This is a genomic window from Paenirhizobium selenitireducens ATCC BAA-1503 (genome assembly GCF_000518785.1).
Taxonomy (GTDB): Bacteria; Pseudomonadota; Alphaproteobacteria; order Rhizobiales; family Rhizobiaceae; genus Allorhizobium; species Allorhizobium selenitireducens.
Genome location: NZ_JAEG01000006.1, coordinates 1 through 225523 on the forward strand (window position 1 = coordinate 1; position 225523 = coordinate 225523).

The window sequence follows — 225523 nt, forward strand, 5'->3', positions numbered from 1 at the left end:
TTGTAACTTCCCAAACACAGCATTTGGCGGTGTATTGCCAGGTGCGGTGGCGGATGGGAGACCGACCTACCTTTGGGACACCAAGCCCGTGGGAGAGCAAGGGTCTCCGTCCGCCGTTCCATCGAACCCGAACAGTCGCCAGGGCCGCTTGCGCAGGCAAAGTCCGTTTAGGCAAGGATGGGATAAGATGGATATTGTTGTTGGCATCGATGTATCGAAGGATCGCCTGGATGTGGCCGTGGCGCCGTCCGGTCTGGTCTTCCAGGTGGCGAACACGCAAGCCGGCATCGACGATCTGGTGTCGCGGCTTGAGCCGATCGGGGCCGAGGTGGTCGCACTTGAAGCCACCGGCGGCTTCGAGACGGCCGCGGTGGCGGGACTGTCCGCAGCCGGGCTTGCCGTCGTTGTGGTCAACCCGGCCCAGGTCCGCGCCTATGCCCATGCGATCGGTCGCCGGGCCAAGACCGACCCGATCGATGCGGCGGTGATCGCAGCCTTCGTGGCCGCGACAAAGCCCGAGCTTCGGCCGCTCAAGGATGCCGAAACCCAGGCGCTTTCGGCGCTCGTGGCGCGCCGGCGACAGATCGTCCAGATGATCGTGGCCGAGGAGAACCGGGCGAAGATGGTCCTGGCGAAAGAGGCGCAGAAGAGCATCAAGCGCCTGCTTGCGGCGCTTCGGCGCGAGCTGGAAAGCCTCGACAAGGACCTCGACGCCCACATCCGCAAGTCGCCCGTCTGGCGGGTGCGCGAGACCCTGCTGACGTCGGTGCCGGGGGTGGGACCGGCGACCGCCCGCACGCTTCTCGCCGAAATGCCGGAACTGGGCAGCCTCGACAGGCGGCAGATCGCGTCTCTTGCGGGTCTCGCCCCCTGGACCCGGCAATCGGGTACGTGGAAAGGCAAGAGCTTCATCGGCGGAGGCCGTGGCAAGGTGCGGGCTGTGCTCTTTATGGCGGCCCTCGTCGCCAGCCGGCACAACCCGGTCCTCAAGGCCTTCCGCGACCGTCTCGTGGCGGCAGGCAAGCCCAAGATCGTCGCCGTCGTCGCTACCATGCGCAAGCTGCTGACCATCCTCAACGCCATCATCAGGGACGCAAAACCATGGCAAAACGCTTGATTGCCAAGACAGTCGCTCTCCCCGCTGGGGAGAAGAGGGACCGATACCGCTCGCCCGAGTCAGATCGAACGCCGACCAGCATCTCAGCCAATTGTTTCATCGCCAGTCTGAAGCCCGCCGGAGAGCGGGCTTCAGGATCCCGCAGCCCTACGCCGCCTTCACCTTCACCCGCCGCGCCAGATGCGCCACGACGTTCTCGATCATGCGCATGCCGGCGTCGTGGCCGAGCGTCATGATCGATTCCGGGTGAAACTGCACGGCGGCCACCGGTTCCTTGGTGTGCTCGATGCCCATGATCGTGCCGTCCTCGCTCTCCGCCGTGATCATGAAATCGCGGTCGAGCGTCGTCGGGTCGGCGAAGATCGAGTGGTAGCGGCCGACGGTCACTTCCTTGCCGAGGCCGGAGAAGACGAGGCCGGGTTCCAGCACGCGGATGCGCGACGGCTTGCCGTGCATCGGCACCGCCAGCTGGCGCAGTTCGCCGCCATAGGCTTCGGCGAGCGCCTGCAAGCCCAGGCAGACGCCGAAGATCGGCAGGTTGCGGGCGCGGGCCTTCTTGATCGTCGCCTTGCAGTCGAAATCCTTCGGGCTGCCCGGTCCGGGCGACAGCACGACGAGGTCCGGATCCATCCGGTCGAACACTTCCTCCGGCACCGGCGTACGCACGGTCGAAACCTCGGCGCCCGTCTGGCGGAAATAGTTGGCGAGCGTGTGGACGAAGCTGTCCTCGTGGTCGACCAGCAGGATCTTGACCCCCTGCCCGACCTTGGCTACGCCGCGCTTGGTCTTGCCGTCATTGCCGGTCTTGGCGTCGCGGATCGCCGCGATCATCGCCGAAGCCTTGAGTTCGGTCTCGGCCTCTTCCTCATCCGGAATCGAGTCGTTCAGGAGCGTCGCCCCGGCGCGCACCTCGGCAATGCCGTCCTTGATGCGTACGGTCCTGAGCGTCAGGCCGGTATTCATGTCGCCGTTGAATCCGACCATGCCGATCGCCCCGCCATACCAGGCGCGCGGGCTCTTCTCATGCGCCTCGATGAAGCGCATGGCCCAGAGCTTCGGCGCGCCGGTGACGGTGACGGCCCAGGCGTGGGAAAGGAAGCCGTCGAAGGCGTCCATGCCGTCGCGGAGCCGCCCTTCGATATGGTCGACGGTGTGGATCAGGCGCGAATACATCTCGATCTGGCGGCGGCCGATGACCTTGACCGAGCCCGGCTCGCAGACACGGCTCTTGTCGTTGCGGTCGACGTCCGAGCACATGGTGAGCTCGCTCTCGTCCTTCTTGGAGTTCAAGAGCTTGAGGATCTGTTCGCTATCGGCGATCGGATCGTCGCCGCGCTTGATCGTGCCCGAGATCGGGCAGGTCTCGATGCGGCGGCCCGAGACGCGCACGAACATTTCCGGCGAGGCGCCGACCAGATATTCCTGATGGCCGAGATTGATGAAGAAGGAATAGGGCGACGGATTGATTTCCTTCAGCCGCTTGGAAATCTCCGACGGCTTGCTATCGCAGCGTTCCATGAACTTCTGCCCAGGCACCACTTCGAACAGGTCGCCGCGGCGAAAACTCTCCTTGGCCTTCACCACCAGTTCGGCATATTCGCCCGGACGATGGTCGCCGCGCGGCGGGATCGTGTCGGTGTGCCTGAACGGTTCCGGCGCGATCTCGCCCGACTTGTCCTTGGTGGAAAGCCCGCCCTTGGCGAAGTCGTAGCGGTCGATCCACGCCTTGGCCGAATAATGGTCGACGACGAGGATTTCGTCGGGCAGGAACAGCACCATGTCGCGCTGGTCTTCCGGACGCTGGAGCGACAGCTTGATCGCGTCGAACTGGAAGGCGAGATCGTAGCCGAAGGCGCCGAACAGGCCGATCGACGAATCCGCATCCGAATGGAAAAGATCGGTGATGGCGCGCAGAACGGTGAAGACCGTCGGGATCTTCGAGCGTTCCTCCTCGGTGAACACCCGGTCCGGCTCGTTGACGACAAGGTCGAGGCGCCGCGCCGTGCGCGCGCCGAGCGTCAGATCGGCCACGGTTGCAAGCTTGTCGGCGATCAGCGACAGCAGGACTTCGCCACGCTCGTTATAGGCCTCGATCCACACCGTGCGGCCGAAGCAGGAAAGCCCGAGCGGCGGATCGATGATGGCGGTGTCCCAGCGGGTATAGCGGCCCGGATATTCGTAGTTGGACGAGAACACCGCGCCGCGCCTTTCGTCGAGCCGGTCGATATAGCTCGAAATCGCGTCGGCATAGGGCGTCGGCCGCCGCTCGCGCGTGACGGTGATCCCACCCCGCGTCTCGTAGGTCTCTCCGCCATCGTCCCGAATGATCGTCGCCATGCTTCCGTTTCTCCGTCATCTAAGGCCCGGATCGAGGCGCCTTGAATACAAAAAAGCCGCCTCAGGTTCTCCGGGCGGCTTTGGGGTCACTTGTCGTTGGACATGACTGGTCAAGGCCGCGTTAGCGTGCCCACCACCAGTTACCGATGTTCATCGACTTGATCATGAGCGATTTCATAGCGTGGGCCGCATTTGCGCGCAACGGGATTTTCCGCGGGCGTGCTATTTTCCAGCGACCGGCCCCAGGTAATCTGCCGATGGTTCCGTAAATCGGCGCAACCATTCGCCCCGCCGCGCGTTGTCTTCGGTGCCCATCCAACCGAAAGGCGGCCGAATGACGAAGCGGCTTGCAGTCATCCTGATCGGCCTCGGCCTGCTTACCGGCGCGGCCCTGCCGCCCACAGGCCCGGTCCCGACAGAGAAACCGCCCGCGCCCGCGGACCAGCCCGCCGTTCCGGCCCCCGCCGAAAAGCCCCCTGCAACAGAGAAATCCGCGCCAGTCCCGGCCCCCGTCCCCGCTCCAGGCCCTCCGCCTGCCGAAGACGTGGTTCCGGCAGAGAAACCGGAGGATACTCCCTCGCCCGCCCCCGACGTCCGGCTGCCCGGCCCGCCGCCGCCGGCGCGCGGTCTGCCGCCTGTCCCCGGCCTGCAACCCGCAGCGCCGGCAGCGATCCGCGTTCAGCCGGAAGATTCAGCGCAATTCGCCGCCTGCCAGGCTGAACTCAAGACGCTCGGCACCGTGTTCGAAACCGGAGCCCCGATCGACGACGGCGAAGGCTGCGGCATGAGCCATCCAATCACCGTCCGGGAGATCCTGCCCGGCATAAAGCTCGCGCCCGAAGCGACCTTCCGCTGCGAGACGGCGCTTCAGCTGGCGCATTTGACGCGCGAGACGATCATTCCCGCAGCCCGCATCGCGCTTGCCGACAAGGGCGAACTGAAGGCGATCCAGCAGGCCTCCGCCTATGTCTGCCGCAACCGCAACAGCGTCGAGACCGGCAAGATCTCCGAGCACGCCTACGGCAATGCCATCGACATCGCCGCCCTCGAGTTCGACAAGGGCACCGTGCCCATGATGATCGCCGCCCAGGACGACGGCACCTTCCCCGCCGCCTTCCAGCGCAGCCTCAACGCCGCGGCCTGCCTCTACTTCACCACCGTGCTCTCCCCCGGCAGCGACGAGGCCCACAAGGACCACCTGCATCTCGACGTCATCGCGCGCAAGAGCGGCTACCGCTTCTGCCGGTGACGGAGCCCGGCAGCCGAAAACGAAAAGAGGTGGCGCCTTGTCCGCGCCACCCCGTCATTGCTGTTGAAAATCAGTCGTCTAGAATTTTTGCGTGATGGAAACCTTGAAGGTGCGGCCCGGTTCCGAATAGTAATCCTTCGGCTGCGAGGCGCTCGAGGTCAGGTCGATGTCGCGCCACTTGACCGCGTCATAGTACTCCTGGTCGAACAGGTTGTAGACGCCGGCGGTGAGCCGCAGGCCCTTCATCTGCTCGGGCTCCCACCAGCCGGTGAGGTTGACGAGGCCGTAGCCATCCGGCTGGAATTCGGCGGTCGAGTCCTCGTCCACCGCCGCAACCCCGATGAAGCTCAGGTCCGTTCCCCAGGTCTCGGTCTGGTAGTCGACCCCGACAATGCCCTTGAACGGCGGCACGCTGTCGATGAGTTCGCCGGTTTCCTCGTCCTCGCCATTGGCATAGGCAAACGAGGCATGCACGTTGAAGCCGTTATCGAAGGCCTTGTGGGCCCGTGCCTCGAAGCCGAAGATCCGCACCCGGTCGAGGTTCTCGTAGGTGGTCGATCCCCAGGGGAAGCTCGGATTGGTATAGCTCGTCTCGCTGTCGATGAAGTTCTTGTACTTGTTGTAGAAGGCCGTCACCCGGCCGCCGAACTCGGCATCGCCGAGATTGGCGCCGATCTCGAAACCGTTGCTGGTCTCGGATTCGAGGTCGGGATTGCCGATCACCTCGTACATCGGCGGGGTCGAGTAGCTCAGATAGAGCTCCGAAACGTTCGGCGCCTTGAAGCCCATGGCCCACTGGGCAAACAGCTCGACCTTGGGATTGATCTCGTAGGCAGCGCGCAGCTTCGGCGAGAACTGGAAATCGCTGCGGTCGTCCGGCAGGCCGGCGGCCCCATAGCCGCTATTGGCGAGATAGTCGTCCGTCTCCTGCGGCTGGTAGTCGAACCAGTCGAAGCGGATGCCGGGCGTCAGGCTGAAGCCGCTGTCGCCGAACGAGATCTTGTCGTCGGCGAACAGCCCGACGCGCAACGCGTCGACATCCGGCATGTCGGACTGGTTGGTGTGGTGGAAGGAGCACGAATAGGGCGGAACCGCCGCCGTGTCGCACACGTCCTCGCCGGCCGTGTACTGGCCGTATTGCGAGAAGGAGACATTGCCGCCGATCGTCACGTCATGGCGCGTCGCGCCGAAATCGAACTGGTTGGCAAGCGAACCGACCACGCCGATCGACTGCTCGTCCATTTCGTTCGAGCGATACCATGGGCCGGCAAGCGAGCCGAGCCGCGTGCCGTCGACGGCAGAGCTGGTTTCCACCCGCTGCCAGTAGATCGTCAGGTCCGCCTTGTCGATCGGGCCTGCCAGATCCGGCGCGTCGTAGCGATAGTCCAGCGAAACGCGGTCGCGCTGCTTCAGCTCGTCGCCGTCGAGTTCGGAATAGTTGCGCGCAGCGCTTTCCTCGGTTTTCAGGTCGGTGGCGATGTCCTTGCGGAAGCGCTCCGCCGTCAGCCCGATCATGTGTCCGGCGCCGAAATCCTGGCGCAGCTTGAACAGCAGGTTGTGCTGGTCGAAATCGGCGGGGTTGGCTTCCGAGCGGGTGGCCCCCGTTCCGCCGACCGAACCCTGGTTGTCGCGCTCGTGGCCGACCTTGTAGCCGCCCTGGAAGAGGATCGAGGTGTTCTCGACCTTCTTGGCGATGGCGACCGATCCGCCGAGCGAATTGTCGGTGCTGTCATAGGTGGTCTTGGCCATGCCGCCGAAGGTGGCGCCATCGGCGATCAGGTCCTCCGGCTCCAGCGTGCGCAGGATCATCGCCCCGCCAAGCGCGCCCGAGCCGGCGCGGCTGGAATCGGCGCCGCGCATGATGTCAATGGTCGAGAGCGTGGAGAAGTCGAAGGTATCGATGCCGCCATCGGCCCGCGTCGAAGAACCGAGCGAGGTGGCGCCAGCCTGGCGGGCGTCGTTGACGAGATAAGGGATCGGAATGCCGTCGATCGTGGTGAGCACGCGGTCCGCTTCGAGACCGCGAATGTTCACGCCCGCGCCGGCAAAGCCGGTCGAGACGCCCGGCTCGGTGCTGTTGCCCAGATCGTCGATGCTGGTGATCTGCTTCTTCTCGATCTCGGCCGCCGTCGTCTCGGTGGCAAGCGGCGTGTCCGCCGCCGAGCCCGCCGGAACGCGCTTGCCCTTGACCAGAATGGTCTCGAGCTGCGTTTCCGCGGCCGGCTGGGCCATGGCGCTCTGCGAAAACGCGCTCGAGGCCGGGACAAGCCCGGCGAGCGCGGTGCAGGTCATGAGGATTGCTCTGAAATGATGCGAGCCCATAAAATTCCCTTTCGGCAGCCGCAAAAGTCCCCAGCCGCGGATTTGCACCCGCGACGGCCGGCCGGATCAATGTGTGTCTAAAACGTGGCGAAGGGCTGTTGCTGCCCTCTCAATGCCATCTATAAAACATGATTGTTAGAGTCAACATATTAAACATGATTTTCTTTATCATGTATTACGTTGCCCGTTCGCCGGGCACAAAAGCCACACTTCGGCTGCGACGGCACGCGGGAGAAACGGCGCGAAGCGGCCTAGAAAAGCCCTTCGACAAAGCCCTGCGCGTTGAGCGCGATCCGCTCGGCCGCCGGAGAACGCGGCAGGCCCGGCATGGTCATGATCTCGCCGGTGATGGCGACGACGAAGCCCGCCCCCGCCGAGAGCCGGACCTCCCGCACATGCACGGCATGCCCCTCCGGCGCGCCGCGCAGCGTCGGATCGGTAGAGAAGGAATATTGCGTTTTCGCCATGCACACCGGCAGGTGTCCATAGCCCTGCGCTTCCCACTGGGCGAGTTGGTCGCGCACTGCCTTGTCGGCCGTCACCTCGGCGGCATGATAGATCTTCGAAGCGACCGTCTCGATCTTCTCCATCAGCGGCATGGCATCCGGATAGAGCGGCTTGAATGCGGCCTGACCGGAATCGGCCAGTTCCGCCACGCGTTGCGCCAGTTCCTCGATACCCGCCGATCCGTCCGCCCAATGGCGACAGAGAACGGCATCGGTCCCGAGCCGCGAGACATAGTCCTTGACCGCCGCGACCTCAGCCTCCGTGTCCGAGGTGAAGTGATTGATGGCGACGAGCACCGGCACGCCGAAGCGCCGCACATTGGCGACGTGGCGGCCGAGATTGGCGCAGCCGCGCGTCAGCGCCTCGACATTCTCGATGCCGAGGTCGTCCTTCTTCACCCCGCCGTTCATCTTCAGCGCCCGGACGGTGGCGACGATCACCGCGGCGGCCGGATCGAGCCCCGCCTTGCGGCACTTGATGTCGAAGAATTTCTCCGCCCCGAGATCGGCGCCGAAACCGGCCTCCGTCACCACGTAATCGGCAAGCTTCAGCGCGGTCCTCGTGGCGATCACCGAATTGCAGCCATGGGCGATATTGGCGAACGGCCCGCCATGCACGAAGGCCGGATTGTTCTCCAGAGTCTGCACCAGGTTCGGTTGCATCGCGTCCTTCAACAGCACGGTCATCGCCCCGTCGGCCTTGAGATCACGGGCAAAGACCGGGCTCTTGTCGCGCCGGTAGCCTATGATGATGTCGCCGAGCCGCCGCTCGAGATCGGCAAGATCGGCGGCGAGACACAGGATCGCCATGACTTCCGAGGCGACCGTGATATCGAAGCCGCTCTCGCGCGGGAAACCGTTGGACGGACCGCCGAGCGAACAGACGATGTCGCGCAACGCCCGGTCGTTCATGTCCATCACCCGGCGCCAGCTGACGCGGCGAACGTCGATACCCTGCTCGTTGCCCCAGTAGATGTGGTTGTCGATCAGCGCCGACAGCAGATTGTGCGCCGAGGTGATGGCGTGGAAATCGCCGGTAAAATGCAGGTTGATGTCTTCCATCGGCACGACCTGCGCATGGCCGCCGCCGGCTGCCCCGCCCTTGACGCCGAAACAGGGCCCAAGCGAAGGCTCGCGGATGCACACCATAGCCTTCTTGCCGATGCGGTTCAGTCCATCGACCAGGCCGACGGTCGTCGTCGTCTTGCCCTCGCCGGCCGGCGTCGGGTTGATGGCCGTCACCAGGATCAGCCTGCCGTTCGGGCGTCCTTCCAGCGAGCGGATGAATTCGGCGGAGACCTTGGCCTTGTCGTGGCCATAGGGCACGAGCTGTTCGACCGGGATGCCGAGTTTCGCGCCGATTTCCTGGATCGGCTTCTTCCGCGCCGCACGGGCGATCTCGATGTCGGACTTGAATTCACCCATGGACTGCAAACTCCCCCTGGCCCGCTCCGGCTCTTGCGGCCGCTGGCTCGACACTAGATCGCAGAGTCGCCGCCAAGGCGATAGCGATTGGCCTAGGATTTATCCGACAGCGACAAAAAAGGAAACGATTGCGGCCCCTCGCGCGAAAACTGCCGACCATGGGCCTTCGCGCCCGCATCCGGCCGCGACCGCGCCGTCAGTCGGCCTTGCGGCGAAAGCGGGCTACGCCTATGTCTGCCAGCCAAAATCGAACGTCCCAGGAGCAACGCCCCATGAAATCCCTCGAATTGCTGGTCGAACGGATCATCCTGTCGAGCCGCTGGATCCTCGTCGCCTTCTATCTCGGGCTGGTCGCGGCACTCGCCGTCTATGCCGTGTCCTTCGGCTACAAGTTCCTCAAGGTCGCCGGCAACGTCTTCACCTACAACGAAGCCGAGATGATCCTCGCCATGCTCGGGCTGATTGACGCGGCACTGGTGGCAAGCCTGATCGTCATGGTGATGATTTCCGGCTACGAGAACTTCGTCAGCCGCTTCGATGAGGCCGAGGACCAGGTCTCCTTCCTCGGCAAGCTCGATTCCGGCAGCCTCAAGATCAAGGTCGCCTCCTCGATCGTCGCCATCTCGTCGATCCACCTGCTGCAGGTCTTCCTCAACTCCAGCCAGTTCACCGACGGCAAGATCATGTGGCTGACGCTGATGCACCTCGCCTTCGTCGTCTCCGCCGTCATGCTCGGCTTCCTCGAGGTGATGATGAAGAAGGGGAAGAGCGGACTCGACGACAAGGAATGAAAAGACGGGAGGCTTTCGCCCCCCGCCCCCGTCTTTCGGATCAGCCCTCGCCGATGGCGATCAGGCTGGCATTGCCGCCGGCAGCGGCCGTATTGACCGAAATCACCTGTTCCACCGCAAAGCGCATCAGATAGGCCGGACCGCCGGCCTTGAAGCCGGTGCCCGACAGGCCCGATCCGCCGAACGGCTGGGTGCCGACGACCGCGCCGATCATGTTGCGGTTGATGTAGACATTGCCGGTGTCGAGCGCCTCGGTGACGGCGCGGATGGTCGACTCGATGCGGCTGTGGACCCCAAGCGTCAGGCCGTAGCCGGTGGCATTGATCGATTCGATCACCTTGCCGAGATCCTTGGCCTTCCACCGCACAACATGCAGCACCGGACCGAACACTTCCTTGGTCAGCGCCTCGGGCCGGTCGAGCTCGATGATATGCGGCGCGAAGAAGTTGCCGGTATTGGGCACAGTGCCGGCATAGCGGACCTTCTGGCCCTTACGCATATCAGCCACATGGCCTTCGAGCATGGCCTTCTGCTTCTCGTCGATCACCGGGCCGACATCGGTCGTGGTCAATGCCGGGTCGCCGAGATTGAGCTCGCGCGCCGCCCCCTCGATCATTTCCAGCATGCCGTCGGCAATGTCTTCCTGAAGATAGAGGATCCTGAGTGCCGAACAACGCTGGCCGGCCGAGCGGAAGGCCGAGATGACGACGTCGTCGGCCACCTGTTCGGCCAGCGCCGTTGCATCGACGATCATCGCGTTGATGCCGCCGGTCTCGGCGATCAGCGGCACGATCGGGCCGTTCTTGGCGGCAAGCGTCCGGTTGATCGCCTGCGCCGTTCCGGTCGAGCCGGTGAAGGCAAGGCCGCCGAGCTGCGGATGGGCCGAGATGGCGGCACCGATCTCCGGACCGCCCGGCAGAAGCATCAGCACATCGGCCGGAATGCCGGCCTGGTGCATCAGCTTGACCGCTTCATAGGCGATGAGCGGCGTCTGCGGCGCGGGCTTGGCGACGACGGCATTGCCGGCGACGAGCGCGGCCGAAACCTGGCCGAGGAAGATCGCCAGCGGAAAATTCCACGGCGAAATGCAGGCAAACACCCCGCGGCCCCGCCACAGGAGCCGGTTGCTCTCGCCGGTCGGGCCGGGCATGGCCTCGGCCTCGCCGAACAGCTTGCGTGCCTGGGCGGCATAGTAGCGGCAGAAATCGACCGCCTCGCGGATTTCGGCAATCCCGTCGTCCAGCGTCTTGCCGGCTTCGGCGGACAGCAGCGCCAGCAGCCGGTCGCGATTGGCTTCCAACAGGTCGGCGGTCTTGTCGAGGCAGGCGGCACGGTCCTCGACCGGCGTCTTCGACCACACGGCAAAGCCCTTGCGGCCGGCGGCGAAGGCACGATCGACGTCGGCCACGGCCGCATTGCGCACCGTGCCGACGACCCGGCTGCGGTCGGCCGGCGACAGGACCGGCACGGCCTCCGCCTGTCCCGTGGCGCCGGGAACCAGCGGAGTAGCATCGACCTTGGCCGTCTGGCTGGCCAGCGAAGCGATCAGGCTTTTCAGGCTTTCGCGATGGCCGAATTCGAAGCCGGCGCTGTTACGGCGCTCGCCATAGAGCGCGAGCGGCATGGGGATCTGGTTGTGGCGCACGCTCTTGCCCTGGTCGATGCCCAGTCGCTCCACCGGCCGCTCGAGCAGGTTGGCGATCGGCACGTTCTTGTCGCCGGCAACCGCGACGAAGGACGAGTTCGCGCCATTCTCCAGCAGGCGACGGACGAGATAGGCGAGCAGGTCGCGATAGCCGCCGACCGGCGCATAGATGCGGCAGGCGATGCGCTCGTTGCCGGACAGCAGGTTGTTGTAGAGCGCCTCGCCCATGCCGTGCAGGCGCTGGAATTCGAAGCCGGTGCGGTCGGCGCCCGCCAGTTCGAGGATCATCGAAACGGTGAGCGCATTATGCGTGGCGAACTGCGGAAAAATGCGCTCGCGCTTGGAAAGCATCTGGGCGGCGCAGGCGAGATAGGAGAGATCGGTCGCCGGCTTGCGGGTCCAGACCGGATAGTCGTCGAGGCCGCGTTCCTGCGCCCGCTTCACCTCGGTGTCCCAATAGGCGCCCTTGACGAGGCGCACCATCATGCGCCGGCCGTTCCGCTGGCACAGGTCGTCGATATAGTCGATCACCTGCGGCGCGCGCTTCTGGTAGGCCTGAATGGCCAGCCCGAAACCGTCCCAGCCGGCCAGCGACGGATCGGAGAACACCGCGCCGATGACGTCGAGCGACAGTTCAAGACGGTCGGCCTCCTCGGCATCGACGGTGAAGTTCAGCTGATGCGCCTTGGCCATCTGGGCGAGCTTCAAGAGATCCGGCACCAACTCGCGCATCACCCGGTCATGATGGGTGGCGAGATAGCGCGGATGCAGCGCCGAGAGCTTGACCGAAATGCCCATGCGGTCCGGCAGCTGGCTGCCCTTGCCGTGCTTGGCCATGAAGCCGCCGATCGAGTCGATCGCATCGGCATAGGACTTGAAGTAGCGCTTGGCGTCTTCCGCCGTGCGGGCGCCCTCGCCCAGCATGTCGAAGGAATGGCGATAACCCTTCTCCTCGCTCTTGGCGGCACGGCCGAGCGCGTCCTTCATGTTTTCGCCGAGCACAAAGTGATGGCCGAGGAAACGCATGGCCTGCTTGGTGGCGGAGCGCACGGTCGGCAGGCCGAGCCGCTTGACGAGGCCCCGCACCACGCCTTCCGGCGTCTCGCCGGGACGGATGACCCGGGCGGATAGTCCGAGTGCCCAGGCCGAGGCCGAGACGAACCAGCTGTCGCCATGCGCCTCGTGCTCGCTCCAGCCGCCCTCTTTCAGCTTGTCCTCGATCAGACGGTCCTGGGTCAGCGCATCGGGCACGCGCAGCAGCGCTTCGGCCAGCACCATCAGCGCTAGGCCCTCGCGAGTCGACAGGCCGTATTCCCGCAGGAAGTCCTCGACGCCGCCGATCGAGCCGGAATTGTCGCGGATCGCCTCGATGAAACGCGTGGCACGCTGGTCTATGGCAGCATTCTGCTGCGCACCGAGCGTCAGGCGGGCGGCAAAGCCGCGCATCATCTGGTCGTCGTCGCCGGCGAAAGGCGCGGAAAAGCGGGGGAAATCGGGCATGGCACTCTTGATCATTGTCACCTCCGTGTTATCGGCAAGGTATCGACAGATAGATGATTTTAATCGCTGATTTTATGTGTATAGTCAGTGACTATAACTGCATTTACGCCACATGGTAGTTTTAGATGAAAGAACTTGACAGACTGGATCGGAAGATCCTCAAGACCCTGCAGAAGGAGGGTCGACTGACCAATATCGAGCTCGCCGAGCGCGTCAGCCTCTCGCCGACCGCGACCGCCGAACGGGTCCGTCGGCTGACTCGCGACGGCATCATCACCGGCTACATGGCCATTCTGTCGCCGGAGAAGCTCGGACGCAACTTGCTTGTGTTCATCGAGGTCAAGCTCGACCGCACCACGCCCGATGTTTTCGACGCCTTTGCCTCGGCGGTCAAACGTTCTGACGACGTGATGGAGTGCCACATGGTGGCGGGCGGCTTCGACTACCTGGTAAAGGCGCGCGTCACCGGCATGGAAGCCTACCGCCAGTTCCTGTCGGAGGTCATCCTTCCGCTTCCCGGCGTGCGGGAAACGCACACCTATGCCGTTATGGAAGAGGTCAAGACCGGGTCGGCCCTGCCGGTTTAGGCTGCGACCGTCCACCCCACCCTTTGTTTACCAATTGGGGCGCTATTTGCATTTTGCGCGTAGACTTTGTTCCATTCCCCAGTAAGAAAGTGCTGGCTTTTCGGATTAACTGATATATTTGTTATCTATAACATATCCCCTTCTCTCAACTTTTGAATTCCCACATGATTTCCGCCGACCGTCAATCGCTGCTGAGCAGTGAAATAGCGAGCAGCCAGACACGCGCTCAGTTCATGAGTGTCATGGGTCGGGTCGTCGGTGAATTCGGCCTCGACCACGTCACGGTCATGGCTGCGCCGAGCCCCAGCGACATCGCGATCGTTCCCTTGGTCCTCGAGAGCACGCTCCCTTCGCAATTCGCCCGCGAGTTCGACAAGCACCAGTTCCTGCGCCACTGCCCGATCCTGCCGAAATTCAGCAATTCGGTTCTGCCTCAGACGTGGCACCTCGGAGATTCCGGCCCCTCCGCGAGCTTCGACTGCCCAGTGAAGATGCATGACCTGATGAGCCGTTACGATCTCCTGATGGGCGCGATCTTCCCGATGAACTCGGTCGATTCGGGTCGCTACTTCCTGCGCTACGACGGAAAGCGCTCGCCGTTGCATCAGGTTGAAATGAACGAGCTCGGCATGATCTCGCTGCATGCCTTCGATGTCTTCGACCGGATGCGCCGCTCCGAGATCGTTGCGCCCAGCGTTCTCTCTGCCCGCGAACTTGAGGTCCTGCGCTGGACGGCCCAGGGCAAGACTTCGGTCGAGATCGGCCAGATCCTTTCGCTCTCGGACCACACGGTCAACGCCTATATGACCAACGCCATCAAAAAGTTGGATTGCGTGAACAGGACCCAGTTGGTAGCCAAAGCGATAAGGCTGAAGCTAATCAACTGATTCCTGGTGGAATGTAGGCGCGCCTGCGATCAGGGGAAAGAGAACCAACATTGCCCCTGCGTTTCGACCAACTCGATCACAAGGAATTCCAGGACTGCACCTCGGTCGGCATGAGCGAACGCGAGGCCGTTGAACTGGCCCAGGCCTTCCGCCTCTACGGCTTCTGGAGCATCAACCTGGATACGGGATTGTTCCGCGCCACGCCGGACGTCTATCGCATCTTCGACATGCAGTCGGAGGACGGGAGAATGAACCTCGTCGAGTTCCGCGAACACATCCACCCCGACGATCTTCCGATCCTGATGGAATGCTTCGAGCGCTGTTCGTCGCAGAAGCAGAGCTATCACATGATCTACCGGGTCAAGCACGGCACCGACTGGAAGTTCGTCCGCACCGTCGGCAAGTTCCGCGAGAAGCCCGACACGTCCGGCGAGATCGTCGGCATCACCTACGAGTTCTTCGAGCGCCTGCGCACCGCGGCATTTTCCGACGGCGAAGACTGAGCACGAACACGCCGACCCGCCGCTGGCGGGCCGGCAAAGGCGATTAGCGGTCCAGCACCGAGCGCAGTTCGACCATGTTGGAACGCACCCTGAGAATATAGAACCCCATGGTCGCCAGATGCGTCGGCATGATCCAGCCGTCCTCGGACCCGTTGGAGATGATTGCCGGCTGGATGCGCAGGGCGCCCTGCAGCTGCTTTTCCATTTCCGTCCAGATGGCGGTCAGGTTGCGTTCGCGGATCACGTCGACGAAGTCGGCCCGGGTCGCCTGCAGCAGCGCATACTGCGCGTAGAGCTGGCCATAGGCGAACCAGAAGCGGTCGTCGGCACGCGTGTCGAACCAGCCGGCATTGTATTCTTCCGAGCGGCGGCGAAGAATGTCGGACGTGTTGCCGAGGTCGCTCGCCATGCGGTCGAGCAGTTGCACGAGATTGTCGGCACGGGCATCGAAGACCGCGGCGCAGGTCTCGAGCGACGAATTGAACTTGCGCCAGCTCTCGACGGCCGAGCGGTAGTAGTTCGGCGTCGGCGTCTTGAAGCCCAGCGGATCGGTACCGAAATACCAGGTGCCCTCGTCGAACTGGATGTTGCCGCGGGCGTCCTGCAGGTCGTTATTGATGCTCGACGTGCCGCGCACGCGGCCGAGATTGTCGGCGAGCTCGATCGCCAGACGCCGTGCGACCTGGTTGGCGCCGCGCTGGAACGAAGCCTTGTTGTCGAAGAACGGGGTATGGTCCCAATCCACGCCGAACAGGCCGAGCTTGTAGATCAGCGACGACGAGATCCAGATATTCTGGTTGACGTTCGTGTCCGTGAGGTCGGCGACCACCGTGACGATCGCCGAATTCTGGCAGGTCCCCGGCTTGGCGGCGTTCTCTTGTCCCGCAGCGACCTGGCGCGCCGGGAACTTGTAGGCCTGGGTGAATTCCGGATCGAAACCGTACCACACCTGCGTGCGCCAGATGAATTGGCCGTAGAGGGCGATCAGCACCAGTACGAACAGCAGGACCGGGATCTTGATCAGCCAGTTGCGCCGCTGATACCAGCTGTGCGCCGCCAGGAACGGCCAGAAGATTGCGGCCACCACCATTCCGATGCCGCGTCCGATGGCGGCGAAGACGCGTTGGAAGAACGCGATGATCGGATCAAGCATTGTCGTCTTCTCCTATGCCGTAGAGGCGTTTGCGGAAACCCGCCTTGTCTTGCAGATAGGTCTGCGACAGGCGGGATACAACGAATTCCCGGAAGCCATCGCTAAACCCTTCGTAGGCATCATAAAAGCCCTGCTTGTCGAAAATGAACCGCGACACAAAGTCCATCGGTGTCATCTGCGAAATCAGGCGATTGGTGAGCCACTGGTCGGCATGGTCGGGCCGCGCCCTGACCAGCAGGAAACGTTTCGCCGCCTCGACATCGTCGATGCGGATGCTTCCGGAAACGCCGACCGCCCGGATCATCTCCTGCAGGAAGGGATAGCTCCCGTCGGCAGCCACGCGCTCCGCATTGCGGTGGAGGAAGGTCTGCAGCCAAACGGCGTCGACCTTGGAGAAATCCATCGCCGGATCCGCCGCATAGGCGACGGCGAGCGCCGCCATCTCAGCGCGGTGGGCCAGAAGCCCGGAACTTTCGACCCAGCTTGCCCGCGGCAGCTCGACCCGTCCCGTCTTGGTGAGAAAATCGAAGATCTGCGCCGGGTCCTTGATCGAGATGTAGCTGACCTGCCACGGCCGCGACCGGCGGAAACCCGGAGCCGACGGATCTGAGATCACCGTGGTGATCTTGTCGTCGACGAAGACATAGGTTCCGCCGAAATGATTGGCCCAGAAGGCGTCGTGGCGGAACACCAGCTTGTCGGGCACCAGCACGTTCTGGCGAATGTCGCCGGTCAGCTTGGCAAGCTCGACCATGCGGTTGAGCAATGCGTCGTCGCGCCAGGCGTCGGGCTCGCTCTGCAGGCGGTCGGACAGCCGGCGAAGCTCCGCCGCCTTGCCGAGCACATCCTCGGCGGAGAGCACCCGGAACTGCACCTCGTTGATCGACAGCAGGTCCTCCAGGCTCTCGACCGTCGCCACCGAATCCTCGATCTCGCCGTAGAGCGCATCCTTGATCGTCACCGCATTGATGGCGCGCGCATTGGCCCTGAAGAACTCGTGCATCAGGCCGGCGGTGTTGGAAAAGCTGGTATGCACAACCGGCAGGCTCTCCTGCTCCGGCGTCAGGATGACGAAACGCCGGTTCACCCGGTTGGGATCGAGATAATCCTTGTCGCCCAGTTCGTCGGCGACCTGCGGCGAAAACCCGGTCATGTCGATGTCGAATTCGGCAAGCGCCGTCGGCTTCAGCCCGAAACCGGACAGCGCCTTGTTGTAGCGCGCGACAAGATGCGGCTCGGTGACGGCGAGCAGCCGGCCGTAGATCAGTTCGGCTTCGAGGAGACGGTTCATGCTTTTGCTCTTTACCCGTCCGTGCGTTCTGTTTCGCCGCTCTTCGGCTGCCCCTCGCCCCAGACGAGATCGTCGAGATCGAGCCTCAGGGCTTTGGCGATCTGCCGGAAAACGGAGAGGCTGCCCTCCTTCTTGCCGGTTTCGATCTCGGAGAGATAAGCGGCGCTGATCCCCGCCGCCGCGGCCAGCTCCCTGGCCGAAAGCCCGCGAAAATCCCGCCACACCCGGATCGGATTCTCCCCGTCGATCAGGCGATCGACAAATTCTGACGGAATCCGCTCTTCTTCGCCGGCAGCAACTCGGGCCTCAAAAGCCTGGACCGCCAGAAGGTCTTCGAGGTCCTCGGCCTGTTCCGCCTGACGCAAGAGCGCTTCATAGTCCTTGCGGCTCAAGACCACGAGGTCCTCGCCGTTCGGCGTCGTGAAAGAAACAGCGGTGTTCATTGTTCCAATCCCCTGTAAGCCTCGCCGCGCGCGGCAACCTTGATGACGTCGACGATGAACCCATCCTCCCGGAAGATCACACGCCAGTCGCCGACCCGCAGCCGGTAATATTCGACGCCTTCGAGCTTTTTGACATTGTTGGCGAGCGACGCTGGATCCTCGGCATATTGCACAATCTTCTGGCGGATCCGATCAGCCTCGGAAGCAGGCATCCGACCCAGTTTCTTGGCAGCTTGCTTGCTGTAGATGACCGTTCGTTTCACTATAGACCGCCCCTAAGTGCCGGGCAAGAAAATTAGCCATCAGCTAACTTTCACGCCTACCACTTCCCCTCCCGCTTCATCGCCTCGATCTCGCCGATCGCCCGTTCGCGCTGCCGCTCCCGGCGGATGATCTCGTTGACCGCCGCCTCGTCCGACTTGTCGGCATAGCGGAATTCGCTGTCGGCATAGCGGTTGATCTCCTGCAGGATCATCTCCATCGTCACCGGCCCGCGCAGCTCGGCGATCATCGCCTTCTTTTCGTCGTAGCCCTTGTGCATGAAGGCCTCGGGCGTCGCGAACCAGTCGTCCGGCAGTTCGACATCCATCGCCCGCATCTTCACCGCATCGGTGATGTTCTTGATCGCCCGGCCGGTGAAGCGCGGCTCGGCGAGCTTGATCTCGTGCAGATAGGCGCCGATGTCGGCAAGCGTCTCGATCCGCCCGCGTTCCTTCTCGAACCGCTCCCAGACCGCGACGAGCCCCTGCTCTTCCGGCCGTCCATGCTTTTCATAGGAAACGCCGACCGCCCGCTTGATCTCCTGGTTGGCAAACAGCTGGTGATCGCCGAGCGGGATCGTGTGGTTCTTGCCGATCAGCAGGGCGAAGATGTCGATATAGTCCTCTTCCGTCTGCGGCCCGTCGACCAGCCAGCGCGCCCCGGCCCGCTGCCGCAGCGCATCGTCGACGTTTTCCGGATAGTTGGAGAACATGCCGAAGGTGCAATTGCCGCGCACCACGGTGGACGCCCCGGCGAATGCCTCCATCAGGACAGCGGTGATCTCGTGCTGGCCGGCCGACGCCCTGTCGTCGGACCGCTTCGCCGCCACCTGGTCGACGTCGTCGATCGTGCCGAAGCCAATGACGCGCGGATTGACAACATTGTCGATGAAGGCCTTGCAGTTCTGGCCCGACTTGCCCTGGTAGGACGAGATCTGGTCGACGCCGAAATTCTCGTAGTGGAAGCCATAGCCGGCGATCTGGCAGTAGTCGTTGAGCAGCCCGGCGATCATCTGGATCAGGATGGTCTTGCCGGTCCCCGGCATGCCGTCGCCAATGAAGGTGAAGAGAAAGCCGCCAAGCTCGACGAAGGGGTTCATCTGCCGGTCGAAATCGTAGGCCATCAGCATCTTGGCGAGTTTCATCGCCTGGAACTTGGCGATGTGGTTGCCGACGATCTCCTCGGGCTTCTTGAAGGTCATCACCAGCGGCTTGCGCCTCTGTCCGGGCGCGACGTCGAAACCGTCGAGGGTGAAGTCGTCCTGGTCGATGCGGATATGCGTATTCTCGAACGATGAAAGCCCGGTGAACCGCGCCTTGCGGGTCAAGAGCCCGTCGATCGCCGCGCGGGCAAAGGCGCGCGCCCGCTGCCCGAGCGTCGCGTCGTCGGCAGCACCTTTCAGCGCCGCATCGAGCCCGGCCACCATGCTTTTCAGCGCATCCTGCGGCGTGTCGAACAGGAAGTCCGGCTCCGGCGTATCGTTGACCGGCTCGCCCTCGCCGGCAAGCGTGGAGAGCAGATAGGCGGCCAGCGAAAAGGCCGAAACATAGGCCGAGGCCGACAAGAGCGCCTTGAAGCGGGCGGCCTCCTCGCCCTGCAAAGGCGCGGTCACATTGCGCGCCTGCAACTGTTCGAGATCCGTCTGCCGGCCAAAGACCTCGCCGATCGCCAGCGAAATCTGGAGACCGCGCCGCACCCGGTAGAGCACGCCATGCTGCGTCGGCGACAGAAGCGGATCGCTGCTGCCGGACGACTGGATGGTTTTGGCCAGCTCCACCTCGCGGGTACGCCGCACGCCGCCGGTCGAGACCGTCGAGACGAAGCGCCGCCCGGTGCCGGCCAGCGCGGTGCCGGCCGCCCCCTCGCCCGGATCGAGCGCCACGAACCGCGTCACCAGCGCCTGCGCCACGGCCAGATGCCGGGCGATCTCGTCCTCGCGAAGGGTGGTGAGGCCTGCGTTCAACCCGTTGCTCATCGGCTAGACCTCGCTGACGACGTTGTTCCCGGAAATGACATGGACCTTGTAATTGCCGAAGATCGCATTGGCCTCGCCCGAGGCATAGAGCGCCTGATAGGCGTCGTGCGGCACCAGCGCATGCTTTTCATAGGCCGAGACCCCCATGCGCGTGGCTTCGAGGTCGTTTGTGTCGATGTGGAATTCCTGCATCGCCGGCGTCGAGGAGAAGAAGCCCTTGGTCGCCGGCCGTTCGGCCTTTGAAAACACTTCCTGCATGGTCCAGGTCAGCAGCCAGGCATTTTCCGGTTTCCTGACGCGCGACAGGATCTCGTTGATGCGCGCATTGTTCTCGGTGATGCCGGCCGAATAGAACGGCCCGAGCACGAAGCGCCGCAGTTGCTTGGGATGCAGCGTCGGGAAATCCTTGTCCATGTTGGTGGCGATCGTCGCCGGCGTCAGCGAATAGGCGCCGTTCTTCGAGGCGAAATCGTCGAACTGGGCGGCGAGCTGCGGATTGAGCAGGCCGCCGACGGGCAGCGGAATGTCGAGATCCGGATTGATCTTGCCGTCCTTGCCGACCAGCAGCTCCTGGATATTCTCCGAGGAATCCTCAATGCCGGCGACATAGACCATCGGCAGCGTGTTCGACCCGTCGAACACCGCCCAGGTCACGACGTAATAGGGCCGCCCGGACTTCTCGTTGACCGCGACGCGCACCGTCTCCGGCAGGACATAGGGCGAGAAGATGTCGCCCTTGCCGATCTGCTCGAGATAGATCCGCTCGGCCATCTGCGACTGCAGGGAGCCTGGAAAGGCCTTGGTGCGCAGGATGAAATCGGCCATTTCCGCCCGGATCGCCTGGGCGTCAGGAATGTTGGCCAGCCGCTTTTCTGCCGAGAGCCGGTCGTTCTCCAGCTCCAGCACGTTCTGGAACACCGGAAAGCCGCTCTCGGCGCGGGAGATGCGGAACTGCTCGGTGAAGCCGATCCGGTTCTCCCAGCAGGCGAAGGAATTCTTCAGCCGCGCCACATAGGGCAACAACAGCTGGCCGGCAAACCCGCTTCCCGCCAGCGCGAGATCCGGATTTGACAGATAGGTCTCCAGCCCGCCGAGCGCGGCGCGGATGGAGTTGAAATACTGGGCGACGGGTGCGCCGTTTTGCTCGAGCATCGTCTGGTTTCTTCCAATCCTCTTCGCCCGCAGGGCGCCGCGACCTTACTTCACTCCGATGAAAGGCACGGCCGCTCCGGGGATCATCGTGGTCGGCAGCTGGCCGTCCCAGCGTTCCGCCGCCGTCAACTCGATGAGCGAGGGGTTGTCGCGCAAGGCGGCGCCCTTGGCGCGGATCGCATCGGCTTCCGCATCGCCGGCAAGCCGCGTCGCCGCGGCCTGTGCCTCGGCCTGGGCCCGCACGGCATCGGCCTGGGCGTTCGCCTGGGTCACGGTGATCTCGGCCTGCACCTTCTCGCGCTCGGCATTCTGGCGCAGCTTCTGCACCTCGACCTCCGCCAGCATGCGGTTTTCGATCGACTGCTCATAGGCGTCGGAGAAATCGATGTTCTCGATCTGCACGCTGTCGATCATCACCGGTCCCTTGACGGAATCGCGGATGGCCGTCTCGGTCTCGGCATTGAGCCGCACGCGCTCCTGGATGGCAGTCACCGCATTGAACTGCCCGAACACGTTCTTCGCCTGCTCGAACACGCGCCGGTCGATCAATCGCTCGACAAGCCCCTCCTCGCTGCCATAGTCGGCATAGATACGTTCGACCTCACCGGCGGGCAGCCGGTAGTTGACGGAGAGCTTGATCACCGCGGCCTGCTGGTCGCGCGAATAGGCCGGAACCTCGTCATAGATCTGCGCCCGGCTCTGAACGCTGATCTTCACCACCCGGTCGAGGAAGGGGATCTTGAAACCCAGGCCTGGCTCAGCGGTACCGACGACGGCGCCGGTTCTGAGGATCACGCCGCGTTCGCCCTCGTCGATGGTGTAGAAGGACTTGAGGCCGACGAGGAAGACGAGGAAAGCAAGCCCCGAGATCACGACGGCCTTGCCGAGCAGTCCGCGGGAGCCCGTCGTCCCGTCACCGCCCGTGGCGGCACCCAAAAGAAATTTGGTCATTCAGTCCCCCAATGAAGATCCTCTGAAATATCGATCCGGCAAAGGCCGCGCGACCGCTTCGCGAGCCTTGCCGGAGGGCGCGCGGATCGCCGCTCCGCCCCCCCGGACACCCCAAACGGGCGTCACGGCTTCACGTAATTGGCCGAATTGTGCTTGTCGAGAACCGTCTGGAAGCGCCGAGCGAAGGCCTCGTCGGCGAGCTTCTTGCGGCGCTGGATATCCTGCGTCGCCAGCATGTTCTTCTCATGCAGTTCGAGCAGGTCGCCGATATGCTTCTGGGCGGCGGCACCGACGCCGGCCATGGTCTCTTCGGCCGCCGTGTCGACCTGGCTGCCGAGCGTGTTGATCTTGTGCGCCACGTCCTGCTGGGCGGCCGTCTTCAGCGAGTCTTCCAGCGCCTTGTAGAGCACGATGCGCTGCTCCGTATCGATGGTCAGCTTGTTGATCAGCGTGTTCTGCGCCGCGATCTGGTTGTTGAGGCTGTCGACGAAGGTCTGGAACATCGAAGTATAGCGTTCGAGCGTCTGGCTCTCGGCCAGCAGCTCCTGTTCCTTGGCCTGCGCCTGGTTATACTCGGTCGCAAGCTTCGAGCGCTCGCCCTCCAGTTCGGTCCGGGCCGACTGGTCGGTCGAGGCAGCGATCCTGTTCTCGATGTCGAGCAGCATCGGGTTCAGTTCCTCGATGCGCTTCTGCGTCGTCTCCAGCGTGGCGATCGTCACCTTGCGCCGTTCGATCACCTGAATCAGGCTCGCCTCGGAGCTCTTGTAGCGCTGGTCGAGAACGGTGCGCTGCTCCTTCAGGATGCCGACGATGCTGTCGGACTTGGCCAGCAGTTCCTGCAGGTTTCCGGCGAGCGACATGTTGCGCACCCGCTCGGTGCGCATGCGCTGCGCCTTCTGCTTGGAGAAGATGCCGATGAACTTCTCGTAGCCCGAATAGCTCTTCATGCTCTCGAACTCGGCGCCGAACACGTTGGTCGCGTCCTCCAGCCCGATGATCAGGTCGGCGATGTTCGCCTCCATCACCTTCTGCTGCTTGATCACATCCTCGATGCGCGCGTTCTCGATGTCGAAATTGACATCGCCGAGTTTGGTGTCGGCCTTGGCGAACTGGTCGAGCACCACGCTCGACTGCTCCATCTTGCCCCTCACCTCGTTGACGATGGTGCGGGTCTTTTCGATTTCGCTGTCGAAGGATTGTAGCGAGGCCATGCGAACGTCTCCCTGAACTGTCGCCGGATACCCGTCCGGCCCAAGCGGCATGTGACCGCAACCTTATAACAAATCAATGATATTAGAACCGCCGCGGCTGTCGCCGGACAGAAAAATACAAGTCAGATATGGAGGCTGGCGCTCCGCCTGCAAGGGCGGCAGACAAAAACGGGCAGCGGCACGCCTGCGCGCCGCTGCCCGGTTGTGAATGGCGATGAACCGGTGGCTTACTTAACGGCGGCCGGGTTCTTCAGGTAAGCGATGACATTGGCGATGTCTTCCGGCTTCTTCAGGCCGGCAAAGGTCATCGTCGTGCCCTTGACCAGGTCACGCGGCTTGGGGAGGTACTCGGTCAGCAACTGCTCGGACCAGACCTTGCCGTCGGCGCCGAATTCGGTCATGGCCTTCGAATACTTGAAGCCTTCCACGGTGGCGACCTTGCGGTCGACGACGCCCATCAGCGACGGGCCGACCTTGTTCTTGGCTTCGGTGGCCGTGTGACAGGCCTGGCATTGCTTGAATACCTTGGCGCCGGCGACGGCATCACCTTCGGCAAAGGCTGCGCCCGCCGGAATGGTCAGCGAAGCGGCCAGGATCAGACAGCGAAGTTTCATGAACTCTCCCTTTGCAATTCGTGGCGCGCCGCGCGAATGCGGCTCGTCCATCGGTCATACTAGAGCAACCATGCGCCATTTTCCACAGGACGCAATGCCGCGGTCTTAACTTATGTCAAGCGAACCTAATGTTTTCAGGGTCTTCCCCAGGTCAAGGTCGACTTAAGAATCGATCTGAAGGGGCTTTTTGCCACGTCGCAAACAGGGAGGGGTTTGAGGCGCAAATGCGCAGGTGCGCTTGCTTTTGTGATGTATAGAATGTTGACTTGGGAACATTAAAAAAAAGGGAGTACCACTATGACGAAAATCAAATTCCACCGCCTGACCATCGCCACCGCTACCGCAGTCCTCGCGCTCGGCACCTTGCCGGCGATGGCGGCTGAAGCAGAAAGCTGCTCCGCCGTCCGCTTCTCCGACGTCGGCTGGACCGACATCACCTCGACCACAGCAACCGCGTCCGTGCTGCTCAAGGCGCTCGGCTATGAGCCCACCGTCACGGTTCTCTCGCTGCCGGTCACCTATACCTCGATGAAGAACAAGGACATCGACGTCTTCCTCGGCAACTGGATGCCGAGCCAGTCCAACGACATCAAGCCCTATACCGAAGACAAGTCGGTCGAATCCTACGGCCCCAACCTCGAGGGCGCGAAGTACACGCTGGCCACCAACGCCAAGGGCGCCGAGCTCGGCATCAAGGACTTCGCCGACATCGCCAAGCAGAAGGACGCGCTGGAAGGCAAGATCTACGGCATCGAGCCGGGCAATGACGGAAACCGCATCGTACTCGAGCTGATCGAGAAGAACGAATTCGGCCTCGAAGGCTTCGAAGTCGTCGAATCCTCCGAACAGGGCATGCTCGCCCAGGTCGCCCGCGCCGAACAGGACGGCTCGCCGGTCGTCTTCCTCGGCTGGGCTCCGCACCCGATGAACGCCAACTTCAAGCTGACCTACCTGACGGGCGGCGACGCGACCTTCGGCCCGAACTTCGGCGGCGCCTCGGTCTACACCAACATTCGCGCCGGCTACCTCGCCGAATGCCCGAACGTCGGCAAGTTCATCACCAACCTCAAGTTCTCGCTCGACATGGAAAACCTCGTCATGGGCGGCATTCTGAACGAGGGCAAGGATCCGGAAGTCGCGGCGACCGATTGGCTGAAGGCCAACGGCTCGGCGATCGAGCCGTGGCTCGCAGGCGTCACCACCAAGGACGGCGGCGACGCTCTGGCAGCGGTCAAGACCGCACTCGGCCTCTGAGGCAACTGACTAAGGGAGCGGCGAAAGCCGCTCCCTCTTCATTCAGGAGTATCACAAGCCGAAAAGGCACTGGGGAACCATGGACTGGCTGACGGATTACAAGATCCCGATCGGGGTTGGCGCCAAGGAGGCAGTCAACTGGCTGACCACCAATCTGAAATTCTTTTTCGACTTCATTGCGACGATCCTCAACGCATCGATCAATGCAATGCTGTTCGTGCTTCAAGCGCCCTATCTGAAGGGTACGGCCTATGCGGAATTCTATCCGCTGGTCATGATCGTCGCGTTTACCGGCGTGGCCTGGCTGATGCGACGCTCCATGGGCATCGCGGCCTTCACGCTCGTCGGCCTGCTGGTCATCTACAACCAGGGCTACTGGAAAGAGACCATGGAAACGCTGGCCCTTGTGCTGGCCGCGACCGGCGTCTCGATGGTGGTCGGCATCCCGATCGGCATCGCCGCGGCCCGCCGTCCTTGGCTCTATTCCGGCATCCGGCCGATCCTCGACCTGATGCAGACGATCCCGACCTTCGTCTACCTGATCCCGGCACTGATCTTGTTCGGCCTCGGCATGGTGCCGGGCCTGATCGCCACGGTCATCTTCGCCATTCCCGCGCCGATCCGGCTCACCCGCCTCGGCATCATCTCCACCCCGCCGTCGCTGGTTGAAGCAGCCCAGGCCTTCGGCGCCACGCCCTCCCAGGTGCTGCGCAAGGTCGAACTGCCCTTCGCCATGCCGCAGATCATGGCCGGCCTGACCCAGACCATCATGCTCTCGCTGTCGATGGTGGTGATCGCCGCCCTCGTCGGCGCAAGCGGGCTCGGCGTACCGGTCGTTCGCGCCCTCAATACCGTCAACATCGCCAAGGGCTTCGATTCCGGCCTCTGCATCGTCATCCTCGCCATCATCCTCGACCGCATCTTCCGGTCATCCGACGAAGGAGACGCCGCATGACCGCCGTTCAATTCGACAATGTCTCGATCATTTTCGGACCGAACCCGCAGCGCGCGCTGACCATGGCCGATGCAGGCCGCAGCCGCGACGAGATCAGCGCCGAGACCGGGCTGGTTCTCGGCGTGGCCAATGCCTCGCTCGACATCAAGGAAGGCGAGATCCTGGTTCTGATGGGCCTGTCGGGCTCCGGCAAGTCGACGCTGCTGCGCGCCGTCAACGGGCTTGCGCCCGTGGTGCGCGGCGACGTCAAGGTGTTCAACGACGGCAAGACGACCAATCCCTACACCTGTTCGCCACAGCAGCTGCGCGATCTGCGCATGCACACCGTCTCCATGGTGTTCCAGCAGTTCGGCCTGCTGCCGTGGCGCACGGTTGCGGAAAACGTCGGCTTCGGCCTCGAACTGGCCGGCGTGCCCGATGCCGAGCGCAAGCTGCGGGTGGAAGAACAGCTTGAGCTGGTCAACCTGGCGAAATGGTCCACGCGCAAGGTACAGGAACTGTCGGGCGGCATGCAGCAGCGCGTCGGACTGGCCCGCGCCTTTGCCACCGGCGCTCCGATCCTTTTGATGGACGAGCCCTTCTCGGCCCTCGATCCGCTGATCCGCACCCGCCTGCAGGACGAACTCCTCGAGTTCCAGCGCCGCCTGAAGAAGACCATTCTCTTCGTCAGCCACGACCTCGACGAGGCCTTCCGCATCGGCAACCGCATCGCCATCATGGAGGGCGGACGGATCATCCAGTGCGGCACGCCGCAGGAGATCGTGCGCAACCCGGCCGACCAGTACGTCGCCGATTTCGTCCAGAACATGAACCCGATCAACATGCTGACCGCCCGAGACGTCATGCATCCCGGCGTCGGAAGCGGCCCCAACGAGGGCAGCGTCGCCGGCACGGCCAAGCCCGAGACGCCGCTCGTCGAGATCCTCGACGTGCTGTCGCGCCAGCCCGGGACAATCGGCGTGGTTGACAACGGCGCGATCATTGGGACGATCTCGGCGCAGGATGTCGTCGCCGGACTTACCCTGCACCGGCGCAAGGCCTGAACGGACGCATCCGTTCAGGCGACATCGCATGAAACGGAGAAAGCCATGACGGACAAACCCTCGGTGATTCGCGAAACCGACGACGAGGCGCGCGGGCTTGCCCGCCGCCTCCTTCGCTCCGCGCGCTATGTCGCACTCGCAGTCATCGATCCCCAGACCCGCTTCCCCTCCGTCAGCCGCGTGCTGCTGGGAACCGACACCGACGGTTCGGCGGTCATTCTCGTCTCGGCGCTCTCGGCCCACACAAGGGCTCTTGAGGCCGACCAGCGGGCGTCCCTGCTGGCCGGCGAGCCCGGCAAGGGCGATCCGCTCGCCCATCCGCGCCTCACGCTTCAGTGCATCGCCGAGCCCGTCGAGCGCAGCAGCCCGGCGCATGACCGCCTCAGAAGCCGGTTCATCGCCCGCCATCCGAAGGCGAAGCTCTACATCGATTTCCCCGATTTTCGCTTCTTCCGGCTCATCCCCCAGTCGGCCAGCCTCAATGGCGGCTTCGGCCGCGCCTATCTGCTGCCTGGCGAAGACTTCCGAATCACGCCCGAACCCACCGGAGATTTCTCCGGAAGGGAGCTGGAACTACTGCAAGATTTAGTGAGTACAAAACCAGAACTCGCGCAGCGGGTGGCGACCCAACACTGCGGCCAAAAGCCGGGAAGGTGGGCTTTTTGTGGCCTGGACCGGGCCGGAATTGACCTAATTTCAGGCGATTTACTGGTTAGATACGATTTTGGGCATCATATAGGGTCGCAGGCGGAACTCTATTCCATGTTCGCTAATACAGCATACCCGATACCTTAAATTTAGGCATATACAATTTTTTGAGTATTGTTAGAGTTCTAACATAACCAATTTGATGGATTGCAAACCGTCGCCTTCCCCCCGAGGCCCGGAAAACGAAAGTTGATATGATGAAAACCAAGGCATTGTCCGACCAGTCCATTGCAGCCGCCGGCCTTCTTACCGCCATGGCAAACCCCAAGCGCCTCATGATCCTCTGCAGCCTGGTCGAAGGCGAAGTCCCCGTCGGCGTCCTCGCCACCCAGGTCGGCCTCAGCCAGTCCGCCCTGTCCCAGCACCTTTCCAAATTGCGCGCCCAGAAGCTGGTGAAGACCCGCCGCGATGCGCAGACCATTTACTATTCCAGCACCTCCGAATCGGTCATCAAGATCCTCGGCACGCTGGAAGACATCTATTGCTCGACCACGGCTAGTAGTAAAACGGCCGCCTGACATTGCGCCGCCGGTGGCGGCAACAGGCAGATCGATCGAGACCTGACGCTCGCCCGATCTGAACTTCGGCACTTTGGAAATCACGCGATTACATGCTTGGACCGGCAGATCTCTGATTTGCCGGTCCTTGTTTTTCACAATGCGGGGATTTGCAGCAATGCAGGCACCGACCCCTCGCTTGGGAACGCCGGGATCGGCACCTGCCAGCGCTTGCCGCCGGTCAGCCGGATGATGCCCAATCTGCCCTTCGGGTCGACCATCCTGCAATCGCCACTTTCCACCATCGACCTTGCCCTGAGCTTGACGACAAGCCCGGCGCCTTCCGTTACGTGAAGTACGGAAGGCGCCGAGCCACCGATACGGCCTAGCTGCCGACCACGGCACTGTCGTCTCGGCTGAGCACGATCAGCGCCGGGCGAGCCGGCTGGCCTTGCTTGAAGTCCGGCCAGCTGGTCCCGGCATCGGCGATCGAGGCGGCATCCTCGTCATCCTCGAAGCGCAGTTCGCCGGGGTGCTGGATCGAGATGAACACCGTCTTGCCATCCGGGGTGAAGGTCGGCGAGCAGCATTCCGAACCGATGGGCGCGACGTAGAAGAGCTTCGGCAGCGCACGCCCCTCGCCCTCGGTGTCCATGACGAACAGCGCATCGGCAATGCCCTCGGGCGGCGGGCCGTCGGTTGCCACCCACAAGCGACCGGACGGGTCGACCGACAGGTTGTCGGGGTCGGTGAACCAGCCATTGGCCGAGGTCGCCGGGTGGAACATGGCGCCGTCCTCGGCCACCGCCGGATTGCCGCACAGGACGAAGACGTCCCATTTGAAGCTGTCCGCGGCAAAGTCTGCCTTGTCCGGCCCGCCGGGAGGCACCAGTTCGAGCAGGTGACCATGCGGATTGGGTCCGCGCGGGTTGGCGGCGTTCACCTGCTCGCCCTCGTCCCCCTCGCCGGTCGGCAGACGGTCCTCGTTCTCGGTCATCGCCACGTAGAGCTTGCCGGTCTTTGGATGAACCACGAAGCCTTCCGGCGCATCCATCGGCGTCGCCCCCAGAAGGTCGGCGGCAGCCCGGGTGTTGAGAGTCACGTCGGCCTGGGTCGCAAACCCGGCCTCCGCCGTCAGCGGGCCCTCGCCGGCCACCAGCGGCAGCCATCTCATCGTGCCGTCGCTCTCGAACTTCGCCAGCGACAGCGTACCGTTGTCCAGCAGGTCGCGGTTGGCGGCGCGGTCGGTCGGGTTCCACGGGTCGCGGGTGACGAAGCGGTAGAGATATTCGAAGTCGTCGTCGTCGCCCATGAACACCACGACGCGGCCATCCGGCGCGACCGCGCACTGCGCGCCCTCATGGGTGAAGCGGCCGAGCGCAGTGCGCTTGACCGGCTTGGCCGTCGGGTCGAGCGGGTCGATCTCGACCACCCAGTCGAACCGCATCCATTCGTTCGGCTCTTCCTCGAAGCGGAAGCGCGGCTCGATCCGCCCGGCGCCGTAGATGTCGTTGTCCTCCTCGTCCCAGCCCTGGCGCTCGACCAGTTCCTGGTTGGGCAGGGTGGTGAAATCGCCGGCAAAGACGTCCATCGAGCCTTCCTCGCCCGACAGCAGCGTGCCCCAGGGGGTGATGCCGCCATTGCAGTTGGAAATGGTGCCGAACACCGTCTTGCCCGTGGGATCCGCCTTGGTCTTCAGCCGATCGTCGCCGGCGGCCGGACCGGAGAGCACCATTTCCGTGCCCATGTGGATGCGGCGATTGTACTGGCCGTCGCGCACGATCTCCCACTGCCCGTTCGTCTTCTTCACTTCAAAGACCGACAGGCCGACCGAGGCCATGACGGCGCGGATCTGGTCGTCGGTCAACTTTTCGCGATAGTCGTCCGCCGTCAGCCCCGGAAACATCAGGAACGGGGTCGCATATTCGTGGCTGACCAGCATCAGCCCGTGCTCGGAGCTTGCCGATCCCTGCGGCAGCGGCATGAAGAACGTGAAATCGTTGTTGTAGCCGAACTGGCGCTCGGCCGCCTTGCCGTCGAGCGTGGCCGGATCGAAGGCCGGGCTGTCCGCAAACAGGCTGTCGCCCCAGCGCGCCAGGATCTGGCGGCTGTAGCCGGTCGGCCAATGATCCTCCCGGTCGCGCACGCGCGTCAGTTCGGCAAAGGTCAGCGTGGAGACTTCGGCAGCACTTGCCGTGCGGCCAAGATAGGGCATGGCGACGGCGCCGGCAGTGAGCGCCAGGAAGCCTTTCAGAACGCTGCGGCGTTCGATGCCGCTGGCGAGCACGGTACCATAGGTCTCTGCGAATGCGCGGCGCGGGTTCGGCCGCGCCCTGGTCTTCTGGCGGTCTGACATAGGTTCTCCCGGTAAATGCAATGAATTGATCTGAAATACAGGCAACGGACCTTGGTCCGGATGCTTGCGCTCGCAAGTCTAGCGGCGTCGCGCGAAGTCCTGATGACGGTCGGAAAGTCAAAAATACTTGCCGAAGGACCGCCCGTTCGGGCCTTGGCGCGGCTGTCGGCCGGGCAAACATAACCGGAACCAGCACCATCCATGATGTTTCGTGATGACGGTTGACGACCTTGGTCGCCCTGTTAATTTGTCCGGGTTTTCTCGAATATCCGGCATATTCGCCGCCAACCGGGAAATGGCCGCCCGCAACACAAAGGCCATGGAGAAATTTGATGTCGAACCGCCTGAATACAACGCCCAACGACCTGCGCGCCTTCTGGATGCCGTTCACGGCAAACCGCCAGTTCAAGAAGGAACCGCGCCTCTTCGTCGGCGCCAAGGACATGTACTACACGACCCATGACGGCCGCCAGGTGCTCGATGGCACCGCCGGTCTCTGGTGCGTCAATGCCGGCCACTGCCGCCCGAAGATCACCGAGGCGATCCGCGAGCAGGCCGGCGAACTCGACTACGCCCCGGCCTTCCAGCTCGGCCACCCCAAGGCCTTCGAGCTTGCCAACCGCCTCGTCGACATCGCGCCGGAAGGCATGAACCACGTCTTCTACACCAATTCCGGTTCGGAATCGGTCGACACCGCGCTCAAGATCGCGCTCGCCTACCAGCGCGTGAAGGGTGAAGGTTCCCGCTTCCGTCTGATCGGCCGCGAACGCGGCTATCACGGCATCAACTTCGGCGGCATGTCGGTCGGCGGCATTGTCTCCAACCGCAAGATGTTCGGCACGCTGCTGACCGGCGTCGACCATATGCCCCACACCCACCTGCCGGCCAAGAACGCCTTTACCAAGGGCCAGCCGGAATACGGCGCCGAGCTCGCCGACGAGCTGGAGCGCATCGTCGCCCTGCACGACGCCTCGACCATCGCCGCCGTCATCGTCGAACCGGTCGCGGGTTCGACCGGCGTTCTCATCCCGCCGAAGGGCTATCTGCAGCGCCTGCGCGAGATCTGCACCAAGCACGGCATCCTGTTGATCTTCGACGAAGTCATCACCGGTTTCGGCCGCCTCGGCGCGCCCTTCGCCACCCAGTTCTTCGACGTCAAGCCGGACATCATCACCACCGCCAAGGGCCTGACCAACGGCGTCATCCCGATGGGCGCCGTCTTCGTCACCTCCGAGATCCATGATGCCTTCATGACCGGTCCGGAGCACATGATCGAGTTCATGCACGGCTACACCTATTCCGGCAACCCGATCGCCTCGGCCGCCGGTCTCGGCACGCTCGACACCTACCGCGACGAGGGCCTGCTGACCCGCGCCGCCGAGCTTGCGCCCTACTGGGAAGAGAAGCTGCATTCGCTGGCCGACTGCCCGAACGTCATCGACATCCGCAATATCGGTCTGATCGGCGCCATCGAGCTCGCGCCCATTGCCGGCGAGCCGACCAAGCGCGCCTTCAACGCCTTCCTCAAGGCCTACGAATCCGGCCTCCTGATCCGCACCACCGGCGACATCATCGCACTCTCGCCGCCGCTGATCATCACCAAGGACGAGATCGACGAACTGTTCGACAAGCTGCGCAAGGTGCTGGTGAACAATATCTGAGCCTGGAGTTCAGAGCAGGATCCGAAGCGGCCGGCAACGGCCGCTTCTTTCGTTTCGGCCGCTCGACAACCCATGCGTCGCGCCGGCACGGCGACCACCTCAGCTGCCATCCACCGGCCACCACGCCCGCGTCCCCTCTTCTCCCCATCGGGGGTGAGGAATGGTCGGCGCAGCCGACGAGACGATCCGGTGGATCGTCTCGAATGACGAACGCCCGGAGCCAAAGCGAAGGGCCGGCAGAGGTGGCGCGTAGCGCCGGATGAGGGGGTGGCGAAGCCCTGCCCATGCGACCGGGGGAATGGGTGAGGCCCACAGAGGACATGCGCCCGACCATTCACCCAAGAGACAAGCAATCGTGAGGTAACGCCCTGGGGACAGCAGCCGGGGCATGCCCCCCTCATCTGCCCTTCGGGCATCTTCTCCCCGCCGGGGAGAAGAGGGCGTCGGCGCCAGCCTTACGCTACCCCTCCACACCGCGCCGCCTTGCCGCATACGGCAGCGCGAACAGGTATATCCCCGTGATGAGCAGCGGGATGAGCGGCACCAGCACCAGCAGGCCGATCCACACGGCCGGTTCAGCCATGCCCATGGCGGCGATGTTGGCAATGACGGCAAGCGTGAAGGCCAGCGACAGCCAGCGGTGAATTTGCCTGATCCATGTGTTCCAGCGCATGGGCGCACTCCTTTCGATTGCGGGCCGCAGACGCTGGCCCGGTTGAAATCCCGGTGGTTCTCGGTAAAGCACGGCAGCGCCGTCCGCGGCCCCGCCCTGAGACGGAAGCGCGTGATGATGACGGCCGCAAAGGCCGGAGTTCTGCGTCGGAGGAAGCGGGGTCGACCGCCTCAGTCCATGCGCGCCAAAACGTCTTCCAGGCTGTCGATGAAACGCGGCCAGCCCTGTTTGGCGCCGCCGTAGAACATCGGCTGGTCGGCCTTGAAGCCGGTCTGCTCCATGCGCAGCATGGTGCCCTTTTCCGTCGGCGTCAGCGTCCAGGTGACGACGCTTTCCAGCGGCTTCGCGTTCCAGCTGTAGGACAGCTTGCGGTTTTCCTCGACGGTGCGCACGCTGCATTCGACCGTGCCCCAATCGGCCCGAAGCGTGAAAGCATGGCCGACCGCCGGCTTGAACTCGTTCTTCATCAGCCATTCCTCGATCAATTGCGGCTGGGTGAGCGCGCGCCAGATCTTCTCCGGCGCATGCGGCAGCTCCCGTTCGACCACGACGGAAAGCGTCTTGCTGGCAGTATCGGTCATTGATCCATCCTCTTGAGCAGGTCCTCGAGATCGTCGAACCGGCTTTCCCAGAAGCCGGTCATCTGTTTCGTCCAGTCGACCAGCGGCGCCAGCGCCTCGAGACGGGCGCTGTAATGCGTCTGGCGCCCCTCGTGCCGGTCGAGCACCAGGCCCGCCCGCTTCAGCACGCCGAGATGCTTCGACACCGCCGGCTGCGACACGCCGGCCTGCGCCGTCAGCGCGCCGACCGTCTGCTCGCCCCGGCGGCAGAGCCGCTCGAAGATCGCCCGGCGCGTCGGATCGGCCAGCGCGGAGAAGAGAAAGTCAGGCGTGTCGCTCATCGAAATTCATAACCCGTTGACTATTGATCAGTTCAATAACTCTCCGGTTATGGGTTTGTCAAGACCGGCCGCCGGGTTGCAAAAACCGCAAGGCTGAACGGCGGAATAAGTCGTACACTGCGCGAAATACGACTGGTCAGCCCGCCCGCCCCGGTGTCTAATGAGGCCCCGCTAAAGAGCGCCTGCAATCATCCCGGCGGCCGAAAACCGCCGGGAAAAGACCGCTGTTCGGGAGCAGCAGAAAAACGGCGCCCATCCAAGGAGAAAAGACATGAACCTGAAACTGCTGACGAGCACCGCACTGGTCGCCGCCCTCGCCTTCGCGTCCGGAGCACGCGCCGAGATCGTCATCGGCCTGATCGCGCCGCTCACCGGCCCCGTCGCCGCCTATGGCGAGCAGGTCAAGCACGGCGCCGAAGTCGCCGTCGACGAGATCAACAAGCAGGGCGGCATCCTCGGCGAGACCGTGGTGCTGAAGCTCGCCGACGATGCCGGCGAACCCAAGCAGGGCGTCTCCGCCGCCAACCAGCTGGTCGGCGACGGCATCCGCTTCGTCGTCGGCCCGGTCACGTCCGGCGTCGCCATCCCGGCCTCCGACGTGCTCGCCGAAAACGGCGTGCTGATGGTCACGCCGACCGCGACGGCCCCGGATCTCACCAATCGCGGCCTGACCACGGTGCTGCGCACCTGCGGCCGCGACGACCAGCAGGCCGAAGTCGCCGCAAAATATGTGCTCGCCAACCTCAAGGACAAGAAGGTCGGCATCATCAATGACAAGGGCCAGTACGGCAAAGGCCTGGCCGACGCCTTCAAGAAGACCCTGAACGAAGGCGGCGTGACCGAGGTCTTCAACGACGCGCTCACCCCCGGCGACAAGGACTTCAGCGCGCTGACGACCCGCCTCAAGGCCGAGAATGTCGAAGTCATCTATTTCGGCGGCTATCACCCCGAAGGCGGCCTGCTCGCCCGCCAGCTCGCCGACCTCGGCGTCAAGGCGACGATCATCGGCGGCGACGGCCTGTCGAACAGCGAATTCGCCTCGATCGGCGGGGATTCCGCCAATGGCGCGATCTTCACCAACGCCTCCGATGCGTTGAAGAACCCGGATTCCAAGGCCGCAGCCGACGCGCTGGCCGCCAAAAACATTCCGGCCGAAGCCTTCACGCTCAACGCCTATGCCGCCGTCGAGGTGTTGAAAGCCGGCATCGAGAAGGCCGGCAGCGCCGAGGATGCCGCGGCCGTTGCAGCAGCGCTCAAGACCGGCGAACCGATCGCCACCGCCATCGGCAAGGTCACCTACGGCGAAACCGGCGACCTCACCTCGCAGAGCTTCTCGCTGTTCAAGTGGGACGCCGGCAAGATCGTCGCCGTCGAATAAGCGTCAAGCCGCCTGTTCGGACACCAGAGCAAACAAGGGGCGGCCGGCGACGGCCGCCTCATTGCTGAGAACCCCGGCGCGGACGTGATACCACCCGCCTTGCATCAATTCCCGCAGCCCCATGCGTTTGCCCGACACAGACCCGGCGAATCCTCTATGCTGCAAGGCACATGAGCCGCGAGGGAGGATACAGCCTTGACCGAGACCGTCCGGATCGAAAGCGACACGCTGACCGTGGAGGTCTCCTCGCTTGGCGCCGAGATGCAATCGCTCGCCCACAAGGACGGCCGGTCCTTCCTGTGGAGCGGCGATCCCGCCTGGTGGTCGGGCCGCTCGCCCATCCTCTTTCCGATCGTCGGCAAGGCACCGGGCGATGTGGTGGAAATCGCAGGCCGCCCCTTCCCGATGAAGCAGCACGGCTTTGCCCGCCGCAGCGAATTCGCCCTGGTGGAAGAGGGCCAAAACGTCTGCCGCCACAGGCTCGGCGCCAGCGACGAGACGAAGGCGAGCTACCCCTTCGACTTCACGCTGGAGCTGGAACACCGGCTGCACGGAAACAGGCTGATGGTCACCGCGACGGTCGCCAATCTCGGCCCTTCGCCCATGCCCTATGGCATCGGCTTCCATCCGGCCTTCGCCTGGCCGCTGCCGGGCGGCGAAGGCAGGCCGCACCGGATCGTGCTCGACAATGGCGGGGAGCCGCCGCTGCAGCGTCTGGCCGACGGCCTGCTTGCACCGGAGCGGCACGCCTCGCCCTTCTCCGAAGGCAGCCTCCTGCTCTCCCCCGGCCAGTTTGCCGATGACGCAATGATCTTTCCCGAGGGGGCCGGCACCGCCCTCACCTACGGCGTAGAAGACGGGCCGACCCTGCGCTTTGCCTTCGACAACCTGCCGAACCTCGCGCTCTGGCAAAAGCCCGGCGCGCCCTTCCTCTGCATCGAGCCCTGGCACGGCATGGCGGCCCATGCCGACGGCACCGCCGAACTTGTCGAGCGGCCGTTCACCGTTGCGCTCGCCGCCGGCGACAGCGCGGGCTACGGTTTTTCGGTCGAGATTGTCGGCTGAGGCACGGTTGGGCCAGGCAACACACCCCAGCCGTGAGGGGTCTTGCGGCCGTCAGAGCCAGCCGCGCCGTTTGAAATAGTAGAAGGGTCCGGCAGCCGACAGCACCATCAACAGGATCGCCCAAGGATAGCCGAGGGCAAACTGCAGCTCGGGCATGAACTCGAAGTTCATCCCGTATATCGATGCGACCAGCGTCGGCGGCAGGAAGACGACCGATGCCACGGTAAAGATCTTGATGATCTGGTTCTGCTCCAGGTTGATCAACCCGAGCGTGGCATCCAACAGGAAGTTGATCTTGCCCGAGAGAAAAGCAGCGTGGTCTCCAAGCGACGAGGCGTCACGCTGCAACAGCTTGACGAGCTGGCGAATCTCCTTGGTCGGCTTGCGGCTCGGCGTCTCCAGCGCCGCGTGATAGGCGACCACCCGTGACATCGTGACCAGGCTTTCGCGCACGCTGCTGAGAAAGTCGCCCTTCTGCCCGAGTTGCTCGATCAGCGACTGCAGGTCCTTGGTCTTCTTGGTCGAGGACGAAGACTTGCCGCGAAACACTTCGCGGGAAATGCCGTCGATCTCGTTGCCGATCCGCTCCAGCACGTCCGCCATCCGGTCGATGACCGATTCCATTACGCCGAGCATCAGGTCGGCGCCGGTCGCATAGACCTGGCTGTTGACCCGCAGTGCCCGCGCGGCGAACATCGCGAACGGCTTGGGATCGGCATGCCTCACCGTGACCAGTGTCCTGCCCTTGAGGATGAAGGTGACTGGGGTCTTGATCGGCTCCTGGGCATCGAGATTGGTCAGCAACGTCATGGTCATGAACTCGGCACCATCCTCCTGATAGAGCCGGGCGGAAAGCTCGATCTCCTCCATCTCGTCGCGGGTCGGAATGGAGATGCCAAGATCTGCCTCGACCTGCCGGGATTCGGCAGTCGTCGGGCTGATCAGGTCGTACCAGAGTATGGCTGGCGCGGTGTCCGAAGTCACGGATTCGGATTGAATCTGCAAGACAAGACGTTCCGCGTCGCGGCAATAGATGCGCAGCATGGCAATGCTCCTTCAGGGCAACAGGCCCGCCCGGAGCAGGAACACCGTTCCTTCACCGAACAGGTCGGAAAATGAGCGTCGAACTTCGACTATCGGGGTCCATTTACGTGTTCCTTGGAAACGACGGCAGAAGGCGCCATCGTCGGTCGGGTTGGGCTAAAAGCGGCGATGCGTCAAGTATTTTTTGCACTGCGGTCGGGGCCTGGTCACGCGCCACTTCGTAAGCCTCCGTTATGGCTTTCCATCCGCGTCCAGACCGTGCCATGTATCGATGCGAAGCGCTTGCTCGACCCAATCCGGACAGACCAGAGGCCCCATGACCGTTATCGCATCCTGCCTTTACCAGAGCGGCCACAAGGTCTGCGACGTGTCCCTGCCGGAGGCGGCACCACCGACCGAAACAGACGGATTCATCTGGATGGGCCTTCACGAGCCAAGCCCGGAGGAGATGGCACAAGTTCAGCAGGCCTTCGGTCTCCACCCGCTTGCCGTCGAGGATGCGCTCAACCTGCACCAGATGCCGAAGATAGAGGTATTCGGCCACCAGCTCTTTGTCAGCGCCAAGTCGGCAAAGCTCGAAGGCGACCGTATCATCTACGGACAGACCTCGATCTTCGTCGGCGCCCACCACATCATCACCGTTCGCCTCGGCTCGGCGCGCGCCCATACCCAGCTGCGCGCCCAGGTCGAGGAAACGCCGCAATTCCTGCGCCAGGGGCCTGACTATGTGCTGCATGCCATTCTCGACTTCCTGGTGGACGGCTATCTGCCGATCGTCGAGAAGATCGAGGACAATGTGCTCGACATGGAAAAGCAGATGCTTGTCTCCTTCCTGGAGCGGGAGCAAATCCGCCGCCTGTTTCGCCTGCGACGGCAGGTGATCCTGTTCCAGCGCATCCTTCTGCCGACCAGCGAGGTGGCCAGCAAGCTGGTGCATCTCGACCTGCCTTCGCTCGATCCGGAAGCGAAACCGTTCTTCCGCGACGTTTTCGACCATGTGAACCGCGTGCAAGGAATGCTGACGGGCCTGCGCGAGATCATCATGTCGGTCTTCGAAGCAAGCAACCTGCTTGAGCAGCAGCGCCAAGGAGTTATCACCCGCCAGTTGGCGGCATGGGCAGCGATTCTCGCGGTCCCGACCGCGATCGCCGGCATCTACGGCATGAACTTCGAGCACATGCCTGAATTGAAGACACAATACGGATATTTTGTCGTCCTGGGCGCTATCGCGATACTCTGTGGCATCCTCTACTGGCGCTTCAGGAAGTCCAGATGGCTCTGACGCAGCGGCCGGACGCGGCCGTGCGCAAAGGACGTGCTCTGTCTCCCCTTCCCCCGCACCGTCCCTGCCAGCTACACTCCTGCTCAACCGAAATCGGAGTATTCAGCGCATGAGCACCTTGGAAAACCGCATCGACCAGGGCACCGGCCGTACCCCCGCCGACATCGTGCTGAAGAACGGCCGCTACTTCGATCTGGTCACCGGCGAGATCGTCCCCTCCGACATCGCCATCTGCGGCGACACCATCGTCGGCACCGGCGAAAGCTATGAGGGCCGCGAGGAGATCGACATTTCCGGCAGGATCGTCGTGCCGGGCTTCATCGACACCCATCTGCACATCGAAAGCTCGCTGGTCACGCCGCATGAATTCGACCGCTGCGTCCTGCCCTATGGCGTCACCACCGTGATCTGCGACCCGCATGAGATCGCCAATGTGCTCGGCGCCGAAGGCATCCGGTTCTTCCTGGAGAGTTCCGAACGCACTATCATGGACATCCGCGTCCAGCTCTCCTCCTGCGTGCCGGCCACCCATCTGGAAACCTCCGGCGCCGATCTGCCGATCGAGGCGCTCCTGCCTTTCCGCCACCATCCCAAGGTGATCGGGCTTGCCGAGTTCATGAATTTTCCCGGCGTGATCCACAAGGATCCGATCTGCATGGCCAAGCTCGAGGCCTTCCAGGACGGCCATATCGACGGCCACTCGCCGCTTCTGTCCGGCCGCGACCTCAACGGCTATCTCTCCGCCCGCATCCGTACCGACCACGAATGCACCAATGTGCCGGAAGCCATGGAGAAGATCCGCAAGGGCATGCACATCCTGGTGCGCGAAGGCTCGGTGTCGAAGGACCTGCACGCCCTGATGCCGATCCTCACCGAACGACTCTCCCCCTTCCTGGCACTCTGCACCGACGACCGCAACCCGCTCGACATCGCAGAAGAGGGCCATCTCGACTACATGATCCGCACCGCGATCGCCCATGGCGTCGATCCGCTCGCCGTCTACCGCGCCGCCTCGATCTCGGCGGCCCGCGCCTTCGGCCTGCGCGACCGGGGCCTCGTCGCTCCCGGCTGGCGCGCCGACCTCGTCGTCGTCGACAGCCTCGAGAGCTGCAAGGCGCAGATGGTCTTTGCCGCCGGCCGCCGCGTTACCGACGCCCTGTTCGCCACCCGCGAGGCGGTCGCCCCCGTCGGCCTCGACAGCGTGAAGGCGCGCATCGTCAAGGCCGCCGATTTCGGCGTGCCGGTCACCGAGGGCGAAACGCCGGTCATGGGCGTGCTGCCCGGCAAGATCATCACCGAATACCGCCGCTTCCGCCTGCCCTCCAACGGCAACCAGACCACCGTCGACCTCGACCGCGACATCATCAAGGTCGCCGTCATCGAGCGCCACGGCAAGAACGGCAACCATGCCAATGGCTTCGTCCAGGGCTTTGGCCTGAAGAAGGGCGCGATTGCCTCGACCGTCGGCCATGACAGCCACAATATCTGCGTGGTCGGCGTCTCCGAGGACGACATGGCGCTCGCCGCCAATCGCCTGGGCGAGATCAACGGCGGCTTCGTCGTCGTTGAGGACGGCAAGGTCACCGGCGAGATCGCCCTGCCCGTCGCGGGCCTGATGAGCCTCGAACCCTTCGAGGTGGTGCGCGACACGCTGCACGACCTGCGCAAGGCGGCCTATGCGCTCGGCACAACACTCCAGGAACCCTTCCTCCAGGTCGCCTTCCTGCCCCTGCCCGTCATCCCGCACCTGAAGATCTCCGACAAGGGCATGGTCGACGTCGACAAGTTCTGCCTGATCGGGTGAGGAGCGTCCATGCCTGTCATCCTTCGGATCGGAAGCCTGAAGTTCTTCTTCTACTCGAACGAAGGGGATCCGCGCGAGCAGATGCATGTCCACGTACGAGACTCGGGATCAGAAGCAAAGATATGGATCGAGCCATCGGTGCGGCTCTCTGCGAGCAAAGGCTTTGACCGCCGAACACTTCGGATTATCATGGGCCACGTTGCGAACAACAGGGCAACCATCGAAAGAGCCTGGCATGAACATTTCGGCGACTGAAGTAACGTTCGACGATCAGACGATGTGGGTGGCACTGGATGACGGCCGCACGGTCGGGGTGCCTTTGGCCTGGTTTCCCCGTCTGCTCAACGCAACGCCACAAGAACGGCTCGCGGTTGAGATAAGCCCGATGGGACTGCATTGGGACGAGTTGGACGAAGACATATCCATCGAAGGTCTTCTGGCCGGTCGCGGAGACCAGACCAGACCAGACGCCAGCCTCTCGCAGCAGAATAGCGCCGCCGAACGACCGTGAAGGCTGAAGCGATACACACTCCATCCCCCCTCCGCCAGCGCCTCGCTCGCCTCTATTTCGGTGAGGATGCCGCCGCCATCCGGTTCCAGTTCGCGCTGATGGTCATCGACCTCGCCATCATCGGCTTTTTCCTCGCCGGTCCCTACCTGCGCGACCGGCCGAGCTATCTGATCATCGACTATCTGATCGCCTTCTGGATCGCGGCCGAGCTGTTTGCCCAGTGGACGATTTCGTCCTCGACCCGGCGCATGTTTGCAAAGCCGATCGTCTGGGTCGATCTCTTCGTCCTCTGCACGCTCACGTTCCCGCAATGGCTGTTCAATTTCGGTTTCCTGCGCGTCGCCCGCATCTGGGCGGTGGCGCAGCGGCCGGTCTTCAAGCTGATGCTGCGGCGCCTCGGCCTGCGCGAACAGGTCGACGTCGTCACCGCCTTCATCAACCTGTTCGTCTTCCTCTTCCTGGTGACGGGTTTCGTCTACACCTTCTTCTTCTACCGCGAGGATGCCGGGACCGGTTTCATCGATGCCTTCTATTTCACCGTGGCCACCGTCACGACCACCGGATTTGGCGACATCACCCTGCCCGGCACGTTTGGCAAGCTCACCTCGATCGTCACCATTATCATCGGCATCTCGCTCTTCGTCCGCCTCGCCCAGGCGATCGTCCGGCCCTACAAGGTGTCCTTCCCCTGCCCGGAATGCGGGCTGCAGCGGCACGATGCGGATGCCGTTCACTGCAAGGCCTGCGGCCACATCCTCAACATCCCCGACGAGGGGCTTTGAGATCAAGCGGGCTCAGGCCACCGGCTTGCGGAAGTAGACGACGCGCTCGGTCTCGGCAAAGCCGAGCGCCTGATGCATCGCGTGCGAGACCCGGTTGTCGATCTCCGCATCGGAGGCCATCTCCTTGACGCCTTTCGCCCGTGCCCAGTCTTCAAAGGCCGCGATCAGCGCCCGCGCCACGCCTTGCTTTCGGAAGGCGGGCGCGACGTAGATCCCTTCGAGGAAGGCGACCGGCGATCCCTCGCAGCCATTGACATAGTCGAAACGCATGGCGGCTTCGAGAAATCCGGTCACGGCACCCGCCTCGTCGACGGCGACGAAGGCGGCCAGCGTGTCGGAACTGGCGAGAGCCTCATCGACCTCCGCGGCATGCCCCTGCCCGGTCTCCTCCGGCCAGAGCTGCTGCCGAAGATCAATCCAGCCGGCACGATCCGTAGCCGTCGCACGTCTGACCTCCATCGACACACCCTCCCTTCATATCCGCGCGCAAAATCCGTCCTGGGCCTCGACCAGCACCACGCCGTCGACCAGGCTGCCGGACAAGCCGGGCATGCCGACCAGTTCCTTGATCGCGATGCGCTGCGGCAGCTTCACCTCCTGCGGACCACCCCTCAGGTTGAAGACGAAGAGCAGCCGGTCCTCGCCCTTCTTGCGGGTGAAGGCGAGCACATCCTCGTCGAGGTCGAGGAATTCCATGTCGCCGTCGGTAAGCGCTGCATGCGCCTTGCGGAAGGCGAGCGTCTGCCGGTAGTGCTCCAGCACCGAGCCCTCCTTGCCGTCCTGCGTGTCGACCGCAAGCGCCGCATGCTCGGCCGGAACCCGCAGCCAGGGCTTGGCCGCCGTGGTGAAGCCGGCATGGTCCGTGGTCGAAACCCAGGGCATCGGCGTGCGGCATCCGTCGCGCCCCTTGAAGGCCGGCCAGAAGCGGATGCCATAGGGGTCGGTCAGGTCCTCGAAGGCGAGTTCCGCCTCCGGCAGTCCCAGTTCCTCGCCCTGGTAAAGGCAGATCGAGCCGCGCAGCGTCGACAGCACGCTGATGGCAAGCTTCGCCACCGCCTCCCGTTCGTCGGCATTCTGGGCAAATCGGCTGACATGGCGATGGACATCGTGGTTGGAAAAGGCCCAACACACCCAGCCGTCGGCGACCGACTTATGGAAGGCGTCAACGCAATGGCGAATATGGTTCGGGGTGAAATCGGGGCCTAAGAGATCGAAGGTGTAGCACATGTGCAGCTTGTCGCCGCCGGCGGTATAGGCCGCGACCGTTCTCAGCGACCGCGCCCCGTCGCCCACTTCGCCGACCGAGGTGCGGCCGTCATACTGGTCGAGCAGCGTGCGGAACCGCTTGAGGAAGCCGATGTTCTCCGGCTGGGTCTTGTCGTAGAGATGGCTCTGCATGCCGTAGGGGTTGACGTCCGGCGCGTCGAGCCCGGCCTCCTCGCTGTCGGGCATGTGAGCCGGATTGTCGCGCAGTTCCTTGTCGTGGAAATAGTAGTTCACCGTATCGAGGCGGAAACCGTCAACGCCGCGCTCCAACCAGAACCTCACCGCATCCAGCAGCGCCTCCTGAACCTCGCGATTGTGGAAGTTGAGGTCCGGCTGCGAGGCGAGGAAATTGTGCATGTAGTACTGCTTGCGCACCCCGTCCCACTCCCAGGCGGGACCGCCGAAGACCGAGAGCCAGTTGTTCGGCGCCGTGCCGTCCGGCTTGGCGGCGGCCCAGACGAACCAGTCGGCCTTTGGATTGTCGCGGCTCGTGCGGCTTTCCTTGAACCACGGATGCTGGTCGGATGTATGCGACAGGACCTGGTCGATGATCACCTTGAGGCCCAGGTCATGGGCCTTGGCCATCATCGCGTCGAAATCGGCGAGCGTGCCGAACATCGGGTCGACGTCACAATAATCGGAGACGTCATAGCCCATGTCCGCCATCGGCGAGGTGAAGAAGGGCGAAAGCCAGATGGCGTCGACGCCGAGCGAGGCGATGTAGGGCAGCCGCTCCGTCACACCCTTGAGGTCACCGATCCCGTCGCCGTCGGTGTCCTGGAAGGAGCGCGGATAGACCTGGTAGATGACGGCGCCGCGCCACCAGTCGGCATTGCTCTTCTGGGGCTTGGCCTTGGCCGGGCTCTTCGTCATGCGCGCTCCTCGAGGGGATGGTGAAACGGTGGGTGTGGCTGCGAATATAGGCCATGGCGCGCCTTAGGCGAGTGCCGAAATCGCACAGCGGCCAAGAGATGCAGCCACCTTCCCCGGCGACCCGCCTTGGCCTGCGTCATGGACCTGACATGCAGTTGTAACATTGCCCGCCCATAACGGCCCTGAACGATGGAGAAACCCTTGAGTCCCGAGGAAGCCTCCCGCTCGAGGCGGGTGTCCGAGCCGGGACGCGACGCGGACGACCGGCCCATGCGCCGCCGGGCCGCCACCGAGAGAACAGCGACCGCCCATGCCCAAGATCATGATCGTCACCGATGCCTGGCACCCGCAGGTGAACGGCGTCGTCCGCTCGATCGAGACGACCAACCGCGAACTGGCGGCCATGGGCTACGACGTGGTAATGATCACGCCGAGGCCGTTTCGCAGCATTCCCATGCCGACCTATCCGGAGATCCGCCTGTCGCTCGCCACCTACGGCCAGATCGCCCGCCGGATCGAGGCGGAAAGACCCGACTTCATGCACATCGCCACGGAAGGCCCGCTTGGCCTGATGGCGCGGCGCTGGTGCCTGAAGAAGCACATGCCGTTCTCGACCAGCTACCACACCCGCTTTCCCGAATATGTCCGCACCCGCGTGCCCGTTCCGCTCTCCTGGCTCTATGCCTATGTGCGCTGGTTCCACAATCGCGGCGGCGCCTGCATGGTGGCGACCGAAAGCCTGAGACGCGAACTGGCGGCCAAGGGCATCGCCAATCTCTGCCTGTGGAGCCGCGGCATCGACCTTGCGCTTTTCCATCCCCGCCCGCAGACCGAGACGCCCTTCGGGCTACCCCGCCCGATCTTCATGACGGTCGGCCGGGTCGCTGTGGAGAAGAACCTGCCCGCCTTCCTCGATCTCGACCTGCCGGGCTCCAAGGTCGTGGTCGGCGACGGCCCGGCTCGCGCCGAGCTTCAGGCCCGCTATCCGGGCGTGCTGTTCACCGGCGTAAAATTCGGAGAGGAACTGGCCAGCGCCTATGCGCAGGCGGATGTCTTCGTCTTCCCGTCGAAGACCGACACCTTCGGCAACACCATTCTGGAGGCACTCGGCTCCGGCGTTCCGGTCGCCGCCTATCCGGTCACCGGCCCCGCCGACATCATCCCGGAAGGGAGCGGCGCTGGCGCGCTTGACGAAGACCTGCGCAAGGCCTGTCTCGCCGCGCTGGAGCGATCACGCGAGGAGGCCCGGCACCTGGCCGAGGGCTATACCTGGCAGGCCGCGACGAAGCAGTTCCTCGACAATGTGATCGAGGCGAAGACGCAAGCCAAGCGGCGGCGCCTGTCGCGGCGCCAGCCTGTCCGCCCCGCGGATGCCTGATGGCGCAACCCTTGGAGGTCAGCGCTTCTTCTTGCGGTTTTCGAACGGATTTTCCGCCGCCTTGAAGTGAATGCGGATCGGCACGCCCGGCATCTGGAAATCGACCCGCAGGCCGTTCGTCAGATAGCGCACATAGCTCTCCGGCAGCGCATCGGCGCGCGTGCAGGAGATCATGAAGGCCGGCGGGCGGGCCTTCACCTGAGTCATGTACTTCAGCTTGATGCGTCGGCCCGACACGGCCGGTGGCGGATGCTGGACCTGGGTATGTTCGAGCCAGCGGTTGAGCTTGGCGGTCGAAATGCGCTTGTTCCAGATGCGGTCGGTTTCGATGATCGCCTGCATCAGCTTGTCCAGGCCATAACCCGTCTGCCCCGCCATCGGCACGGCACGGATGCCGCGCGCCTGCGGCAGCAGCCGGTCGGTCTTTTCGCGCAGTTCGGCCAGCACCGCCTGCGTGTCCTCGACAAGGTCCCATTTGTTGAAGGCAATCACCGCGGCGCGACCTTCGCGCAGCACCAGATCGACGATCTGCAGATCCTGCTTTTCGAACGGAATGGTGGCATCGAAGACAATGACGACGATCTCGGCAAAGCGGATGGCGCGCAGCGCATCGGCGACGGAGAGCTTTTCCAGCTTCTCCTGCACGCGGGCCTTGCGGCGCATGCCGGCCGTGTCGAACATCTTGATGGTGCGGCCGCGCCAGTCCCACTCGACCGAAATGCTGTCGCGGGTAATGCCGGCCTCGGGCCCGGTCAAAAGCCGGTCCTCGCCGAGGAAGCGGTTGATCAGCGTCGACTTGCCGGCATTCGGACGCCCGACGATCGCCACGCGCAGCGGCTTGGTCTCGTCATATTCCGGCTCGATATCCTCGCCCGCTTCGCCGCCGACTTCGTCAGCCGAGACCCGCACGTCCGTCTCCGCCTCGTCGATCTCTTCCGGAAACGCGCGCTCCTCGCCGATCGCCGAGACGATCGCGTCGCGCAGGTCGATCATGCCCTGGCCGTGCTCGGCAGAGATCGGCACGGGCTCGCCGAGGCCCAGCGTGAAGGCATCGTAGAAGCCGCCGTCGGAGCCCTTGGCTTCCGACTTGTTGGCGACCAGCACGACCGGCTTGCCGCTGCGGCGCAGGAGTTCGCCGAAGGTCTTGTCGAGCGGGGTCAGCCCCGCCTTGGCATCGACGACGAACAGCGTCAGGTCGGCATCGTCGATCGCCATCTCGGTCTGGGCGCGCATGCGGCCCTCGAGCGTGTCCGGCCCGGTCTCTTCGAGGCCGGCCGTGTCGATGATGGTGAAGCGGAGGTCGATCAGCTTGGCGTCGCCCGGGCGACGGTCGCGGGTGACACCCGGCGTATCGTCGACGAGCGCAAGCTTCTTGCCCACCAGGCGGTTGAACAAGGTGGACTTGCCGACGTTCGGACGCCCGACGATGGCGACGGTAAAGCTCATGACTGATCGTGTCCTTCTGGCGTTTCCGCCGTGCTGGCTTACGGCGCCTTGCCGGAAGCCGTGATGTTGTCGAGCAGGATCTGGGCGCGGCTGGCGACATTGCGCGGCGCCTCGGCATCCTCGACGATCTGTTCGAACCATTCGCGCGCCTTGGTCATGTCGCCGGCCTTATAGGCGGCCAGACCCAGCGCCTCGCGCGCCGAGTGGCGCATTGCGTCGCGCGGCGTCGCCATGGCTTCGACCTCGGCCGAAACCTGCTCATACGTGCCGTTGTCGATCAGCAGCCAGGCAGCCCGCATGCGGGCGACGTCGCGGATGACGGCCGGAACGGAGTTGTCTTTGCCGATCGCCGAGAAGGCGACGATCGCGGCGGTCGGATCGCCCTTTTCGGCATCGACGGTGGCCGAACGCATGCGCGCCAGCACCGCATAGGCACCGTAGCCATCCTTCTCGAGCGCTGCGAGCGCAGCCTTCGCCTCGTCCGCCTTGCCTTCGTTGGCCAGCGTCAGCGCCGCCAGAAACTTGTCGCCGGCATCCGACGACTGGCTTTCGTGCCAGTATTCATAGCCGCGATAGCCGGCTGTGCCGACAACGATCAGCACGGCGACGGCGATGACCATACGGCCGTAGGTTTTCCAGGCGTTGCGGAACTGGTCGGAGCGAAGCTCCTCATTGACTTCGCGGATAAAGCTGTCGTTGTTGTCAACCATGAATGCTTCCGGACCGGCCGGCCTTTCGATGCAATGTGATGCGTGAGCGGCCTTCTAACCGATTTTTCCGCACTTGTAAGCGGAAAACGGCAGGAAGGCCGGTTGGCAGGCGCGATGCCTCACATGGGAAGCGGCGCGACGCCGAACAGAAGCGCATGCAGCTTCCAGATGAACAGCCCCCAGACCAGCACGCCGACGACCACGGCCGCGAGGTCCCACTTGGCCGAGACGAACGGACGAAGGGTCACTTCGCCGGCACGCTGGCGGCGTTTGAGCGAGATGCGGGCGATCACGCCCCAGGCGAGGAAGGAGCCGAACAGCAGCACCGAGCGAAGGTCGCCATTGGAGAGAAGATGCGCCAGCGCCCAGATCTTCACCGACAACACCATCGGATGCTTGGCCTTCGTCGCGATATGGCCGGCCGGCAGCATTCCGGCGACCAGACAGATCACGGCAAACAGCATCAGCGTCAGCGTCAGATGCGTCATGCCCTTCGGCGGAAACCACAGATCGACGACCGGGGCCTGCCGCCAGCCGTAGATCAGGACGACGAGTGCCAGAATGCTGGCTAGGCCATGCACGCCCTTCCAGCCGTTCTCGCCGAGCTTTTGCACCATGGCCGTACGGAAACCGGGCGCAACGACGCGGATCATGTGCGTGCCGATAAAGAGAATGATCCCGAGGATCAGGATTGTCATGGTTTGGACCCCAATTGAACTTTCGTCTCCAAGGCATAAAGGTCCCGAACCGGAAATTCCACCCTGTTCAAAGCTTCGCCGCATTTGCCTGACAGAAAACCGCCTTGCTTTTTTCCAGGTTTTTCCATGTCGCGTTCCCTTGCCGCCCTTTGTCTCGCCCTCCTCCTCGCTCCGCCGGTTCTGGCCGAGCCGCAGGCCGTGGCGGAGCCAGCCCGGCCGAAACAGCTGCTGCTGATCTCCTTCGATGGCGCGCACGACAATGTGCTGTGGGAAAAGAGCCGCGACATCGCACGCCGCTCAGGCGCCCATTTCACCTACTTCCTCTCCTGCACCACGCTGATCCCGCGCGCCGAGGCCAAGGGCTACAAGGCGCCGGGCAAGAAGGCCGGCCGGTCGAACATCGGCTTTGCCCCGACGGTTGAGGATGTCGCCGTCCGCCTCGACCACATCTGGAGTGCCCGCCAGGAGGGCCACGAGATCGCCAACCATGCCTGCGGCCATTTCGACGGCAAGGACTGGAGCAAGGCCGACTGGCTCTCGGAATTCGAAACCTTCCGCGACGTCGTCGCCGACGCCTGGAAGGCGAATGGTCTTGCCGACAAGGAACCGGAAGGCTGGGCAGCCTTTGCCCGCACCGGCATTCGCGGCTTCCGCGCCCCCTATCTTTCGGCCCCCGACAGCCTGGTCGCGGCGGAGAAGGCATTCGGCTTCGCCTATGATGCAAGCCTCGTCACCAAGGGGGCGATGCTGCCGGACGAGGACGGATCGCTCGTCCGCTTCGGCCTGCCGCTCATTCCCGAAGGCCCGCAGAACCGCCGGATCATCGGCATGGACTACAATCTCTTCGTCCGCCATTCCGCCGGCATGGACAATCCTTCGCGCTCCGGCGAGTTCGAGGCCCGCACCTATACCGCCTTCAAGGCGGCCTTCGAGGCGCAATATGCCGGCGGGCGCATCCCGCTGCAGCTCGGCTTCCATTTCGTCGAGATGAACGGCGGCGCCTACTGGCGGGCGATGGAGCGGCTGGTCACCGACGTCTGCCACCGCGCCGACGTCGCCTGCGTCAGCTATTCCGAGGCGATCGACCTCCTGGCGAAGCAGCCGGCAAGCCCCCGCTCCTGAAACGGATACGGGGAAGACTTTTTCGCCCCCGTCAGAAATTGACGCGTGCAATCAGCCACATGCGCAAAAACCGCCGCCGCGGTTTTCCCCGCTCGCCGCGAGTTGGCCTATCCTGCAAGGGTCATCGGACGGGGCACCGGGTCGCGAACCGGCTTCTCCACCTCTTCGAGGCTCGGTGCCGATGACGGTCGCAAAGGCAGGGTTTTGGCGGAAACAACGATGATCCCCGCAGGACCCGAAGGCAGCCGGCGCGATCGGGGCAGGCGGAAAGCCTGATACCAATCCCCAATATCCACCCCGCCTGCCCTCCTCCCCAATGCGAAACCGCGCCGGATCGCTCCGGCGCGGCTGAAGGCGCATGGTTTTTCTTTGCAGTCGACTCAGTCGCGGACGAGCACCTCGCCCTGCTCCGCCAGATATTCCTGGTCGATCTCCGGCAGCGGCTCATTGTCGATCGCGGCTTCGAAGGCGACAAGGCGCTTGCGGATCGACAGGAGCTCGATGATGGTCGACCAGGAACTGACGAGATACTGGAAGCTGTCACTGACCTGGCCGAATGCGGTGGCGATCTGTTGCCAAATCCCCATGGTGATCTTTGCAGCCACGATGGTGGGAATTAGCATGAAGGTCAGAATGATCGCATCCAGCTGCCCGAAGGTGTAACGGGCCACATTGAAATAGGTGTAATGCCAATACATGCGGAAATAGTTCTTGCGCACATTGGCAAACAGTTCCGCCATGGTCAGCGGCCTGGCGCGATCCGCATAGTCCTCACCATAGACGAGTTCCTTACGAAACGCTGCCTCAACCCGCTGGTTGCGAAACTGGAGGCCCGGCAGCTTGATGCCGACCAAGGCCAGAAGCACCGTGCCAAATACCGACCAGATAAGGGCGAGCCAAAACAGCGAATGCGGTATGGCGCCGAGTATCGGTAGTTCCGTTACGTGGCCGGAAAGCTGGAACAGGATCGGCAGGAAAACGACGAGCGTCATCACCGAGTTGATGAGAACGACACCCAATCCTTCGACAATCGAGGCAAAGCGCATCGTGTCTTCCTGGATACGCTGTGACGCCCCTTCGATATGGCGCAACTTATTCCACTTCGAAAGATAGAAGTCGTTCATCGCCGTGCGCCAACGAAACACGTAGTGACTGGTGAAAAATGCGATGATCACATTCATCGCCACAGAAACCATGCCGATCTCAAGGAAGCGCAGTTGAAGCTCGTAGAACTGCCCAGCGGTAATGCCGGGCTGCTTTTCCAGCGCACGCTGGAAAAGGTCGAAGAATGGTCCGCGCCAATTGTTGAGCGCCACCGATATCTGAACCACAAAATAGGCGATGAAGATGATGAAGGCAGAGCCCCAGATCGACCAGTTCGACCAAGGATGATCCCGATCAATCAACTTCCACACGATGCCAAAAATGACGACGAAGATGGTGAAATAGAGATAGAACCAGAGATTGTCGGGCGTAACGAAGAAGGCAAGACCAAGAGGCGGCTTTTCACCTTCGGCGAGCGGGGGCATGCCGAGGGCAGCACCCAATTCAGGGCCAACGCCGTACCACACCAGAATACAGATGGCAGTCCAAACAACGGCCGAAGTAAAAAACAGTTTTGGGCGAGGGAAGAATGAATGGAACACCGGGGCAACTTTCTTGGCAGGAGAAGCCTGTTTTATGTGGGGCGCGTCCGGTCAGGTCGGCAGCTACCGCATCCTGACGAATTTTCGACCACGGCCGTCTTTGGCGCGAAACTAGGGCAGAAAAAAGTGGCCAGCAATGGCATCAACCGATTGTGACGGATTTGGCCGCCGCCAATTCACAGTTTCGCGTCGCCTTGCAACACCCCTGTCAATTCAGGGCAGCCGCCGCAGCACCGGTAGCACCAGTCCGGCCGAGGCCAGAAGCACCAGTGCCGCCACCAGGCTCGGCGCCGAAAAGCTGCCGGTGCGCTCGGCCAGCCAGCCTGCGACCAGCGGCCCGAGGATCTGGCCAATGCCGAAGGCGGCCGTCATGAAGGCGAGCGCCCGGCGCTGGCTTTCTGGCGAAAGCGCCCGTCCGAGCCTGAGGCCATAGGCCGTGATGATCATGAAAGTGGCCCCGAGCAGCGCCCCGCCGACGAGCGGTGCTACCGGCTGCGGCAGCGCGACGGAGGCGAGCACCCCGATAGCCTCGATCAGCAGGCCGGCGAGATAGGCGCCGCCGAGCCCGATCCGCAGCATCACCGGCCGCCAGGCAAACAGCGAGGCTGCGGCCGCAAGTCCGGTGACGAACCAGGTGAGGAATTCCACCGCCGGACCGGCATTGCCCATGCGCGCCATGGTGACGATGAAGGTCGCCGTCACCACATAGCCGAAGCCGAACAGGCCGTAGGACAGCGTCGTGAGCACCACGGCCGGGCTCCAGGCGATCGGCGGCTCACGCGGGATCTGCGAGGCATGGAAGGGGGAGCGCGGCAGGAGCCGGGCGACGACGACGAAGATGCCAAACGCGATCGCTGCACCCACCAGCCAGTCGGCCCGCCAGCCGAAACCGGAAAGCCCGACCAGCATGACCATCAGCGACGAGGCGGCGATGCCAAGCCCGACGCCGGAAAAATGCGCCGACTGCACTGCCTCGCTGCCGACGCGCGCGGCGTGTCCCAGCACGATCGAGGTGATGAAGATCATGGCGAGTGCGCTGGCGACGCCGGACAGGAATCGCAGCACGACGAAGGCGGCGACCGAATGGGTGAGCCCCATGCCGGCGAGAAGGACGGCGGTCGCCAGCAGCGCCGAAAGCCCGATCAGCCGCTCGCGCCCGGCCGCCCAGCCATAGGCACCGGCCACCGCGCCGGCGAGATAGCCGGTGAAATTGGCGGCCGCGACGATCCCGGCCTCGGTCGAGGAGAGCCCGAGATCGGAAATCATGCCGGGCAGGATCGGCGTGAAGGAAAAGCGTCCGAACCCCATGGCGGCCGCCATGGCGAGCGCCCCTGCAAGGGCGGTGGACACGAGATGGCGGCGGTCGGTCGAGGCTGTCGTCATGCGCGCGTTTATTGCACTGCAGGAAGCCGCCCACAAACCACAAATACTGATCGCCTATGCAACGGCAAGCGATGGATTGCCCTGCCCGGCGGGGCATCGCCCGATGCCGGTTCACAATCCCCGGCTTGCCCCGGCCGCAAAAATCGCTAGTGGAGGGACAACGAATCCAAGGAGTGCCCCATGAGCGACCTGACCCTCAGCCAAGCCATTGACAACATCTACACCTCGATCAACAACGACAACGAGGACATCGACAGCCACATCGCGGCGCTGAAGGCGGCCATGGCCCGCGAAGGCGTCAAGGAAGCGGTGTTCGAGACGGCCAAGCTCGCCCAGTCCAACCGCCAGGGCCGCAAGATCATGCAGTCCTACTTCAAGAAAAAGGGCGTCGCCGTCGCCTTCTCCGTCTGAAATCGGACGGCAGGCGCTCTGCCGTCAGGGCGCTTCGAAATCGAAGTCGTCCTCGATCGACGTGCCGGGCGGCCGTTGCTGGCCATGGCGAATGGCGAGGAATGACGACGACGCTGGATCGGATTTCGTAGTCGACCAGATAGGCACCCATCACGAAGCGAAGAACACCGGGCACCGGTATGTCGTCCGACCGCCTTCCCTGTGGGGAAAGTGCGACAAGTGCTCCTTGAGTTGCTTGAGACTGTCGGTGAATTGCCGCGCCGCCTGCGGACTGCGGCCCTGGAGATATCGCGCCTCGGATACGAGGTAGTTCCTGGCATCTGCAGAGAGCAGCACTTTCAAGCGGCGGCTCCCTTGGTGATCGCCTCCACCTCTTCAATCACCTCATCCAGATCGTGGACGTCGCCGGCATCGACCGCCTGGCGCGCCCTTGCCAGATCGAGGACTTCCCGCCCCTCGCCGGCAAGATAGGATTTCAGCGCCCGCACGATCACCCAGCTACGGCTTCGCTCGCAGGTCCGTGCCACGTCCTCGATCTCCGATAGCACGTCCAGCGGCAGGCGAATGGTGATCGGATCGGACAGCTCTCGCTTGATAGACATCGCTTTTCACCTCCATTTGTAATACAAATTACCCCTGAACAGGGCGGAGGTCAAATTCTGGAGGCGCCTCTTGCCGTCAGTCGGCGAGCGTCAGGACGATCGGGCCGTTCTTGGTGACGACGATGGTGTGCTCGAATTGCACGGTCGGCGCCTTCGGGTCGCTGTAGAGCGTCCAGGGATCGTCGCCGTCCTCGGCCCACATGCCGCCGAGCGACAGGAAGGGTTCGATGGTGAAGACCAGCCCCTCCTCCATGATCCGCGTTTCGTCCGGGTCCGGCCAGGTGGAGAGTTCCTTCGGCTCCTCGTGCAGCGAATGGCCGATGCCGTGGCTCGCCAGATTCTGGATCAGCGTGTAGCGGTTCTTCCGGGCGAAGGTGCCGATGGCATTGCCGATATTGACCATGGGCTGGCCGGTGCGCACCTGGTTGAGGCCGACCCACAGCGCCCGCTTGCCGTCGCGCAAGAGCTTTTCGATCTTCGGCTTGGCCGGCGGCACGATGAAGGACGAGCCGGTATCGCCGAACAAGCCGTTCTTCACCCCCGATACGTCAATATTGACCAGATCGCCGGCCAGGATCTTGCGGTCGCCGGGAATGCCGTGGGCGACCTCCTCATTGACGCTGATGCAGGTGGCGCCGGGAAACTCGTAGCAAAATTCCGGCGCCGACTGCGCGCCCGCATCCTCCAGCACCTTGCGGCCGATCTGGTCGAGCTCACGGGTGGTGATCCCCGGCTCCAGCGCCGCCGCCATGGTCTTCACCGCCGTGGCACAGATTCGGCCGATGTCTTTGAGGCCGTTGAGCTCGTCTTCGCTGGAAACAATCATCGTGCGTCTTCCGGGCCTGAGACCCGCTCTTTGTCATTTTGGGATGGCGGGTGCTTACGCCCCCGCTTCCGACGGGGTCAACGCCTTTCTGACCAGCGGCGCGACTTTTGTGCCGTAGAGCTCGATGCCGCGCATGATGTCGCGATGCGGCATCGGGCCGATCGCCATCTGCAGCAGGAAGCGGTCGTTGCCGAAGATCTTGTGGTTGGCGACGATCTTTTCCGCCACGGTTTCCGGATCGCCGACGAACAGCGCGCCGCGCGGCCCCCGCGATGCATCGAAATGCGCCCGGTTGGTCGGTCCCCAGCCGCGCTCGCGGCCGATGCGGTTCATCACGACCGCCTGCGGTTCGTAAAAAATGTCGGCGGCGCTCTCGTTCGTATCGTGGATGAAGCCGTGCACGTTGATCGAGGTCTTCAGCGCCTTCGGATCGACACCGGCCTTGGCGCCGCTCTCGCGATAGAGGTCGAACAGCGGGGCGAAGCGGTGCGGCTCGCCGCCGATGATGGCGAGCGCCAGCGGCAGGCCGAGATAGCCGGCGCGGGCCGCCGACTGCGGCGTGCCGCCGATGGCGATCCACAGCGGCAGCGGATCCTGCAGCGGCCGCGGATAGACGCCGCGCCCAGCAATCGGCTTGCGGGTCTCGCCTTCCCAGCTGACCACCTCGTTCTCGCGGATCTCCATCAGCAATTGCAGCTTTTCGGCAAACAGCAGATCGTAATCCTCGAGATCGTAGCCGAACAGCGGAAAGCTCTCGATGAACGAACCGCGCCCGGCCATGATCTCGACCCGGCCGTTCGACAGCAGATCGACTGTCGCATATTGCTGGAAGACCCGCACCGGATCGTCCGAGGAGAGCACGGTCACGGCGCTCGACAGCCGGATGTTCTTCGTCTTCACCGCGGCGGCGGCGAGGATGGTCGCGGGGGACGACGCCATGTAGTCGGGGCGGTGATGCTCGCCGAGACCGAAGACATCGAGCCCCACCTCATCGGCGAGCTGAATTTCCTCGAGCAGATCGTCGAGACGGCGCTTCGCCTCCGCACCCTTGTTGACCGCGTTCGGATCGACATCCGCGAAAGTGTAAAGCCCGAGTTCCATCTGAGTGCGTCTCCTTGAACAGACGGTACAGATAGCGCCGACAGCGGTCCGGGCCAATGCCGCCGGCGAAGACGCACTGTTCGACGCAGAGCACCAGCGCAGGAATGCGACCGCCCCATTTAAAAACGCAATTGCCAGCCCGCGCGATTCGGGCATAACCTTTCCTGTCTATTGCGGCGCAACAGAACGCCGACCTGAACGGGAGAAGTCTTGCATGAACAGAACCGTCGTCGTCACCGGATCGACCAGCGGCATCGGCCTGGCCATCGCCCGGGCCTTTGCCGCCCATGGCGACAATGTCGTCATCAACGGCTTTGGCGATGCGGCCGAGATCGAGGCGATCCGCCAGAGCCTGGAAGTGACCGGCGGTCGCGCGATCTATCATGGCGCCGATATGTCGAAGCCGACCGAGATCGCCGACCTGATGGCGACTGCCGCGCACGAATTCGGCACGGTGGACGTGCTGGTCAACAATGCCGGCATCCAGCACGTATCGGCGGTCGAGGATTTTCCGACCGAGAAATGGGACCAGATCATCGCCATCAATCTGTCCAGTTCCTTCCATACCATTCGGCTTGCCGTTCCGGCGATGAAGGAAAAGAAGGCCGGCCGCATCATCAATGTCGCCTCGGCGCATGGCCTGATCGCCTCGCCCTTCAAGTCGGCCTATGTCGCCGCCAAGCACGGCATCATGGGTCTGACCAAGAGCGTGGCGCTGGAACTGGCCGAATTCGGCGTGACGGTGAACGCCATCTGCCCCGGATATGTGCTGACCCCGCTCGTCGAAAAGCAGATCCCCGACACGGCCAGGGCACGCGGCATTTCCGAAGCTGAGGTGAAATCCGACGTGATGCTGAAATTCCAGCCGACCAAGGAATTCGTCGCCGTGGAGGAAGTGGCGGCGGTGGCGATCTTCCTCGCCAGCGACGCGGCCAGACAGATCACCGGCACGCATATCTCGATAGACGGCGGCTGGACCGCGCAATAACATCGGCCGATGGGCCAGCGAGAAGACAAAGCATGAGTGATTGCATCCGTTTCATCCTGAACGGCGAGGACGTCGCCGTATCCGACTTCGAGCCGACGGAGACGCTGCTCGACTTCCTCAGGCTGAAACGCCGGCTGACCGGCACCAAGGAAGGCTGCGCCGAAGGCGACTGCGGCGCCTGCACCGTTCTGGTCGGACGGCTCGACGGCGGGCGCCTCGCCTATGAGACGGTCAATGCCTGCATCCGCTTCTTAGGCTCGCTGAACGGCACCCATGTGGTGACCGTCGAGCATCTGGCCGCCGAGAACGGCATGCTGCATCCGGTGCAGCAGGCCATGGTCGACTGTCACGGCTCGCAATGCGGCTTCTGCACGCCGGGCTTCGTCATGTCGCTCTATGGCCTGTGGCTCTCCAACGACAAGCCGAACCGCGCCGAGATCGAGCGCGCGCTGCAGGGCAATCTCTGTCGCTGCACCGGCTACGAGCCGATCGTCAAGGCGGCCGAGCAGGTCGCGCGCACCCGCCCGAGCGCGCTGTTCGACCCGCTGGAGCGCGAGCGTACCAATATCATGGCCCGGCTGTGGACCCTGCAGGGCAGCGACACGATCACCGTCGTCAAGGGCGATCGCCGGCTGATCGTCCCGGGTTCGGTCGCAGCGCTCGCCGACCTGCTGGCCGAAGAGCCCGAGGCCACCATCGTCGCCGGCGCGACCGATGTCGGGCTGTGGGTCACCAAGCAGATGCGCGATCTCAACCCGGTGATCTTCATCAACCATCTGACTGACCTGCAGACGATCGCCACCGACGACCGCGCCATCACCATCGGCGCCGGTGTCAGCTATTCCCGGGCCTTCGAGACGCTCAAGGCCGAGATCCCGGCGCTCGGCCGGCTGATCGAGCGCATCGGCGGCCAGCAGGTGCGCAACATGGGCACAATCGGCGGCAATATCGCCAACGGCTCGCCGATCGGCGACACGCCGCCGGCGCTGATCGCGCTTGGCGCATCGGTCCGGCTGCGCTCGGTGTCGGGCAGCCGCGAACTACCGCTCGAGGACTACTTCATCGACTACGGCAAGCAGGACCGCCGCCCGGGCGAGTTCGTCGAGAGCATCCGCGTGCCGCGCACCGAGGCCGGCAGCCACTATGCCGTGCACAAGATCTCCAAGCGCCGCGACGAGGACATTTCCGCGCTTTGCGGCGCCTTCCACCTGACGCTCGCCGAAGACGGCACGGTTTCCCACATCCGCATCGCCTTCGGCGGCATGGCCGCAACGCCAAAGCGCGCCCGCGCGGTAGAAGCCGCCCTGTTCGGCAAGCCGTGGGACGAAGCGACGATCACGGGCGCCCGCGATGCCTTCGACACGGATTACAAACCGCTCACCGACTGGCGCGCCACGGCGGAGTATCGCCAGCTGACCGCCAAGAACCTTCTGACCCGCTTCTTCCTCGAAACGACCGGCGCACCGCAGGAGCTGAAGCGGTTTGCAGAGGAGGAGGCGTGATGTTGCAGGGTCACCCCCCTCTGTCGGCTACGCCGACATCTCCCCCTCAAGGGGGGAGATGGGCCGCCGCCCTCGGAGCCGACTTCGCCGGGAATATCGGAGCTGCGTTGACAAGAACTCGCGCACCAGTCGCTGAAACCCATAAAACAATTTCCGGACGGCCGGCGACTGTCGAGACACCAGCCCCGCGCCGATCTCCCCCCTTGAGGGGGAGATGCCCGGCAGGGCAGAGGGGGGTAGCCCCGCACGGAGGCCTTCCCCATGCATAAGCCGACCCACGAGACCTACAAGCTGATCAACGGCCCGATGCACCAGTCGCTCAAGCATGATTCGGCGCACAAGCATGTCGCCGGAAGTGCCGAATATATCGACGATATTCCCGAACCCGCGGGCCTCCTGCACGGGGCGCTCGGCATGTCCGACCGGGCGCATGCCGAGATCCTGTCGGTCGATCTGTCCGAGGTGAAGGCCTATCCCGGCGTCGTCCGCGTCTTGACTGCCAAGGACGTGCCCGGCGTCAACGACGTCTCGTCGGGCGGGCGCCATGACGAGCCGCTGCTGGCCGAAGACAAGGTCGAGTTCCACGGCCAGCCGATCTTTGCCGTGATCGCCGAAACCCGCGACGCCGCCCGCCGCGCCGCGCGCCTGGCAAAGATCGAATACCGCGACCTGCCCTTCTGGACCGACGTCGACGCAGCCCTTGCCAACGACGCGCCGCTGGTCACCCCGGGCATGGTGCTGAAGCGCGGCGAGCCGGAGGCCGAACTCGACAAGGCCGAGCATCGTCTCAAGGGCTCGATGCGGATCGGCGGCCAGGAGCATTTCTATCTCGAAAGCCACATCGCGCTCGCCATTCCCGGCGAGGACGATGAAGTCGCTGTCTGGTCCTCGACCCAGCACCCCTCCGAGATCCAGCATATCGTCGGCCATGTGCTCGACATTCCGAGCCATGCGATCACCGTCAACGTGCGGCGCATGGGTGGCGGCTTCGGCGGCAAGGAAACCCAGGGCAACCAGTTTGCCGCCCTGGCCGCCCTCGCCGCCAAGAAGCTCAACCGCGCCGTCAAATTCCGCCCCGACCGCGACGAGGACATGGCGCTGACCGGCAAGCGCCACGACTTCCGCATGGACTTCGACGTCGCCTTCAACGGCGACGGCCGCATCCATGCGCTGACCGCCAACTTCGCCGCGCGCTGCGGCTATTCGGCCGATCTCTCCGGGCCGGTCACCGACCGCGCCCTCTTTCATGCCGATTCGAGCTATTTCTACCCGCATGTGAAGCTGACCTCGCAGCCGCTGAAGACCCATACGGTTTCCAACACCGCGTTTCGCGGCTTCGGCGGCCCGCAGGGCATGCTGGGCGGCGAGCGCATCATCGAGGAGATCGCCTACGCGCTCAGCCGCGACCCGCTCGAGATCCGCAAGGCGAATTTTTACGGAGACGTCGGCTCCGGTCGCAATGTCACGCCCTATCACCAGACGATCGAGGACAATGTGATTGCCCGGGTGGTCGAGGAACTGGAGACCTCCTGTGACTATCAGGCACGGCGCCGGGCGATCATCGAATTCAACAGGACGAGCCCGGTCATCAAGAAGGGCATCGCACTCACTCCGGTCAAATTCGGCATCTCGTTTACCATGACCGCCTTTAACCAGGCGGGCGCCCTCGTGCACGTCTACCAGGACGGCTCGATCCACCTCAATCACGGCGGCACCGAAATGGGCCAGGGCCTCTACACCAAGGTCGCCCAGGTCATCGCCGAGTGCTTCCAGGTCGATGTCGAGCGCGTCAAGATCACCGCGACGACGACGGGCAAGGTGCCGAACACCTCGGCGACCGCCGCCTCCTCCGGCACCGATCTCAACGGCATGGCCGCCTATGATGCCGCCCGCCAGATCAAGGAACGGCTCGTCGCCTTCGCCGTCGAGCATTTTGAGGTTCCGCCCGACGAAGTCGAGTTTCTGCCGAACCGCGTGCGCATCGGATCGAAGGAAATCCCCTTCCCCGACTTTGTCCGACAGGCCTATTTCGCCCGGGTCCAGCTCTCCGCCGCCGGCTTCTACAAGACGCCGAAGATTCACTGGGACCGCGCCGCCGGGCGCGGCACGCCGTTCTACTATTTCGCCTATGGCGCGGCGTGCTCGGAAGTGTCGATCGACACGCTGACCGGCGAATATCTGATGGACCGCACCGACATCCTGCACGACGTCGGCAAGTCGCTCAATCCGGCGATCGACATCGGCCAGATCGAGGGTGGCTTCGTCCAGGGCATGGGCTGGCTGACGACCGAAGAACTGTGGTGGGACGGCAAGGGAAGGCTTCGCACCCACGCGCCGTCAACCTACAAGATCCCGCTCGCCTCCGACCGGCCAAAAATCTTCAACACGCGGCTGGCCGAATGGTCGGAGAACGCCGAACCGACCATCGGCCGCTCCAAGGCCGTCGGCGAGCCGCCGCTGATGCTGGCGATCTCCGTGCTCGAAGCCCTGTCCATGGCCGTCGCCTCGGTCGCCGACTACCGCCACTGCCCCCACCTCTACGCCCCCGCAACGCCCGAGCGCGTGCTGATGGCCGTCGAGCGGCTGAAGGGCATGTGATGGCAGCGGTCGCAAACCTCTTCTCCCCCTCGGGGAGAAGGTGGCGCGCAGCGCCGGATGAGGGGCGCGCGAGCCACGTCCAACGGATTCGCCGCTCCCGGATCGCCTCGCACCCGTACGGCGCGGTTCCCCGCGGGGGAGGCAGCGCGCACCGTTTCCTCGGTCGCGCGGTAGCTCGCGCCCTTTTGCCCGACGTCCGTCCTTCCACCGCCGCTCACCCCCCTCTGCCCTGCCGGGCATCTCCCCCTCAAGGGGGGAGATCGGAAGGCGGCCACGCGCCTGCCAAACACAACGCATCGAGTTCGAACGACGCGCGGCTTGCAGCACGGGCTTTGCGACACGGCCGAGCGGCCGCAGTCTTGCCGATCTCCCCCCTTGAGGGGGAGATGCCCGGCAGGGCAGAGGGGGGTATCCCCGCATGAGCGTCTCCAATTCCCTCCCCACCTTCCTCGCCACCCATCCCGATGCCGTGCTCGTCGATGTCGCCGAGGCCAAGGGCTCGACCCCGCGCGAGGCGGGTGCCTTCATGGTGGTGGCGGCCGACGCGCTGTTCGGCACGATCGGCGGCGGGCAGCTGGAATTTCTGGCGATCGACCATGCCCGCAGACTGCTGGCCAGCGGCGAGCGGACTGCATCGCTCGACGTGCCGCTCGGGCCGGAGATCGGCCAGTGCTGCGGCGGGCGCACCCGGCTCGCCTTCACCCGCCTCGACGCAGCGTCGCAGCAGGCATTGATCGACCGGCAAACCAGGCTGGAAATCACCTATCCCGACGTCTTCCTCTTCGGCGCCGGCCATGTCGGGCAGGCGCTGGCGATCGCCCTTGCCCCCTTGCCCCTCACCGTCACCCTGGTCGAGACCCGCGACCTTGCCGACAACGGCCTGCCGCACGGGGTTACGCTGCGCCGCGTTGCGGTGCCGGAAGCGGAGGTGGCCATGATCCGGCCGGGCGGCGCGGCCGTCATCCTCACCCACGACCATGCGCTGGATTTCCTCATCGCCCGACAGGCGCTTGCCCGCCCCGATCTCGCCTATGTCGGCATGATCGGCTCGGCCACCAAGCGCGCCACCTTTGCCCGCTGGCTGGACCGCGAGGGCGGCGACCCGTCCGTGCTCGACCGGCTTGTCCTGCCGATCGGCGGTAGCGCGCTGCGCGACAAGCGCCCCCCGGTGATCGCGGCCCTGGTCGCGGCCGAACTGCTCACCGTGTTGCTGGGCTGACGGGCGCCGGGCCGCTGGCAACGGAGGCCCGATTGCACTATTCTGCCGCAACCCGGACCAGGAGCCCCACATGTCCGCCGACAAGATCGTGACCATCCATGTGAGCGCCGAGGTCGAGGCCAAGCTCGTGCGCCTCGCCGAGCGCACCAGCCGCAGCAAGGAGCATCTGGCGACGGAGGCCGTCTCGGCCTTTGTCGAGCAGGAGCAGCGGACCATCGAGAATATCGAGAAGGGGCTGCGCGACGTGGCAACGGGCGATGTCGTCGACCATGACGCCGCCATGGCGGAACTCCACGCCGTGATCGATGCCGCCGAGGCGCGCCGGTCGTGACGCGGCCCGTCCGGTGGTCGCGCGCAGCACTGGACGATCTCAAAGAGCAAATCGCCTTTATCGCCATCGACAATCCCGAGGCCGCCAGGAAAATCGCGAGAAGGATCAGCGATACGGCACTCGCGCTTGGAGAGAGGGCCGTCGGCAGGCCCGGACGCGTCTCGGGGACCTCGGAAAAACGCGTGGTCGGCCTGCCCTATGTGATGGCCTACAGGGTCAGTGATCCAAGCGACGGAGAGGCGATCTACATCCTGCGGGTCATCCACACCGCGCGCGACTGGCCGAACGAGCGGTGGCCCACCTGAATCACCGCATGAAGCGGCGGAATCACTTCTTCAGTCCGCCGGCGCATCGTCTTGATTAGACTCGACATTCCTCAGAACGGACCGGAGCGCATCCAGTCGCGGTGGCGTCTTTGTTCCGACCAGTAGGCCTCGGTCCGGTTCCGCGACGGGCGGCCGTCGAGAAGGCCGAGATCCTTCTTCACCTCCGGCGGCAGATCCTCGGTGGCCGTGCGATCCGGCTGGAACAGGCGCTCGAGGAAGCGGCGCAGGGGCCGCAACAGACGGCCCGACGTCACGCCCGCCGGAGCCCACCAGCGTCTTGTCGCCTGCAACATCTTCGTCTCCTCTCCATGGGCAAAAATGACCTGATGGACCAAGAGATGCGCCGGATTGCCGCCGGTTTCCAATTCGAATACGGTAGGCATGCATCAAGAGAGCTTATCCATGAAACTGTCGAGACAGTTCCCGCTCAATGCCCTGCGCGTCTTCGAGGCGGCGGCCCGGCATAGGAGCTTCACCAAGGCCGCCGAGGAACTGGGCATGACCCAGACGGCGGTGAGCTATCAGGTCAAGCTGCTGGAAGACAATATCGGCGAGCCGTTGTTTCTCAGGAAGCCGCGCCAGATCGTGCTGACGGAAACGGCCGAGCGCATGCTGCCCAAGGTGACGGATGCCTTCGCCGTCCTGCGCGAAGCGATCGCCACCGCGCGTCAGGATGCCGACGAGATCCTCGAAATCCACTCCACGCCGACATTCGCCTCCCATTGGCTGGCCCGGCATCTCGGCGCCTTCCAGCTCACCCATCCCAACATTGCAGTCCGGCTGCTCCGCGGCTCCGCACTCACCGACTTCAACCGCGAGACCGCCGATGTCGCCATCCGCATCGGCATCGGTCCCTGGCCGGGCCTGGTCTGCCACCCGCTCCTGAGGCTCGATTACACGCCGATGCTGAGCCCAAGACTTTCGCAAAGCATCGGCGGATTGAAGACACCGGCCGATCTCTTGAAACTGCCGCTGATCAGCGAGGATGACGAGATGTGGCGGGACTGGTTCGCATCGATCGGACTGGAGGCGCCGCCGCACCGCGCACCGCGCATCAGCGCCTTCGGCGCGCTCGATCTCGACGCAGGCGCTGCGATCGCCGGCCAGGGCGTGGCCTTCCTCAGCCGCTTCTACCTGCAGGACGAGCTTGCCTCCGGGCGGCTGATCCAGCCCTTCGAGGCGGCCTACCTCGACAAGAATACCTATTGGCTGGTCTACCCGGAAAGCCGCCGCAACGTGGCGAAAATCCGCAAGTTCCGCGAATGGCTGGAGGCGACATTGGCGCCGGAACGGGTCGCCATGGGCCTTGATGCGCAATGACGTCCGGGAACCTCATCAAAGAAATTCTCTGGATTGGCCCGCGATCCGACATGCGGGGCTTCCCTTGCGGTGGATAATTTCCGAAACTGAAAGGCCGGGGGGAAGAAAGGGATTTTTCTGATGTACGAATACGCCATTGCCTGGGAATGGCTCTCCTTTGCCGTGCGTTGGCTGCACGTCATCACCGCGATCGCCTGGATCGGCTCGTCCTTCTATTTCATCGCGCTCGATCTCGGCCTGGTGAAGCGGGCGCATCTGCCGGTCGGCGCCTATGGCGAGGAATGGCAGGTGCATGGCGGCGGCTTCTACCACATCCAGAAATACCTGGTGGCGCCGGCAACCATGCCGGAGCACCTGACCTGGTTCAAATGGGAAAGCTACGTCACCTGGCTCTCGGGCTTCTCCATGCTCGCCGTCGTCTATTACGGCGGCGCCGATCTCTTCCTGATCGACCGGCACGTGCTCGACCTCACCCAATGGCAGGCGATCGCCCTTTCCGTCGCCTCGCTCGCCGTCGGCTGGGTGATCTACGACCAGCTGTGCAAGTCGCCGCTCGGCAGGAACATCTGGGTGCTGATGGGCGTGCTCTACGTCGCGCTGATCGCCATGGCCTGGGGCTATACGCAGGTCTTCACCGGCCGCGCCGCCTTCCTGCATCTCGGCGCGTTTACCGCCACCATCATGTCGGCAAACGTCTTCCTGATCATCATCCCCAACCAGAAGATCGTCGTCGCCGACCTGATCGCCGGGCGCACGCCCGACCCGAAATACGGCGTGATCGCCAAGCAGCGTTCGCTGCACAACAACTACCTGACGCTGCCCGTGATCTTCTTCATGCTGTCGAACCATTATCCACTGGCTTTCGGCACGGCCTATAACTGGGTGATCGCAGCACTGGTCTTCCTGATGGGCGTCACGATCCGCCACTGGTTCAACACCACCCATGCCCGCAAGGGCCGGCCGACCTGGACCTGGCTTGCCACCCTTTTGATCTTCATCGCCATCATGTGGCTATCGACCGTTCAGAAGGCCCCGGTGGAGGAAGAGGTTTCGGTCGCGCCGGTCCATCTGCGCTTCGTCGAGAACGCCCATTACGAGGCGGCCCGCGACGTCGTCATGTCGCGCTGTTCGATGTGCCACGCCGCCGAGCCGGTCTGGGAGGGCATCGTGCGGCCGCCGAAGGACCTGAAGCTGGAGACGGATGCGCAGATCGCCGCCCATGCGCGCGAAATCTACATCCAGGCCGGCCGCAGCCATGCCATGCCGCCCGGCAATGTCACCGAAGTCTCGTCCGAGGAGCGCGCCCTGCTGGTCGCCTGGTTCGAGAGCGCGGTGTCTGAGGCGAAGCAGCCATGAGCGCCGTCCTCTATCGCGGGCGCACGCTGAGCTTCACCCGCGCGCCGGATCACATCGACGATGCCGGCAGCTATCGTTACGAGAGCGACGGCGCGCTGCTGGTCGAGGACGGCAGGATTGTCGCCATGGGCGATTTTGCCGACGTCAATGCCGCCGCGCCCGAAGGGACGGTCGTGGTCGACCACCGCCCGCATCTCATCCTGCCCGGCCTGATCGACACCCATGTGCACTTCCCGCAGATGCAGGTGATCGCCTCCTATGCCGCGAACCTGCTCGAATGGCTGAACACCTACACCTTCCCGGAGGAATGCCGCTTCGTCGAAAGCGCCCATGCCGAGCGCATCGCCAAGGCCTTCTTCGACGAATTCTTCCGCAACGGCACGACCACCGCGGTCGCCTATTGCTCGGTGCACAAGGCCTCGGCCGACGCCTATTTCGCCGAGAGCCTCAGGCGCGGCAGCCTGATGATCGGCGGCAAGGTGATGATGGACCGCAACGCGCCGCAGGGCCTGCTCGACACGCCGGAGACGGGCTATGACGAGACACGGCAGGTGATCGCCGACTGGCACGGAAAGGGCCGCAACCACGTCGCCATCACCCCGCGCTTCGCCATCACCTCGACACCTCGGCAGATGGCGATGACGCAGGACCTGGCGCAAGAATTCCCCGACCTGCATATCCAGACGCATCTGTCGGAAAACCACGACGAGATCGACTTCACCTGCTCGCTCTATCCGGACGCGATCGACTACACCGACATCTACGCGCATTACGGCCTGCTGGGGCGCAAGAGCCTGTTCGGCCATGCGATCCACCTGTCGGACCGCGAGGCGGATGCCATGAGCGAGGCCGGCGCGGTCGCCGTCCACTGCCCGACCTCCAATCTCTTCCTCGGCTCCGGCCTGTTTCCGATGCGCAAGTACCAGCGGCGCGAGAAGAAGCTGCGCATCGCGGTCGCCACGGACATCGGCGGCGGCTCCAGCTACTCCATGTTCAAGACGCTCGACGAGGCCTACAAGATCCAGCAATTGCTCGGCGAGCGACTAAACCCGCTGGAAAGCTTCCACATGATGACGCGCGGCAATGCCGAGGCGCTGTCGCTCGAGAACCGGATCGGCACGCTGGAGCCCGGCACGGATGCCGATTTCGTCGTGCTGAACGCGGCTGCCACGCCTGCCATGGCGCTGCGCATGGAGACGGTCAAATCCCTTGCGGAGGAACTGTTTCTGCTGCAGACAATGGGAGACGACAGATCCGTCGTCGAAACCTATGTCGCGGGCAAGGCAATGAAGCCGGCCGCCGCCTGAGGGATCGATGCAGCACGGCTATTCCGGCACTCCTCTTGCCAAGAAGCTCGGCCTGAAACCCGGCATGGCGACGCTGTTCCTCGACCTGCCGGACCATTTGTGCGATCTTGCCCGCACCGACGGCCTGGCGCGGGTCGCGACGAGCCTCGACGGCGTCACAGCAAGGGAATTCGACCTGATCCATGGATTCGAAACCGCGCGCGAGCGGCTGGCCGACCGCCTTCCGGCACTCCGCGCCGCGCTCAAGGCCGATGGCATGTTGTGGCTTTCCTGGCCGAAGAAGTCCTCCGGCGTGCAAACCTCGATCACCGAGGACGTGCTGCGCGAGCTGATCCTGCCGACCGGCCTTGTCGACGTGAAGGTCTGCGCCGTGGATGCCGTCTGGTCGGGGCTGAAATTCGTGTTCCGCAAGGAACTGCGTGGGACGCTCGTTGGATGAGCGCGGAAACCAATCCATGAACTTGCTTGTCAATCTCGCTCTCGGCATCCTTCTGATCTCGATGACGGTCGTCATCCACACTTTCGGGCTGATGGGCGTGACCCATGCGATGAGCTGGATCACCTCGCATGTCCGCCTGCACGGCCACCGAAGCCGCATCCTGGCGATGAACACGGTGGTCATCGGCGTCTTTGCCGTGCTGACCGCGGAAGTCTGGCTCTGGGCGATCTGCTATCACATGATCGGCTTCATCGAGGATTTCCCCACCGCCCTCTATTTCGCCACCATCACCTTTTCCACCGTCGGCTATGGCGACGTCATTCCGCACCCCGAATGGCGCATGCTGGCAGCGCTCGAGGGCATTGACGGCTTCGTGCTGATCGGCTGGTCCACCGCCTATCTGGTGGCGGCCGGCATGCGGATCGGTCCCTTCCGGTCGGGAGAACATTTCTGATGGCACTCTGTCGTCCATTTCCAAAGAGGTAATACCCCGTGTCCCCCATTCTTGAGATCGCCGACCTGAAGCGGCTGGCGAAGCGTCGCGTGCCGAAACTGTTCTTCGACTATGCCGACAGCGGCGCGTATACCGAGAGCACCTACCGCGCCAACGAGAGCGATTTTTCCAGGATCAAGCTGCGCCAGCGCGTGCTGGTCGACATGAGCGGCCGTTCGCTCGAAACGACCATGATCGGCGAGACAGTCAGGATGCCGGTAGCGCTCGCGCCGACGGGCCTGACCGGCATGCAACATGCCGACGGCGAAATGCTGGCGGCGAGGGCTGCCGAAGAATTCGGCGTGCCCTTCACGCTGTCGACCATGAGCATATGCTCGATCGAGGACGTCGCCTCGGTCACCACGAAGCCCTTCTGGTTCCAGCTCTACGTCATGCGCGACCGCGATTTCGTGCTGAACCTGATCGAGCGCGCCAAGGCGGCGAAATGCTCGGCGCTCGTCCTGACCGCCGACCTGCAGATCCTCGGCCAGCGCCACAAGGACCTGCGCAACGGCCTCTCCGCCCCGCCGAAGCTGACGCCCAAGCATCTCTACCAGATGGCCACGCGCCCGCGCTGGTGCTGGAACATGCTGCAGACGAACCGCCGAACCTTCCGCAACATCCACGGCCACGCCAAGAGCGTGACCGACCTCGCCTCGCTCAATGCCTGGACGGTCGAGCAGTTCGACCCGCAGCTGTCGTGGAAGGACGTGGCGTGGATCAAGGAGCGCTGGGGCGGCAAGCTGATCATCAAGGGCATTCTCGACGTCGAGGATGCGAAGATGGCGGCCGAGACCGGTGCCGACGCGATCATCGTCTCCAACCATGGCGGCCGCCAGCTCGACGGCGCGCATTCGTCGATCGCCATGCTGCCGCGCATCGTCGATGCGGTCGGCGACCGGATCGAGGTGCATCTCGACGGTGGCATCCGCTCGGGCCAGGACGTGCTGAAAGCCGTGGCCCTCGGCGCCAAGGGCACCTATATCGGCCGCCCCTTCCTCTATGGCCTCGGCGCGATGGGCAAGCCGGGCGTCACCAAGGCTTTGGAAATCATCGCCAAGGAGATGGACACCACCATGGCGCTGTGCGGCAAGCGGAAGATCACCGAGATCGACGGCGACATCATCGCCGAGAACCCGTTCAAGGTTTGAGATCGGAAGGGCGAAGAGGCGCGGCGACCGGCGCATCAGAGCACAAATCGAGGCCGTCCTTTTCAAAGAGGGCCGAGCGGTGTCGGTCCCTCTTCTCCCCCGCGGGGAGAAGGTGGCGCGTAGCGCCGGATGAGGGGGGCGAAGCCAATTGATGGCTGCGCACTTGGCCCCCTCATCGCCTCGCATTCGCTCGGCACTTCTCCCCGCTGGGGAGAAGAGAGCCGGCGCCAGCCTCAGGCGATCCAGCCGGTCGACAGCGCGCTCACCCAGTCGGCCATGCCGTGCGCCCACGCCAGTTCGGCGGCAGCCGCGTTGTCGTAGCGCACCTGCCGGAAGGTCGGCTGCCAGCCGCGGCCGGTCTTCTCCAGCACCGCATAGGCGGCAAAGGGCGCGCCGGCCTGGGCCTTGTGGTAGAAGGGCTTGTCATAGTCGAAGCCCGGACAGCCGACGCTGCCGGGATTGACGATCAGCCGCCCGTCGGAAAGCTGGGCTGAGCGGGCGATATGGCTGTGGCCGCACAGGATCAGCGGCTGCTCGACACCCTCCGCCAGCGCCTCGATCTCATCGATCGGCCTCAGATGGAAGATGCCGGCCTCGTGCAGCGTCTCCATCCAGTAGGTATTGTCGTCCTTGGGCGTCGCGTGGCAGAGATAGACCTCGTCGCGATAGACGGCACTGAACGGCAGCGAGCGGATCCAGTCGAGCTGGGCTTCCGACAGCTGCGGATAGGACGGCCGCTCCCAGTCGCCCATCTCCTCGAAAGGCCGGTCGATCAGCGCCCGGTCGTGATTGCCGCGCACCGTCACGGCATTAAGCGGGATCAGCAGGTCGGCGGTCAGCCCGGCCTCGAGCGGCCCGGAAAAGCAGTCGCCGAGATTGACGATCTCGGTAATCCCCTGCCGGCGGATGTCCTGAAGCACGGCCTCAAGTGCCAGATGGTTGCCGTGTACGTCGGCGATGGCGGCGAAGATCATCAGCTGCCCCGATAGGTCGAATAGCCGTAGGGCGAAAGGAGGAGCGGCACGTGATAATGCGCCGCCGTGTCGGATATGCCGAAGCGGATGGGGATGACGTCGAGGAAGGGCGGCTCGGTCAGCGAAACGCCGCTCGCCTTCAGATAGTCGCCGGCATGGAACAGCAGCTCGTACCGCCCCGCCTGGAAATCGGCGTCCTTCAGCAGCGGCCCGCCGTCGATCCGTCCGTCGGCATTGGTGAAGACCGTGGTGATCAGTTCGGCCTCCTCCCCGTTCATCCGCATCAGCTGGATCTTCAGCCCCTCGGCGGGTTTGCCAAGCGCGGTATCGAGGACATGGGTCGTCAGAGCGGTCATAGATGGGGCTCCAGGATGCGGTATGGCGTTGAGAAGAAATGCTCTTCGAGATTGTTGCCCGGACCGTCGCGATCGACAACCAGAAAATCCGAGATCGCACCGATTGCCATCAGCGGATGGTGCCAGACATTGCGGCGATAGTTCACCCCCTGGTCCGGACGCGCCAGGAAGACCTGCGGCCGGCCGGGTGTGCCATCCTCGTCCGGCGAGACCGCCACCAGGAAGGACCGCCCCGACAGCGGCGAAAAACTCTGGCTGCCGAACGGATGGCGCTCCATCATGCCGATCTCGTAAGGGAAGCTGCGCGGCTGTCCGCGGAAGATGCTGACGATCACCCGCGCCCCCTCGCCGGAAACCTCGGGCGCAAACAGCGCGTGAAACCGCTCGGTCGTGCCGCCATTGATCAGCCGCATGGTGGAAGGATCGGCCTCGATCACCTCGCCGAATGGCGAGAAGGCGGCGGCGGTAAGCGGCTGGATGGAGAGGAGATCGGTCACGCGGGGTCATTCTCCCTGGATATGCGGATGGCGCAGTTGATCGAGCTGGGCGACGAGTGCCGGCAGGTCCCTCTGGACGGTGTCCCAGACCAGCGACCAGTCGGGATCTCCGTATTCGCGGAGGACCATGTTGCGCAACCCCTCGATCGTCGACCAGGCGATGTCCGGGTGTTCGGACGCCACGTCCGGAAAACGGCCGAGGATCCTCGATGCGGCGGCAGCGATCAGCACGAACGTCATCGCGACCGCGCGCTGGGTCAGGATATCCCGCTCGAATGTCTCCGGCGTCGAACCGCCAACGAAGCCAATCGCCTCGGAGGCTGCCTCCTGCATGTCGAGGAGATTGTCGAGAAGCCGCTGCTCCGGGGTCATATGGCCGCCGCCTCGGCCAGGATCCCGTCACGCATCCGTGGCTTCAGGCCGCCCGAGGTCACCACATCCACCTTGCACGGCAGCAGTTGCTCCATCTCGGGCTGCAATCCGCCCAGATCGAACAATGTCATTCCCGGTAATGCGTCGACCAGGATATCCAGATCGCTGCCGACCCGGTCTTCGCCGCGAGCGACCGAGCCGAAGACGCGCGGGTTCGCCGCATTGAAGCGTTTCGTCGCCTCGCGGATCGCCTGACGGTTCTTTTCCAGCACATCGGACGGCTTCATCGGCTCTCTCCTGCCCGGCCAATATAGGCGAGCCGCCCCGCCGAGGGAAGCGCCGAGCAGCACGAGAGGCGATCGCCGAAACGCAAACGACGCCGGATTTCTCCGGCGTCGTCATCGTCTTGGGAAAAGCGGACCGATCAGGCGGCGCTGCGGCCGTAGTCGGCGGTCGCCACTTCCGAGATGGTCTTCAGCACCTGCGAAGCGATCTGGTAGGGGCAGCCCTGCGAGTTCGGACGACGGTCTTCAAGATAGCCCTTGTAGCCGTTGTTGACGAAGGAATGCGGAACGCGGACCGATGCGCCACGGTCGGCGACGCCGTAGGAGAACTTGTCCCACGGAGCGGTCTCGTGCTTGCCGGTCAGGCGCATGTGGTTGTCCGGACCGTAGACGTCGATGTGCTCTTTCCAGTTCTTGGCGAAAGCAGCCATCAGGGCTTCGAAATATTCCTTGCCGCCGACTTCGCGCATGTACTTGGTCGAGAAGTTGCAGTGCATGCCCGAACCGTTCCAGTCGGTATCGCCGAGCGGCTTGCAATGGAACTCGATATCGATGCCGTAACCTTCGCAGAGGCGCAGCAGCAGGTAGCGAGCGATCCAGATCTGGTCGGCGGCCTTCTTGGAGCCCTTGCCGAACACCTGGAATTCCCACTGGCCCTTGGCCACTTCGGCATTGATGCCTTCGTGGTTGATGCCGGCTTCGAGGCAGAGGTCGAGATGCTCTTCGACGATCTGGCGGGCGACGTCACCGACGTTCTTGTAACCGACGCCGGTGTAGTACGGGCCCTGCGGCGCCGGGAAACCGTGTTCCGGGAAGCCGAGCGGGCGGCCGTCCTTGTAGAAGAAGTATTCCTGCTCGAAACCGAACCAGGCGTCCTCGTCGTCGAGGATGGTGGCGCGGGCGTTCGACGGATGCGGGGTAACACCGTCCGGCATCATGACTTCGCACATGACCAGCGCGCCGTTGGTACGGGCCGGATCGGGATAGATGGCGACGGGCTTCAGGACGCAATCGGAGCTCCGGCCTTCGGCCTGCAGGGTCGACGAACCGTCGAAACCCCAGAGCGGAAGCTGCTCCAGCGTCGGGAAGCTGTCGAATTCCTTGATCTGCGTCTTGCCGCGAAGGTTCGGAACCGGCGTGTAGCCGTCCAGCCAGATATACTCGAGCTTAAACTTGGTCATTCTTCGTCTCTCTTCAGTCAAGCGCTCGCCCAAGAGCGCAACAGAGGGCTGATTCTCCGGCGCGCCGGCGAGTCCCGGTTAAAGAAGCATGAAGCGTGCCAACTTCGCCGAAACGCGCGCCAATGATCCTATTTTTTAGCTCCAACGCCGGGATGCGTGCGGCGGCACGGACGATTGCGGCAGTCGTTTTGCCTATTTTGTGGGAACTTCTGCAGCCATGGCGTGTTTCCTTGCACGACGGACCGCGCGATCCGAAGTGATGAAATCACCATCATTCGAAGCGCGCAGCAAGAATTGCCTACATATTAGGCATATTGCACTTTCCGTGTGCATAAGGTCGAAAACTCTGATAGACTTCATCATCGAACACCAGTCTCGATGAATAAAGAGAGGCAGCAGCATGACGACGAACATGGTTCGGGAATCGGCGATGATCTTGAAGTTCCCGGTTCGAAACATTCAGAAGCTCAAGGAAATGCAGGAGCGCGAGAGCCGTTCGCGTCCGCTGATCATCGAAAGCGGCTGCGGCGGCTGGTATCATCAGGAAGCCATCCGCGAGGCTGAAGAGGCACCCAAGCAGTAAGCGTGCCTCTTCGACTATTGTGTCTCAGGCCTTGGTGCCGAAGAGACGCAGGCGCATGACGCCGCCATCCGGATGCATGGCGAAGCGCACATGGGTGACCGGCCCGATTTCGGCGATGAGTGACCCGGAAAATTCGTGCTCGCGGTCCATCTCCAGCTTCTGCCGGCCGAGAATCGGCTTCCAGCCTTCCGACTGGGCTATATCCTCAGGGCTGAACGTGTCGCCGGCATCCGGCAGATAGGCGCCCAGCAGTTCGCAGGTGTCCGGATAATTCCCCTTGAAGAAATGCGTATCGACGACGATGCGGCTGATCAGGCCGGCATGACCGAGGCGGATGATCGCCCAGTCATGGCCCGGCCCGCGCCGACGCTTGGTTTCCCAGCCGTCGCCCATGTTGAGGCCGCGTCCAGGACCCAGCATCTTGTCGGGATGGCCATAATGGGCATCCGACCAGGCGAGCGCCTTGGCGCCGTGGAAGACATAGGCGAGATCGAGTTCCTGGTCCGCGCCGACCTTCGACCAGTCGAAATGCGCCGCCCCATAGACGCGCAACCGCGCCACGCCGCCATCCGGATAGATGTGCAGCCGCAAATGCGTCCACACCTTGTCGCGATCGGCATTCTCGAAGAAATGCTGGGCGCCCGGCCCGAGCGGCGACTTGGCCAGAAGTTCGGTCCACACCGTCGTCTCGGTCGGATCGCCCTCGGCCACACAGGCCGCCTGGATCGAGCAATGCGGCGGATAGTTGCCGGTGAAGAAGCGGGTATCGACGTCGAAGCCGAAGATGCGGCCGGGCATGGCCAGCCGGATCACCGCCCAGTCGTGGCCGGGCACGCGCTTGCGTCGGCTTTCCCAGCCATCCATGTACTTGCCGTTGTCGTCGTAGAGATCCGGGTCGAATTCGGCCGGCGCGTCGTTCAGCATGCGCGACAGCGGTGCGAAGAATTCGTCGGTCGAAAACACGCCCTGGGCGCCGAGGCGGGCCGAGGCGAGATTGACGGCGCCTGCGGCAAAGTCGGGCAGGACCACGGTAGATATTTCGGGCATGTCAGTCGTTCTCCGGAATGAAGCTTTCGAGGCGAAGCCGGGCAATCTTCTCGACCTGCGCGCAGGCCGTGTCGAATTCCGTCTCGCGGCTGTTGTCGATCCGCGCCTCGAAGGCGGCAAGAATATCGTCCTTCGCCAGCCCCTTGACGGCAATGATGAAGGGAAAGCCGAATTTCGTCGTATAGGCCGTGTTGAGCGCGGTGAAGCGGGCATGTTCCTCGGGCGAAAGCCGGTCGAGGCCTGCTCCCGCCTGCTCCTTGGCGCTGTCCTCGGTCAGTCCGCCGGCGATCGCCAGCTTGCCGGCCAGATCCGGATGGGCGCGCAGCACGCCGAGCCGTTCATCCGGCGAGGCTGCCCGGAATTTTTCGGTCAGCGCCGCATGTACGCCGGACGCCGTCAACGGCTCGACGATCAAGCCCGCATCGAAGGCACGCTCGGCGATGAAGGGCGAGTGTTCGAACACGCCGCCGAAGCGGGAAATAAAGTCCGCCTTGTGCATCAAGTCTCCCGGAATGCGAAGCAGTTGATTGGATCGAAGGCCAAGGAGTAGCGAAGCCCGCAAGGCTTGTCGAGGCGCCGCCCCGGCCCGATGAGGCTCAAGATCAGATCGGCCTCCGTCGCTCCGCCACCAAGGCATCAGGTCTCGACGAGATTGATTTCCAGCCTTGCACCCGTCGCCTCGGCATAGCGCCTCAGCGTCGACAGCGACGGCGAGACGCCGCCGCCTTCCAGCCGGGCGATCGCCGATTGCGTCGTCCCGATCCGGCGGGCCAGTTCCGCCTGCGACAGCTTGGCCCGGGTGCGGGCAAGCACCAGCGACTCGATCAAACGGAACTCCTCGTCCGCCTTCTGATATTCGGCCCGGAACTCCGGGTTCTCCATCAGCTTCTTCTTGAGATCGGCGATCCTGGTCATGCTTTCACCTCTTTCAGGCGCGCGCGGGCTCACACCGGCTTGTGGTACTTGTGCCAGTGTTCGGCGATCTCGATGCGTTTCGGGATCCACACTTTTTCGTGGCTCTTCACATAGTCGATGAAGCGCGCGAGGGCTGCGGCGCGGCCGGGGCGGCCGACGAGGCGGCAGTGGAGGCCGACCGACATCATCTTCGCGCTGCCCGCCTTGCCTTCCGCATAGAGCACGTCGAACGCGTCCTTCAGATAGGTGAAGAACTGGTCGCCGGAATTGAAGCCCTGCGGCGTGGCGAAACGCATGTCGTTGGTTTCGAGCGTATAGGGGATGATGAGGAAGGGCTTGTCGTCCACGCCTTTCACCCAATAGGGCAGGTCGTCGGCGTAACTGTCGGAGGAATAGAGGAAACCGCCCTCCTCCATCACCAGTCTCAACGTGTTGTTGGACGGCTTGCCCTGGTACATGCCGCGCGGATGCGAACCGGTCAGTTCCTTGTGCAGGCGCACCGCTTCGAGAATGTGCTGGCGCTCGAGGTCTTCCGGGAAATCCTTGTATTCCAGCCAGCGATAGCCGTGGCTGGCGATCTCCCATCCGGCCTCCTTCATCGCCGCGACCGCTTCCCGGTTGCGCGCCATGGCGAGCGTCACGCCGTAGACGGTGACGGGCACCCGGCGTTCGGTGAACATCCGCCACAGCCGCCAGAAGCCGGCGCGGGAGCCGTATTCGTAGATCGATTCCATGTTGAGGTTGCGCTGGCCGGGCCAGGGCTGCGCGCCGACGATCTCGGACAGCAGGTTTTCGGAAGCCGGGTCGCCGTCGAGGATCGAGCTTTCGCCGCCCTCCTCATAGTTGACGACGAACTGCACGGCGATGCGCGCATCGCCCGGCCAGCGCGGATCGGGAGTGTTGCGACCATAGCCGACAAGGTCGCGCGGATAGCTGTCATTGTGCATCAAATCACCCTGAAATCGGACGCCAGACGGTAAGCAGGCCGGCGCCCGATGTCGAGATGCAAACGCAAGCGCGGGGCGCTGCCTTTTAGGCTCCGCTTCGTGTGCCCGCCATCAGGCGATCTTGCGGGCGGCGACGCGGCCCATCGGATGCAGCGAATGCACGAGGAAGGGCGCGCCCGGCTCCTTCTCGACGAACAGCGCCAGATTGGCGATCTCGACCGGCTCACCGAGCACGGGGCCGAAATGGGCGCCGAGCGCCGTCTCGATCCGGCCGAAATCGCGCGACAGCAGCGGGCCGGTGAGCGTCATGTGGAAGCGGAACTCGTCCATCACGTAAGGGTGCCCCCAGCGATGCAGGTTGGAGAACTGCGGCGCCGACAGGCCGTCGGGATTGCGCCGCTCGATTTCCGCTTCGCTGAGCGGCGCGCGGTAGCCGTCGAACTGCTGCACCACGGCGGCGGCCAGATAGTCGAGCGAAGCGCAGGGTTTTTCCGGCACGAGGCCGTAGAAATCGCCCAGACGGCCGACCACCAGCCGGGGAATCTCGAAGGGTTCGAGCGTGCCGGCAAAGCGCATGAGTTCGCGCAGCAGCGCCGCTTCGGTGCTCTCCAGATGCAGGTGGAACGGCGCCTTCAGCGTCGCATGGAAGCCGTAGCGGCGCGGCAGTGCCGTGTGGAAGGCGATCTCGTGAATGCCGAGGCCGCGCACCGCCGGATGCTCGACCGGCTCGCCGGAATAGACGTTGCGCCCGAGCCAGCTCGCAGCCGCAAGCGTCAGCGTATCGCTGAAGGACGGGGTGAAATAGATGGCATACCGCATGCGACACCTCGCTTCCGGGGGGCGTCCATTTTAGCAATAGACGTTATACCTGAGCAGTTAGGTGATTTGCGTGACAGTATGACGAAGAGAAACGGGAAAGACGTTCACGCGTTGCGTGTGGCAACGGCGATGTGGCTCGCGAGCTGGAAACCGGCCGGCATGGTCATCGGCCGGTCCTGGACGGCGCCGAGCGCTTCTTCGGCCAGACGATGTGCCATGCCGAAGCTCACCTTGAAGCCGCCGGTCAGCGCGACGACGCGGGCATTGTCCGGATGCGGCCCGACCATCGGGTCGCGATCGATCGCCTTGGGGCGAAGGCCGGCCCAGCGTTCGACCACCACGGCCGACTTCAAAACCGGCGCAAGCACACGGGCACGCGCGATCAGGTCCTCGATCTGGCCATCGGTCGAAAACGGATCGTCGAAACGGTCCTCACTGGTGCTGCCGATGGCGGCCAGTCCACCCTCGTGCGGCACGATATAGAGCCCGTCGAGATAGAGCAGAGGCAGGTCGGGATCGATGTCGCCCTTCATGAGGGCGGCCTGTCCCTTGACCGGCTGGCCGAGCGGCCGGGCAAGCGGCGGGCCGAGCATTTCCAGGAGTGGGAAGGACCGATGGCCCGCCGACAGGATGCAGTGGCCGAACGCGACACTTGTGCCGTCCGACAGCCGGGCCGTGGTCCCCTCGATGCTCTCGACGCCGCAGCCTTCGACGATCCGCACATGCTGCGCCCTGCGCAGGCGCTCGACCAGCATGCCGGTGAGGCCGCGCGGCGAGACCCGGGCGGCAAACGTGTCGTGGACCAGCCCGGCGCCTGCAACCTCCGGCGTGGGCCAGTCCGGTCCGAGGGGCGAGGCATCGATGGCATTCCACCGGAAGGACCGATCCCCTGCCCGCCAGTTGACCAGCGCTTCCCGTTCATGGCGTTCGGCGATCGTCCGCAAATGTGGCTTCGGCAGCGGGATCAGGCGGCCGGAACGGCGATAGCCGGCGGACCGGCCGGTCTCGGCCTCCAGTGCCCGCACCTCGTCTTCCAGCGACAGAAGCGCCTCGAACTGGAACTGCTTCTTGTCGTTCCACTTGTCCGGCATATGCGGCATCAGCGCGCCGAGCAGCCCGCCGCTCGCGCCCTGCGCCAGCGGCCCGGCATCGACCAGCAGCGTGTCTATGCCTAGGCGTTCGGCCTTGAGCGCCGCCCAGAGCCCCATCACGCCCCCGCCGGCGATCAGCAGCGCTGCGCGCGATTGACCGGCAGGCCCGCTGGCATTATCCGCAATGGTCATGACCCATTCCACCTCGACATCACCGACCGCGCCGGTCGCCCAGGAGCTCACCTGGCGCGACGGCGATATGCCCTATTCGACCGCCTTTGACGACCACTTTTATTGCCAGACCGACGGACGCCTCGAATGCGGCCATGTCTTTCTCGCCGGCAACGGCCTGCCGGAGCGCTGGGTTCGTCCCGGCACCTTCCGCATCGGCGAGCTGGGCTTCGGCACGGGTCTCAACGCCTGCGAGAGCTGGCGGCAATGGAAGACGACGCGGCTGGAGGGTGGACACCTGCACTTCGTCTCGTTCGAGCTCTATCCAATGCGGGCGGAAGAGCTGTCACGGGCCCTGTCGCGCTGGCCCGAGATCGATGCCGAACGCGAAGCGCTCACCGCCCTCTGGCCGGACCAACCCACCGGAATTGTCGAACTGGATCTCGACCGCCAGACGCGGCTCACCGTGCTGTGTGGCGATGCGCTGCAAAGCCTCACATCGAGCCAGCTTGCCTTCGACGCCTGGTTTCTCGACGGCTTCGCGCCGGCGCGCAATGCCGCCATGTGGTCGCCGGAACTGATGGCGGAAGTTTACGGCCACACCGTGCCGGGCGGCAGTTTCGCCACCTATGCCGCAGCTGGCTTCGTGCGCCGAAACCTGATCGCGGCGGGATTTGCCGTCGAGCGGCGCAAGGGGTTTGCCGGCAAACGGGAAATGCTCTGCGGACTGAAACCCGGCTCAGTGGCCGGAGCCGGACAGGACTGACCCGTCGCGCAAAGAGTGGCCAAGCCAGCGCTCGATCTTCGCCTCCAGCTGTTCCGGGCTGATCGGCTTCGACAGATAGTCGTCCATGCCGGCGGCAAGACAGGCCTCCCGGTCGCTGTCGAGCGCATGGGCGGTGACGCCGATGATCGGCACATGCCGGCCCTCGCCCTCGGCCTTCTCCGCTTCGCGAATGGTGCGCGCGGCCTGATGGCCGTTGAGGATCGGCATCGATACGTCCATGATGATCAGCCGCGGATTGTGGGCCCGCCAGGCGACGATCGCCTCGCGGCCGTTGCCGACGATGCGGTGGGACAGATCGGTCGACTGCAGGATCTGCCGGAAGACGATCTGGTTGACCTCATTGTCCTCGGCGACCAGCACGTCGCAACCGGCCCGCGCCGGCATGGCCGTATCTCGCCGCGCCACAGCCGGAGACCTGGGCTGCGCCGGACCGCTGGCCGGGGCCGCGAGGCTCCTGCGATCACTTCCTGCCGGAGGCGCCGGCCGCGCGGCCGGCCCCACCATGCCGATCGGCTTGCCGAGCCTTGCGGCCCGGACCACGTCGACGATGGCGCTGCGCAGGAGATTGGCACGCGCCGGCTTCATCAGATGCGCCTGGACGTTCAGCTGCTGGAAGATCCGCTCGTCGCCGACCATGTCCATCGAGGTCAGGAAGATCATCGCGATGCTCTCGAACCGCTTGTCGGCCCGGATCATGCGGGCGACGTCGAGCCCGTTCATCACCGGCATCTGGTAGTCGACGATCAGGGCATCGATCGACACGCCGATGCGATGGGCTTCCTCGAGCACGGCCATCGCCGCGTGGCCGCTTTCCACGGCAACGCCGTCGAAGCCCCAGAGCTCGAGCTGTTCCGTAAGAATTCGGCGATTGATGTCGTTGTCGTCGATCACCAGGACGCGCGCGCCCTCGACATTGACCGGCAACGGCTGCGGCCTGTGGCGCTCGTGGGCGACGGTGAACGGCACGTGGACGGTAAAGACGGAACCCTCGCCGACGGCGCTTTCGACATCGATATGGCCGCCGAACAGGTCGACGAGGCCGGCCGTGATTGCCAGGCCGAGCCCGGTCCCTTCATGGCGCCGCGTCGACGAGGTGTCGACCTGGGAGAATTTGTCGAAGATCGACGCCCGCTTGTCTTCGGGGATGCCGATGCCGGTATCCTCGATCCGAATCGTCAGCATCACTTGCGAACCGTCCGAGGGCGTGCTCGACAGCTCGATCAGCACATGGCCCTTCTCGGTGAACTTGATCGCATTGCCGACCAGATTGGTGACGATCTGGCGGAAGCGGCCGGGGTCGCCCGACACCATGTGCCGTACGGTCACGTCGCCGGCGACGATCAGTTCAATGTCCTTTTCCGCCGCCGAGGCCGACAGCAGTGTCGCCACGTCCTCGATCGCCTCGACGGGATCGAACGAAACCTGGCGCAGCTTGAGCTGTCCGGCATCGATCTTGGAGAAGTCGAGGATGTCGTTGATGATGGTGAGGAGTGCGTTGCCGGACTTGACGATAATATCGACGAACGTCTTCTGGCGAGTATCCAGCGCCGATTTCGCCAAGAGTTCCGCCATGCCGAGCACGCCATTCATCGGCGTGCGGATCTCGTGACTCATGTTGGCGAGGAATTCGGACTTGGCCTTGTCGGCCGCCTCGCTGCGCGCCAGAAGCTCGGTCAGTTCCCCTTCGCGGGCCTTGATGTCGGTGATGTCCGAATAGAGCAGCATCCAGTGCCCGCGCCGGCTGACCGTCGCCTCCAGTTGCACCCAGGTCTTGCCATCGGCCAGGAACACCTCGGAGAAGGACTGATGGGAGAGGATCTTGTCCTGCCATTTCTTCAGCTCGGCCATCGGCTCGTCGCCGAAATCGCCCCGCTTGGCGCAATAGGCAAAGCAGGCATGCCAGCTCTGCCCCGGCTCGAGATACAGCGGCGGCACGTTGAGGATGCTCGCCAACGCCTCGTTCGACTGCAGGATGACGCCGTCCTCGATGAAGACGAGGCCCTGCGCCATGACGCGCGTCGCATCCTGCATGAACTGGCCGAGACGTTCGAGCTGCTCGCGCGCCTCGCTGATTTCGCGTTCGCGGCGGCGCACCTCGGTGAAGTCCGAATAGGTGACGAGGAACTTGCGGTCGACCAGCGGAGTCGTGGTGATCAGCACCTGTTTGCCGTCGGGATAGATGAGTTCGCGCTGGATCGTGCCCTCAAGCGCGCGCATTTCCGCGACGCGGTCCTCGAGGCCGGGCTCGAACTCCTTGCCGCCCTCCCAGGCCCAGCCGCGGTCCTGGTTGGTCTTGGCGTAGTCCCTGAAGGTCGTCCCCTCGAGCAATCGGTCTTCCGGCCATTCCCAGATCTCGCGGCTCTTGGAATTGGCGAATTCGATGACCAGGTCCTCGTTGAGGATGATGACCCCGACCGGCATGATGCGCAGGATGTTCTCAAGATCGGCGTAGAGCTTCTGCGCCCGGGCTTGCGCTTCCACCAATTCGCGCTCACGCGCCTTGAGCAGCGAGACATCGGTGATCGAACCGACGATGTAGCGCCGTTCGTCCGGCGTGATAATGCGGTCGAGCGAGGTGATGACCGAGTGTATCCGACCGCCGGCCATCGGCAGTTCCTGGGCACGCTCCACCGCCTCCCCGGTCTCGAGCAGGCGCAGATTATCCTCGCGCAGCTGCGGACCCGATTGCGGGAACATCTGTTCCTCGTTGAGCCCGTAGAATTTTTCGCGCGCCTCACCCTGCAAGGCGCCATAGGCGTCATTGGCAAAGATCAGTCGGCGTTCGCTGTCGCGGATGAAGACCGGAACGGGCAATTGCTCGATCGCCGTGCGGTAGAGAACACTCTCCTGTTCGCGCTGATGAAGGGCGGTAATGTCGGAATAGGTGATGAGGATCTTGCCGCTGGCGAGCCGCTTGCTGCGGATCGCCAGGATCCGGCCGCTCATTGTCTCCGCCCGCGAAGTCGTGTCGTTCTCGGTGTCGGCGAACTGAGAGACACGCTTGATGAACAGTGCTTCGACGTCGGCCTCGACGCTCCTGGATCCGCCGTGACGGACATTGTAGATCAGAAAATCGCGATAGGACCAGCCGACCATGTCCATCGGCTCTTCGGCCTCGAGCATGTCGTAGAAGGCGTCGTTTGCGTATTCGATGTCGTAGTCCGCTCCGAGGATCAGGATGCCGACCGGCATAGACCGCAGCAGGCTCTCCACGTGCTGATGCAGGCCCTCGGCGTCGTTCTGCGCCTCGATCAGCTGGGCTTCGCGATTCTTCAGCAGCGATATGTCGGTGATCGAGCCGACCATGTAACGATCGCCGTTCGCCATCTCGATGCGACTTGCCCGCGAGATCACAGGCACGACGACCCCGTCCTCGCGGCGGAAGACGTCTTCCTGCTCGCTGGCAACGCCCTCCTCGAGGGTGCGGCGGTTGGCCTGGTAATATTCGTCACCGCGGTCGGGGAAACATTCGTGTTCCGTCTTGCCGATCAGCGCTTCCTTCGAGGTGCCGACCATGTCGACGAAGGCGCGGTTGACGAAGGCCATGCGGTGGTCGGCGTCGCGCACATAGGTCGCGACGGGAAGGTCTTCGAGCGTGGCATGGAAGAGATCGACCGGGTTCTCTACCGCCGCGGGCTTCGTCGCGGGCTTCGTTGCGGCCTTGGCCGCCGGACGCTTCGACCGCACAACGCGGGATGGCGCCTCGTCGAAAAGGCCGAAGACGTAGATCGCGTCGTCGTCGCCGAAGAATCGCTCAACCCTCAAGGGATAGCGTTCGTGACCGTGAGGGTCAAAGACCAGCGTCGTCTGCTCGTCGCCGAACACGACGACCTGACGCTCGCGGTCGTCGCGCACGCCGTCCTCGAGCCGCCCGAACAGTTCGCGATCAGTCTTGCCGACAAAGGCTTCCGGCTTCTCGCGGAAGAAGGCGGCATAGGCGCCGTTCACCGCAACATAGCGAAGCTCGCTGTCCTTGATGAAGGCGGGCACCTCCAGTTCGGCGATCTTCTCGCAAGCTAAATTGAGCAAATCGCCACCCGTATTCAAGAACCGTACTCCTGCCCAGAAAATGCTCCCGAATGGTAAATGCGAGGTAACCATCGAACGATGTTCGACGGATGCGCCGGCAAAACCGTAGCCTGAACGGGAGGATAGTGGACGCCCTGCCTTGTCCGAGCCTGTCAGGGGCGCTGGGGCCGGGCCGCGGCCGGGCTTACGGACGCGAAAAAGCCCCGGTCGGGGGGTGCACCGTCCGGGGCTTTCTTCTTGGCCGTGTTCACGCGGAGGCTATTCTCCCGGCCTCGAACTCAGCGGCTGCGCTTCCAGCCGTTCAGCATCGCACGTACGAGGTTCTCGCGGTGTTCGAAGCTGGCGAAGGCGACGCCGGCAAGATGCAGGGCGACGAGACCGAGCGTGCCGTAGACGAGCGCTTCATGCGTCTCCTCGACCCATTCGATCCCCCAGAAGGCATCCGTGGTCATCATATAACCGGTGGCGGCGATGCCCGAGATCGCCACGAGCAGCGCGATCACCATCGCGCCACCGGCCGGGTTGTGCCCGAGATAGCGCCTGGCCCGCATCCGCGCCGTATCGGCGAGGAAGGCCACGACCGTGGTCGGCCGATAGATGAAGTTCGCGAACCGCGCATGTTCGGTGCCGATCATGCCCCAGATCACGCGAAGCGCCACAAGGCCGGCGATCAGGTAGCCGGAAAGGATATGGGCCGACTTCCACTCGTCGCCGGTGAGGTAGGAAAAGGCAAAAAGCCCGACCAGCGACCAATGGAAGATCCGCACGAACGGATCCCACACCTTGATCCATTCCGTCCGCTTCAAGCGGACGGAATGGGCGCCATGCAATTCCTGCGTGGCGTCGCTCATCAGTCGGCCCCGACCTGTTCGCCGGTTTCCGGATTGAAGAGGTCTTCGACCTTCTTGCCGTCCTTGATGCCGTATACTTCGTAGCAGGTGCCTTCGACCTTGACCTGGCGGACTTCGTAGCCCATCGCGACTGCCTTGGCCTTCATCGCATCTTCGGTCATCCACTTGTCCTTCGGCACATTGCCGCAGGCATTTTCGCTTTCGGCGAAAGCGGCCGAGCCGAATGCGGCGGATGCGATGAGGGATGCGAGAACGATCTTCTTCATGGATTAAGTCCTTCGTCGTTTGGCCGTGGCGCTATTGCCATCGACCGTTGACGCAGACCCTAAAGCGCGTCGGCTGAGCGATAACTGACGGGAAATGTCAGCGAAAAATCAGTTTCGCCATGCTATTGAGGTACGATGGGCGGTCAGGCGAAACACATCTATCGGCGAATGATGACAGCAGGATGCACGACAATGCTGCTGCTGGCCCTGTCCTTGCCGGCGATGGCGGACGCCGGTAGCGACGACCACGACGCCGTCCGCAATGCCGTCAACAGCGGCAAGGCCCTGTCGCTGGCCGAACTGAAGCGCGTCGTCATGGAGCGCGTTTCCGGCGAAATCGTCTCGGTCAAGCTCGACCGCGAGCGCTCCGTCCTTGTCTATGAATTCCGTATCCTGACCGCCAACGGCCGCCTCGTCGAAGCCGAAGTCGATGCCGCCGATGGCACGATCATCGAAATCGAGAACGAATAATGCGGCTGCTGTTGATCGAGGACGACCCGCTGATCGCGCGCGACGTCACGCTGCACCTGGAGCGGGCCGGCTACGTCGTCGTGCATGAAAGCGACGGCGAATCCGGTTGGTTCACCGGCGACGCGGAGGAATTTGCCGCCGTGGTGCTCGATCTCGGCCTGCCCGGCATGGACGGCCTTTCCGTGCTCAAACGCTGGCGCGCCGCCGGGCGGCAGACGCCGGTGCTGGTCCTGACCGCCCGCGGCAACTGGCAGGAGCGGGTCGAGGGCATCGACGCCGGCGCCGACGACTACCTGACGAAGCCGTTCCAGATGGCCGAACTCCTGGCACGGTTGAGGGCGATCATCCGGCGCAGCGCCGGCCAGGCCAATCCGGTGCTGCAGATCGGCGACATAGCGATCGACACACGCACCAGCACGGTCAGCCGCGCCGGCCTGCCCGTCGATCTCACCCCGCTCGAATACCGCTGCCTCGCCCACCTTGCCCACAATCGCAACCGCAACGTCTCGCAGCTCGAACTGACCGAACAGCTCTATGCCCAGGATTTCGAACGCGACAGCAATTCGGTCGAGGTGCTGATCGGCCGGCTGCGCAAGAAGCTCGGCAAGGACACGATCTCGACCCGGCGCGGCTATGGCTACCGCATCGGCGGAGACGAGGGCTGATGCAGTCCATCCGCGGCCGCTTCCTGATCGTTTCCGCCGCCAGCGTCCTGCTTGCCATGGTGCTGGCCGCCGTCGTCTTCGTCTCGCTGTTCACCCGCAATCTGGAGCGCCGCATCGACGAGGAGCTGACCGGGCACATCAACCTCTTCGCCGGCACCCTGCGCTTTGCCGCGGACGGCACCCTCGAACTGCCGGACCGGCCCGCCGACCGCCGCTTCACAGAGCCCTATGGCGGGCTCTACTGGCAGGTCGAGGATGACAGGAACAAGCGTCAGCTGCGCTCGCCGTCGCTCTGGGACTATGCCCTGCCTCTGCCCGCCGACGCGCACGAGCCGAGCGCAGTGCACCACTACACCCTGCCGGGACCGGACGGCACCGACCTGATCGTACAGGAGCGCCAGATCATTGTCGCCGCGCCCGAAGGCCCGCGGCCGGTGCGCGTCGCCCTGGCCATCGACGCGCGCACGCTGACGGAAGCGCGACGCGCCTTCGTGCTCGACATCATTCCCTTCATGGTCGCGCTGGCCGCCTTCCTCATTGCCGCCTCGCTGGCTCAGCTGACCTTCGGCCTGCGGCCCGTCTCTTCGGTCAGCGAGGGGCTGAACCGCATCCGCGAACGCAAGGCCGAACGGCTGGATGGCCGCTACCCGAAGGAACTGCAAGGGGTGGTCGATGCGGTGAACCGGCTGCTCGACGCCCAGTCCGACATCATCAAGAAGGCACGCACCCGCTCGGCCGACCTCGCCCATGGCCTCAAGACGCCGCTCACCGTCGTGGCCAACGACGCGGCAACGCTGAAAGAGCGCGGCCAGACCGACATCGGCAACGAACTTGCCCATCTCGCCGCGGTCATGCAGGCGCATGTGGATCGCGAGCTGGCGCGCAGCCGCATCGCCGCCACCGCCGAGCTTCGCGCCTCCGATGCCGACGTCGCCACGGCCGTCGACCGCATCGTGCGCACCCTCAAGCGCACGCCGAGGGGCGGAGACCTCACCTGGCAGGTCGACGTGGCGCAGGGCGTCACCGTCGAGGTCGATCCCCACGACCTCGAGGAGCTGCTCGGCAACATCCTCGACAACGCCGTCAAATGGAGCCGCACGATGATCGGCATCACCCTTGAGCGTGCCGGGACGAGGCCCCGCCTGACAATCGAGGATGACGGCCCCGGCGCCGATCCGGCCGACATAAAGCGGATGACGGAACGCGGCATCCGTCTCGACAGCCAGATGCCGGGCACCGGCATCGGCCTTTCCATCGTCAAGGACATCGCTTCGGTCTACGATCTCGACATCGAGATCGCGAATCGCGAAGCAGGCGGACTAAGGGTGTCCATTTCATTCTGACCCGCGACCGTCGGGCGACGCCCGGGCCGCAGACCGCAACGCAGACCGACCCCCTGCAGACCACGAAGGACCTTCTCATGCTCCACACCCGCCGCAGCCTCATCCAGGGGGCACTCGCCTCGCTGGCGCTCGGCGGCGTCGCCCGTGCGGCCGGCACGGCGGCGGTTGCGGCGAAGGAACTCTCCTTCCTCGTGGTCGGCGACTGGGGCGATGGCCAGTCGCCGACGACCGCCGCTGCGGTCGCCAAGGCCATGGGCACGATCGGCGCACAGAACGCCATATCCTTCGTCATTTCGACCGGCGACAACTTCTATGAGAGCGGCGTCGAAAGCACCTCCGACAAAAAATGGCGGACCAATTTCGAAGAGGTCTACAACGCGCCGTCGCTGCAGGTTCCCTGGTATGCGGTGCTCGGCAATCACGACTACGGCGGCAGCATATCGGCGCAGATCGACTATTCGAAGAAAAGCCGGCGCTGGACCATGCCCGACCGCTATTTCGCCGTCAGCAAGGAGTTCGGTGGCGCAAGCGCGGATTTCTTCTTTCTCGACACGCAGAGAATGAAGGGCGACACGCTGCTTGAAATCGTCTCCCACCTGGACGCCGAACTGCAACTTCGCTGGCTCGACCGGGCGCTTGGCGAAAGCCAGGCGCCGTGGAAGATCGTGATCGGCCACCATCCGGTCTTTTCCGGCGGCCGGCATGGCGACAGCGAACTCCTGGGCAAGAGGCTGAAACCCATCCTCGACCGCCATGGCGTCGCCATGTATCTGTGCGGCCACGATCATCACCTCGAAGCGCTGCGCTCGGAACAGGTCGCCTATTTCGTCTCGGGCAGCGGCAGCCGGAGCCGACCGCCGCATCCACATGCGAAGAGCCTGTTCGCCTCGGCCACGCCGGGCTTCCTGCTGGTCAAGCTCACACCGGCCGGCGGCACCGCATCCTTCTACAGCCAGGATGCCGCCCTCCTCTACAGCCAGCCGCTGATCCTCTGACGCCAAGGCGTCGGCATTGCCTTCACCGCTCGTCCCGGATGGAGACCGGCGCGGCGAGCGTGAAGGTCGCATTGGCAAGGCTGGCGCCATTGACCAGGATCTCCAGCCCGTGCTCACCGGGATAGTAGACCCGGGTGGTGATCGGCCGGAAGGCATGGCGCTTGTCGACCGTCACCTCTCCGCCGGGCGCGAGCATCAGGCTCTTGCCCTTGAACACCTTGGGACGCAGGCTGCCGTCCTTCATGCGATGGTGGATGGCATAGTCGAGCATGACCTGCTGCGGTTCAGGCGTCGCATTGCGCAAGCCGATGCGGAACGCAAGCTGGCCCGGAAAGGCGACGTCGGCATTCTCCAGCGACAGGTTAGCCGCCACGCCGTCGAGCGGGCGGAAACCGAAATTCGCCAGCGCCGCCGCATGGCCCTTCTTGAGCAGCGTCCGGGAGGCATGCCTCAGCAGCCACAGCCGTTCCGGCGAGGCGCCCGGGCGATGCGACGCGACGAAATCGGCAACCAGGTCAGGATGATCCTTGGCGATGTCGTTGAGGCTGTTGGCCACCGAGCGGCGCACATAGTCTTCGCGGTCGTCGATCAGGGCCGTCAGGATCGGCAGGATCGGTGCGGGATCGCTGACCAGCGTCGGCAGGCGCATGGCCCAGGGCAGACGCGGGCGCGTGCCTTCGCTCGCCAGCCGCCGGACGTGGTGGTTCGGATCGCCCGTCCAGTCGGAGATGATCGACAGCGCCAGTGACTGCTCCCGGTGGATGAAGGGTCGAATGCCGAATTCGGCGGTGAAATGCGGCGTCAGCGCCTTGAGGAGATCGAGGGCGATCTCGACATGGTCGAGGCCGTGGGCGGCGATATACTGGTTGAACGACAGCAGCGCCCAGCCCGTCAGCCCGGACCGGCCACCCTGTGGCAGGCAGGCCCGAAGGATGGGCGCGGCCTGTTCGAAATCCTGCGGCAGGCTGTTGCGCAGGGCATCGGCGATCAGTTGCCCGCGCTGCATCAGCTCGAGCGCCTCGATGTTCGGCAGCACGGCGGCGAGAAAGTCCCGCTCGGCAAAATCCGGCCATGCCCGCGACAGGGCGCTTGCCGTGTCGCGGGCGGTCTGTGGACCGATCAGGTGTTTCAGCGGTTCGGCCATGGCTGCTCAGATCGCCTGTTGCGTTTCGAAATGCTGCATCAGCGATACCGCGCTGATCGCCGCCATGTAAGGGGCGAAGGCCGGATCGCGCCCGACCTTTTCCGCCGCTGCATCGGCCGCCGCCTTGTCCTGCCACTCGACGAGATCGGCGATCATGTCGCCCTGTTCCAGCGCCGTCAGCGCCCGCCAGCTGACGAAGCCGGGATAGTGACGGACCGCCTGCATGGCAGCCAGGCGCGCCGCTTCGGCCTGATGCTTGTCGGCGACGGTGCAGACGGCGATTTCGAGCACGGTGTTCTTGGTCATGGAAAGCTCTCCTGGTTGTCGATGCGCTTGACCTAGCACAGACCAACTGACAACCTTATGGCCACAACCTTCTACCGAAAGCCCTCGATGCGGCCAGCAGATCGCCTCTTCCGAATCATCCAGCTGATGCGCGCCACCGGACGGGCCATGACCGCCGCCGAGATCGCCGGCCGGATGGAGGTCGCGCCGCGCACCATCTACCGCGACATGCAACACCTGATCGCCTCGGGCGCGCCGATCGAAGGCGAGCGCGGCGTCGGCTACCTGCTGCGCGAAGCCTTCGACGCGCCGCCGCTGACCTTCACCTTCGAGCAGCTGGAGGCGCTCGCCTTTGGCTTGAGAGCCGTGGAAATGCTGGGCGATCCGCGTCTCGGCCAGGCGGCCCGGGAAGCGAAGGACAAGATGCTGGCGCTCTTGCCGCCGGAACACGCGGCGCGGCTGGTCGGCGCGCCGATCCATGCCTTCAGGGCCGCGAGCCAGCCCGAGCCGCCGGATTGCCTGGGTGACGTGCGAACCGCGCTGTCGACCCGGCGCAAGGTCTGGATCGCCTACAATTCGCTGGCCGGCGAGCGGAGCCTAAGAACCGTCTGGCCGCTCGGCCTCAGCGCCTTCGGCGCCCTCTGGGTGGTCACCAGCTGGTGCGAAACGCGCAATGATTTCCGCGACTTCCGCCTCGACCGAGTCGAGGACTGGAAGGTGCTTGCGGAGCGGTTCGAGCCGGACGAGAACCAAACCTATGCGGTCTATCTGGCAGGCCTGCAGGCGCGCTGAGCGCGCGGTGCCAGGCGTTAACCGCGACCGGTCATTTGCCGCAGCGCAAAAACATTTCCTTGACTTTCCAGGTCGAAAGGCCCATCTGCAGGTCAGCTTTCACCTTCCGGCCACCGCGTGAGCGGCCCGCGATCTCGTAAAGACGCGAAGAAGGATCCAAAGCGCACGACAAATGGTTGCTCGACGCAACCGAACGCGCTGGAAAGTATTTTCCAACTTACAAGTTCCCAATTCACGCGGGGTTCTTGACGCTACGAGACAGGCAGGATCGCAAGCAGCGATTTCGCCCGATGTCGCGTGGCGCCCCGAAAAGGTATTAGAATTGACCAACTTTCTTGAGCTTGGCCTGTCGCAGAACATTGCCGCCACGGTTGCAGGCCTCGGCTACGACACCCCGACCCCGATCCAGCTGAAGGCGATCCCGATCGTGCTGGAAGGCCGCGACCTGATCGGTCTGGCCCAGACCGGCACCGGCAAGACGGCCGCCTTCGGCCTGCCGCTGATCGAAATGCTGCTCGCCAAGCCGACCCGTCCGGACAACCGGACGACCCGCACTCTCATCCTCGCACCGACCCGCGAACTGGTGAACCAGATCGCCGACAGCCTGCGCTCCTTCATCAAGAAGACCCCGCTGAAGATCAACCAGGTCGTCGGCGGCGCCTCGATCGGCAAGCAGCAGCTGCAGCTGGAAAAGGGCACCGACATCCTCGTCGCCACTCCCGGCCGCCTGCTCGACCTGATCTCGCGTAACGCCATCTCGCTGCGCGCCGTCACCTATCTGGTGCTCGACGAAGCCGACCAGATGCTCGACCTCGGCTTCATCCACGACCTGCGCAAGATCTCCAAGATGGTTCCGGTCAAGCGCCAGACCCTGCTGTTCTCGGCCACCATGCCGAAGACGATTGCCGATCTCGCCGCGACCTTCCTCAACAACCCGGCCAAGGTCGAAGTCTCGCCTCCGGGCAAGGCCGCCGACAAGGTCGAGCAGCACGTGCACTTCGTCGCCGGCCAGAACGCCAAGACGGAAATGCTGAAGAAGATCCTCACCGACAATCCGGACGGCCGCTCCATCGTCTTCCTGCGCACCAAGCACGGCGCGGAAAAGCTGATGAAGCACCTGGAGATCGTCGGCTTCTCGGTCGCCTCGATCCACGGCAACAAGAGCCAGGGCCAGCGCGAACGGGCGCTCAAGGGCTTCCGCGACGGCGAGATCCGTACGCTGATCGCCACCGACGTCGCCGCCCGCGGCATCGACATCCCGGCCGTCAGCCACGTCTTCAACTACGACCTGCCGGAAGTGCCGGACGCCTACATCCACCGCATCGGCCGTACCGCCCGTGCCGGCCGTGACGGCATCGCGATCGCTTTCTGCGGTCCGGACGAAGGCCGCCTGCTGCGCGACGTCGAACGCCTGATGGGCATCGACATTCCGGTCGCCAGCGGCGAAGCACCGACCAACCTCAGCCGTCCGGCCCGCCCGCAGCGTCGTGGCGGCGGTGGCGGCGCCCCCGGCGGCAACAACCGCAACCATCAGGGCCAGGGCCGTCCGAAGCATGACGGCGAAGGCCGTCCGGCCGGCAAGCCCGGTCAGCGCAAGGGCGGCAATGGCGGCGCAGGCCGTCCGGCCGCAGCTCACGGCAAGCCGGCCTCCGGTCGCCCGAGCGGTCCCGGCGGCCAGCAGCGCACCCGTCGTCGCGAGGCATGAGCCTTACCGGCTGACGGAATGACTGAACGAGATTGATATGGCGCGGCCCCGGCCGCGCCATTTTCGTTGCGCCCGTCAGGCGGGCTGCGGAGCGGGCTTGCGGTTGGTGAGATAGACGCCGGCCACCACCACGCCCGTACCGATAATCATCGGCAGCGTCAGCTTTTCGCCAAAGGCGATGGCCGCCTCGACCGCCGCCAGCGGCGGCACGAGATAGATCAGCGAGGCCGCCTTCGACACATCGCCGCGCCGGATCAGGTAGAGCAGCAGGGCGATCGCGCCCATCGAGATGCCGACCACCGACCATACCAGCGTGGCAAGGAGGCCGATCCCCCATTCGATATGCAGGTCCTCCAGCAAAAGCGCGGCCGGAACGGTGACGATCAGCGCGCCGACATATTGCAGCGTCGCGACCGCCCGCAGGTCCCCCTCGCGCAGATAGCGCTTCTGGTAGATCGTGCCGGCGGTGACGCAGGCCATGCCCAGCACGTTGACCGCGACCGCATAGGCCGGGATCACATCGGCATCGATCGAGAACACTTTTGGCAGGACGGCGATGGCGATCCCGGCAAAGCCGAGGAACAGGCCGAACCGCTGGGTAAGCGACAGTTTTTCGCCGATCAGGTAGGCGGCGGCAAGGCCGGTCATCAGCGGTTGCAGGCCGGCGATGATGCCCGAGAGCGCGGCCGGCACGCCCTGCCCGATCGCCCACCACAGCATGCCGAGATAGAGCCCGTGCAGGAACATGCCGGAGACGATGGCATGGGTGATCGCCATGCGGCTTTTCGGCCATGTGACGCCGGCAAACCGGCACACCAGATAGAACAGGACGACGGCCACGCCGTAGCGCACGGAAAGAAAGGTCAAAGGATCGGCGAACAGGTTCGCGTATTTGGCCGCCACCCAGCCGGTCGACCACAACAGAACGAAGAGCGCGGGCGCGAGGCGACTGAGGGTCATGAAAGGTCTCCAAGAAGGTCCAGGGCCGCCGGAATGCCTGGAGCTCTCCCGGTCGCCAGTCGTTAGCCGCGACATAGGGACACGTCAAAGGAGTTTTCCTGCCGCGCTGGATGAATTCCGCTGAACCATCTCCCGCCTGAAACTTTTTTTGCCTCGCGTCATGATGATATTTTAGGCAAAATGCGGAAAGGCCGACGTCCATCAACCGAAGATCGGTCCCGTCGGCTGCCGATTCCCCTGCCCTGCCACGGTCCAAGCGCTCGCAAACTGCTGTAAATATAGGCTTTTGCCGATTTTTCGCGCCGTCTAGATAATTCGTCTTCGACGCCGCGCGCTTCTTGCATTGGCCAATGGGTTGTATTCAAATGGTAAAAAAAGGGGATGGCGCCGTTGGCATTTGATGAAATGATTAATGCGGACAACAATCCGCGACTGCCCTACCAGAACTACCACGACTGGTACTCCCATCAGGATCCGGCCCGGCTGATCGCCAAGTCGCGAGACGCGGAGAACATCTTCAGAAAGACGGGCATCACGTTCGCGGTTTACGGCCACGCGGACTCCGCCGAAAAGCTCATTCCCTTCGACATCATCCCGCGCATCATCTCCGGCAGCGAATGGCGTCGTCTCGCCCAGGGCATCGAGCAGCGCGTGCTGGCGCTCAACGCCTTCCTCGATGACATCTACCACAAGCAGGAGATCATCAAGGCGGGTCGCATTCCGCGCGAACTGATCGAGAAGAACGTCACCTTCCTGCCCGAGATGATCGGATTTCGGCCGCCGGGCGGCGTCTACACCCACATCGTCGGAACCGACATCGTGCGCACCGGCGAGGACCAGTTCTACGTTCTCGAAGACAATGCCCGCACGCCGTCGGGCGTCAGCTACATGCTGGAAAACCGCGAAACCATGATGCAGATGTTCCCGGAACTGTTCCAGGAGAACAAGGTTCAGCGGGTCGAGGACTACCCTTATCTGCTGCGCCAGTCGCTGGCATCACTCGCCCCTCCGGGCTGCAAGGGCAAGCCGCGCGTCGCGGTGCTCACCCCCGGCATCTACAATTCCGCCTACTACGAGCATTCCTTCCTCGCCGACATGATGGGCGTCGAGCTGGTCGAGGGCTCGGACCTGCGCGTCATCGACGGCAAGGTCAAGATGCGCACGACGCGGGGCTATGAGGCGATCGACGTGCTCTACCGCCGCGTCGACGACGATTTCCTCGATCCGCTCACCTTCCGGCCCGATTCGACCCTCGGCGTTCCCGGCATCATGGATGTCTACCGCGCTGGCCACATCACCATCGCCAATGCGCCGGGCACCGGCATTTCCGACGACAAGGCGATCTACTCCTACATGCCGGAAATCGTCGAGTTCTATACCGGCCGCAAGGCGCTGCTGGAGAACGTGCCGACCTGGCGCTGCTCGGAAGCCGACAGCCTGAAATACGTGCTGGAGCATCTCGAGGAACTGGTGGTCAAGGAAGTCCATGGCTCGGGCGGCTACGGCATGCTGGTCGGCCCGACGGCATCGAAGAAGGAACGTGCGACCTTCGCCGAAAAGCTGAAAGCCCGTCCGGGCAACTACATCGCCCAGCCGACGCTTTCGCTGTCGACCGTGCCGGTGCTGGTCAACAAGGGCATCGCGCCCCGCCACGTGGACCTTCGCCCCTACGTGCTCGTTTCCGACAAGGTGCAGATCATTCCCGGCGGGCTGACCCGCGTGGCCCTGAAACAGGGCTCTCTCGTGGTCAATTCCAGCCAGGGCGGCGGCACCAAGGATACCTGGGTACTGGAGGACTGACATGGTCATGCTCGGAAGAACGGCCAACGGCCTCTACTGGATGTTCCGCTACATCGAGCGGGCGGAAAACATCGCCCGCCTCGTCGACGCCGGCCTCCGGATGTCGCTGACCCGCAGCGGCGCGAACGATGACGACTGGGCGGCGGTGCTCTTGAGCGCTGACGTGCGCGAGGGTTTCGACGCAAGCCACGCCAAGGTGACCGCGGCCGACGCGATCGACTTCCTGCTGCGCGACACGGCAAACCCGTCGAGCGTGCTGTCCTGCATCGACTCGGCGCGCAACAACGCCCGCATGGTACGCACCGCGCTCACCCGCGAGACCTGGGAAGCGACCAACGAGTGCTGGATCGAGCTCAAGCAGATGCTCGCCCGCAAGCTGAAGTCCGCCGACCTGCCGGAGGTGATCGACACGGTCAAGCGTCGCGCCGGCCTGATCCGCGGCGCCTTCCACGGATCGATGCTGAGGAACGAGATCTACAATTTCGCCCGCATCGGCACATTCATCGAACGCGCCGACAACACCAGCCGCATCCTCGACGTCAAATATTACGTGCTGCTGCCGGCCATCACCCATGTCGGCTCGTCGCTCGACAACATGCAATGGGAATCGATCCTGCGCTCGGTCTCGGCCCACCGCTCCTACCGCTGGGTCTATGACGGCGAGTACAAGGCGGCCAACATTGCCGACTTCCTGATCCTCAACGGCCAGATGCCGCGGTCGCTCGCCTATTCCTACGAGAAGATCGTCAGCAATCTCGGCTATATCGCCAAGGACTACGGCGAGCGCCTGGCGGCCCACGACACCGCCGAGAAGGTGCGCGCGACGCTGCAGTCGACGACGATCGGGGAAATCATGGACCAGGGCCTGCATGAGTTCCTCGACAACTTCATCTCGCGCAACAACCGGTTGGGCCAGGAAATCACCGAGGGCTACCGCTTCTACAGCTGAGGCAGGCCGGGAATGGACAAGAGATCATGCGTTTGAAGATCACGCACACCACCCATTATCGCTACGAGGCGCCTGTCCTCTACTCGTTGCAACGGCTGAGGCTGACGCCGCCGAGCTGCCCGGGTCAGCATGTGGAAAGCTGGCACATCACCGTCGATGGCGCCAAGGTCGAGGCGGGCTACAACGACCAGTACGGCAATCACGTGCATCTGGTCTCGACCGACGGTGAGGCCCATGAGGTCCACATCGAGGCCTGCGGCGAGGTGGTGACCGAGGACCTTGCCGGCGTGTTCGGCCCGCATGTCGGCTATTGCCCGCTGTGGCTGTTCCTGCGCGACTCGCCCCGCACCAAGGCAGGAAAGCTGACCCGTGAACTGGTCAAGGGCCTTTCGGCGGACGAGCCTCTGGCCATGATGCACAACCTGATGGAAGCGATCCACGCAGCGGTCGATTATCTTCCCGGGCGCACCGACAGCGACACGACGGCCGAGCAGGCTCTGGAAGCCGGTCAGGGCGTCTGCCAGGACCATGCCCATGTGATGATCGCCGCGGCCCGCAGCATGGGCCATCCCGCCCGCTACATTTCCGGCTACCTGAAGATGGACGACGCGGCCGAGCAGGCGGCGACCCATGCCTGGGCGGAAGTCCATCTGGCCGGCCTCGGCTGGGTCGGCTTCGACGCGGCCAACAACCACTGCCCGGATGCCCGCTACGTGCGGCTGGCGACCGGCCTGTGCTATGCCGACGCAGCCCCTGTTTCAGGCATGCGCATCGGGCTGTCCGGCGAGGATCTCAAGGTCACCGTCGTGGTCGAATCGAAGGGCCAGAGCCAGAGCCAGAGCCAGAACTGACCTCGCCCCGCCGAGGGTCCCTGCGCATCGCCCTCCGGCGATGGCAAGCCCGGCGCCACCTTGCCGTGCTCTGTTCGGCGCCTCCAGAGGAGAGGCGAAGGATGCTGTTCGGCAAATCACTCTTTCAGTCGGTGGTCGAACGGCTCGCCGAAGAGGCAGAGGAGGCGGATCCCGCCCCCGTGATGTCCGCGTACCGGGTCTCCGGCCTGTCGAGCGGCTTCGTCGCCGAAAGCGTTGACCATGCCCCGGCCGAGGCCTTCCGCCTCGACGCCTATCTCGCTCTCATGCCCGAACCGATGCCGGTTCCGCCCGCAGCGCCGGTCAAGCCGGTCATGCCGGACCACCTGACGCGGCTGGCGATCGAGCAGATCGCCGAGGATCTCGAGCTGAAGGCGGACGACGACCGGGAACGGCTTGGCGAAAAGCGCCGGGCCTTCGCCCGCCACAATCACCCCGACGGGCATCACCCGGAATTTCGCGACAAGGCCACGACGCGCATGAAGATCGCCAACCTGCTGGTCGACGAGGCGATCCGCAGGCTGGGGCCGGTCTGACGGCAGCGGCGTTTCTGCTCAGTCGTAGAGGCGCTTCAACAGCCCGATCAGCTGGTCGCGGGCCTGCTTGCCGCCCAGCTTCGCCAGCAGGCGCTCCTCGTGCTCCTGCCAGATCGGCAGCAGTTCATCGAGATAGGCAAGCCCGGCATCGGTGATGTGCAGCGACTGGACGCGGCGGTCGATTTCGGATTTGCGCCGGGCGACGAAACCTTTGTTCTCCAGCCCGTCGACGATGGCGACGAAATTGGCCCGCTGGATGCCCAGCGCCTCGGCCACTTCGCTCTGCTTGGCACCCTGGTTGCGGGTCAGCAGCATCAGCACGGCAAAATCGGTCGGCCTGAGCCCCTTGGCCGAAAAGGCCTCGTTGAAGTCCTGGAACACCGAGAGCTGCGCTCGCCGCAGGCGGTAACCGACCGCGTCTTCCATCATCGAATAATCTATTGTGGAAGCGCCCCGTGCTACCTCCTCAGCCTGATCGTCCATCATGCCGCCGCCATTCTTGTTCTTGTTTCCCCCCCTCCAGACGAAGACATTGCGAAAATGCCTTAATATCTGGAAATCTATGGATGATTTTATAGCATTGCATTGCGCGCACAAGGGTTTGTGGGCACCCGCCGGCAAAAGTTGACAGATTTCCCGCCCGAGCCCGCGAACCGGCGGACAAGGCGACCGCAGGCAGGCACAAACAGCCCGGATTTCATAAGTCCCGGCGCCCCTGCCCGGCCCTTGCAGGCGCGCCTTGCGGATTGCGCATTTTCCGCATTGATGCCGAGGGAAGTCTGGGGTATGACCGCCAAACCAGATGAACGGCGAGTCACACGACCCGCCGTCGGATGCACCCGTAGCTCAGCTGGATAGAGTGTTGGATTCCGATTCCAAAGGTCACAGGTTCGAATCCTGTCGGGTGCGCCATCTAAATTTAGTCTCGATCGCCACATAACTGCGGACTGAGTACCGCTAAGCGCGGATTGAGCGATCGAAAACACAGAGATCATCGTCTGTCGTCCGGCACGGAAGTTCCATGCGGGGTCTCTCAATCACCACACCGAAGCCAGGTGCTAGCGGCGGCCGTCGCGTGGTCCGGGCGCCTTCGGCGATCATCGTTGGCCCAAACGGAGATCCTCAGCCCGATAGACGCGCCGTCAAAGGCATTTTTCAAAGGACTCGGCGGAACCAAGGATTCGATGGATTTTATGATTAACGAACAGTTAAAGGCCTTATTTCTTGCTACGTCGACCTTCCGAGATAAAGAATTGCGACCGCTCTCGCCCGATGGAACCACTTTGGCTCACGCGACTCCGATAGTATCTTGAAGCTAGTTTGTCGCGTTGTGCAGCACTGCGGCGGGAGGCAAAGGTTAATACTTCACAAGTCCTTGGAATGCCTATCTTCGCATCGGCCACCGACCGACACGCACGCAGCAGCCTTCTGACGGCAGGTGCCGTCAGAAGGATTCAATCCTATCCCTCACGGGCTGGATCTACCCATTACAGCGCCACTTGCTAGTCCTCGTCATCCTGAGGACGACTTCTTCGTGGGGCCATTTCCGATGTTCTTGCCCGTCGCCGTTGCGAGGGGTCGCTGGCGGAGATATCGATGAACGAGGGCAACCAAGAGGATTCGTACGATGGCTTGGAGTGGGGTGCTGGAGCAGAAGGCGGCCTACTGGAGACGCTCAGCAGAACGCTACAAGGCGACGTCCGCGCAGAACGGATCTCTACCCCGCAGCGACTGGTGGCGCTACGAATACTGCCAGACACCCTACCTTATGCTCGCAAGCGATGAGTACCTCGCCCAGCGATGGCTTGACCAGAACCGCAACAATGTACGCCTGACAGCGAAGGGGCAGATTGCGCCGCGAGAGGACTTTTCGGATGCAAAAGGCATGTTCGGCCCGCTCTTCGCACATCTGGTGATGGAGTTCGGAACTCGAGGTGGTGTCCCGACGAGGCTCATCTCCGAAAGCAATGAAATGCTGGGCAAGTATTTCGAGAAAGGCGAGCCGACTGGCGTGCGTCTGTTCAATGGCTACCCTGATTACCTCGACGGCGTGATCGTCAAGTTCGGCAAGCGGGAGCATATCGAGAAGATGCTCAACGAGGGCGAAGTTCGTGTCACGCCCTCTTCCTTCTATTCCCAGGCAAGCCTGTCGAAAGCCATGCATGATCTCGAAAGTGAGCGCGAATTCCACCATCCGGCCTTCGATGCCGTCCGCCTGGGCCGCACACATGCCAAGACGATGACTGGCTTCGCCGGCCCCATCGAGGACGGCTTCATCAAGGAGACGGTGCGATGCCCGGACTACGTCCTGTGGTGCGCCTGCCGTGACATCGACCGCCGGATGCCGGATGACTTCAACGCTGATGCCGCACTCATCATCCGCAAGCCCGATGTCTTCGCTTCGCGGTTCGGCACAGGTCTACGAAAGGTGTGGCCGGGGGTGAAGATCAAGGTCGGCCCCGTGACGTACTACGATCCCTGCTCGTTCATACACAGGAAAGAGAAACCGGTGCACCTCAAGCATTTCCAGTTTGCCTACCAGCGGGAGTGGCGTCTGTGCGCCTTCCCCACCACCAGTCAGATGCCAGCGGACGCATTCAACATCAAATTGGGATCTATGTCGGACATCGCCGAGGTAGTGGTACTGCCTGCCTAATCGCCTACGTCTGCGCACCACGATGATGAGCCCGTCATCGACACTAGGCACTAGCGCAACCTGCTTGTTATCGGACGAGCGATTGTATCCTCCGCAGCGATTGCCGCGACAGTCGGAGGTCCCCGCCTTCCTTAGGACGCAAGAGAGCGACGGAGCTACAGATCCGAGTCGATTGTTTGTCCAATGGTGAGTGCGAAATCATCACCAAACACCTCGACGGGCGTCCGGTAGCCAGGGCGAACATCGCCTGCCAGAACTCGACGCTACCGCCGCAAATGTAGCAAGCCCAAACCGCCCGAGCGAACTCAAAACTGGATAAAACTTGGGGGCAAGGTCAGGGCCGTCCGGAGATTTGGCTACAGCAAACCGCGACTATTTAATGTTTCAAATGAGCGAGAATCCGGACTAATGTGTCGCTCTAAATTAAACTTAGCCTCTAGGAATTCAGGCTCATTTCTAGCGCTTTCCTTTTTCTGGAACTCACGCGTTAGAAGATATGCAATAACTTTTACGCTGTTTTTCTAAAATTCTTGCACTATCCTCGGGGCTACTTCTAATGCGCCAAATTAGGCACCCCAATTCACATCGATGCAACCGAGCGCTCGCGTCTCACCAAATATCTCACTTGGAGGAATGCCATTGGGTACGAAATCGGTAGACCATGAAGAGCGTGCTGGACGGCTTTGGTCGATACTTACCGCGCTAGCGAAAGACAAGAAAATAACAACTTACGGCGAAGCGGCTCGCGAGATCGGTATTCATCACCGTCCCATGCGCTTCGTGTTGGAGCCGATCCAAGATTTCTGCATCAAGGAAGATCTTCCTAGGTTGACCTCCTTGGTCGTGTCAAAAACCAATGGCTTACAAGGCAGTGGCTATTTGGGAATACCCGGGCATACAGCCGATCTTGAAAAAGTCTTTGCCTTTGGCTGGAACACGGTCGCCAACCCCTTTTCAGATCTCAAGATTGCAGAGCTGGACCGAATTGTCGCAGAACTGGTTTCAGATCCTGGAACTGCATCAGAAAAGTACATTCAGACTTTGTCTAGGGGAAACAGACAGCGTGTATTCAGGCAGGCTGTCTTGCAGGCCTATGATTGGAACTGCTGCATGTGCGGTTTAACATTCCATGACAGTCTGGATGCGGCGCATATTGTGAGCTGGGCCTCCGCAAAGCCGAATCTTAGAATCGACCCACGAAACGGCTTGGCTTTATGCGCCACCCATCACAAGCTATACGATAAAGGATGGCTCAATGTGACACCCGATTATCGGATCGTTTACGTCGATCCTAATCAAGAGGATGGGCCCTACTCGGAAGCTGACGTTTACAACAGCGCTAGGCTACACGGGGCATCCGTCCAATTGCCGAAGGAAGCATCACTTTGGCCCAACCCTGACCTGCTCTCATTGCACGAAACCGACCAAGAATAGGTTCCGGGCGCCGATAGAAGTTGTACACGTCACTTGCGCCAGAGAGTCGGCTCCGCACACCCGGGCGTTGGCACCACCCTGTTGGTCATCTCAAGGGAACTACAAGCAACAAGCGTGGCAAGTGAAAGGAAAGACGTGGCGTGCTGAAAGTTTTTGAACACGCGGCCTTGGCCGCCGGACGCGCCATTCTCGACGTGTGCCAGGCAAGTGCCACGGTCATGCTGAAGCCCGACGCCTCGCCGGTTACCGTGGCAGACGAACGGGCCGAGGCGATCATTCTGGCCATGCTTGCCGAAGCCCTGCCGGGCGTGCCGGTGGTCGCCGAGGAAGCGGTCGCGGCCGGAAAGATCCCGGATACCGGGGGCTCCACCTTCATCCTCGTCGACCCGCTCGACGGCACCCGGGAATTCATCACCGACCGGCCGGAATTCACCGTCAACATCGCGCTGATCGAAAACGGCACGCCCGTCGCGGGCATCGTCTATGCGCCGGCCATGGGTGTCGCCTATGTCGGATCGAAGGCCGGTGCCGAGAAGCTGACCATCTCGCCGCAGTTCGACATCGCCGAGCGCCGGCCGATCGCCGTTCGTCCTGGCCACAGGCCTCCGGTCGCCGTGGCGAGCCGTTCGCACGGCAACCCGGAAACGGAGCAGTACCTGACCGACCACGCCATCGACGAATGCCGTTCGATCGGCTCGTCGCTGAAGTTCTGTCTTCTCGCCGAAGGCGTGGCGGACATCTATCCGCGGTTCAGCCGGACGATGGAATGGGACACGGCGGCCGGCGACGCCGTGCTGCGGGCGGCGGGCGGCACGACGCTTTGCCTCGATGGAACGCCGCTGACCTACGGCAAGCGGAATCAGGCCGCCGACGTCGATTTCGCCAACCCGTCCTTCGTCTCCCGCGGCGGCTGAGACAAGCGCGCGTGCAATGGATGGCGGCACGCGGTGGCTCAATTCACCACCAGCAGGCCGCCGTCGATCCGGCCCTTGATGTGGCGATCGACGCCGGCGCGATCGGCGCAGGTGTGGAGCCATCCCTTGCAGGCTTCGCTGAGCGCCAGCAGATCCGACCAGACCTTGGAAACCGGCATATTGGCCGCGGCAAGCACCCGCGCCGACAGGAACGCCGCATCCTCCGGCTGGTGCAGCAGGCGGTAGTCGACCGGCGTACCGAAACCCTCGACCCGATAGAAGGTCTCGTAGAGCGGCGAGCGGAAGTCGGTGAGCATGGCCTCGGCCGGGCGACCGGCGGTGAGGTGATCGCGGGTCACCGTCGCATGATGGTCGCCGAATTCCGCAATGACCGTGCCCCGCGGTCCGGGCTCCGACTTGCGGCGATCGAGGAAGGCCTCAAGGTCGGCGCGCGCCAGCCAGACCCGCCGCATATATTCGTCCACCTCGCCCGTGCCGTCATATTCGTGCGGCGGCGCCTGCGCGTCCGGCAGCAGGACATAGTCATAGGGCTGGTGGGCGAACATCGTCTGCACATGGACAAAGAGCGGGCGCGGGTCGTTGCGGCGGTGATCGGCCACCAGCTTCTCGATGAAGGCGAAATAGCGCTTGTCTCGCACCGTCATGGGTTTGAACCCTATGGCGTCGGCGTCATAGATCTCCTGGAAACCGATCGATGTCAGGAAGGCACCCTCGTTCAGCGCGTTGAACGGCAGCGGCATGACGGCCACGGTGCGATAGCCGCAGCGGGCCAGGAGATCGGGCAGCGCGCCCTTGATGCGGTGCTCCAGCAATTGCGTGACATAGGCCGCCTGCCAGCCGAAATCGGCGGTCGACAGGCCGGTCAGCACCGAGAAGTTGGTCATCCAGGTGCCGGCGCCGATCGTCTCAACGTGGAAGGGCTTGATCGTGCCGTCACCCGAGCGGAAACTGTCCACCAGGTCGGCCGACATGGGGATCCCCGGAATGACGCCCGGCGCGGTCTGGCTTTCGGACAGCACCATGAATAGATCGGGTTTCACCCGGGATGGGCCGCAATCGGCATCGTCGGCGAACGATGTGCCAGCACTCGCATGGGCGACGCGGGCAGCGATCGGCAGTTCGCCCATGAGGTCGGGCAGGTTGCGCAGCGACAGAGGCAGGGCCGACGCATTGTAGCCAGCGATATAAGGCAGATAGTCCGCCTCGCGCGGATTGTGGATCGGGTGGGTGACTTCCGCCGCCAGGGCGAAGACGAAGACCAGCGGCAACCGGATAGACAGCGGCACGCGCAGCGCAGGCTCGCTGCGGAAGAGCCCGGTCAGCAGAACCCCCGCCAGGATGATCGCCAGGACGCCGGCCACGGCATGGAAGCGGTAGTGCGACCACAGGAAATCGACGATCGACAGATCGGTGCCGGTGAAGAAGAAGTCATAGGCATGCAGCGCCAGCCCCTTCAGCTTGAACTTGACGACTGAGAGCAGCGTCAGAAGCATGATGAGGGTGCCGGCCGCGTAGAGCGAGAAGACCGCCCGTCGGCTGAAGACGAAGAAGATCCCGGCCAGCGCCAGTGTCACGGCGAAGGTGTAGGGCATGAAGCGCCAGCGCGTGTCGAAATAGTAGACCAGCAGGAAATAGAGCGCCGCCGCCGCCAGCACGGCCACCGGATGCAGGATCGCAGTCGCAAGGCGAGCCCGCCAATTGCCTGTCATGCACACCTCCTATGAAGGGCAGGCTCACAGCTTTACACGGCCAGGAGGCAAAGAAAACACGGTTCTCGTGTTATGCTCAATCATGGAGCAACTAAGGGCTGTCGGCGCCCTTGCCGCTCTGCCGCCGCCCGCTACGGGGCGGCGAGCGCCAGCGCCGGCTCGTCCGACAGTGTACCGGCTGGCGTTGCAAGCCCCTCCCGGGTTTCCACGAGAATGGCAGTCGCCACCGTCTCGCCGAGCTCGGCCGAGCTGGTGATCCCCTGGATGAAGGGGAACTGGTGCAGCAGGAAAGGCAGGGCCAGGCAGTAGAGCCGGTTGCAGAGCGGCTGGTCAAACTCCAGCCGATAGCACGCGTCGAGCCCGACGCCACCGACCTCTTCCTGCTCGGCGACCGCGCCGTCCATGATGATCTGTCCGCCGGTGCGCACCTTGGCCTTGCCGACGACGCCCTGGTTCAACAGGCTCGGAAAGGGAATGTCGGACGCCGAAAGCCGCCCCTGCCCGGTCGCGTCGATGAAGGCGTCGAACTGCACGCGGCCTTCCGGCCACGCAACGATCGCCCCGCACTCGCAGGTTTCCGTGTCCAGTTCGTAGTCCGGGCCCAGCGTGATGATGTCGAGCACGCCGGCGCGACGAAGCGCCAGGATTCTTTCGATCGAGGCATGCGGCACGGTCGCATAATTGTCGACGAACAGGCTCTTGAAGTGGCGGTGAAAGCGCTTCAGGTCGTCGGCATTGAGATGCGGCACGACCTGGGCGATCACCTCGTGCATGCGCAGGATCGCATAGCGCCAGGCAATCGTCGTGCGGCTCTCATAGTTCTGCTTCGCTTCGGCAAGATTGCGCGCCGCCCAGACAAGGGGCTCCTGCGATTCCCGCTCGGCGAAATAGGCCGGACCAATCGTCTCGACCGTCAGATGGGCAAGGCCGAGCTTGGCGGCATAGTCGGGATCGCAGGCGGTCAACTCCCGGGCAAACAGCTCGAACACCGCGTCGAGCAGATCCTCGCGCCCGCTCTCGACCAGCGCGTCGATCGCCTCGTCGGTGCAGATCGACAGCGGCTCGTAGGGGATGGCGAAATAGAAGTCCGCCTCCGGCAGCATGCCCTTGCGCGACATCAGACTGATGCGCAGATCCTGCGACCCGCTGGCAGGCTGGTATTCGAGCAGCCCGGCCTCGTCGTGGTAGAAACTGCCGTGGCGGGTGGCGACCGTCACCATGGCATCAATGGCGCTGAGCGAGGTGCCGAGAATGCCGACGCGTCCGGCCGGAATGGTCTTCAGCAGGCTTGCCGGCCACGGCGAGGCGAAATAACCCGGCTTGACCTCGGTGACGTCGGCAAAGCTGTGACCCGTCGCCATGACCACGTGGCCGAACGCATAGTGCTGCGGCGGCTCTTCCTGCCGGGCAACGGTCAGGCGGATGTCGTCTCCGCCGAGCGCGATGTCGGAAATCTCGTGTCCCGCCTTGACGACGATCGCATGGCCGCGGGCGACGCCCTCGGCGACGAGGCCGTCGAACTGCGACTTGAAATATTCGCCAAGGACGATGCGCGGATAGAAGGCGCGCTCGCCGATGGCTGCCCGCTGCACGCGCAGGCGCTCCAGCTCGGCGTCGGACTGGCGATGAAGCCACGCGACCAGTGTCTCGCGGATCGGCGGGATCTCGATGCTGGCAATGTTGGCGAGCATGGCCCGGTCGTTGACTGCGGGATGGTAGGGCATGCCCTTGCCGGCGACCGCTTCCTTTTCGAAGATGGTGATCGTCAGCGGCCGGGCTGAGTCCAAGAGACCGCACAGCGTGTAGATCGCGGTGGGCCCCGAGCCGATAAGCGCGATTGTCTCGTTCATGGTCCGCCTTCCTGAAGACCGGCATCGGATCAGCCGGTTTGAACGTGACGGGTCGGGCATGACAACCGCCGGCGACGGGCCTTCGTGACAGCGACGTCAGGCGCCGCTTGAAAAAATGCCGCACCGCCGAAAATCCATGGAGCCCGTTCACGCCCACCGATAGCGCGCGAATGAAATCTTTGTTCCCTGTCGGCAGAAATTTTGCTTCGACCGACGGCACGCGGGGCCCTGGTCAACCCTCGATGAGCGCAGGCCCTGCGGGCGTGCGGATGGAAGGCCTGGCCGCAGTCGGCCCCCCGGTGGTACGGCGCATGCTGCGGTAGAGTGTCGAGCGGCTGACGCCGAACTGCCGCGCCGCGGCGGCCAGCGGAACCCCTTCCCCGATCGCAGCAAGCGCCGCATCGACCTCGTCCGGCATCAGCTTGATGGGCCGGCCGATCGCGCTGCCGCGCGCCTTGGCGGCCGACATGCCCGCCTTGGTTCGCTCCGAGATCAGCGCTCGCTCGAATTCGGCAAGCGCCCCCATGATATGGAAGATCAGGATGCCGCCCGCCGAGGCCGTATCGATCGACTCGCTGATCGAATAGAGGCCGATCTCCTTGCGGCCGAGCTCGGCCACCACCTCGATCAGGTGCGACAGGGACCGCCCGAGCCGGTCGAGGCGCCAGATCACCAGCGTATCTCCGGCCGACAGCTCGTTCAGGGAGCGGACCAGACCCGGGCGCGAGCGGGATGCGCCCGACAGCCCCTGGTCCGCGTAGATCTCGGCACACCCGGCGGCACGGAGCGCCCGCAACTGCATCTCGATGTTCTGATCATGGGTGGAAACACGGGCATAGCCAATTCGCATCGTCACACGCGCCAGACATTCGTTTCGCGCCCCGCTTCAGGGCTGCCGCAGTCATGAATGTGTATCATAACCGTTCCTTTTTGAGCACGCCCTCAAATTTAAGTCAATACACAAATACACGCATAGGTGTATATTTCATTCGCGCGTCTCGTTTGCCGTCGACCAACCTAAGCCATTCCCTGTGCTCAGCTTTTTGTCACCCCTACAATCTGCGGGTAAATCCGTGACCGATAAACCGGATGCGTTCACAGGTTGAAAATGTAGGACAAGGGGTTGTGCAAATAGGAACGCTTTAGCGACGCATGACGCGTCCCGCGGCGCCAAGACCAACCCTTGCGAAGGAAGGAAATTGCCATGCCCAGTTATTCGCTCACCCTCAACATCGACCCGACCGACCTCAACGTCATCAAGGCTGCCGGCCAGCGGCTGACGCTCGCCAAGCCCGTCGGCAGCGGCGATCCGAACGTCGTCTGGCTGTCGATCGACCCCTTCCAGTCGACCACCGTCGAGTGGACGGAAGACTACTGGATCTACGCCTCGACCACCGAGGTGACCCAGGGCAACAACATCTCCAAGCTTTCGGAAGTCACGCCCGGTCCGGCCCTCGACGCCGGCTACTACCCGTTCACGCCGGCCGCCACCTTCGGCGTGTTCCAGAACAATCCGGGGATCGCCAGCGGCACCTATGCGGCCGAAAACATGATGCCCTACACCCAGTACCCGGCGCTGACCTTCGGCCTGTCGCAGTCGGCCATGGTCAGCAAGAAGCTGGCCGAACGCAAGCCGATCTCGGCCCAGTCGGTGCTGTCGCAGCAGCAGATCCAGATGACGCCCTTCACCAATGTCTATGTCTGGCTGCAGAGCCAGTTCGCCAGCGAGACGATCATCACCAAGATCATCGGCAACAATGCGGTTGCCCGCTTCGGCGGCGGCGTGACCGACATCACGCTGAAATACGATCCGAACCGCGGTGTTTTCGTCCCGGACGTCGGGTCGGAAGGCCTGATCGAGCGCGGCATGATCGAACTGCGCATGCCGCTGATGATCTGACGCAGCGAGCGAACAAGGGTGGCCGGATCATCCGGCCACCTCCCCGACACCGAACCGTGGGCCGCGAGGCGAAAGACGCTCCGCGCCGGATGCGCTCCCTTGCCGTCGCGCCCGACAAGCAAAGAGGATCAGGACAATGACGAAACTGCATGGCGCCCTGCGCCGCACCGCCTCGGCCCTGCTTTCCCTGGCGCTCGCCGCCTCGGGCGCATCCGCGGCCGATCTCAAGATCGAAAACCTCAAGAAGGCCAAGAAAGCCGAGGCGCCGCTCACCCTGGAGGAACGGGAATCGGCAAGACCCATGCCGAGCAAGGAAGTATCGCCCGAACAGCTGAAGCAGATGCAGGAACGCTTCAGGGCGCTCAACCCGAACATGCTCGACCTCAAGGCCGGCCCTGACAAGCAGGGCACATTGCTCAAAGGGGTGCCCGAGAAGGTCGACGATCCATCCGCCGCAGCGCCCTACTGGAGTGCCGGACGGCTGACTTTCCGCGACAACAACGGCATTCCTTCCGCCTGCACCGCCCAGTTCGTCGAGGACGCCTCGGTGATCCTGACGGCCGCGCACTGCGTGATGGACGAGGAAACCGGCAAGTGGTTCTCCGATTTCGCCTTCGAGCGTGCCTATAATGACGGCGCGAAGGCCCAGACGGTCGGCTGGCGCTGCGTCTCGCTGTTCGACGCCTTCCATGATCCGGCGCCGAACTATGCCTATGACTATGCCTTCATCCTGGCAGACGGCGAGGACGACGAGAAGCCGCTGGAAATGACCACCGGAAGCCCGGCGGACAAGGCACTCACGGCGATCGGCTATCCGGCCAATTTCGGCAATGGCCGTTTCCTCTACAAGGTGGACGGCGAATGGTCCGAAGTCGTGGACGGCATCGTCACGATGAAGGGCAATCCCATGCGCTCGGGAAACAGCGGCGGCGCCTGGTTCACCGACTTCAAGGTCGGCGGCGGTGCGGGCGAAAACCGCGTGATCAGCCTCAATTCGCACCATCTGGAAGGCAATGACGAGGACGAGAACGGCCCGCTGTTCACCGCCGACACCAGCCGCCTGCTTGCGCATGTCGCGGACGCCAAGTGCCTCGACTGACATCGCTGCGTCACCACCATGGGAAACCCGCCGCGCGCGGGTTTCCTGCCCGTTCCGGTCCGGCCTGGGGCGAGGTCGATGCACAAGACCGGCGGCGTCAGGCAATCGTAATCAACTTGTGGCATAACGGCGCGACGGCAGGGGTCTCGCCATAAATGTATCATGCGCCGGTTGCCGCGACGGCACGGCCTTTCAGAGTCCGTTCTCGATGGCGTTCCAGCCGATCGTCGATGTCGAGCGGCGGCAGGTCTTTGCCCATGAGGCGCTCGTGCGCAGGCCCGAAGAAGAAGGCGCCGGCTCGGTGCTGTCGGCCGTCGATAAGGGCACCGGGCTCAACCTGCTGGCCAAGATGCAGCCGGACATCGTCAACATCGACAGGGACCTGATCCGCGACACCGGCGTCACGCTGATCCAGGGCTACCGGCTGGCCCGGCCCAGCTTCGAGCGCCTGACGCCGCTCAGCGAAATCTCCTTCCCGAACTGATCGACCTCACTGCCGGTAAGGTCTGGTGCACGCCAAAGCCTCGCCGCGCACCATTTGTCGCAGTGCGCGATCCGAAGCCACCCTTGCCCAAGAGGCGTCAAACCGGCAAAAGAGGGCAGGAAACCGAGGCTTGGACGTGACAGAAGAAACGATCACCCTTTACGAAGCGATCGGCGGCGACGCCACGGTGCGGGCGCTCTGCCACCGCTTCTACGAACTGATGGACACGCTTCCGGAGGCCGCGCATTGCCGCGCGATCCATCCGCCGAGCCTGAAGGACAGCGAAGAAAAGCTCTACGAATACCTGACCGGCTATCTCGGCGGTCCTCCGATCTACATGGAAAAGCGCGGGCATCCGATGCTGCGCCGCCGCCATATGGTCGCGGAGATTGGTCCCGAGGAGCGTGACGAATGGTTCCTGTGCTTCCGCCAGGCGCTCGACGAAACGGTTGAGCACGAAAAACTGCGCGAAATCATCTGGGCGCCGATCGAGAAGCTGGGCTTCCATATGCAGAACAAGGAATGACGGCGATGACGGGATTTTGCGACCGGATCCGCCCGCTCGTCCTGCTTCTGGCCGGCCTGCTCGGCGCTTGCGGCGTGGGGCTCGCCGCTGCCGCCACGCATATGGGGGGCGCGCTGCTGGGACCGGCCTCCGCCATGTGCCTGGCCCATGCGCCGGCCATGCTGGCGCTTTTCGCCGGCCACAAGTTGATCCGGCCGGCGACCGGTGCGGCCCTGCTGATGGGCATAGGCACGCTGCTCTTCGCCGGCGATCTCGTTCTCAAGCAGTTTTACGGCACGGGCCTGTTTCCGATGGCGGCCCCCAGCGGCGGCATTCTGATGATGCTCGGCTGGCTGCTGGCCGGGATCGGCGCATTTTCTGCCGCGCCCAAGACCTGAGCGACATCATGTCGGGCCACCTGCCGCGTGCATGTGGCAGGCGGAACGGAATTCTGTCGCACGGCGTGGCCGGGACCGGGCCCGCGATGCGCCGGCCCGGCGACGTGGGCGCTCAGAGGCTGGCGGTCTCCCTGCGCCCGAACAGCAACAGATTGCCGTGAGGGTCCCGGACATAGAAGCGGGCGATGTTTTCCTCGCCGTCCTCGTCCTCGACCCGCACCAGGCCGTCCACTCGGCGCGCCAGGAACTCTTCGTAAAGCGGCGTCAGGGAATCGCTGCGGATGAAGACCGAGCTGTTGACGGCCATGTGCGGGTCGTCGCAGCTCCAGAAGTGCAGGACCATGCGGCCCCGTCTCAGCACGAGGTATTCGTCACAGGCGGCCGGCTGCTGTTCGAAGCCGAGCGCATCGACATAAAAGTCACGGGTCTGGGAGAAGTTGAGCGACGGAAGGATCGGCGTGACGTCGACGCCACCAAGATCCACGGGGTTGATCGCGTTCATGCAGTCCGTCCTTGAAAGGTCCTGCGCCGCTGCTAACCTCGGGGCTACCCATTCTTGCGTAAGGCATTCCGCTGCCATTTCGGTGCAGGAAAGTTGATGATTTTGGCATCGCCATACGGCAACCTGCAAGAGATGGGTGTGGGGGGCCGCTGATGCAAGCCCGGCAGGGGTAGGATTTCTGCCGTGTGTTGCCGAACGGCACTAACGTCCGCGAACCGCTCGTGCAGGGCCGGCACCAGGCCCTCGCAATTGTGCTCCGCCAGCTTGTGCAGGCCGATCAGCAGCGTGGGGTCGAAATCATCGTCGGTCATGAATTGTCGTTCCTTTCATTCAGGGTCTGCAAAGCCCGCTCCAGGCTGGACTTCGAACCATTGCGCAGGGGAATGAAGGTCTTGCCGAATTTCTTGCAGCCGCTCTTCACCCTCAGACACGCGTCATGGCTGATACAGTCGATGGGGCAGAAGACGCAGTCGACCGAAGGCAGCACGGTATCGATGCGCGACACCGCTTCTCTCAATCCGCCATCGTGGTGAATGAGTTCCGCGCCGTGATTGCTGGCGATCTGGCGCAGATGTGCGACCTGGCAATCGCGTCCCCCGACATAGAGGAAGCTGCGGACGCTGAGCGCGGCCTTCGCAGCCGGCGCATTGGCAGCACCCTGCTCCGCCTTGGCCGCCAGCTTTTGCGCCGCCTGCTTCTTGCCCTTTTTCGCCATGTCCATTCCTCAACTCTCGCCGCCACTTGGGCACGGCTTTCCCGTCTTGTGAGTCCGGACCTTATTAAACTTGATTTTTGCAGTAAAGATTAAAACATGAGAATTCGCATCATATTTTGACGCAAGACAAATACGGCCGGCTGCGAGGCAACCGGCCGTGTCGTCTGGAGGGCTGGTATTCCCAGCGCTTAATAAGGCAGACCGACGTAGTTCTCCGCCATGGCGGTCTGTGCGGCAGACGAACCGGAGAGATAGTCAAGCTCGGCCTCCTGCACCTTCTGGTCGAAATCGCCCTCATCCGGGAAGCGATGCAGCAGCATGGTCATCGACCAGGAGAAACGCTCGGCCTTCCAGATGCGCGACAAGGCGCGGCCCGAATAGGCGTCGATGCCGGCCGAAGAGCGATCGCCGTAAAATTCCTTCAGGCCCTCGAACAGGTAATGCACGTCGGACGCCGCGAGATTGAGGCCCTTGGCGCCGGTCGGTGGCACGATATGGCCCGCATCGCCGACCAGGAACAGCCGCCCGAACCGCAGCGGCTCGGCGACGAAGGAACGGAGCGGCGCAATCGACTTCTCGATCGACGGACCAGTGACCATGGCTTCCGCCACGTCGGCTGGCAGGCGCCGGCGGATCTCGTCCCAGAAGGCGTCATCCGACCATTGTTCGACCGTGTCGGAGAGCGGCACCTGCACATAGTAACGCGAACGGGTGAGCGAGCGCTGCGAACAGAGCGCAAAACCGCGCGCGTGGTTCGCATAGATCAGTTCGTGATCGACCGGCGGCACGTCGGCCAAGAGGCCAAGCCAGCCGAACGGATAGACCTTCTCGTAGGTCTTCAGCCCCCTGCCCTCGACCGCCGCCCGGCTCGGGCCGTGATAGCCGTCGCACCCGGCGATGAAATCGCAGTCGATGCGGTGAGTGGCCCCGTCCTTCTCGTAAGTGAGATAGGGGCTCTCTCCATCGAAATCATGCGGCGTGACATGGGCGGCGTTGTAGATCGTCTTGCTGCCGTCGGCCTCACGGTGGTCCATCAGATCGCGCGTCAGTTCCGTCTGGCCATAGACCATGACCGATGTGCCCGTAAGACCTTTCAGGTCGATGCGATGGCGCCGGCCGGAAAAGGACAGCGCAAAGCCGTCATGGACAAGCCCCTCCTTGTGCATGCGCGTCCCCGCGCCCGCCCGGTCCATCATGCCGATGGCGCCCGCTTCGAGCACGCCGGCCCGGATACGGCCGAGGATATAGTCGCGGTCGACACGATCGATGATGACATTGTCGATGCCGGCCTTGCTGAGCAACTGACCGAGCAAAAGGCCCGAAGGCCCCGAGCCGATGATGGCGACCTGGGTGCGCATGGAAATCCTCCTCCTGTTCTTGCGGAATGATAAGCCGCGGCACCTTGCCGGCAATGGAAGATTCCGGCACAGTCTTGGACAATTCGAACATGGAGCCGAGACCGAGACGTGACCAGGCCGGTGCCGATCTACAGCCTGTACGGCGAGAAGCCGACGGAACACGCGGAGTTCTGGGCCCATGCCGAGACGATTTTCAGCCGAAGCTCGCAGCACAGCTGGGAGATCCGGCCGCATCGCCATGAGCGATTGTTTCAGATTCTGCACATCCGCGCCGGCCAGGGCGAGGCCCTGATCGACGGTCGCTGGCAGGCCTTCGGGCCGCTGACGGTGATCGTCATGCCGGAGCGCCACGACCACGGCTTTCGCTTCTCCCGGGACGTCGACGGCGCGGTGATCACGCTGGTGTCGCGACGGTTCCCGGCGGATCTTCCAGGCCATGCGGGGCTCGCCGAATGGCTCGCGCGTCCGAGCCTGACGCGCCTGCCCGCCGATCACCCCGACACGCCCTATCTCGGCGAAACGCTCGACCGGGCCGAGCGGGAGATCGTCGAAGGTGCGGCACGGCCGGCGATCCTGGTCGAAACCATGCTGACGACCGCCCTTCTCCTGACCATGCGCATGAGCGGCGCGGAACGGCAGCGACGCGAGGCCGACCGCGACCGGGAGCGTTTCGCCCGGCTGAAGGACATGATCGACGAGAGCTTTCGCATCCGGCTGCCGGTCGACCACTATGCCGCGCAACTGGGCATATCGGCGACCCATCTCAACCGCATCACCCGCGCCATCGCCGGCAAGCCGGTGAGCCGCATGATCGCCGAACGCATCGTCCTCGAGGCCAAACGCGACCTGGTGTTCAGCGCGCTGTCGATCCAGCAGATCGCCAGCCGGCTGGGCTTCGAGGACCAGGCCTATTTCAGTCGCTTTTTCACCCACAATGCTGGCATGCCGCCCAAGGTCTACCGGGAGCGCGAGCAGGCGCGGCTGGAGGGCTAGACCCCCTGCCCTGCCTAGGTTTTGGGCAGCGCGCAGGAGAAAATTTTACCGTTTGATAAATTTTTTTTCCTGAGTTAGCCTGTCGTCAATCGCACCATAAAAAAGAGGGAACTTCGATGCGACGACTGGAACCGGGCCTGAAGGCCGGGCGGCTTGACGCTGCCGAATACGTGAAGAATTTCTCCGATCTTCATCCGCGTCTCGACGACCATGAAGCGCTGGTCGCCTCGGACCGCTGCTACTTCTGTCATGACGCGCCGTGCATGACTGCCTGTCCCACCTCGATCGACATTCCGCTGTTCATCCGCCAGATCTCGACCGGCAATCCGATCGGCTCAGCCAAGACCATCTTCGACCAGAACATCCTCGGCGGCATGTGCGCCCGCGTCTGTCCGACCGAAACGCTGTGCGAGGAGGCCTGCGTCCGCAACACCGCGGAAGAGCGCCCGGTCGAGATCGGTCGGCTGCAGCGCTATGCGACCGACATCGCCATCGACCAGGGCCGCCAGTTCTACACGCCGGCCGCGGCGACCGACAAATCGGTGGCGGTCGTCGGCGCCGGCCCGGCCGGCCTTGCCTGCGCCCACCGGCTCGCCATGCACGGCCACCGCGTGACGATCTACGATCACCGCGAAAAGGCCGGCGGCCTCAACGAATACGGTATCGCCGCCTACAAGACGACCAACGACTTCGCCCAGAAGGAAGTCGACTACATCCTGTCGCTTGGCAATATCGATGTGCTGGACGGCCAGATGCTCGGCCGCGACTTCACCCTCGCCGACCTCCAGGCCAGGCATGACGCCGTCTTCCTCGGCACCGGCCTTGGCAAGGTCAACGCGCTGAACATTCCCGGCTCCCATGTCAACGGCGTGCTGGACGCGGTCGAGTTCATCGCCAACCTGCGCGAAGCCACCGACAAGGGCGACGTCCCGGTCGGACGCGACGTCGTCGTCATCGGTGGCGGCATGACCGCGATCGACGCCGCCGTGCAGGCGAAGCTGCTCGGGGCGGAAAACGTCACCATCTGCTACCGCCGCGGCAAGGAGCACATGAACGCTTCCGAGTTCGAGCAGAACCTCGCCGCCTCCAGGGGCGTGCACATCCGCCATTGGCTCCAGCCGAAGGAAGTGGCGCACCACCACGGCCACGTTTCGGCGATCACGCTGGAATACACCCATGTCGAGAATGGCATGATGAAGGGCACGGGCCACATTGCCGAGATCAAGGCGGATTTGATCCTCGTCGCCATCGGCCAGAAGCTCGACGCGCTCGGTGTTGAAAACCTGAGGCTGGAAGGCGGCAAGATCGCCATCGATGCGGAAGGCCGCACTTCGGTCTCCGGCGTGTGGGCCGGCGGCGACTGCGCGCTTGGCGGCCAGGACCTCACCGTTTCCGCCGTCGCCATGGGCCGCGATGCGGCCGAATCTATCAATCGTTCTCTCGCCGTCCAAACGGCGGGAGCAAGTGCTGTCGCTTGACCCTGGCCCGAGAGGAACGAAACCATGGCTGATCTTCGCAATAATTTCGTCGGCATCAAATCGCCGAACCCGTTCTGGCTCGCCTCGGCGCCGCCGACCGACAAGGCCTATAACGTCGAACGCGCCTTCAAGGCCGGATGGGGCGGCGTTGTGTGGAAGACGCTCGGCGAGGAAGGCCCGCCGGTCGTCAACGTCAACGGCCCGCGCTACGGCGCGATCTGGGGCGCCGACCGTCGCCTGCTCGGATTGAACAACATCGAACTCATCACCGACCGCCCGCTTCAGGTCAATCTTCAGGAAATGAAGATGGTCAAGAAGAACTGGCCGGATCGCGCCCTGATCGCCTCGATCATGGTGCCCTGCGAGGAACAGGCCTGGAAGGCCATCCTGCCGCTGGTGGAAGAGACAGGCGCCGACGGCATCGAGCTCAATTTCGGCTGTCCGCACGGCATGTCGGAGCGCGGCATGGGTGCCGCGGTCGGACAGGTGCCGGAATATATCGAAATGGTGGTGCGCTGGTGCAAGCAATACACCCGCATGCCGGTCATCACCAAGCTGACGCCGAACATCGCCGACATCCGCAAGCCGGCCCGCGCCGCCAAGGCCGGCGGCACCGATGCCGTCTCGCTGATCAACACGATCAACTCGATCGTCTCGGTCGACCTCGACAATTTCGCTCCCAACCCGACCGTCGGCGGCAAGGGCACCCATGGCGGCTATTGCGGCCCGGCCGTCAAGCCGATCGCCCTCAACATGGTCGCCGAAATCGCCCGCGATCCGGAGACCTATGGCCTGCCGATTTCCGGCATCGGCGGTGTGACGACGTGGCGCGATGCGGCCGAATTCATGGTGCTCGGCGCCGGCAATGTGCAGGTCTGCACCGCCGCCATGACCTACGGCTTCAAGATCGTCGAGGAGATGATCACTGGCCTTAGTGACTGGATGGACGCCAAGGGCCACCGCAGTCTCGACGACATCACCGGCCGCGCCGTGCCGAATGTCACCGACTGGCAGTATCTCAACCTCAACTACATCGCCAAGGCGCATATCGACCAGGACGCCTGCATCAAGTGCGGCCGCTGTCACATCGCCTGCGAGGACACCTCGCACCAGGCGATCACGGCCGAGGTCAACGGCCTGCGCCACTTCGAGGTGATGGAGGACGAATGCGTCGGCTGCAACCTTTGCGTCAATGTCTGTCCGGTCGAGAACTGCATCACCATGGTCGGCCTGGAGGCCGGAACGCTGGACCAGCGCACCGGAAAGCCGGTCGATCCGAACTACGCCAACTGGACAACGCATCCAAACAATCCGATGGCAATGCAGGCCGCCGAATAACAAAATTATTTCCCCGAATGGATCAGGCCCCCGAAAGGGGGTCTTTTCTTCGGCTTTACTCGGATAGACCAGCAACCGGCCCGACCGGGCGAGATTTCAGCCAGGCGATTCAACAAATTTCAAGGGTTTCATGAAAACCTCCTCATTTAGAGCAGGCAGAAACACAACCAAAGATTGTTACAGCCTGCTGAATGGAGACCGAAGGCATGGGCAGGGGCAGCGGGAGAAGAGGTTGGGGTGCGCTGAGCGCGGCTCTCCAGTATTATATTCCCGCCGTCATCGTCGTTGCCGCCGTGGCGATCGCGCTTCTCTATGCCGACCATCAGAAGAACCGCCTGCATCAGGAAAACCTGCGCAACGGGGTCGCCGAGCAATTGGGGCTCATTCGCGCACGTCTGGAGGGCGGCATCAACGCCAATATCCAGCTGGTGCAGGGCATGGTCGCCGTCATCGAGACGGAACCGAAGATAGACCAGACACGTTTTTCCGCCCTGGCGCGCCGAATTTTCGACACGCCCCACCAGCTCCGCAATCTGGCCGCCGCACCCGATCTCGTCATTCGGATGGCCTATCCGCTCACCGGCAATGAACGGCTGATCGGCTTCGACTATCGCACCAGCGAAGCGCAGCGGAAGGCCGCGCTGCTGGTGCAGGAATCCGGCCGCCTCGTGGTGACCGGGCCGGTCGACCTGGTGCAGGGGGGCCGCGGCCTGATCGCCCGCTATCCGGTCGTCGTCGGGAAGAGCAAGGGCGGGCGCGACTTCTGGGGTCTGGTGGCCGCGGTCATCGACCTGGATAAGCTCTACGCCTATGGCGGCCTCGATGCGGACGGTCTCGGCATCGACGTTGCGATCGCAAGCAGGATCAAGGACGGCAAGCTCGGCAAGCCCTTCTACGGCGACCCGGCGATCTTCGAAGACAGCCCGGTCGGCATGCCGATCAATTTCGGCAATGAGAGCTGGGAAATCGTCGCGACGCCCAAGGGCGGCTGGAGCCAGCCGGCGCCGGATCTGTGGGTCTCGCGCTTCCTGATGATCCTGGTCGGCACCATGATCGTCGCACCCGTGGCCTGGATCGCTCGGCTGCTGAGCGAGCGGCAAGCCAATATCGCCGCCCTTCGCCAGCGCGAGGAAGAGCTGCGCGCCATCTCCCATCGCCTGGAAATCGCGCTGGAAGCCTCGCGCATCGGCGTCTGGGAACTCGACATCGGCAGCGGCCAGCTGCATTGGGATGCACGCATGCGGCAGCTCTACAGTGTCGAGAGAGATGGCGTATACACCTACGAGACATGGCGCAACGCACTGCATCCTGACGACCTCGAGGAAGCTGAGCGGGTCTTCGCCAGGGCCCTCGAATCCGGCAAGGACTACGTCACCGAGTTCCGTGTCATGGCGGCAAACGGCGAGGTGCGCCATATACGCGCCTTCGGCACGACCTATCGCGACAGCCATTTCCGCAAAAAGCTGGTTGGCGTCAACTGGAACGTCACCGCCGATGTCCGGCTGCAGCAGGAACTGCGCGAGGCCAAGCTGCAGGCGGAGTTGCAGAACCTGGAGCTAGAGGAAGCCCGCCAGCACATGGAGCACAATTCGCTGCATGATGCGCTGACCAACCTGCCCAACCGCCGCTATCTCGACCAGCATCTGATGCGGCTCGACGCAGAGACTGCGACGAAAGCCAGCGCAACCGTGCTGCATATCGATCTCGACCGCTTCAAGGACATCAACGACACGCTTGGCCATGGTGCCGGGGACGCCATCCTGCGCCATGTCGCGGGCAAACTCAGCGAAAATACACGCTTCGAGGACTTCGTCGCCCGCATCGGCGGCGACGAATTCGTCGTCGTCTGCGCCGACACCATGACCGACAGCGAATATGGCGACCTTGCCCGCCGACTGATAGATGCCGTCAACACCCCGATCACCTATGCCGGGCACGAATGCCGCGTCGGCGCGTCGATCGGCATCGCCATGCGCGAGAAGGGCGACGTCCGGGCCGAGCAGCTGCTGGTCAATGCCGACATCGCCCTCTACGAGGCCAAGCGCCATGGCAGGAACCGCGTCGAGCGCTATACCGACCACCTGAAATCGCTGACGATCAATACCAAGAAGACCGCCGACGCCATTCTCCGCTCGCTGGAGCAGAACGACTTCATCGCCTATTTCCAACCGCAGTTCGACGCCAACACGCTGGAGATCAACGGCGTCGAGGCGCTCGCCCGATGGGACCATCCGGATGAGGGAATCCTCGGCCCGGACCGCTTCCTGAAGATCGCCGAAAGCCTCAATGTCGTGTCGCAGATCGACGCGGCCATCCTCGACCAGGCACTCCTCCAGCGCACACGCTGGCTGGCCAACGATCTGGCCATCGGCAGGGTCTCGGTCAACATCTCCGCGCAGCGGCTGTTCGACGAGAGCCTGCTCCAGCGGCTGGACCAACTCGATCTCGTACCCGGCAGCCTGTCCTTCGAGCTTCTGGAATCCATCTCCTTCGACGACAAGGGCGCGGCCGTCACCAGCAGCATCGAACGCATCAAGGCCTACGGCATCGACATCGAGATCGACGATTTCGGCACCGGCTATGCCTCGATCCTCAGCCTCCTGAAGCTGTCGCCGCGCCGCCTGAAGATCGACCGCCAGCTGACGGCGCCGATCATCGCCTCCTCCGCCCAGCGCCGGCTCATCAGTTCGATCGTCGACATCGGTCGCTCGCTCGGCATCGAGATCGTCGCGGAAGGGGTCGAGACGATGAACCACGCCTCGATCCTGCGCGACCTTGGCTGCCAGACCCTGCAGGGTTATGCGCTGGCCCGGCCGATGGACGGCAACGCCTTCATCGACTTTGCCCGTAACCGGTCCTGGCTGAAGCGGAAGACGGCGGAGGCCGTCTGACCCCCTCTCTTCCGTCTTGCTCCCGTCAAGGTGGCCTTTCCTTCGCCGTCGCCGCCGTGATAAGCAGGCGGCCCTCGGCCCCTTCCGGCCACGCTCAATCAGACCGAAGCCTCCGTGACCAAGCCAGATTCCGCCAGCGGCGGCCACAATACCCATGCCATGGGACGGGAGAAGCTGAAGGCTCACCTCGCGGTGCTGTTGTTTTCCCTGCTCGTTTCCGGCTCTTTCTCCTTCGGCGGCATCGCCACCCGGTTGATCGACCCGATCGCGCTGCAGGCGCTGCGCTATGCGCTGACGGTGGCGTTGATCGGCCTGCTCTGCCTGAAACTGGGTGTCTCTCTGGCGCTGCCGAGGAAGCCCTGGCGTTTCGGTGTGCTCGGCCTCTTGATGGCGGTCTACATGACGACCATGTTCATCGCCCTGCAATTCACCAAGCCGGTGGCGACCGGAGCAATCTTCACGCTGATGCCGCTGCTGAGCGCCGTCTTCGCCTGGTTCCTGATGCGCCAGCACACCCGTCCGGGCGTGCTGGCCAGCCTGCTGATCGCCGCGACCGGCGCCGTCTGGGTGATCTTTCGCGGCGATGTCGGCGCCCTCCTCGCCTTCGACATCGGCCGCGGCGAGATGATCTATTTCGTCGGCGTGCTCTGCCATGCCGCCTATGTGCCGCTGCTGCGGCTCTTCAACCGCAAGGAAGCGCCTCTCGCCTTCGTCTTCTGGGCGGCGGTCGCGACCTTCGGCTTCATCCTCGTTCCGGCGGCGCCCCGCCTCGTCGCGGTGGACTTCCTGGCCCTGCCGTCAATCGTCTGGATCGCCGTTCTCTATCTCTCGGTCATCGCCACGGCCGTGACCTTCTTCCTCCTGCAATATGCCTCGATGCGCCTCCCGGCCCCCAAGGTTCTCGCCTACGGTTATCTGACACCGACCTTCATCATCGTCATCGAAGGGCTGATCGGCCACGGCTGGGCCTCCGCTCCCGTCTTCCTCGGGGCGCTGGTCACGGCCTGCGGCCTGCTGGTGATGGCACTGCTGCCGGACTGATCAGGCGCCGTCGGTCTTTTTTTTCGGAATGAGGCCGCGCACGAAGAGACCTTCCAGATAGCGCGCCGCATCCTCGAAGCGCGACGTGCTTCTCTCGCCCTCGCCGAGCACCGCCTGCACCTGCACGTCGAAATCGGCATAGTGCTGCGTGGTCGACCAGATCGAGAAGATCAGGTGATAGGGGTCGCAGTCATAGACCTTGCCGGCCCGGATCCAGGAACGGATGACCTCGACCTTCTCGTCGACCAGTTCCTTCAACTGCCCCTTCAGCATGTCCTCGATATGCGGCGCGCCCTGCAGGATCTCGTTGGCGAACAGCCGGCTCTCGCGCGGAAAATCGCGCGCCATCTCGAGCTTGCGACGGATGTAGGAGCGGATCTCCTCTTCCGGGTCGCCCTCGGCATCGAAGGCCCTCAGCGGTTCGAGCCAGTTTTCCAGAACCCGGTCGATCAACGCCCGGTGCATGCCCTCCTTGGTGCGGAAATAATAGAGCAGGTTCGGCTTCGACATGCCGGCGACTTCGGCGATCTGGTCGATGGTCGAGCCGCGGAACCCCCTCAGCGAAAAGACGTCGAGCGCCGCTTCGAGGATGAGCTCCTCCTTCTCTTCCTGGATCCGCGTCCGCCTCTGTGTCTGTGCCGCTCTCGGTATCGCCATGCGCTGCCCGCTCCGCCCCGCGACCAAGCCTAAAAGCTTGATCTTTCACAATTTTACCCGTGCACCTTTTTCAGGCAGATGCCCGCTATTTTGTCGTGATTTTTCGCGTTTTCCGTCTTGAGTGCCGCGTCGGAAGTTGTAATGTTTACCAGTCGGTCAAATTATTGGTCAGTTGTCAAATAAAGGCAACCGGCCATTTCGCCAGCCAGAGAAACAAAAAACATCGGCTGTCGACGACAAGGGGAATTACGGGGCATGCGGTTTGCATGGCCCCTCGAAAACAGGTGAGGATACTGGCATGACGGCTCAACCCGGCGTGAACTTGCGCGTGAACGGCGATCGCCTTTGGGATATGCTGATGGACATGGCGAAGATCGGCCCCGGCATTGCCGGCGGCAACAATCGCCAGACGCTGACCGACGCCGACGCCGAGGGCCGCAAGCTCTTCCAGACATGGTGCGAAGAGGCCGGCATGACCATGGGCGTCGACAAGATGGGCACCATGTTCATGACCCGTCCCGGCACCGATCCCGATGCGCTTCCGGTCTATGTCGGCTCCCACCTCGACACCCAGCCGACCGGCGGCAAGTATGACGGCGTGCTCGGTGTTCTGGCAGCGCTCGAAATCGTCCGCTCGATGAACGATCTCGGCATCAAAACGAAGCACCCGATCGTCGTCACCAACTGGGCCAACGAGGAAGGCGCGCGCTTTGCCCCGGCCATGCTCGCCTCGGGCGTCTTTGCCGGCGTGCATTCGCTCGATTATGCCTATGGCCGCCAGGATCCCGACGGCAAGACCTATGGCGACGAACTGAAGCGCATCGGCTGGCTCGGCGACGAAGAGGTCGGCGCTAGGCAGATGCACGCCTATTACGAATACCACATCGAGCAGGGTCCGATCCTCGAAGCCGAGGACAAGCAGATCGGCGTCGTCACCCACTGTCAGGGCCTGTGGTGGCTGGAATTCACGCTGACCGGACGCGAGGCCCATACCGGCTCCACGCCGATGAACCTGCGCGTCAATGCCGGCCTTGCCATGGCCCGCATCATGGAAATGGTCCAGACGGTCGCCATGGACAACCAGCCGGGTGCCGTCGGCGGCGTCGGCCAGGTGAAGTTCTCGCCCAATTCGCGCAATGTCCTGCCCGGAACGGTGATCTTCACCGTCGACATCCGCACGCCGGATCTCGCCAAGCTCAACGCCATGCGCGCCCGCATCGAGAAGGAAGCGGCCCAGATCTGCGAAGCGCTCGGCGTCGGCTGTTCGGTCGAGGCCGTAGGCCATTTCGACCCGGTCACCTTCGACCCGAAGCTGGTGGAGACGGTGCGCAGTGCCGCCGAACGGCTCGGCTACAGCCACATGAACCTGATCTCCGGCGCCGGCCACGACGCCTGCTGGGCCGCCAAGGTCGCCCCCGCCACGATGATCATGTGCCCCTGCGTCGGCGGCCTGTCGCACAACGAGGCCGAGGAGATCTCCAAGGACTGGGCCACCGCCGGCTGCGACGTGCTGCTGCAGGCCGTGCTGGAGACGGCGGAGATTGTGGCGTGATGTCACCCGCCTTCGGCGCCCCCTCATCCGGCCCTTCGGGCCACCTTCTCCCCGCTGGGGAGAAGAGGGAGTATGCGGCGCCGGCGCCGTTTCCAACGGCCGTTACCATTGCGGAACGCTTGGGCCTCGAAGCGGAACGCTTGGGCCTCGAAAAAGGCGGCGCACGGCGCCGGCGTGACCTCTTCTCCCCAACGGGGAGAAGGTGGCGCGTAGCGCCGGATGAGGGGGGCTCCCACATGGCAGGCCATCAACCGGACATCACCAAGCGGCGCCCCGGCAAGACGGATCAGGCGCGCTCACTGCGGCAGAACGAAACGGAGGCCGAGTTTCGCCTCTGGAGCGATCTTCGCAACCGGCAACTGAACGGCCACAAGTTCTCCCGACAAGTCCCGCTCGGTGCCTATGTCGCCGATTTCGTCTGCCGGGAACGGCATCTGATCGTCGAACTCGACGGCAGCCAGCATGCCGAGAGCGTGGCGGATGAGCGGCGCACCCGCTGGCTGAACGAACATGGCTATTCGGTTCTGCGCTTCTGGAACGACGAGGTGCTCAAGGAGCGGCGGGCGGTTCTCGAAACCATTCTGGCGGTTCTGGAGGGCCAGATCGTGGATGCATGCGAGACCATCCGCTTCTCGCCAGCGAAACGGGAGAACCGGTGACAGTCATGACGCAAATGTCCGCGCTTCGCGCCCCCTCATCCGGCCCTTCGGGCCACCTTCTCCCCGCTGGGGAGAAGAGGGAGTTCGCCGTGGCCTCGCCATTCTCAGCGGCCGTTTCAAAAATGCATCTGCTCGGCTCCAACTTGCGGCGCCGACAACGCCGGCGTGACCTCTTCTCCCCAGCGGGGAGAAGGTGGCGCGTAGCGCCGGATGAGGGGGCGCCCGAGGCGCGAACTATCACAAGAACGAATACGACATGGGGTGAAACGACATGAGCACAGTCATCAAGGGCGGAACCATCGTCACCGCCGATCTCACCTACAAGGCGGACGTGAAGATCGAAGGCGGCGTGATCGTCGAGATCGGGCCGGAGCTTTCGGGCGACACGGTTCTCGACGCGGCGGGCTGCTATGTCATGCCGGGCGGCATCGACCCGCATGTGCATCTCGAAATGCCCTTCATGGGCACGTACTCCGCCGACGACTTCGAAAGCGGCACGCGCGCGGGCCTTGCCGGCGGCACCACCATGGTCGTCGACTTCTGCCTGCCGGCGCCCGACCAGTCGCTGCTCGACGCGCTCTCGATGTGGCACAACAAGACCAGCCGCGCCAATGCCGACTACTCCTTCCACATGGCGATCACCGGCTGGAACGAACGCATCTTCGACGAGATGAAGACGATCGTTGAGGACAAGGGCATCAACACCTTCAAGCACTTCATGGCCTACAAGGGCGCGCTGATGGTGAACGACGACGAGATGTTCGCCTCCTTCTCGCGCTGCGCCGAACTGGGCGCCCTGCCGCTCGTCCATGCGGAAAACGGCGACGTGGTGGCGGCGATGACCGCAAAGCTTCTCGCCGAAGGCAACAACGGTCCGGAAGCCCACGCCTATTCGCGCCCCGCCGAAGTGGAAGGCGAAGCGACCAACCGCGCCATCATGCTGGCCGACATGGCCGGCGTGCCGCTCTATGTGGTGCACACGTCGTGCGAACAGGCCCATGAAGCGATCCGCCGCGCGCGGCAGAAGGGCATGCGCGTCTATGGCGAGCCGCTGATCCAGCACCTGACGCTCGACGAGAGCGAATATTTCGACAAGGACTGGGACCATGCCGCCCGCCGCGTCATGTCGCCGCCCTTCCGCAACAAGCAGCACCAGGACAGTCTGTGGGCCGGCCTGCAGTCGGGCTCGCTCTCCTGCGTCGCCACCGACCACTGCGCCTTTACCACCGAGCAGAAGCGCTTCGGCGTTGGTAACTTCGCCAAGATCCCCAACGGCACCGGCGGGCTCGAAGACCGCATGCCGATGCTGTGGACCTATGGGGTGGCGACCGGCCGCCTGACGATGAACGAGTTCGTCGCCGTCACCTCGACCAATATCGCCAAGATCCTCAACATCTATCCGAAGAAGGGTGCGGTCCTCGTCGGCGCCGATGCCGACCTCGTCGTCTGGGATCCGAAGCGCTCGAAGACGATTTCGGCCAAGAACCAGCAATCGGCGATCGACTACAATGTCTTCGAGGGCAAGCAGGTGACCGGCCTGCCGCGCTTCACGCTATCGCGCGGCAAGGTGGTGATCGAGGAAGCGACGGTCAAGACCGAGGAGGGCCACGGCCAGTTCGTCAGCCGAGAACCCTTCACCGCCGTCAACAAGGCGCTGTCGACGTGGAAGGAACTGGTCGCCCCGCGCAAGGTCGAACGCACCGGTTTTCCGGCGACGGGGGTGTGAGTCTCTGATGATGTTGGCGGCTGGCGTTACCCCCCTCTGCCCTGCCGGGCATCTCCCCCTCAAGGGGGGAGATCGGGTGCGGCTGGCCGCTCGATCGCTTCAAGGAACCGCGATTGGCGGAACCCGCCCATCGGCCACCAACCGCTGTCTCGAACGAGATGCGAGGTCGCCGGCATGTTCAATGACTGCGCGCCAAGGGTCCCATCCTGGCCATCTGCCAAACGGCTGGCGGGGTCCGATCTCCCCCCTTGAGGGGGAGATGTCCGGCAGGACAGAGGGGGGTGAAGCGCCCACAGCCGAAGCCAACTTCTCCCCCACGGGGAGAAGTGGAGCCTCAAACCTCCACCAGCGCGTCGAGCTCCGGCAGAAGCACGACGCTTTCCTGTTCGTTGGGATCTGTCCGGGCGATCAGCGCCGTGCAGGGCGCGTTGGAGAGGTTCGCCGGCAGGTGCGGCACGCCGGCCGGGATGTACATCAGTTCCCCGGCATGCAGGATCACGTGGTTTTCCAGCCGGTCGCCGTACCAGGTATGCGCCTGGCCCGACAGGCAGTAGATCGCCGTCTCGTGGTTCTCGTGCAGATGGGCCTTGGCTCTCGCGCCCGGCGGCATGGTCAGAAGGTGCATGCAGATGGCCTGCGAGCCGACCGTTTCGGCCGAAATGCCGGCGAAATAGCTCAGGCCCTGCTTGCCGTCATAGGTGCTTCCGGGCCGAACGATCCGGCAGGTGGGTTTCAATGACGTATCCATGCTGGCACTCCTCCATGATCTCCGAAATTCCCGCAAAGTCCGATAGGCCGGCCCGCGCCGGCCATGTATTGATAGTGTGCAAGAGGCTTGGCGCCTTTGCAAGAAAGCCCATAGGTTCCCATCGATGACCGCTCCCTTTTCCGTCGTGTCCGCCAAGGACCTCTGTCTCACCTTCCAGACGGGAGACGGGCCGGTCCACGCGCTGTCCAATGTCGATCTCGAGGTGAAGAAGGGCGACTTCGTCTCCTTCATCGGCCCCTCCGGCTGCGGCAAGACCACCTTCCTGCGCGTCATCGCCGATCTCGAAAAACACACCTCGGGCACGATCACCGTCAACGGCATGACGCCGGAAAACGCCCGCAAGGACCGCTCCTACGGCTATGTCTTCCAGGCGGCGGCGCTCTATCCCTGGCGCACGATCGAAAAGAACATCGCCCTGCCTCTGGAGATCATGGGCTTTTCCAAGGAGGAGCAGAAGAAGCGGGTGGAGCAGACGCTGGAGCTCGTCAACCTCACCGGCTTCGGCAAGAAATTCCCCTGGCAGCTGTCGGGCGGCATGCAGCAGCGCGCCTCGATTGCCCGCGCGCTCGCCTTCGACGCCGACCTTCTGCTGATGGACGAGCCCTTCGGCGCGCTCGACGAAATCGTCCGCGACCATCTCAATTCCGAACTGCTGAAACTCTGGGACCGCACCGACAAGACGATCTGCTTCGTCACCCATTCGATCCCGGAAGCGGTCTATCTGTCGACCAAGATCGTCGTCATGAGCCCCCGCCCCGGCCGCGTCACCGACATCATCGAATCGACGCTGCCACGCGAGCGCCCGCTGGAGATCCGCGAGACCCCGGAATTCCTCGCAATCGCCCACCGCGTCCGCGAGGGCCTGAAGGCGGGGCACTCTTATGAGGAATAGTGTTTCCCTCTTCCACGCCATGAAGATGCCCCTCACCCTGACCCTCTCCCCGCAGGCGGGGAGAGGGAACGGCCACGGCGGTGCCACGCGTCCCTTCTCCCCGTCAAGACGGGGAGAAGGTGCCGGCAGGCGGATGAGGGGCACTGGAATCTTCCACGTGGCAGAGAGGGTTACCCCCCTCTGTCACTTCGTGACATCTCCCCCTCAAGGGGGGAGATCGGGAGCACACCGTTTCCGTTCGACCATCGCAAACCACGCCAGAGGAAGGGCGAGCGTCGTCCGCACATCGATCTCCCCCCTTGAGGGGGAGATGCCCGGCAGGGCAGAGGGGGGTAAAAGCCTGAAGATCGGAGGCCGCCCATGACCTCCCCCTCCCTCTTCCGCGACCGTATCCTGCCGGTCCTCACCGTCATCCTCGCCATCCTCGTCGTCTGGCACATCTTCGTCGTCTACCTCAACGCACCCTTCGTGCGCGACCAGGCGGCGCGGGCGGGGGAAGAGATCACCTTTTCCCAGGTGGTCGAGCGTACCTTTGCCCAGGAGCGGCCGGTGCTGCCCGCCCCGCACCAGATCTTCGTCGAACTGTGGGACACCACGGTGAACAAGGCGGTCACCTCCAAGCGCAGTCTCGTCTACCATGCCGGCGTCACGCTTTCGGCGACCCTGCTCGGCTTCGTGATCGGCACCGTGCTCGGCATCCTGCTGGCCGTCGGCATCGTCCACAACCGGGCCATGGACCGGTCGCTGATGCCCTGGGTGATCGCCAGCCAGACCATTCCGATTCTCGCCATCGCGCCGATGGTCATCGTCGTCCTGAACTCGGTCGGCATATCGGGCATCCTGCCCAAGGCGCTGATCTCGACCTATCTGTCCTTCTTCCCGATCGTCGTCGGCATGGTGAAGGGACTTAGAAGCCCCGACACCATTCTGCTCGACCTCATGCACACCTATCATGCGAGCCCCTCCCAGACCTTCTGGAAGCTGCGGTGGCCGGCCTCGATGCCCTATCTCTTCACCTCGCTCAAGGTGGCGATCGCCATCTCGCTGCTCGGCGCCATCGTCGCCGAACTGCCGACCGGCGCCATTGCCGGCCTTGGCGCGCGGCTGCTCTCCGGCTCCTATTACGGCCAGACCATCCAGATCTGGGCGGCGCTGTTCATGGCCGCCGGCCTTGCCGCCATCCTGGTGTCGATCGTCGGCGTCGCCCACGCCCGGGTGCTCGCTCGCATGGGGGCCAAGCCATGAACGGATATCTCGTCTTCGCCCTCGTCTTCTGGCTGTCCGCCTGGGGCCTCAACGAATGGCTGGTGCGCCGGACCTTCAAGGACCGCATGGTGCGCCGCATCGTCAACATCGCCGTGCCGCTGATCTTCGGGACGACGCTGCTGGTCATCTGGGAATGCCTGGTGCACGGCTTCAACATCCCCTCGATCCTGCTGCCGGCACCGTCGATGATCTGGGCCAGGCTCATTACCTCGGTGCCGACGCTGTGGGCCGATTTCCAGCAGACCTTCCTCAAGTCGGTGATCACCGGCTATGCGCTCGGCTGCGGCCTCGGCTTTGCCGTCGCCATCCTGGTCGACCGCTCGCCCTTCCTGCAAAAGGGCCTGCTGCCGATCGGCAATTTCGTCTCGGCCCTGCCGATGGTCGGCGTCGCGCCGATCATGGTCATGTGGTTCGGCTTCGACTGGCAGTCCAAGGTCGCCGTGGTGGTCATCATGACCTTCTTCCCCATGCTGGTGAACACCGTGCAGGGGCTGTCGGCCGCGAGCCACATGGAACGCGACCTGATGCGCACCTATGCGGCATCGTGGTGGCAGACGCTGGTGAAGCTTCGCCTGCCGGCCGCCTGGCCGTTCATCTTCAACGCGCTCAAGATCAATTCCACGCTGGCTCTGATCGGCGCGATCGTGGCGGAGTTCTTCGGCACCCCGATCGTCGGCATGGGGTTTCGCATCTCCACGGAAGTGGGGCGCAGCAATGTCGACATGGTCTGGGCGGAGATTGCGGTTGCCGCGCTCGCCGGATCGATCTTTTATGGGGTGGTGGCGCTCGCCGAGCGCGCCGTCACCTTCTGGCATCCGTCTGTCCGTGGTGGACAGGCGTAAATAAGAAAGAGGGAACCAAAATGACATTGAAACTCGCATCCCTGCTGCTGGCCGGCGCCGTCTCGCTGACCGCCATGCAGGCGGCCGCTGCCGACAAGGTGACGCTGCAGCTGAAATGGGTCACCCAGGCCCAGTTCGCCGGCTACTACGTCGCCAAGGACAAGGGCTTCTACGAAGCCGAAGGTCTCGACGTCGAAATCAAGCCGGGCGGCCCGGACATCGCCCCCCCGCAGGTTCTCGCCGGCGGCGGCGCCGACGTGATCGTCGACTGGATGCCGTCCGCTCTCGCCACCCGCGAAAAGGGCGTTCCGCTGGTCAACATCGCCCAGCCGTTCAAGGCCTCGGGCATGATGCTGACCTGCCTCAAGGAAACCGGCATCACCAAGCCGGAAGACTTCAAGGGCAAGACGCTCGGCGTCTGGTTCTTCGGCAATGAATATCCGTTCCTGTCCTGGATGGCGACGCTCGGCATCAAGACCGACGGCTCGGAAGGTGGCGTCACCGTCCTCAAGCAGGGCTTCAACGTCGACCCGCTGCTGCAGAAGCAGGCCGCCTGCATCTCGACCATGACCTACAACGAATACTGGCAGGTCATCGACGCCGGCATCAAGGCCGAAGACCTGGTGACGTTCCAGTACGAGAAGGAAGGCGTAGCCACCCTCGAAGACGGCCTCTACGTCCTCGAGGATTCGCTCAAGGATGCCGCCTTCAAGGAAAAGATGGTCAAGTTCGTCCGCGCCTCGATGAAGGGCTGGAAGTGGGCCGAAGAGAACCCGGATGACGCAGCCGGGATCGTCCTCGAAAACGACGCCTCGGGCGCCCAGACAGAAACCCACCAGAAGCGCATGATGGGCGAAGTCGCCAAGCTCACCGCCGGCTCGAACGGCGCGCTCGACGAAGCCGACTACAAGCGCACCGTCGCCACCCTGCTCGGCGGCGGTTCCGACCCGGTCATCACCAAGGAGCCGGTCGGCGCCTACACGCTCGACATCACCAACGAAGCCCTTAAGTAAAACCAGGGCTGGCATTCGAAACGAAGGCGTCCGGATCCAGGTCCGGGCGCCTTTTCGCGTGAATAGCATAGCGTTTCCAGTGCCGGAGCCGCCCGTAATTCGGAAACGCATTGCACATTGATTTGTGCGCCGCAGCAGACTAAAAAATTAGAGGCTTCGAGATCCCTTGCCGGGACTTGTATCAGGCCGCGTCGATACCAACTAAAGTTCCAGACGATACAATCCGTAGAATTGTCGTTCGGCTGCAAAGACGCTATACCGGCCTCCTTGAGGCGGGAACCGTACGTTCCGGCCGGTAATGCCCGCATTCCATGATTTTTTGATAGCCTGTCCAGAAAACTCGGAAGGGACACATGGTCCGCTCTACGAACGTCACTGCCGGATTGCTTGTTTTGTCCGTCGCCCTTTTCCCGTTTGCCGCCGCCGCCGAAGATGTGCCGGCGAGCCAGCCGAAGCCGTCCTTGCCGTCCATCATCGTGACCGAGGCGAGCACGCGTGCGCTGGTCGACCGGATCGTCGCAACGGGGACGATCAAGGCCACCGAGGAAATCTACGTGCAGCCGCAGGTCGAAGGCCTGTCGATCCGCTCGCTCGAAGCCGATGTGGGCGACCGCGTCGCGGCAGAAGCGGTCGTGGCGCGGCTGAACGATGACAGCCTGCTTCTGCAGAAGAGCCAGCTGGTGGCGACCAAGGCCAAGGCCGAAGCATCGCTTGCCCAGTACAAGGTACAGCTCGGCGACGCGAAGTCCGGAGCCGCCGAAGCCGAACGCCAGTACAAGCGCGCCCAGACCCTGGGCAAGTCGGGAACGCTGTCCAAGGCCTCGATCGAGCAGGCCGAAACCACGGCAACCAGCGCCATTGCCAAGGTGGACAGCACGGTGCAGGCCATCGCGATTGCGGAAGCCGACATCAAGGTTGTCGAGAGCCAGCTTGCCGACATCGACCTGAAGCTCGCCCGCACCGATGTGAAGACCCCGGTCGCCGGCCTGATCGCCGATCGCAACGCCAAGGTCGGCGGGATCGCCAGCGGCGCCGGTGAGCCGATGTTCACCATCATCCGTGACGGCGAGATCGAACTCGTGGCCGATGTTTCGGAAACCGACATCCTGAAGATGCGGCTCGGACAGAAGGCCAGGATCAAGGTCGCCGGCGGCAGCACGACGCTCGACGGTTCCGTGCGGCTGATCTCGCCGGTGATCGACCCGCAGACGCGCCTCGGCGCAGTCCACGTCGCCATCGACGACGACCAGGGCGCGCGCTCCGGCATGTATGCGAGCGCCGAGATCATCATTGCCGAGGCCGATGGCGTGGCCCTGCCCCTGTCGGCAATCACCACCGACAAGCACGGCACGACGACGCGCCTGGTCACCGACAACGTGGTCAAGCAGGTCAAGATTGAGACCGGCATCCAGGATGGCGCCTTCATCGAGATCAAGGACGGGCTGAAGCAGGGTGACGTCGTCGTCGCCAAGGCCGGCGCCTTCGTCCGCGACGGCGACCACATCAATCCCGTCCGCGACGAGACGTCGGCAGAGTCGAACTGAGCAGGAGCACGCCGTGAATTTTTCCGCCTGGTCCATTCGCAATCCGATCGCACCGATCCTCGGCTTCTTCCTGCTGATGGTCGTGGGCGTGCAGTCGTTCCTTGCCCTGCCGATCACCCGCTTCCCGAACATCGATGTGCCGCTGGTCGCCATCACCGTTCAGCAGAGCGGGGCTTCTCCGGCCGAACTGGAAATGCAGGTGACGAAGGAGATCGAGGACGCCGTCGCCAGCATCACCGGCGTCGACGAACTGTCCTCGACCGTCACCGATGGCCAGTCGCAGACGGTCGTGATGTTCCGCATGGAAATTCCGACGGAACAGGCGGTTCAGGACGTCAAGGACGCCATCGATGGCATCCGCGGCGACCTGCCGGCCTCCGTCGAGGAACCGATCGTCACCAAGGTCGACGTCGAAGGGCAGGCGATCCAGACCTTTGCCGTCTCCTCGCCCAACATGTCGCTCGAGGAATTGTCCTGGTTCGTCGATGACACGATCAAGCGCGCGCTGCAGGGCCAGCCCGGCATCGGCCGTATCGACCGCTACGGCGGCGCCGACCGGGAAATCCGGGTCGAGCTCAACCCCGACCGGTTGAACGCCTACGGGATCACCGCCGCCGACGTCAACGGACAGTTGCGCGGCACCAATGTCGATATCGGCTCCGGCCGTGGCCAGGTGGCCGGCGCAGAGCAGGCGATCCGCACGCTGGGCGATGCGCGCAACGTCTCCGACCTTGCCGACACCACGATCGCGCTTTCCGGCGGCCGTTTCGTCAAGCTGTCCGATCTCGGCACCGTCCAGGATACCTACGAAGAACAGAAGTCGTTCTCCCGCTACAACGGCGAGCCGGTCGTCACCTTCGCCGTGTTCCGCGCCAAGGGCGCCAGCGAAGTGTCGGTGGCCGAAACCGTCGGTGCCAGCCTCGCCCAGGTCCGCAGCGAATACCCGAATGTAGACATCGAGCTGATCAACGACTCGGTCTACTTCACCTACGGCAATTACGAAGCCGCCATGCACACGCTTCTGGAAGGGGCGCTCCTTGCCGTCATCGTGGTCTTCCTGTTCCTGCGCAACTGGCGCGCCACGCTGATCTCCGCCGTCGCCCTGCCCCTGTCCGCGATCCCGACCTTCTGGATCATGGACATGATGGGCTTCTCGCTCAACCTCGTCAGCTTCCTGGCACTGACGCTCGCGACCGGCATCCTCGTCGACGATGCGATCGTCGAGATCGAGAACATCGCGCGCCACATCAAGATGGGCAAGACGCCCTATAGAGCGGCCATCGAGGCGGCGGACGAGATCGGCCTTGCCGTCATCGCCACGACCTTCACCATCATCGCCGTCTTCGTGCCGGTGTCGTTCATGCCGGGCATTCCCGGCCAGTACTTCATCCAGTTCGGCCTGACCGTCGCCTTCTCGGTGTTCTTCTCGCTAATGGTGGCGCGCCTGATCACGCCGCTGATGGCCGCCTATCTGATGCGCTCCGAAGACGCGATGGACGACCATCACGACAACGATAGCGCCTTCATGAAGGGTTATACGCGGCTGGTGCGCACCACCACGACGCACTGGTATGCCCGCTATGCCACGCTGATCGGCGCCTTCGCCTTCCTCGTCGGATCGGTGATGCTGCTCGCGCAGGTTCCGGGCAGCTTCCTGCCGCCGGAAGATGCCGGCCGCGTTACGCTCTCCGTCGAACTGCCGCCGAACGCGACACTTGCCGAAACCGAGGCCAAGACCGATGAGATCTACGCCGCGGTCAAGGATCTCGACGGCGTGGAAAGCACCTTCATCCTCGGCGGCGCCTCGCCGAAGGGCGACATGGAACTGCGCCGCGCCAGCGTGACGCTGAACCTGATCAAGATCGAGCATTCCCTGCTGAAGACCATCGTCAACAAGGGTATCGGCGGCATTCCGCTGGTCGGCGATTATCTGCCGAAATTGCCGGTCGAGGGCCGCACCCGTCCGCAATGGGACATCGAGCGCGAAGTCTTCGAAAGGCTGAGGCCGATCGCCGACATCCGCGTGCTCAAGCTCAACGACCGCGGCGAACGCGACCTTGCCTTCAACTTCCTGTCGAAGAACGAGGAAGAGCTGAACGATGCCGTGGGCCTGCTGGAAGCCAAGCTCCGCACAGTGCCATCGCTGGCCAATGTCAGCGCCGAAGGTGCCCTGCCCCGGCCCGAGCTGCAGATCCGCCCGCGCAAGGACGAAATGGCCCGCCTCGGCATCACGCCGAGCCAGATCGCCGAGACCGTTCGGGTCGCCACGATCGGCGACATCGATGCCGCGCTGTCGAAGATATCGCTCGACAACCGCCTGATCCCGATCCGGGTCCAGGCCGCGCTCGACCTTAGAACCGATCTGGCCGCCATCCGGGCTTTGAAGATACAGACCGCGACCGGCGCTACCGTGCCGCTCGCCAGCGTCGCCGACATCGACTATTCCGAAGGTGTCAGCTCGATCAAGCGCAACAACCGCAACCGCGTCGTCACCATCGGCGCCGACCTGCCCCAGGGCGTGGCGCTCGACACGGCGTCCGCAGCCTTCCGCCAGGCGGTGGATGAGGCCGATATTCCGGCAAGCGTGCGACTGGCCGAAAGCGGCGACACCAAAGTGCAGAACGAAATGCAGCAGAGCTTCCTCAATGCCATGCTGCTCGGCCTGCTGCTCGTGCTGACCGTCTTGATCCTGCTGTTCAAGGACGTGATCCAGCCGTTCACCATCCTCTTGTCGCTGCCGCTGGCCATCGGCGGTGTGGCGGTGGCGCTGATCGTCACGAACAACGCGCTCTCCATGCCCGTGCTGATCGGCATCCTCATGCTGATGGGCATCGTGACGAAGAACGCCATCCTGCTCGTCGACTTCGCCATCGAGATGCGCCACCAGGGCGTGGCGCGCGTCGAAGCCATGGTCGAGGCGGGCCGCAAGCGTGCCCGGCCGATCATCATGACCTCAATCGCCATGTCGGCGGGCATGCTGCCCTCGGCGCTCGGGGTCGGCGAAGGCGGCTCGTTCCGCGCGCCGATGGCAATCGCGGTCATCGGCGGCATCATCGTCTCGACGGTGATGAGCCTGCTCGTGGTGCCCGCCTTCTTCCTCATCATGGACGACTTGTCGCGCCTGCTCGGCTGGCTGTTCAGCCGCATGGTCGGCAAGAAGGAGGAGGAGCGCCTTCCCCTCTCCGCCGAAACGTTGACGGACATCTCCGAACGCAACAGCGCGACCCTTTCGACCATGGAAGAGCGCCTTGCCGCAGTGGAGAAGCGCCTGCCCGAACCGCCGCGCAAGAGCGGTGAGAGCGCCAAGCTCATCTCCCTGCCGCCGCTCGCGGCGGAGTGAACGACCAACAAACAAGAAGATGGCCGGGCAAACGCCCGGCTTTTTCTGTGTTTCATGTAAATTTCGGCCAAAATCGCTGTATCGGGCAAGGTGATTGATCGAAATCAATTCACCCGTTCCCCGCCTTGCCTATCGTTACCTTGCTGAGAAACAAGCGAGGTGAGGGTGGTTTCTTGGCCAGGGAGCGAGACGGGACGCAATTGCCAGTCCCACCCTTTCCGGCCACGGAACACCGGAGTTGCGTGACGGATCGTGTGCCGAATGCCGGCATGGCGGAGCCGTCGGCCGGACGAGGCGAGCACGTTCGCGTCATCCCCGCCTTGCCGTTTTTCACCGAGACTGGCCAACGCGCTCCACCAGGAACGCAATCTGGAGCCGAAAACCGTGAACAAGATTTTGAAATTGAACACACGCGACAAAAACACCCTGCTCAGGACGCCCTTCATGGCATCACTCGGTGCGAGCGCGCAGGCGCGCATGCTCGAGATCGCCACGGTGATGAACTATGAAGCGCGGGACATCCTCTTTCGCGAAGGCGAGGCGGCGGAAAGTTTCTACTGCGTGCTGAACGGCTATGTCCGGCTGTTCCGGCTGAACAAGGACGGCCGCGAGGCGGATATCCGCATCTGCGGCCCCGGCGACACCTTTGCCGAATGCCTGCTGGCGATGGGCGACCAGTATCTCTACAATTCGCAGGCCGCCGAGACCATCACGGTCGCGCGCTTCGAGCTGCAGAAGGTACGGGCGCTGGCCGAACAGGAGAAGGACGTGGCCAAGGCCATCATCCAGTGCCTGTCGAACCACCTTCGCAACACGATGGACTGCATCGCCAACGACCGGCTGCAGACCGCGCCGCAGCGCGTCGCCCACTACCTGCTCGACAACTGCCCGCAGGAGGGCAGCTCGGCCTCGATCCGCCTGCCCTTCCAGAAGAGTCTGCTGGCCGGAAAGCTGGGCCTTGCCCCTGAAGCCCTGTCGCGGGCCTTTTCGTCGCTGAAGCGCGCCGGCGTGACGGTTCGCGGCCGGATCATCCAGATCGCCGACATCAGCGCGCTGAAGCAGATCTGATCAGACGCACCGTCTCCAGCCATTCGAACGGGCGGGCCCTCAAAGCCCGCCCGTTTCCTTGAGAAAGCGGACGATCTCGTCGATGCCCTCGCCGCGTTTCATGTCGGTGAAGACGAAGGGCCGCGCGGCGCGCATGCGCCCGGCATCGCCCTCCATCACGTCAAGGTCGACGTCAACATAGGGTGCGAGATCCTTCTTGTTGATCACCAGCAGATCCGAGCGGGTGATGCCCGGCCCGCCCTTGCGCGGGATTTCCTCGCCCTGGCAGACCGAAATCACGTAGATCGTCACGTCGGCGAGGTCCGGCGAGAAGGTCGCAGCCAGATTGTCGCCACCGGATTCGATGAACACCACGTCGAGGTCGGGAATGCGGGCATTGAGATCAGCAATGGCCTTGAGATTGATCGAGGCGTCCTCGCGGATTGCGGTATGCGGACAGCCGCCGGTCTCGACCCCGACGACGCGGTCGGAGGTAAGCGCCTGCATGCGGATCAGCGCATCGGCGTCCTCGCGCGTGTAGATGTCATTGGTGACCACGGCGACGGAGTAATCGTCGCGCATCGCCTTACAGAGCTTTTCGGTGAGCGCCGTCTTGCCCGAACCGACCGGTCCGCCGATGCCGACCCGCAAGGGTCCGTTTGCCGATTTCATGCCGTGTATCCTGTTGCAAGAAGAGTGAAGCCCACGCCGATGACGAGGCAGAGCGGCCCATAATAGCGCCGGTCGAGGCTCGCGAAAGGCTCCTGCGGAACCAGTGCACGCCAGGCCGGGACATAGGCCGCGACGCCGCGGGCGAGGAAGACGAAAGCCACAACCACGCCTGCCGCCGGCAATGACCAGGTCCAGAACGGCCAGCCGCAGACGGAGCCAAGCGCCAGCGCGACATAGGCGACGACGCCGAGCGCCCCGGCGACCAGCGCGGAAGCCGGACGCGGCGGCATATGGTCCCGGTCGGCAAAGCCCGCGACCATCCGGGCAAGATCCCCTTCGCTCGTCGCGGGAAAGGTGGAGCCTGCGGCCCATGCAAGATGCAGCACGGCGATCGCCAGAAGCACAACGGCGAGGAAGACGGCGAGCGTGCTCATGACTGGAACAACCGAGAATACTGGGTTTCGTGGCGCATCGACAGCAGGTCGGCGAGCACCGTCGCCGAACCGAGATCCTCGAGCCCCATGGGCTCGACGGCCTGCGCCTTTGCGATCAACTGCCCCTCCAGCCCGGCGAGGATCGCCACGGCCTGACGCTGGCCGATGACGCTGAGCCGGATGGCGGCGGAGACAAGTTGCGCGCACTGCGCCTGCAGGAACGCGACCAGCGCATCGGCGAGCGCGACGCCGTTGGCTGCGGCGACCGCCCCCACCGCGATGCTGTAGGCCGTGCTTGGGTCAAGCAAGGCCAGGACCGGCTGCGGCCAGGCGGAAACAGCGGCGACGAACGCATCGCCCTGGTTGACCGCCTCATGGTAGCGCTCGGCCGAGCCGGCCAGCGCCGCGGCCAGGGCCGCCACTTCCGCCAGCCGGTCGGCATCGGCGAAGGCGCGGTGCGCTTCGGCAAGCAGGATGGCATCATTGCGCAGCGACCCCGCGTCAAGCAGGGTTTCGAGCCAAATGGCGAGATCGTCGGCGCCAGACACATGCCCCTCGGCGACCGCCGCCTCCAGCCCGCCGGAATAGGCAAAACCGCCGACCGGAAAGCCCGGCGACAGCCAGGTCATCAGCCGGACCAGGCTCTGCGGATTGCCGGTGCCGGAAGGGCGTTCAGGCATGATCGTGATTGTGGTTCGCATGTCCGCCACCATGGGAATGATAGGCGCCGTGCATCGGCTGGAAGCGTTCCGTGACCTCCGTGACGGTCGCGCCGAGGCCGGTCAGCATGTCCCGGATCACATGATCCCTGAGGATGAGGATACGCTCCTCCTCGATCTGCGCCGGCAGGTGCCGGTTGCCGAGATGCCAGGCCAGTTCGATCAGGTGCAGCCGGTCGCGCGGCCGGATCGCGAAGAGCTTTTCCTCGGCCGCCCTGACTTCGATCGCCTGACCGTCGTCCATCAGCAGCAGGTCGCCATGGGCGAGAAGCACGGGCTGCTTGAGGTCGAGCATCACCATGTCGCCGTCCTCGAGATGCAGCAGCTTGCGCCTCAGATGCCGCTCGTCATGGCCAAGCGTGACGGAGCCGACGATGGTTTCTTCGGACGTCCCGGCGGGGAGATAGGTGGTAACGCGGCGCATGGCTTTCCCGAACTGGTTATTTTTCAACCATGCAAAAACAAGAGGCAAACAGCAAGGCTGAAGTTTCAGCCGGCCGCCGGGACCTGCTCGCCGGAGAAGTGCATCATGCCGATATGCATGGTCTCGTTGCCATGGCTCTCGAGAGGACCCGCCTCCGCTTGCTCGGCCTCGTGGACCACGCGGTTACGCCCCCCGGCCTTCGCCCGGTAGAGGGCACTGTCGGCAGCAGAATAGACACTCTCCGGACGCCGCTCGGGGCCGAACTCGGCGATGCCGGCCGAAACCGTCGTGCTGATGGCGACACCGTCGCAATAGATCGCCCGTGCTTCGACCAGGTTGCGGGCCCGCTCCACCAGCGCGATCCGCTGCGCGACGCCCCCGCCCCGGACGATTACGCCGAACTCCTCGCCACCGAGCCGTGCCATCAGATGCTGGTCGCCGAATACCTCGCGCAGGACTTCCGCCACCGCCTTGATCACCTCATCGCCGGCGCAGTGGCCGTGGCAGTCGTTGACGGCCTTGAAGCGGTCGAGGTCCAGGATCGCCAGCGAAGCCCCGGCACCGGTCTCGGCCAAAGTTGCGTTGAAGGCGCGCCGGTTCAACAGGCCGGACAACATGTCAGTGAGGCTGAGACGCTCGAACTCGGCGCGAGACACCGTCAGGTCTCGAATGACATGCCCCGTGATCAGCGCAAGCGCACCGGACACCGCACCGCCGAACAGCCACGAGCAGGCGACGGACAACTTGACCGAGTCGGCCAGCGACAACGGCAAGAGTCCCAGCGCATATCCCAGCGGCAGCAAGGCGATGTTGAAGGTAAAGGCCAGCAGAACGGCGCGAAACGTCATCTTCAAGGCAAAATTATAGACCGCCGCACGGCTGTCGAAATTGCCGAGATCGACCTGAAGCGACATCCATCTCTTAAGAATATCCACCGCGCCGCCCCCTGTTCATGCAGCACTGATCGAATAGGCCCGTTCTCTTGGCTTATTGCTAATCAAAACACTAAAATGCCGACGAATGCCAAAATACAATTGAAATACCGAAAGGCGATTATTTATAACCTTTGATTGCAGGCATTACAATATTCTCCCGGGCACAAACGTACTTGCGGAGCCGCTCAAACAGCCGAAATCCGCCCTATTTTGGTCGATGAGCCAGCTAGTACTATGATTTGCATACTGCATTTAAGTTGTCTCATGAACGACAGTCGCGGCGGAAAGAGTGTTAACGGCGAGGTGCGTCCTGCTGCAACGACAACCCTGCCGCGTTAACGAAAAAAGGCCCGGGTACGCCCGGGCCTGTCCGATACGAATTCTGTGGCGAATTGCCTCAGGCGGCAATCTTCGCCTTCAGCTTTTCCATGATGTTCTGCGGCGAGGAGACGCCATAGGGATCGCTGTCGCAATTGTCCGAATAGCCTTCTTCCTCGAACCACTGTTCGATCAGGCCATCATTGATGATGGCGGCATAACGCCAGGAGCGCATGCCGAAGCCGAGATTGTCCTTGTGGACCAGCATGCCCATCTTGCGCGTGAACTCGCCCGAACCGTCCGGGATCAGCTTGACGTGGTCGAGGTTCTGCGACTTGCCCCAGGCGTTCATGACGAAGGCGTCGTTGACCGAGATGCAATAGATCTCGTCGATGCCTTCGGCCTTGAACTCCGGATACATCTTTTCGAAGTCCGGCAGCTGGTAGGTCGAGCAGGTCGGCGTAAAGGCGCCCGGCAGCGAGAAGAGGATGACCCGCTTGCCCTTGAAGTAGTCAGCCGACGTCATGTCCTGCCAGCGAAACGGATTGGGGCCACCCACCGATTCGTCGCGAACGCGGGTACGGAAGGTGACATCGGGAACTTTCTTACCGATCAACATGGCAATCTCCTTAGAAATCAAAAAAACGGCCGCCCCGCCGGAACGGGACATAAAGGCACTGGTGCTTAGAACTAACGCAAAATGGGTTGCAGCGCAGCATGAAACCGCCGCAACGAGCCGGCGCATGGCAGCAATGCGCCAAACGCATGGCTATCCGGCCCTGGGCACGCCTTGGCACAGCTCCATCGGCATACCTCGGAAAGCGGTGGAGCGGGAGAAGCTCAGAACAGGAAGTAGCGCTGCGCCATCGGCAGGACGGTCGCCGGTTCGCAGGTCAGCAATTCCCCGTCGGCCCGCACCTCGTAGGTTTCCGGATCGACCTCGATCTCCGGCGTCAGGTCGTTGTGGATCATCGACGCCTTGGAAATGCCGCCGCGGGTGTTCTTGACGGCCAGCAACTGCTTGGCAACGCCCAGACGACCGGCAAGACCGGCATCGAGCGAGGCCTGGCTGACAAAGGTCACCGAGGAATTGGTGCGCGCCTTGCCGTAGGCGCCGAACATCGGCCGGTAGTGCATCGGCTGCGGCGTCGGGATCGAGGCGTTTGGGTCGCCCATCGGCGCCGCGGCGATCATGCCGCCGAGCAGTACCATGCTCGGCTTGACGCCGAAAAACGCCGGGTCCCAGAGCACCAGGTCGGCCCGCTTGCCGATCTCGATCGAGCCGATCTCATGGGACAGCCCCTGCGCGATGGCCGGGTTGATCGTGTATTTGGCGATGTAGCGCTTGACGCGGAAATTGTCGTTGTCGCCCACTTCCTGAGCGAGCCGCCCCCGCTGCCGCTTCATCTTGTCGGCGGTCTGCCAGGTGCGGATGGCGACCTCGCCGACGCGGCCCATGGCCTGGCTGTCCGACGAGATGATCGAGAAGGCGCCGATATCGTGCAGAATGTCTTCCGCCGCAATCGTTTCCTTGCGGATGCGGCTTTCGGCAAAGGCGATGTCTTCCGGGATCGACGAGGACAGGTGATGGCAGACCATCAGCATGTCGAGATGCTCGGCAACCGTATTGACCGTGTAGGGCCTGGTCGGATTGGTCGACGACGGGATGACATTCGTCTGGCCGCAGATCTTGATGATGTCCGGCGCATGGCCGCCGCCGGCCCCTTCGGTGTGGAAGGCGTGGATGGTGCGGCCGCGGATCGCGCCGATCGAGTCCTCGACGAAGCCGCTCTCGTTCAGCGTATCGGTATGGATCATCACCTGCACGTCGTACTGGTCGGCGACCGAGAGGCAGCAATCGATGGCGGCCGGCGTGGTGCCCCAATCCTCGTGCAGTTTCAGGCTGGAGGCGCCGGCGAGAATCATTTCTTCCAGCGGCGCCGGCAACGAGGCATTGCCCTTGCCGGCCAGCGCCAGGTTCATCGGGAAGGCATCAAAACTCTCGATCATGCGCTCGATATGCCAGGCGCCGGTGCAGGTGGTGGCCAGCGTGCCATGGGCCGGGCCGGAGCCGCCGCCCAGCATGGTCGTCATGCCGGACATCAGCGCTTCCTCGATCTGCTGCGGGCAGATGAAGTGGATATGGGCATCCATGCCGCCCGACGTCAGAATCTTGCCTTCGCCGGCAATCACCTCGGTCGATGGCCCGACAATGATCGTCACATTCGGCTGGGTATCGGGATTGCCCGCCTTGCCGATCCCATGGATGCGACCGTTCCTCAGACCGACATCGGCCTTGACGATCCCCCAGTGGTCGACGATCAGCGCATTGGTGATGACGGTATCCACCGCACCATTGGCCCGCGTCACCTGGCTCTGGCCCATGCCGTCGCGAATGACCTTGCCGCCGCCGAACTTCACCTCGTCGCCATAGGTGGTGAAATCCTTCTCGACCTCGATGAACAGTTCGGTATCGGCGAGCCGAACCTTGTCGCCGGTGGTCGGACCGAACATCGAGGCATAGGCCTTGCGGGACATCTTGTAGGGCATGACGATCAGACTCCTTGGGAGGGGGAGGACGCAGTGTCTGGATTGAGCCGAACCAGCTTGCCGGAAGCCACATGGGCCTCGATCAGCTGGCGCTCGGCGGCAAATGGGTGGCCGTCCCAGCCCTGATGGCTGAAGCCGGCAAGAAAGATCTGGTCCCGGTCATGGCCCGGATCGGCCAGCACATCGGCGAGAACCTGCGCCACGAGGATCATGCCGCTGCTCGGCACCACATAGGGCCCTGGCTCATAGGCCAGAAGCGCCTGGTCGACCGCCTCGTGCACATCGCGCGACAAGACCCGGTGGCGCTTGTCGCAGACCTCGGCAGCCGCAGCGAAACCGGCCGTGTAATCGTCGCAGAAATCGTCGAGCTCCGGATGGCTGACAAGCAGCGACTGGCGCATCTCGCCGAACTTTTCCGGATCGCGCACCGACCATATCTCCGAGCAGGCGCTGACCGGCGGGCTGTCGAGCCAGGCGCCGGACAGCATGGCCCGCGCCGGCCGGCCGGTATTGCACACGGCCACGACGTCGGTGCGGCTGCCGGCAGCTCCGAAGTTGCGGCACTCGTTGAAACGGATGACCCGGTCGGCGGCATCGATGCGTGCCGCAGCGCCTTCCGGTACTTCTCCGTTTCCGACGATCATGATGCGCTGTCCCATCTCTCTCCGATCGTCAGTTGCCGAAGCCCTTGATGAGCTCTTCGAGCTCGACGGTGCGCTTGCGCGTCACTTCGGCCAGGCAAAGCTCGATGATGGCGGGCTCGAGGGTGCCGCCACGCACGGAGAAGCCCTCCACGTCGCAATGGGCGTCGCGATACTGGATCCACGCCCTCTGCGCCTTCATCAGGGCATCGACGCCGCCGCGCTGATCGGCGTCAAGCGCGGCATCCCAGTCGGCGACCGCCTTCTTGGTCTTTGGCCACTGTTCGTTGAGCTTCTTGTCGGCCGCCTCGTGCTCCTGCACGGCGCAGAGGATCATGTCCGACTGGGTGACGGCATCCTCGCACTTGATGATCGGCTCATCCTCGGCCGAGGCCGGCACGGCCATGAGAGCAGCAAGGCCGCCGATCGCCAACAGTCTCTTCATCGTCTTCACCTGCCGCATCACAGCGCTCCCATGACCTTCTGCCTGAAACCATAGACCTCCCGCTTGCCGGCAAGCGGGATCAGGGTGACCTGCCGCGTCTGGCCGGGTTCGAAGCGCACGGCGGTTCCGGCCGGAATGTCGAGCCGCATGCCACGCGCCGTGTCGCGGTCGAAGGAAAGCCCCGCATTGGTCTCGAAAAAATGGTAGTGGCTACCGACCTGCACCGGCCGGTCGCCGGTATTGGACACCTCGATCGTCACGGTCGGCTGACCGGCATTGAGTTCGATCTCGCCGTCTGCGGCAATGATTTCACCGGGGATCATGGATAGTCCCTCCCTTGTTCAGGCGGCCTTGACGGGCTTGCAGCCCTCGGCCTTGAAGACGCGTATAGTCGACGCTGGATTGTTTACGAGTTTCGCGGCCGGCCGGATCGGTCGGCGCACCAGTTCGCCGCCGCAGTTCGGGCAGAAACCGCCGAGCACGGTCGCCGCACAGTCGCTGCAGAAGGTGCATTCGAAGCTGCAGATCAGCGCATCGCCGCTCTCCGGCGGCAGGTCGCGGTCGCAGCATTCGCAGTTCGGCCGGAGTTCCAGCATGGGACGCCTCAGCGGATCGGTTCGTGGACGGTCACCAGCTTGGTGCCGTCGGGAAAGGTCGCCTCGACCTGCACGTCGTGGATCATCTCAGCAATGCCCTCCATGACCTGGTCGCGGGTGATGACATGGGCGCCGGCCTCCATCAGTTCGGCGACCGGACGTCCGTCGCGTGCGCCCTCGACGACGAAATCGCTGATCAGGGCGATGGCTTCCGGGTAGTTGAGCTTGACGCCCCGCTCCAGCCGGCGCCGGGCCACGATGGCCGCCATGGCGATCAGCAGTTTGTCTTTTTCCCTCGGGCTCAGGTTCATGACCGCTCCACGTTCTTGATCACTGTCATAGATTCCAGACTTTCGGCACTGACGCCCCGCCGCGCAAGACGGAAATCACCGGGATCAGGCTTTTTCTCAAAGTGTACCCATCTTCGGCCGCAAGCCGGGCCACCAGTTTCCCGTTCCACTGGCTGGCGCCTCCGGGGTTATCGCCAAGCGCCGCGCGAACCTTCGGCAGAAGTGCCTCGCACAGCGGTCCGGTGTAGAGCACGGTGGCGAAGGCGACCTTGCCGGCGAGCACGGCCGCCGAGGCCGTAAGATCGGCGACGTTTCCCTCCAAACGCAGGTCCTCGGCATGGATCAGCCGGCCGCCGCGGCGGATGCGCCAGCGGTCGCGCACCATGCCCTGCGCCATGGCCTCGCCCATGGCCTTGCGCCCGAGCAGGATCGCCTCGACGGCGACAAATTCGGCGCTCTCGTCAAGATCGACCACGAGCCGGCGCGACAGCGCGGCATTGTCGAAGAGGATAGATTCCTGCGGCAGCCAGTGGACTTTTGCGCCTGGGGCGGCCTCGATGCGGGTGACGACCTCGGCCGCCCCGGCGGACGCCTTGTAGACCTTCTCGCAGGCCTGGGTCGTGGCGGTCAGAAACGTGTCGGGGCCGGCGGAAAACGACCAGTCCAAACGGTCGCCGCCGGTGAGCCCGCCGGCGGTGTTGATGATCACCGCTTCCATCTCGCCGGTGAAGGTCTCGGGTAGCCGGATCTTGGCCGCCCCCTCCTGATAAAGCTCGGCGAGGCGCGTGCGCCCGCCGAACGGCTTGGTCACAAGCCTTCCGACGCCCCGGGCGCGCTGAGGTCTGGTTGCACTGGCTGTCTGCACGCTGTTCCCTGCCCGCCTTTGTTATTTGTGGCGGTTGTTGTCGTGTCGGTGCAGGTCGCCTTGGCGCTCGACGCCATCAGCTCCCCTCCCGCACTGCGAAAGAAGTCCCACATTCTGCCGGTCGCATCAACCTCCCGGATGGCTTCGTCCCCGGCCGAGGCGAGCCGGAAGCGGATGTTCTTTCCCGGCCAGTCATGTGTGGCGTCGGCAATCACGTAGGACATGACGCTCGCACCCGCGCGGCAGCCGGGATAGGTGGTGACCGTCAGCGTGTCGCCCTTGTCGGTCAGCGCCCGGCCGTCGCAGCCGTTTAGCTCGGCCCAGCGCTTCACCGCGACCTCGCCGCCATATTGCCAATAGGCCTTGCCGCCGCCGGCAAACGGATTGACGTGGTCCTTGAGGCCGGAAAAGGCGATGATCGAGACCGGCTTGGCCGGCTGGCAGCTCGCCTTGCGCGGCCGCCACACGCCGTCTTCCTGCTCCGGATAGCCGGCGCGCAGGCCCATGACGAAGCCGGCGGCAGCGAAGTCGCCGTGACCGTCGCAGACATATTGCGACAGCATGCGCCCGCCGCCGGAATAGCCTGACGCATAGATGCGGGCCGGATCGACGCAGAAGGTTTCCTTTGCCGTCTCGACTGCGTCGCGGATGAAATCGCCCTCGTCGAGGCCATTGCCGCGGCTGACGCCCGGCAGCGGGTTGACGCCCGGCACGTTCCACGCATGGGTGCCCGGCACGCTGCCGTCGAGGCTGCCCTGAAGCGCCATGACGATGAAGCCTTCGCGTTCCGCGACCTCGTCCCAGTGGCTGCGGTTCATCTGCCCGTCGGGATGACTGTTGGAGCCATGGAAATCGAAGACCAGCGGCAGCTTGCGCTTGCCGTCATAGGCCGAAGGAATGAAATAGACCGCCGACCGCTCGACCCCGCCAGACTGGATGGACAGGTCGTTCCGGCCGGCCGGCAGCGCCGCGCCGCAGCCCGAAGCCGATGCGCCTCCCGCAAGACCAAGAAGGGAAAATATCGCCGTCGCGAGCAGGCCAACGGATTTGCCGCCCCGCAGACGGCGCAGGGCCGTGCTGGTTGTCATGGCTACGCCTTCTATTTGCAGATGCGTGTGCATACCACGCGGACCCGAAGCATCAACCATATTTCACTAATAATTCATCAACCCTGCTGTGCAGGATCATACGGTCAGGTGGCGGCGCGCTTCCGCCGTGTCCAGCGTTTCGGCCGCGCCTTCGTGAACGATTTCCCCGCGATCCATGATGTAGACATGGTCGGCAAGCTCGCGGCAGAAGTCGAGATATTGCTCGACCAGCAGGATCGCCATGCCGGTGGAATCCCGCAGATACTGGATCGCCCGGCCGATATCCTTGATGATCGACGGCTGGATGCCCTCGGTCGGCTCGTCGAGCACGAGGATTTTTGGCCGCGTCACCATGGCCCGGCCGATGGCGAGCTGCTGCTGCTGCCCGCCCGACAGGTCGCCGCCCCGCCGCGACAGCATGGTGTTGAGCACCGGAAACAGGCTGAAGATCTCGTCGGGGATGAACCGCTCCTTGCGCGGCAGCGGCGCATAGCCGGTCTCGAGGTTTTCCTTGACGGTGAGCAGCGGGAAGATTTCCCGCCCCTGCGGCACATAGCCGATACCCGTACGCGCCCGGTTGAACGGCGCCATGCCGTTAAGCGTCACGCCGTCAAACGCGATCGTGCCCGCCGAGACGCCGTGCTGGCCGGTGACGGCACGCAGCAGCGACGACTTGCCGACGCCGTTTCGCCCCAGCACGCAGGTGATCTTGCCCATCTCCGCCTTGATGGAGACCCCGCGAAGGGCTTGAGCTGCGCCGTAGTGGAGGTTGATGTTGTCGACTGTCAGCATGATGTGTGTTCCCCGAAATGTTTACGGGGTGCGGCACCCCCCTCTGCCCTGCCGGGCATCTCCCCCACAAGGGGGGAGATCGGCGCGGGGCCGGCCTCTTGCCTGCCAACCATCCTTGCGGGACGATACCGCCCGTAAACCCCGAACCTTCGCTTTGATGTTGGGCAGGCGGGTTGCCAAGATCCGATCTCCCCCCTTGTGGGGGAGATGGCCGGTAGGCCAGAGGGGGGTATGCAGACCTGAGCGTAAGACATGGTCATCCTCACCGCCCCAGATAATTCTCGATCACCTTCGGATCGGCCGAGACGAAATCGATCGAGCCTTCGGCCAGCACCGAACCTTCGGCAAGGCAGGTCACCTTGACGCCGAGATCGCGGATGAAGCCCATATCGTGTTCGACGACGACGACCGAACGGGTCTTGGCGATCTGCTTGAGCAGGATCGCCGTCTCGGCGGTCTCCGCATCGGTCATGCCGGCCACCGGCTCGTCGACCAGCAGCAGCTTGGGTTCCTGCGCCAGAAGCATGCCGATCTCGAGCCATTGCTTCTGGCCGTGACTGAGATTGGCGGCGAGGTCCTTGGCGCGGGCGGTCAGCCGCACCGTATCGAGGATCTCCTCGATGCGCAGCTTGTCCTCCGCCGTCAGCCGGTAGAACAGCGTGCCGAAAACGCCGCGGTCGCGGTTGAGCGCCAGTTCGAGATTGTCCCACACGGTATGGCTCTCGAACACGGTCGGCTTCTGGAACTTGCGGCCGATGCCGAGCTGGGCGATTTCGGCCTCGTCCTTCTTCGTCAGGTCCACCTCGCCGTTGAAGAAGACCTCGCCGCTGTCGGGTCTTGTCTTGCCGGTGATGATGTCCATCATCGTCGTCTTGCCGGCGCCGTTCGGGCCGATGATGGCGCGCAGCTCGCCCGGCTCGACGACGAAGGACAGCGAATTCAGCGCCTTGAAGCCGTCGAAGGAGACGGACACGCCGTCGAGATAGAGGATGCTTGTCGGTTTCTTGTCGTTCATGACATTCACTCCGCAGCCTGACCGAGCGGCAGCGCCGCATCGGATGCCTTGTCATTGTTGGCGGCAGCGTCCGCCGCCTTGCGGTCCCGGCGTGCCGCATAGCGCTGCTGGATCGTGCCCACCACGCCCTTCGGCAGGAACAGGGTGACGCCGATGAACAGGCCACCCAGCGCGAACAGCCAGAGTTCCGGGAAGGCGCCGGTGAAATAGCTCTTGCCCGCATTGACCATCAGCGCGCCGATGATCGGACCGATCAGCGTGCCGCGCCCGCCGACCGCGGTCCACACCACCACCTCGATCGAGTTGGCGGGTGCGAACTCGCCGGGATTGATGATGCCGACCTGCGGCACGAACAGCGCCCCGGCAATGCCCGCCATCATCGCCGAGACGACGAAGGTGAAGAGCTTGATGTTCTCGACCCGGTAGCCGAGAAAGCGCACCCGGCTCTCGGCATCGCGCACCCCGACCAGAACCTTGCCGAACTTGGAGCGCACGATCGCGGAGGAAATCACCAGGCAGAGCGACAGCATGATCGACGACAGGGCGAACAGCACGGCGCGTGTTCCGTCGGCCTGGACGTTGAAGCCGATGATTTCCTTGAAGTCGGTCAGCCCGTTATTGCCGCCGAAGCCCATGTCGTTGCGGAAGAAGGCCAAGAGCAGCGCATAGGTCATCGCCTGGGTGATGATCGACAGATAGACGCCGTTCACGCGCGAGCGGAAGGCGAACCAGCCGAAGACGAAGGCGAGCAGACCGGGCACGACCAGCACCATGATCATGGCGAACCAGAACATGTCCATGCCGTGCCAGAACCACGGCAATTCCTTCCAGTTGAGGAAGACCATGAAGTCCGGCAGGACCGGATTGCCATAGACGCCGCGCGAGCCGATCTGGCGCATCAGGTACATGCCCATGGCATAGCCGCCGAGCGCGAAGAAGGCGCCGTGGCCGAGCGACAGGATGCCGCAATAGCCCCAGACCAGATCGAGCGCCAGCGCCAGCAGTGCGTAGCAGAGATATTTGCCCATCAGCGACACGGCATAGGTCGGGATGTGGAAGACGCTGTCCGGCGGGGTCAGCAGGTTGAGCGCCGGCACAAGAAGCGCCACGCCGAGAAGAATGGCGACGGCGACGACGATCTTGCCTTCGAGTGCCCTGAAGATGAAGCCCGTGATCATGCTTCCACCGCCCGTCCCTTGAGCGCGAAGAGGCCGCGCGGTCGTTTCTGGATGAAGAGAATGATCAGCACGAGCACGAGGATCTTGCCCAGCACCGCGCCGACCGAGGGTTCGAGGAACTTGTTGAGAATGCCGAGCGACAGCGCGCCGACAAACGTGCCCCAGAGATTGCCGACACCGCCGAACACGACCACCATGAATGAGTCGATGATGTAGGCCTGGCCGAGATTGGGCGAGACGTTGTCGATCTGGGAAAGCGCCACGCCGGCGATCCCGGCGATGCCGGAACCGAGCGCGAAGGTGAAGGCGTCGACCCAGGGGGTGCGGATGCCCATGGAGGACGCCATGCGGCGGTTCTGCGTGACGGCGCGCATCTGCAGGCCGAAGGCCGAGCGCTTCATCAGCGTCAGAAGGGCGAAGAAGATGGTCAGCGAGAAGAGCACGATCCACATGCGGTTCCAGGTGATCGTCAGCCCGCCCAGCGCAAACGATCCGGACATCCAGGACGGATTGCCGACCTCCTGGTTGGTCGGGCCGAATATGGTGCGGATCGCCTGCTGCAGGATGAGCGAAATGCCCCAGGTGGCGAGCAGGGTTTCGAGCGGCCGGCCGTAGAGGAAGCGGATGACGCCGCGCTCGATCACGAGGCCGATGACGGCGGTGACGAGGAAGGCGACCGGCAGGGCAATCGCCAGCGACCAGTCGAACAGGTCGGGATAGGAGGTGCGGATCACCTGCTGGACCATGAAGGTGGAATAGGCGCCGATCATCACCATCTCGCCATGCGCCATGTTGATGATGCCCATCACGCCGAAGGTGATGGCAAGTCCGATGGCGGCGAGGAGCAGGACGGAGCCGAGCGAGATGCCGTACCAGATGTTCTGCGCCGCATCCCACAGCGCCAGATCGCCCTCGATGCCGGCGATCGCCTTGTCGAGATCGGGTTTCAGGCTCTCGTCGATCGACGAGGACACAGTCATCAGGATGCCGATCGCCTCGCGTCCGCCGAGCGAGGCGACCCGTTCGATCGCGGCACGCTTTTCCTCGACGGAGCGGTCGGAGGCCAACAGCGACACGGCGCGCGCCTCTTCCATGCGGGCCTTGACTTCCGGATCGGTTTCCTTGGCAAGGGCGGTCTCGACGAGGTCGAGGTTTTCGGCGCTCGGCGATTGCAGAACCTGCTGCGCCGCCTGCAGCCGGACCTCACGATCGGGGCTCAGCAGCGTCAGCCCGCCAAGCGCGGAACGGATGGCGCGGCGGAGAGTGTTGTTGACCTTGATCTTGGTGAAGGCGCCCTTCGCTTCCTCGCCGATCACCTCGCCGGTCAGCGGATCGATGGCGGAAAGCTTGGCACCGGCGGCCTTGGTGATGACCACGGCACCGTCCGACTTGCGGACATAGAGATCGCCCTCGGCAAAGGCTTCGAGCGCCGGCACGACGCGGGCATCGCCGGTCGCAGCGATCTGCGTCAGCAGTTCCTCGGCCTGCTTGAAATTGGCCTTGCCGAGCGCGTCGATCAGGTCCTTCGGATCGCTCTGCGCCAGGGAGGGCGCGGCGAAGCCCATCGTCAGCAGGATAAAAATGAACTGTAGCCAGTATCGCATCGTCATCACGCAGCCCCTCGTTCGTGCGCGTTGCCGTTCGACCCCCTCACCTGCGATTTCTAACACTTAGCTACGCTAAATGTTAGAAATCGCTTCCTCTCCCACAAGGGGAGAGGTGGAAGCGGCAAACTCGGCACCCGCCTCTCCCCTTGTGGGAGAGGATACAAAATCGCGATCCTAGCGTTCGCTAAGTCGCAGATTTTGTTGGTGAGGGGGAATGTTCCCCCTCATCCGGTCCTTCGGACCACCTTCTCCCCGAAGGGAGAAGGAGATGATCAGCTGCCCTTGCCGCCGCACTTGCCGGTGGCGACGTTGAAGTTGCCGCATTCCATCGGCTTGCGCCAATCGGAGATCAGGTCCTTCGAGTCGGGCAGGTAGTCGGACCATTCGTCGCCGACGACGGCGGGCGTTTCCTGGACGATTTCAAACTGGCCGTCGGCCTGGATTTCGCCGATCAGCACCGGCTTGGTGATGTGGTGGTTCGGCATGACGGTGGAATTGCCACCCGAAAGGTTCGGCACGGCGACGCCGATGATCGAGTCCAGAACGGCGTCGGTGTCGGTGGTGCCGGCGGCTTCGACGGCCTTGACCCAGGCGTTGAAGCCGATATAGGCGGCTTCCATCGGGTCGTTGGTGACGCGCTTGTCGTTCTTGGTGAAGGCATGCCACTGCTCGATGAACTCGGCATTGACGTCGGCGTCGACGGACTGGAAGTAGTTCCAGGCGGCGAGATGGCCGACGAGCGGTGCGGTGTCGAGACCGGCGAGCTCTTCTTCACCGACGGAGAAGGCGACGACCGGAATGTCCTCGGCCTTGATGCCCTGGTTGCCCAGTTCCTTGTAGAACGGAACGTTGGCGTCGCCGTTGATGGTCGAGACGACGGCGGTCTTCTTGCCGGCCGAGCCGAACTTCTTGATGTCGGAGACGATGGTCTGCCAGTCGGAATGACCGAACGGCGTATAGTTGATCATGATGTCCTCTTCGGCAACGCCCTTGGACATCAGATAGGCCTTGAGGATCTTGTTCGTCGTCTGCGGATAGACATAGTCGGTGCCGGCGAGCACCCAGCGCTCGACGCCTTCTTCAGCGGCCAGATAGTCGACGGCCGGGATCGCCTGCTGGTTCGGCGCGGCACCGGTGTAGAAGATGTTGCGCGAGGATTCTTCCCCCTCGTACTGGACCGGGTAGAACAGGATCGAATTCAGTTCTTCGAAGACCGGCAGGACCGACTTGCGCGACGACGAGGTCCAGCAGCCGAACACGGCGGCGACCTTGTCCTGGGAAATCAGCTGGCGGGCCTTTTCAGCAAACAGCGGCCAGTCGGAGGCCGGGTCGACGACGACGGCCTCGAGCTTCTTGCCGAGCACGCCGCCCTTCTTGTTCTGCTCTTCGACGAGCATCAGCATGGCGTCCTTCAGCGTCGTCTCCGAGATCGCCATGGTGCCGGAAAGCGAATGCAGGACACCGATCTTGATCGTGTCGTCGGCGGCAAACGCGCCGCTGAATGCCGTCGAGGACAGCATGGCGCCGAGCACTGCGCCGGTGAGTTTTGCCTTCAGTTTCATCTGGTTGAACCCCTCTTCTTGTTCCCGCAACCGGTGGGTAAAGAAAACTTTAACCGTTGCTGCGAGGGACTATCCGATGCTGCGGCGCAAAACCGTATACGTCGTTTGACGTATGCCAGGGGGGAAAGACGGCGCGGGGGCTCCGTGCGCGCCAAAAAGAAACGCCGGGCTCCAGCATGGGACCCGGCGCAGGGGCCGCCTGTCAGGCGGCGAAAGAAGGTTTACGGCTCAGGCGAGAAACGCGGCCGCGTAAGGCCAGACCTCGACCAGGCCATGATAGACCATGGTGACGGTGACGTAGGCAATGACGCCCAGACCGACATAGGCGATCCAGCGATGCTTGTGCAGCAGGCGCGCAACCAGGTTGGCGGCAAGGCCCATCAGACCGATCGACAGGATCAGGCCGATGATCAGGACACTGGTGTGTTCCTTCGCCGCGCCGGCAACGGCCAGCACATTGTCGAGCGACATGGAAACGTCGGCGACCACGATTTCGGTGGCGGCCATCATGAAGGTCTTCTGCTTGACCGTGAATTCGGTGTCGTCGGTCTCGCCCTGCTTGTGCGGCTCGTGCGCCACCGCACGCAGTTCGGTCCACATCTTCCAGCACACCCAGGCGAGCATCAGGCCGCCGATCAGCTGCAGGCCGACGACGCTGAGCAGATAGGCGGTGGCCGTGGCGAAGGTGACGCGCAGAACGGTCGCCGCGGCGATACCGACGAGGATGGCCTTCTGCCGCAAATGGTCCGGCAGGCCGGCAGCCGCGAGGCCGATGACGATCGCATTGTCGCCCGCCAGAACGAGATCGACCGCGATAACCTGAAGAAGCGCCGCGAAGCCCGCAGCGGTAAAGATTTCCATCATGATATTTGAACCTAACGCAATGGCAATTGAATGGGTCTGGTCCTCGCTACAGAGGTGGAGCCCCGCATGGCAAGGAAAAGCTGCGAGAAAGGCGGAAAATATCCCATTTTTCTCATGATCAAGGTCGCGGGTTGAGGCGGCTGGCTCCCGCAGCCTGGCGGGCAGCGTCGGTTGCACCGCCAGAACAGAAGACTGGGCCGGCAAAAGGACGCCGAAGAGGATCAAAAGGCCCCGGCCCTCCCCTTGCCTTTCAGGCCATTCCCGTGAAGATTGCCCAATAGACAATCATCTTTTCAAGGGCGCTAGAAATTAGGCATGGCCGCACGCCAACGCATCATTCCGGTCCGGCGCGAGTATAATCGCTGGGTCGCCAATCAGACGCTGGAAGACTATGCGCTGCGCTTCACCGCCAAGAGCGCCCGGCAGTTTTCCTCGAGCCGGATTTCGCAGACGGCGATCGGGGCGATCTCCTTTCTGGCGCTGGAGGCCATTGGCGGCACGATCACGCTCTCCTACGGCACCACCAACGCCTTCTTCGCCATCATCGCCGCCGCCGTCCTGATGCTGCTCGTCGGCCTGCCGATCAGCCGTTACGCCATCCGCCACGGCGTCGACATCGACCTTCTGACCCGCGGCGCCGGCTTCGGCTATATCGGCTCGACGATCACCTCGCTGATCTATGCCAGCTTCACCTTCATGCTGTTCGCCATCGAGGCGTCGATCATGACCGGCGCGCTGGAACTCGCCTTCGGCATTCCGCTGTGGATCGGCTACATCATCTCGGCCATGGTGGTCATCCCGCTGGTCACCTACGGCGTGCGGCTGATCTCGAAATTCCAGCTTTGGACCCAGCCCTTCTGGATCGTCCTCAACATCCTGCCCTTCATCTTCATCGCCTTTTCCGACTGGGAGAAGATCGACCTCTGGCGCGCCTTCGCCGGCATCGGCCACTCCAATGCCGAGGCCGGAGGGGCAGCCCCCTTCGACCTGATCGAGTTCGGCGCCGCCTCCGCCGTCATCCTCGCGCTGATGCCGCAGATCGGCGAACAGGTCGACTTCCTGCGCTTCCTGCCGCCGGAGGGCGGGCGAAAGCTCCGCCATCGCTTTGCCGTGTTCCTCGCCGGCTCCGGCTGGGTCGTGCTCGGCGTACCGAAACTGCTCGCCGGTTCCTTCCTTGCCGTGCTCACGCTCTCTTCCGGCGTTCCCGCGCGCGAAGCGGCCGATCCGGCCCACATGTATCTCGCCGCCTTCGGCTACATGATCCCGAACGACACCGCGGCCATGCTGCTCATGGCGTGCTTCGTTGTGGTTTCGCAGCTCAAGATCAACGTGATGAACGCCTATGCCGGCTCGCTCGCCTGGTCGAACTTCTTCTCGCGGCTGACCCACAGCCATCCCGGCCGCGTCGTCTGGCTGGTGTTCAACGTGGCGATCGCCCTGCTGCTGATGGAACTCGGCATCTACCGGCTGCTCGAAGAAACGCTCGGCATCTTCTCGATCATCGCCATGAGCTGGCTCTGCACGCTCTCGGCCGACCTTTTCATCAACAAGTCGCTCGGCCTCGCCCCGCCCGGCATCGAGTTCAAGCGTGCCCATCTCTACGACATCAACCCGGTCGGTTGCGGCACGCTGGTGCTGTCCGCCGGCATCGCGCTCGCCGCCCATTTCGGCCTGTTCGGGCCGCTGATGGCCTCGCTCGCCACCTATGTGACGCTGATCGCCTTCGTGATCTCGCCGCTGATCGCCTGGGGCACGAAGGGCAAGTACTATCTCGCCCGCAAGCCGCGCCACAGCTGGAAGAACCTCACCTCGATCACCTGCTCGATCTGCGAACACCCGTTCGAGCCGGAGGACATGGCCTGGTGCCCGGCCTATGCCGCGCCGATCTGCTCGTTGTGCTGCTCGCTCGACAGCCGCTGCCACGACATGTGCAAGCCGCACGCCAAGCTCAACGCGCAGGCGACCTTCGTCGCCGCCCGCTTCCTGCCCGAACCGGCGCTGGCATGGCTCTCCACCCGCCTCGGCCGCTATGCGGTGACCGCGGTCGTCGCCGTATCGCTGATCGGCGCGATCCTCGCGCTCATCGCCCACCAGGTCTCCACCGCCTCACCGGAAACGGCCGATGTCGTCAACCGCACGGTGCTGATCGTCTTCATCGTCTCCGCCGTGATCTCCGGCGTGGCCAGCTGGTTCTACGTGCTCGCCCATGACAGCCGGGTGGTGGCGGAAGAGGAATCCTCGCGCCAGAACACGCTGCTGCTCAAGGAGATCGCCGCTCATCGCAAGACCGATGCGGCGCTGCAGACGGCCAAGGAAACGGCGGAGGCCGCCAACCGGGCGAAGAGCCGCTATGTCGTCGGCCTCAGCCACGAGCTGCGCACGCCGCTCAACGCCGTCCTCGGCTATGCCCAGATCCTCGAGCGCGACGAGACGATCCCGCCCGCCCGCCAGTCGGCGATCAAGGTCATCCGCCGTTCCGCCGACCATCTCTCCGGACTGATCGACGGGCTGCTGGACATTTCCAAGATCGAGGCCGGTCGCCTGCAGGTCTTTTCCAACGAGCTGAACATCCAGGATTTCCTCGACCAGCTGGTGGATATGTTCGCCCCCCAGGCGGCGGCAAAGGGGTTGGTCTTCGAACATGAGCGCTCGCGCGCCCTGCCGCTCTATGTCCGCACCGACGAGAAGCGGCTGCGCCAGATCCTCGTCAATCTCCTGTCGAACGCCATCAAGTTCACCGAGCGGGGCACGGTGCGCTTCGAGGTCGGCTATCGCAGCCAGGTGGCGACCTTCACCGTGTCCGACACCGGCGCCGGCATCGCGGAGAAGGACCTGAAGCGCATCTACGAGCCGTTCCAGCGCGGCGAGGCGGACAGTATCCGCCCCCGGCCGGGCCTCGGCCTCGGGCTGACCATCACCAAGCTCCTGACCAACACGCTCGGCGGCGAGATCTCGGTGGAAAGCGAGCGCGACAAGGGGTCGACCTTCAAGGTCCGGCTGATGCTGTCGGCGATCGACCGCCCGAGTACAGCCCCTGCCCCCGAGCGCAAGATCGTTTCCTATACCGGCCCGCGCCGCACCATCGTCGTCGTCGACGACAACGAGGACCATCGCGACCTGATGCGCGAGGTGTTGGGCCCGCTCGACTTCGTCGTGCTGACGGCGGCCGGCGGGCCGGAATGCCTGACGCTGATCGAGGGTGTCAGGCCCGACCTCTTCCTCGTCGACATCCAGATGCCCGGCATGAACGGCTGGCAGCTGGTCGAGAAGCTGCGCGACGCCGGCCAGACGGCGCCAATCATCATGCTGTCGGCCAATATCGGCGACGCACCCGGTCCCGGCGGCGAGGGCCATGACGATGCGATCGCCAAGCCGGTCGACGTGCAGCGGCTGCGCGACAAGCTCGCCATGTATCTCGGCCTCGAGTGGATCTATGCCGACGAGCTGGCCGCCCTGCCTGCGCTAGTGACGGAGGCAGGGCGGCCACTCGCCTCGCCCGGCCCCGCCCACCTCGCCGAACTGTCGCGCCTGAGCGAAATCGGTTATGTGCGCGGCATCGAGGCCAAGCTTGCGGACCTGTCGAAAATCGAGGAGAACGGCGCCTTCGTCGACGCCTCGCGCGGTTTCGTCCAGGCCTTCGACCTGGCCGGCTTCGCCGCCTTCCTGAAGGATGTCGACCGCCGGGAGGAAAAGAGCCATGGCTGACGTTAACCGTCCGCGCGACATCGTGCTGCTCGTCGACGACAGCCCCGAGGCGCTCGGCTTCCTCACCGACGCGCTGGAGCAATCCGGCTTCTCCGTGCTGATCGCCACGTCGGGCCAGGTGGCGCTGTCGATCGTCGACAAGATCAGTCCCGATCTCATCCTGCTCGACGCCATGATGCCGGGAATGGACGGCTTCGAGACGTGCCGCAGGCTGAAAGCCGATCCGGTCGTCGCCCAGGTGCCGGTGATCTTCATGACCGGGCTGACCGAGACCGAGCATGTGGTCCACGCCCTCGATTCAGGCGGGGTCGACTACCTCACCAAGCCGATCAATATCGATGAGCTGCGCGCCCGCATTCGTGTCCACCTGTCGAACGCCCGCTCGGCCCAGAGCGCCCGCGTCGCGCTCGATGCCGCCGGGCGCCATCTGCTGGCGGTCCGCGCCGACGGCACGATCCACTGGTCGACGCCCCAGGCCACACGGCTGGCCGACAGCGCCACGGGCAGCGCCAGCGGGCTCGACCTGGTTGCCGGCGCCATTGCCGGCTGGATGGCGCGGCGCGACGCGCTCGCCCACGGCGCAGAAACCGCCTTCTGCTTCACTCCTGCGGGCGGCACCGAGCTGCAACTCGGCTTCCTCGGCGGGCTCGGCCCGGACGAATACCTGTTCCGCCTGACGGTGGCCAACCGCAAGCACGAGGACGAGATCCTGCGTGGCCAGTTCGGCCTGACGCAGCGCGAGGCCGAGGTGCTGCTGTGGATCGCCAAGGGCAAGGCGAACCGCGACATCGCCGATATCCTGGGACTTTCAGCCCGCACGGTGAACAAGCATCTGGAACAGATCTACGTGAAGCTCGGCGTGGAAAACCGCGCCTCGGCGGCCGTCAAGGCGGCCCATGTGCTGCATGTGGATTAGGGGCGCACATCTGAGCGCAACCGAGGCCCCCTCTGGCCTGCCGGCCATCTCCCCCACAAGGGGGGAGAAGACTCGCGGCGCCGCTCTGCCTGCATGAGACGATGGCGCCGGGGCATCAAAGCCCCTCCCCCTTGTGCGGAGGGGTTGGGGAGGGGTTTCTTACCCCCTAAAGCGCCTTGGCCTTCTCGCGCAGCACGTATTTCTGGATCTTGCCGGTCGAGGTCTTCGGCAGCGGCCCGAACACCACCGTCTTCGGCGCCTTGAAATGCGCCATGTTGGCGCGGCAGAACGCGATCAGTTCCTGTTCGGTCACCGTCGCGCCGGGTTTGAGCCCGACGAAGGCGCAAGGCGTTTCGCCCCACTTCTCGTCCGGCCTAGCCACGATCGCCGCCTCCATGACGGCCGGGTGGCGGTAGAGTACCCCTTCGACCTCGATCGACGAAATATTCTCGCCGCCGGAAATGATGATGTCCTTGGAACGGTCCTTGATCTCGATATAGCCGTCGGCGTGGCAGACCGCGAGATCGCCCGAGTGGAACCAGCCGCCGGCAAAGGCCTTGGCCGAGGAGGACGGGTTCTTCAGGTAGCCGCGCATGACGTTGTTGCCGCGGAAGAAGATCTCGCCCATCGTCTCGCCGTCGCTCGGCACCGGCTCCAGGGTCTCCGGGTCCGCGACCATCAGCCCGTCGAGCACCGAATAGCGCACGCCCTGACGGGCCTTGAGCCGGGCCTTCTCCGAAATGTCGAGTTCGTTCCACTCGTCATGCCAGGCGCAGACCACGGCCGGGCCATAGGTCTCGGTGAGGCCATAGGCGTGGGTCACATCGAAGCCCAGTTCCTCCATCGACTGGATGACGGCCGCCGGAGGGGCCGCACCCGCCGTCATCACGCTGACCTTGTGATCGATGCCGGCCTTCATTTCGTCCGGCGCGTGGGCGATCAGGTTCAGCACGATCGGCGCGCCGCAGAAATGCGTCACCTGCTCGCTCTTGATCAGTTCGTAGATCGGCTCGACGCGCACCGCGCGCAGGCACACGGAGGTGCCGGCCGCAGCCGCGATCGTCCAGGGGAAGCACCAGCCGTTGCAGTGGAACATCGGCAGGGTCCACAGATAGACCGGGTGGTTGGCCATGTTCCAGGTGAGGATATTGCCGATGGCGTTGAGGTAGGCGCCGCGGTGATGGTAGACGACGCCCTTCGGATCACCGGTCGTGCCCGACGTGTAGTTGAGGCTGATCGCATCCCATTCGTCGGCAGGCCGTTCCCAGCGGAAATCGGCATTGCCCTCCGCCAGCAGCTCGTCATAGGTGGTGGCCCCCACGCGGTGGCCGCCCTCGAAGCTCGGGTCGAGAATGTCGATAACCTCGATCGGCCGCCCGGCAATGTGCACGGCGCGCTCGGCGACATCGGCAAATTCCGGATCGACGATGAGCATCCGCGCTTCGCCGTGATTGAGGATGAAGGCGATGGCCTCCGCGTCGAGACGCGTATTGATCGCATTGAGCACGGCGCCGACCATGGGCACGGCGAAATGGCATTCGAATATCTCGGGAATGTTGGCGCAGATCACGGCAACCGTGTCGCCCTTGCCGATACCCCGCCCGGAGAGCGCACTGGCCAGCCGGCGGACCCGATCATAGGTCTGCGCCCAGTTGCGGCGGACATCGCCGTAGACGACGGCGGTACGGCCCGGATAGACGGACGCGGCACGTTCGATGAAGCTGAGCGGCGTCATCTGCGAAAAGTTCGCGGCGTTCTTGTCGAGTTCGCGATCGTAGATCCCGTCGCCGGGCGCCACTGCTGAAATCTGCATGCTGGTCGAGCCTCCCACTCCATTCGAGGTGGGCAGTATTACCCAAACCGCGGCCACCGCAATCCTAATATTCGCGGAATGCGACCAAGGATGAAGGTGCCGCGGGATTGGCCAAGAAAACAGATGGCCCGGCGCAAGGCCGGGCCATCCGATGCAGGTCATACGCTCAGGCCGAAAGCTCGGCCGACGCGATTACTTGTTCTGCAGGTAGGTGTACTTGCCGTCGGCACCCTTCTGCCAGGTGTACATGACGTAGTCCGGACGGGTGATGTCGCCCTTGGCGTCGAAGCCGAGTTCGCCGATAACGGTCGTGTACGGACCCTTTTCCTTCAGCGCTGCAGCAACAGCTTCAGCATCGTTCGAGCCGGCCTTCTTGGCAGCTTCGGCGATGACCTGGAGAGCTGCGTAGGAGTACAGCGTGTAGGCTTCCGGTTCGAAGCCGGCGTCGCGGAACTTCTTGACGGCTTCAGCAGCGTTCGGGTTCAGGCGCGGATCCGGCGGGAAGGTCATCAGGGTGCCGTTGACTGCGTCGCCAGCGATCGAAGCAAGTTCGTTCGAGGTGATGCCGTCGCCCGACATCAGGACAGCCTTGAGGCCGCCGTCAGCCATCTGACGCATGATGAGACCGGCTTCGGTGTGCAGACCGCCGAAGTAAACGAGCGTTACGCCGGCTTCCTTCATCTTGGAGATCAGAGCCGAGTAGTCCTTGTCGCCGGCGGTGATGCCTTCGTACATGACTTCGGTGATGCCGAGGCCGTTCATGGCCTTCTTGGTTTCGTCGGCAAGGCCCTGGCCGTACGGGGTCTTGTCGTGAACGACGGCAACCTTGCCGTCCTTGAAGTTGTCGGCGATGTACTTGCCGGCAACAGCGCCCTGCTGGTCGTCACGACCGCAGACGCGGAAGGTGTTCCACATGCCGCGCTCGGTGAAGACCGGGTTGGTTGCAGCCGGGGTGACTTCGAGGATGCCGTTTTCGGCGTAGACTTCCGAAGCCGGGATCGAAACGCCCGAGTTGAAGTGACCGACAACGAACTTGACGCCGTCAGCTGCGAACTTGTTGGCAACCGAAACGCCCTGCTTGGCGTCGGATACGTCGTCGCCGAGGACGATCTTGACCTGTTCGCCGTTGATGCCGCCAGCTGCGTTGATGTCGGCAGCAGCCTGTTCAGCACCCTTCTGGAGCTGTGCGCCGAAAGCGGCGTTCGGACCGGTCATCGGGCCGCCGACGCCGACCAGAAGGTCAGCCCAAGCGGTACCGCTGAAGGCAACCATTGCCGTCAGCGCCACGGCCGAAAGAAGAGACTTCTTCATTTTGTTACTCCCAATTTTTTAGGCGGGTTAGGTTTCGAAACCCTGCGCAATACCCACCATGACTGCGCCGGAAAAGCTGTTCCACTCTTATGAAAGCTCACGCTCTTCTCGCCCATGTGAGACAAGAAAAACGCGGCTGTCAATCTTTCTTCTTCCAAGAGAAGGCCGAGGTCTTCTCATAAAGCCAATAGTAGTTATCGGCCATCTGCGTGGTCCGCCGCGTCCGGAAGCCGGCCGTGGAAAACACAAGCAAAATCAAAACGTCAATCCCGTAAAGCAGCGGGCTGAGCATAGGTCCCTGGAACAGCGCGTAGTGCAGAAAACGCATCACGACGCCGAGCAGCAGGGTGTAGACGAGAACCGTCGAATAGCCCTGCCAGCCCTCGGCCGTCGCCTTGCCGGCCCGCCATGCGGTCCAGAAGCCGAGGAGAAGAACCAGGAAGCGCAAAACGTAGCGGACGCCGGTATCGCTTTCGAAAAACAAGCCTTGCATATCTATTCTCCCTGCCCGCTCAGTGGTGGCCGCCTTCGAGATAGGCTGCCCGGACCTGCGGATCGGCGAGCAGTTCCTTGCCGGTTCCGCTCATGGTGACCTTGCCGTTGACCATGACATAGGCACGGTCGGAGAGTTTCAGCGCCGCGAAGGCGTTCTGCTCGACGAGGAAGACGGTCAGCCCCTCTTCCTTGTTGAGCTTCTTGATCGCCTCGAAGATGCCCTTGACGATCAGCGGCGCAAGACCGAGCGACGGCTCGTCGAGCAAAAGCAGCTTCGGACGGGCCATCAGCGCGCGGCCTATCGACAGCATCTGCTGTTCGCCGCCCGAAAGCGTGCCGCCACGCTGGCTCTGACGCTCCTTCAGACGGGGAAACAGCGTGAAGATCTTCTCCACGTCCTCGTTGAAGTGCTTCAGATTGTCGAGGCCGGCGCCCATCTGCAGGTTTTCCAGCACGGTCATGCGCGGGAAGATGCGACGGCCTTCCGGCGACTGGGCGATGCGGCGGCGGGCGATCAGATGGGTCGGCATCTTGGTGATGTCGGTCCCGTCGAAGGTGATCGTGCCGGTGCGGGCCTGCGGGCTGCCGCAGATGGTCATCATCAGCGTCGACTTGCCGGCGCCGTTGGCGCCGATCAGGCTGACGATTTCGCCCTGGCGGACTTCGACATCGACCCCGCTGAGCGCGCGGATATTGCCGTAATAGGTCTCGACGCCCTGTACTTTGAGAAGCGGTTCAGCAGACATCAGACCTGTCCTCCCGCAACGGCTTCGACCTCTGAGATCGCTTCATCCAATTCTTCATCCTCGACACCCAGATAGGCCGCGATGACCTTCGGGTCGTTCTTCACATGATCCGGCGTGCCGTCGGAGATCTTCTGCCCGTATTCGAGCACCACGACGTGGTCGGAGATTTCCATGACCACCGACATGTCGTGCTCGATCAGCAGCACCGAGGTGCCTTCGTCGCGGATGCTGCGCAACAGGGCGTTGAGCGTCAGCGACTCTTTCGGATTGAGACCGGCAGCCGGTTCGTCGAGGCAGAGCAGTTCGGGCTCCGTGCACATGGCGCGGGCGATTTCCAGACGGCGCTGGGCGCCGTAGGGCAGGTCGCCGGCCGGATCGTCGGCGCGTTCCATCAGGTCGGCCTTGTCGAGCCAGTACTTGGCCTTCTCGATTGCCGCCGCCGCCGCCCGCTTGTAGGCGGGAAGGCCGAGCAGGCCGAGAACCGTGTAGCCCGACGCCCGCATCAGGGCGTTGTGCTGGGCGACCAGAAGGTTCTCCAGAACGGTCAGACCCGAGAAGAGCCGGATATTCTGGAAGGTACGGGCGACCTTCGCCTTCTTGGTGATCTCGAAGTCGGGCAGACGCTCGAGCAGAAACTCGGGCCCCGCCTTCTGGCGCAGCGTGATCATTCCCATCGTCGGCTTGTAGAAGCCGGTGATGCAGTTGAACACGGTCGTCTTGCCGGCGCCGTTCGGTCCGATCAGCGCGGTGATCTCACCGCGCCTGGCTTCGAAGGAGAAGTCGTTGATGGCCATCAGGCCGCCGAACTTCATCGACAGGTGTTCGACCTTGAGAAGGGTGTCGTTGGTCATCGTGTTCGTTCCGGAAGTCATCAGCCGTGACCTTCCTTGGTAAAGCTTCCCGAGACGGCCTTGCTCTCCTTGAGGAAGGCTGTCGGTTGACGCGAGCCGACGAAGCCGCGCGGCTTGAACAGCATGACCACGATCATGGCCAGGCCGAAGAGCAGCATGCGGTACAGTTCCGGCGTGAAGTCAGGCCCGAAGACGTGCTTCAGGAACTCCATCTCGCGCAGCATTTCCGTGCCGCCGACCATGACGATAGCGGCAATCGCGATACCGGTCAGCGAACCCATGCCGCCAAGGACGACAATGGCGAGGATGACGGCCGATTCCAGGAAAACGAAGCTTTCCGGAGAGACGAAACCCTGGCGGGCGGCGAAGAAGGAGCCGGCGAAACCACCGAACATCGCACCGATGGCAAAAGCCGTGAGCTTGGTCGTGACCGTGTTGATGCCGAGCGAACGGCAGGCGATCTCGTCTTCGCGCAGGGCTTCCCAGGCGCGGCCGATCGGCATGCGACGAAGCCTGATCGTCACATAGGCCGTCAGCATGCAGAGGGCCAGGATGAGATAGAAGAGGAAGATCTTGTAATAGGCCGAGGACATCGGCAGATCGAACATCTTGGCAAAGCCGGTCGGCGAGGCGTCGAACTTGATGCCGAACAGGGTGGCCTTCGGGATCCCGGAGATACCGAAGGTACCCTTGGTGACGTCCGTCCAGTTGATCAGCACGAGACGGATGATTTCACCGAAGGCGAGCGTCACGATGGCCAGGTAGTCGCCGCGAAGGCGGAGAACCGGGAAGCCGAGGATGATGCCCCAGAAGGCAGCCAGAATACCCGACAGCGGCAGGAGTACCCAGAAGGACAGACCGAAATGCTGGGACATCAGCGCGTAGGAATAGGCGCCGACCGCGTAGAAGGCGACATAGCCGAGGTCGAGCAGACCGGCCAGACCGACGACGATGTTGAGGCCCCAGGCCAGCATCACGTAGATCAGGATCTGGATACCGAAATTGTCGACGAACTTCAGCGCACCCTGGATACCGGTGAGCCAGATGACGACCGGCGGATAGAGCAGCAGCGCGAGAAGCGCGATCTTGAGGAAATGCTGGTGGAAGAACGAGGGCTTGGCCTCGATCTCGTGCACCGGCATTTCCGAAAGGCGCTCCTTGCGGGCGCGGCTCCACGGATGGAAGAAGCCGACGATCAGGAAGCGGCCGACGGCGGCGACAGCGACGAAGATCGCCAGCAACCCCCAGCGCGGATACCAGATCGGAGCGTTGTTGATGTCCTGATCGGTCTTGATACCGACATAGAGGACGAACAGACCGAGCGCGAGCACACCCGCGAAGAGGCCTTCCTTGAGCGCGCGCGCAAGGGTACCGGATTGAGACGTGCCGGTCACGTTTGCAGGATTTGCCATGGGATCAGACCTTCTCGACTTCCGGCCGGCCGAGGATACCGGTGGGCTTGAAGATCAGCACGAATGCCAGCAGACCGAAGGTTGCGACATCCTTGTAGGCGATGCTGAAATAGGCCGACCAGAGCGACTCGATGAGACCGATCAGCAGACCGCCGAGCACAGCACCTGGAAGCGATCCGATGCCGCCGAGAACCGCGGCTGTAAACGCCTTGACGCCCGGAATGAAGCCGTCGTTGAACGAAGCCACGCCGTAATACATCAGGTACATCGTGCCGGCGACCGCGGCGAGCGCCGCACCCATCACGAAGGTGATGGAAATGGTCTTGTCGACGTCGACGCCGAGAAGAGCCGCCATCTTGCGGTCCTGTTCGGTGGCGCGCTGGGCGCGGCCGAGCGGCGTCTTGTTGACGATGTACCAGAAGGCGGCGAGCAGCACCGTGGTGATGACGACGATGAGCAGCTGCTTCAGCGAGATCGTGATCGCACCGAAATGGAACACATCGTTGACCAGCGCCGGGATCGGCTTGTTGCGCGGACCCTGGGTGACCTGGATGAAGTTCGACAGGGCGATCGACATGCCGATCGCCGTGATCAGCGGTGCCAGGCGGAAGGATCCGCGCAGCGGCCGATAGGCGACCCGTTCGATCGTCCAGTTCCACAAACCTGTCATCAGCATCGCGATGACCAGCATGATCAGCAGCGCAAGCGCCACCGGAATGCCGGCAAAGAACGATGTCAGGATGAGATACACGATGAGAGCGGCGAAGCCGCCGAGCATGAAGATATCGCCATGGGCGAAATTGATCATGCCGATGATGCCGTAGACCATCGTATAGCCGATTGCCACCAGGCCATAGATGGATCCAAGAGTCAGCCCGTTGATGAGCTGCTGGATGAAGTACTCCATTACCAATCCCCCGGACGCAGATTTTTGGCGCGTCCCTTTTTATGTTGTCCCCTAGCGGGGTTCTTAACATGCTCGGATTTGATAGCGTTTTCGGCAAAAATGTGAAGTCCAAAAACTAGGCAGCGCGCATTTTACCGCCATTTGCTCACAGTTTGGTGCTTTAATCGGCAAAATCATCAAAATAACGCCACAAGATGCCGAAAAATTGGATGGCGCCGTGCTTTTCACTGAGGGGATTTGGCCATCATTCGGCCGCGAGCAAGGCTGAATTCCGCCGAAAGTGTGAACCCGCCGCCTCCGACAACAGGAGGTAGCACCAAGGGAATTGCCAGACTGAAAAGATCATAACGTTGAAATCGCCGGCAGGCCAATCACAAAGCGACACCGGGCACAGCTGAATCCGCCCCCGGTGTGGCCGCGCCAGGACGGGGAATATCGTGCATCCGGCTCCCGTCCGGCGAATTTCGACATCCCGACATCCTCCGGTGAAGCGGGAAACGGGGAAGTCCACACGAGAAACGCCAGCCCTTTCAATCCGCACATCCGTCATTCGTCCCCGCCACCGGAAACCGGTGCAGGATCGGGGCATCGAACCGATCGCAGCGGAGAATGCAGTCATGTCGGATACAACGGTCAATCTTGCCCTGCCCTATATCAAGCCGGCCCAGGCGCAGAAGCATGTCACCCATAACGAGGCCCTCCAACGGCTGGATGCCACGGTCAATCTGGTGATCGCCGCGCGGCTGGCCATCCCGCCGGCAATGCCGGCCGAGGGCGAGTGCTTCTGGGTTCTGCCGGGAGCGACGGACGCCTGGACCGGCAAGGCGGGACGCCTCGCCTTTCGCCAGGACGAGGCCTGGATCTTCATTGCACCCGGCACAGGGTGGTGCGCCTTTGATCGCGCGGAGGAACGGCTGAAGGTCTTTACCGGAACGGACTGGGGCGACATCCCCCTGCCCGCCACGCTGCAGGTATCCGCGCTTGGGATCGGCGCCACACCCGATGCGACGAACCGGCTTGCGGTATCGGGAGCCGCAACCCTGCTGACCCATACGGGCGGCGATCATCGCCTGAAGATCAACAAGGCCACGGCTTCGGATACCGCATCGCTGCTGTTTCAGTCGGGCTGGCAAGGCAGGGCGGAAATGGGACTTGCCGGCGACGACCGGTTTGCCATCAAGGTCAGCGGAGACGGCGCAGCCTGGACGACGGCCCTGACGATATCGCCGCAAGGCGTGGTGCGCACCGGCCAGCGTCCGCTGGTTCGCGCCTCGCGGGCCGCTGGCAGCCTTTCACCGTCCGCAGGCATGGTGACGGGCTTCGACGATCTTCATCTGGCGGCGGGAGGATTTGCCCTCGGCGCGGCGTTGCCGTCCGGTCACGGGCGTGAACTGTTGGTACCGGTGGACGGGACCTATCTCGTCACGCTCAACGTCGAGGCACAGACCTCGTCCGGCCATGAGACGACCCTTCGCCTGAACGGGACGAGTGACGTTGCTGCGGTCAAGGGAGGGGTTGGTACACAGTCATCCGCGGTGCTCGCTTCGCTGCTGGCCGGTGATGTTCTCACCCTGCTGCACGCAGGCAGCGCTCAACTGCTGTTCGGCTATGCCCACACGGAGATCTCGGCGCATATGCTTTAACGTTCGCGCCGCCCGCCCACGTCCCCGCCGCTCGTCCATCCTGGCGGGCGGGACGGCCCAGACGGTCAGAGCAGCCGGAAACGGCAGGCCCGGGCCACCGCCTGCATGCGGTTGACCGAATCCAGCTTGCGCATGGCGCTCTTCAGATAGCTGACGACCGTGTGGCTGGAGATCGACAGGATGATGGCGATCTCGTCGCTGCTCTTGCCAGCGGCCGACCAGCGCAGGCACTCGATCTCCCGGGCCGACAGCTTTTCGCGCGGGCCGTCCTTCTGTGCGATCCGGCTGGAGCAATTGTCCAGCAGTTCGAGGCTTTCGAAATAGAAGCTCGCGATCTCCTGGCGGTCGAGCTCGGCCCGTTCGCCGGAAAAGACGAAGAGATAATGGGCAAGCTCGGAATCATGGATGGCGAAGGCAAGGCTGGCACCCATGCCGAAATCGCGGAAGGCGCCGGCGATGCCGCCCTCGGCTTCCTTGTCCTTGCTGTCGGTAAGCACGCATTCGTCGGACTGGAACGGCAGGATGCTCTGCTTCAGCCGCGCCACAAGCCGGCTCGCCGCGAACTGATCTTCCGTCCGATAGCGCGCCTTGAGCTCGTGCGGCCAGTTGCAGAACAGGATGTTCGCCGAAAACTCGGGCTTGTCGGCTTTGGGAAAGGTGCTGACGAGGAAGTAGTCGAAACCGTAGCGTCGACCGAGGGCCGCAAACTGCCGGCCCAGAGGGCAAAGGCCCGCGTCGTCGACAGGAATCGCCGAAACGCCTTTGCCTTCTTCTTCGCGACAGATCGACTCGGACACCCTGAACATTGCGCTCCTTTCGACCGAAGCTATTCGGCCGCACCTGAGAGATTATGTATCGAACGAATATGTCTGGAACAGTAGAGAACGGAACTGGCGCCGATCTTTCAGTTCTGGCTCGGGGCGGGACAATCTCGCACGCCCGGAGTTCACGGCGACGAAAGATCCAACATACACCCTGTCCTTCTTCGAAGCTTCTACTACATTTTTGAATCTGGAAAATTTCTAAATCAGCATAACTCCTATGCAGTTGCCGCAAGTTTACGCAACGGCAGGCAAGATTCGGTCGCGACGTCCATTTCTTGCCCGCCGCCGGTCGTGAAAATTATTATCAAATGCTTACAAGGCGCTTAGGCAAATTTTAAAGGTGGGCAGCTACGATGCGCTCGTGTGGTCTTGAGTATGTATAGAGAGTCCAATGACCGAAATGATCCGCCCCCGAGTGAAATATGTCATCGGCCCCGATGGCAGCCCGCTTACCATAGCCGATCTACCGCCGGCCAATACGCGCCGTTGGGTGATCCGCCGGAAGGCAGAGGTTGTCGCCGCGGTGCGCGGCGGCCTGTTGAGCCTGGAAGAAGCCTGCGAGCGCTATACCCTGACGGTCGAGGAATTCCTCTCATGGCAGGCTTCCATCAACGACCACGGCCTGCCGGGCCTGCGCACCACGCGCATCCAGCAATATCGCCATTGACGAGAATACGGGCCGGCAATCGCTGCCGCCCTGCATCTCTGTCCGATCCATCGTGCGCGCGGGAATTCCTCCTTGCGCGCACTTTGTCTATTCTGCCCTCCCCTGCGCCTGAAGCAAATGGTGCAGCACTCCGGCCAGCACCGACGATGCCGCATAGAACCACAGGCCCGGCTGCGTGAAGGCCTCGGCAAGGCCGCTCGATTTGGCCGCGAAAATGACGATCGCCACCAGCAACACGTCCATCATCGACCACTTCGACAGGAACGGGACCAGCGCATGCAGCAGGCCGCTGCGCGCACCGGCACTCGAGGCCGTGAAGGCCTCGGCCCCAAGCCCGACCAGCTTGATCGCCGGAAAGGCGATCGATAACAGACCCACCAGCAAGGCAAGCCCGGCATTTCCGTCCCGCCAGAGTGCGCCGACGATGTCGACCAGCGACGGGTTTTCAGTGAAAAAGTAGAGTTTTTCGAAGCGAACCAGCGGAAGCACGATGCCAAGCGCCAGAAACATCGGGGCCAGCACCAGCATCGCCGCCTTCAGCCAGATCATCGCCTACGCCCCTCGCTCGAATCGCCACCGGGACGGCCGGCCGCGCGCACGGCCATCATTGCCGCGAAAAGCAGCCGATGTTAAGCCATCGGCATCTCGATTTCGAAAGGACACCCATGGATATTGCAAGTGAGGAAGCCGGCTCGGGCGGCCGCTATGTCGGACGGTTCGTCGAAGGCGAGACACCGGCGGTGATGACCTATTCCCGCGCTTCGCCGAGCCTGATCATTGTCGATCACACCGAGGTGCCCGAAAGCATGCGCGGCAAGGGCGCCGGCCAGGCGCTGGCGCTCTTCGCGATCGAGCAGGCGCGCAACGGCGGCTGGAAGATCATCCCGCTCTGCCCGTTTTTCCGCGCCCAGGCGCAGCGTCACCCCGACTGGGCTGACGTCATCAAGTTCTGATTCTGTCCGGCCGGCGGTTCGCCGGCCGGACAAGTTTCAACGAACGGCTCGACAGCGGTCGCGGATCTCTCCGCACCGCCACCGACCGCGTCTGGTCTAGAACGCTCCGGGGCCTAGGCCCGGATGCGCATCTGGCCGTCGCGCTCCTCGAGCGCCGCGGCCTTGGCATGCTCGGCCTCAGCTGCCTCAAGCAGAAGCTCGGCCGCTTCCTGCTGAACCTTCAGTTCGCGAATCGAAACCTGGAGATTGTCGGCCCGCTGCCGGGCCGCCTTGGCAAAGGTTGGATAGGCGAAATGGTTCGGATCGGTGATCCCGGACTTCTTCTCCTCGATGGCGATCTGGTTTTCCAGTTCCTTCGCCATCCGCTCGAACTCCGCCATCATTGACTGCAACTGCTGCAATTGCCGACGTTTTTCAGTGACCTGAAATCCTTTCAGGCGCACTAGGCTCTCACGCGACTTCATACGCAATACTCCCGTGATGCGAGACCCCCCGCCACACTTACTGACAAAATGCCAAGCCGCTCTTCCCGACGAATCATTCTCGAAAAAAAGCGGCGGCGTTAACAAAAAGCTACCCTTGGTAACCTTTCGTTTACGGGCATCGTTAATGATAGGTGAGATCATTTAAGGGTCAGTAAATGCCACGGCCTTAAAAAGCCCATGACAATGATGAGTCAAATGAATCGGTTAGAGGGGAAATCTCATCTTCTGATTCAATTGTGGCAATGCCGGAAACAGATGAAAAATCAGGAGACTGGTATCTTTGTTTAATAAATTCGATACACCTTGCCAGAAGGAATCAGAATTTGTTAACCATTTGGTGGCAGCCTTCAAATCAGGCAACGACTGGATCCGTATCGCGTAGGGGGCCAAGTACGACCTTTCGGCGGCGGTAAAGGGGATAATTATGCGGGTTCTACTCATTGAAGACGATAGCGCCACGGCGCAGAGCATCGAACTGATGCTTAAATCGGAGAGTTTCAACGTCTACACGACCGACCTGGGCGAGGAAGGCGTGGATCTCGGAAAGCTCTACGACTACGATATCATTCTACTCGACCTCAATCTCCCGGACATGTCGGGCTATGAAGTGCTGCGCACGCTGCGGCTTTCGAAGGTCAAGACGCCGATCCTCATCCTCTCCGGCATGGCCGGCATCGAGGACAAGGTTCGCGGTCTGGGCTTCGGCGCCGACGACTACATGACCAAGCCGTTCCACAAGGACGAACTGGTCGCGCGCATTCATGCCATCGTCCGCCGTTCCAAGGGCCATGCCCAGTCGATCATCACCACCGGCGAACTGATCGTGAACCTCGATGCGAAGACCGTCGAAGTCGGCGGCCAGCGCGTTCACCTGACCGGCAAGGAATACCAGATGCTGGAGCTGCTTTCGCTCCGCAAGGGTACCACGCTGACGAAGGAAATGTTCCTGAACCACCTCTATGGCGGCATGGACGAACCGGAACTGAAGATCATCGACGTCTTCATCTGCAAGCTGCGCAAGAAGCTTGCCAATGCCGCAGGCGGCGCCAACTACATCGAAACCGTCTGGGGCCGCGGCTATGTGCTGCGCGAGCCGGATGGCGCCGAATACATGGAAACCGCCTGACACCCGCTTTAGCGCATCCCCCGCGCTGCATTCGACCTGCCCCTCACCCGGGCAGGTTTTTTGTTTCCGTCCCTTCGCCCCTCCCTGCCCACGCCTCGTCAACCACGGGAAGTTCCGCAACGAAAAACGCCCCGGACATGCGGGGCGTGGAGTTCAGTGCCGAATTTCAGGAAGTGTCAGGCAGCGATCGCCTTGTCGGTGAACATCTGGGTAAGGATCTTGCGATCGAACGGCTTCAGCAGGAAGTCGTTGGCGCCGGCACGCTTGCCCGCCATCATCGTCTTCAGGTCGGCCTCCACCACGCAATAGTAGATCAGCACGCTCTTGCCATCCGGCAGCGCACGAATGTTGGCGATGAGGTCCAGCGCGCCGTCCAGGCCGGCATCGACGATGATGATGTTCGGCAGTTCCGTATCGCTGCGCGTCAGAGCTTCGCGTGCGGTTCCGGCCTCAAGGACGAGAAAGCCGATCTCGGACAGGATCTTCTTGCCGACCTTGCGGACCACGTCAGAACTGTCCGCAATCATCAAACGCTGCATCGTGCACTCCCATGTCACTACCCCACCCGTCATAGGAAGGGGGAACCTGCCTGCGACAATAAGCGCTTTCAACTAATGAAACGTTACCGCTCTCCAGTGCGCCGTGCACGCAAGACGAAGAAGCACGCCGAGGTGGCGTGCTTCTTCGTCGATTTAGGTGACGTCAGAAAGGCGAACCCGTCAGGCCGCGGCCACGGTCTCGGCGGTAAAGACGATCTCGTCCTCGGTGGCGAAATACTTCAGTTCCATGCCGCATTCGTCGGCAAGCAGGACCGTGTAATAGGGCTGGATCGAATGGGCATCGATCGCCTCCTCGATGGTGCCGCTGCAGATTTCGGCGAACTTCGGCGGCACGCGCATCATCCGCCCCTTGGCGGCGAGCCTGAACTTGGCTTCGTATTCGGGGTTTTCCAGGGTGATGTCGATCTGGCCGCCGCGCGGGATCGCACCATAGGCGACGAGGAAGAGGTTGAGCAGCAGCTTGACCCGGTTCTTGGCGATGATCGCGCGCGGACCGTTCCAGCTGACCTCGGTCTTCTTTTCCGCCGCGGCGAAGTCCTTGGCGGCCTTCTCGGCCTCGCCGGTGTCGATCGACGCGCCGACCGAGCCGGAGGCGCCGAAGGCAAGCCGGGCGAATTTCAGCCGGACCGAGGCGTTGAGCGCGCTGGTACGGATCAGGTCCATTGCATCGGCGTCGGCACCGCCCTCGTCGAGCAGTTCGAGGCCGTTGTTGATCGCGCCCACGGGCGAAATCACGTCATGGCAGACGCGGCTGCACAACAGCGCAGCGAGGTCGGGACCAGCAAGGGTCAAGTTCGGATTTTTCGGCATCGGTCGCTCCTGAAGATCGATCCCCACGGAAGGGCCGGATGCGCACTAGAGGGCGCCCGGTGTGGTCGGATTCCTTTCGGCCATAATGACACCATATTTGGTAAACCGATTATTAATAGGATGATCGCTAAATAGCATTAACCGCATTGGACATGCCAATTGCGCCGATTACGGATGGAGGAGACCCCATGCGCTTTGTGACGACCCGCGATTTCGCTGCCTTCCGGATGTTTCTGGTGGCCATGATACTCTCCGTTGCCGGCTTCGGGCTGGCGACCCGGGAAGCGAGAGCCGAAGGCGAATACAGCGTCCAGGAAATCGTCGATGCCGGCCACGGCTTTTTCGGTTCCACCAGCGGCGCGCTTGCCAAGGTGATCGAGGAGGCGTTCCAGCAGCACGGCTTGCCGAACGGCTACATTCTCGGGCAGGAAGGCTCGGGCGCTTTCGTCGCCGGCCTCACCTATGGCGAAGGCCAGCTCAACACCAAGAACGCCGGCCAGCACGACGTCTTCTGGCAGGGTCCCTCGCTTGGCATCGACTACGGCGGCAACGGCACGCGCGTGATGATGCTCGTCTATGACCTGCCGTCGGTCGACGGCCTCTTTGCCCGCTATGGCGGCGTCAGCGGATCGGCCTATGTGGTCGCCGGCGTCGGCATGACGGTGCTGAAGAGCCGCAATGTCGTCCTCGTGCCCATCCGCACCGGCCTCGGTGCCCGCCTCGGCGTGAATGTCGGCTATCTGAAGCTGACCCGCGCACCGACCTGGAATCCCTTCTGAGCCGCACCGCGCAGGGTCCGCGCAAGCTCGCGCCGCTCTTCTCGTGACTGCGAAAGATTCATGATCCGCGCAGGCGCGCGCCGCTTGTCCTGACACGCGGCGCATGTTTATTGATTGCGGATCTTCGAATGAACTCAAAAGTGGCTCACCCGTGATCGAATACGCCCTGCTTTTTGGAATGGGTTTCCTCGCCGCCGCCCTGCTCGTGATGCTGGTCGCCCCGGCCATCCATAGGCGCATCGTGCTCTACACGGAGAACCGGTTGAAGGCCACGATGCCGCTCAGCCCGCAGGAAATCCGCGCGCAGAAGGACATGGTGCGCGCGGTCTACGCCGCCGAAAATGCAAGGACCACCCAGGAACTGCTGCGCGAGCGGGAGGCGTCCATTTCCCTGAAACTGGCCAACGCGACACTTTCCAAGGACGCCAGCCACCTGATGGCGGACAATCAGGACCTCAGGGCGCAGATCCACGACATGAGCGTCGAGGCCGCGGACTTCCGCTCGAAGGTTCGGCGCGCCGAGGTCGAAGCCGACAATCTCAAGGAAGCGCTGCGCCGCACGGAGGAGTCGCTCGCCGCCAAGGACCTCGAGATCACAGCCCTCGCCCGGCGCATCGAACGCATCATGGGCGACGTCGACAACCTCAAGATCGAACGCACGACGCGCGAGACCGAGATCGAGAACCTCAAGATGCGGGTCCAGGCCCTGCGCGACGAACGCGAGGAACTGCGCCGCGAGACCAAGCTCGTCACCAAGCGGGCCAAGGACGCCGAAATCCGGCTGGCACAGGAAGAACACAAGCTGTTGCGGCTCGATGACCGCCTCGTCCGCGAGATGGCAGAAAATGTTGACAAGGATGCTCTCCTCGAGCGGCGCGCCAAGGAGATCGCACGCCTCAAGCAGGGCGTGAAATTGGCCAACAGCCAGGTGCGCACTGCCATCAAGTCGCTTCGGGCGGGGAACCTACCAGTGCCGGATTTCAAGGAAATCACCATCGTCGAGGACGTGCCTGTTGCCGCAAAGAGGGAAGCCGACGCGACTGAGATGGAAGAAGAGCTGCGCCACCGTCACACCGCACTGACCGAACGGCTGCTCAAGGCGAAGACGGCGACCAACGACAAGGCGCTGCGTGAGGAAATCGCCGACATCGCCGCCAAGATGATCGTGCTGACCGCCGCCCGCGAGGGTGAGAAGTCGCCGATCCCGGAGCTGCTGCGGGCCAAGTCGGCGAAGGGACCCGGCAAGGGGCTGACCTTGGCAGAACGCGTGCTGGCGATCGACCCGTCGCTGGCCGGCTCCGCCGCGCCCCGGAATCCGCTCGCCGAATAGAGCCGCTGGCACGGGCGAAGGGCATCCGGTGCCGCAAAGACCCGACTTACCCCCGCAAGCGTCCCATCGACTTCGCCAGGCTGTAGAGGGCGATGCCGCTTGCCGTTCCCACATTCAGGCTGTCGAGACCCGGCATCTGGGCGATCCGCGCCGTGTGGAAACGCTCAAGGATGGCCCTGGGCAGCCCCTCGCCTTCCGTGCCCATGACCAGCGCCATGCGCGGCGCCGGCGCGATCTCGCCGATCTCGGCCTCCCCGGCCGGAGAAAGCGCCCAGATGGCAAATCCAGCCTGCGCAAGAGCGCCGAGCAGCGCCTCGCTCGAACCATCACGCGCATAGGGCATGGTCAGCACCGAGCCGACCGAGACGCGCAGTGCCTTGCGATAGAGCGGGTCGCAGCAGGTTTCGTCGAGCAGAACGGCGTCCGCGCCAAAGCCCGCGGCATTGCGAAACAGAGCACCGATATTGTCGTGATTGGAAATGCCGCAGCCGACCAGCACCAGCGCATCCTGCGGCAGGTTCGCGATCAGATTCGCTGTTTCCGCCGTGCCGTCGCGCCGGCCGAGCGCCAGCACGCCGCGATGGAGATGAAAACCGGCAATGGCATCGAGCACCGGCGCTTCGGCCACATAGATCGGCACGTCCTCGGGAAAGGCCGCGAGCAGTTCGGACACACCTTCGACCCGGTTGCGCAGCAGCAGCAGCTTCTCCGCCCGGATACCCCGCCCGGCCGCATGAGCTGCGGCGAGCATCCTGAGGACCACCGTGCCCTCGGCGATAAACCGGCCGCCGCGACCGGTGAGGTCGCGCTCGCGGATCTGCGAGAACTCGGCAATCCGCGGATCGGCCGGGTCCTCGATGGCGATCAGCCCGCGTTCGCTCATCGACGGCGACGCGCTCAGTTGCCGGAAACGGCGACGTCGGCGATGATGCGTCCGACCGAGAGATCATAGACGAGCGCCTTCCTGGCACCGTCGGCCGTCGTGCCGAAGAACAGGATCTGGTTGTTCGACAGGTCTGTCGACAGAACCGTGAAGCCGGCCGGCAGGCTGGCCGTGAGGTTCAGCGGCTGGTCCGCGGGAATGGCAAGGCCGGAGGAAGCCACCGGCTTCTCGCTGCCGTCCGGCCGGGTCACCTTGTAGACGATCGCGGCCAGCACGGCCATGAACATCAGAAGCATGATGCCGCCGGAGACCAGTTGCAGCTTCACCATCTTGCGACGGACGTTTTCCATCGCCGGATCGAGCGGCTTTTCTTCCTGTTCGTCGGGTTCGACATGAGCCATGGTGGTCGTCTCTGTTCCTGAAGTCCGCAAGGTCTGGTCTTTTTCCCTGATGCGAACCATTGTTCAGGGAAAAACAGCCATGAAACATGGCTGACGATTGTCGAAGGCCGCAGTCTGTGCCAAGTGGCAGCGAAACCAATGAGCCGCAACGCCGGTGGTTCTACACGCGGGATGACAGAATGACAGACCCCTTTAACGAAGCCGAGCCGGCAAGAAAAGACCTGATTGCCGGGGACGACGCCGAAGGGCGGCTCGATGCGTGGCTGGCGGCGGCGCTGGAGGGCGAGTTCTCGCGCAATCGCGTCAAGGCGCTGATCGAACAGGGTGCCGTCACCATCAACGACGTGGCCGTCACCGAACCGAAGCGCAAGGTGCGCCCCGGCGACCGCCTGTCGATCGTCCTGCCCGAGCCGGAGGATCCCGAGCCGAAGGGCGAGGACATCCCGCTCGAAGTGCTCTACGAGGATGCCGACCTGATCGTCATCGCCAAGCCGCCGGGCCTCGTCGTCCATCCGGGCGCCGGCAACTGGACGGGCACGCTGGTCAATGCTCTCATCCACCATTGCGGCGACAGCCTGTCGGGAATCGGCGGCGTCAAGCGCCCGGGCATCGTGCACCGGCTCGACAAGGACACGTCCGGCGTCATGGTCGTCGCCAAGAACGATCTTGCCCACCGCCATCTCGCCGACCAGTTCGCCGACCACGGCCGCACTGGCCCCCTGGAGCGCGCCTATCAGGCGATCGTCTGGGGGCGCCCGCGCGGCCTCACCGGCACGATCGACGCGCCGCTCGGACGGGCCGGCGACCGCACCAAGCGCACGGTCAAGAAAGAAGACACCGACGACGCGCGCGAGGCGATCACGCATTACCAGGTGCTCGAACGTTATGGCGAGAAGCCGGATGCGACCTGCATCGCATCGCTGGTGGAGTGCCGGCTGGAAACCGGCCGCACCCACCAGATCCGCGTGCACATGGCCCATATCGGCCACCCGCTGATCGGCGACCAGGACTATGGCGCGGCCTTCAAGACCAAGGCCAATCTCCTGCCCGAACCGGCACAGACCACGGTCAAGAACTTCCCGCGCCAGGCTCTGCACGCCTACCTGCTCGCTTTCGAGCATCCGTCCACCGGCGAAACCATGCATTTCACCGCACCGATCCCCGCCGACATGCAGGAGATCATCGACGCGCTGCGATCGATCTGAAGGCCAGGCAAAGGCTCCCTTTCCCCTCACGGCCTCGTGATGCGACGGCGCCCTTGTATCCGGGTTTTGCCACACTTATCTGTTAGCCGGGTTTCTGTGGGATTTTGGAAATCCACAGAAATCAGGCTCGCCCACTCGCCACGGGGGGCCGAAACTTTTAAGGGGGTGCTCTATGGCCCGCAATAATTTGCCTTCCATTACCGCCGGCGAGGCCGGCCTCAATCGTTACCTCGACGAAATCCGCAAGTTCCCGATGCTGGAACCGCAGCAGGAATACATGCTCGCCAAGCGTTATGCCGAGCATGGTGATCGCGATGCGGCCCACAAGCTCGTGACCAGCCACCTGCGTCTCGTCGCCAAGATCGCCATGGGCTATCGCGGCTACGGCCTGCCGATCGGCGAAGTCGTGTCCGAGGGCAATGTCGGCCTGATGCAGGCGGTCAAGAAATTCGACCCGGAACGCGGCTTCCGCCTGGCGACCTATGCCATGTGGTGGATCAAGGCATCGATCCAAGAATACATCCTGCGTTCGTGGTCGCTCGTGAAGATGGGCACGACCGCCAACCAGAAGCGGCTGTTCTTCAACCTGCGTCGCCTCAAGGGCAAGATCCAGGCGATCGAGGAAGGCGACCTCAAGCCCGATCAGGTCACCGAGATCGCCACCAAGCTCAGGGTCTCGGAAGAGGAAGTCGTGTCGATGAACCGGCGCCTGTCCGGTGACGCGTCGCTGAACGCCCCGATCCGGGCCGCCGAAGGCGAGTCCGGCCAGTGGCAGGACTGGCTGGTCGACGACCACGAAAGCCAGGAAGCCGTGCTGATCGAGCAGGACGAGCTCGATACCCGCCGCCGCATGCTGGCCAAGGCGATGAGCGTGTTGAACGATCGCGAGCGCCGCATCTTCCAGGCACGCCGCCTGGCCGAAGACCCGGTGACGCTCGAAGAGCTGTCCGCCGAGTTCGACATCAGCCGCGAACGCGTCCGCCAGATCGAGGTTCGCGCCTTCGAGAAGGTGCAGGAAGCTGTGCAGAAGGAAGCGCTGGAGCGCGCCTCGGCGCTTCGCGTTGTCGAGGCCTGAGCGCGGCGATCAAGCTGTATCCACCGATCACGCGGCAACCAATTGCCGACAAAGAAAAACCCGGGTCTCGCGATCCGGGTTTTCTATTGGTGGGTTGTTGACGGCGGAAGATCAGTTGCCCGGCTTGCCGAGCGCTGCCCATTCCTTGATGACCTGATCGAATACGGCCTTGCCCGCCGCGCCCTTGTCGAGCGTCAGTAGCGCGCGGCGACCGTTGCGATAGCTGATCGGCATGTCGATCCACCCGCGCGTCGACAAGAGGTCGAGATTGGCCTTCATCACGTCTTCAAAGTCGTTCAGCGCCACGAGATAGGTGTCGTCTGTCACCTTGGCCGAGACCGCGACCAGCGGATCGCCGCGGTCCTGCTCGGTCCGCTTCATGGCGATGCGCTCCAGCTTGTCGATCGCCCCGCCTTCGAAATCGGCCGGCAGGGAGAACACCACCTCGATCAGGTGGCTGGCCGGCAGCGAACTGTCGGAATTGCGCTTGATGGTGATCAGCGCGGTCAGCCCGCGGTCCGGAATGGTGATCTTGCCCTGAATCTCCGGATTGGGCTTGCCGTCCTCGCCGGTCTCGCGCAGCGCCGTCCAGGCCACCGTTCCGGGCACCGCCGTCGGCGAGGTCTGGCCGAGGCGTTCCTCGTAGAGGAAGACCCGTTCGCCATTGGCGGCCGCAGCAATGGTATCGCCTGCTGCCGGGGTTGTACCGGCCGGCGTCGTGCCCGCGGGCGTCGCCGCTTGCGGAAGGCCGGCATTGGTGCCGACGGCCGGCTGATCGGTCGGCTCGACGGTCGAGGCAACGTTCTGTTCGGCGACCGACTTGCCTTCGCTCGAAGCCCCGCCGGGTGCCGTGGTGCCGACCCCCTCGTCCACCTCGGTACCGTCCGGCATCAGGCGCTGGGTAAATTTCTGTCCGGTCACCGAACCGTCGTCCGGCGTGCCGTTGACCGGCACATTGGTGTCGGCAGCGGGCGTCGGCTGGCTTGTCGCGGTCTCGGCGGTCGGCGACGTCCCGGGCGGGGTCTGCTCGGTGACGGCGGACGGCGGGGAGCCGGTCAGGTCGGTTACGAACTGCGTGACCTGATCGCGATAGGTCCAGGCGGCAAAGCCGCCACCGGCGACCAGCACGATGCCGAGGAGACCCAGAACGATCGGGGCATAGTTACGGCCCTGCTTGGGTTCGATCCGATAGGCGCGCTGCTGCGATTCGGCGAGGAACGCATCGACATCCTCTATGCCCCGTGCCGGCGCGGCAGGGGCCGCAGCCAAGGCCTCGGGCGGTATGCTTCTCGGCTCGACGACCCCCGGTGCGATTGCCGCAGCTTCGGCAGCGGGCGTCTTCGGCTTGTCGTATTCGGCGAACCAGTCGGAGAAATCGTCGGCAGCCGGCATGTCGCGCGACTGGCCGTCCACCGGCTTCGCGGTGGGCTCGGCATAGGCCGAGCTTTCCCAGTCGAGCAGGTCCAGCGAAGCAGGGACGGCGGGCTTGGTTGTCGCGGCAACATCGGGTACGGCCGGCTCGGTCCAAGCCGAGGTCTCAGCCGGAGATGCGGCGGCTGATTCGGGCCAATGCGGCGCCTCGGCCGGAAGCTCCCAGGATTCGTAGGCCGGCGCCTGGACCGGTTCCGCCGCGGCTTCCGCTTGCGGCGGCGCAACTGTGGTCGGGGGGGCACCGAAATCCGTGCCGCGCGTGGGCATCCAGCCGTCGCCGCTGGTGAGCGGCATTTCGACCAGGCGATTATAGGCGGGGACGGTCGGGGTCGGTTCGGCGACCACCGTCTCGGCTGCGGCAACCTCGGCCTCGGCAGCCCTCACGCTCTCGCGATGTTCTTCCGGCTCCTCGTCCACCGCAGGCGCGGCATAGGCTTCCTCCGGCTCGATCACCGGCACTGCATAGTGGTCGACGTCCAGATAAGCGGGCGTTGCGGACAGGGCCGGTTCCGCAACGGGTTCCACCGGCTCTTCGGCCCAATGGACAGGGCCGTTGCGAACAGGCTCCTCGAAGAACGGCTCTGGTGCGGCGACACGCTCCGGCTCCTGCACCGGTGCAAAGTAGGGTTCCGGTTCGGCGCGATATTCCGGCTCGGGTTCGCTCTGCGCCCGATACTCCGGCTCCGCCGGCTCAGCCCAGGGATCTTCGACTTCGTCGGACGGCGTCTGGCTCACGACTTCCGGCACCGCCTCGGCCACCGGCTGCGGCTCGTCGGCAGGTGCCTCGGAGACCGGCGGCTGCTCCTCACGCCATTCCTCCTCGACAGGCTGAGGCGTCATCGCCTCCTCGAAGGTGTTGGCGGCTTGCTCGTCCGGCAAGGCCTCGGCATGCTCCGCCTCGACCTCGAGGATGGCGGCATCCAGCTTGGCCAGCTGCCGCTGGAGCATCTGCTCCGGCGGGCGCGGATTCATGTTCTCCAGCTGCCGCAGCACGGCGCTGCGTGCCTTGTCATAGACCTTGGCACGCATCTCAGGTGTATTGTTCGACAGGCCGTCCACGGCACGCCGGATAACCGCTATGAAGTCAGCCATCAGCACTTTCTCGTTGTCGCCGGCGCGCGCCGGCTGGCAAAAGCTTAACGAAATCCAAGCTTAGTCTTCAAATGGATCAGTCACAAGTATGGTGTCATCGCGCTCCGGGCTGGTCGAAAGCAGCGCCACCGGCGCGCCGATCAGTTCCTCGACCTGGCGAACATATTTGATCGCCTGAGCCGGGAGATCGGCCCATTTGCGGGCGCCGACCGTCGATTCCTTCCAGCCTTCGAGCGTGATGTAGATCGGCTCGACACGGGCCTGCGCCGCCTGCGAAGCCGGCAGATGCTCGATCTCCTCGCCGTCAAGCTTGTAGCCGACGCAGATCTTCAGCTCTTCGAGACCGTCGAGAACATCGAGCTTGGTGAGCGCGATGCCGGTGATTCCGTTGGTCGCGACCGACTGGCGCACCAGCGCGGCATCGAACCAGCCGCAGCGACGCTTGCGGCCCGTCACGGTGCCGAACTCATGGCCCTTCTCGCCAAGGAACTGGCCGATTTCGTCGGTCAGTTCGGTCGGGAACGGGCCCTCGCCGACGCGGGTCGTATAGGCCTTGGTGATGCCGAGAATATAGCCGAGCGCGCCCGGGCCCATGCCCGAGCCGGCAGCGGCCTGGCCGGCCACCGTGTTCGACGAGGTGACGAACGGATAGGTGCCATGGTCGATATCGAGCAGCGAGCCCTGGGCGCCTTCGAACAGGATGCGCGAACCCTTGCGGCGTTCCTTGTCCAGCATCAGCCAGACGGTGTCGCGGAACGGCAGCACGCGATCGGCGACGGAGGTCAGTTCCTCCATGATCGTCTTGTGCTCGACTTCGGGCGCGCCGAAGCCGCGACGAAGGGCGTTGTGATGGGTCAGGATGCGCTCGACCTTGCCTTCCAGCGCGTCGATGTCGGCGAGGTCCATCAGGCGAATCGCCCGACGGCCGACCTTGTCTTCATAGGCCGGGCCGATGCCGCGGCGGGTGGTGCCGATCTTGGTGCCGCTGTTGGTCGCCGCATCCTCGCGCATGCCGTCGAGCTCACGGTGCAGCGACAGGATGAGCGTCGCATTGTCGGCGATTCGCAAGTTGTCCGGAGTGACGGTGACGCCCTGCGCCTTCAGCCGCTCGATTTCGGCCAGCAGTGCATGCGGATCGACGACGACGCCGTTGCCGATCACGGCCTTTTTGCCCGGACGTACGACGCCGGAGGGCAGCAGCGACAGCTTGTAGCTGATGCCGTCGATCACCAGGGTGTGGCCGGCATTATGGCCGCCCTGGAACCGGACGACGATATCCGCCCGCTCGGAGAGCCAGTCGACGATCTTGCCCTTGCCCTCGTCTCCCCACTGCGAACCCACAACCACGACATTCGTCATTTCGAAATCCTGTCTATCGCGCAAACGCTCTGCGCCTTATCCAAACCCGCGCATCTATACTGTGTTGTTTTTATGAAATCGACCCGTTTATGAGAGGAGAAACGGCTTTTTGCGTGACAAAGCACGGCCCCTCACCTATCCCATGCGGCAAATCAACGCCTCCCCGCGTCCACCCTCCCAACCTGTCGGTGAAATCCCTTGCTTCTCAGAGCCTATTTCTTTCTGACCGTCGCAACGCTTTTCTGGGGTGGAAATACCGTGGTCGGCAAGCTCGCCGTCGGTCATGTCAGCCCGATGGTGCTGAATTTCTCCCGCTGGACGATCGCCCTCCTCATCATCTGCGCCATCTCGGTTCCGCAACTGAAGAAGGACTGGCCGACGCTCAAGCGCAACTGGTTGCTGATGCTCGCCTTCGGCGCGATCGGCTACACCGCGTTCAACGGCTTTCTCTATACCGCGCTCAAATACACCAGTGCCGTCAATGGAGCGATTGAGCAGGGCGGCATTCCCGTGCTGATCTTCATTCTCAACTTCCTGCTGTTCCGCATTCCAGTCTCGTTCGTCCAGATCATCGGTTTCGCCATCAGCTTCGTCGGCGTGGCGCTGACGGCGACCCGCGGCGACATCAACGTGCTCCTGTCGCTGTCGATGAACTTCGGCGATGCGCTGCTGCTGCTCGCGGTCGTCGCCTATGCGGTCTATACCATCGCGCTGCGCTGGCGGCCGCCGATCCACTGGAAGAGCATGATGGCGGGTTCGGCTCTCGGCGCCTCGCTGTCCGCCATCCCGCTGGTCATCTGGGAGGAAACCAACGGCAACCTGATCCTGCCGGACCTGATGGGCTGGGGTATCATCGCCTATGCCGCGCTTCTGCCCTCGCTGATCTCGCAGGTCTTCTACATCATGGGCGTGGAAGGCATCGGCGCGAATCGCGCCGGCCTCTTCATCAACCTCGTTCCGGTGTTCGGCACCCTGCTGTCGCTCTCCCTGCTCGGCGAGGCGCTCCAGCCGCTGCATCTGATCGCTCTGGCGCTGGTGCTCGGCGGCATTGCCATCGCCGAATGGGGAAAGCCGAAGCTGAAGACCTGAGGCGGCGCTCAGGCCGCACGCTCACTTTGGCTAGGCCATACCCTGCCGCTCGCTTTAAGGCAGCGCCCTGCACGCAATATGATGCTTTTCCAAGCCCGCATTATTGCCTACTCCATTGGATGAGGCTCACATGAGGGAAACAGCCATGGCCAAGCCATTCTTCTGGAACGAACTGAACACCGCCGACTTCGCCGGGCTTTCCCCTGAAACGACCGTCGCCATCCTGCCGATCGCCTCGACCGAACAGCATGGCCCCCATCTGCCGATCGCCACCGACGTCGCCATCGCCAACGGCATGCTGGCGGAACTGAAAAACCAGCGTCCCGACGATCTCGACTTCCTCGTCCTGCCGACCCAGGAGATCGGCAAGGCCAATGAACACATCTACGGTCCGGGCACCCTGTCCTTCGGCCCCGAGATCCTGATCCCCGCCTGGACGGCGATCGGCACCAAGGTGGCAGAGGCCGGCATCCGCAAGATGGTCATCGTCAATTCGCATGGCGGCAATGTCGATGTGATGAGCATCGTCGCCCGCGAGCTGCGTGTGCGCCACCAGATGGCCGTGGTCTCCACCCAGTGGGGCCGCTTCGGCAATCCGGACGGCATGATCTCCGAACACGAGAGCCGCTACGGCATCCATGGCGGCGAGGTCGAGACCTCGCTGATGCTCCATTTCCGCCCCGACCTCGTGCGCATGGACAAGGCCGAGAACTTCGTCTCGCGCGCCGAAGAGATGAAGGCCAGCTCGAAATATCTGACCCCGCTGCCGCCGCATTCGCTCGCCTGGATCGCCCACGACCTCAATCCCAACGGCGTGGTCGGCGATGCCTCCAAGGGCACGGCGGAGAAGGGCGAACAGATCTGCAAGCACCAGGTGAAGGGCTTCGTCGAACTGCTGCGCGACCTCACGCGCTATCCGCTATCGAACCTCTACACGCGCTAATCCTCGTCGCGGGCCGCAAGGGTCCGCTCGCCCGGCTTTTCGCTCGGCGGGATATGGCCCTTGCCCTGCAGTTCGAGAACCAGCACCAGCAGTTCCTGCATCAGGTATTCGACGAAGAGGCTGGTCGCCGCATCGAGCGGCGCCCGCGCCCGGGCAAAGAGCTTCATCGGCTGATGACGCAATTGCCCTTCGAGCAGCGGCCGGAACATCAGCTCGCCGGCACGGCACTCGCTGATCACGTCGAGCGGGTTGAGCAGCGTCAGGCCGGCCCCGCATTTGACCAGTTGCTTCATCAACTCGGACGAATTGGTCTCCAGCACCGGCTCGACCGGCAGCGGCACCGGCGCCAGCGCCAGGTCGATGATGTTGCGCAGGCTGGTGCCGGACTGGGCGAGCACCAGTTTCTCCTGCACCACGTCGACGAGGTCGATCGGCCCGGCCTCGTGCGACAACGGATGGCCGGGCGGCAGTACGACGCCGACCGGGACGTCGAAATTGGCGAGCGTCCGGATGCCGGGGGTGGCGGGAATGTTGAAACCGAGGCCGATATCGACCTCGCCGGTCAGCACCGGATTGATGGTCGTGGAACCGCCGTCATTGCGCAACTGGATACGGACCCGCGGATGCGCTTCGAGAAAGCGCGCCAGAATCAGCGGCAGCGGCCCGGAAGCGAGACCGACCGTCGTCACCAGCGTCACCTTGCCGGCCTGCGGCATTTTCAGGCCGCGGATGCGGGATTCGAGCTTTTCGTAGTTCTTCAGCACGTCGCGGATGTGTTCGACGCAAAGCTCGCCGGCCGCCGTCAGCCGAAGACCGCGCGGCAGCCGCTCGAACAGCGGCGCACCGAGTTCTTCCTCGAGCGCCAGGATCTGCCGGTTGACGGCCGACGAGGCGACGTTGAGTCGGGCTGCGGCCTTGCGGATCGAGCCGCAACGGACGATTTCGTTGATGTACTGGAGTTTTCGCGAATGCAGCATGGAGCACCATTGCATAAAATTTGTTCAACAAGCATTATTTGTGCACCAAACTCAGTGCGATGCAAAAAAGGCATCAATGCGGACGAATTTTGATGCTTTTCAAAGCGCAAGGCAACCGCTCAAATGAAGGAAATGGAGCCCCATGGCGGAGTTCCAGACCAAGGACAGGGGAACCCGATCGACATGCGCGACACTCTCAGCAAGACCACCTTCCTCGCCCTTCTTGGGCTCGGAACGGCGCTTTCAGCTCAGCAGGCCTATGCTCTCGATGAAGTCAGCTACGGCACCAACTGGCTCGCCCAGGCCGAGCATGGCGGCTTCTACCAGGCTGTCGCCGACGGCACCTATGAGAAACACGGCCTCAAGGTCACCATCGTCCAGGGCGGACCGAACGCCGCCAACCGCTCGCTTCTGATCGCCGGCAAGGTCGAATTCTACATGGGCAGCCCACTCGGCGAGATGGACGCCGTGAAGGAAGGCATCCCGCTGGTCGACGTCGCCGCGATCTTCCAGAAGGATCCGCAGGTCCTGCTCGCCCATCCCGACCAGGGCGTGGAAAAGTTCGCCGACCTCGCCAAGCTCGACGCGATCTTCATGGGCAAGGACGGCTACGTCACCTATTTCGAGTGGATGAAGAAGAACTACGAGGGCTTCAAGGACGAGCAGTACAAGCCCTACACCTTCAACCCCGCGCCCTTCATCGCCGATCCGAAATCCGCGCAGCAGGGCTACCTGACCTCGGAACCCTTCGAGATCGAGAAGCAGGCCGGCTGGGCACCGAAGGTCTTCCTGCTCGCCGACAACGGCTACAACCCCTATTCGACGATGATCACCACGACCGCCACCATGGTCGAGACCAAGTCCGACGTGGTTCAGCGCTTCGTCGATGCCTCTCTCGAAGGCTGGTACAACTACCTCTACGGCGACAACAAGGCTGCCAACGACCTCATCAAGAAGGACAATCCGGAAATGACGGATGGCCAGATCGAGTACTCGATCGCCAAGATGAAGGAATACGGCATCCTCGAATCCGGCGAAGCGCTCGACAAGGGCATCGGCTGCATGACTGAAGCGCGCTACAAGAAGTTCTTCGACGACATGGTTTCGATCGGTGTCCAGACCGCCGACCTCGACTACACCAAGGCGTTCACCACCAAGTACGTCTGCAAGGGCGTCGGCATGGCGCTGAAGAAGTAAGGCAAGCCGGCCGCAGCACTTTCTTCTCCCCGGCGGGGAGAAAGTGCTGAGCGGATGCGAGGCGATGAGGGGGAGGCCGGAGGCCTTGCTGACGCCCCCCTCATCCGGTCCTTCGGACCACCTCTCCCCGATGGGGAGAAGCGGGAATACGCCGATCCCGACCAACAAGAAGCAATCAAGGCCCGCAATGACACCTTCAGACGCCGAGACGGCAACCTCCTCCGCCCAGAACGGCGCATCGCCGACCGACGCGCGGCGGCGCCCGCTCGTCGTCATGGATCAGGTGACGAAGATGTTCTCGAGCGGCACCGTGGCGCTCTCCGACATGTCGCTCACCGTCAACGGCGGCGAGTTCGTCAGCCTGCTCGGCCCGTCGGGCTGCGGCAAGTCGACGGCGCTCAGGATCATCGCCGGGCTTGGCGACGTCTCCACCGGCACGATCGACTGGCCAAGCTCGCGCATCAATTCCAAGGGCCTGCCGGAGGGCGACATTTCCTTCGTCTTCCAGGAGCCGACGCTGATGCCGTGGCAGACGGTGTTCGGCAATGTCCACCTGCCGCTCAAGCTCAAGGGCGTCTCCAAGGCAGCCGCCCGCGACGAGATCATGGCGACGCTTGCGACCGTCGGCCTCAAGGATTTCGCTGAGGCCTATCCGCGCGAACTCTCCGGCGGCATGAAGATGCGCGTCTCGATCGCCCGCGCGCTGGTGACCAAGCCGAAGCTGCTTTTGATGGACGAGCCGTTCGCCGCGCTCGACGAGATCACCCGGCAGAAGCTCAACGACGACGTGCTTCGGCTGTGGAAGCAGACCGGCATTACCGTCATTTTCGTCACCCATTCCGTCTTCGAGAGCGCCTATCTCTCGAGCCGCATCGTCGTGATGAAGTCGCGGCCCGGCCGGGTGCACGCCGACTTCCCGCTGCACACCAGCCTCGAACGCGACGCCCATTACCGAACCTCGGAAGAATATCGCCAGGCCTGTGAGACGGTGTCGGAAACACTGCTGGAAGCCATGGGCGGAGAGGACGCACACTGATGACCACGAGCCCCCGCTCCCCCGTTGCCCTGAAACCTGCCATGCCTTCGCGAACCCGCGAGACGCTGTTGAAGATCCTCGTGCCGGTCCTTGTCGTGTTCGCCCTCCTTGCGCTGTGGCACATCGGCGTGACCGTCTCGGGCGTGCCGCAATATATCCTGCCGAGCCCGCTTGCCGCGGCGAACGCGCTGGTCAAGGACTGGGGCACGCTGTCGCCGGCCCTCTGGGTGACCACCAAGATTACGCTCGCCTCGCTGGCGCTGGCGCTGATCGGCGGTGTCGGCATTGCCGTCTTCCTCGTCCAGTCGCGCTGGATCGAACTCGCCTTCTATCCGATCACCGTCATCCTGCAGGTGACCCCGATCGTCGCGGTCGCCCCGCTCATCCTCATCTACGCGCCATCGACCCAGGTGGCGCTGTTGATCTGCGCCTTCCTCGTCGCCTTCTTCCCGATCCTGTCGAACATGGTGCAGGGCCTGAAGAGCGTCGACCATAACCTGCTGAACCTCTTCGACCTCTACGGCGCCTCGCGACTTCAGACGCTGCTGTACCTGAAGCTGCCGGCTTCGCTTCCCTATTTCATGACCGGGCTTCGGATCGGCGGCGGCCTCGCCCTGATCGCCGCCGTGGTCGCCGAATTTGCCGCAGGCTCGGCCGGCGCCGGTTCCGGCCTCGCCTTCCGCCTGCTGGAGGCCCAGTACCGCCTCAATATTCCCCGGCTGTTTGCCGCCCTCTTCCTGCTCTCCTGCCTCGGCGTGCTGATCTTCGCCGTCACCTCGTTCATTTCCTGGCTGACCCTGCACCGTTGGCACGAAAGCAGCCTGAGAAGAGAGAATTGATGCCGTTTCCCGCATTTTCCCTGCCCGAAGCCGACCGCTATGAGCTCAGGAACGCCACCCTGCCGGCGGTCGCCGTCGACGGCTTTGCAGGACCCGTCGGGCGCGAGGGCCTGATCGATGCGGATATCGTCATCGCAGGCGGCAAGATCGAAGCCGTCCTGCCGGCCGGTACGGCTCCACAGGATCTGCCGGCGGCCGATCTCGACGGCGGCATGGCATGGCCGTGCTTCGCCGACATGCACACCCATCTCGACAAGGGCCATATCTGGGACCGCCGGCCTAACCCGACGGGTGATTTCTTCGGCGCGCTCGATGCGGTCCGCACCGACCGCGAGGCCTGCTGGTCGGCTGCCGACGTGCGCACCCGCATGGAATTCTCGCTGAAGACGGCCTATGCGCACGGCACGGGCCTCATCCGCACCCATCTCGACAGTCTGCCGCCGCAGCACCGCATTTCCTTCGAGGTCTTCTCCGAACTGCGCGACGCCTGGAAGGACAGGATCACCCTCCAGGCCGTCGCCCTCTTCCCCCTCGACATGATCACCGACGAGGCATTCTTCGGCGACCTGACCGACGTGGTCGCCAGCCATGGCGGGCTGCTCGGCGGGGTGACCTACCTGATGCCCGACCTTGAGGCCCATCTCGACAAGCTGTTCCGCACCGCCTCCGAACGCGGCCTCGACATCGACCTGCATGTCGACGAGACCCAGGACCACGAAGTCCTGACCCTCAAGACCATTGCCGAGGCGAAGATCCGCAACGGCTTTGAAGGTGCCGTCACCGTCGGCCATTGCTGCTCGCTCGCCCGCCAGAATGACGAGCTTGCCAAGGCGACGATCGATGTCGTGGCGAAAGCCGGGCTCTCCGTCGTATCCTTGCCGATGTGCAACATGTACCTGCAGGACCGGGCGCCGAACCGCACCCCGCGCTATCGCGGCGTCACGCTGTTCCACGAACTGGCGGCGGCCGGCATCCCGACCGCGATCTCCTCCGACAATACCCGCGACCCGTTCTACGCCTATGGCGACCTCGACCCGGTCGAAGTGTTCCGCGAGGGCGTGCGCATCCTGCATCTCGACCATCCGCTCGACGAGGCAGCGCGCGTCGTCACCCGCACGCCGGCCGATATTCTCGGCAGCGCCGACCACGGGCGCATCGCCGCCGGCCTCCCCGCCGACCTCGTGCTGTTTTCGGCACGGCGCTGGAGCGAATTCCTTTCCCGTCCGCAGGCTGACCGCATCGTTGTGCGGAATGGCAAGGGCATCGACCGTAGCCTGCCGGATTATCGTGACCTGGACCCGCTGATGAAAGACTGACCATGCCGGACTACCAGCAGATCAAGAAGGAACTCGAGGGCATCGCGGTTGAGGACAATCCGGCGCTCGTGAAGCAGAAGAGCCGCGACTTCTATTGGTACTCGCCGATCCTGAAAGCCCAGCTCGACAACGTCGTCGGCGACCTCGTCGTTTCGCCGAAGAACGAAGAGGAAGTGATCCGTACGCTGAAGGTCGCCTATGCCCATGGCGTGCCGGTCACGGCGCGCGGCGGCGGCACGGGCAATTACGGCCAGGCCATGCCGCTCTCCGGCGGCATCATCCTCAACCTGCTCAACATGAACAAGATCAAGGCGATCCATCCCGGCCGGGTGATCGCCGAGCCCGGCATCATCACCGCCGAACTCGACCGCCTCACTAGAGAGCATTCCGGCCAGGAACTGCGCTTCCATCCCTCGACCACCGGCACGGCGACGCTGGCCGGCTTCATCGCCGGCGGTTCCGGCGGCGTCGGCTCGATCACCTGGGGGGGCTTACGCGATCTCGGCAACATCCTGCGCCTGCGGGTCGTCACCATGGAGGCCGAACCACGCGTGCTGGAACTCTCGGCCTGGGACCTGCAGAAGGTCTCCCACGCCTACGGCACCAACGGCATCATCACCGAAGTCGAAATGCCGCTCGCTCCGGCCTATGACTGGGTGGACGTCATCGTCGGTTATGACGAGTACATGGACGCCGTACGCTTCGCCGACGCACTGACCCACCGCAACGGCATCCTGCTCAAGGAAGTGGCCCCGATCGCCGCTCCGGCGCCTTTCGAATACTTCACCCGCCACAAGCCGTGGCTGAAGGAAGGCCAGTCGGTCGTCGTGCTCATGGTCGCGCCGCATTCTATGGAGCCGTTTGCCGCCTATGTCGAGAAGATGAAGGGCGAGATCCGCTTCCGCTCCGACAAGGTCGAGAGCACGAAGGGCATTCCCCATGCCTATGAACTGGCCTGGAACCACACGACGCTGCGGGCCCTGAAGATCGATCCGGGCTTCACCTATCTGCAGGTCCAGTATCCCGGTCCGGACCACGTCGAAAAGGTCGGTAAGCTCGCTGCGATCTTCGGCGACGAGGTCATCGGCCACCTCGAATTCATCAAGTTCGACGGCGCCATCCAGTGCTCCGGCCTGCCCATGGTGCGCTACACGACGCCGGAACGGCTCGAGGAAATCATCAAGATCCACGAGGATCACGGCTGCCCGATCTTCAACCCGCACCGCTACACGCTGGAAGAAGGCGGCATGAAGCAGACCGACACCGTCCAGCTCGCCTTCAAGAAGGAAACCGATCCGAAGGGCCTTCTGAACCCCGGCAAGATGATCGCCTGGGACAATCCCGACTTCGACTTTGCGGCCGGCAAGAACTACCTCTTCCCCGGCCTCCAGGCATTCCAGGAGACCTGATACCGCCACGACCTGACTAACTTCCGAAGGTACTCCCGACCGGGGCAGCCCCTGCCCCGGTGCATGGAAACGACCATGGTGATCGACGGCCCGGCTATGGCGGCGGGCTCTCGCTCATCGGGACAAACGGCGCGGAAAATTTTCACTCAACACCCGGCAGCCACGGCGGCCGGGTCACGACATGGAGCTTTTCTGAAAATGCGCGTACTCGTTCTGCATTCCCATCCGCTCGACGAAAGCTTTGGTCGGGCGCTCTATCGCCAGACCTGCGAGAGCCTGACCAAGGCCGGCCACGAGGTCGATGGCTGCAATCTCTACGAAGAAGGCTTCGACCCGGTCCTCTCCGCCCATGACCGCACCGTCTATCACGACTATCCGGAAAACACCGTCCTGGTGAAATCCTATGTCGAGCGGCTGAAGGCAGCGGAAGGCCTGGTCATCGTTACCCCGGTCTGGAACTTCGGTTTCCCCGCCATGCTCAAGGGTTATTTCGACCGCGTCTGGGTCAAGGGCGTGTCCTTTGATCTCGAAGACGGCAAGCTGACGCCGACGCTGCGCCACATCAAGAAGCTCTCCGCCGTGATGACCTATGGCGCGACACCCTGGCGCGCCTTCCTGGTCGGCAATCCGCCGAAGAAGATCGTCACGCGCGTGTTGCGCGCCCAGATCAAGATCGGCGCGCCGGTCAGGTACATGGCGCACTACGACATGAACAACTGCACCGACGAGACGCGCGCCGCCTTCCTCGCCAGGGTCCGCCGCGAGATGGAGCGCTTCTGATCCGCAGCGGCCCTTGTCGGGCATCTCGTTTTCCGGCAGAAAACTTGTGTTTTATCAAAGCGAGATGCCCATGGCCGCCCTGATTCCTGCCCTCAGCAACCTCATGTCCCCGCTCAGGCCGCGCGATCCGGAAGAGCATCACCGGGCGGCGACCCCGCTCGAACTGCTGTTCGACCTGGTGTCGGTGATCGCGATCGCGTCGGCGGCCGTGGGTCTCCATCACGGTCTCTCGCAGGGGCACGCGCTCGAGGCGACGATAACCTTCGGCATGGCCTTCTTCGCCGTCTGGTGGGCCTGGATGAACTTCACCTGGTTCGCCTCGGCCTACGACAACGACGACACGACCTACCGGCTGCTGACGATGGTCATCATGGCGGGTTCGCTGGTCATGGCCGCCGGACTCCCGAGCCTGTTCTCCGCCGCGCCCGACTTCACCACGGTGATCATCGGCTATGTGGTGATGCGCATCGCCATGGTGGTATTGTGGCTTCGCGCCGGCTGCGCCGACACGGCCCACCGCAAGTCCGCCGTCGCCTATGCGATCGGTATCGCGCTGGTCCAGCTTTACTGGGTGTGCTTCATGCTGGTTCAGCCGCTCGCCACCGGCATTTCCTATGGCATGTGGGTGATCGGGGTCTTGCTCGAAATCTCCGTTCCCGCCATCGCCGAATCGCTAACCTCCAGTACGCCCTGGCATCGCCACCACATCATGGAGCGCTACGGCCTGCTCAACATCATCGTCCTGGGGGAAACGCTGCTGGCCGGAACGCTCGCATTGCGCGAGACGGTCGAGCATTTCGATATCATGCTGGTTCACACCGCGCTTTCCGCCCTGGTCATCGTCTTTGCGCTCTGGTGGGTCTATTTCCTGCCCGAGGAACATCTGCCGACGCGATCGCTGCGCCGGGCCCTGGTGTGGGGCTATGGGCACTTCTTCATCTTCGCCTCGGGCGCCGCGGTCGGGGCGGGCTTTGCCGCCCTTGTCGACATCATCACCGATCATTCCAAGGTTTCGCTGATCGCCGGCGACTATGGCGTCGCGATCCCCGTCGCGGCTTACTTTCTCAGCCTCTGGGCGGTCCGCGATCGTTACACCTGCAAGGGCGCCTGCATGGCCGTCCTGCCCGTTTTCGCCTTGCTGGTTCTCGTTGCCCCGGCCATCGGCCTTGGCCTGGAGGGCGTTGCCGGCGCGGCGGCTCTGGGCGCTGTCGTTCGCAGTCGCCTGGCACAACCGGCGCCCGTCGCCCGTGAAAGCGCGGTGGTCAAACCGGCCAGCGTGAAGAAGATGTCGAAGACGAAGCTCCGCGGAACCGGCAAGCGCCGCTGACCCTGACGACAAAATGAGAAAGCCGGCCCTCCCAAGGGAGGACCGGCTTTCACACGCGACGGGCAGCGAGAGGGGTTACTGGCCAGCCGGCGCGGGGGCCGTGGAAGGAGCAGGCGCGGCGGGTGCCGGGGCAGCCGGAGCCGCATCGGTCGACGGTGCCGGGGTAGCAGGAGCAGCCGGAGTTGCCGGGGCCGGTGCGGCGTCATTGGCCGGGGCCGGAGTGGCCGGAGCCGAGGTAGTCGGTGCCGCCGTATCCGCATCACCGGAATTGCCGGTCAGCGAAAAGTCGGTGAACATGAAGACGGCGCCGATGCCGAGCGCAACGGCGACGAGAAGCGCGATGGCCCAGCCGGCGCTGCTGCTGCGGTCATTGTTGACGACCGTGGTTCCGCGGTCGGCCATGGGCCTGGTGTCCTGCGGATGGACGGGGCGGGTCGTGGTCGTGGTGGTGTTGCCCGGGTATTGATCGGTCATGTCAGGTCTCCTCGGTTTCAGCGCCCGAGATCGAGCGCGTTGGCCGGATCGGGAAAGAAACGCGGCCCGACCCGGCGAATGTTCAGTCTGTGCTCTGGAATCGGACGCGGTGCGAATACATCGACCGGCCGATTGTTTCCGACATCCAGGGGCTCCTGATGAAGCACCGCCTCGACCGCCAAGCCGGCGGCTTGCGCCTCGGGCTGAACAACGACCGTCCCTGCGGAACGATCGTTCGATTGCGGCGCGGCCTTCACCGAAAGGGCGATGGAAAGACCGATGACGAACGCACTCAGTGCGAGGATCGACGTTTTCATCGCCCGCTCCTTGGTCAGGTTGCTCAGGTTGCCGAAAGGGTTTCGGATGATGCCGGACAGGCAGGCTGTCCGGCATCATTCAAATTGGCTATTCGACGACCTGAACGACCACATGGGTCTGCGGGTCAACGATCACACGCTGATTGTTGACCACGGCGTAAGCATAGGTCGGGTCTTCGGCGACCGGCGTGAGCACGACGGTTTCCGGGATGGGCTTGCCGACGACGATCGGCTGTTCGATGACGACCGTTTCAGTCGGGACCGGCTGCTGGCGCACATAGGTGACCACCTGGGTCGGCGGCGGAGCAACGGCGGTACCGGCAATGGCGCCGACGACACCACCGACTGCGGCTCCGACCGGACCACCGACGATCGCGCCGGTCACTGCACCACCGGCGGCGCCGGTAACGGTGCCTTCCTGGGCGACGGCCGGAGCGGCAATGGAGCCGAGGACGACGGCGGCGACTGCAAACATCTTGGTGTTCATGACGGTATCCTTTCCTGTAAGCGTGTCAGTGACCGTAGAACTTGCGGAACGCCCTTTTGTTCCTGCGGCCATTTCTTCGATACGGACAAGGATCGGCACCACCGCCGGGCATCGCGCCCGGCAGCCGTTCACTGGATTCGATGTTCAGTTGTTCAGGCGCGTCAGGCGAGCTTGGCCGCCGTCACCTCAACCTCGACCAGAAACTCCGGACGGGTGAAACCGCCAACGACGATCAGCGTCGAGACCGGCTTGGGTTCCAGCGTATAGCGGTCGCGCACCGCCATATAGGCGGCGAAATCCTCCCGGCGGGTGACGAAGCCGGAGATGCGGATCACGTCGGCGAAGCTCATGCCGGCTTCGTCGAGGATCGCCTTGATCGCCTCGAAGCACAGTTCCGCCTGGCCGGTCACGTCGGACGGAATGCTGTCGTCCGGCCGGATGCCCAATTGCCCGGATGTCACCAGCAGGCTGGCGCCGGGCGGCACCAAGAGCCCGTGATTGTACTGGCCGAAGGGCGGGCGAACGGACGGCGGATTGAAGACGCGTTTCATTGGGGCAGTACTTCCCGAAGGTTCACGAGGGGCAAGGCCCCAGAGTTAATCGGCTTGCGGCAACCGTTGCAAGGCTCGGGCAGCCGCGAGGAGGATGGAAATCGGTACCGACCGTTCTCAGTCCTCGAAACCGTCCAGCATGCGGTACCATGCGATCATCGCGCCCACGCCGATCTGCCGCAAGGCATGCAACGGGATCGGCCGGATCGGCGAAACCGGGAACGGCAGGGCAGCGGGATCGCCGTGTTCGATGTAGTCGGCAAGGCGCGGGCCCAGCGCCGTCATCAGGCCGACGCCCCGTCCCTGACAGCCGGCCACCGCCAACAGGCCCTTCTCCGGCTCGTGGACATGCGGCAGATGATCGGACGTCATCGCTACCCTGCCGAACCAGCGGTGCTCGATGGCAACGCCTTCGATCTGGGGAAAGAGCCGGATCATCGCCTGCTGCAGATGGGCCCAGTCCTTTTCGCTGCGCGGTTCGCTCATGCGGCCACGCCCGCCAAGCACCAGGCGGCCGTCCGGGCTTTTGCGATAGTAGACCAGGATGCGGCGGCTGTCGGAGACGGCCTGCCCGTGCGGCAGGATGCTCGCCTGCATCTGCTCCGACAGCGGCGCGGTGGCGACCTGGAAGGAATGCAGCGGCACAAGGCTGCGCGCCAGCCCCGGCACCAGCCGATCCGAATAGGCATTGGTGGCGATAACCACGGCGCGTGCGGTAACCGCGTGGCCAGCCGTGGTTTCGACCTGCCAGTTCGTGCCTTCGCGCCGCAGACGCGTCGCGCTAACGCCGGTGGCGATCTTCACCCCGACCTCCGTGGCGAGACGCGCCAGCTCGAGGGTAAAGGCAAGAGGATTGATGGTGCCACCGCGGCGATCGAGCCAGCCGCCGAGATAGCCGGTCGCGCCGGTGAGGAGCGCCGTCTCCGCTCCGTTGAGCAGCACGACGTCAGCCCCGCGCGCGCGCCATTGCCGGTTGCGTTCTCCGGCGGCGGCCAGTGCCGTGTGGGTATGCGCCGCGTGGATCCAGCCGGACCGGACGCGTTCGACATCGAGCCCTTCCGTCTCGATGAGGCGAAAAACCGCATCCGCGGTCCCAGCGGCGAAATCGACGAGAGCCGTGCCCCGGGCTTCACCGAAATGCTGGACCAGCCACTCGGGATCGTATTTGAGACCGGGGATCACCTGCCCCCCATTGAGCCCCGAGGCCCCCTCGCCCAATGACCGCGCCTCGATGATGCGGACCGACATGCCCTTGCAGGCTGCGGCATAGGCCGTCGAAAGACCCTGCAGGCCGCCGCCGACGACGGCCAGATCGACGCGCTCCGGCGCAGCTATCGGCTGGTCGGGTGGCGGCGCGCGATCGGGCCGACGCCAGACGGGCCTCGAGAAATGCGAGCGGTTCATGCCGTTACGTCCTGAAAAATGCCTAGGAATATCAGCGGGCATGCTGGACTTGGCAAATGTGAAAATCAATAGAATTTTAGGGAGTATACGGCCGGCAATACACGTCAGAGCGCCGAGCCGAGGGGGGCGTCCGGCAGTCGCCAATCGATCGGATCGAGACCGCGCGAAACGAGGAAATCATTCGCCTTCGAAAAGTGGCGGCAACCGAAGAAACCGTTATGCGCGGAGAGCGGCGAGGGATGCGGCGCCTTCAGCACCAGATGGCGCTTGGTGTCGACGAAGGCCGCCTTCTTTTGCGCATAGGAACCCCAGAGCATGAAGACGACATTGTCGCACTCGTCATTGACCGCCCGGATGACGGCATCGGTGAAGCGCTCCCAGCCGCGGCCCTGATGCGCGCCGGCGCGCGCTTCCTCGACGGTCAGCACGCTGTTCAGGAGCAGCACGCCCTGCCGCGCCCAGCTTTCGAGAAAACCGTGTGACGCGGGCGCAATGCCGAGATCGCTCGCCATCTCCTTGTAGATGTTGACGAGCGAGGGTGGAATGCGCACGCCGGGCTGCACGCTGAAGCACAGGCCGTGGGCCTGTCCCGCGCCATGATAGGGATCCTGGCCGAGGATGACGACCCTGACCCGGCCGAGCGGCGTCAGGTCGAGCGCGCGAAAATACTCCGTGCCCTTGGGAAAGATGCGTTTGCCGTCGCCCTTCTCGGCGATCAGGAACTCGCGGAGTTGCTGCATGTAGGGACTTTCGAATTCCCGGCCCAGAGCCTTCTTCCAGCTCTCCTCCAGACGAACATCAGACGCGCTCATTGCCGCAACATGCCTTTTCCGATTAGATGGTCCGGGCGATTGAAAGCCACCGACCGGAGCTGTCAAGCCCGGCCGCGATCGATACGGGGAATTCAGTGGGGAACGTCGGTTGAAGGCTCTTTCGATCCTGTGGCAACGCCATCGCCTGCTGCTCGGCGCTTTCCTCGGCGCGACGCTGATCGCGCTTTATTTCGCCGCCCGCTTCCTGCTGTCCGTCCTCTACTGGAGCGACCCGGCCCATCGCAACCAGCCGCTCGAAGGCTGGATGACGATCGGTTACGTGGCGCATTCCTACGACGTGCCGCGCGACCGGCTGGTCGAGCTCCTCGGCCTTCAACCACCGGAAAGTCCCGACAGGAAGGCACGCCCGACCCTGGAGCGGATCGCCAGTGACCGCGGCCAGCCGCTCGAGGCCTTCGAGAACGACATCGAGACCGCGATCGCGCGGCTGCGTGCCGAAGAGCCGCACCAATGACGGAGCAATTGCTGGCGCTGCTCCCGCTCTACGGCTTGCCCCTGCTCGCAGCGGTCACCGGCTTCAGCTGCCTCGGCCTGCCTCTGCCAGCCTCGATCGTCATGATGCTGATGGGCGCTTTCGCCGCCGCCGGCGATTTCAACCTCCCCGGTGTCTTCGCCACCGCCCTTGCCGCCTCCGTACTCGGCGACCAGGTCGGCTTTGCCATCGGCCGGCTGGGCGGAGCGGCCATCATAGCGCGGCTGGCGAAGACGCCGTCGCGGCAGGAAGCGCTCGCCAGGGCCGAGGCACGGATCAACAGCCATGGGCCTGTCGCCGTCTTCCTCACCCGCTGGCTGCTCGCCCCGCTCGGCCCCTATGTCAACCTGATCGCCGGGGCTACGGCCTTTTCCTGGGCGCGCTTCACTTTCTATGGCGTGGCCGGCGAACTGTTCTGGGTCGGCGGCTATACGGGCCTCGGCGTGATCTTCAGCGACAATGTCATGAGCATTGCCGAGATCGTCGGCGATCTGAGCGGCTTCCTCGCCGCCGGCGTCATCGCACTCTACCTCGGCTGGCGCATCGTCAAGGTCCTGCGACACCACAACGGGGACGTAAAATCGTAGCGGAACGGCGGAATGTTCCGGTCTTGGCGCACCGATCACGCGGGTCTATGGTTGCCGAACTGTCATATGCCGGTGCTATGCGGGAATCGCCCCGCAACGAGGATGTGCCATGACCGTTTTGATCTGGACCTTAGCGATCGCTCTTTCCATTCATCTCCTCAGCATCCTGGTCGTGCTGGTGCGCAAGTCGCGGACCGAGCCGGAAATGACCGCGACGGTCCGCCCTCCCGTCACCATCCTGAGGCCGCTTTGCGGGGTCGAGAACAATCTGGCGGAAACCCTGAATTCCGCCTTTGCCCTCGACTGGCCGAACTACGAGGTGGTTTTCTGCGTCGCCTCCGCGAGCGACCCGGCAATCGAAATCGCGCGCAGCTGCATGGCGGCCCATCCTGAAAGCGCAGCGCGCCTGCTGATCGGCGAAGACGTCTTCAGCGTCAACCCGAAGATGAACAACCTGGTCAAGGGGTGGCGCTCGGCCCAGCATGACTGGATCGTCATCGCCGACAGCAATGTGCTGATGCCGTCCGACTATCTGCAACGCCTGTTTGCCCGATGGACGCCGGAAACTGGCCTCGTCTGCTCGCCGCCGATCGGCGCCGCCCCGCGGGGCTTTGCCGCCGAACTGGAATGCGCCTGGCTGAACAGCTTCCAGGCGCGATGGCAATTGCTGGCCGACACCGCCGGCTTCGGCTTTGCCCAGGGAAAGTCCATGCTGCTCAACCGCCAGGTGATGGCGCGGGCCGGCGGGTTCGAACGCCTCGGTGGAGAAGTCGCCGAAGATGCGGCGGCAACGCATGTCGTCCGCCAGATCGGCCTCAAGGTGAGGCTGGTGCGCGAGCCCTTCGAACAGCCGCTCGGTCGCCGCTCGCTGGCCAGCGTGTGGAAGCGCCAGTTGCGCTGGGCGCGGCTGCGCCGCTCCTCCTTCCCGCTTGTCTTCGTGCCGGAACTGTTCGCCGGGGGTGCCTTGCCGATCCTCGCGCTGGCGGGCCTGACCGCTTCCGGCGTCTGCTCGCAGCTGACCTTTATGCTCTATGTGCTGGCCTGGTACGGCGGCGAGATCCTGCTGAGCAAGGCTTTCCACTGGCACGTCGGCCGGATGAGCCTGCTCGCCATGATCCTGCGCGATCTGGCCTTGCCCGTCCTGTGGGTCGCCGCGTGGTTCGGCGACAGCTTCGTCTGGCGCGGCAACCCGATGACCGTCGCCTCGGGCACGCAGGCCAGGGCACCCGCCACCGTGCGCATCCGCCGCATCGTCGACAAGACGAAGGAACGCGCCAAGGCGCTGGCGACCTTGCGCCACTGAACCCGGATCAATTCGCAGCGTGTGAGCGTGCCGGAGTGGAATGGCGCGAAATCCCGCGGCACGCAGACGTCCGAACGCAGAACGGGGGCGGCACCGGAAACCGGCCACCGCCCCCGTCCGCAGGGAGGTTCCTGTCAGATCGAACCGGCGCCCATCTGTTCGGCGATGTAGTCGGCCTGGCGGATCGCCAGCGTCACGATGGTGAGCGTCGGGTTTTCCGCCGCACCGGTGGTGAACTGGCTACCGTCGGAGACGAACAGGTTCTTGATGTCGTGGGTCTGGCCATGCTTGTTGACCACGCCATCCTTGGCCTTCTCGCTCATGCGGTTGGTGCCGAGATTGTGGGTCGACGGATAGGGTGGCGTCGGGAAGGCGCGGGTCGCCCCGACCGCCTCATAAATCGCAACGCCCTGCTTGTAGGCGTGATTACGCATGGCTTCGTCGTTCGGATGATCGGTGAACGACACGTCCGGGATCGGCATGCCATACTTGTCCTTGAGTTCCTTGTGCAGGGTCACCCGGTTGTTCTCCTGCGGCATGTCCTCGCCGACGATCCACAGGCCCGCCATGTTGGCATATTGATCCATGGCCGAGGCAAAGGAACGGCCCCAGCCGCCCGGGTCGAGGAAGGCCGCCATGAACGGGATGCCGAGCGCCAGCGTCTCCAGTTCGTAGCCGCCGACGAAGCCGCGCGACGGATCATGCCGCGCTTCGTCGCGGATGATGCCGGCCATGGTCGTGCCGCGATAGAAATGCACCGGCTTTTCAAACACGGCATAGACCGAACCGGTGGTGTGGCGCATGTAGTTCCGGCCGACCTGGCCGGACGAGTTGGCAAGCCCGTCGGGGAACATGGACGACGCCGAATTGAGCAGCAGGCGCGGGCTTTCGATCGAGTTGCCGGCGACGCAGACGATGCGGGCCCTCTGGCTCTTCAGATTGCCGTCCTTGTCGGCATAGACGACCGCCGTCACCTTGCCCGACTTGTCATGCTCGATCTTCACGACATGCGAGTTCGGCCGCACTTCCAGCTTGCCGGTCGCCTCACCCTTGGGGATTTCGGTGTAGAGGGTCGACCACTTGGCGCCCCATTTGCAGCCCTGGAAGCAGAAGCCGGTCTGCTGACAGCTGTTGCGATCGTCGCGCGGCGCCGAATTGATCGCCATGTTGCCGGTGTGACATTCCTTGTAGCCGAGCTTGTCGGCACCGGCTTTCAGGATCTTGAAGTTGTTGTTGCCGGGTAAGCCCTCGATGCCGTTGGTGCGGGTCACGCCCATCTTGTCCTCGGCCTTGGCATAGTACGGCTCGAGATCGGCAAGGGTGATCGGCCAGTCGAGCAGGTTGGCACCCTCGACCTTGCCGTAGGTCGTCAGGTCCTTGAACTCGTGCTCCTGGAAGCGCAGCGAAGCGCCGGCCCAGTGGGTGGTGGTGCCGCCGACCGCCTTGACGATCCAGGCCGGCAGGTTGGGGAAATCCTTGGCCACACGCCAGCCGCCGCCGGTGGTGCGGTTGTCGAGCCAGGCGAGCTGGGAAAAGCTGTCCCATTCGTCGTTGATGAAGTCCTCGAACTCATGCCGGCTGCCGGCTTCGAGGATGACGACGTCGATGCCCTTCTGGGCGAGTTCGTTGCCGAGCGTACCGCCGCCCGCACCCGAACCGATGATGACGACCACGCTGTCGTCGTTGAGATCATAAGGCGCTGCCATGATTTCCTCCCAGGAATGTCAGATCGGCATTTTTTTGAGAATGCGCCGCCGTTCCCATCCACGATGGGCCTCCTCGGGCGGCGATGCTGTTGTCTTGCGCGTGAGCGGCCCCTAGAGCCACTCGAGATCGTCGAAGCCGCGCTTGATGTAGCCGCCCTTGGAATAGGACTCGCCCTCGTAGCCGAAAATCGGCCACAGCTCCTTCTGGTTATAGAGGCTGACGACGAGGTCGCCGCGCACCGCCTGGAAGAAGGGTGTCGTCTCGATGTCGCGCAGGATGGCGACCCGGTCGTCTTCCCAGCCGAGGCCGCGATAGCCGCCGGCCCCTGCGCGCTTGTCGAGATCGGCGATGCCGTCCTCGATCAGCGTCTTGTGGGCGTCGTCCTTGCCGGCGCGATCATCCTGTCCCTTGACGGCGATCGCATAGAAGCGGTCGGCCAGCTGGTCGTGCGGATAGATGTCGCGGGCGAGCTTGATCAGCGTCGCCATGGTTTCCGGCTTGAGCGCCTTGGCCTCCAGCGCCCAGGCGGCCTGCGGACAGATCACCGCCGAGCCGCTGATCACCAGCAGCGCGCCGACGCTGCCGCTGCGCTTCAACAGGTCGCGGCGGGAAATCCCATTCGATTTTTCGTAAAGCGTGACCACGTCATTCTCCTCCCAGGATCGTGTGGCATTGGCGGCGGCCCGTCTTTGCGGACCGCCGATGGGCGGCGCGGAGCCCGCGCCCTCCCCTTGTCTCGGCTGCGCCCGGCGGATCCTCCAACCCGCAGGGCCACAGCCCCTACTTGTAGCGCCCGTGGCGCTGCAGAACCTCGATCTTGTAGCCGTCGGGGTCCGTCATGAAGAAGAAGCGCGCGAGCAGTGCCCCCTCGCGGTTGAATTCGACGATCTTGCCGGGGGCAAGCCCGAGATCGGTCACCCGTTTGTGCTCGCCATCGAGGTCGGCAACGCTGACGGCGAGATGGCCGTAGCCGGCGCCAAGATCATAAGCCTCCTCCCGCCCCTTGTTGACGGTCAGCTCAAGCTCGAACTCGCTCTCGGCATTGCTGAGATAGACCAGCGTGAAAGTGTCGAAATCCAGCCGTTCGGCAATGTCGAGGCCGAAGGCCTTCCGGTAGAAATCGACGGAGCGGGCTTCTTCCATCACCCGGATCATCGAATGGATCATCTTCGCCAAGGGCTGCTCCTCGTTTAAGGCAAACATCGAATGATCGAAGTTTCCGACACCGGTGGCAAATCGGGTAGCAGCCCGCTACCGCACCGATGATTTTTGCCCGATCGGCGCCGGAATTATTTGCGCCTTGCGCAGAAACCGCCACGTTTTGGGAAATTGACCGGCAATCCATCGGGCCGCATAATGCGTATCAAAAGAAAAGCCGGAGGAGCATGCCATGTGTGAAGTCTTTGCGGGACAGGACCCCGCCCGTTACCGCGCGGTCAACCGATCGGTCCGGATCGCCGGCCATTCCACCAGCATCCAGATCGAGGCCGCCTTCTGGGTGCTGATTGACGAGATCGCCGCCAGCCAGTCGATGTCGACCTCGCGCTTCCTGTCGACGCTCTATGACGAGGCGCTGGAGATCAACGGCTCCGTCTCCAACTTCGCGTCGCTGCTGCGCACCAGCTGTCTCATCTACCTGATGGGCAAGGCGCAGCACCCGGAAGCCCATCACGAGTTCCACATCATCGCAGCAGAATGAGCGGAACCGGCCTGACCTTTGCCTTTCGGCCTGCCGGAGGGCTATTCGTTCCCGTCATCGCCTGGCTGCGCCTCGCCTCCGGATAGCGGCAGCTGGATGTCGGCCATCACCGTTTCCAGATCTTCGAGCAGCTTCTGCAGTTCGCGCATGCGCTCGACGCCGAAGGCACGGGTAATCTCGCCATAGATTTCCTCCGAGTGCGGGGACACCTTTTCGATCAGTTCCATGCCCGCCGTGCTGATGCTGATGCGCGCCCGACGCAGGTCGTTTTCGTCGGGGTGACGCTCGATCAGCTGGCGCGCCTCGAGATCGCGCAGGATGCGCGACAGGCTGGGACCAAGCAGGAAGGTGGCGCGGGCAAGCTCCGTCACCTCGATCTCCCTGACGGTCATCAGCGCTCGCAGAATCCGCCACTGCTGCTCGGTGATATCGTGCATCCGCAGCGCATTGCGGAAATGCTTCATCACCGATTCCCTCGCCCGCAGGAGAAGCATGGGCAGGGATCGGGAGAAATGCCGGAGCCGCACGCGCGGCACCGGAGCCGCGCCCTCGCGCTGGCCTTCGGTACGATCCGGCATTTCCGACGTGTTGTCCGCCATTCCCGCTTCCGATCCGAGGCGACGCCTCAACCCTTCCTGACCTCGGCGAGAAGCGACTGGGCGCCCTTTGCCAGAACGCCCACATCGCTGCCGACAGCAATGAAGCAGGCGCCGGCGTCGCGGGCCAGCTGGATCATATCAGGATCGGTGGTCATGATGCCGGCCGGTTTGCCGAGCGCCACGATCTTGCGGATCAGCGCATCGACCGCCTTCATGACGTCGGGATGGCGCGCATTGCCGGTATGGCCGAGATCGGCCGCGAGATCGGCGGGGCCGATCAAGACACCGTCGACGCCCTGGGTGGTGACGATCGCCTCGGCATTGTCGATGCCGAGCTGGCTCTCGATCTGGACGATCAGGCAGATCTGGTCGTTGGCCGTTTCCACATAGTCGGTGATCCGGCCGAAATCGGAGGCCCGGCCGAGCCCGGCGCCCATGCCGCGAATGCCCTCCGGCGGATAGCGGCAGGCGCGGGCAAGCCGCAGCGCCTCTTCGCCCGTCTCCACCATCGGTATCAGCAGCGACTGCGCGCCGATGTCCAGCGCCTGCTTGATCAGCCAGGTTTCGCCGATCGGAAGCCGGACGACCGGATGGGCGGGATGACGCGCGACCGCCGCGAGTTGCGCGGCCACCAGCGGAATATCGTTGGGGCCGTGTTCCGCATCGATCAGGATCCAGTCGAATCCGGAGCCGGCCGAAACCTCGGCCGCATGCGGGTTCGCCAGCGCGACCCAGAGACCATAGAGCGTCTGGCCACCGAGGATGGCCTCCTTGAAGACATTGACGGGTGCGGGCATGAACGATTCTCCTCAGGCAAATGGCAGGCTGACGGTGCCGTGCGGCACGACATCCCGGGTGTTGGTGTCGCCGTGGCAGGCCCCGGCAGTATGGATGACCGAACCGGCCGGCATGACCCGCCCGCCGCGATCTTCGCACCGTACTGGTGCAGACGATTGGCTGGCCCGGCAAGGCCGCCGGTCGGAGATTTGCGCACATCGGCGCCGGGACGGGATTTTTTCCACTTCTGCGTTGCCCGAAAAGTTTCTCGCGATCCAGTCCATGTCGGTGAGCGGGGCCACCGCCGCCCACCGGGCAAGGCGCCGATTGATATCCGGCGCTCCGTCGTGATACGTGAGCCAACGTTTCTCGACATTGAAAGAATGCCATGCTCCCCTGGATCCAGCTCGATTCCGCCGTCATTCCCGGTGGGGGTGGCCAATTGCGCCTCAAGCAGCGCGGCACCGAGTTCTCGATCATGCTCGGCACCAACGAGCTGATGAACAGCCGCCTGAGCGGCTCGGAGGAAGCGCTGGCGACGCTCGCCTGGCAACAGATCGCCCCGCGCAAGCGCCCGCACATCCTGATCGGCGGCCTCGGCATGGGCTTCACCCTGCGCGCCGCGCTCGCCGTCCTGCCGGCCGACGCGCGGGTGACGGTCGCCGAACTCGTGCCGGCCGTCGTCGCCTGGGCGCGCGGACCGATGGCCGAGATCTACAAGGGCAGCCTCGACGATCCGCGGGTCAAGGTGCATGTCGGCGACGTGGCCTCGCTCATCCATACCTACCGCCACAGCTATGACGCGATCCTGCTCGACGTCGACAATGGCCCGCAGGGACTGACCCGGTCGGCCAATGACGGTCTCTACGATTATGCCGGCCTGCGTGCGGCCAAGGGCGCGCTGCGTGCCAGGGGCGTGCTGGCCGTCTGGTCCTCGGGCCCCAATCCAGGCTTCACGCGCCGTCTGGGCACCCTCGGCTTCAAGGTCAAGGAAGAGCACGTCCGCGCCGGCAAGAAACGCGGCGCCCGTCACGTCATCTGGCTGGCGAGCACGGATGGCGGCGACGGTGCCGCGCAGCCATAACGCCATCCGGGCCCAGACTCTATCGCGGCGACACCGTTCGGTGCGGGATCAGCCCCAGAGCGCCGGATCCGGCACCTGCATGGTCGAGCCCTCGTAGCGGATCGGCGCGTCCCGGTCGGCGGCGAGCAGCAGCGGACCGTCGAGATCGGCAAATGCCGCCCCTTGCGCGACGAAGAAGGCCGGCGCCATGGCAAGCGACGTGCCGAGCATGCAGCCGACCATGATGTCGAAGCCTTCGGCAACCGCCGCATCGCGCATCAGAAGCGCCTCGGTCAGCCCGCCGGTCTTGTCGAGCTTGATGTTGATCGCATCATATTTGCCTTTCAGATGGGAAAGCGATGCCCGGTCGTGGCAGCTCTCGTCGGCGCAGACCGGCAGGACGCGCTCGATTTCCCGAAGGGCATCGTCCTTGCCGGCCGGCAGCGGCTGTTCGACCAGCGCCACGCCGAGCCTGACCAGCGTCGGCGCGAGCGCCAGGTATTGCTCCACCGTCCAGCCCTCGTTGGCGTCGACGATGATGCGGGAATTCGGCGCGCCGGCGCGCACCGCCTCGATGCGGCCGAGATCGTCGTCCGTGCCGAGCTTGACCTTGAGCAGCGGACGTTCCGCATTCTTCGCCGCCGCGTCACGCATGCTCTCCGGCGTACCAAGCGAGAGGGTGAAGGCCGTTTCGATCGGCTTTGGGGCGGTGAGGCCGGCTAACTGCCAGACCGGCTTGCCGGCGCGCTTGGCTTCGAGGTCCCAGAAGGCGCAGTCGAGCGCATTGCGGGCCGCACCCGGTGGCAGCCGGTCCTGCAGGCCCTGCCGGTCGAGGCCGTCGCTGAGATCGTTTGCCGCGCCGAGGATCGCCTCCATCACCCCGTCGACCGTCTCGCCATAGCGCGCATAGGGAACGCATTCGCCGCGACCGGTATGGATGCCGTCCGAAAGCGTTGCGGCCACCACCCGGATTTCCGTGCGCGATCCGCGCGAGATCGTAAACGTCCCGGCGACCGGAAAGATATCCTCGACGACCGTGAGCCTCAAACCATTCGCCATGTAATCGTCTCTCCTTCGGCGGCGCCGAACCACGTCGCGAATCGGCGCCCCTTGCGCGTTGCGACATTCCTTTCTATATCCGTCAACAATTAGGTCGAGGCCTGAACAGTCAACGGACTGCAATATGCCCCAATCCCATACCAGCAAGCTGGCGATGGCAACAGGGCGTCCCGTACCTCGCCTTCGAACGCATCAGATTGGCGGAAAAAGCCCGTGAATACGCTGGATTTTGACAAGAAGCCGGAAGATACGCGCGTCGTCGTCGCCATGTCGGGCGGGGTCGATTCCTCCGTCGTGGCCGGGCTGCTGAAGCGCGAAGGCTATGACGTTCTCGGCATCACCCTGCAGCTCTACGATCACGGCGCCGCCGTCCACCGCGCCGGCTCCTGCTGCGCCGGCCAGGACATCGACGATGCGCGCCGCGTCTGCGAAACGCTCGGCATTCCCCACTACGTGCTCGACTACGAGCAGCGCTTCCGCGACACGGTGATCAACCCGTTCATGGAAAGCTATGTGGCCGGCGAGACACCGATCCCCTGCGTCGCCTGCAACCAGACCGTCAAGTTCGCCGATCTGCTGGCGACGGCCCGCGAACTCGGCGCCGATGCGCTCGCAACCGGCCATTACATCCGCTCGAAGTCGGTTCCGCTGCCGAACGATCCAGGCCACCGCGCGCTGTTCCGGCCGATCGACAGCGAACGCGACCAGAGCTACTTCCTGTTTGCCACCACCCAGGAGCAGATCGACTATCTGCGCTTCCCGCTCGGCGCCATGTCCAAGGCCGAAACGCGAAGGCTCGCCGAAGACATGGGCCTCGTCGTCGCCCAGAAGGCCGACAGCCAGGACATCTGCTTCGTGCCGCAGGGCAAATATGCCGATGTCATCAATAAGCTGCGGCCCGATTCGGCGCTGGCCGGCGAGATTGTCCATCTCGACGGTCGCGTTCTGGGGCACCATGACGGCATCCTGCATTACACGATCGGCCAGCGTAAGGGTCTTGGCGTCGCCACCGGCGAACCGCTCTACGTCGTCTATCTCGACGCCCGTTCGCGTCGCGTCATCGTCGGTCCGCGCGAGGCGCTGGAAACCCACCGCGTCTATCTGCGCGACATCAACTGGCTGGGCGACCACGCCCTCGAAGAAACGGCCCGCGACGGCTTTGCCTGCTTCGCCAAGGTCCGCTCGACCCGTCCGCCGGCCCCGGCCGTGCTGCACGCCGACGACCGCGGCGTCTATGTCGACCTCGAGATCGGCGAGGCCGGCGTCGCGCCGGGCCAGGCCTGCGTGCTCTATTCGGCGCCGGGTGCCGATGCGCGCGTCTATGGCGGCGGTTTCATCGAGCGGTCGGAACGCGCACCAGCCGCCGAAAGCCAGCTGAAGGCCCTTCTGGCAAGCCCCGTCGCGGCCTGAAACCGGGGCCGCGCCCAAGTCCACAGAAGTGCTTCGGTTTTTGCTTGCCTCGCGCTTGACACTGGCAGGATCATCGCCTTATAAGCCGCCCATCGCTTCGGACGGCTCCGCTTTTCAGCAGGCCTTCGCGATGTGTGGCGGGGTAGCTCAGGTGGTTAGAGCGTGGGATTCATAACCCCAAGGTCGGCGGTTCAAGTCCGCCTCCCGCTACCAAATCTCTCTCAAGACAAGATCTGATTGCCCTGAGCGCACGCCACGACCTGCGCGCCGCAGAGCGGGCTTTCACTCGCCGTGATCTCCGGTGCGGAAACGGTCGAAGCCTTTGGCAAATCGATCATCGTCGAACGGATAGAGCCACCGGCCGAGCCGCCTGAGCGCAGGGTCCGACTGCTCGCGAAAGAATCCGATCGGGTCGCGGCGATAGGAGGCCGCATCGTCCCCATTGCCGATGCGCGCGACAAGCGGCCCGACGACCAGCGGCAGCAGATGCCGCCAACCGAGCAGGCCAAGGGCGCCGAACGGTCGCCACGACGACGGGCGCTTCCGCGCCGACAGCAGTTGCCGGCTGTCACCGGGCACACCGTCCCTTTGCCATTCGACCATCTCGGCAAGCGTGGTCTCGAAGCATCGCTGCGTGCCGGTGCGCGGATCGAAATAGCGCGGATAGAGCAGATAGACCCCGGCAAACAGCGCCTCCAGGCTGAGGGCGCGGCCCCGCCGCGGGTTCGGCTGGCGATCATCGGTCAAACCCCAGCCGGCATAAAAGGGCGAGCCGGACACCGTCACGCGCTTGCCGCGCATCAGCGCCTCGAAACCGGCGAGCGAGGTGATCGTGTAGACGTGGTCGACCGCATCGACCACATCGGGCAACGCCATGGGCGCGGTGAGGATATGGCAGAGACCTGCCACCTCGGCCGGATCGGAGCTCGGCTTTCGCACGCCCTTCAGCACGTCCGGATGCGGCTTGTAGAGGATCGTCGCGCCGGGATTTTCCCGCGCCGCCAGCCGCACCAGGTCGTTGTTGAGGATCGGCCGCTCCGCGCCGTAGCGGATGGAGGCGTCGCTCTCGACCTGGCCGACGACCAGCACCCGCCGTCCCGGCCCTTGCGGCAGATCGACCGTCCCGCGCGCCGGCTGTCCGCCATATTTGCCGAGGCGATGCTCAAGCATGGCGGCAATGCCGGCCCGCGCCCGCTCGATCAGCACCGGGTCGGCATCGAAGTCGTAGGTCCTCAGCAGGTCTTCCAGATCGGACGGCCCCCGGCTGTCGAAGAACGGCCGCTGCCGGTCGATGGTCAGTGAGAAGGGTGCGCTCTGGCCGGCACTGCCGCCGACCGAGCGCAGGAAACCGTCCTCGACGAAATGGACCGGGATGTCGCGTCCGGCGCAGAAATCGGCCGCCGCCTGCGGCAGGTTCGGCCCCCAGACGATCACGCTCGGATGATCGAGCGCCGCGATCCGCGCCTGCCAGACGTCGACGAACGCCTTGTCGTCGACGAAGAAGGGCATGTAGTGAAAATCCCATTCCGGGAAATACGCCTCCAGCACCGACCGCTTCCACTCATGCACATGGAAGGCGACGACGGGCGGGCGATCGATCGGGGGTCGCGGCATGGGCCGGGCTCACTCCTCGTTGGCGGACAAACGTTCATAGCCCGACATGGCCGGGCCGACAATCGCCGCGCGACCATCCCCGCCGAACCCTCTCCGGCGCACGCGAAAACCATTGACGCCGCCCGCCCGATCGGGTGGGCGACGACCATTAAGGATCCGAAAACCTTTCGTTAAATTTTAAGTAATATCCTGGTGAGCCTGAGTGAGGATGAACGATGCGTAGCGTAATTGTCGTTGGCCTTCTGCTGGCATTGACTGCTTGTGCGAAACCGCCGAGCCAGACCAAGAATGCCTGCGCGATTTTCGAACAGCGTGACGGCCTGTTCAACAACTGGAAGCGTGCGGCCGAAAAGACCGAGCGCGAATACGGCGTGCCGGTACCGATCCTCATGGCGACGATCTATACCGAATCCGGTTTCCGCCATAACGCCAAGCCGCCGCGCAAGAAGCTGCTGGGCTTCATTCCGTGGAAGCGCAAGTCGAGTGCCTATGGCTATTCGCAGGCGCTCGACGGCACCTGGGATCGCTATCAGCGCGAGACCGGCCGATGGAGCGCCCGCCGCACGGACTTCTCCGATGCCATGCAGTTCATCGGCTGGTACCACCGCCAGACGGCGGAGAAGAGCGGCATCCCGCTCAACGATCCCTACAAGCTCTACCTCGCCTATCATTCCGGCCATGCCGGCTATGCGCGCGGCAGCTGGCGCAACAATTCCGAGGCGCTGAACGGCGCCAAGCGCTTCACCGACATCACCTATACCTATGCCCGGCAGCTGAAGAGCTGCCCGAACTGAGCATCCACCGCCGGCAGAAACGAAAAGGCCCGCGCGAAGCGGGCCTTTTTGTCTGTAGCAAATGAGAGCTTATTCCGGATCGCCGACGGCCTGGATGGCGGAAATCTGCCAGTCCGTGCCGGGGCGCCGAACGAAGGTCCAGACCTCGGTGGATTCCGAGACATTGTCCGGGTCGCCGCTGACAACCTTGCCGCTGGTGCGGTCGCGCAGCACGTCGATGCTCTCGTAGCGCATGGCGACGGTCGCATAATCGACATTGCCCTCGCGCCAGCTCTCGGACACGTCGCCCTGAACCAGATGCACGTCGCGCACCTCGTTCTTCAGGCCCTTGGTGGCGTTCTCGCTCAGTTCCTCGGCGAGATAGGACATGGCTTCCGGCGTGGTGATGCGGCGCAGGCTCGCATAGTCTTCATTGGCATAGGCTGCCTGCATTTCCTTCAACAGCCGCTCGAAATGCTCGAGATCCTGCTGCCCGACGCCGATTTCGTCGGCGGAGGCTGAAGGTCCGCGTGGCTTTGCGGAGGCGGACGAACCGCCGAGATTGATGCCGCCCATGCCCGGGATCTGGAAACCGGGACCCGGCGCCGCATTGCTGCGGGCCGAAGGACCGGCACCAGCACCCGAATAGGCCGTCTGGCGATTGGAAAACATGCGCATGGCGAAGCGGACGAGGAAGAAGATCAGCACGCCCTGCAACAACAGGCCGAGGAAGCCGAAGCCGCCGCCGAAGCCCGAGCCCATCAGCATGCCGAACAGGCCGCCCATGAGCAGGCCGCCCATCAGACCGCCGGCAAGACCACCGAACAGGCCGCCGGGGCGTCCTGCCTGGGTCTGGGCGTTCGGTGCGGTGGCCGGGCGCGTGGTCTGGCCCTGCGGCGTCATGGTACGCTCGATCGGCGCGGCCGGGGCCGGAGCGGTGCGCGTGGCGGCGGGCGCCTGGAAGGTGCGCGTGCCGCGGCTGCCGAAACCACCGCTGGCGCGGCGCGCTTCGGCAAAGTCGGCCAGCGTCAGCATGGTCGCCAGACCGATCGCCAGAATTCCAAAAAACTTGCCGTAGCGCCGCATTTCATCTCCTCGTTTTAATGCCTGAGCGGATTTCGACATCCGTTGCGCTTCATATGGCGTCCCCTCGCGGAGAATTGAAGCCTTGACCGCCTATTTTTCGATCACGATCACGCCATCGGCGGTAGTCAGGCCCCGAGCGCCAGCTTGATGGCGTAGGCGACGACCCCGACCGTCAGCACGCCGGCAAACCACAGACCGACGAACCAGCCGAGGCGCTTGATCAGGGAAGCTTGCGCCATCAGTGATAGCCCTCCTCCGGGTCGACCTTGCCGCGGAACACCCAATAGGCATAGGCCGTATAAGCCAGGATGATCGGCACCAGCACCGCCGCTCCGACCAGCAGGAAGGCGAGGCTCGACTGCGGCGCCGCGGCATCCCAGATGGTGAGCGAGGTCGGCACGATATAGGGGTAGAAGCTGATGCCGATGCCGGCATAGCCGAGCACGAACAGCCCGAGCGCCGCGACGAAGGGCTGGGCATCCTTGCCGGCGCGCAGGCCACTCAGGATCAGGTAGAGACAGCCGAGGACCAGCAGCGGCACGACGAAGGAGAAGACCGCCGTCGGATAGCCGAACCAGCGCTCGAGATAGAGCGGTTCGAGCCAGGGCGTCCACAGGCTGAACACGCCCATGGCCCCGACGGTTGCCAGCGCCGCGCCATAGGCAAAACGCCGCGCCTTCTCCGCCAGCGGACCGCGCGTCTTCATCACCAGCCAGGTGGCGCCGAGCAGCGCATAACCCAGCACCAGCGCCACACCGGTCGCCATGGAGAACGGCGTGAACCAGTCCCACCAGCCGCCGGCATAGGCACGATCAACCACCGGGATCCCCTGGACGAGGGCGCCGAGCGCCACGCCTTGGGCAAAGGCCGCGATCGTCGAGCCGCCGGCAAAGGCATAGTTCCACAGATGCTCGGCCCGTTTCGTCCGCCAGCGATATTCGAAGGCGACGCCGCGGAAGATCAGGCCGAGCAGCATGGCGATCAGCGGCGCATAGAGCGCCGGCAGGATGGTCGCATAGGCGAGCGGAAACACCGCCATCAGCCCTCCCCCGCCGAGCACCAGCCAGGTCTCGTTGCCGTCCCACACCGGCGCGACCGAATTCATCATCTGGTCGCGGTCGGCCTTTTCGGGAAACAGCGGAAAGAGAATGCCGACCCCGAGGTCGAAGCCGTCGAGGATGACATAGGCGAGAACGGCAAAGGCGATGAGGGCCGCCCAGATGAATGCCAGATCAAAGACCATGCTTGCCTCCCTCGGTTTGCATCGCCGGCGTGACGCCGGACGTGCGGATCGGTCCGTCGTCGAGATCGGGCATCGGATCGCGCGGCAGGCGCGCCATCAGCCTGAGGATGTAGAAGGTCCCTGCCCCGAAGACGAGGAAGTAGACGATGATGAAGGCGATCAACGAGGCCGCAACCGCGGGGGCGGCGATCGGCGAAAGGGAATCGGCCGTCAGCAGGTGACCGTAGATCGTATAGGGCTGCCGTCCGACCTCCGTGGTGATCCACCCGGCCAGCACCGCCACGAAGCCGGCCGGCGCCATGGCCAGCGCCACGCGATGCAGCAGCCGGTTCTCGAACAGCGTGCCGCGCCAGCGACACCAGAGGCTGAACAGGCCCACGCCGAGCATGGCAAAGCCCAGCGCCACCATGACCCGGAACGACCAGAACACGACGACCACCGGCGGCTCCTTGTCATCGTCGATCGTATCGAGGCCGGCCAGCGGCGCATTGAGATCGTGCTTGAGGATGAGGCTGGAGAGCTTGGGGATCTGCACGGCATAGTCGACACGCTTCTCCGCCTGGTTCGGCAGGCCGAACAGGATCAGCGGCGCGCCCTCCGGATGGCTGTCGAAATGTCCCTCCATCGCCATGACCTTGGCCGGCTGATGCTCAAGCGTGTTGAGCCCGTGGGCATCGCCGACGAGGATCTGCAGCGGCGCGACGATCGCCGCCATCCACATGGCCATCGAGAACATCGTGCCGGCCCGCTCCGGCGAGGTGCGGCGCAGCAGGTGGTAGGCGCCGACGCCGCCGACCACGAAGGCGGTCGTCAGATAGGCGGCGATCACCATATGCGTCAGGCGATAGGGGAAGGACGGATTGAAGACGATCGCCCACCAGTCGACCGGCACGAACTGCCCGACATCATTGATGGCAAAGCCGGCCGGCGTCTGCATCCAGGAATTGACCGACAGGATCCAGGTGGCCGAGATCAGCGTGCCGAGCGCCACCATCAGCGTGGCGAGATAGTGCAGGCCGGGGCCGACGCGATGGCGGCCGAACAGCATGACACCCAGGAAGCCGGCCTCGAGGAAGAAGGCCGTCAGTACCTCGTAGCCCATCAGCGGCCCGATGACCGGTCCCGCCTTGTCGGAGAAGACGCTCCAGTTGGTGCCGAACTGGTAGGACATGACGATGCCGGAAACGACGCCCATGCCGAAGGCGACGGCGAAGATCGTCTTCCAGAAGTCGAACAGCTTGAGATAGACCTTGTCCTTCTTCCACAGCCAGAGGCCCTCCAGCACCGCCAGGTAGCTGGCGAGACCGATGGAAAAGGCGGGGAAAATGATATGAAAGGACACGGTAAAGGCAAACTGCAGCCGTGCCAGCAATTGCGCGTCGAAGATCTCGAACATCGTCCTGTCGCTCTCGTTGCCATCTTGATCGAAGGTCCGAGAAAGCAAATAGGCTTTGTTCCCTTGCGATCAATGCGACAAGCCGCCCTGCGTCAACTTGACATCCATCAAAACCGACCGGCCCGAAGAACGAGAAAAGGCGCGGACGTTGCCGCCCGCGCCCCTCGTCTGTCCTGGGAGGACTTCAAGTTCAGTCGACGTTGAAGCTCAGCGGCTTCGCCTGGCGGATCGCCGAATGGGCGATCAGCTTGTCGAGCACGTCCTGCTTGATCGGCTCGTCGACATAGAGCAGCGCGATCGCATCGCCGCCCTGCTTGTCACGGCCGAGCTGGAAGTTGGCGATGTTGACGCCACCCTCGCCGAGCGTGGTGCCCATGAAGCCGATCATGCCGGGCACGTCGGTATTGGAGATGTAGATCATGTTGGCGCCGACGTCGGCGTCCATGTTGATGCCCTTGATCTGGATGAAGCGCGGCTTGCCGTCGGAGAACACCGTGCCGGCGATCGAGCGGGTCTGGTTCTCCGTGGTGACCGTCAGCTTGATGTAGCCGTCATAAACGCCGGTCTTGTCACGCTTGACCTCGGACAGCACGATGCCCTTTTCCTTGATCATGATCGGCGCCGAAACCATGTTGACGTCGGACACCTGGCTGCGGATCAGGCCGGCCAGCAGCGCCGAGGTCAGAGCCTTGGTGTTCATCTGCGCGGTCTGGCCGTCGTAGAGGATCTCGATTTCCTTGATTGCGCTTTCCGTGACCTGGCCGACGAAGGCGCCGAGCACGTCGGCAAGCCGGATGAAGGGCTTCAGGACCGGCGCTTCTTCGGCGGTAATCGACGGCATGTTGATGGCGTTGGAGACGGCCCCCTTGACCAGATAGTCCGACATCTGCTCGGCGACCTGGAGGGCGACGTTCTCCTGGGCTTCCGTGGTGGAGGCGCCGAGATGCGGGGTGCAGACCACGTTCGGCAGGCCGAAGAGCGGGCTTTCAGTCGCGGGTTCGACCTCGAACACGTCGAAGCCGGCGCCGGCGACATGGCCCGACTTGATGGCTTCGGCAAGGGCTGCCTCATCGACCAGGCCACCACGGGCGCAGTTGATGATGCGAACGCCCGGCTTGGTCTTGGCGAGCGCTTCCTTGCCCAGGATGCCGCGCGTCTTGTCGGTCATCGGCACGTGCAGGGTGATGAAGTCGGCCTTGGCCAGCAGCTCGTCGAGCTCGACCTTGGTGACGCCCATCTCCTCGGCGCGTTCCTTCGACAGGAAGGGATCGTAAGCGAGCACGTGCATCTTGAGGCCAAGGGCACGCGAGCAGACGATCGAACCGATATTGCCGGCGCCGATGACGCCGAGCGTCTTGCCGGTGATCTCGACGCCCATGAACTTCGACTTTTCCCACTTGCCGGCCTGGGTCGAGGCGTCGGCGGCAGGCAGCTGGCGGGCGACGGCGAACATCAGGGCAATGGCATGCTCGGCGGTGGTGATCGAGTTGCCGAACGGGGTGTTCATGACGATGATGCCGCGGCGCGAGGCGGCCGGGATGTCGACATTGTCGACGCCGATGCCGGCGCGGCCGATGACCTTGAGATTGGTCGCGGCGGCGATCAGCTTTTCCGTCGCCTTGGTGGCGGAGCGGATGGCGAGACCATCGTAATTGCCGATGATCTCGGCGAGCTTTTCCTTGTCCTTGCCGAGCTTCGGCTGGAAATCGACTTCTACACCGCGGTCGCGGAAGATCTGGACGGCGGTTTCCGAAAGTTCATCGGATACGAGAACGCGAGGTGCCATGTGAGGCCTCCTTCAAAGGGGTTCAGGTCTGGTACGGATACGGGAATGGGCGGCTTCGCCCGAAGAGCGAAGCCGGATCAGTCTCAGGCGGCCTTGAGCGCAGCCTTCTGGGTCTCGAACGCCCAGGTCAGCCAGGACATCAGCGCCTGCATGTCGGCGGTCTCGATCGTCGCGCCGGCCCAGATCCTGAGGCCCGACGGGGCGTCGCGATAGGCGCCGATGTCGAAGGCGACGCCTTCCTTGTCGAGCGCGGTGACCATGCCCTTGGCAAAGGCGGCCTGGGCATCGGCATCGAGCGCCGCCACGTCCTTGTCGACGATGGTGAGGCACACCGAGGTGTTGGAGCGGGTCGCCGGAACCTTGGCGAGGTTGGCGATCCAGTCATTGGCCTCGACGAAGTCGAACAACACCTTGGCATTGGCATCGGCGCGCGCCATCAGGCCCTTCAGTCCACCGATCGACTGGGCCCAGAGGAGCGCATCGATATAGTCCTCGACACAGAGCATCGACGGCGTGTTGATGGTTTCGCCGGTGAAAATGCCCTCGATCAGCTTGCCGCCCTTGGTCATGCGGAAGATCTTCGGCAGCGGCCAGGCGGGAACGTAGGATTCCAGACGCTCGACGGCGCGCGGCGACAGGATCAGCATGCCGTGACCGCCCTCGCCGCCCAGAACCTTCTGCCAGGAGAAGGTGACGACGTCGAGCTTGGTGAAATCCATGTCCTGGGCAAAGGCCGCCGAGGTGGCGTCGCAGATCGTCAGGCCCTTGCGGTCCGCCGGAATGAAATCGGCGTTCGGGACGCGCACGCCGGAAGTGGTGCCGTTCCAGGTAAAGACGACGTCACGGTCAAAATCGACGGCGGCGAGATCGGGAAGCTCGCCATACGGCGCTTCGAACTTGCGGACGTCCTTGAGCTTCAGCTGCTTGACGACGTCGGTGACCCAGCCGGCGCCGAAGCTTTCCCAGGCAAGCATGTCGACGCCGCGCTCACCGAGCAGCGACCAGAGCGCCATTTCGACGGCGCCGGTGTCGGAAGCGGGAACGATGCCGATGCGATAGTCCGCAGGGACGTTCAGAATTTCGCGGGTGAGATCGATGGCCTGCTTCAGCTTGGCTTTGCCGACCTTGGCGCGGTGCGAGCGACCGAGCGGGGCATCGCCAAGCGCTTCGAGCGACCAACCGGGGCGCTTCGAGCAAGGGCCAGAAGAAAAATGGGTGTTGTTCGGACGCAGGTCCGGCTTGGCGAGTGTCGTCATCGTGCTACCCTTCCAGGTATATGGCCTCTCGTTGGGGAGAGGTGTCCCGCCGTCGGAATTACGCCTGTCGAAAATCGACGTCAAGAAAATTCGATGTCGCAGCCAGAAGATTTTTTGACGCACCTGTGAAGCTGCCCCGGCCACCTGAAATACAGCCTGAACGCGAAAAGGCCGCCCACTGCGGGCGGCCTTCAGCAATTCAAAGGGCGATGGAATTACTTGTAGACGATCGGCTCCGGCGGGGGCTCGTAGGCCACCGGCTGCTCGCAGCCGCCGAACAGGTAGCGGGCACCGACATGTGCTTCGTGGCTGTAGAAGCCCTTGTCGCGGCCCGGACCGCCATTTTCCTCGAAGCCGAACATGCCGCCGGCAAGCGTATGACGGAAGCGGTAGCCGACATCGGCCTTGACATTGCAGGTGACGTCGATGGAGGCGCCGGCCATCAGCTGATAGGCAAACCGCCAGTTGTGGTATCCCTTGTGCGTGACAGTGTCGTCGCAACCACCGCCATCGTCCTGGCAGGCCGTGTTGCGCAGCTTGTCCCACTTGACGTAGGCGCCGCCGATACCACCGCCGACATACGGGGTGATCATGCCGTAGGTGCCGAGGTCGACATAGGCATTGGCCATCAGGTGGTAGGCGCGCATGGCCGAGACGTCGCTCGACGTGCAGGGCTCGAGCGGGCTGCCGCAGGACCCTGAGGTGGAGCCTTCGAAATCGGACTTGAACATGTAGTCCAGCGTCAGGTCCGTGCGAAGGTAGTTGTTGACCTGATAACCGACGCCGACGCCGAGGGTGAAGTTGTCCTTCAGCTCCGTATCGTCGAAATCGACCAGGTTGCCGTTGGAGCCCTGATAAAATTCGGCGCCACGCATCTTGTTGAAGGAATAGCCGACATCGCCGCGCAGGTACCAGCCGGAAGCCTCCGAGACTTCGACTTCGGGCGCCATGATCGGGGCAGGCTCAGGCTGATAAATGTCCGCAGAATGGGCTGCTGTGCCGGCGAGCAGAACGGCAGCCACGGCGAAAAGGCTCGTCTTCATGGCAAGATACTCCAATATCCATCGTTGTTGCACGGGCCTTGTTTCGGCCGATGTTCCTATCGACATGGATAATGAAGTAGAAAGGTTAAGGTGCGCTTAACTACGTCCGTTTACCTTCATCACTGAGGATATTCTTGCGGCCCGGCACAAAGCGGGGCTTCGACTGCCGCCGATCAAGCCCCTCCGACGCCTCCCGACCTCCACCCGCGACCGCTCTCCCCAGTACGGAAAAAAGGGGCCGGAAGCGTGCTTCCGACCCCTTTTTGGAGAATCACAGTTGCGGCGACAGGCTTCAGCTTGCCCGGCGCATTTGCTGGGCGCCCTGGCCCGGCTGGCCGGCGGAATGGCCGCCGCCAAGCGAGAACTGCCCGAGGCGCTGGTCCATCTCGCCCGCCTCCTGGGCAAGCCGATGGATCGCCGCCGTCGTTTCCTCGACCATGGCCGCGTTCTGCTGTGTCATGGCGTCGAGCTGGTTAACCGAGCCGTTGATTTCCGAGAGTGTCTGGGCTTCCTCGCGGGTCGAGCTCATGATCTCGCTGATGCGGCCATTGATCGCCAGAACGTGGGAGCCGATGCCCTGAAGCGCGGCCCCCGCCTTCTCGACGAGCGTTACGCCATGGCTGACCTCGGTGGTCGATTTCGCCAGCAGCGCGGCAATCTGCTTGGCAGCCGCAGCCGATCGCTGGGCAAGTTCGCGCACTTCCTGGGCGACCACGGCAAAACCCTTGCCGCTTTCGCCGGCTCTTGCCGCTTCCACGCCGGCATTGAGGGCGAGAAGGTTGGTCTGGAAGGCAATCTCGTCGATCACGCCGATGATCTGGTTGATCTCCTGCGACGAACCCTGGATTGCCTCCATCGCGGCAATGGTCTCGCGCATGATGTGGCTCGACTGTTCCGTATCGTTCTTGGCGTTGCGGGCGATCTTCTCCGCATCCTCGGCGCGGGCGATCTGGGTGCGCACGCCTTCGGTGATCGCCTTGATGGCGCTGGCCGTCTCGGTCAGGGCCGCCGCCTGCCGTTCGGTGCGTTCGGCCAGCTGGTCCGCGCCGGAGCGCATCTCGTCGGACCCTTCGCGCACGGCGACCGAGTTGCCGCCGATGCCGGCGAGCGTGACGCTGAGCGTCGAGAGCGCCTTGTTGAAGTTGTGGCGGAGCGATTCCAGCTCCTGCGGGAAGGCGCTGCGGAGCTCGAAGGCGAGATCGCCGCGTGCCAGCCGGTCGAGGCCCTCGTCGAGGGCAGCGACGACCGCCTGCAGGCTCTGGGCTTCCGTCTCCCGTTCCGCCATGCGCTGGCGACGCTCGATGTCGGCGCGTTCGCGTTCGGAGCGGGTGTCACTTTCGAGGCGCTGCTGTTCGATCAGGCCGAGGCGGAAGCGCTCCAGCGCCTTGGCCATGGTGCCGATCTCGTCATGACGGTCCTGGTTGGCGACCGCATCGTCGAGTTTGCCATTGGCGACGTCACCGGTGACGGTGGCGAGCCGGGCGAGCGGCGCAAACAGCCGGCTGGTCAGATAACCGGTGGCGATCGCCATCACGACCAGCACGATGATCGCCGTCACGAACAGCGTCATGGCGATATGCCAGGAACCGGCACCGAGTTCGGCATGCGTCAGGCTCTCGGCGACCAGATATTTGTCGCCGCCGTAGGACACCGGACGGCCATAGGCATTGGCCGAACCATCGGCGCGCTCGAACTTGGAGATGACGATCTTTTCGCCGTTGATCGCGTCGGCGGGGAAACCGAAGGGTGCCGCGGAAATGTCGGCGAGCTTGCCGTCAGCCGAGAGGCTGATGCCGGTTCCGTCCTGGGAAAGGATCGCCACCTGCTCGCCGCTATCGCCATTGATGCCCTTGGAGAGGATGCTGGTGATGGCGCTGTCCTTGAGCTGGAACAGGATCGCGCCCTTGAAGGAACCGTACTTGACCACCGGAACGGCGAAATAGATGTCCGGCGACTGCGGATTGCTGCCAGCCTTCAGACCCGAGAAACGCGTCGGGGCGGCATCCTCGACGGCCTTGCCGGCCTCTTCGACGCTGCGGGCAAAAGCACGGCCGAGACCGCTCTCGGCCAGCGGACCGCTGGCGACGTTTTCGGCGAAGGTCTCGCCCTTCTTGTAGGAATAAATGACGTTGCCGGTCTGGTCGACGATCAAGAGGTCGCGGAACTGGGTGCCCTTGAGGAAACCGGCAACCTGCGTCTGGACCGTCTCATGGCTCGAATAGTAGAAGCCGCTCGGCCCCTCCGGCTTCAGCAGCTTTTCCAGCTCGGCCGGATTGGGGTTCTTGGTGATGAAGACGTCGCGCAGTTCCTTGCGGGCGTCGCCGGACGTCTTGACGATCGTGTTCCAGCCGCTCTTCATCGCAGTGATCGACTGCTGCAGGCTTTCGATCTTGGCGATCGAGGTCGCCTGATTCTCCAGTTGCGCCAGCTGTTCGTTGAGAATGTCACCGCGGAAGGTCAGCGTGGAACTCATCGACCGGAAGGTCTGATCCTCGAACACGGCGCTGGAGGTGGAATAGGCGAGAACGTTCAGCAGCCCTACCGACAACACGGTCAGCAGGAGAAAGATGCCGATGACCTTGGAGGACAGCGAGTTGAAACGACTAGTCATCTTGAATCCCGTTTTGCCACGCCCCACTCTGCGCGTAGGTGCCGTTTGAATGCGACTTGACGGCCAGGAGCGCACTCCTCGCCGGCAGATGCTCTACGGTCGGGACTTTTCTTTAAACGCCGGTTAAAAAGCGCCGCTATTTCTCATCACAAAGTCGAATTAACGGCCTTGTGCCCTCAAGCGAGCATTTTTTCGCGGAGGTCGGCAAAGATTTCGACGGATCGCAGCCGTTGCTCCACGGAATGGATCGGCATGGACACGATCAGTTCGTCCGCACCCGTCATCTTGAGGAATTCCGCAAGCTTGGTCCGGGCCGTCGCCGCGGCGCCGACCACGGCATAGCGCAGGGTATGCTCGACCCCATAGCGCTCGACCTCGCTCCAGTACCCTTCCATGGTTTCGATCGGCCGTGGAAACGCCTTGCGCACGTTGCGGCGCAGGTTGACGAACTGCTGCTGCGAGGAGGTGAACAAATGCGCAGCCTCGGCGTCCGTTTCCGCGGCGACGCCCATGATGCCGACCATGACATACGGCTTGTCGAGTTCGTCGGAGGGCTGGAAACGCTCCCGATAGATCGAGATCGCCTCCATCAGCTGATCGGGAGCGAAGTGCGAGGCAAAGGCGTAGGGCAGCCCGAGCGCTGCCGCGAGGTGAGCGCTGTAGAGGCTGGAGCCGAGCAGCCAGAGCGGCACATGGCTGCGCATGCCCGGCACTGCGAGCAGGGCCTGGTCGTCCGACGGCTCGCCCAGCAGACGCCTGAGTTCGATGATGTCGTGCGGGAAACTCTCCGTCCCGGCCTCCATGTTACGCCTCAGTGCCCGGGCGGTGCGCATGTCGGTTCCCGGCGCGCGACCGAGGCCGAGATCAACACGGCCGGGAAACAGCGCCTCGAGCGTGCCGAACTGCTCGGCAATGACCAGCGGCGCATGGTTCGGCAGCATGATGCCGCCCGAGCCGATGCGGATGCGCTTCGTTGCGGCGCCGACATGGCCGATCACGACGGAGGTTGCGGCACTGGCGATCCCCGGCATGCCGTGATGCTCGGCCAGCCAGAAGCGGTTGTAACCGCAATCCTCGGCCTTGATCGCCATCAGCCGGGAGGCGTCGAGGGCTTCGGAGATCGTGTGGCCCTCGGCGATGGGCGAGAGATCGAGGATGGAAAAGGGGATCATGGCGCGGGTCCGGTCTGTAGGTCAGGGCAGAGCCCCCTATGTATGGAGCGCTGCGTCAAATGCCAGAGCCGGAATGACGAGTTTCGCTGATCGTCACTTCAATGTTTTTGTTTTGTTCACTTAATTCTGGCAGACCGGCAGACAGGAAGCTAGAGTGACACCATGCAGAACGCGATTCGAATTATCGGCATTGATCCGGGCCTGAGACGCTGCGGCTGGGGCGTCATCGAGACGCTCGGCAACTCGCTGAGGTTCGTCGCCTCCGGCACCGTGACTTCCGACGGCGACATGGATCTGGCCTCGCGCCTCTGCCAGTTGCATGACGGGCTCTCCGAAGTCGTGCACGCCTACCAGCCGCACGAGGCGGCGGTCGAACAGACCTTCGTCAACAAGGACGCGGTCGCCACCCTGAAGCTCGGCCAGGCCCGCGGCATCGCCATGCTGGTCCCGGCGCGGGCTGGACTGCGGGTGGCGGAATATGCGCCCAATGCAGTGAAGAAGGCCGTCATCGGCGTCGGCCATGGCGAGAAGCAGCAGATCCACATGATGCTGAAGATCCTCATGCCCAAGGCCGAGTTCAAGGGCAATGACGCCGCCGACGCGCTCGCCATCGCCATCTGCCACGCCCACAATCGCGGCGGCGATCGCATGCGCCAGGTGCTGGCCAGCGTCTAGTTTGTTCTTGACTTGTTCCGCCAGTAAGATATTTTCTTACCGCAGAAGGAGCGAGATCATGCGCGTCACATCCAAGGGTCAGGTCACCATACCCCGCGACTTGCGCGAACTGGTCGGCATCGAGCCGAACAGCGAGGTCGTCTTCACCGTCGAAAACGGCAAGTTGACCTTGGCGCCGAAAGCCAACCGGCATTCCGATGCAGAGCGGACCCGTCTCGCCGCCTTGATGCAGGCCCTCGACGCACTGGAGGGAACCGGTGACCAGACAATCGACGCCGATGCGCTGATGACTATGACAAGGGATCGCTGATCCATGGCGACATTGGTGGATACGAATGTCCTGGTCGATGTGGCGGTGCGCGACCCGGTCTGGCTGGGCTGGTCGCGCGCGGCGCTGACCCGGGCCGCGGCCGAACAGCCGCTGGTGATCAATCCGGTCATCTATGCCGAGTTTTCCGTGCGCTACGACGATATCGAGACGGTCGACCAACTGCTTCCGCAATCCGATTTCCACCGCGAGGGTTTGCCCTGGGCGGCCGCCTTTGCCGCCGGCGTGGCCTTCCGTAGGTACCGTAATACGGGCGGAACACGCGAGCGTGTCCTGCCGGACTTCATGATCGGTGCGCATGCCGCCATTCGCGGCTATTCGATCCTCACGCGCGATCCGAAAGGTTACCGCAGCTATTTTCCGATGGTTCCCCTCATCACCCCCGAAACCCATCCCTGACGGATCTCTCCCATGATCGGCAAGCTCAAAGGCACCATCGACGAAATCGGCGACGACTATGCGCTGATCGACGTACATGGCGTCTGCTACGTCGCCTTCTGCTCCTCGCGCACGCTGTCGCGCCTCGGTTCGCCGGGCGAGGCCGCAGTGCTGTTCATCGAGACCTATGTCCGCGAGGACCAGTTGAAGCTGTTCGGTTTCATGACGGCGCTGGAGCGCGAATGGTTCAATCTCCTGCAGAGCGTCCAGGGTGTCGGCGCCAAGGTAGCACTTGCCCTGCTGTCGACCCTCACCCCCTCCGAACTCGCCAATGCCATCGCCCTGCAGGACAAGACGGCGGTGTCGCGCGCGCCGGGTGTCGGCCCGAAGGTCGCGGTCCGCATCATCACCGAACTGAAGAACAAGGCACCCGCCTTTGCCGGCGAGGCCGCCGCCAATATCGGCCTCAAGCAGGAGCTCGGCGAAGGCGTCGCCCCTGCCCCCGTTGCCGATGCCGTCTCGGCGCTTACCAATCTCGGCTATTCCCGCGAGCAGGCCGCCAATGCCATCTCCGCCGCCCTGAAGAACGGCGGCGAAGGCGCCGACAGCGCGAAGTTGATCCGGCTGGGGCTGAAGGAGCTGTCTCGGTAGGAATTGGTACGCAGACGAAATGCTGATATGCTTCTCGTAAGAATTCCTTGAGGAGGTAAGACATGGGTGCCTTTACCGTTATGACCTCCAAGGGTCAGATTACGATCCCGAGTGAAGTGCGCGAAGCGTTGAAACTCGAACCCGGAACACGCTTCTATGTGTCGGCGCGCAACGGTCAGGTCGTGGCAATCCCGAAGAACAGAAAGCTGTCGGAATTCGCCGGAATCCTAGGCAACCCGCCTGTCGGCGTCAGCCTCACGGTCGAGGAAATGGACGAAGCTATAGCGCAACACGTGTTCGAGGATGACCAACGCATCAGGCGCGAATGGTCGGAGGCTGAGCGGTGATCGGCATCGACACCAATGTTCTGGTGCGGTTTCTCGTCGATGACGACCCCGCCCAGAACGCCTTGGCGCGCACGTTTCTTTCGGCGAGAACGGCCGAGGAACCGGCATATATAAGTGCGATCGTCATCGCAGAAACCGTCTGGATCCTGCACAACAGGCTGCAATACCCGATGTCCACCGTAGCAGAGCTTTTTCAGAATCTCCTGGCGGCGGACGGCCTCGTCATCGAATATACGGAAGAGCTCGACGCCCTGCTGAGCACCGGCCAGCCCTTGGCCGATCTAGCGGACCACCTGATCGCATGGGCTGCGAAACGGGCAGGAGCTCCAACTACCCTGACCTTCGACAAACGCGCCGCCTCCCGCGTGCCCGGCATGGAATTACTCGTATGAGCACCCCGAACCCCATCCTCTCCCCCGACAAGCGGGGCGAAGACCTTGATACGGCGCTGCGCCCGCAGTCGCTCGACGAATTCACCGGCCAGGCGGAAGCGCGCGCCAACCTGAAGATCTTCATCGAGGCGGCCAAGAACCGGGGCGAGGCGCTCGACCACGTCCTGTTCGTCGGCCCGCCGGGGCTCGGCAAGACGACGCTCGCCCAGATCATGGCCAAGGAACTCGGCGTCAACTTCCGCTCGACCTCCGGCCCGGTCATAGCCAAGGCCGGCGACCTTGCCGCGCTTCTGACCAATCTCGAAGAGCGCGACGTGCTCTTCATCGATGAAATCCACCGGCTCAACCCGGCGGTCGAGGAAATCCTCTACCCAGCGATGGAGGACTACCAGCTCGACCTGATCATCGGCGAAGGCCCGGCCGCCCGCTCGGTGAAGATCGACCTTTCCAAGTTCACCCTCGTTGCCGCCACCACCCGCCTGGGGCTGTTGACCACGCCACTGCGTGACCGTTTCGGCATTCCGGTGCGCCTCTCCTTCTACACGGTCGAGGAACTGGAACTGATCGTGCGGCGCGGCGCCCGGCTGATGGGGCTCGGCATGACCGACGAAGGCGCCCGCGAGATCGCACGCCGCGCCCGCGGCACGCCGCGCATCGCCGGCCGGCTGCTGCGCCGCGTGCGCGACTTCGCCGAAGTGGCCCGCGCCGAGGCCGTTACCCGCGAGATCGCCGACGAGGCGCTGACCCGGCTCCTGGTCGACAATATGGGCCTCGACCAGCTCGACAAGCGCTATCTCAACATGATCGCCGTCAACTTCGGAGGCGGCCCGGTTGGCATCGAGACGATCGCCGCCGGCCTCTCCGAACCCCGCGACGCGATCGAGGACATCATTGAGCCCTACATGATCCAGCAGGGCTTCATCCAGCGCACGCCGCGCGGCCGCGTGCTGACCACCACGGCGTGGAAGCATCTCGGGCTGCAGCCGCCGAAGGATCTGGAGGCCGCCCAGTTCCGCCTGACGCTGGAAGACGACTGAGCGGGGAAGTATCCGCGCGCGACGACCGCTGGATCGCCGACGAAGGGGACGCAATGGCATGACCGAGGTCTACGATCCCACCCGCGTATTCCGCAAGCTCGCCCGAGCCAATGCGCTCGCCAATCTGCGCCTGTACAAGGCGGTGGCGCTTCTGCAGCCCGGCGAGTTCGAGGCCACCCGCACGAGCTTCTTCCCGTCGATCCGGGCGACGCTCAACCATATCCTGATCATCGACTGGTTCTACGTCGATGCCCTCGAGGGCGGCACGCTCGGCCCGAAGGCGTGGGAAAACGAGGAGCCCTTTGCCAACCCGGCAGAACTGCGCGCCGCACAGGCCGAGGTCGACCGCCGGCTGCTGAACCTCTGCGACCGCCTGACGCCCCTCGACCTGGCCCGCCCCGCCGCGGTCCATCGCGGCAGCCGTATCCAGACCGACCGTCTCGACGACATTCTCAGCCACGTGTTCCAGCACCAGACCCATCATCGCGGTCAGGTCCATGCCATGCTCGCCGGCACCAGCCTGAAGCCGCCGCAACTGGACGAATTCATTGTCGGCGACGACGCGCAGGCGCGCGCTGTGGAGATGGCCGAGCTCGGATGGAGCGAAACGGAGCTTATGGGCTGAATTTCAGGCTCAGACGCTGTCGGCCAGACAGTGGACCGTGCTTTCCAGCAGCGACAGGCCGCCCGGCTTCCAGCCAAGCGCCCGGATCTTGTCCGTGACCATCTCCGCCACCACAGTCTTGTCTGCGGGCTCAGGCAACGGATGCAGCGACCGGGTCGCCAACTTCAACGCGGTGAGGATTTCGTGGCTGTCGGTGACGATGTCGGAAACGTTGAACGCCTCTCCACCCACCTTTGCCGTGTCGCTCTCCAGCATAAGCCGCACCGCCTGGCCGACGTCACGACCATGCACTTCCGAGCCGGCGCGCACCGGCACCGCCCTGCCCGCCTGATAGTCGGCGAACAGTCCGTCCCACTTGTTCGGCCTGAGATGCCCATAGACGCCGGTCAGCCTGAGGCTTGATCCGGCAAAACCCGGGCCGGACATATCCGCCAGCACCTGCTCCGCCAGCAGTTTGACTTCGCCGTAGAGGCTCGTCGGATGCAGCTCGGCCGTCTCGACCAGCGGCTCCCCCGGCGCAATGCCGTCATAGACCGCCCGGCTTGACAGGAAGACAACACGCCGGACGCCAGCGCGTCTGGCCGCTTCGAACAGGCGAACCGTGCCATCGAGATTGAGCCGGCGGAACCGCACCGGATCGTCGCCCTCCCCGCCCCGGTATTTCCCCGCCACGTGATCGAAGGCGGCATGGACGAAGACATAGGTCTCGTCGAAGGCCTCGATCTGATCGAGATCAGGATCGAGCGACATCGACCGGAACTTGACGGGCCGGGAGAAGTATCCCGCCAGAGGCGCAGCGCGTCCGCCGACGGTCACGTCGTAGCCGACCGAAAGCAGTGCCTCGACGACATATCGGCCGACCAGCCCCGTCCCGCCGGAAACCAGGACCTTCATGCCGCCGCCGGTACCGGATTGGCAAGCGCCCCGACATCAGGAATGGCCTCGCCGGCATAATAGGCTTGCCACAGGTCGATCAGCGGCTTGAGAACCGCCGCCTTCGGATGGTCGGCTTCCCACGGCTTTTCATATTGGTAGTGCAGCACGCCGATCTCTTTCCAGTCCCACAGTTCGGGCAGGT

223 protein-coding genes and 2 tRNA genes (1 of these 225 cut by a window edge) are annotated in these 225523 nt (G+C 63.8%); 106 read left to right on the forward strand and 119 right to left on the reverse strand.

Features of this window, described 5'->3' with window-relative positions; translation table 11 throughout:
* Window positions 1-187: 187 nt before the first annotated feature.
* Complete coding sequence (locus tag L867_RS0107375; protein ID WP_028735757.1) at window positions 188-1117, forward strand: IS110 family RNA-guided transposase; 930 nt, start codon at window positions 188-190, stop codon at window positions 1115-1117.
* Between the two features lie 147 nt (window positions 1118-1264).
* On the opposite strand, the gene L867_RS0107380 is transcribed toward L867_RS0107375, so the two are convergent.
* Window positions 1265-3454, reverse strand: a complete 2190-nt coding sequence (locus tag L867_RS0107380; RefSeq protein WP_028736275.1) for an anthranilate synthase — start codon at window positions 3452-3454, stop codon at window positions 1265-1267.
* A 334-nt stretch (window positions 3455-3788) separates the two neighbouring features.
* Here L867_RS0107380 and L867_RS0107385 point away from each other — a divergent pair, with 334 nt between their 5' ends.
* A complete protein-coding gene (locus L867_RS0107385) occupies window positions 3789-4703 on the forward strand; it encodes an extensin-like domain-containing protein (protein ID WP_037172867.1) in 915 nt (304 codons plus the stop codon).
* 78 nt (window positions 4704-4781) lie between these two features.
* Here the strand turns inward: L867_RS0107385 and L867_RS0107390 are convergent, their stop codons facing one another.
* Both L867_RS0107390 and L867_RS0107395 read right to left on the reverse strand, forming a co-directional pair.
* A complete protein-coding gene (locus tag L867_RS0107390; protein WP_232363905.1) occupies window positions 4782-6995 on the reverse strand; it encodes a TonB-dependent hemoglobin/transferrin/lactoferrin family receptor in 2214 nt (737 codons plus the stop codon).
* A 281-nt stretch (window positions 6996-7276) separates the two neighbouring features.
* A complete protein-coding gene (locus L867_RS0107395; protein WP_028736278.1) occupies window positions 7277-8956 on the reverse strand; it encodes a formate--tetrahydrofolate ligase in 1680 nt (559 codons plus the stop codon).
* Between the two features lie 272 nt (window positions 8957-9228).
* Between L867_RS0107395 and L867_RS0107400 the strand changes: the two genes are divergently transcribed.
* Window positions 9229-9747, forward strand: coding sequence for a TIGR00645 family protein (locus tag L867_RS0107400; RefSeq protein WP_028736279.1), 519 nt, complete (start codon window positions 9229-9231; stop codon window positions 9745-9747).
* Between the two features lie 40 nt (window positions 9748-9787).
* Here the strand turns inward: L867_RS0107400 and putA are convergent, their stop codons facing one another.
* Window positions 9788-12907: a bifunctional proline dehydrogenase/L-glutamate gamma-semialdehyde dehydrogenase PutA gene (gene putA, locus L867_RS0107405; protein WP_028736280.1), complete on the reverse strand. Its 3120-nt coding sequence runs from the start codon at window positions 12905-12907 to the stop codon at window positions 9788-9790.
* A gap of 110 nt (window positions 12908-13017) precedes the next feature.
* Between putA and L867_RS0107410 the strand changes: the two genes are divergently transcribed.
* The 3 genes from L867_RS0107410 to L867_RS0107420 all read left to right on the forward strand — a co-directional run bounded on the left by L867_RS0107410 (window position 13018) and on the right by L867_RS0107420 (window position 14869).
* The gene (locus L867_RS0107410; protein WP_028736281.1) at window positions 13018-13479 is read left to right on the forward strand and encodes an Lrp/AsnC ligand binding domain-containing protein; all 462 of its coding nucleotides are present in this window, start codon (window positions 13018-13020) and stop codon (window positions 13477-13479) included.
* Window positions 13480-13643: 164 nt separating this feature from the next.
* Window positions 13644-14366 (forward strand): helix-turn-helix transcriptional regulator, encoded by a 723-nt coding sequence (locus tag L867_RS0107415; RefSeq protein WP_028736282.1) that lies wholly within the window; start codon window positions 13644-13646, stop codon window positions 14364-14366.
* A gap of 50 nt (window positions 14367-14416) precedes the next feature.
* On the forward strand, window positions 14417-14869 hold the full coding sequence (locus tag L867_RS0107420) for a PAS domain-containing protein (protein WP_028736283.1): 453 nt from the start codon (window positions 14417-14419) through the stop codon (window positions 14867-14869).
* Between the two features lie 43 nt (window positions 14870-14912).
* On the opposite strand, the gene L867_RS0107425 is transcribed toward L867_RS0107420, so the two are convergent.
* From L867_RS0107425 to L867_RS0107465, 9 genes are all read right to left on the reverse strand, one after another.
* The gene (locus L867_RS0107425) at window positions 14913-16022 is read right to left on the reverse strand and encodes a DUF2333 family protein (RefSeq protein ID WP_028736284.1); all 1110 of its coding nucleotides are present in this window, start codon (window positions 16020-16022) and stop codon (window positions 14913-14915) included.
* A complete protein-coding gene (locus L867_RS0107430; RefSeq protein WP_028736285.1) occupies window positions 16015-17313 on the reverse strand; it encodes a DUF6638 family protein in 1299 nt (432 codons plus the stop codon). Before L867_RS0107430 ends, L867_RS0107425 begins: the two co-directional genes overlap by 8 nt.
* A gap of 11 nt (window positions 17314-17324) precedes the next feature.
* The gene (locus L867_RS24800; RefSeq protein WP_037172869.1) at window positions 17325-17756 is read right to left on the reverse strand and encodes a helix-turn-helix domain-containing protein; all 432 of its coding nucleotides are present in this window, start codon (window positions 17754-17756) and stop codon (window positions 17325-17327) included.
* Entirely contained in the window at window positions 17753-18019 is a 267-nt protein-coding gene (locus L867_RS0107440; RefSeq protein ID WP_037172871.1) for a type II toxin-antitoxin system RelE family toxin, read from the reverse strand. The genes L867_RS24800 and L867_RS0107440 overlap by 4 nt, the downstream gene beginning before the upstream one ends.
* A gap of 56 nt (window positions 18020-18075) precedes the next feature.
* Window positions 18076-19992: an AAA family ATPase gene (locus L867_RS0107445; protein WP_037172873.1), complete on the reverse strand. Its 1917-nt coding sequence runs from the start codon at window positions 19990-19992 to the stop codon at window positions 18076-18078.
* Window positions 19993-19995: 3 nt separating this feature from the next.
* On the reverse strand, window positions 19996-21144 hold the full coding sequence (locus L867_RS0107450; protein ID WP_028736288.1) for a hypothetical protein: 1149 nt from the start codon (window positions 21142-21144) through the stop codon (window positions 19996-19998).
* Between the two features lie 45 nt (window positions 21145-21189).
* A complete protein-coding gene (locus tag L867_RS0107455; RefSeq protein WP_051438873.1) occupies window positions 21190-22095 on the reverse strand; it encodes a prohibitin family protein in 906 nt (301 codons plus the stop codon).
* A 122-nt stretch (window positions 22096-22217) separates the two neighbouring features.
* Window positions 22218-23306 carry a coiled-coil domain-containing protein gene (locus L867_RS0107460; protein ID WP_028736290.1) on the reverse strand — a complete coding sequence of 363 codons (1089 nt, stop codon included), beginning with the start codon at window positions 23304-23306 and terminating at the stop codon, window positions 22218-22220.
* Between the two features lie 227 nt (window positions 23307-23533).
* Window positions 23534-23920: a c-type cytochrome gene (locus L867_RS0107465; protein ID WP_028736291.1), complete on the reverse strand. Its 387-nt coding sequence runs from the start codon at window positions 23918-23920 to the stop codon at window positions 23534-23536.
* Window positions 23921-24217: 297 nt separating this feature from the next.
* Between L867_RS0107465 and L867_RS0107470 the strand changes: the two genes are divergently transcribed.
* From L867_RS0107470 to L867_RS27320, 6 genes are all read left to right on the forward strand, one after another.
* Entirely contained in the window at window positions 24218-25174 is a 957-nt protein-coding gene (locus L867_RS0107470) for a choline ABC transporter substrate-binding protein (protein ID WP_028736292.1), read from the forward strand.
* Between the two features lie 79 nt (window positions 25175-25253).
* Window positions 25254-26129, forward strand: coding sequence for a choline ABC transporter permease subunit (gene choW / locus L867_RS0107475; protein ID WP_028736293.1), 876 nt, complete (start codon window positions 25254-25256; stop codon window positions 26127-26129).
* Window positions 26126-27172, forward strand: a complete 1047-nt coding sequence (gene choV / locus L867_RS0107480) for a choline ABC transporter ATP-binding protein (RefSeq protein WP_028736294.1) — start codon at window positions 26126-26128, stop codon at window positions 27170-27172. The genes choW and choV overlap by 4 nt, the downstream gene beginning before the upstream one ends.
* 45 nt (window positions 27173-27217) lie before the next feature.
* Window positions 27218-27967, forward strand: coding sequence for a HugZ family pyridoxamine 5'-phosphate oxidase (locus L867_RS24805; RefSeq protein ID WP_037172875.1), 750 nt, complete (start codon window positions 27218-27220; stop codon window positions 27965-27967).
* A 110-nt stretch (window positions 27968-28077) separates the two neighbouring features.
* Entirely contained in the window at window positions 28078-28398 is a 321-nt protein-coding gene (locus tag L867_RS0107490; protein WP_028736295.1) for an ArsR/SmtB family transcription factor, read from the forward strand.
* Window positions 28399-28494: 96 nt separating this feature from the next.
* A complete protein-coding gene (locus L867_RS27320) occupies window positions 28495-28731 on the forward strand; it encodes a hypothetical protein (protein WP_146086569.1) in 237 nt (78 codons plus the stop codon).
* A gap of 31 nt (window positions 28732-28762) precedes the next feature.
* On the opposite strand, the gene L867_RS0107500 is transcribed toward L867_RS27320, so the two are convergent.
* On the reverse strand, window positions 28763-30733 hold the full coding sequence (locus L867_RS0107500; RefSeq protein ID WP_028736296.1) for a PhoX family protein: 1971 nt from the start codon (window positions 30731-30733) through the stop codon (window positions 28763-28765).
* Window positions 30734-31065: 332 nt separating this feature from the next.
* On the opposite strand from L867_RS0107500, the gene L867_RS0107505 reads away from it, so the two are divergent.
* Window positions 31066-32394: an aspartate aminotransferase family protein gene (locus L867_RS0107505; RefSeq protein ID WP_028736297.1), complete on the forward strand. Its 1329-nt coding sequence runs from the start codon at window positions 31066-31068 to the stop codon at window positions 32392-32394.
* Window positions 32395-32854: 460 nt separating this feature from the next.
* On the opposite strand, the gene L867_RS0107510 is transcribed toward L867_RS0107505, so the two are convergent.
* The 3 genes from L867_RS0107510 to L867_RS0107520 form a co-directional block, all read right to left on the reverse strand.
* Window positions 32855-33067 (reverse strand): hypothetical protein, encoded by a 213-nt coding sequence (locus tag L867_RS0107510; RefSeq protein WP_028736298.1) that lies wholly within the window; start codon window positions 33065-33067, stop codon window positions 32855-32857.
* 170 nt (window positions 33068-33237) lie between these two features.
* Window positions 33238-33648: an SRPBCC family protein gene (locus L867_RS0107515; protein WP_028736299.1), complete on the reverse strand. Its 411-nt coding sequence runs from the start codon at window positions 33646-33648 to the stop codon at window positions 33238-33240.
* A complete protein-coding gene (locus L867_RS0107520) occupies window positions 33645-33968 on the reverse strand; it encodes an ArsR/SmtB family transcription factor (protein ID WP_028736300.1) in 324 nt (107 codons plus the stop codon). Before L867_RS0107520 ends, L867_RS0107515 begins: the two co-directional genes overlap by 4 nt.
* Before the next feature lie 271 nt (window positions 33969-34239).
* Here L867_RS0107520 and L867_RS0107525 point away from each other — a divergent pair, with 271 nt between their 5' ends.
* Both L867_RS0107525 and L867_RS0107535 read left to right on the forward strand, forming a co-directional pair.
* Window positions 34240-35346 carry a branched-chain amino acid ABC transporter substrate-binding protein gene (locus L867_RS0107525; protein ID WP_028736301.1) on the forward strand — a complete coding sequence of 369 codons (1107 nt, stop codon included), beginning with the start codon at window positions 34240-34242 and terminating at the stop codon, window positions 35344-35346.
* A gap of 195 nt (window positions 35347-35541) precedes the next feature.
* Window positions 35542-36411 (forward strand): aldose 1-epimerase family protein, encoded by an 870-nt coding sequence (locus tag L867_RS0107535; protein WP_028736302.1) that lies wholly within the window; start codon window positions 35542-35544, stop codon window positions 36409-36411.
* Window positions 36412-36462: 51 nt separating this feature from the next.
* Here the strand turns inward: L867_RS0107535 and corA are convergent, their stop codons facing one another.
* Window positions 36463-37455 carry a magnesium/cobalt transporter CorA gene (corA, locus tag L867_RS0107540; protein ID WP_028736303.1) on the reverse strand — a complete coding sequence of 331 codons (993 nt, stop codon included), beginning with the start codon at window positions 37453-37455 and terminating at the stop codon, window positions 36463-36465.
* A gap of 316 nt (window positions 37456-37771) precedes the next feature.
* Between corA and L867_RS0107545 the strand changes: the two genes are divergently transcribed.
* From L867_RS0107545 to L867_RS0107565, 5 genes are all read left to right on the forward strand, one after another.
* Entirely contained in the window at window positions 37772-38737 is a 966-nt protein-coding gene (locus L867_RS0107545; protein ID WP_028736304.1) for a magnesium and cobalt transport protein CorA, read from the forward strand.
* A 109-nt stretch (window positions 38738-38846) separates the two neighbouring features.
* Complete coding sequence (gene ade, locus L867_RS0107550) at window positions 38847-40541, forward strand: adenine deaminase (protein WP_028736305.1); 1695 nt, start codon at window positions 38847-38849, stop codon at window positions 40539-40541.
* Between the two features lie 9 nt (window positions 40542-40550).
* Window positions 40551-40796, forward strand: coding sequence for a DUF4160 domain-containing protein (locus tag L867_RS0107555; RefSeq protein ID WP_028736306.1), 246 nt, complete (start codon window positions 40551-40553; stop codon window positions 40794-40796).
* Entirely contained in the window at window positions 40777-41052 is a 276-nt protein-coding gene (locus tag L867_RS0107560; protein ID WP_028736307.1) for a DUF2442 domain-containing protein, read from the forward strand. The genes L867_RS0107555 and L867_RS0107560 overlap by 20 nt, the downstream gene beginning before the upstream one ends.
* Window positions 41049-41834: a potassium channel family protein gene (locus L867_RS0107565; RefSeq protein ID WP_028736308.1), complete on the forward strand. Its 786-nt coding sequence runs from the start codon at window positions 41049-41051 to the stop codon at window positions 41832-41834. The genes L867_RS0107560 and L867_RS0107565 overlap by 4 nt, the downstream gene beginning before the upstream one ends.
* Window positions 41835-41846: 12 nt before the next feature.
* On the opposite strand, the gene aac(6') is transcribed toward L867_RS0107565, so the two are convergent.
* Together aac(6') and bglA are read right to left on the reverse strand one after the other, a co-directional pair.
* Complete coding sequence (aac(6'), locus tag L867_RS0107570) at window positions 41847-42293, reverse strand: aminoglycoside 6'-N-acetyltransferase (RefSeq protein WP_028736309.1); 447 nt, start codon at window positions 42291-42293, stop codon at window positions 41847-41849.
* Window positions 42294-42308: 15 nt separating this feature from the next.
* Entirely contained in the window at window positions 42309-43973 is a 1665-nt protein-coding gene (gene bglA, locus L867_RS0107575; protein ID WP_028736310.1) for a beta-galactosidase BglA, read from the reverse strand.
* Window positions 43974-44283: 310 nt separating this feature from the next.
* Between bglA and L867_RS0107580 the strand changes: the two genes are divergently transcribed.
* Window positions 44284-45351, forward strand: coding sequence for a glycosyltransferase family 4 protein (locus tag L867_RS0107580; protein ID WP_028736311.1), 1068 nt, complete (start codon window positions 44284-44286; stop codon window positions 45349-45351).
* Between the two features lie 18 nt (window positions 45352-45369).
* Here the strand turns inward: L867_RS0107580 and der are convergent, their stop codons facing one another.
* The 3 genes from der to L867_RS0107595 all read right to left on the reverse strand — a co-directional run bounded on the left by der (window position 45370) and on the right by L867_RS0107595 (window position 48205).
* A complete protein-coding gene (gene der / locus L867_RS0107585) occupies window positions 45370-46797 on the reverse strand; it encodes a ribosome biogenesis GTPase Der (protein ID WP_028736312.1) in 1428 nt (475 codons plus the stop codon).
* A gap of 38 nt (window positions 46798-46835) precedes the next feature.
* Window positions 46836-47507 carry a tetratricopeptide repeat protein gene (locus L867_RS0107590; protein WP_028736313.1) on the reverse strand — a complete coding sequence of 224 codons (672 nt, stop codon included), beginning with the start codon at window positions 47505-47507 and terminating at the stop codon, window positions 46836-46838.
* Between the two features lie 119 nt (window positions 47508-47626).
* Window positions 47627-48205, reverse strand: a complete 579-nt coding sequence (locus tag L867_RS0107595; RefSeq protein ID WP_028736314.1) for an NnrU family protein — start codon at window positions 48203-48205, stop codon at window positions 47627-47629.
* Between the two features lie 126 nt (window positions 48206-48331).
* On the opposite strand from L867_RS0107595, the gene L867_RS0107600 reads away from it, so the two are divergent.
* Window positions 48332-49327 (forward strand): polysaccharide deacetylase family protein, encoded by a 996-nt coding sequence (locus L867_RS0107600; protein ID WP_028736315.1) that lies wholly within the window; start codon window positions 48332-48334, stop codon window positions 49325-49327.
* A gap of 380 nt (window positions 49328-49707) precedes the next feature.
* Here the strand turns inward: L867_RS0107600 and sbmA are convergent, their stop codons facing one another.
* Complete coding sequence (gene sbmA, locus L867_RS0107605; protein WP_028736316.1) at window positions 49708-50973, reverse strand: peptide antibiotic transporter SbmA; 1266 nt, start codon at window positions 50971-50973, stop codon at window positions 49708-49710.
* A gap of 213 nt (window positions 50974-51186) precedes the next feature.
* On the reverse strand, window positions 51187-52356 hold the full coding sequence (locus tag L867_RS0107610; RefSeq protein WP_028736317.1) for a YbfB/YjiJ family MFS transporter: 1170 nt from the start codon (window positions 52354-52356) through the stop codon (window positions 51187-51189).
* A gap of 180 nt (window positions 52357-52536) precedes the next feature.
* Between L867_RS0107610 and L867_RS0107615 the strand changes: the two genes are divergently transcribed.
* A complete protein-coding gene (locus L867_RS0107615) occupies window positions 52537-52767 on the forward strand; it encodes a hypothetical protein (protein WP_028736318.1) in 231 nt (76 codons plus the stop codon).
* Between the two features lie 338 nt (window positions 52768-53105).
* Here L867_RS0107615 and L867_RS0107625 read toward each other — a convergent pair whose 3' ends face one another.
* The 3 genes from L867_RS0107625 to L867_RS0107635 form a co-directional block, all read right to left on the reverse strand.
* Window positions 53106-53369 carry a CopG family ribbon-helix-helix protein gene (locus tag L867_RS0107625; RefSeq protein ID WP_051438874.1) on the reverse strand — a complete coding sequence of 88 codons (264 nt, stop codon included), beginning with the start codon at window positions 53367-53369 and terminating at the stop codon, window positions 53106-53108.
* A 76-nt stretch (window positions 53370-53445) separates the two neighbouring features.
* On the reverse strand, window positions 53446-54195 hold the full coding sequence (gene map, locus L867_RS0107630; protein ID WP_028736321.1) for a type I methionyl aminopeptidase: 750 nt from the start codon (window positions 54193-54195) through the stop codon (window positions 53446-53448).
* A gap of 54 nt (window positions 54196-54249) precedes the next feature.
* Window positions 54250-55296, reverse strand: coding sequence for an LLM class flavin-dependent oxidoreductase (locus tag L867_RS0107635; protein WP_028736322.1), 1047 nt, complete (start codon window positions 55294-55296; stop codon window positions 54250-54252).
* Window positions 55297-55510: 214 nt separating this feature from the next.
* On the opposite strand from L867_RS0107635, the gene L867_RS0107640 reads away from it, so the two are divergent.
* From L867_RS0107640 to L867_RS0107665, 6 genes are all read left to right on the forward strand, one after another.
* Window positions 55511-56284 (forward strand): 3-hydroxybutyrate dehydrogenase, encoded by a 774-nt coding sequence (locus tag L867_RS0107640; RefSeq protein WP_028736323.1) that lies wholly within the window; start codon window positions 55511-55513, stop codon window positions 56282-56284.
* 32 nt (window positions 56285-56316) lie between these two features.
* Entirely contained in the window at window positions 56317-57786 is a 1470-nt protein-coding gene (xdhA, locus tag L867_RS0107645) for a xanthine dehydrogenase small subunit (RefSeq protein ID WP_028736324.1), read from the forward strand.
* A gap of 261 nt (window positions 57787-58047) precedes the next feature.
* On the forward strand, window positions 58048-60384 hold the full coding sequence (gene xdhB / locus L867_RS0107650; RefSeq protein ID WP_028736325.1) for a xanthine dehydrogenase molybdopterin binding subunit: 2337 nt from the start codon (window positions 58048-58050) through the stop codon (window positions 60382-60384).
* A 418-nt stretch (window positions 60385-60802) separates the two neighbouring features.
* Entirely contained in the window at window positions 60803-61603 is an 801-nt protein-coding gene (gene xdhC, locus L867_RS0107655; RefSeq protein ID WP_028736326.1) for a xanthine dehydrogenase accessory protein XdhC, read from the forward strand.
* Window positions 61604-61673: 70 nt separating this feature from the next.
* A complete protein-coding gene (locus L867_RS0107660; RefSeq protein WP_028736327.1) occupies window positions 61674-61934 on the forward strand; it encodes a CopG family ribbon-helix-helix protein in 261 nt (86 codons plus the stop codon).
* Window positions 61931-62239, forward strand: coding sequence for a type II toxin-antitoxin system RelE/ParE family toxin (locus L867_RS0107665; protein WP_028736328.1), 309 nt, complete (start codon window positions 61931-61933; stop codon window positions 62237-62239). Before L867_RS0107660 ends, L867_RS0107665 begins: the two co-directional genes overlap by 4 nt.
* 71 nt (window positions 62240-62310) lie before the next feature.
* On the opposite strand, the gene L867_RS0107670 is transcribed toward L867_RS0107665, so the two are convergent.
* Window positions 62311-62643: a hypothetical protein gene (locus L867_RS0107670; RefSeq protein ID WP_028736329.1), complete on the reverse strand. Its 333-nt coding sequence runs from the start codon at window positions 62641-62643 to the stop codon at window positions 62311-62313.
* Between the two features lie 19 nt (window positions 62644-62662).
* Between L867_RS0107670 and L867_RS0107675 the strand changes: the two genes are divergently transcribed.
* From L867_RS0107675 to L867_RS0107700, 6 genes are all read left to right on the forward strand, one after another.
* Complete coding sequence (locus L867_RS0107675; protein WP_104368007.1) at window positions 62663-63580, forward strand: LysR substrate-binding domain-containing protein; 918 nt, start codon at window positions 62663-62665, stop codon at window positions 63578-63580.
* 120 nt (window positions 63581-63700) lie between these two features.
* Window positions 63701-64936, forward strand: a complete 1236-nt coding sequence (gene puuD, locus L867_RS0107680) for a urate hydroxylase PuuD (protein ID WP_028736331.1) — start codon at window positions 63701-63703, stop codon at window positions 64934-64936.
* Window positions 64933-66243 (forward strand): guanine deaminase, encoded by a 1311-nt coding sequence (gene guaD, locus L867_RS0107685; protein WP_028736332.1) that lies wholly within the window; start codon window positions 64933-64935, stop codon window positions 66241-66243. The genes puuD and guaD overlap by 4 nt, the downstream gene beginning before the upstream one ends.
* Before the next feature lie 7 nt (window positions 66244-66250).
* The gene (locus tag L867_RS24810) at window positions 66251-66682 is read left to right on the forward strand and encodes a DUF3052 family protein (protein ID WP_037172883.1); all 432 of its coding nucleotides are present in this window, start codon (window positions 66251-66253) and stop codon (window positions 66680-66682) included.
* Window positions 66683-66698: 16 nt separating this feature from the next.
* Window positions 66699-67136, forward strand: a complete 438-nt coding sequence (locus L867_RS0107695) for a potassium channel family protein (protein WP_037172887.1) — start codon at window positions 66699-66701, stop codon at window positions 67134-67136.
* A gap of 38 nt (window positions 67137-67174) precedes the next feature.
* Entirely contained in the window at window positions 67175-68326 is a 1152-nt protein-coding gene (locus tag L867_RS0107700) for an alpha-hydroxy acid oxidase (protein WP_028736334.1), read from the forward strand.
* A 233-nt stretch (window positions 68327-68559) separates the two neighbouring features.
* Here L867_RS0107700 and L867_RS0107705 read toward each other — a convergent pair whose 3' ends face one another.
* From L867_RS0107705 to L867_RS0107730, 6 genes are all read right to left on the reverse strand, one after another.
* Window positions 68560-69300 carry a metallophosphoesterase family protein gene (locus L867_RS0107705; protein ID WP_028736335.1) on the reverse strand — a complete coding sequence of 247 codons (741 nt, stop codon included), beginning with the start codon at window positions 69298-69300 and terminating at the stop codon, window positions 68560-68562.
* On the reverse strand, window positions 69300-69656 hold the full coding sequence (gene uraH / locus L867_RS0107710) for a hydroxyisourate hydrolase (protein WP_028736336.1): 357 nt from the start codon (window positions 69654-69656) through the stop codon (window positions 69300-69302). Before uraH ends, L867_RS0107705 begins: the two co-directional genes overlap by 1 nt.
* Window positions 69653-70153 (reverse strand): ureidoglycolate lyase, encoded by a 501-nt coding sequence (locus L867_RS0107715; RefSeq protein WP_028736337.1) that lies wholly within the window; start codon window positions 70151-70153, stop codon window positions 69653-69655. The genes uraH and L867_RS0107715 overlap by 4 nt, the downstream gene beginning before the upstream one ends.
* 6 nt (window positions 70154-70159) lie before the next feature.
* A complete protein-coding gene (locus L867_RS0107720; RefSeq protein ID WP_028736338.1) occupies window positions 70160-70525 on the reverse strand; it encodes a HepT-like ribonuclease domain-containing protein in 366 nt (121 codons plus the stop codon).
* Window positions 70522-70812, reverse strand: coding sequence for a nucleotidyltransferase family protein (locus L867_RS0107725; protein ID WP_028736339.1), 291 nt, complete (start codon window positions 70810-70812; stop codon window positions 70522-70524). The genes L867_RS0107720 and L867_RS0107725 overlap by 4 nt, the downstream gene beginning before the upstream one ends.
* 137 nt (window positions 70813-70949) lie before the next feature.
* Window positions 70950-71990, reverse strand: a complete 1041-nt coding sequence (locus L867_RS0107730) for a glutamine synthetase beta-grasp domain-containing protein (RefSeq protein ID WP_028736340.1) — start codon at window positions 71988-71990, stop codon at window positions 70950-70952.
* Between the two features lie 400 nt (window positions 71991-72390).
* Here L867_RS0107730 and L867_RS0107735 point away from each other — a divergent pair, with 400 nt between their 5' ends.
* Complete coding sequence (locus L867_RS0107735; RefSeq protein ID WP_028736341.1) at window positions 72391-72573, forward strand: DUF2735 domain-containing protein; 183 nt, start codon at window positions 72391-72393, stop codon at window positions 72571-72573.
* Between the two features lie 24 nt (window positions 72574-72597).
* On the opposite strand, the gene alc is transcribed toward L867_RS0107735, so the two are convergent.
* The 6 genes from alc to L867_RS0107765 form a co-directional block, all read right to left on the reverse strand.
* Window positions 72598-73620 (reverse strand): allantoicase, encoded by a 1023-nt coding sequence (gene alc, locus L867_RS0107740; protein WP_028736342.1) that lies wholly within the window; start codon window positions 73618-73620, stop codon window positions 72598-72600.
* A gap of 1 nt (window position 73621) precedes the next feature.
* Window positions 73622-74119, reverse strand: a complete 498-nt coding sequence (gene uraD / locus L867_RS0107745; RefSeq protein WP_408605961.1) for a 2-oxo-4-hydroxy-4-carboxy-5-ureidoimidazoline decarboxylase — start codon at window positions 74117-74119, stop codon at window positions 73622-73624.
* 137 nt (window positions 74120-74256) lie between these two features.
* Window positions 74257-74535 (reverse strand): helix-turn-helix domain-containing protein, encoded by a 279-nt coding sequence (locus L867_RS0107750; RefSeq protein ID WP_028736344.1) that lies wholly within the window; start codon window positions 74533-74535, stop codon window positions 74257-74259.
* Between the two features lie 29 nt (window positions 74536-74564).
* Window positions 74565-75482 carry an allantoinase PuuE gene (gene puuE / locus L867_RS0107755; protein WP_028736345.1) on the reverse strand — a complete coding sequence of 306 codons (918 nt, stop codon included), beginning with the start codon at window positions 75480-75482 and terminating at the stop codon, window positions 74565-74567.
* A gap of 111 nt (window positions 75483-75593) precedes the next feature.
* The gene (locus L867_RS0107760) at window positions 75594-76301 is read right to left on the reverse strand and encodes a DUF1045 domain-containing protein (RefSeq protein WP_028736346.1); all 708 of its coding nucleotides are present in this window, start codon (window positions 76299-76301) and stop codon (window positions 75594-75596) included.
* A gap of 104 nt (window positions 76302-76405) precedes the next feature.
* Window positions 76406-77584: an NAD(P)/FAD-dependent oxidoreductase gene (locus L867_RS0107765; protein ID WP_028736347.1), complete on the reverse strand. Its 1179-nt coding sequence runs from the start codon at window positions 77582-77584 to the stop codon at window positions 76406-76408.
* Here L867_RS0107765 and mnmD point away from each other — a divergent pair.
* Complete coding sequence (mnmD, locus tag L867_RS0107770) at window positions 77583-78329, forward strand: tRNA (5-methylaminomethyl-2-thiouridine)(34)-methyltransferase MnmD (RefSeq protein ID WP_028736348.1); 747 nt, start codon at window positions 77583-77585, stop codon at window positions 78327-78329. The genes L867_RS0107765 and mnmD overlap by 2 nt on opposite strands.
* Here mnmD and L867_RS24815 read toward each other — a convergent pair.
* From L867_RS24815 to L867_RS0107785, 3 genes are all read right to left on the reverse strand, one after another.
* The gene (locus tag L867_RS24815) at window positions 78303-82397 is read right to left on the reverse strand and encodes a PAS domain-containing protein (protein WP_051438875.1); all 4095 of its coding nucleotides are present in this window, start codon (window positions 82395-82397) and stop codon (window positions 78303-78305) included. The two genes, mnmD and L867_RS24815, sit on opposite strands and share 27 nt — an antisense overlap.
* 260 nt (window positions 82398-82657) lie before the next feature.
* Window positions 82658-83230, reverse strand: a complete 573-nt coding sequence (locus L867_RS0107780; RefSeq protein ID WP_028736349.1) for a cytochrome b/b6 domain-containing protein — start codon at window positions 83228-83230, stop codon at window positions 82658-82660.
* A complete protein-coding gene (locus L867_RS0107785; protein ID WP_028736350.1) occupies window positions 83230-83496 on the reverse strand; it encodes a PepSY domain-containing protein in 267 nt (88 codons plus the stop codon). Before L867_RS0107785 ends, L867_RS0107780 begins: the two co-directional genes overlap by 1 nt.
* Before the next feature lie 192 nt (window positions 83497-83688).
* On the opposite strand from L867_RS0107785, the gene L867_RS0107790 reads away from it, so the two are divergent.
* The 4 genes from L867_RS0107790 to L867_RS24820 all read left to right on the forward strand — a co-directional run bounded on the left by L867_RS0107790 (window position 83689) and on the right by L867_RS24820 (window position 86970).
* The gene (locus tag L867_RS0107790; RefSeq protein ID WP_051438876.1) at window positions 83689-83967 is read left to right on the forward strand and encodes a PepSY domain-containing protein; all 279 of its coding nucleotides are present in this window, start codon (window positions 83689-83691) and stop codon (window positions 83965-83967) included.
* On the forward strand, window positions 83967-84632 hold the full coding sequence (locus L867_RS0107795) for a response regulator transcription factor (RefSeq protein WP_037172891.1): 666 nt from the start codon (window positions 83967-83969) through the stop codon (window positions 84630-84632). Before L867_RS0107790 ends, L867_RS0107795 begins: the two co-directional genes overlap by 1 nt.
* On the forward strand, window positions 84632-85975 hold the full coding sequence (locus L867_RS0107800; RefSeq protein WP_037172893.1) for a sensor histidine kinase: 1344 nt from the start codon (window positions 84632-84634) through the stop codon (window positions 85973-85975). Before L867_RS0107795 ends, L867_RS0107800 begins: the two co-directional genes overlap by 1 nt.
* A gap of 77 nt (window positions 85976-86052) precedes the next feature.
* Window positions 86053-86970: a purple acid phosphatase family protein gene (locus L867_RS24820; protein WP_051438877.1), complete on the forward strand. Its 918-nt coding sequence runs from the start codon at window positions 86053-86055 to the stop codon at window positions 86968-86970.
* Window positions 86971-86992: 22 nt separating this feature from the next.
* Here the strand turns inward: L867_RS24820 and L867_RS0107810 are convergent, their stop codons facing one another.
* Both L867_RS0107810 and L867_RS0107815 read right to left on the reverse strand, forming a co-directional pair.
* Window positions 86993-88114, reverse strand: a complete 1122-nt coding sequence (locus tag L867_RS0107810) for a DNA alkylation repair protein (RefSeq protein ID WP_028736353.1) — start codon at window positions 88112-88114, stop codon at window positions 86993-86995.
* A 6-nt stretch (window positions 88115-88120) separates the two neighbouring features.
* Window positions 88121-88420 (reverse strand): hypothetical protein, encoded by a 300-nt coding sequence (locus L867_RS0107815; protein ID WP_028736354.1) that lies wholly within the window; start codon window positions 88418-88420, stop codon window positions 88121-88123.
* A gap of 87 nt (window positions 88421-88507) precedes the next feature.
* Between L867_RS0107815 and L867_RS0107820 the strand changes: the two genes are divergently transcribed.
* The gene (locus tag L867_RS0107820) at window positions 88508-89191 is read left to right on the forward strand and encodes a helix-turn-helix transcriptional regulator (protein ID WP_028736355.1); all 684 of its coding nucleotides are present in this window, start codon (window positions 88508-88510) and stop codon (window positions 89189-89191) included.
* Between the two features lie 322 nt (window positions 89192-89513).
* Window positions 89514-90896, forward strand: coding sequence for a DEAD/DEAH box helicase (locus tag L867_RS0107825; protein ID WP_028736356.1), 1383 nt, complete (start codon window positions 89514-89516; stop codon window positions 90894-90896).
* A gap of 75 nt (window positions 90897-90971) precedes the next feature.
* Here the strand turns inward: L867_RS0107825 and L867_RS0107830 are convergent, their stop codons facing one another.
* Window positions 90972-91856 carry a DMT family transporter gene (locus tag L867_RS0107830; RefSeq protein WP_028736357.1) on the reverse strand — a complete coding sequence of 295 codons (885 nt, stop codon included), beginning with the start codon at window positions 91854-91856 and terminating at the stop codon, window positions 90972-90974.
* A 390-nt stretch (window positions 91857-92246) separates the two neighbouring features.
* Here L867_RS0107830 and L867_RS0107835 point away from each other — a divergent pair, with 390 nt between their 5' ends.
* The 4 genes from L867_RS0107835 (at window position 92247) to L867_RS0107850 (ending at window position 96010) form a co-directional block, all read left to right on the forward strand.
* The gene (locus L867_RS0107835) at window positions 92247-93656 is read left to right on the forward strand and encodes a circularly permuted type 2 ATP-grasp protein (RefSeq protein WP_028736358.1); all 1410 of its coding nucleotides are present in this window, start codon (window positions 92247-92249) and stop codon (window positions 93654-93656) included.
* A gap of 7 nt (window positions 93657-93663) precedes the next feature.
* Window positions 93664-94605 (forward strand): alpha-E domain-containing protein, encoded by a 942-nt coding sequence (locus L867_RS0107840; RefSeq protein WP_028736359.1) that lies wholly within the window; start codon window positions 93664-93666, stop codon window positions 94603-94605.
* 26 nt (window positions 94606-94631) lie between these two features.
* Complete coding sequence (locus L867_RS0107845) at window positions 94632-95456, forward strand: transglutaminase family protein (RefSeq protein WP_028736360.1); 825 nt, start codon at window positions 94632-94634, stop codon at window positions 95454-95456.
* A gap of 101 nt (window positions 95457-95557) precedes the next feature.
* Complete coding sequence (locus L867_RS0107850) at window positions 95558-96010, forward strand: hypothetical protein (protein ID WP_028736361.1); 453 nt, start codon at window positions 95558-95560, stop codon at window positions 96008-96010.
* Between the two features lie 18 nt (window positions 96011-96028).
* On the opposite strand, the gene L867_RS0107855 is transcribed toward L867_RS0107850, so the two are convergent.
* Complete coding sequence (locus tag L867_RS0107855; RefSeq protein WP_232363906.1) at window positions 96029-96496, reverse strand: MarR family winged helix-turn-helix transcriptional regulator; 468 nt, start codon at window positions 96494-96496, stop codon at window positions 96029-96031.
* 349 nt (window positions 96497-96845) lie between these two features.
* On the opposite strand from L867_RS0107855, the gene L867_RS0107860 reads away from it, so the two are divergent.
* From L867_RS0107860 to cysQ, 4 genes are all read left to right on the forward strand, one after another.
* Window positions 96846-96922, forward strand: a tRNA-Arg gene (locus L867_RS0107860).
* A 715-nt stretch (window positions 96923-97637) separates the two neighbouring features.
* Entirely contained in the window at window positions 97638-98666 is a 1029-nt protein-coding gene (locus L867_RS0107865) for a hypothetical protein (RefSeq protein WP_028736363.1), read from the forward strand.
* Between the two features lie 639 nt (window positions 98667-99305).
* Window positions 99306-100100: an HNH endonuclease gene (locus tag L867_RS26750; RefSeq protein ID WP_169734069.1), complete on the forward strand. Its 795-nt coding sequence runs from the start codon at window positions 99306-99308 to the stop codon at window positions 100098-100100.
* Window positions 100101-100240: 140 nt separating this feature from the next.
* Window positions 100241-101014: a 3'(2'),5'-bisphosphate nucleotidase CysQ gene (gene cysQ / locus L867_RS0107870; protein ID WP_028736364.1), complete on the forward strand. Its 774-nt coding sequence runs from the start codon at window positions 100241-100243 to the stop codon at window positions 101012-101014.
* Window positions 101015-101052: 38 nt separating this feature from the next.
* On the opposite strand, the gene L867_RS0107875 is transcribed toward cysQ, so the two are convergent.
* From L867_RS0107875 to L867_RS24830, 3 genes are all read right to left on the reverse strand, one after another.
* Complete coding sequence (locus L867_RS0107875) at window positions 101053-102744, reverse strand: sulfatase-like hydrolase/transferase (protein ID WP_028736365.1); 1692 nt, start codon at window positions 102742-102744, stop codon at window positions 101053-101055.
* Window positions 102745-102875: 131 nt separating this feature from the next.
* Window positions 102876-104594, reverse strand: a complete 1719-nt coding sequence (locus L867_RS24825; protein WP_084638490.1) for an FAD/NAD(P)-binding protein — start codon at window positions 104592-104594, stop codon at window positions 102876-102878.
* A gap of 232 nt (window positions 104595-104826) precedes the next feature.
* Window positions 104827-105444 (reverse strand): recombinase family protein, encoded by a 618-nt coding sequence (locus L867_RS24830; RefSeq protein ID WP_084638491.1) that lies wholly within the window; start codon window positions 105442-105444, stop codon window positions 104827-104829.
* 354 nt (window positions 105445-105798) lie between these two features.
* On the opposite strand from L867_RS24830, the gene L867_RS24835 reads away from it, so the two are divergent.
* From L867_RS24835 to L867_RS0107910, 5 genes are all read left to right on the forward strand, one after another.
* Window positions 105799-106494 (forward strand): hypothetical protein, encoded by a 696-nt coding sequence (locus L867_RS24835; RefSeq protein ID WP_181141526.1) that lies wholly within the window; start codon window positions 105799-105801, stop codon window positions 106492-106494.
* 136 nt (window positions 106495-106630) lie between these two features.
* Window positions 106631-107593 (forward strand): trypsin-like serine peptidase, encoded by a 963-nt coding sequence (locus tag L867_RS0107895; protein WP_028736366.1) that lies wholly within the window; start codon window positions 106631-106633, stop codon window positions 107591-107593.
* Between the two features lie 208 nt (window positions 107594-107801).
* Window positions 107802-108077 (forward strand): hypothetical protein, encoded by a 276-nt coding sequence (locus L867_RS0107900; protein WP_028736367.1) that lies wholly within the window; start codon window positions 107802-107804, stop codon window positions 108075-108077.
* 136 nt (window positions 108078-108213) lie between these two features.
* A complete protein-coding gene (locus L867_RS0107905; RefSeq protein WP_028736368.1) occupies window positions 108214-108603 on the forward strand; it encodes a group II truncated hemoglobin in 390 nt (129 codons plus the stop codon).
* Between the two features lie 5 nt (window positions 108604-108608).
* Complete coding sequence (locus L867_RS0107910) at window positions 108609-108980, forward strand: DUF423 domain-containing protein (RefSeq protein ID WP_037172898.1); 372 nt, start codon at window positions 108609-108611, stop codon at window positions 108978-108980.
* Window positions 108981-109092: 112 nt separating this feature from the next.
* Here the strand turns inward: L867_RS0107910 and L867_RS0107915 are convergent, their stop codons facing one another.
* The 4 genes from L867_RS0107915 to pobA all read right to left on the reverse strand — a co-directional run bounded on the left by L867_RS0107915 (window position 109093) and on the right by pobA (window position 111555).
* Window positions 109093-109482, reverse strand: coding sequence for a VOC family protein (locus tag L867_RS0107915; RefSeq protein ID WP_028736370.1), 390 nt, complete (start codon window positions 109480-109482; stop codon window positions 109093-109095).
* Window positions 109483-109526: 44 nt separating this feature from the next.
* A complete protein-coding gene (locus L867_RS0107920; RefSeq protein WP_028736371.1) occupies window positions 109527-109793 on the reverse strand; it encodes a hypothetical protein in 267 nt (88 codons plus the stop codon).
* Window positions 109790-110197, reverse strand: coding sequence for a DUF2325 domain-containing protein (locus L867_RS0107925; RefSeq protein WP_028736372.1), 408 nt, complete (start codon window positions 110195-110197; stop codon window positions 109790-109792). Before L867_RS0107925 ends, L867_RS0107920 begins: the two co-directional genes overlap by 4 nt.
* Window positions 110198-110385: 188 nt before the next feature.
* A complete protein-coding gene (pobA, locus tag L867_RS0107930) occupies window positions 110386-111555 on the reverse strand; it encodes a 4-hydroxybenzoate 3-monooxygenase (RefSeq protein WP_028736373.1) in 1170 nt (389 codons plus the stop codon).
* Between the two features lie 108 nt (window positions 111556-111663).
* On the opposite strand from pobA, the gene L867_RS0107935 reads away from it, so the two are divergent.
* From L867_RS0107935 to L867_RS0107955, 5 genes are all read left to right on the forward strand, one after another.
* Window positions 111664-112548, forward strand: a complete 885-nt coding sequence (locus tag L867_RS0107935) for a helix-turn-helix domain-containing protein (protein WP_028736374.1) — start codon at window positions 111664-111666, stop codon at window positions 112546-112548.
* A gap of 116 nt (window positions 112549-112664) precedes the next feature.
* Entirely contained in the window at window positions 112665-114026 is a 1362-nt protein-coding gene (locus tag L867_RS0107940; RefSeq protein ID WP_028736375.1) for an NAD(P)-dependent oxidoreductase, read from the forward strand.
* Window positions 114027-114050: 24 nt separating this feature from the next.
* A complete protein-coding gene (gene preA, locus L867_RS0107945; protein WP_028736376.1) occupies window positions 114051-115364 on the forward strand; it encodes an NAD-dependent dihydropyrimidine dehydrogenase subunit PreA in 1314 nt (437 codons plus the stop codon).
* A 206-nt stretch (window positions 115365-115570) separates the two neighbouring features.
* Window positions 115571-118255, forward strand: a complete 2685-nt coding sequence (locus L867_RS24840; protein WP_051438906.1) for a bifunctional diguanylate cyclase/phosphodiesterase — start codon at window positions 115571-115573, stop codon at window positions 118253-118255.
* Window positions 118256-118369: 114 nt separating this feature from the next.
* Window positions 118370-119296, forward strand: coding sequence for a DMT family transporter (locus tag L867_RS0107955; protein ID WP_028736377.1), 927 nt, complete (start codon window positions 118370-118372; stop codon window positions 119294-119296).
* Here L867_RS0107955 and L867_RS0107960 read toward each other — a convergent pair whose 3' ends face one another.
* On the reverse strand, window positions 119297-119953 hold the full coding sequence (locus tag L867_RS0107960) for a TetR family transcriptional regulator C-terminal domain-containing protein (RefSeq protein WP_028736378.1): 657 nt from the start codon (window positions 119951-119953) through the stop codon (window positions 119297-119299).
* 298 nt (window positions 119954-120251) lie between these two features.
* Here L867_RS0107960 and L867_RS0107965 point away from each other — a divergent pair, with 298 nt between their 5' ends.
* The 3 genes from L867_RS0107965 (at window position 120252) to hydA (ending at window position 123890) form a co-directional block, all read left to right on the forward strand.
* Window positions 120252-121505: a Zn-dependent hydrolase gene (locus L867_RS0107965; protein ID WP_028736379.1), complete on the forward strand. Its 1254-nt coding sequence runs from the start codon at window positions 120252-120254 to the stop codon at window positions 121503-121505.
* Window positions 121506-121741: 236 nt separating this feature from the next.
* A complete protein-coding gene (locus tag L867_RS28195; protein ID WP_051438878.1) occupies window positions 121742-122164 on the forward strand; it encodes an endonuclease domain-containing protein in 423 nt (140 codons plus the stop codon).
* 271 nt (window positions 122165-122435) lie between these two features.
* Window positions 122436-123890: a dihydropyrimidinase gene (gene hydA / locus L867_RS0107975; RefSeq protein ID WP_028736381.1), complete on the forward strand. Its 1455-nt coding sequence runs from the start codon at window positions 122436-122438 to the stop codon at window positions 123888-123890.
* A 334-nt stretch (window positions 123891-124224) separates the two neighbouring features.
* On the opposite strand, the gene L867_RS0107980 is transcribed toward hydA, so the two are convergent.
* Complete coding sequence (locus L867_RS0107980) at window positions 124225-124638, reverse strand: cupin domain-containing protein (protein ID WP_028736382.1); 414 nt, start codon at window positions 124636-124638, stop codon at window positions 124225-124227.
* 124 nt (window positions 124639-124762) lie between these two features.
* On the opposite strand from L867_RS0107980, the gene L867_RS0107985 reads away from it, so the two are divergent.
* From L867_RS0107985 to L867_RS0108010, 6 genes are all read left to right on the forward strand, one after another.
* On the forward strand, window positions 124763-125551 hold the full coding sequence (locus L867_RS0107985) for an ABC transporter ATP-binding protein (RefSeq protein WP_028736383.1): 789 nt from the start codon (window positions 124763-124765) through the stop codon (window positions 125549-125551).
* A gap of 360 nt (window positions 125552-125911) precedes the next feature.
* Entirely contained in the window at window positions 125912-126796 is an 885-nt protein-coding gene (locus tag L867_RS0107990) for an ABC transporter permease (protein ID WP_028736384.1), read from the forward strand.
* The gene (locus L867_RS0107995) at window positions 126793-127659 is read left to right on the forward strand and encodes an ABC transporter permease (protein ID WP_028736385.1); all 867 of its coding nucleotides are present in this window, start codon (window positions 126793-126795) and stop codon (window positions 127657-127659) included. Before L867_RS0107990 ends, L867_RS0107995 begins: the two co-directional genes overlap by 4 nt.
* 20 nt (window positions 127660-127679) lie before the next feature.
* Window positions 127680-128672 carry an ABC transporter substrate-binding protein gene (locus tag L867_RS0108000; RefSeq protein ID WP_028736386.1) on the forward strand — a complete coding sequence of 331 codons (993 nt, stop codon included), beginning with the start codon at window positions 127680-127682 and terminating at the stop codon, window positions 128670-128672.
* A gap of 353 nt (window positions 128673-129025) precedes the next feature.
* Window positions 129026-130216: an efflux RND transporter periplasmic adaptor subunit gene (locus L867_RS0108005; protein ID WP_051438879.1), complete on the forward strand. Its 1191-nt coding sequence runs from the start codon at window positions 129026-129028 to the stop codon at window positions 130214-130216.
* 13 nt (window positions 130217-130229) lie between these two features.
* On the forward strand, window positions 130230-133556 hold the full coding sequence (locus tag L867_RS0108010; RefSeq protein WP_028736388.1) for an efflux RND transporter permease subunit: 3327 nt from the start codon (window positions 130230-130232) through the stop codon (window positions 133554-133556).
* A gap of 104 nt (window positions 133557-133660) precedes the next feature.
* Here the strand turns inward: L867_RS0108010 and L867_RS27935 are convergent, their stop codons facing one another.
* On the reverse strand, window positions 133661-134002 hold the full coding sequence (locus L867_RS27935; RefSeq protein ID WP_232363907.1) for a hypothetical protein: 342 nt from the start codon (window positions 134000-134002) through the stop codon (window positions 133661-133663).
* On the opposite strand from L867_RS27935, the gene L867_RS0108015 reads away from it, so the two are divergent.
* Entirely contained in the window at window positions 134001-134624 is a 624-nt protein-coding gene (locus tag L867_RS0108015) for a Crp/Fnr family transcriptional regulator (protein ID WP_232363908.1), read from the forward strand. The two genes, L867_RS27935 and L867_RS0108015, sit on opposite strands and share 2 nt — an antisense overlap.
* Before the next feature lie 39 nt (window positions 134625-134663).
* On the opposite strand, the gene ureG is transcribed toward L867_RS0108015, so the two are convergent.
* The 20 genes from ureG to L867_RS0108115 form a co-directional block, all read right to left on the reverse strand.
* The gene (gene ureG / locus L867_RS0108020) at window positions 134664-135275 is read right to left on the reverse strand and encodes an urease accessory protein UreG (RefSeq protein WP_028736390.1); all 612 of its coding nucleotides are present in this window, start codon (window positions 135273-135275) and stop codon (window positions 134664-134666) included.
* The gene (locus L867_RS0108025) at window positions 135272-135709 is read right to left on the reverse strand and encodes a DUF3995 domain-containing protein (protein ID WP_028736391.1); all 438 of its coding nucleotides are present in this window, start codon (window positions 135707-135709) and stop codon (window positions 135272-135274) included. The genes ureG and L867_RS0108025 overlap by 4 nt, the downstream gene beginning before the upstream one ends.
* Entirely contained in the window at window positions 135706-136410 is a 705-nt protein-coding gene (locus L867_RS0108030) for an urease accessory protein UreF (protein WP_232363909.1), read from the reverse strand. Before L867_RS0108030 ends, L867_RS0108025 begins: the two co-directional genes overlap by 4 nt.
* Window positions 136382-136852 carry an urease accessory protein UreE gene (ureE, locus tag L867_RS0108035; protein ID WP_028736393.1) on the reverse strand — a complete coding sequence of 157 codons (471 nt, stop codon included), beginning with the start codon at window positions 136850-136852 and terminating at the stop codon, window positions 136382-136384. Before ureE ends, L867_RS0108030 begins: the two co-directional genes overlap by 29 nt.
* A gap of 65 nt (window positions 136853-136917) precedes the next feature.
* Window positions 136918-137787 (reverse strand): GGDEF domain-containing protein, encoded by an 870-nt coding sequence (locus tag L867_RS24845; protein ID WP_084638495.1) that lies wholly within the window; start codon window positions 137785-137787, stop codon window positions 136918-136920.
* Between the two features lie 397 nt (window positions 137788-138184).
* A complete protein-coding gene (locus tag L867_RS0108045) occupies window positions 138185-138721 on the reverse strand; it encodes a peroxiredoxin (RefSeq protein WP_028736394.1) in 537 nt (178 codons plus the stop codon).
* Window positions 138722-138945: 224 nt separating this feature from the next.
* A complete protein-coding gene (gene ureC / locus L867_RS0108050) occupies window positions 138946-140655 on the reverse strand; it encodes an urease subunit alpha (protein WP_028736395.1) in 1710 nt (569 codons plus the stop codon).
* Between the two features lie 5 nt (window positions 140656-140660).
* On the reverse strand, window positions 140661-141299 hold the full coding sequence (locus L867_RS0108055; RefSeq protein WP_028736396.1) for a hypothetical protein: 639 nt from the start codon (window positions 141297-141299) through the stop codon (window positions 140661-140663).
* Window positions 141300-141327: 28 nt separating this feature from the next.
* Entirely contained in the window at window positions 141328-141741 is a 414-nt protein-coding gene (locus tag L867_RS0108060) for a lysozyme inhibitor LprI family protein (RefSeq protein ID WP_028736397.1), read from the reverse strand.
* Window positions 141742-141758: 17 nt separating this feature from the next.
* The gene (locus tag L867_RS0108065; protein WP_028736398.1) at window positions 141759-142064 is read right to left on the reverse strand and encodes an urease subunit beta; all 306 of its coding nucleotides are present in this window, start codon (window positions 142062-142064) and stop codon (window positions 141759-141761) included.
* A gap of 18 nt (window positions 142065-142082) precedes the next feature.
* A complete protein-coding gene (locus tag L867_RS0108070; RefSeq protein WP_028736399.1) occupies window positions 142083-142337 on the reverse strand; it encodes a DUF1272 domain-containing protein in 255 nt (84 codons plus the stop codon).
* An 8-nt stretch (window positions 142338-142345) separates the two neighbouring features.
* Window positions 142346-142648 carry an urease subunit gamma gene (locus tag L867_RS0108075; protein WP_028736400.1) on the reverse strand — a complete coding sequence of 101 codons (303 nt, stop codon included), beginning with the start codon at window positions 142646-142648 and terminating at the stop codon, window positions 142346-142348.
* Window positions 142649-142673: 25 nt separating this feature from the next.
* Window positions 142674-143492: an urease accessory protein UreD gene (locus L867_RS0108080; protein ID WP_028736401.1), complete on the reverse strand. Its 819-nt coding sequence runs from the start codon at window positions 143490-143492 to the stop codon at window positions 142674-142676.
* On the reverse strand, window positions 143435-144580 hold the full coding sequence (locus L867_RS0108085; protein ID WP_028736402.1) for an alpha/beta hydrolase family esterase: 1146 nt from the start codon (window positions 144578-144580) through the stop codon (window positions 143435-143437). The genes L867_RS0108080 and L867_RS0108085 overlap by 58 nt, the downstream gene beginning before the upstream one ends.
* Before the next feature lie 96 nt (window positions 144581-144676).
* Complete coding sequence (gene urtE / locus L867_RS0108090; RefSeq protein ID WP_028736403.1) at window positions 144677-145372, reverse strand: urea ABC transporter ATP-binding subunit UrtE; 696 nt, start codon at window positions 145370-145372, stop codon at window positions 144677-144679.
* A gap of 262 nt (window positions 145373-145634) precedes the next feature.
* A complete protein-coding gene (gene urtD / locus L867_RS0108095) occupies window positions 145635-146387 on the reverse strand; it encodes an urea ABC transporter ATP-binding protein UrtD (RefSeq protein ID WP_028736404.1) in 753 nt (250 codons plus the stop codon).
* A gap of 5 nt (window positions 146388-146392) precedes the next feature.
* The gene (urtC, locus tag L867_RS0108100; protein WP_028736405.1) at window positions 146393-147565 is read right to left on the reverse strand and encodes an urea ABC transporter permease subunit UrtC; all 1173 of its coding nucleotides are present in this window, start codon (window positions 147563-147565) and stop codon (window positions 146393-146395) included.
* Window positions 147562-149175, reverse strand: coding sequence for an urea ABC transporter permease subunit UrtB (gene urtB / locus L867_RS0108105; protein ID WP_028736406.1), 1614 nt, complete (start codon window positions 149173-149175; stop codon window positions 147562-147564). Before urtB ends, urtC begins: the two co-directional genes overlap by 4 nt.
* Before the next feature lie 269 nt (window positions 149176-149444).
* The gene (gene urtA, locus L867_RS0108110; RefSeq protein ID WP_028736407.1) at window positions 149445-150734 is read right to left on the reverse strand and encodes an urea ABC transporter substrate-binding protein; all 1290 of its coding nucleotides are present in this window, start codon (window positions 150732-150734) and stop codon (window positions 149445-149447) included.
* 228 nt (window positions 150735-150962) lie between these two features.
* On the reverse strand, window positions 150963-151595 hold the full coding sequence (locus L867_RS0108115) for a TerC family protein (protein ID WP_028736408.1): 633 nt from the start codon (window positions 151593-151595) through the stop codon (window positions 150963-150965).
* Between the two features lie 318 nt (window positions 151596-151913).
* Here L867_RS0108115 and L867_RS0108120 point away from each other — a divergent pair, with 318 nt between their 5' ends.
* Together L867_RS0108120 and L867_RS0108125 are read left to right on the forward strand one after the other, a co-directional pair.
* Window positions 151914-155303 (forward strand): hybrid sensor histidine kinase/response regulator, encoded by a 3390-nt coding sequence (locus tag L867_RS0108120; RefSeq protein ID WP_028736409.1) that lies wholly within the window; start codon window positions 151914-151916, stop codon window positions 155301-155303.
* Window positions 155296-156219, forward strand: coding sequence for a response regulator transcription factor (locus L867_RS0108125; protein ID WP_028736410.1), 924 nt, complete (start codon window positions 155296-155298; stop codon window positions 156217-156219). The genes L867_RS0108120 and L867_RS0108125 overlap by 8 nt, the downstream gene beginning before the upstream one ends.
* A gap of 166 nt (window positions 156220-156385) precedes the next feature.
* Here the strand turns inward: L867_RS0108125 and L867_RS0108130 are convergent, their stop codons facing one another.
* The 7 genes from L867_RS0108130 to L867_RS0108160 all read right to left on the reverse strand — a co-directional run bounded on the left by L867_RS0108130 (window position 156386) and on the right by L867_RS0108160 (window position 163754).
* Window positions 156386-158032 carry an acyl-CoA synthetase gene (locus L867_RS0108130; protein ID WP_051438881.1) on the reverse strand — a complete coding sequence of 549 codons (1647 nt, stop codon included), beginning with the start codon at window positions 158030-158032 and terminating at the stop codon, window positions 156386-156388.
* 192 nt (window positions 158033-158224) lie between these two features.
* Window positions 158225-159343, reverse strand: coding sequence for a branched-chain amino acid ABC transporter substrate-binding protein (locus L867_RS0108135; RefSeq protein WP_028736412.1), 1119 nt, complete (start codon window positions 159341-159343; stop codon window positions 158225-158227).
* Window positions 159344-159482: 139 nt separating this feature from the next.
* A complete protein-coding gene (locus L867_RS0108140; RefSeq protein WP_028736413.1) occupies window positions 159483-159836 on the reverse strand; it encodes a DUF6867 family protein in 354 nt (117 codons plus the stop codon).
* A 19-nt stretch (window positions 159837-159855) separates the two neighbouring features.
* A complete protein-coding gene (locus L867_RS0108145) occupies window positions 159856-160584 on the reverse strand; it encodes an ABC transporter ATP-binding protein (protein WP_028736414.1) in 729 nt (242 codons plus the stop codon).
* Entirely contained in the window at window positions 160584-161456 is an 873-nt protein-coding gene (locus tag L867_RS0108150; protein WP_028736415.1) for an ABC transporter ATP-binding protein, read from the reverse strand. Before L867_RS0108150 ends, L867_RS0108145 begins: the two co-directional genes overlap by 1 nt.
* Entirely contained in the window at window positions 161456-162847 is a 1392-nt protein-coding gene (livM, locus tag L867_RS0108155; RefSeq protein WP_028736416.1) for a high-affinity branched-chain amino acid ABC transporter permease LivM, read from the reverse strand. Before livM ends, L867_RS0108150 begins: the two co-directional genes overlap by 1 nt.
* Window positions 162848-162851: 4 nt before the next feature.
* Window positions 162852-163754 (reverse strand): branched-chain amino acid ABC transporter permease, encoded by a 903-nt coding sequence (locus L867_RS0108160; RefSeq protein ID WP_028736417.1) that lies wholly within the window; start codon window positions 163752-163754, stop codon window positions 162852-162854.
* Window positions 163755-164371: 617 nt separating this feature from the next.
* Here L867_RS0108160 and L867_RS0108165 point away from each other — a divergent pair.
* Window positions 164372-165397 (forward strand): DUF2793 domain-containing protein, encoded by a 1026-nt coding sequence (locus L867_RS0108165; protein WP_028736418.1) that lies wholly within the window; start codon window positions 164372-164374, stop codon window positions 165395-165397.
* Between the two features lie 65 nt (window positions 165398-165462).
* Here the strand turns inward: L867_RS0108165 and L867_RS0108170 are convergent, their stop codons facing one another.
* Window positions 165463-166203 carry a helix-turn-helix transcriptional regulator gene (locus tag L867_RS0108170; protein ID WP_028736419.1) on the reverse strand — a complete coding sequence of 247 codons (741 nt, stop codon included), beginning with the start codon at window positions 166201-166203 and terminating at the stop codon, window positions 165463-165465.
* 409 nt (window positions 166204-166612) lie between these two features.
* Between L867_RS0108170 and sciP the strand changes: the two genes are divergently transcribed.
* Window positions 166613-166888 carry a CtrA inhibitor SciP gene (sciP, locus tag L867_RS0108175; protein ID WP_028736420.1) on the forward strand — a complete coding sequence of 92 codons (276 nt, stop codon included), beginning with the start codon at window positions 166613-166615 and terminating at the stop codon, window positions 166886-166888.
* 87 nt (window positions 166889-166975) lie between these two features.
* Here sciP and L867_RS0108180 read toward each other — a convergent pair whose 3' ends face one another.
* A complete protein-coding gene (locus tag L867_RS0108180; protein ID WP_028736421.1) occupies window positions 166976-167437 on the reverse strand; it encodes a paraquat-inducible protein A in 462 nt (153 codons plus the stop codon).
* Window positions 167438-167553: 116 nt separating this feature from the next.
* On the opposite strand from L867_RS0108180, the gene L867_RS0108185 reads away from it, so the two are divergent.
* Window positions 167554-167841, forward strand: coding sequence for a GNAT family N-acetyltransferase (locus L867_RS0108185; protein ID WP_028736422.1), 288 nt, complete (start codon window positions 167554-167556; stop codon window positions 167839-167841).
* Window positions 167842-167954: 113 nt separating this feature from the next.
* On the opposite strand, the gene L867_RS0108190 is transcribed toward L867_RS0108185, so the two are convergent.
* Entirely contained in the window at window positions 167955-168305 is a 351-nt protein-coding gene (locus L867_RS0108190; RefSeq protein ID WP_028736423.1) for a hypothetical protein, read from the reverse strand.
* Between the two features lie 445 nt (window positions 168306-168750).
* Here L867_RS0108190 and ctrA point away from each other — a divergent pair, with 445 nt between their 5' ends.
* Entirely contained in the window at window positions 168751-169452 is a 702-nt protein-coding gene (ctrA, locus tag L867_RS0108195) for a response regulator transcription factor CtrA (protein WP_028736424.1), read from the forward strand.
* Between the two features lie 176 nt (window positions 169453-169628).
* Here the strand turns inward: ctrA and L867_RS0108200 are convergent, their stop codons facing one another.
* Window positions 169629-169991, reverse strand: coding sequence for a response regulator (locus L867_RS0108200; RefSeq protein WP_028736425.1), 363 nt, complete (start codon window positions 169989-169991; stop codon window positions 169629-169631).
* 180 nt (window positions 169992-170171) lie between these two features.
* The gene (chpT, locus tag L867_RS0108205; protein WP_028736426.1) at window positions 170172-170822 is read right to left on the reverse strand and encodes a histidine phosphotransferase ChpT; all 651 of its coding nucleotides are present in this window, start codon (window positions 170820-170822) and stop codon (window positions 170172-170174) included.
* A gap of 242 nt (window positions 170823-171064) precedes the next feature.
* Between chpT and L867_RS0108210 the strand changes: the two genes are divergently transcribed.
* Together L867_RS0108210 and L867_RS24850 are read left to right on the forward strand one after the other, a co-directional pair.
* Entirely contained in the window at window positions 171065-171601 is a 537-nt protein-coding gene (locus tag L867_RS0108210) for a DUF1134 domain-containing protein (protein ID WP_232363911.1), read from the forward strand.
* Window positions 171602-171752: 151 nt separating this feature from the next.
* Window positions 171753-172931, forward strand: a complete 1179-nt coding sequence (locus L867_RS24850) for a coiled-coil domain-containing protein (RefSeq protein ID WP_051438882.1) — start codon at window positions 171753-171755, stop codon at window positions 172929-172931.
* A 46-nt stretch (window positions 172932-172977) separates the two neighbouring features.
* On the opposite strand, the gene L867_RS0108220 is transcribed toward L867_RS24850, so the two are convergent.
* Entirely contained in the window at window positions 172978-173814 is an 837-nt protein-coding gene (locus tag L867_RS0108220) for a TrmH family RNA methyltransferase (protein WP_028736428.1), read from the reverse strand.
* A gap of 14 nt (window positions 173815-173828) precedes the next feature.
* Complete coding sequence (locus L867_RS0108225; RefSeq protein ID WP_028736429.1) at window positions 173829-174215, reverse strand: hypothetical protein; 387 nt, start codon at window positions 174213-174215, stop codon at window positions 173829-173831.
* A gap of 179 nt (window positions 174216-174394) precedes the next feature.
* On the opposite strand from L867_RS0108225, the gene L867_RS0108230 reads away from it, so the two are divergent.
* Both L867_RS0108230 and rpoH read left to right on the forward strand, forming a co-directional pair.
* The gene (locus L867_RS0108230) at window positions 174395-175420 is read left to right on the forward strand and encodes an RluA family pseudouridine synthase (protein ID WP_028736430.1); all 1026 of its coding nucleotides are present in this window, start codon (window positions 174395-174397) and stop codon (window positions 175418-175420) included.
* Between the two features lie 172 nt (window positions 175421-175592).
* Entirely contained in the window at window positions 175593-176495 is a 903-nt protein-coding gene (rpoH, locus tag L867_RS0108235) for an RNA polymerase sigma factor RpoH (RefSeq protein WP_028736431.1), read from the forward strand.
* A 111-nt stretch (window positions 176496-176606) separates the two neighbouring features.
* Here rpoH and L867_RS0108240 read toward each other — a convergent pair whose 3' ends face one another.
* Window positions 176607-179018, reverse strand: coding sequence for a hypothetical protein (locus L867_RS0108240; protein ID WP_028736432.1), 2412 nt, complete (start codon window positions 179016-179018; stop codon window positions 176607-176609).
* 60 nt (window positions 179019-179078) lie between these two features.
* Window positions 179079-180377, reverse strand: a complete 1299-nt coding sequence (locus L867_RS0108245; protein ID WP_028736433.1) for an adenylosuccinate synthase — start codon at window positions 180375-180377, stop codon at window positions 179079-179081.
* A 198-nt stretch (window positions 180378-180575) separates the two neighbouring features.
* Between L867_RS0108245 and L867_RS0108250 the strand changes: the two genes are divergently transcribed.
* Entirely contained in the window at window positions 180576-181466 is an 891-nt protein-coding gene (locus tag L867_RS0108250) for a DMT family transporter (protein WP_028736434.1), read from the forward strand.
* Window positions 181467-181611: 145 nt separating this feature from the next.
* Window positions 181612-182409 (forward strand): creatininase family protein, encoded by a 798-nt coding sequence (locus L867_RS0108255; RefSeq protein ID WP_028736435.1) that lies wholly within the window; start codon window positions 181612-181614, stop codon window positions 182407-182409.
* Here L867_RS0108255 and L867_RS0108260 read toward each other — a convergent pair.
* Window positions 182406-183386: a LysR family transcriptional regulator gene (locus L867_RS0108260; RefSeq protein ID WP_028736436.1), complete on the reverse strand. Its 981-nt coding sequence runs from the start codon at window positions 183384-183386 to the stop codon at window positions 182406-182408. The genes L867_RS0108255 and L867_RS0108260 overlap by 4 nt on opposite strands.
* Window positions 183387-183569: 183 nt before the next feature.
* Between L867_RS0108260 and L867_RS0108265 the strand changes: the two genes are divergently transcribed.
* From L867_RS0108265 to L867_RS24855, 7 genes are all read left to right on the forward strand, one after another.
* Window positions 183570-184583 (forward strand): ABC transporter substrate-binding protein, encoded by a 1014-nt coding sequence (locus L867_RS0108265; protein WP_028736437.1) that lies wholly within the window; start codon window positions 183570-183572, stop codon window positions 184581-184583.
* A 187-nt stretch (window positions 184584-184770) separates the two neighbouring features.
* On the forward strand, window positions 184771-185619 hold the full coding sequence (locus L867_RS0108270) for an ABC transporter ATP-binding protein (RefSeq protein WP_028736438.1): 849 nt from the start codon (window positions 184771-184773) through the stop codon (window positions 185617-185619).
* Window positions 185620-185660: 41 nt separating this feature from the next.
* Complete coding sequence (locus L867_RS0108275; protein WP_408605968.1) at window positions 185661-186458, forward strand: ABC transporter permease; 798 nt, start codon at window positions 185661-185663, stop codon at window positions 186456-186458.
* Window positions 186458-187774 carry a cytosine deaminase gene (locus L867_RS0108280; protein WP_028736440.1) on the forward strand — a complete coding sequence of 439 codons (1317 nt, stop codon included), beginning with the start codon at window positions 186458-186460 and terminating at the stop codon, window positions 187772-187774. The genes L867_RS0108275 and L867_RS0108280 overlap by 1 nt, the downstream gene beginning before the upstream one ends.
* Before the next feature lie 2 nt (window positions 187775-187776).
* Window positions 187777-189183 carry an FAD-binding oxidoreductase gene (locus tag L867_RS0108285; protein WP_028736441.1) on the forward strand — a complete coding sequence of 469 codons (1407 nt, stop codon included), beginning with the start codon at window positions 187777-187779 and terminating at the stop codon, window positions 189181-189183.
* Between the two features lie 198 nt (window positions 189184-189381).
* Window positions 189382-189963, forward strand: coding sequence for an NAD(P)H-dependent oxidoreductase (locus tag L867_RS0108290; RefSeq protein ID WP_028736442.1), 582 nt, complete (start codon window positions 189382-189384; stop codon window positions 189961-189963).
* 70 nt (window positions 189964-190033) lie between these two features.
* Window positions 190034-191290, forward strand: a complete 1257-nt coding sequence (locus L867_RS24855; protein WP_084638505.1) for a low temperature requirement protein A — start codon at window positions 190034-190036, stop codon at window positions 191288-191290.
* A 75-nt stretch (window positions 191291-191365) separates the two neighbouring features.
* On the opposite strand, the gene L867_RS26375 is transcribed toward L867_RS24855, so the two are convergent.
* The 6 genes from L867_RS26375 to ung all read right to left on the reverse strand — a co-directional run bounded on the left by L867_RS26375 (window position 191366) and on the right by ung (window position 195335).
* Window positions 191366-191764: a hypothetical protein gene (locus L867_RS26375; RefSeq protein WP_028736443.1), complete on the reverse strand. Its 399-nt coding sequence runs from the start codon at window positions 191762-191764 to the stop codon at window positions 191366-191368.
* Between the two features lie 17 nt (window positions 191765-191781).
* Entirely contained in the window at window positions 191782-192081 is a 300-nt protein-coding gene (locus L867_RS0108305; protein ID WP_028736444.1) for a hypothetical protein, read from the reverse strand.
* An 88-nt stretch (window positions 192082-192169) separates the two neighbouring features.
* On the reverse strand, window positions 192170-192568 hold the full coding sequence (locus L867_RS0108310) for a DUF1236 domain-containing protein (protein ID WP_028736445.1): 399 nt from the start codon (window positions 192566-192568) through the stop codon (window positions 192170-192172).
* A 161-nt stretch (window positions 192569-192729) separates the two neighbouring features.
* Window positions 192730-193119: a RidA family protein gene (locus tag L867_RS0108315; RefSeq protein ID WP_028736446.1), complete on the reverse strand. Its 390-nt coding sequence runs from the start codon at window positions 193117-193119 to the stop codon at window positions 192730-192732.
* Between the two features lie 117 nt (window positions 193120-193236).
* Window positions 193237-194523, reverse strand: coding sequence for an NAD(P)/FAD-dependent oxidoreductase (locus tag L867_RS0108320; protein WP_028736447.1), 1287 nt, complete (start codon window positions 194521-194523; stop codon window positions 193237-193239).
* Between the two features lie 104 nt (window positions 194524-194627).
* Window positions 194628-195335, reverse strand: a complete 708-nt coding sequence (ung, locus tag L867_RS0108325) for a uracil-DNA glycosylase (RefSeq protein ID WP_028736448.1) — start codon at window positions 195333-195335, stop codon at window positions 194628-194630.
* Window positions 195336-195444: 109 nt separating this feature from the next.
* Here ung and L867_RS0108330 point away from each other — a divergent pair, with 109 nt between their 5' ends.
* The 3 genes from L867_RS0108330 to L867_RS0108340 all read left to right on the forward strand — a co-directional run bounded on the left by L867_RS0108330 (window position 195445) and on the right by L867_RS0108340 (window position 197718).
* Window positions 195445-195810: a hypothetical protein gene (locus tag L867_RS0108330; RefSeq protein ID WP_028736449.1), complete on the forward strand. Its 366-nt coding sequence runs from the start codon at window positions 195445-195447 to the stop codon at window positions 195808-195810.
* The gene (locus L867_RS24865; RefSeq protein ID WP_051438884.1) at window positions 195807-196415 is read left to right on the forward strand and encodes a DedA family protein; all 609 of its coding nucleotides are present in this window, start codon (window positions 195807-195809) and stop codon (window positions 196413-196415) included. Before L867_RS0108330 ends, L867_RS24865 begins: the two co-directional genes overlap by 4 nt.
* A gap of 109 nt (window positions 196416-196524) precedes the next feature.
* Entirely contained in the window at window positions 196525-197718 is a 1194-nt protein-coding gene (locus tag L867_RS0108340) for a ceramide glucosyltransferase (protein ID WP_028736450.1), read from the forward strand.
* 134 nt (window positions 197719-197852) lie between these two features.
* Here the strand turns inward: L867_RS0108340 and L867_RS0108345 are convergent, their stop codons facing one another.
* The 3 genes from L867_RS0108345 to L867_RS0108355 all read right to left on the reverse strand — a co-directional run bounded on the left by L867_RS0108345 (window position 197853) and on the right by L867_RS0108355 (window position 200601).
* Window positions 197853-199424: a GMC family oxidoreductase gene (locus L867_RS0108345; protein WP_028736451.1), complete on the reverse strand. Its 1572-nt coding sequence runs from the start codon at window positions 199422-199424 to the stop codon at window positions 197853-197855.
* 111 nt (window positions 199425-199535) lie between these two features.
* Entirely contained in the window at window positions 199536-200069 is a 534-nt protein-coding gene (locus L867_RS0108350) for a twin-arginine translocation signal domain-containing protein (protein WP_028736452.1), read from the reverse strand.
* A 136-nt stretch (window positions 200070-200205) separates the two neighbouring features.
* Window positions 200206-200601, reverse strand: coding sequence for a VOC family protein (locus L867_RS0108355; RefSeq protein ID WP_028736453.1), 396 nt, complete (start codon window positions 200599-200601; stop codon window positions 200206-200208).
* Window positions 200602-200815: 214 nt separating this feature from the next.
* On the opposite strand from L867_RS0108355, the gene L867_RS0108360 reads away from it, so the two are divergent.
* The gene (locus tag L867_RS0108360) at window positions 200816-201124 is read left to right on the forward strand and encodes a ribbon-helix-helix domain-containing protein (protein WP_028736454.1); all 309 of its coding nucleotides are present in this window, start codon (window positions 200816-200818) and stop codon (window positions 201122-201124) included.
* A gap of 41 nt (window positions 201125-201165) precedes the next feature.
* Here the strand turns inward: L867_RS0108360 and hpaR are convergent, their stop codons facing one another.
* Both hpaR and L867_RS24870 read right to left on the reverse strand, forming a co-directional pair.
* Entirely contained in the window at window positions 201166-201702 is a 537-nt protein-coding gene (hpaR, locus tag L867_RS0108365; protein WP_028736455.1) for a homoprotocatechuate degradation operon regulator HpaR, read from the reverse strand.
* 47 nt (window positions 201703-201749) lie between these two features.
* Window positions 201750-202520 carry an HpcH/HpaI aldolase family protein gene (locus L867_RS24870; protein WP_037172906.1) on the reverse strand — a complete coding sequence of 257 codons (771 nt, stop codon included), beginning with the start codon at window positions 202518-202520 and terminating at the stop codon, window positions 201750-201752.
* 368 nt (window positions 202521-202888) lie between these two features.
* Between L867_RS24870 and L867_RS24875 the strand changes: the two genes are divergently transcribed.
* A complete protein-coding gene (locus L867_RS24875) occupies window positions 202889-203584 on the forward strand; it encodes a spermidine synthase (RefSeq protein WP_051438886.1) in 696 nt (231 codons plus the stop codon).
* A 48-nt stretch (window positions 203585-203632) separates the two neighbouring features.
* On the opposite strand, the gene dgcA is transcribed toward L867_RS24875, so the two are convergent.
* Complete coding sequence (gene dgcA / locus L867_RS0108385; protein ID WP_210163634.1) at window positions 203633-204622, reverse strand: N-acetyl-D-Glu racemase DgcA; 990 nt, start codon at window positions 204620-204622, stop codon at window positions 203633-203635.
* Between the two features lie 213 nt (window positions 204623-204835).
* Here dgcA and mnmA point away from each other — a divergent pair, with 213 nt between their 5' ends.
* Entirely contained in the window at window positions 204836-206032 is a 1197-nt protein-coding gene (mnmA, locus tag L867_RS0108390; RefSeq protein WP_028736457.1) for a tRNA 2-thiouridine(34) synthase MnmA, read from the forward strand.
* Window positions 206033-206168: 136 nt separating this feature from the next.
* Window positions 206169-206245: transfer RNA gene (locus L867_RS0108395), tRNA-Met, on the forward strand.
* 69 nt (window positions 206246-206314) lie between these two features.
* Here the strand turns inward: L867_RS0108395 and L867_RS24880 are convergent.
* Complete coding sequence (locus tag L867_RS24880; RefSeq protein WP_051438887.1) at window positions 206315-207646, reverse strand: capsular polysaccharide export protein, LipB/KpsS family; 1332 nt, start codon at window positions 207644-207646, stop codon at window positions 206315-206317.
* Window positions 207647-207861: 215 nt separating this feature from the next.
* Between L867_RS24880 and L867_RS0108405 the strand changes: the two genes are divergently transcribed.
* Window positions 207862-208440: a transglycosylase SLT domain-containing protein gene (locus L867_RS0108405; protein WP_028736458.1), complete on the forward strand. Its 579-nt coding sequence runs from the start codon at window positions 207862-207864 to the stop codon at window positions 208438-208440.
* Window positions 208441-208509: 69 nt separating this feature from the next.
* Here L867_RS0108405 and L867_RS0108410 read toward each other — a convergent pair whose 3' ends face one another.
* The 9 genes from L867_RS0108410 to L867_RS0108450 form a co-directional block, all read right to left on the reverse strand.
* Window positions 208510-209505: a Tim44 domain-containing protein gene (locus L867_RS0108410; protein ID WP_028736459.1), complete on the reverse strand. Its 996-nt coding sequence runs from the start codon at window positions 209503-209505 to the stop codon at window positions 208510-208512.
* Window positions 209506-209630: 125 nt separating this feature from the next.
* Window positions 209631-209744 carry a DUF2474 family protein gene (locus L867_RS27325; protein ID WP_028736460.1) on the reverse strand — a complete coding sequence of 38 codons (114 nt, stop codon included), beginning with the start codon at window positions 209742-209744 and terminating at the stop codon, window positions 209631-209633.
* Entirely contained in the window at window positions 209744-210748 is a 1005-nt protein-coding gene (gene cydB, locus L867_RS0108420) for a cytochrome d ubiquinol oxidase subunit II (RefSeq protein WP_028736461.1), read from the reverse strand. Before cydB ends, L867_RS27325 begins: the two co-directional genes overlap by 1 nt.
* Window positions 210738-212144: a cytochrome ubiquinol oxidase subunit I gene (locus tag L867_RS0108425; RefSeq protein ID WP_028736462.1), complete on the reverse strand. Its 1407-nt coding sequence runs from the start codon at window positions 212142-212144 to the stop codon at window positions 210738-210740. Before L867_RS0108425 ends, cydB begins: the two co-directional genes overlap by 11 nt.
* 190 nt (window positions 212145-212334) lie before the next feature.
* A complete protein-coding gene (gene serA / locus L867_RS0108430) occupies window positions 212335-213930 on the reverse strand; it encodes a phosphoglycerate dehydrogenase (protein WP_028736463.1) in 1596 nt (531 codons plus the stop codon).
* An 83-nt stretch (window positions 213931-214013) separates the two neighbouring features.
* Window positions 214014-215186, reverse strand: coding sequence for a phosphoserine transaminase (locus L867_RS0108435; protein ID WP_028736464.1), 1173 nt, complete (start codon window positions 215184-215186; stop codon window positions 214014-214016).
* 215 nt (window positions 215187-215401) lie between these two features.
* Window positions 215402-216229, reverse strand: coding sequence for an outer membrane protein (locus L867_RS0108440; RefSeq protein ID WP_028736465.1), 828 nt, complete (start codon window positions 216227-216229; stop codon window positions 215402-215404).
* Window positions 216230-216521: 292 nt separating this feature from the next.
* Window positions 216522-218840 (reverse strand): methyl-accepting chemotaxis protein, encoded by a 2319-nt coding sequence (locus L867_RS0108445; RefSeq protein WP_028736466.1) that lies wholly within the window; start codon window positions 218838-218840, stop codon window positions 216522-216524.
* A 176-nt stretch (window positions 218841-219016) separates the two neighbouring features.
* The gene (locus L867_RS0108450; RefSeq protein ID WP_028736467.1) at window positions 219017-220012 is read right to left on the reverse strand and encodes an LLM class flavin-dependent oxidoreductase; all 996 of its coding nucleotides are present in this window, start codon (window positions 220010-220012) and stop codon (window positions 219017-219019) included.
* Between the two features lie 162 nt (window positions 220013-220174).
* Between L867_RS0108450 and ruvC the strand changes: the two genes are divergently transcribed.
* From ruvC to L867_RS0108490, 8 genes are all read left to right on the forward strand, one after another.
* Window positions 220175-220687, forward strand: coding sequence for a crossover junction endodeoxyribonuclease RuvC (ruvC, locus tag L867_RS0108455; protein WP_028736468.1), 513 nt, complete (start codon window positions 220175-220177; stop codon window positions 220685-220687).
* 58 nt (window positions 220688-220745) lie between these two features.
* On the forward strand, window positions 220746-220997 hold the full coding sequence (locus L867_RS0108460) for an AbrB/MazE/SpoVT family DNA-binding domain-containing protein (protein WP_028736469.1): 252 nt from the start codon (window positions 220746-220748) through the stop codon (window positions 220995-220997).
* Between the two features lie 3 nt (window positions 220998-221000).
* Window positions 221001-221414, forward strand: coding sequence for a type II toxin-antitoxin system VapC family toxin (locus L867_RS0108465; protein WP_028736470.1), 414 nt, complete (start codon window positions 221001-221003; stop codon window positions 221412-221414).
* Window positions 221415-221426: 12 nt separating this feature from the next.
* On the forward strand, window positions 221427-222044 hold the full coding sequence (gene ruvA, locus L867_RS0108470; RefSeq protein ID WP_028736471.1) for a Holliday junction branch migration protein RuvA: 618 nt from the start codon (window positions 221427-221429) through the stop codon (window positions 222042-222044).
* 62 nt (window positions 222045-222106) lie between these two features.
* Complete coding sequence (locus L867_RS0108475; RefSeq protein WP_028736472.1) at window positions 222107-222391, forward strand: AbrB/MazE/SpoVT family DNA-binding domain-containing protein; 285 nt, start codon at window positions 222107-222109, stop codon at window positions 222389-222391.
* Complete coding sequence (locus L867_RS0108480) at window positions 222388-222783, forward strand: PIN domain-containing protein (RefSeq protein ID WP_028736473.1); 396 nt, start codon at window positions 222388-222390, stop codon at window positions 222781-222783. The genes L867_RS0108475 and L867_RS0108480 overlap by 4 nt, the downstream gene beginning before the upstream one ends.
* Complete coding sequence (gene ruvB, locus L867_RS0108485) at window positions 222780-223820, forward strand: Holliday junction branch migration DNA helicase RuvB (protein ID WP_028736474.1); 1041 nt, start codon at window positions 222780-222782, stop codon at window positions 223818-223820. Before L867_RS0108480 ends, ruvB begins: the two co-directional genes overlap by 4 nt.
* A gap of 58 nt (window positions 223821-223878) precedes the next feature.
* Entirely contained in the window at window positions 223879-224445 is a 567-nt protein-coding gene (locus L867_RS0108490) for a DinB family protein (RefSeq protein WP_028736475.1), read from the forward strand.
* A gap of 9 nt (window positions 224446-224454) precedes the next feature.
* Here L867_RS0108490 and L867_RS0108495 read toward each other — a convergent pair whose 3' ends face one another.
* Together L867_RS0108495 and L867_RS0108500 are read right to left on the reverse strand one after the other, a co-directional pair.
* The gene (locus L867_RS0108495) at window positions 224455-225339 is read right to left on the reverse strand and encodes an NAD-dependent epimerase/dehydratase family protein (protein WP_028736476.1); all 885 of its coding nucleotides are present in this window, start codon (window positions 225337-225339) and stop codon (window positions 224455-224457) included.
* Window positions 225336-225523: the 3' portion of a glycosyltransferase gene (locus L867_RS0108500; protein WP_051438888.1), read on the reverse strand. Its footprint extends 682 nt past the window's final position; 188 of the gene's 870 nt are visible here — the last part of the coding sequence; its start codon lies off the right edge, out of view; its stop codon occupies window positions 225336-225338. The genes L867_RS0108495 and L867_RS0108500 overlap by 4 nt, the downstream gene beginning before the upstream one ends.

What these genes read in the sequence shown, in the direction of transcription:
- L867_RS0107375 (WP_028735757.1), top strand. Translation starts at nt 188, where the DNA reads ATGGATATTGTTGTTGGCATCGATGTATCGAAGGATCGCCTGGATGTG.
- L867_RS0107380 (WP_028736275.1), bottom strand. Translation starts at nt 3,454, where the DNA reads ATGGCGACGATCATTCGGGACGATGGCGGAGAGACCTACGAGACGCGG.
- L867_RS0107385 (WP_037172867.1), top strand. Translation starts at nt 3,789, where the DNA reads ATGACGAAGCGGCTTGCAGTCATCCTGATCGGCCTCGGCCTGCTTACC.
- L867_RS0107390 (WP_232363905.1), bottom strand. Translation starts at nt 6,995, where the DNA reads ATGACCTGCACCGCGCTCGCCGGGCTTGTCCCGGCCTCGAGCGCGTTT.
- L867_RS0107395 (WP_028736278.1), bottom strand. Translation starts at nt 8,956, where the DNA reads ATGGGTGAATTCAAGTCCGACATCGAGATCGCCCGTGCGGCGCGGAAG.
- L867_RS0107400 (WP_028736279.1), top strand. Translation starts at nt 9,229, where the DNA reads ATGAAATCCCTCGAATTGCTGGTCGAACGGATCATCCTGTCGAGCCGC.
- putA (WP_028736280.1), bottom strand. Translation starts at nt 12,907, where the DNA reads ATGATCAAGAGTGCCATGCCCGATTTCCCCCGCTTTTCCGCGCCTTTC.
- L867_RS0107410 (WP_028736281.1), top strand. Translation starts at nt 13,018, where the DNA reads ATGAAAGAACTTGACAGACTGGATCGGAAGATCCTCAAGACCCTGCAG.
- L867_RS0107415 (WP_028736282.1), top strand. Translation starts at nt 13,644, where the DNA reads ATGATTTCCGCCGACCGTCAATCGCTGCTGAGCAGTGAAATAGCGAGC.
- L867_RS0107425 (WP_028736284.1), bottom strand. Translation starts at nt 16,022, where the DNA reads ATGCTTGATCCGATCATCGCGTTCTTCCAACGCGTCTTCGCCGCCATC.
- L867_RS0107430 (WP_028736285.1), bottom strand. Translation starts at nt 17,313, where the DNA reads ATGAACCGTCTCCTCGAAGCCGAACTGATCTACGGCCGGCTGCTCGCC.
- L867_RS24800 (WP_037172869.1), bottom strand. Translation starts at nt 17,756, where the DNA reads ATGAACACCGCTGTTTCTTTCACGACGCCGAACGGCGAGGACCTCGTG.
- L867_RS0107445 (WP_037172873.1), bottom strand. Translation starts at nt 19,992, where the DNA reads ATGAGCAACGGGTTGAACGCAGGCCTCACCACCCTTCGCGAGGACGAG.
- L867_RS0107450 (WP_028736288.1), bottom strand. Translation starts at nt 21,144, where the DNA reads ATGCTCGAGCAAAACGGCGCACCCGTCGCCCAGTATTTCAACTCCATC.
- L867_RS0107455 (WP_051438873.1), bottom strand. Translation starts at nt 22,095, where the DNA reads ATGACCAAATTTCTTTTGGGTGCCGCCACGGGCGGTGACGGGACGACG.
- L867_RS0107460 (WP_028736290.1), bottom strand. Translation starts at nt 23,306, where the DNA reads ATGGCCTCGCTACAATCCTTCGACAGCGAAATCGAAAAGACCCGCACC.
- L867_RS0107465 (WP_028736291.1), bottom strand. Translation starts at nt 23,920, where the DNA reads ATGAAACTTCGCTGTCTGATCCTGGCCGCTTCGCTGACCATTCCGGCG.
- L867_RS0107470 (WP_028736292.1), top strand. Translation starts at nt 24,218, where the DNA reads ATGACGAAAATCAAATTCCACCGCCTGACCATCGCCACCGCTACCGCA.
- choW (WP_028736293.1), top strand. Translation starts at nt 25,254, where the DNA reads ATGGACTGGCTGACGGATTACAAGATCCCGATCGGGGTTGGCGCCAAG.
- choV (WP_028736294.1), top strand. Translation starts at nt 26,126, where the DNA reads ATGACCGCCGTTCAATTCGACAATGTCTCGATCATTTTCGGACCGAAC.
- L867_RS24805 (WP_037172875.1), top strand. Translation starts at nt 27,218, where the DNA reads ATGACGGACAAACCCTCGGTGATTCGCGAAACCGACGACGAGGCGCGC.
- L867_RS0107490 (WP_028736295.1), top strand. Translation starts at nt 28,078, where the DNA reads ATGAAAACCAAGGCATTGTCCGACCAGTCCATTGCAGCCGCCGGCCTT.
- L867_RS0107500 (WP_028736296.1), bottom strand. Translation starts at nt 30,733, where the DNA reads ATGTCAGACCGCCAGAAGACCAGGGCGCGGCCGAACCCGCGCCGCGCA.
- L867_RS0107505 (WP_028736297.1), top strand. Translation starts at nt 31,066, where the DNA reads ATGTCGAACCGCCTGAATACAACGCCCAACGACCTGCGCGCCTTCTGG.
- L867_RS0107510 (WP_028736298.1), bottom strand. Translation starts at nt 33,067, where the DNA reads ATGCGCTGGAACACATGGATCAGGCAAATTCACCGCTGGCTGTCGCTG.
- L867_RS0107515 (WP_028736299.1), bottom strand. Translation starts at nt 33,648, where the DNA reads ATGACCGATACTGCCAGCAAGACGCTTTCCGTCGTGGTCGAACGGGAG.
- L867_RS0107520 (WP_028736300.1), bottom strand. Translation starts at nt 33,968, where the DNA reads ATGAGCGACACGCCTGACTTTCTCTTCTCCGCGCTGGCCGATCCGACG.
- L867_RS0107525 (WP_028736301.1), top strand. Translation starts at nt 34,240, where the DNA reads ATGAACCTGAAACTGCTGACGAGCACCGCACTGGTCGCCGCCCTCGCC.
- corA (WP_028736303.1), bottom strand. Translation starts at nt 37,455, where the DNA reads ATGCTGCGCATCTATTGCCGCGACGCGGAACGTCTTGTCTTGCAGATT.
- L867_RS0107545 (WP_028736304.1), top strand. Translation starts at nt 37,772, where the DNA reads ATGACCGTTATCGCATCCTGCCTTTACCAGAGCGGCCACAAGGTCTGC.
- ade (WP_028736305.1), top strand. Translation starts at nt 38,847, where the DNA reads ATGAGCACCTTGGAAAACCGCATCGACCAGGGCACCGGCCGTACCCCC.
- L867_RS0107555 (WP_028736306.1), top strand. Translation starts at nt 40,551, where the DNA reads ATGCCTGTCATCCTTCGGATCGGAAGCCTGAAGTTCTTCTTCTACTCG.
- L867_RS0107560 (WP_028736307.1), top strand. Translation starts at nt 40,777, where the DNA reads ATGAACATTTCGGCGACTGAAGTAACGTTCGACGATCAGACGATGTGG.
- bglA (WP_028736310.1), bottom strand. Translation starts at nt 43,973, where the DNA reads ATGACGAAGAGCCCGGCCAAGGCCAAGCCCCAGAAGAGCAATGCCGAC.
- L867_RS0107580 (WP_028736311.1), top strand. Translation starts at nt 44,284, where the DNA reads ATGCCCAAGATCATGATCGTCACCGATGCCTGGCACCCGCAGGTGAAC.
- der (WP_028736312.1), bottom strand. Translation starts at nt 46,797, where the DNA reads ATGAGCTTTACCGTCGCCATCGTCGGGCGTCCGAACGTCGGCAAGTCC.
- L867_RS0107590 (WP_028736313.1), bottom strand. Translation starts at nt 47,507, where the DNA reads ATGGTTGACAACAACGACAGCTTTATCCGCGAAGTCAATGAGGAGCTT.
- L867_RS0107595 (WP_028736314.1), bottom strand. Translation starts at nt 48,205, where the DNA reads ATGACAATCCTGATCCTCGGGATCATTCTCTTTATCGGCACGCACATG.
- L867_RS0107600 (WP_028736315.1), top strand. Translation starts at nt 48,332, where the DNA reads ATGTCGCGTTCCCTTGCCGCCCTTTGTCTCGCCCTCCTCCTCGCTCCG.
- L867_RS0107610 (WP_028736317.1), bottom strand. Translation starts at nt 52,356, where the DNA reads ATGACGACAGCCTCGACCGACCGCCGCCATCTCGTGTCCACCGCCCTT.
- L867_RS0107615 (WP_028736318.1), top strand. Translation starts at nt 52,537, where the DNA reads ATGAGCGACCTGACCCTCAGCCAAGCCATTGACAACATCTACACCTCG.
- L867_RS0107625 (WP_051438874.1), bottom strand. Translation starts at nt 53,369, where the DNA reads ATGTCTATCAAGCGAGAGCTGTCCGATCCGATCACCATTCGCCTGCCG.
- map (WP_028736321.1), bottom strand. Translation starts at nt 54,195, where the DNA reads ATGATTGTTTCCAGCGAAGACGAGCTCAACGGCCTCAAAGACATCGGC.
- L867_RS0107635 (WP_028736322.1), bottom strand. Translation starts at nt 55,296, where the DNA reads ATGGAACTCGGGCTTTACACTTTCGCGGATGTCGATCCGAACGCGGTC.
- L867_RS0107640 (WP_028736323.1), top strand. Translation starts at nt 55,511, where the DNA reads ATGAACAGAACCGTCGTCGTCACCGGATCGACCAGCGGCATCGGCCTG.
- xdhA (WP_028736324.1), top strand. Translation starts at nt 56,317, where the DNA reads ATGAGTGATTGCATCCGTTTCATCCTGAACGGCGAGGACGTCGCCGTA.
- xdhB (WP_028736325.1), top strand. Translation starts at nt 58,048, where the DNA reads ATGCATAAGCCGACCCACGAGACCTACAAGCTGATCAACGGCCCGATG.
- xdhC (WP_028736326.1), top strand. Translation starts at nt 60,803, where the DNA reads ATGAGCGTCTCCAATTCCCTCCCCACCTTCCTCGCCACCCATCCCGAT.
- L867_RS0107660 (WP_028736327.1), top strand. Translation starts at nt 61,674, where the DNA reads ATGTCCGCCGACAAGATCGTGACCATCCATGTGAGCGCCGAGGTCGAG.
- L867_RS0107670 (WP_028736329.1), bottom strand. Translation starts at nt 62,643, where the DNA reads ATGCCTACCGTATTCGAATTGGAAACCGGCGGCAATCCGGCGCATCTC.
- L867_RS0107675 (WP_104368007.1), top strand. Translation starts at nt 62,663, where the DNA reads ATGAAACTGTCGAGACAGTTCCCGCTCAATGCCCTGCGCGTCTTCGAG.
- puuD (WP_028736331.1), top strand. Translation starts at nt 63,701, where the DNA reads ATGTACGAATACGCCATTGCCTGGGAATGGCTCTCCTTTGCCGTGCGT.
- guaD (WP_028736332.1), top strand. Translation starts at nt 64,933, where the DNA reads ATGAGCGCCGTCCTCTATCGCGGGCGCACGCTGAGCTTCACCCGCGCG.
- L867_RS24810 (WP_037172883.1), top strand. Translation starts at nt 66,251, where the DNA reads ATGCAGCACGGCTATTCCGGCACTCCTCTTGCCAAGAAGCTCGGCCTG.
- L867_RS0107695 (WP_037172887.1), top strand. Translation starts at nt 66,699, where the DNA reads ATGAACTTGCTTGTCAATCTCGCTCTCGGCATCCTTCTGATCTCGATG.
- L867_RS0107705 (WP_028736335.1), bottom strand. Translation starts at nt 69,300, where the DNA reads ATGATCTTCGCCGCCATCGCCGACGTACACGGCAACCATCTGGCACTT.
- uraH (WP_028736336.1), bottom strand. Translation starts at nt 69,656, where the DNA reads ATGACCGCTCTGACGACCCATGTCCTCGATACCGCGCTTGGCAAACCC.
- L867_RS0107720 (WP_028736338.1), bottom strand. Translation starts at nt 70,525, where the DNA reads ATGACCCCGGAGCAGCGGCTTCTCGACAATCTCCTCGACATGCAGGAG.
- L867_RS0107725 (WP_028736339.1), bottom strand. Translation starts at nt 70,812, where the DNA reads ATGAAGCCGTCCGATGTGCTGGAAAAGAACCGTCAGGCGATCCGCGAG.
- L867_RS0107730 (WP_028736340.1), bottom strand. Translation starts at nt 71,990, where the DNA reads ATGACCAAGTTTAAGCTCGAGTATATCTGGCTGGACGGCTACACGCCG.
- L867_RS0107735 (WP_028736341.1), top strand. Translation starts at nt 72,391, where the DNA reads ATGACGACGAACATGGTTCGGGAATCGGCGATGATCTTGAAGTTCCCG.
- alc (WP_028736342.1), bottom strand. Translation starts at nt 73,620, where the DNA reads ATGCCCGAAATATCTACCGTGGTCCTGCCCGACTTTGCCGCAGGCGCC.
- uraD (WP_408605961.1), bottom strand. Translation starts at nt 74,119, where the DNA reads ATGCACAAGGCGGACTTTATTTCCCGCTTCGGCGGCGTGTTCGAACAC.
- L867_RS0107750 (WP_028736344.1), bottom strand. Translation starts at nt 74,535, where the DNA reads ATGACCAGGATCGCCGATCTCAAGAAGAAGCTGATGGAGAACCCGGAG.
- puuE (WP_028736345.1), bottom strand. Translation starts at nt 75,482, where the DNA reads ATGCACAATGACAGCTATCCGCGCGACCTTGTCGGCTATGGTCGCAAC.
- L867_RS0107760 (WP_028736346.1), bottom strand. Translation starts at nt 76,301, where the DNA reads ATGCGGTATGCCATCTATTTCACCCCGTCCTTCAGCGATACGCTGACG.
- mnmD (WP_028736348.1), top strand. Translation starts at nt 77,583, where the DNA reads ATGACCCATTCCACCTCGACATCACCGACCGCGCCGGTCGCCCAGGAG.
- L867_RS0107765 (WP_028736347.1), bottom strand. Translation starts at nt 77,584, where the DNA reads ATGACCATTGCGGATAATGCCAGCGGGCCTGCCGGTCAATCGCGCGCA.
- L867_RS0107780 (WP_028736349.1), bottom strand. Translation starts at nt 83,230, where the DNA reads ATGAGCGACGCCACGCAGGAATTGCATGGCGCCCATTCCGTCCGCTTG.
- L867_RS0107785 (WP_028736350.1), bottom strand. Translation starts at nt 83,496, where the DNA reads ATGAAGAAGATCGTTCTCGCATCCCTCATCGCATCCGCCGCATTCGGC.
- L867_RS0107790 (WP_051438876.1), top strand. Translation starts at nt 83,689, where the DNA reads ATGCTGCTGCTGGCCCTGTCCTTGCCGGCGATGGCGGACGCCGGTAGC.
- L867_RS0107795 (WP_037172891.1), top strand. Translation starts at nt 83,967, where the DNA reads ATGCGGCTGCTGTTGATCGAGGACGACCCGCTGATCGCGCGCGACGTC.
- L867_RS0107800 (WP_037172893.1), top strand. Translation starts at nt 84,632, where the DNA reads ATGCAGTCCATCCGCGGCCGCTTCCTGATCGTTTCCGCCGCCAGCGTC.
- L867_RS24820 (WP_051438877.1), top strand. Translation starts at nt 86,053, where the DNA reads ATGCTCCACACCCGCCGCAGCCTCATCCAGGGGGCACTCGCCTCGCTG.
- L867_RS0107810 (WP_028736353.1), bottom strand. Translation starts at nt 88,114, where the DNA reads ATGGCCGAACCGCTGAAACACCTGATCGGTCCACAGACCGCCCGCGAC.
- L867_RS0107815 (WP_028736354.1), bottom strand. Translation starts at nt 88,420, where the DNA reads ATGACCAAGAACACCGTGCTCGAAATCGCCGTCTGCACCGTCGCCGAC.
- L867_RS0107820 (WP_028736355.1), top strand. Translation starts at nt 88,508, where the DNA reads ATGCGGCCAGCAGATCGCCTCTTCCGAATCATCCAGCTGATGCGCGCC.
- L867_RS0107830 (WP_028736357.1), bottom strand. Translation starts at nt 91,856, where the DNA reads ATGACCCTCAGTCGCCTCGCGCCCGCGCTCTTCGTTCTGTTGTGGTCG.
- L867_RS0107840 (WP_028736359.1), top strand. Translation starts at nt 93,664, where the DNA reads ATGCTCGGAAGAACGGCCAACGGCCTCTACTGGATGTTCCGCTACATC.
- L867_RS0107845 (WP_028736360.1), top strand. Translation starts at nt 94,632, where the DNA reads ATGCGTTTGAAGATCACGCACACCACCCATTATCGCTACGAGGCGCCT.
- L867_RS0107850 (WP_028736361.1), top strand. Translation starts at nt 95,558, where the DNA reads ATGCTGTTCGGCAAATCACTCTTTCAGTCGGTGGTCGAACGGCTCGCC.
- L867_RS0107855 (WP_232363906.1), bottom strand. Translation starts at nt 96,496, where the DNA reads ATGATGGACGATCAGGCTGAGGAGGTAGCACGGGGCGCTTCCACAATA.
- L867_RS0107865 (WP_028736363.1), top strand. Translation starts at nt 97,638, where the DNA reads ATGGCTTGGAGTGGGGTGCTGGAGCAGAAGGCGGCCTACTGGAGACGC.
- L867_RS0107875 (WP_028736365.1), bottom strand. Translation starts at nt 102,744, where the DNA reads ATGACAGGCAATTGGCGGGCTCGCCTTGCGACTGCGATCCTGCATCCG.
- L867_RS24825 (WP_084638490.1), bottom strand. Translation starts at nt 104,594, where the DNA reads ATGAACGAGACAATCGCGCTTATCGGCTCGGGGCCCACCGCGATCTAC.
- L867_RS24830 (WP_084638491.1), bottom strand. Translation starts at nt 105,444, where the DNA reads ATGCGAATTGGCTATGCCCGTGTTTCCACCCATGATCAGAACATCGAG.
- L867_RS24835 (WP_181141526.1), top strand. Translation starts at nt 105,799, where the DNA reads ATGCCCAGTTATTCGCTCACCCTCAACATCGACCCGACCGACCTCAAC.
- L867_RS0107895 (WP_028736366.1), top strand. Translation starts at nt 106,631, where the DNA reads ATGACGAAACTGCATGGCGCCCTGCGCCGCACCGCCTCGGCCCTGCTT.
- L867_RS0107900 (WP_028736367.1), top strand. Translation starts at nt 107,802, where the DNA reads ATGGCGTTCCAGCCGATCGTCGATGTCGAGCGGCGGCAGGTCTTTGCC.
- L867_RS0107910 (WP_037172898.1), top strand. Translation starts at nt 108,609, where the DNA reads ATGACGGGATTTTGCGACCGGATCCGCCCGCTCGTCCTGCTTCTGGCC.
- L867_RS0107915 (WP_028736370.1), bottom strand. Translation starts at nt 109,482, where the DNA reads ATGAACGCGATCAACCCCGTGGATCTTGGTGGCGTCGACGTCACGCCG.
- L867_RS0107920 (WP_028736371.1), bottom strand. Translation starts at nt 109,793, where the DNA reads ATGACCGACGATGATTTCGACCCCACGCTGCTGATCGGCCTGCACAAG.
- L867_RS0107925 (WP_028736372.1), bottom strand. Translation starts at nt 110,197, where the DNA reads ATGGCGAAAAAGGGCAAGAAGCAGGCGGCGCAAAAGCTGGCGGCCAAG.
- pobA (WP_028736373.1), bottom strand. Translation starts at nt 111,555, where the DNA reads ATGCGCACCCAGGTCGCCATCATCGGCTCGGGGCCTTCGGGCCTTTTG.
- L867_RS0107940 (WP_028736375.1), top strand. Translation starts at nt 112,665, where the DNA reads ATGCGACGACTGGAACCGGGCCTGAAGGCCGGGCGGCTTGACGCTGCC.
- preA (WP_028736376.1), top strand. Translation starts at nt 114,051, where the DNA reads ATGGCTGATCTTCGCAATAATTTCGTCGGCATCAAATCGCCGAACCCG.
- L867_RS24840 (WP_051438906.1), top strand. Translation starts at nt 115,571, where the DNA reads ATGGGCAGGGGCAGCGGGAGAAGAGGTTGGGGTGCGCTGAGCGCGGCT.
- L867_RS0107960 (WP_028736378.1), bottom strand. Translation starts at nt 119,953, where the DNA reads ATGGCGATACCGAGAGCGGCACAGACACAGAGGCGGACGCGGATCCAG.
- L867_RS0107965 (WP_028736379.1), top strand. Translation starts at nt 120,252, where the DNA reads ATGACGGCTCAACCCGGCGTGAACTTGCGCGTGAACGGCGATCGCCTT.
- L867_RS28195 (WP_051438878.1), top strand. Translation starts at nt 121,742, where the DNA reads ATGGCAGGCCATCAACCGGACATCACCAAGCGGCGCCCCGGCAAGACG.
- hydA (WP_028736381.1), top strand. Translation starts at nt 122,436, where the DNA reads ATGAGCACAGTCATCAAGGGCGGAACCATCGTCACCGCCGATCTCACC.
- L867_RS0107980 (WP_028736382.1), bottom strand. Translation starts at nt 124,638, where the DNA reads ATGGATACGTCATTGAAACCCACCTGCCGGATCGTTCGGCCCGGAAGC.
- L867_RS0107985 (WP_028736383.1), top strand. Translation starts at nt 124,763, where the DNA reads ATGACCGCTCCCTTTTCCGTCGTGTCCGCCAAGGACCTCTGTCTCACC.
- L867_RS0107990 (WP_028736384.1), top strand. Translation starts at nt 125,912, where the DNA reads ATGACCTCCCCCTCCCTCTTCCGCGACCGTATCCTGCCGGTCCTCACC.
- L867_RS0107995 (WP_028736385.1), top strand. Translation starts at nt 126,793, where the DNA reads ATGAACGGATATCTCGTCTTCGCCCTCGTCTTCTGGCTGTCCGCCTGG.
- L867_RS0108000 (WP_028736386.1), top strand. Translation starts at nt 127,680, where the DNA reads ATGACATTGAAACTCGCATCCCTGCTGCTGGCCGGCGCCGTCTCGCTG.
- L867_RS0108005 (WP_051438879.1), top strand. Translation starts at nt 129,026, where the DNA reads ATGGTCCGCTCTACGAACGTCACTGCCGGATTGCTTGTTTTGTCCGTC.
- L867_RS0108015 (WP_232363908.1), top strand. Translation starts at nt 134,001, where the DNA reads ATGGCATCACTCGGTGCGAGCGCGCAGGCGCGCATGCTCGAGATCGCC.
- L867_RS27935 (WP_232363907.1), bottom strand. Translation starts at nt 134,002, where the DNA reads ATGAAGGGCGTCCTGAGCAGGGTGTTTTTGTCGCGTGTGTTCAATTTC.
- ureG (WP_028736390.1), bottom strand. Translation starts at nt 135,275, where the DNA reads ATGAAATCGGCAAACGGACCCTTGCGGGTCGGCATCGGCGGACCGGTC.
- L867_RS0108025 (WP_028736391.1), bottom strand. Translation starts at nt 135,709, where the DNA reads ATGAGCACGCTCGCCGTCTTCCTCGCCGTTGTGCTTCTGGCGATCGCC.
- L867_RS0108030 (WP_232363909.1), bottom strand. Translation starts at nt 136,410, where the DNA reads ATGCGAACCACAATCACGATCATGCCTGAACGCCCTTCCGGCACCGGC.
- ureE (WP_028736393.1), bottom strand. Translation starts at nt 136,852, where the DNA reads ATGCGCCGCGTTACCACCTATCTCCCCGCCGGGACGTCCGAAGAAACC.
- ureC (WP_028736395.1), bottom strand. Translation starts at nt 140,655, where the DNA reads ATGCCCTACAAGATGTCCCGCAAGGCCTATGCCTCGATGTTCGGTCCG.
- L867_RS0108055 (WP_028736396.1), bottom strand. Translation starts at nt 141,299, where the DNA reads ATGATCGTCGGAAACGGAGAAGTACCGGAAGGCGCTGCGGCACGCATC.
- L867_RS0108060 (WP_028736397.1), bottom strand. Translation starts at nt 141,741, where the DNA reads ATGAAGAGACTGTTGGCGATCGGCGGCCTTGCTGCTCTCATGGCCGTG.
- L867_RS0108065 (WP_028736398.1), bottom strand. Translation starts at nt 142,064, where the DNA reads ATGATCCCCGGTGAAATCATTGCCGCAGACGGCGAGATCGAACTCAAT.
- L867_RS0108070 (WP_028736399.1), bottom strand. Translation starts at nt 142,337, where the DNA reads ATGCTGGAACTCCGGCCGAACTGCGAATGCTGCGACCGCGACCTGCCG.
- L867_RS0108075 (WP_028736400.1), bottom strand. Translation starts at nt 142,648, where the DNA reads ATGAACCTGAGCCCGAGGGAAAAAGACAAACTGCTGATCGCCATGGCG.
- L867_RS0108085 (WP_028736402.1), bottom strand. Translation starts at nt 144,580, where the DNA reads ATGACAACCAGCACGGCCCTGCGCCGTCTGCGGGGCGGCAAATCCGTT.
- urtE (WP_028736403.1), bottom strand. Translation starts at nt 145,372, where the DNA reads ATGCTGACAGTCGACAACATCAACCTCCACTACGGCGCAGCTCAAGCC.
- urtD (WP_028736404.1), bottom strand. Translation starts at nt 146,387, where the DNA reads ATGAACGACAAGAAACCGACAAGCATCCTCTATCTCGACGGCGTGTCC.
- urtC (WP_028736405.1), bottom strand. Translation starts at nt 147,565, where the DNA reads ATGATCACGGGCTTCATCTTCAGGGCACTCGAAGGCAAGATCGTCGTC.
- urtB (WP_028736406.1), bottom strand. Translation starts at nt 149,175, where the DNA reads ATGACGATGCGATACTGGCTACAGTTCATTTTTATCCTGCTGACGATG.
- urtA (WP_028736407.1), bottom strand. Translation starts at nt 150,734, where the DNA reads ATGAAACTGAAGGCAAAACTCACCGGCGCAGTGCTCGGCGCCATGCTG.
- L867_RS0108115 (WP_028736408.1), bottom strand. Translation starts at nt 151,595, where the DNA reads ATGGAAATCTTTACCGCTGCGGGCTTCGCGGCGCTTCTTCAGGTTATC.
- L867_RS0108120 (WP_028736409.1), top strand. Translation starts at nt 151,914, where the DNA reads ATGGCCGCACGCCAACGCATCATTCCGGTCCGGCGCGAGTATAATCGC.
- L867_RS0108125 (WP_028736410.1), top strand. Translation starts at nt 155,296, where the DNA reads ATGGCTGACGTTAACCGTCCGCGCGACATCGTGCTGCTCGTCGACGAC.
- L867_RS0108130 (WP_051438881.1), bottom strand. Translation starts at nt 158,032, where the DNA reads ATGCAGATTTCAGCAGTGGCGCCCGGCGACGGGATCTACGATCGCGAA.
- L867_RS0108135 (WP_028736412.1), bottom strand. Translation starts at nt 159,343, where the DNA reads ATGAAGAAGTCTCTTCTTTCGGCCGTGGCGCTGACGGCAATGGTTGCC.
- L867_RS0108140 (WP_028736413.1), bottom strand. Translation starts at nt 159,836, where the DNA reads ATGCAAGGCTTGTTTTTCGAAAGCGATACCGGCGTCCGCTACGTTTTG.
- L867_RS0108145 (WP_028736414.1), bottom strand. Translation starts at nt 160,584, where the DNA reads ATGTCTGCTGAACCGCTTCTCAAAGTACAGGGCGTCGAGACCTATTAC.
- L867_RS0108150 (WP_028736415.1), bottom strand. Translation starts at nt 161,456, where the DNA reads ATGACTTCCGGAACGAACACGATGACCAACGACACCCTTCTCAAGGTC.
- livM (WP_028736416.1), bottom strand. Translation starts at nt 162,847, where the DNA reads ATGGCAAATCCTGCAAACGTGACCGGCACGTCTCAATCCGGTACCCTT.
- L867_RS0108160 (WP_028736417.1), bottom strand. Translation starts at nt 163,754, where the DNA reads ATGGAGTACTTCATCCAGCAGCTCATCAACGGGCTGACTCTTGGATCC.
- L867_RS0108165 (WP_028736418.1), top strand. Translation starts at nt 164,372, where the DNA reads ATGTCGGATACAACGGTCAATCTTGCCCTGCCCTATATCAAGCCGGCC.
- L867_RS0108170 (WP_028736419.1), bottom strand. Translation starts at nt 166,203, where the DNA reads ATGTTCAGGGTGTCCGAGTCGATCTGTCGCGAAGAAGAAGGCAAAGGC.
- sciP (WP_028736420.1), top strand. Translation starts at nt 166,613, where the DNA reads ATGACCGAAATGATCCGCCCCCGAGTGAAATATGTCATCGGCCCCGAT.
- L867_RS0108180 (WP_028736421.1), bottom strand. Translation starts at nt 167,437, where the DNA reads ATGATCTGGCTGAAGGCGGCGATGCTGGTGCTGGCCCCGATGTTTCTG.
- L867_RS0108185 (WP_028736422.1), top strand. Translation starts at nt 167,554, where the DNA reads ATGGATATTGCAAGTGAGGAAGCCGGCTCGGGCGGCCGCTATGTCGGA.
- L867_RS0108190 (WP_028736423.1), bottom strand. Translation starts at nt 168,305, where the DNA reads ATGAAGTCGCGTGAGAGCCTAGTGCGCCTGAAAGGATTTCAGGTCACT.
- ctrA (WP_028736424.1), top strand. Translation starts at nt 168,751, where the DNA reads ATGCGGGTTCTACTCATTGAAGACGATAGCGCCACGGCGCAGAGCATC.
- L867_RS0108200 (WP_028736425.1), bottom strand. Translation starts at nt 169,991, where the DNA reads ATGCAGCGTTTGATGATTGCGGACAGTTCTGACGTGGTCCGCAAGGTC.
- chpT (WP_028736426.1), bottom strand. Translation starts at nt 170,822, where the DNA reads ATGCCGAAAAATCCGAACTTGACCCTTGCTGGTCCCGACCTCGCTGCG.
- L867_RS0108210 (WP_232363911.1), top strand. Translation starts at nt 171,065, where the DNA reads ATGATACTCTCCGTTGCCGGCTTCGGGCTGGCGACCCGGGAAGCGAGA.
- L867_RS0108220 (WP_028736428.1), bottom strand. Translation starts at nt 173,814, where the DNA reads ATGAGCGAACGCGGGCTGATCGCCATCGAGGACCCGGCCGATCCGCGG.
- L867_RS0108225 (WP_028736429.1), bottom strand. Translation starts at nt 174,215, where the DNA reads ATGGCTCATGTCGAACCCGACGAACAGGAAGAAAAGCCGCTCGATCCG.
- L867_RS0108230 (WP_028736430.1), top strand. Translation starts at nt 174,395, where the DNA reads ATGACAGACCCCTTTAACGAAGCCGAGCCGGCAAGAAAAGACCTGATT.
- rpoH (WP_028736431.1), top strand. Translation starts at nt 175,593, where the DNA reads ATGGCCCGCAATAATTTGCCTTCCATTACCGCCGGCGAGGCCGGCCTC.
- L867_RS0108240 (WP_028736432.1), bottom strand. Translation starts at nt 179,018, where the DNA reads ATGGCTGACTTCATAGCGGTTATCCGGCGTGCCGTGGACGGCCTGTCG.
- L867_RS0108245 (WP_028736433.1), bottom strand. Translation starts at nt 180,377, where the DNA reads ATGACGAATGTCGTGGTTGTGGGTTCGCAGTGGGGAGACGAGGGCAAG.
- L867_RS0108255 (WP_028736435.1), top strand. Translation starts at nt 181,612, where the DNA reads ATGGCCAAGCCATTCTTCTGGAACGAACTGAACACCGCCGACTTCGCC.
- L867_RS0108260 (WP_028736436.1), bottom strand. Translation starts at nt 183,386, where the DNA reads ATGCTGCATTCGCGAAAACTCCAGTACATCAACGAAATCGTCCGTTGC.
- L867_RS0108265 (WP_028736437.1), top strand. Translation starts at nt 183,570, where the DNA reads ATGCGCGACACTCTCAGCAAGACCACCTTCCTCGCCCTTCTTGGGCTC.
- L867_RS0108270 (WP_028736438.1), top strand. Translation starts at nt 184,771, where the DNA reads ATGACACCTTCAGACGCCGAGACGGCAACCTCCTCCGCCCAGAACGGC.
- L867_RS0108275 (WP_408605968.1), top strand. Translation starts at nt 185,661, where the DNA reads ATGCCTTCGCGAACCCGCGAGACGCTGTTGAAGATCCTCGTGCCGGTC.
- L867_RS0108280 (WP_028736440.1), top strand. Translation starts at nt 186,458, where the DNA reads ATGCCGTTTCCCGCATTTTCCCTGCCCGAAGCCGACCGCTATGAGCTC.
- L867_RS0108285 (WP_028736441.1), top strand. Translation starts at nt 187,777, where the DNA reads ATGCCGGACTACCAGCAGATCAAGAAGGAACTCGAGGGCATCGCGGTT.
- L867_RS0108290 (WP_028736442.1), top strand. Translation starts at nt 189,382, where the DNA reads ATGCGCGTACTCGTTCTGCATTCCCATCCGCTCGACGAAAGCTTTGGT.
- L867_RS24855 (WP_084638505.1), top strand. Translation starts at nt 190,034, where the DNA reads ATGGCCGCCCTGATTCCTGCCCTCAGCAACCTCATGTCCCCGCTCAGG.
- L867_RS26375 (WP_028736443.1), bottom strand. Translation starts at nt 191,764, where the DNA reads ATGACCGATCAATACCCGGGCAACACCACCACGACCACGACCCGCCCC.
- L867_RS0108305 (WP_028736444.1), bottom strand. Translation starts at nt 192,081, where the DNA reads ATGAAAACGTCGATCCTCGCACTGAGTGCGTTCGTCATCGGTCTTTCC.
- L867_RS0108310 (WP_028736445.1), bottom strand. Translation starts at nt 192,568, where the DNA reads ATGAACACCAAGATGTTTGCAGTCGCCGCCGTCGTCCTCGGCTCCATT.
- L867_RS0108315 (WP_028736446.1), bottom strand. Translation starts at nt 193,119, where the DNA reads ATGAAACGCGTCTTCAATCCGCCGTCCGTTCGCCCGCCCTTCGGCCAG.
- L867_RS0108320 (WP_028736447.1), bottom strand. Translation starts at nt 194,523, where the DNA reads ATGAACCGCTCGCATTTCTCGAGGCCCGTCTGGCGTCGGCCCGATCGC.
- ung (WP_028736448.1), bottom strand. Translation starts at nt 195,335, where the DNA reads ATGAGCGCGTCTGATGTTCGTCTGGAGGAGAGCTGGAAGAAGGCTCTG.
- L867_RS24865 (WP_051438884.1), top strand. Translation starts at nt 195,807, where the DNA reads ATGACGGAGCAATTGCTGGCGCTGCTCCCGCTCTACGGCTTGCCCCTG.
- L867_RS0108340 (WP_028736450.1), top strand. Translation starts at nt 196,525, where the DNA reads ATGACCGTTTTGATCTGGACCTTAGCGATCGCTCTTTCCATTCATCTC.
- L867_RS0108345 (WP_028736451.1), bottom strand. Translation starts at nt 199,424, where the DNA reads ATGGCAGCGCCTTATGATCTCAACGACGACAGCGTGGTCGTCATCATC.
- L867_RS0108360 (WP_028736454.1), top strand. Translation starts at nt 200,816, where the DNA reads ATGTGTGAAGTCTTTGCGGGACAGGACCCCGCCCGTTACCGCGCGGTC.
- hpaR (WP_028736455.1), bottom strand. Translation starts at nt 201,702, where the DNA reads ATGCCGGATCGTACCGAAGGCCAGCGCGAGGGCGCGGCTCCGGTGCCG.
- L867_RS24870 (WP_037172906.1), bottom strand. Translation starts at nt 202,520, where the DNA reads ATGCCCGCACCCGTCAATGTCTTCAAGGAGGCCATCCTCGGTGGCCAG.
- L867_RS24875 (WP_051438886.1), top strand. Translation starts at nt 202,889, where the DNA reads ATGCTCCCCTGGATCCAGCTCGATTCCGCCGTCATTCCCGGTGGGGGT.
- dgcA (WP_210163634.1), bottom strand. Translation starts at nt 204,622, where the DNA reads ATGGCGAATGGTTTGAGGCTCACGGTCGTCGAGGATATCTTTCCGGTC.
- L867_RS24880 (WP_051438887.1), bottom strand. Translation starts at nt 207,646, where the DNA reads ATGCCGCGACCCCCGATCGATCGCCCGCCCGTCGTCGCCTTCCATGTG.
- L867_RS0108405 (WP_028736458.1), top strand. Translation starts at nt 207,862, where the DNA reads ATGCGTAGCGTAATTGTCGTTGGCCTTCTGCTGGCATTGACTGCTTGT.
- L867_RS0108410 (WP_028736459.1), bottom strand. Translation starts at nt 209,505, where the DNA reads ATGCGGCGCTACGGCAAGTTTTTTGGAATTCTGGCGATCGGTCTGGCG.
- L867_RS27325 (WP_028736460.1), bottom strand. Translation starts at nt 209,744, where the DNA reads ATGGCGCAAGCTTCCCTGATCAAGCGCCTCGGCTGGTTCGTCGGTCTG.
- cydB (WP_028736461.1), bottom strand. Translation starts at nt 210,748, where the DNA reads ATGGTCTTTGATCTGGCATTCATCTGGGCGGCCCTCATCGCCTTTGCC.
- L867_RS0108425 (WP_028736462.1), bottom strand. Translation starts at nt 212,144, where the DNA reads ATGTTCGAGATCTTCGACGCGCAATTGCTGGCACGGCTGCAGTTTGCC.
- serA (WP_028736463.1), bottom strand. Translation starts at nt 213,930, where the DNA reads ATGGCACCTCGCGTTCTCGTATCCGATGAACTTTCGGAAACCGCCGTC.
- L867_RS0108435 (WP_028736464.1), bottom strand. Translation starts at nt 215,186, where the DNA reads ATGACGACACTCGCCAAGCCGGACCTGCGTCCGAACAACACCCATTTT.
- L867_RS0108440 (WP_028736465.1), bottom strand. Translation starts at nt 216,229, where the DNA reads ATGAAGACGAGCCTTTTCGCCGTGGCTGCCGTTCTGCTCGCCGGCACA.
- L867_RS0108445 (WP_028736466.1), bottom strand. Translation starts at nt 218,840, where the DNA reads ATGACTAGTCGTTTCAACTCGCTGTCCTCCAAGGTCATCGGCATCTTT.
- L867_RS0108450 (WP_028736467.1), bottom strand. Translation starts at nt 220,012, where the DNA reads ATGATCCCCTTTTCCATCCTCGATCTCTCGCCCATCGCCGAGGGCCAC.
- ruvC (WP_028736468.1), top strand. Translation starts at nt 220,175, where the DNA reads ATGCAGAACGCGATTCGAATTATCGGCATTGATCCGGGCCTGAGACGC.
- L867_RS0108460 (WP_028736469.1), top strand. Translation starts at nt 220,746, where the DNA reads ATGCGCGTCACATCCAAGGGTCAGGTCACCATACCCCGCGACTTGCGC.
- L867_RS0108465 (WP_028736470.1), top strand. Translation starts at nt 221,001, where the DNA reads ATGGCGACATTGGTGGATACGAATGTCCTGGTCGATGTGGCGGTGCGC.
- ruvA (WP_028736471.1), top strand. Translation starts at nt 221,427, where the DNA reads ATGATCGGCAAGCTCAAAGGCACCATCGACGAAATCGGCGACGACTAT.
- L867_RS0108475 (WP_028736472.1), top strand. Translation starts at nt 222,107, where the DNA reads ATGGGTGCCTTTACCGTTATGACCTCCAAGGGTCAGATTACGATCCCG.
- ruvB (WP_028736474.1), top strand. Translation starts at nt 222,780, where the DNA reads ATGAGCACCCCGAACCCCATCCTCTCCCCCGACAAGCGGGGCGAAGAC.
- L867_RS0108490 (WP_028736475.1), top strand. Translation starts at nt 223,879, where the DNA reads ATGACCGAGGTCTACGATCCCACCCGCGTATTCCGCAAGCTCGCCCGA.
- L867_RS0108495 (WP_028736476.1), bottom strand. Translation starts at nt 225,339, where the DNA reads ATGAAGGTCCTGGTTTCCGGCGGGACGGGGCTGGTCGGCCGATATGTC.